At 71.5% G+C, this 229340-nt stretch carries 200 protein-coding genes, 5 tRNA genes, 3 pseudogenes and 1 riboswitch (2 of these 209 cut by a window edge); of the genes and pseudogenes, 104 read left to right on the top strand and 104 right to left on the bottom strand.

Going from position 1 to position 229340, the window contains the following annotated elements; genetic code table 11:
* The 6 genes in view from ID574_RS07330 to ID574_RS07305 are tightly spaced (at most 14 nt apart) and all read right to left on the bottom strand, a layout consistent with a single transcriptional unit that may run on beyond the window.
* Nucleotides 1–1597, bottom strand: partial view of an NPCBM/NEW2 domain-containing protein gene (locus ID574_RS07330; protein WP_188187927.1) — the 5' portion only. It extends 341 nt beyond the left edge of the window; only the first 1597 of its 1938 coding nucleotides appear in the window; the start codon lies at nt 1595–1597; its stop codon lies beyond the left edge, outside the window.
* Nucleotides 1598–1607: 10 nt separating this feature from the next.
* A complete protein-coding gene (locus ID574_RS07325; RefSeq protein ID WP_188187926.1) occupies nt 1608–3152 on the bottom strand; it encodes an alkaline phosphatase D family protein in 1545 nt (514 codons plus the stop codon).
* A 9-nt stretch (nt 3153–3161) separates the two neighbouring features.
* Nucleotides 3162–4457, bottom strand: a complete 1296-nt coding sequence (locus ID574_RS07320; protein WP_188187925.1) for an ABC transporter substrate-binding protein — start codon at nt 4455–4457, stop codon at nt 3162–3164.
* A 14-nt stretch (nt 4458–4471) separates the two neighbouring features.
* Nucleotides 4472–5281 (bottom strand): carbohydrate ABC transporter permease, encoded by an 810-nt coding sequence (locus ID574_RS07315; protein WP_188187924.1) that lies wholly within the window; start codon nt 5279–5281, stop codon nt 4472–4474.
* A 6-nt stretch (nt 5282–5287) separates the two neighbouring features.
* Complete coding sequence (locus tag ID574_RS07310; protein ID WP_223166447.1) at nt 5288–6220, bottom strand: carbohydrate ABC transporter permease; 933 nt, start codon at nt 6218–6220, stop codon at nt 5288–5290.
* Nucleotides 6217–7518, bottom strand: a complete 1302-nt coding sequence (locus ID574_RS07305; RefSeq protein ID WP_188187922.1) for a glycoside hydrolase family 36 protein — start codon at nt 7516–7518, stop codon at nt 6217–6219. Before ID574_RS07305 ends, ID574_RS07310 begins: the two co-directional genes overlap by 4 nt.
* A gap of 125 nt (nt 7519–7643) precedes the next feature.
* On the opposite strand from ID574_RS07305, the gene ID574_RS07300 reads away from it, so the two are divergent.
* On the top strand, nt 7644–8798 hold the full coding sequence (locus tag ID574_RS07300) for an ROK family transcriptional regulator (RefSeq protein ID WP_188187921.1): 1155 nt from the start codon (nt 7644–7646) through the stop codon (nt 8796–8798).
* Here the strand turns inward: ID574_RS07300 and ID574_RS07295 are convergent.
* Together ID574_RS07295 and ID574_RS07290 are read right to left on the bottom strand one after the other, a co-directional pair.
* The gene (locus tag ID574_RS07295; protein ID WP_188187920.1) at nt 8788–8940 is read right to left on the bottom strand and encodes a hypothetical protein; all 153 of its coding nucleotides are present in this window, start codon (nt 8938–8940) and stop codon (nt 8788–8790) included. The genes ID574_RS07300 and ID574_RS07295 overlap by 11 nt on opposite strands.
* Nucleotides 8941–9111: 171 nt before the next feature.
* Nucleotides 9112–9987, bottom strand: coding sequence for a helix-turn-helix domain-containing protein (locus ID574_RS07290; protein ID WP_223166446.1), 876 nt, complete (start codon nt 9985–9987; stop codon nt 9112–9114).
* Between the two features lie 56 nt (nt 9988–10043).
* Here ID574_RS07290 and ID574_RS07285 point away from each other — a divergent pair, with 56 nt between their 5' ends.
* Nucleotides 10044–10823 (top strand): phytanoyl-CoA dioxygenase family protein, encoded by a 780-nt coding sequence (locus tag ID574_RS07285; protein WP_188187918.1) that lies wholly within the window; start codon nt 10044–10046, stop codon nt 10821–10823.
* A 68-nt stretch (nt 10824–10891) separates the two neighbouring features.
* On the opposite strand, the gene dusB is transcribed toward ID574_RS07285, so the two are convergent.
* Nucleotides 10892–12001: a tRNA dihydrouridine synthase DusB gene (gene dusB / locus ID574_RS07280; protein ID WP_223166445.1), complete on the bottom strand. Its 1110-nt coding sequence runs from the start codon at nt 11999–12001 to the stop codon at nt 10892–10894.
* 82 nt (nt 12002–12083) lie between these two features.
* Here dusB and ID574_RS07275 point away from each other — a divergent pair, with 82 nt between their 5' ends.
* The 4 genes from ID574_RS07275 (at nt 12084) to ID574_RS07260 (ending at nt 12997) form a co-directional block, all read left to right on the top strand.
* Entirely contained in the window at nt 12084–12719 is a 636-nt protein-coding gene (locus tag ID574_RS07275) for an ACT domain-containing protein (RefSeq protein ID WP_188187917.1), read from the top strand.
* 39 nt (nt 12720–12758) lie between these two features.
* Nucleotides 12759–12830: transfer RNA gene (locus ID574_RS07270), tRNA-Gly, on the top strand.
* Between the two features lie 17 nt (nt 12831–12847).
* Nucleotides 12848–12921 (top strand) — tRNA-Cys (locus tag ID574_RS07265).
* A gap of 1 nt (nt 12922) precedes the next feature.
* A tRNA-Val gene (locus tag ID574_RS07260) sits at nt 12923–12997 on the top strand.
* Between the two features lie 76 nt (nt 12998–13073).
* On the opposite strand, the gene ID574_RS07255 is transcribed toward ID574_RS07260, so the two are convergent.
* The 3 genes from ID574_RS07255 to ID574_RS07245 form a co-directional block, all read right to left on the bottom strand.
* Entirely contained in the window at nt 13074–14420 is a 1347-nt protein-coding gene (locus tag ID574_RS07255) for an APC family permease (RefSeq protein ID WP_188187916.1), read from the bottom strand.
* A gap of 143 nt (nt 14421–14563) precedes the next feature.
* Nucleotides 14564–15514: a metallophosphoesterase gene (locus ID574_RS07250; RefSeq protein WP_188187915.1), complete on the bottom strand. Its 951-nt coding sequence runs from the start codon at nt 15512–15514 to the stop codon at nt 14564–14566.
* 79 nt (nt 15515–15593) lie between these two features.
* A complete protein-coding gene (locus tag ID574_RS07245) occupies nt 15594–16148 on the bottom strand; it encodes a YceI family protein (protein ID WP_188187914.1) in 555 nt (184 codons plus the stop codon).
* A 113-nt stretch (nt 16149–16261) separates the two neighbouring features.
* Between ID574_RS07245 and ID574_RS07240 the strand changes: the two genes are divergently transcribed.
* The 3 genes from ID574_RS07240 to ID574_RS07230 all read left to right on the top strand — a co-directional run bounded on the left by ID574_RS07240 (nt 16262) and on the right by ID574_RS07230 (nt 19745).
* Nucleotides 16262–17722, top strand: a complete 1461-nt coding sequence (locus ID574_RS07240; protein WP_188187913.1) for a family 43 glycosylhydrolase — start codon at nt 16262–16264, stop codon at nt 17720–17722.
* Nucleotides 17719–18669 carry an arabinan endo-1,5-alpha-L-arabinosidase gene (locus ID574_RS07235; RefSeq protein WP_188187912.1) on the top strand — a complete coding sequence of 317 codons (951 nt, stop codon included), beginning with the start codon at nt 17719–17721 and terminating at the stop codon, nt 18667–18669. The genes ID574_RS07240 and ID574_RS07235 overlap by 4 nt, the downstream gene beginning before the upstream one ends.
* Before the next feature lie 65 nt (nt 18670–18734).
* Nucleotides 18735–19745: a LacI family DNA-binding transcriptional regulator gene (locus ID574_RS07230; RefSeq protein WP_442939235.1), complete on the top strand. Its 1011-nt coding sequence runs from the start codon at nt 18735–18737 to the stop codon at nt 19743–19745.
* Between the two features lie 133 nt (nt 19746–19878).
* Here ID574_RS07230 and arfA read toward each other — a convergent pair whose 3' ends face one another.
* Nucleotides 19879–21369 (bottom strand): arabinosylfuranosidase ArfA, encoded by a 1491-nt coding sequence (gene arfA, locus ID574_RS07225; RefSeq protein WP_188187911.1) that lies wholly within the window; start codon nt 21367–21369, stop codon nt 19879–19881.
* Between the two features lie 316 nt (nt 21370–21685).
* On the opposite strand from arfA, the gene ID574_RS07220 reads away from it, so the two are divergent.
* Genes ID574_RS07220 through ID574_RS07210 form a run of 3 tightly spaced genes read left to right on the top strand, consistent with a single transcriptional unit; the run spans nt 21686 to nt 24773 of the window.
* A complete protein-coding gene (locus tag ID574_RS07220; RefSeq protein WP_223166444.1) occupies nt 21686–23017 on the top strand; it encodes an extracellular solute-binding protein in 1332 nt (443 codons plus the stop codon).
* The gene (locus ID574_RS07215; protein WP_223166443.1) at nt 23017–23937 is read left to right on the top strand and encodes a carbohydrate ABC transporter permease; all 921 of its coding nucleotides are present in this window, start codon (nt 23017–23019) and stop codon (nt 23935–23937) included. The genes ID574_RS07220 and ID574_RS07215 overlap by 1 nt, the downstream gene beginning before the upstream one ends.
* Nucleotides 23934–24773 carry a carbohydrate ABC transporter permease gene (locus tag ID574_RS07210; RefSeq protein WP_188187908.1) on the top strand — a complete coding sequence of 280 codons (840 nt, stop codon included), beginning with the start codon at nt 23934–23936 and terminating at the stop codon, nt 24771–24773. The genes ID574_RS07215 and ID574_RS07210 overlap by 4 nt, the downstream gene beginning before the upstream one ends.
* A gap of 351 nt (nt 24774–25124) precedes the next feature.
* Here the strand turns inward: ID574_RS07210 and ID574_RS07205 are convergent, their stop codons facing one another.
* Nucleotides 25125–25817, bottom strand: a complete 693-nt coding sequence (locus ID574_RS07205; protein ID WP_188187907.1) for a DUF6348 family protein — start codon at nt 25815–25817, stop codon at nt 25125–25127.
* A 163-nt stretch (nt 25818–25980) separates the two neighbouring features.
* Entirely contained in the window at nt 25981–26379 is a 399-nt protein-coding gene (locus ID574_RS07200; protein ID WP_223166442.1) for a nuclear transport factor 2 family protein, read from the bottom strand.
* Between the two features lie 50 nt (nt 26380–26429).
* Here ID574_RS07200 and ID574_RS07195 point away from each other — a divergent pair, with 50 nt between their 5' ends.
* The 5 genes from ID574_RS07195 (at nt 26430) to ID574_RS07175 (ending at nt 31075) form a co-directional block, all read left to right on the top strand.
* Nucleotides 26430–26912 carry a MarR family winged helix-turn-helix transcriptional regulator gene (locus tag ID574_RS07195; protein ID WP_188187905.1) on the top strand — a complete coding sequence of 161 codons (483 nt, stop codon included), beginning with the start codon at nt 26430–26432 and terminating at the stop codon, nt 26910–26912.
* A 72-nt stretch (nt 26913–26984) separates the two neighbouring features.
* A complete protein-coding gene (locus ID574_RS07190; protein WP_188187904.1) occupies nt 26985–27542 on the top strand; it encodes a sulfotransferase in 558 nt (185 codons plus the stop codon).
* Nucleotides 27539–28717 carry a glycosyltransferase family 4 protein gene (locus tag ID574_RS07185; RefSeq protein ID WP_188187903.1) on the top strand — a complete coding sequence of 393 codons (1179 nt, stop codon included), beginning with the start codon at nt 27539–27541 and terminating at the stop codon, nt 28715–28717. Before ID574_RS07190 ends, ID574_RS07185 begins: the two co-directional genes overlap by 4 nt.
* A gap of 97 nt (nt 28718–28814) precedes the next feature.
* Nucleotides 28815–29702 carry a D-alanyl-D-alanine carboxypeptidase family protein gene (locus ID574_RS07180; RefSeq protein WP_188187902.1) on the top strand — a complete coding sequence of 296 codons (888 nt, stop codon included), beginning with the start codon at nt 28815–28817 and terminating at the stop codon, nt 29700–29702.
* A gap of 311 nt (nt 29703–30013) precedes the next feature.
* Nucleotides 30014–31075 carry a WD40/YVTN/BNR-like repeat-containing protein gene (locus ID574_RS07175; protein ID WP_188187901.1) on the top strand — a complete coding sequence of 354 codons (1062 nt, stop codon included), beginning with the start codon at nt 30014–30016 and terminating at the stop codon, nt 31073–31075.
* Between the two features lie 180 nt (nt 31076–31255).
* On the opposite strand, the gene ID574_RS07170 is transcribed toward ID574_RS07175, so the two are convergent.
* Complete coding sequence (locus tag ID574_RS07170; protein WP_188187900.1) at nt 31256–31885, bottom strand: alpha-ketoglutarate-dependent dioxygenase AlkB; 630 nt, start codon at nt 31883–31885, stop codon at nt 31256–31258.
* A gap of 188 nt (nt 31886–32073) precedes the next feature.
* Here ID574_RS07170 and ID574_RS07165 point away from each other — a divergent pair, with 188 nt between their 5' ends.
* Nucleotides 32074–32841: a VOC family protein gene (locus tag ID574_RS07165; RefSeq protein ID WP_188187899.1), complete on the top strand. Its 768-nt coding sequence runs from the start codon at nt 32074–32076 to the stop codon at nt 32839–32841.
* 145 nt (nt 32842–32986) lie between these two features.
* On the top strand, nt 32987–34255 hold the full coding sequence (locus tag ID574_RS07160) for an MFS transporter (protein WP_223166441.1): 1269 nt from the start codon (nt 32987–32989) through the stop codon (nt 34253–34255).
* Nucleotides 34256–34332: 77 nt separating this feature from the next.
* On the opposite strand, the gene ID574_RS07155 is transcribed toward ID574_RS07160, so the two are convergent.
* A complete protein-coding gene (locus ID574_RS07155; protein ID WP_223166440.1) occupies nt 34333–34878 on the bottom strand; it encodes a CGNR zinc finger domain-containing protein in 546 nt (181 codons plus the stop codon).
* A gap of 259 nt (nt 34879–35137) precedes the next feature.
* Here ID574_RS07155 and ID574_RS07150 point away from each other — a divergent pair, with 259 nt between their 5' ends.
* Entirely contained in the window at nt 35138–35851 is a 714-nt protein-coding gene (locus tag ID574_RS07150; RefSeq protein ID WP_188187898.1) for a hypothetical protein, read from the top strand.
* Nucleotides 35852–35913: 62 nt separating this feature from the next.
* Here ID574_RS07150 and ID574_RS07145 read toward each other — a convergent pair whose 3' ends face one another.
* Both ID574_RS07145 and ID574_RS07140 read right to left on the bottom strand, forming a co-directional pair.
* Nucleotides 35914–36273: a DUF2203 domain-containing protein gene (locus ID574_RS07145; RefSeq protein ID WP_188187897.1), complete on the bottom strand. Its 360-nt coding sequence runs from the start codon at nt 36271–36273 to the stop codon at nt 35914–35916.
* Between the two features lie 9 nt (nt 36274–36282).
* A complete protein-coding gene (locus ID574_RS07140; RefSeq protein WP_223166439.1) occupies nt 36283–36969 on the bottom strand; it encodes a GntR family transcriptional regulator in 687 nt (228 codons plus the stop codon).
* Between the two features lie 88 nt (nt 36970–37057).
* Here ID574_RS07140 and ID574_RS07135 point away from each other — a divergent pair, with 88 nt between their 5' ends.
* From ID574_RS07135 to ID574_RS07110, 6 genes are all read left to right on the top strand, one after another.
* Entirely contained in the window at nt 37058–38389 is a 1332-nt protein-coding gene (locus ID574_RS07135) for an MFS transporter (protein ID WP_223166438.1), read from the top strand.
* Nucleotides 38390–38450: 61 nt separating this feature from the next.
* Entirely contained in the window at nt 38451–39383 is a 933-nt protein-coding gene (locus ID574_RS07130) for an SPFH domain-containing protein (RefSeq protein WP_188187896.1), read from the top strand.
* Nucleotides 39384–39592: 209 nt separating this feature from the next.
* The gene (locus tag ID574_RS07125; RefSeq protein WP_223166437.1) at nt 39593–40300 is read left to right on the top strand and encodes a sirohydrochlorin chelatase; all 708 of its coding nucleotides are present in this window, start codon (nt 39593–39595) and stop codon (nt 40298–40300) included.
* A gap of 43 nt (nt 40301–40343) precedes the next feature.
* Nucleotides 40344–40892: a GNAT family N-acetyltransferase gene (locus tag ID574_RS07120; RefSeq protein ID WP_188187895.1), complete on the top strand. Its 549-nt coding sequence runs from the start codon at nt 40344–40346 to the stop codon at nt 40890–40892.
* A 177-nt stretch (nt 40893–41069) separates the two neighbouring features.
* A complete protein-coding gene (locus ID574_RS07115; protein ID WP_188187894.1) occupies nt 41070–41525 on the top strand; it encodes a hypothetical protein in 456 nt (151 codons plus the stop codon).
* A 94-nt stretch (nt 41526–41619) separates the two neighbouring features.
* Nucleotides 41620–41874, top strand: coding sequence for a hypothetical protein (locus tag ID574_RS07110; RefSeq protein WP_188187893.1), 255 nt, complete (start codon nt 41620–41622; stop codon nt 41872–41874).
* On the opposite strand, the gene ID574_RS07105 is transcribed toward ID574_RS07110, so the two are convergent.
* From ID574_RS07105 to ID574_RS07070, 8 genes are all read right to left on the bottom strand, one after another.
* Nucleotides 41871–42128, bottom strand: coding sequence for a hypothetical protein (locus ID574_RS07105; protein ID WP_188187892.1), 258 nt, complete (start codon nt 42126–42128; stop codon nt 41871–41873). The genes ID574_RS07110 and ID574_RS07105 overlap by 4 nt on opposite strands.
* A 52-nt stretch (nt 42129–42180) precedes the next feature.
* Nucleotides 42181–48306 carry a CHAT domain-containing protein gene (locus tag ID574_RS07100; protein WP_188187891.1) on the bottom strand — a complete coding sequence of 2042 codons (6126 nt, stop codon included), beginning with the start codon at nt 48304–48306 and terminating at the stop codon, nt 42181–42183.
* Nucleotides 48307–48367: 61 nt separating this feature from the next.
* Nucleotides 48368–50158, bottom strand: coding sequence for a GH39 family glycosyl hydrolase (locus tag ID574_RS07095; RefSeq protein WP_188187890.1), 1791 nt, complete (start codon nt 50156–50158; stop codon nt 48368–48370).
* A 16-nt stretch (nt 50159–50174) separates the two neighbouring features.
* Nucleotides 50175–51680: a glucoamylase family protein gene (locus tag ID574_RS07090; RefSeq protein WP_188187889.1), complete on the bottom strand. Its 1506-nt coding sequence runs from the start codon at nt 51678–51680 to the stop codon at nt 50175–50177.
* A 10-nt stretch (nt 51681–51690) separates the two neighbouring features.
* Entirely contained in the window at nt 51691–52512 is an 822-nt protein-coding gene (locus ID574_RS07085) for a carbohydrate ABC transporter permease (protein WP_188187888.1), read from the bottom strand.
* Nucleotides 52509–53429: a carbohydrate ABC transporter permease gene (locus ID574_RS07080; protein ID WP_223166436.1), complete on the bottom strand. Its 921-nt coding sequence runs from the start codon at nt 53427–53429 to the stop codon at nt 52509–52511. Before ID574_RS07080 ends, ID574_RS07085 begins: the two co-directional genes overlap by 4 nt.
* Nucleotides 53426–54694 (bottom strand): sugar ABC transporter substrate-binding protein, encoded by a 1269-nt coding sequence (locus tag ID574_RS07075; RefSeq protein WP_223166435.1) that lies wholly within the window; start codon nt 54692–54694, stop codon nt 53426–53428. Before ID574_RS07075 ends, ID574_RS07080 begins: the two co-directional genes overlap by 4 nt.
* 76 nt (nt 54695–54770) lie before the next feature.
* Nucleotides 54771–55814 (bottom strand): LacI family DNA-binding transcriptional regulator, encoded by a 1044-nt coding sequence (locus tag ID574_RS07070; protein ID WP_188187887.1) that lies wholly within the window; start codon nt 55812–55814, stop codon nt 54771–54773.
* 143 nt (nt 55815–55957) lie between these two features.
* Here ID574_RS07070 and ID574_RS07065 point away from each other — a divergent pair, with 143 nt between their 5' ends.
* The gene (locus tag ID574_RS07065) at nt 55958–56362 is read left to right on the top strand and encodes a nitroreductase family deazaflavin-dependent oxidoreductase (RefSeq protein ID WP_188187886.1); all 405 of its coding nucleotides are present in this window, start codon (nt 55958–55960) and stop codon (nt 56360–56362) included.
* Between the two features lie 69 nt (nt 56363–56431).
* On the opposite strand, the gene ID574_RS07060 is transcribed toward ID574_RS07065, so the two are convergent.
* Nucleotides 56432–59770, bottom strand: a complete 3339-nt coding sequence (locus ID574_RS07060) for a S8 family serine peptidase (protein WP_188187885.1) — start codon at nt 59768–59770, stop codon at nt 56432–56434.
* A 91-nt stretch (nt 59771–59861) separates the two neighbouring features.
* Between ID574_RS07060 and ID574_RS07055 the strand changes: the two genes are divergently transcribed.
* Complete coding sequence (locus ID574_RS07055) at nt 59862–60902, top strand: TrmB family transcriptional regulator (protein WP_188187884.1); 1041 nt, start codon at nt 59862–59864, stop codon at nt 60900–60902.
* Nucleotides 60903–61065: 163 nt separating this feature from the next.
* On the opposite strand, the gene glgA is transcribed toward ID574_RS07055, so the two are convergent.
* Nucleotides 61066–62238: a glycogen synthase gene (gene glgA, locus ID574_RS07050; protein ID WP_188187883.1), complete on the bottom strand. Its 1173-nt coding sequence runs from the start codon at nt 62236–62238 to the stop codon at nt 61066–61068.
* 224 nt (nt 62239–62462) lie between these two features.
* On the opposite strand from glgA, the gene glgC reads away from it, so the two are divergent.
* Nucleotides 62463–63698 (top strand): glucose-1-phosphate adenylyltransferase, encoded by a 1236-nt coding sequence (gene glgC, locus ID574_RS07045; RefSeq protein ID WP_188187882.1) that lies wholly within the window; start codon nt 62463–62465, stop codon nt 63696–63698.
* A 173-nt stretch (nt 63699–63871) separates the two neighbouring features.
* Here the strand turns inward: glgC and ID574_RS07040 are convergent, their stop codons facing one another.
* On the bottom strand, nt 63872–64039 hold the full coding sequence (locus ID574_RS07040) for a hypothetical protein (protein WP_188187881.1): 168 nt from the start codon (nt 64037–64039) through the stop codon (nt 63872–63874).
* 253 nt (nt 64040–64292) lie between these two features.
* Here ID574_RS07040 and ID574_RS07035 point away from each other — a divergent pair, with 253 nt between their 5' ends.
* Together ID574_RS07035 and ID574_RS07030 are read left to right on the top strand one after the other, a co-directional pair.
* Nucleotides 64293–64718 (top strand): nuclear transport factor 2 family protein, encoded by a 426-nt coding sequence (locus ID574_RS07035; protein WP_188187880.1) that lies wholly within the window; start codon nt 64293–64295, stop codon nt 64716–64718.
* A gap of 71 nt (nt 64719–64789) precedes the next feature.
* Entirely contained in the window at nt 64790–66268 is a 1479-nt protein-coding gene (locus tag ID574_RS07030) for an Nramp family divalent metal transporter (RefSeq protein ID WP_188187879.1), read from the top strand.
* Here the strand turns inward: ID574_RS07030 and ID574_RS07025 are convergent.
* A complete protein-coding gene (locus tag ID574_RS07025) occupies nt 66265–68373 on the bottom strand; it encodes an alpha/beta hydrolase-fold protein (protein WP_188187878.1) in 2109 nt (702 codons plus the stop codon). The genes ID574_RS07030 and ID574_RS07025 overlap by 4 nt on opposite strands.
* A 232-nt stretch (nt 68374–68605) precedes the next feature.
* On the opposite strand from ID574_RS07025, the gene ID574_RS07020 reads away from it, so the two are divergent.
* A complete protein-coding gene (locus tag ID574_RS07020; RefSeq protein WP_188187877.1) occupies nt 68606–69178 on the top strand; it encodes a hypothetical protein in 573 nt (190 codons plus the stop codon).
* A gap of 42 nt (nt 69179–69220) precedes the next feature.
* Here the strand turns inward: ID574_RS07020 and ID574_RS07015 are convergent, their stop codons facing one another.
* Both ID574_RS07015 and ID574_RS07010 read right to left on the bottom strand, forming a co-directional pair.
* Nucleotides 69221–70783: an AAA family ATPase gene (locus tag ID574_RS07015; RefSeq protein ID WP_188187876.1), complete on the bottom strand. Its 1563-nt coding sequence runs from the start codon at nt 70781–70783 to the stop codon at nt 69221–69223.
* A gap of 299 nt (nt 70784–71082) precedes the next feature.
* Complete coding sequence (locus ID574_RS07010; protein WP_223166434.1) at nt 71083–72285, bottom strand: serine hydrolase domain-containing protein; 1203 nt, start codon at nt 72283–72285, stop codon at nt 71083–71085.
* Nucleotides 72286–72546: 261 nt separating this feature from the next.
* Here ID574_RS07010 and ID574_RS07005 point away from each other — a divergent pair, with 261 nt between their 5' ends.
* Complete coding sequence (locus tag ID574_RS07005; RefSeq protein WP_188187874.1) at nt 72547–73515, top strand: sporulation protein; 969 nt, start codon at nt 72547–72549, stop codon at nt 73513–73515.
* Between the two features lie 186 nt (nt 73516–73701).
* Here the strand turns inward: ID574_RS07005 and ID574_RS62365 are convergent, their stop codons facing one another.
* Entirely contained in the window at nt 73702–75204 is a 1503-nt protein-coding gene (locus tag ID574_RS62365; protein WP_188187873.1) for an IclR family transcriptional regulator domain-containing protein, read from the bottom strand.
* A 117-nt stretch (nt 75205–75321) separates the two neighbouring features.
* On the opposite strand from ID574_RS62365, the gene ID574_RS06995 reads away from it, so the two are divergent.
* The 7 genes from ID574_RS06995 to pcaDC are packed head-to-tail and all read left to right on the top strand — an operon-like array spanning nt 75322 to nt 81506.
* Nucleotides 75322–76074, top strand: a complete 753-nt coding sequence (locus ID574_RS06995; RefSeq protein WP_188187872.1) for a CoA transferase subunit A — start codon at nt 75322–75324, stop codon at nt 76072–76074.
* Nucleotides 76071–76700: a CoA transferase subunit B gene (locus ID574_RS06990; RefSeq protein WP_188187871.1), complete on the top strand. Its 630-nt coding sequence runs from the start codon at nt 76071–76073 to the stop codon at nt 76698–76700. Before ID574_RS06995 ends, ID574_RS06990 begins: the two co-directional genes overlap by 4 nt.
* Entirely contained in the window at nt 76697–77842 is a 1146-nt protein-coding gene (locus ID574_RS06985; protein WP_188187870.1) for a thiolase family protein, read from the top strand. The genes ID574_RS06990 and ID574_RS06985 overlap by 4 nt, the downstream gene beginning before the upstream one ends.
* A 5-nt stretch (nt 77843–77847) precedes the next feature.
* Nucleotides 77848–78600: a protocatechuate 3,4-dioxygenase subunit beta gene (gene pcaH, locus ID574_RS06980; protein ID WP_188187869.1), complete on the top strand. Its 753-nt coding sequence runs from the start codon at nt 77848–77850 to the stop codon at nt 78598–78600.
* A complete protein-coding gene (gene pcaG, locus ID574_RS06975) occupies nt 78597–79121 on the top strand; it encodes a protocatechuate 3,4-dioxygenase subunit alpha (RefSeq protein WP_188187868.1) in 525 nt (174 codons plus the stop codon). The genes pcaH and pcaG overlap by 4 nt, the downstream gene beginning before the upstream one ends.
* Complete coding sequence (locus tag ID574_RS06970) at nt 79108–80391, top strand: lyase family protein (RefSeq protein ID WP_223166433.1); 1284 nt, start codon at nt 79108–79110, stop codon at nt 80389–80391. The genes pcaG and ID574_RS06970 overlap by 14 nt, the downstream gene beginning before the upstream one ends.
* A 2-nt stretch (nt 80392–80393) precedes the next feature.
* Nucleotides 80394–81506 carry a bifunctional 3-oxoadipate enol-lactonase/4-carboxymuconolactone decarboxylase PcaDC gene (gene pcaDC, locus ID574_RS06965; protein WP_188187867.1) on the top strand — a complete coding sequence of 371 codons (1113 nt, stop codon included), beginning with the start codon at nt 80394–80396 and terminating at the stop codon, nt 81504–81506.
* A 7-nt stretch (nt 81507–81513) separates the two neighbouring features.
* On the opposite strand, the gene ID574_RS06960 is transcribed toward pcaDC, so the two are convergent.
* Together ID574_RS06960 and ID574_RS06955 are read right to left on the bottom strand one after the other, a co-directional pair.
* Nucleotides 81514–82365, bottom strand: coding sequence for a cytochrome c biogenesis CcdA family protein (locus tag ID574_RS06960; protein WP_223166432.1), 852 nt, complete (start codon nt 82363–82365; stop codon nt 81514–81516).
* A gap of 64 nt (nt 82366–82429) precedes the next feature.
* Nucleotides 82430–82999, bottom strand: coding sequence for a TlpA family protein disulfide reductase (locus ID574_RS06955; protein ID WP_188187866.1), 570 nt, complete (start codon nt 82997–82999; stop codon nt 82430–82432).
* Nucleotides 83000–83146: 147 nt separating this feature from the next.
* On the opposite strand from ID574_RS06955, the gene ID574_RS06950 reads away from it, so the two are divergent.
* Nucleotides 83147–83875, top strand: coding sequence for a class I SAM-dependent methyltransferase (locus ID574_RS06950; protein WP_188187865.1), 729 nt, complete (start codon nt 83147–83149; stop codon nt 83873–83875).
* On the opposite strand, the gene ID574_RS06945 is transcribed toward ID574_RS06950, so the two are convergent.
* Nucleotides 83859–84800: a 1-aminocyclopropane-1-carboxylate deaminase/D-cysteine desulfhydrase gene (locus tag ID574_RS06945; protein ID WP_188187864.1), complete on the bottom strand. Its 942-nt coding sequence runs from the start codon at nt 84798–84800 to the stop codon at nt 83859–83861. The genes ID574_RS06950 and ID574_RS06945 overlap by 17 nt on opposite strands.
* 135 nt (nt 84801–84935) lie before the next feature.
* Here ID574_RS06945 and ID574_RS06940 point away from each other — a divergent pair, with 135 nt between their 5' ends.
* Nucleotides 84936–86432, top strand: coding sequence for an alkaline phosphatase PhoX (locus ID574_RS06940; protein ID WP_188187863.1), 1497 nt, complete (start codon nt 84936–84938; stop codon nt 86430–86432).
* Between the two features lie 144 nt (nt 86433–86576).
* A complete protein-coding gene (locus ID574_RS06935) occupies nt 86577–88721 on the top strand; it encodes a SpoIIE family protein phosphatase (RefSeq protein WP_188187862.1) in 2145 nt (714 codons plus the stop codon).
* On the opposite strand, the gene ID574_RS06930 is transcribed toward ID574_RS06935, so the two are convergent.
* The 6 genes from ID574_RS06930 to ID574_RS06905 form a co-directional block, all read right to left on the bottom strand.
* Nucleotides 88705–89082 carry a hypothetical protein gene (locus ID574_RS06930; protein ID WP_188187861.1) on the bottom strand — a complete coding sequence of 126 codons (378 nt, stop codon included), beginning with the start codon at nt 89080–89082 and terminating at the stop codon, nt 88705–88707. The two genes, ID574_RS06935 and ID574_RS06930, sit on opposite strands and share 17 nt — an antisense overlap.
* 101 nt (nt 89083–89183) lie before the next feature.
* Nucleotides 89184–90506: an MFS transporter gene (locus ID574_RS06925; RefSeq protein ID WP_262495947.1), complete on the bottom strand. Its 1323-nt coding sequence runs from the start codon at nt 90504–90506 to the stop codon at nt 89184–89186.
* Between the two features lie 130 nt (nt 90507–90636).
* Nucleotides 90637–91197 carry a Chromate resistance protein ChrB gene (locus ID574_RS06920; protein WP_188187860.1) on the bottom strand — a complete coding sequence of 187 codons (561 nt, stop codon included), beginning with the start codon at nt 91195–91197 and terminating at the stop codon, nt 90637–90639.
* 63 nt (nt 91198–91260) lie between these two features.
* On the bottom strand, nt 91261–93054 hold the full coding sequence (gene kstD, locus ID574_RS06915) for a 3-oxosteroid 1-dehydrogenase (protein WP_188187859.1): 1794 nt from the start codon (nt 93052–93054) through the stop codon (nt 91261–91263).
* A 775-nt stretch (nt 93055–93829) separates the two neighbouring features.
* Complete coding sequence (locus ID574_RS06910; RefSeq protein WP_188187858.1) at nt 93830–95446, bottom strand: FAD-binding oxidoreductase; 1617 nt, start codon at nt 95444–95446, stop codon at nt 93830–93832.
* A gap of 77 nt (nt 95447–95523) precedes the next feature.
* On the bottom strand, nt 95524–96243 hold the full coding sequence (locus ID574_RS06905; protein ID WP_188187857.1) for an NAD(P)-dependent oxidoreductase: 720 nt from the start codon (nt 96241–96243) through the stop codon (nt 95524–95526).
* 77 nt (nt 96244–96320) lie between these two features.
* On the opposite strand from ID574_RS06905, the gene ID574_RS06900 reads away from it, so the two are divergent.
* The 3 genes from ID574_RS06900 (at nt 96321) to ID574_RS06890 (ending at nt 98108) form a co-directional block, all read left to right on the top strand.
* Nucleotides 96321–96707 (top strand): VOC family protein, encoded by a 387-nt coding sequence (locus ID574_RS06900; RefSeq protein ID WP_188187856.1) that lies wholly within the window; start codon nt 96321–96323, stop codon nt 96705–96707.
* Between the two features lie 38 nt (nt 96708–96745).
* The gene (locus ID574_RS06895) at nt 96746–97180 is read left to right on the top strand and encodes a MarR family winged helix-turn-helix transcriptional regulator (protein ID WP_188187855.1); all 435 of its coding nucleotides are present in this window, start codon (nt 96746–96748) and stop codon (nt 97178–97180) included.
* Between the two features lie 67 nt (nt 97181–97247).
* Nucleotides 97248–98108, top strand: coding sequence for a PaaX family transcriptional regulator (locus tag ID574_RS06890; protein WP_223166431.1), 861 nt, complete (start codon nt 97248–97250; stop codon nt 98106–98108).
* Here ID574_RS06890 and ID574_RS06885 read toward each other — a convergent pair whose 3' ends face one another.
* Nucleotides 98109–99479: a serine hydrolase domain-containing protein gene (locus ID574_RS06885; protein ID WP_188187853.1), complete on the bottom strand. Its 1371-nt coding sequence runs from the start codon at nt 99477–99479 to the stop codon at nt 98109–98111.
* Between the two features lie 125 nt (nt 99480–99604).
* Here ID574_RS06885 and ID574_RS06880 point away from each other — a divergent pair, with 125 nt between their 5' ends.
* Nucleotides 99605–100228: an FMN-binding negative transcriptional regulator gene (locus ID574_RS06880; RefSeq protein ID WP_188187852.1), complete on the top strand. Its 624-nt coding sequence runs from the start codon at nt 99605–99607 to the stop codon at nt 100226–100228.
* A gap of 72 nt (nt 100229–100300) precedes the next feature.
* Here ID574_RS06880 and ID574_RS06875 read toward each other — a convergent pair whose 3' ends face one another.
* The 5 genes from ID574_RS06875 to ID574_RS06860 all read right to left on the bottom strand — a co-directional run bounded on the left by ID574_RS06875 (nt 100301) and on the right by ID574_RS06860 (nt 105257).
* Nucleotides 100301–101644 (bottom strand): aminotransferase class I/II-fold pyridoxal phosphate-dependent enzyme, encoded by a 1344-nt coding sequence (locus ID574_RS06875; protein ID WP_188187851.1) that lies wholly within the window; start codon nt 101642–101644, stop codon nt 100301–100303.
* Between the two features lie 31 nt (nt 101645–101675).
* Complete coding sequence (locus tag ID574_RS06870; RefSeq protein ID WP_223166430.1) at nt 101676–102653, bottom strand: sugar-binding transcriptional regulator; 978 nt, start codon at nt 102651–102653, stop codon at nt 101676–101678.
* Between the two features lie 56 nt (nt 102654–102709).
* Nucleotides 102710–103273 (bottom strand): FGGY-family carbohydrate kinase, encoded by a 564-nt coding sequence (locus ID574_RS59535; protein WP_223166429.1) that lies wholly within the window; start codon nt 103271–103273, stop codon nt 102710–102712.
* Nucleotides 103270–103794 carry an FGGY family carbohydrate kinase gene (locus tag ID574_RS59530; protein WP_223166428.1) on the bottom strand — a complete coding sequence of 175 codons (525 nt, stop codon included), beginning with the start codon at nt 103792–103794 and terminating at the stop codon, nt 103270–103272. The genes ID574_RS59535 and ID574_RS59530 overlap by 4 nt, the downstream gene beginning before the upstream one ends.
* Before the next feature lie 125 nt (nt 103795–103919).
* The gene (locus ID574_RS06860) at nt 103920–105257 is read right to left on the bottom strand and encodes an MFS transporter (protein WP_223166427.1); all 1338 of its coding nucleotides are present in this window, start codon (nt 105255–105257) and stop codon (nt 103920–103922) included.
* Nucleotides 105258–105475: 218 nt separating this feature from the next.
* On the opposite strand from ID574_RS06860, the gene ID574_RS06855 reads away from it, so the two are divergent.
* A complete protein-coding gene (locus tag ID574_RS06855) occupies nt 105476–106204 on the top strand; it encodes a FadR/GntR family transcriptional regulator (RefSeq protein WP_188187850.1) in 729 nt (242 codons plus the stop codon).
* Here ID574_RS06855 and ID574_RS06850 read toward each other — a convergent pair.
* Complete coding sequence (locus ID574_RS06850) at nt 106177–107484, bottom strand: L-fuconate dehydratase (protein ID WP_188187849.1); 1308 nt, start codon at nt 107482–107484, stop codon at nt 106177–106179. The genes ID574_RS06855 and ID574_RS06850 overlap by 28 nt on opposite strands.
* Nucleotides 107485–107671: 187 nt before the next feature.
* Here ID574_RS06850 and ID574_RS06845 point away from each other — a divergent pair, with 187 nt between their 5' ends.
* The 6 genes from ID574_RS06845 (at nt 107672) to ID574_RS06820 (ending at nt 115527) form a co-directional block, all read left to right on the top strand.
* Entirely contained in the window at nt 107672–108712 is a 1041-nt protein-coding gene (locus ID574_RS06845; protein ID WP_188187848.1) for a zinc-dependent alcohol dehydrogenase, read from the top strand.
* Nucleotides 108709–109470 (top strand): SDR family NAD(P)-dependent oxidoreductase, encoded by a 762-nt coding sequence (locus ID574_RS06840; RefSeq protein ID WP_223166426.1) that lies wholly within the window; start codon nt 108709–108711, stop codon nt 109468–109470. The genes ID574_RS06845 and ID574_RS06840 overlap by 4 nt, the downstream gene beginning before the upstream one ends.
* Nucleotides 109471–109944: 474 nt before the next feature.
* Nucleotides 109945–111192, top strand: coding sequence for a sensor histidine kinase (locus tag ID574_RS06835; RefSeq protein ID WP_188187847.1), 1248 nt, complete (start codon nt 109945–109947; stop codon nt 111190–111192).
* Entirely contained in the window at nt 111192–113147 is a 1956-nt protein-coding gene (locus ID574_RS06830; RefSeq protein WP_188187846.1) for a sensor histidine kinase, read from the top strand. Before ID574_RS06835 ends, ID574_RS06830 begins: the two co-directional genes overlap by 1 nt.
* Before the next feature lie 149 nt (nt 113148–113296).
* Complete coding sequence (locus ID574_RS06825; RefSeq protein ID WP_442939232.1) at nt 113297–114883, top strand: flavin monoamine oxidase family protein; 1587 nt, start codon at nt 113297–113299, stop codon at nt 114881–114883.
* 14 nt (nt 114884–114897) lie between these two features.
* Nucleotides 114898–115527, top strand: coding sequence for a Rid family hydrolase (locus ID574_RS06820; RefSeq protein ID WP_188187845.1), 630 nt, complete (start codon nt 114898–114900; stop codon nt 115525–115527).
* Nucleotides 115528–115552: 25 nt separating this feature from the next.
* Here the strand turns inward: ID574_RS06820 and ID574_RS06815 are convergent, their stop codons facing one another.
* On the bottom strand, nt 115553–117247 hold the full coding sequence (locus ID574_RS06815; protein WP_223166424.1) for an HAL/PAL/TAL family ammonia-lyase: 1695 nt from the start codon (nt 117245–117247) through the stop codon (nt 115553–115555).
* 186 nt (nt 117248–117433) lie between these two features.
* A complete protein-coding gene (locus ID574_RS06810) occupies nt 117434–118798 on the bottom strand; it encodes a sensor histidine kinase (protein WP_223166423.1) in 1365 nt (454 codons plus the stop codon).
* 405 nt (nt 118799–119203) lie between these two features.
* Between ID574_RS06810 and ID574_RS06805 the strand changes: the two genes are divergently transcribed.
* The gene (locus ID574_RS06805) at nt 119204–119773 is read left to right on the top strand and encodes a SecDF P1 head subdomain-containing protein (RefSeq protein ID WP_188187843.1); all 570 of its coding nucleotides are present in this window, start codon (nt 119204–119206) and stop codon (nt 119771–119773) included.
* 7 nt (nt 119774–119780) lie between these two features.
* Here ID574_RS06805 and ID574_RS06800 read toward each other — a convergent pair whose 3' ends face one another.
* On the bottom strand, nt 119781–120635 hold the full coding sequence (locus tag ID574_RS06800) for a glutamate ABC transporter substrate-binding protein (RefSeq protein WP_188187842.1): 855 nt from the start codon (nt 120633–120635) through the stop codon (nt 119781–119783).
* A 261-nt stretch (nt 120636–120896) separates the two neighbouring features.
* On the opposite strand from ID574_RS06800, the gene ID574_RS06795 reads away from it, so the two are divergent.
* From ID574_RS06795 to ID574_RS06770, 6 genes are all read left to right on the top strand, one after another.
* Complete coding sequence (locus ID574_RS06795) at nt 120897–122696, top strand: ABC transporter ATP-binding protein (protein ID WP_188187841.1); 1800 nt, start codon at nt 120897–120899, stop codon at nt 122694–122696.
* Nucleotides 122693–124438, top strand: a complete 1746-nt coding sequence (locus ID574_RS06790) for an ABC transporter ATP-binding protein (RefSeq protein WP_188187840.1) — start codon at nt 122693–122695, stop codon at nt 124436–124438. Before ID574_RS06795 ends, ID574_RS06790 begins: the two co-directional genes overlap by 4 nt.
* 98 nt (nt 124439–124536) lie before the next feature.
* Nucleotides 124537–125133: a TetR/AcrR family transcriptional regulator gene (locus tag ID574_RS06785; protein ID WP_188187839.1), complete on the top strand. Its 597-nt coding sequence runs from the start codon at nt 124537–124539 to the stop codon at nt 125131–125133.
* Between the two features lie 430 nt (nt 125134–125563).
* Complete coding sequence (locus ID574_RS06780; RefSeq protein WP_188187838.1) at nt 125564–126559, top strand: aldo/keto reductase; 996 nt, start codon at nt 125564–125566, stop codon at nt 126557–126559.
* A 50-nt stretch (nt 126560–126609) separates the two neighbouring features.
* Nucleotides 126610–127311 (top strand): TetR/AcrR family transcriptional regulator, encoded by a 702-nt coding sequence (locus tag ID574_RS06775; RefSeq protein ID WP_188187837.1) that lies wholly within the window; start codon nt 126610–126612, stop codon nt 127309–127311.
* A gap of 9 nt (nt 127312–127320) precedes the next feature.
* On the top strand, nt 127321–128490 hold the full coding sequence (locus tag ID574_RS06770) for an indoleamine 2,3-dioxygenase (RefSeq protein ID WP_188187836.1): 1170 nt from the start codon (nt 127321–127323) through the stop codon (nt 128488–128490).
* A gap of 12 nt (nt 128491–128502) precedes the next feature.
* Here ID574_RS06770 and ID574_RS06765 read toward each other — a convergent pair whose 3' ends face one another.
* Nucleotides 128503–128652, bottom strand: coding sequence for a hypothetical protein (locus tag ID574_RS06765; RefSeq protein ID WP_188187835.1), 150 nt, complete (start codon nt 128650–128652; stop codon nt 128503–128505).
* A 29-nt stretch (nt 128653–128681) separates the two neighbouring features.
* Here ID574_RS06765 and ID574_RS06760 point away from each other — a divergent pair, with 29 nt between their 5' ends.
* Nucleotides 128682–129872: a cytochrome P450 gene (locus tag ID574_RS06760; protein WP_188187834.1), complete on the top strand. Its 1191-nt coding sequence runs from the start codon at nt 128682–128684 to the stop codon at nt 129870–129872.
* 65 nt (nt 129873–129937) lie between these two features.
* Here the strand turns inward: ID574_RS06760 and ID574_RS06755 are convergent, their stop codons facing one another.
* Nucleotides 129938–130717, bottom strand: coding sequence for a hypothetical protein (locus ID574_RS06755; RefSeq protein WP_188187833.1), 780 nt, complete (start codon nt 130715–130717; stop codon nt 129938–129940).
* Between the two features lie 110 nt (nt 130718–130827).
* Here ID574_RS06755 and ID574_RS06750 point away from each other — a divergent pair, with 110 nt between their 5' ends.
* A complete protein-coding gene (locus ID574_RS06750; RefSeq protein ID WP_223166422.1) occupies nt 130828–131610 on the top strand; it encodes a serine hydrolase domain-containing protein in 783 nt (260 codons plus the stop codon).
* A gap of 15 nt (nt 131611–131625) precedes the next feature.
* Here the strand turns inward: ID574_RS06750 and ID574_RS06745 are convergent, their stop codons facing one another.
* Complete coding sequence (locus tag ID574_RS06745) at nt 131626–132471, bottom strand: erythromycin esterase family protein (RefSeq protein WP_223166421.1); 846 nt, start codon at nt 132469–132471, stop codon at nt 131626–131628.
* On the opposite strand from ID574_RS06745, the pseudogene ID574_RS06740 reads away from it, so the two are divergent.
* A pseudogene (locus ID574_RS06740) lies at nt 132417–133328 on the top strand (MFS transporter); the annotation flags it as partial. The gene ID574_RS06745 and the pseudogene ID574_RS06740 sit on opposite strands and share 55 nt — an antisense overlap.
* 24 nt (nt 133329–133352) lie before the next feature.
* Here ID574_RS06740 and ID574_RS06735 read toward each other — a convergent pair.
* Complete coding sequence (locus tag ID574_RS06735) at nt 133353–134252, bottom strand: acyl-CoA dehydrogenase family protein (RefSeq protein WP_223166420.1); 900 nt, start codon at nt 134250–134252, stop codon at nt 133353–133355.
* Nucleotides 134253–134404: 152 nt separating this feature from the next.
* Nucleotides 134405–135346, bottom strand: a complete 942-nt coding sequence (locus ID574_RS06730) for a LysR family transcriptional regulator (protein ID WP_188187831.1) — start codon at nt 135344–135346, stop codon at nt 134405–134407.
* 109 nt (nt 135347–135455) lie between these two features.
* Here ID574_RS06730 and ID574_RS06725 point away from each other — a divergent pair, with 109 nt between their 5' ends.
* Genes ID574_RS06725 through ID574_RS06700 form a run of 6 tightly spaced genes read left to right on the top strand, consistent with a single transcriptional unit; the run spans nt 135456 to nt 141390 of the window.
* Nucleotides 135456–136439 (top strand): fumarylacetoacetate hydrolase family protein, encoded by a 984-nt coding sequence (locus tag ID574_RS06725; protein WP_188187830.1) that lies wholly within the window; start codon nt 135456–135458, stop codon nt 136437–136439.
* Nucleotides 136439–137398, top strand: a complete 960-nt coding sequence (locus ID574_RS06720; RefSeq protein ID WP_223166419.1) for a cyclase family protein — start codon at nt 136439–136441, stop codon at nt 137396–137398. Before ID574_RS06725 ends, ID574_RS06720 begins: the two co-directional genes overlap by 1 nt.
* A gap of 7 nt (nt 137399–137405) precedes the next feature.
* The gene (locus ID574_RS06715; protein ID WP_188187828.1) at nt 137406–138518 is read left to right on the top strand and encodes an FAD-dependent monooxygenase; all 1113 of its coding nucleotides are present in this window, start codon (nt 137406–137408) and stop codon (nt 138516–138518) included.
* Complete coding sequence (locus tag ID574_RS06710; protein ID WP_223166418.1) at nt 138515–139513, top strand: amidohydrolase family protein; 999 nt, start codon at nt 138515–138517, stop codon at nt 139511–139513. Before ID574_RS06715 ends, ID574_RS06710 begins: the two co-directional genes overlap by 4 nt.
* The gene (locus ID574_RS06705) at nt 139510–140442 is read left to right on the top strand and encodes a VOC family protein (protein ID WP_188187827.1); all 933 of its coding nucleotides are present in this window, start codon (nt 139510–139512) and stop codon (nt 140440–140442) included. Before ID574_RS06710 ends, ID574_RS06705 begins: the two co-directional genes overlap by 4 nt.
* A gap of 12 nt (nt 140443–140454) precedes the next feature.
* Nucleotides 140455–141390, top strand: coding sequence for a fumarylacetoacetate hydrolase family protein (locus ID574_RS06700; RefSeq protein WP_188187826.1), 936 nt, complete (start codon nt 140455–140457; stop codon nt 141388–141390).
* A gap of 31 nt (nt 141391–141421) precedes the next feature.
* Here ID574_RS06700 and ID574_RS06695 read toward each other — a convergent pair whose 3' ends face one another.
* From ID574_RS06695 to ID574_RS06675, 6 genes and pseudogenes are all read right to left on the bottom strand, one after another.
* The gene (locus tag ID574_RS06695) at nt 141422–142837 is read right to left on the bottom strand and encodes an amidase (protein WP_188187825.1); all 1416 of its coding nucleotides are present in this window, start codon (nt 142835–142837) and stop codon (nt 141422–141424) included.
* 19 nt (nt 142838–142856) lie between these two features.
* On the bottom strand, nt 142857–143189 hold the full coding sequence (locus ID574_RS61480; RefSeq protein WP_262495959.1) for an ATP-binding cassette domain-containing protein: 333 nt from the start codon (nt 143187–143189) through the stop codon (nt 142857–142859).
* Nucleotides 143190–143226: 37 nt separating this feature from the next.
* Nucleotides 143227–143541: pseudogene (locus tag ID574_RS62700) on the bottom strand (ATP-binding cassette domain-containing protein); the annotation flags it as partial.
* Nucleotides 143541–145277: a branched-chain amino acid ABC transporter ATP-binding protein/permease gene (locus ID574_RS06685; RefSeq protein WP_188187823.1), complete on the bottom strand. Its 1737-nt coding sequence runs from the start codon at nt 145275–145277 to the stop codon at nt 143541–143543. The pseudogene ID574_RS62700 and the gene ID574_RS06685, both read right to left, overlap by 1 nt.
* Entirely contained in the window at nt 145274–146482 is a 1209-nt protein-coding gene (locus ID574_RS06680) for an ABC transporter substrate-binding protein (protein WP_188187822.1), read from the bottom strand. Before ID574_RS06680 ends, ID574_RS06685 begins: the two co-directional genes overlap by 4 nt.
* Nucleotides 146443–147318, bottom strand: a complete 876-nt coding sequence (locus ID574_RS06675) for a branched-chain amino acid ABC transporter permease (RefSeq protein ID WP_188187821.1) — start codon at nt 147316–147318, stop codon at nt 146443–146445. Before ID574_RS06675 ends, ID574_RS06680 begins: the two co-directional genes overlap by 40 nt.
* A gap of 152 nt (nt 147319–147470) precedes the next feature.
* Between ID574_RS06675 and ID574_RS06670 the strand changes: the two genes are divergently transcribed.
* Nucleotides 147471–148427, top strand: a complete 957-nt coding sequence (locus ID574_RS06670) for a helix-turn-helix domain-containing protein (RefSeq protein ID WP_188187820.1) — start codon at nt 147471–147473, stop codon at nt 148425–148427.
* Between the two features lie 103 nt (nt 148428–148530).
* Here ID574_RS06670 and corA read toward each other — a convergent pair whose 3' ends face one another.
* Together corA and ID574_RS06660 are read right to left on the bottom strand one after the other, a co-directional pair.
* Nucleotides 148531–149697 carry a magnesium/cobalt transporter CorA gene (gene corA / locus ID574_RS06665; RefSeq protein WP_188187819.1) on the bottom strand — a complete coding sequence of 389 codons (1167 nt, stop codon included), beginning with the start codon at nt 149695–149697 and terminating at the stop codon, nt 148531–148533.
* 197 nt (nt 149698–149894) lie between these two features.
* On the bottom strand, nt 149895–150866 hold the full coding sequence (locus ID574_RS06660; protein ID WP_188187818.1) for a magnesium transporter CorA family protein: 972 nt from the start codon (nt 150864–150866) through the stop codon (nt 149895–149897).
* Nucleotides 150867–151137: 271 nt separating this feature from the next.
* Here ID574_RS06660 and ID574_RS06655 point away from each other — a divergent pair, with 271 nt between their 5' ends.
* Nucleotides 151138–152283 carry a magnesium and cobalt transport protein CorA gene (locus tag ID574_RS06655; protein ID WP_188187817.1) on the top strand — a complete coding sequence of 382 codons (1146 nt, stop codon included), beginning with the start codon at nt 151138–151140 and terminating at the stop codon, nt 152281–152283.
* Between the two features lie 45 nt (nt 152284–152328).
* Here the strand turns inward: ID574_RS06655 and ID574_RS06650 are convergent, their stop codons facing one another.
* Both ID574_RS06650 and ID574_RS06645 read right to left on the bottom strand, forming a co-directional pair.
* On the bottom strand, nt 152329–154314 hold the full coding sequence (locus tag ID574_RS06650; protein ID WP_442939231.1) for a heavy metal translocating P-type ATPase: 1986 nt from the start codon (nt 154312–154314) through the stop codon (nt 152329–152331).
* 360 nt (nt 154315–154674) lie between these two features.
* Nucleotides 154675–155628, bottom strand: coding sequence for a LysR family transcriptional regulator (locus ID574_RS06645; protein WP_188187815.1), 954 nt, complete (start codon nt 155626–155628; stop codon nt 154675–154677).
* 121 nt (nt 155629–155749) lie between these two features.
* On the opposite strand from ID574_RS06645, the gene dnaE reads away from it, so the two are divergent.
* Together dnaE and ID574_RS06635 are read left to right on the top strand one after the other, a co-directional pair.
* Complete coding sequence (dnaE, locus tag ID574_RS06640) at nt 155750–159286, top strand: DNA polymerase III subunit alpha (protein WP_262495946.1); 3537 nt, start codon at nt 155750–155752, stop codon at nt 159284–159286.
* The gene (locus ID574_RS06635; protein ID WP_188187813.1) at nt 159283–159591 is read left to right on the top strand and encodes a DUF6300 family protein; all 309 of its coding nucleotides are present in this window, start codon (nt 159283–159285) and stop codon (nt 159589–159591) included. Before dnaE ends, ID574_RS06635 begins: the two co-directional genes overlap by 4 nt.
* A gap of 108 nt (nt 159592–159699) precedes the next feature.
* Here ID574_RS06635 and ID574_RS06630 read toward each other — a convergent pair whose 3' ends face one another.
* A complete protein-coding gene (locus tag ID574_RS06630; protein ID WP_223166417.1) occupies nt 159700–160722 on the bottom strand; it encodes an extracellular solute-binding protein in 1023 nt (340 codons plus the stop codon).
* Between the two features lie 123 nt (nt 160723–160845).
* Nucleotides 160846–161859, bottom strand: a complete 1014-nt coding sequence (locus ID574_RS06625) for a LacI family DNA-binding transcriptional regulator (RefSeq protein ID WP_262495945.1) — start codon at nt 161857–161859, stop codon at nt 160846–160848.
* A 483-nt stretch (nt 161860–162342) separates the two neighbouring features.
* Here ID574_RS06625 and ID574_RS59520 point away from each other — a divergent pair, with 483 nt between their 5' ends.
* Nucleotides 162343–162480, top strand: coding sequence for a hypothetical protein (locus ID574_RS59520; RefSeq protein ID WP_223166416.1), 138 nt, complete (start codon nt 162343–162345; stop codon nt 162478–162480).
* An 87-nt stretch (nt 162481–162567) separates the two neighbouring features.
* Here the strand turns inward: ID574_RS59520 and ID574_RS06615 are convergent, their stop codons facing one another.
* Nucleotides 162568–163371: an SAM-dependent methyltransferase gene (locus ID574_RS06615; RefSeq protein ID WP_188187811.1), complete on the bottom strand. Its 804-nt coding sequence runs from the start codon at nt 163369–163371 to the stop codon at nt 162568–162570.
* 147 nt (nt 163372–163518) lie between these two features.
* Between ID574_RS06615 and ID574_RS06610 the strand changes: the two genes are divergently transcribed.
* Nucleotides 163519–164349, top strand: a complete 831-nt coding sequence (locus tag ID574_RS06610) for an SPFH domain-containing protein (RefSeq protein WP_188187810.1) — start codon at nt 163519–163521, stop codon at nt 164347–164349.
* A 49-nt stretch (nt 164350–164398) separates the two neighbouring features.
* On the opposite strand, the gene ID574_RS06605 is transcribed toward ID574_RS06610, so the two are convergent.
* The 3 genes from ID574_RS06605 to ID574_RS06595 all read right to left on the bottom strand — a co-directional run bounded on the left by ID574_RS06605 (nt 164399) and on the right by ID574_RS06595 (nt 168150).
* The gene (locus ID574_RS06605) at nt 164399–165613 is read right to left on the bottom strand and encodes an NHL repeat-containing protein (RefSeq protein WP_188187809.1); all 1215 of its coding nucleotides are present in this window, start codon (nt 165611–165613) and stop codon (nt 164399–164401) included.
* A gap of 127 nt (nt 165614–165740) precedes the next feature.
* Entirely contained in the window at nt 165741–167042 is a 1302-nt protein-coding gene (locus tag ID574_RS06600; protein ID WP_223166415.1) for an ABC transporter substrate-binding protein, read from the bottom strand.
* Nucleotides 167043–167259: 217 nt separating this feature from the next.
* Nucleotides 167260–168150, bottom strand: a complete 891-nt coding sequence (locus ID574_RS06595; protein ID WP_188187808.1) for a helix-turn-helix transcriptional regulator — start codon at nt 168148–168150, stop codon at nt 167260–167262.
* Between the two features lie 210 nt (nt 168151–168360).
* Between ID574_RS06595 and ID574_RS06590 the strand changes: the two are divergent.
* The 5 genes and pseudogenes from ID574_RS06590 (at nt 168361) to ID574_RS06570 (ending at nt 174352) form a co-directional block, all read left to right on the top strand.
* Nucleotides 168361–168905: pseudogene (locus tag ID574_RS06590) on the top strand (hypothetical protein).
* Nucleotides 168906–168994: 89 nt separating this feature from the next.
* The gene (locus ID574_RS06585) at nt 168995–170254 is read left to right on the top strand and encodes a multidrug effflux MFS transporter (protein ID WP_223166414.1); all 1260 of its coding nucleotides are present in this window, start codon (nt 168995–168997) and stop codon (nt 170252–170254) included.
* A gap of 131 nt (nt 170255–170385) precedes the next feature.
* Nucleotides 170386–171168: a (2Fe-2S)-binding protein gene (locus ID574_RS62695; protein ID WP_442939230.1), complete on the top strand. Its 783-nt coding sequence runs from the start codon at nt 170386–170388 to the stop codon at nt 171166–171168.
* A gap of 2 nt (nt 171169–171170) precedes the next feature.
* Nucleotides 171171–172151, top strand: coding sequence for an FAD binding domain-containing protein (locus tag ID574_RS06575; RefSeq protein WP_188187806.1), 981 nt, complete (start codon nt 171171–171173; stop codon nt 172149–172151).
* A complete protein-coding gene (locus ID574_RS06570) occupies nt 172148–174352 on the top strand; it encodes a xanthine dehydrogenase family protein molybdopterin-binding subunit (protein ID WP_188187805.1) in 2205 nt (734 codons plus the stop codon). Before ID574_RS06575 ends, ID574_RS06570 begins: the two co-directional genes overlap by 4 nt.
* 245 nt (nt 174353–174597) lie before the next feature.
* On the opposite strand, the gene ID574_RS06565 is transcribed toward ID574_RS06570, so the two are convergent.
* Nucleotides 174598–175638 carry a LacI family DNA-binding transcriptional regulator gene (locus tag ID574_RS06565; protein ID WP_223166413.1) on the bottom strand — a complete coding sequence of 347 codons (1041 nt, stop codon included), beginning with the start codon at nt 175636–175638 and terminating at the stop codon, nt 174598–174600.
* A gap of 307 nt (nt 175639–175945) precedes the next feature.
* Here ID574_RS06565 and ID574_RS06560 point away from each other — a divergent pair, with 307 nt between their 5' ends.
* The 4 genes from ID574_RS06560 (at nt 175946) to ID574_RS06545 (ending at nt 182140) form a co-directional block, all read left to right on the top strand.
* A complete protein-coding gene (locus tag ID574_RS06560) occupies nt 175946–179173 on the top strand; it encodes an alpha-L-rhamnosidase (RefSeq protein ID WP_223166412.1) in 3228 nt (1075 codons plus the stop codon).
* Nucleotides 179174–179299: 126 nt separating this feature from the next.
* On the top strand, nt 179300–179488 hold the full coding sequence (locus ID574_RS59510) for a hypothetical protein (protein ID WP_223166411.1): 189 nt from the start codon (nt 179300–179302) through the stop codon (nt 179486–179488).
* A gap of 119 nt (nt 179489–179607) precedes the next feature.
* Nucleotides 179608–181788 carry a molybdopterin-dependent oxidoreductase gene (locus ID574_RS06550; protein WP_188187803.1) on the top strand — a complete coding sequence of 727 codons (2181 nt, stop codon included), beginning with the start codon at nt 179608–179610 and terminating at the stop codon, nt 181786–181788.
* A 73-nt stretch (nt 181789–181861) separates the two neighbouring features.
* Nucleotides 181862–182140, top strand: coding sequence for a hypothetical protein (locus tag ID574_RS06545; RefSeq protein ID WP_188187802.1), 279 nt, complete (start codon nt 181862–181864; stop codon nt 182138–182140).
* A 16-nt stretch (nt 182141–182156) separates the two neighbouring features.
* Here the strand turns inward: ID574_RS06545 and ID574_RS06540 are convergent, their stop codons facing one another.
* Nucleotides 182157–183164, bottom strand: a complete 1008-nt coding sequence (locus tag ID574_RS06540) for a LacI family DNA-binding transcriptional regulator (protein ID WP_188187801.1) — start codon at nt 183162–183164, stop codon at nt 182157–182159.
* Nucleotides 183165–183353: 189 nt separating this feature from the next.
* Here ID574_RS06540 and ID574_RS06535 point away from each other — a divergent pair, with 189 nt between their 5' ends.
* The 4 genes from ID574_RS06535 to helR all read left to right on the top strand — a co-directional run bounded on the left by ID574_RS06535 (nt 183354) and on the right by helR (nt 188865).
* A complete protein-coding gene (locus ID574_RS06535) occupies nt 183354–184643 on the top strand; it encodes an MFS transporter (RefSeq protein ID WP_188187800.1) in 1290 nt (429 codons plus the stop codon).
* A 10-nt stretch (nt 184644–184653) separates the two neighbouring features.
* Nucleotides 184654–185430 carry an alpha/beta hydrolase gene (locus ID574_RS06530; RefSeq protein WP_188187799.1) on the top strand — a complete coding sequence of 259 codons (777 nt, stop codon included), beginning with the start codon at nt 184654–184656 and terminating at the stop codon, nt 185428–185430.
* A 670-nt stretch (nt 185431–186100) separates the two neighbouring features.
* Nucleotides 186101–186625, top strand: a complete 525-nt coding sequence (locus ID574_RS06525) for a glycosyltransferase family protein (RefSeq protein ID WP_223166410.1) — start codon at nt 186101–186103, stop codon at nt 186623–186625.
* A gap of 89 nt (nt 186626–186714) precedes the next feature.
* Nucleotides 186715–188865 carry an RNA polymerase recycling motor ATPase HelR gene (gene helR, locus ID574_RS06520; RefSeq protein WP_188187798.1) on the top strand — a complete coding sequence of 717 codons (2151 nt, stop codon included), beginning with the start codon at nt 186715–186717 and terminating at the stop codon, nt 188863–188865.
* A gap of 10 nt (nt 188866–188875) precedes the next feature.
* Here helR and ID574_RS06515 read toward each other — a convergent pair whose 3' ends face one another.
* The 6 genes from ID574_RS06515 to ID574_RS06490 form a co-directional block, all read right to left on the bottom strand.
* Nucleotides 188876–189529 (bottom strand): response regulator, encoded by a 654-nt coding sequence (locus tag ID574_RS06515; RefSeq protein WP_188187797.1) that lies wholly within the window; start codon nt 189527–189529, stop codon nt 188876–188878.
* Entirely contained in the window at nt 189526–190698 is a 1173-nt protein-coding gene (locus ID574_RS06510) for a sensor histidine kinase (RefSeq protein ID WP_223166409.1), read from the bottom strand. The genes ID574_RS06515 and ID574_RS06510 overlap by 4 nt, the downstream gene beginning before the upstream one ends.
* A gap of 432 nt (nt 190699–191130) precedes the next feature.
* Entirely contained in the window at nt 191131–192531 is a 1401-nt protein-coding gene (locus ID574_RS06505; RefSeq protein WP_223166408.1) for a PQQ-dependent sugar dehydrogenase, read from the bottom strand.
* 338 nt (nt 192532–192869) lie between these two features.
* Nucleotides 192870–193253: a nuclear transport factor 2 family protein gene (locus tag ID574_RS06500; RefSeq protein ID WP_188187796.1), complete on the bottom strand. Its 384-nt coding sequence runs from the start codon at nt 193251–193253 to the stop codon at nt 192870–192872.
* A gap of 306 nt (nt 193254–193559) precedes the next feature.
* Nucleotides 193560–194261, bottom strand: a complete 702-nt coding sequence (locus ID574_RS06495; protein ID WP_223166407.1) for a M48 family metalloprotease — start codon at nt 194259–194261, stop codon at nt 193560–193562.
* A gap of 873 nt (nt 194262–195134) precedes the next feature.
* Nucleotides 195135–195713, bottom strand: a complete 579-nt coding sequence (locus tag ID574_RS06490; RefSeq protein ID WP_188187795.1) for a TetR/AcrR family transcriptional regulator — start codon at nt 195711–195713, stop codon at nt 195135–195137.
* Between the two features lie 60 nt (nt 195714–195773).
* Here ID574_RS06490 and ID574_RS06485 point away from each other — a divergent pair, with 60 nt between their 5' ends.
* Nucleotides 195774–196919 (top strand): FAD-dependent monooxygenase, encoded by a 1146-nt coding sequence (locus tag ID574_RS06485; RefSeq protein ID WP_188187794.1) that lies wholly within the window; start codon nt 195774–195776, stop codon nt 196917–196919.
* A 42-nt stretch (nt 196920–196961) separates the two neighbouring features.
* Here ID574_RS06485 and ID574_RS06480 read toward each other — a convergent pair whose 3' ends face one another.
* From ID574_RS06480 to ID574_RS06430, 11 genes are all read right to left on the bottom strand, one after another.
* Entirely contained in the window at nt 196962–198890 is a 1929-nt protein-coding gene (locus ID574_RS06480; protein ID WP_223166406.1) for a glycoside hydrolase family 127 protein, read from the bottom strand.
* 52 nt (nt 198891–198942) lie between these two features.
* The gene (locus tag ID574_RS06475; RefSeq protein WP_188187793.1) at nt 198943–199551 is read right to left on the bottom strand and encodes a YesL family protein; all 609 of its coding nucleotides are present in this window, start codon (nt 199549–199551) and stop codon (nt 198943–198945) included.
* Complete coding sequence (locus tag ID574_RS06470) at nt 199551–200474, bottom strand: carbohydrate ABC transporter permease (protein WP_223166405.1); 924 nt, start codon at nt 200472–200474, stop codon at nt 199551–199553. Before ID574_RS06470 ends, ID574_RS06475 begins: the two co-directional genes overlap by 1 nt.
* Nucleotides 200471–201433: an ABC transporter permease gene (locus tag ID574_RS06465; RefSeq protein ID WP_188187792.1), complete on the bottom strand. Its 963-nt coding sequence runs from the start codon at nt 201431–201433 to the stop codon at nt 200471–200473. The genes ID574_RS06470 and ID574_RS06465 overlap by 4 nt, the downstream gene beginning before the upstream one ends.
* Nucleotides 201433–203031 (bottom strand): type 2 periplasmic-binding domain-containing protein, encoded by a 1599-nt coding sequence (locus tag ID574_RS06460; protein ID WP_188187791.1) that lies wholly within the window; start codon nt 203029–203031, stop codon nt 201433–201435. The genes ID574_RS06465 and ID574_RS06460 overlap by 1 nt, the downstream gene beginning before the upstream one ends.
* Before the next feature lie 139 nt (nt 203032–203170).
* The gene (locus ID574_RS06455) at nt 203171–204190 is read right to left on the bottom strand and encodes a LacI family DNA-binding transcriptional regulator (RefSeq protein WP_188187790.1); all 1020 of its coding nucleotides are present in this window, start codon (nt 204188–204190) and stop codon (nt 203171–203173) included.
* Nucleotides 204187–205182 (bottom strand): LacI family DNA-binding transcriptional regulator, encoded by a 996-nt coding sequence (locus ID574_RS06450; protein WP_223166404.1) that lies wholly within the window; start codon nt 205180–205182, stop codon nt 204187–204189. The genes ID574_RS06455 and ID574_RS06450 overlap by 4 nt, the downstream gene beginning before the upstream one ends.
* Nucleotides 205183–205284: 102 nt before the next feature.
* Complete coding sequence (locus tag ID574_RS06445; RefSeq protein ID WP_223166403.1) at nt 205285–206280, bottom strand: sigma-70 family RNA polymerase sigma factor; 996 nt, start codon at nt 206278–206280, stop codon at nt 205285–205287.
* Between the two features lie 13 nt (nt 206281–206293).
* Nucleotides 206294–207034 (bottom strand): SDR family oxidoreductase, encoded by a 741-nt coding sequence (locus ID574_RS06440; RefSeq protein WP_188187788.1) that lies wholly within the window; start codon nt 207032–207034, stop codon nt 206294–206296.
* Nucleotides 207035–207252: 218 nt separating this feature from the next.
* On the bottom strand, nt 207253–207636 hold the full coding sequence (locus tag ID574_RS06435) for an ArsR/SmtB family transcription factor (RefSeq protein WP_188187787.1): 384 nt from the start codon (nt 207634–207636) through the stop codon (nt 207253–207255).
* 213 nt (nt 207637–207849) lie between these two features.
* Nucleotides 207850–208533: a GntR family transcriptional regulator gene (locus tag ID574_RS06430; RefSeq protein ID WP_188187786.1), complete on the bottom strand. Its 684-nt coding sequence runs from the start codon at nt 208531–208533 to the stop codon at nt 207850–207852.
* 94 nt (nt 208534–208627) lie between these two features.
* On the opposite strand from ID574_RS06430, the gene ID574_RS06425 reads away from it, so the two are divergent.
* From ID574_RS06425 to ID574_RS06390, 8 genes are read left to right on the top strand one after another with little or no spacing between them, the layout of a single operon-like run.
* Nucleotides 208628–209425 (top strand): FAD binding domain-containing protein, encoded by a 798-nt coding sequence (locus ID574_RS06425; protein WP_188187785.1) that lies wholly within the window; start codon nt 208628–208630, stop codon nt 209423–209425.
* A 10-nt stretch (nt 209426–209435) separates the two neighbouring features.
* Nucleotides 209436–209999, top strand: coding sequence for a (2Fe-2S)-binding protein (locus tag ID574_RS06420; protein WP_188187784.1), 564 nt, complete (start codon nt 209436–209438; stop codon nt 209997–209999).
* Complete coding sequence (locus tag ID574_RS62355; RefSeq protein WP_188187783.1) at nt 209999–211378, top strand: molybdopterin cofactor-binding domain-containing protein; 1380 nt, start codon at nt 209999–210001, stop codon at nt 211376–211378. Before ID574_RS06420 ends, ID574_RS62355 begins: the two co-directional genes overlap by 1 nt.
* A 3-nt stretch (nt 211379–211381) precedes the next feature.
* Nucleotides 211382–212398, top strand: a complete 1017-nt coding sequence (locus ID574_RS62350) for a molybdopterin cofactor-binding domain-containing protein (protein ID WP_188187782.1) — start codon at nt 211382–211384, stop codon at nt 212396–212398.
* Nucleotides 212388–213245: an AAA family ATPase gene (locus ID574_RS06405; RefSeq protein WP_188187781.1), complete on the top strand. Its 858-nt coding sequence runs from the start codon at nt 212388–212390 to the stop codon at nt 213243–213245. Before ID574_RS62350 ends, ID574_RS06405 begins: the two co-directional genes overlap by 11 nt.
* The gene (locus tag ID574_RS06400; RefSeq protein ID WP_188187780.1) at nt 213238–214350 is read left to right on the top strand and encodes a vWA domain-containing protein; all 1113 of its coding nucleotides are present in this window, start codon (nt 213238–213240) and stop codon (nt 214348–214350) included. The genes ID574_RS06405 and ID574_RS06400 overlap by 8 nt, the downstream gene beginning before the upstream one ends.
* A 5-nt stretch (nt 214351–214355) precedes the next feature.
* Nucleotides 214356–215279, top strand: coding sequence for an amidohydrolase family protein (locus ID574_RS06395; protein ID WP_188187779.1), 924 nt, complete (start codon nt 214356–214358; stop codon nt 215277–215279).
* A gap of 23 nt (nt 215280–215302) precedes the next feature.
* Complete coding sequence (locus ID574_RS06390; protein ID WP_188187778.1) at nt 215303–215584, top strand: YciI family protein; 282 nt, start codon at nt 215303–215305, stop codon at nt 215582–215584.
* On the opposite strand, the gene ID574_RS62690 is transcribed toward ID574_RS06390, so the two are convergent.
* Nucleotides 215523–215912: a DUF2332 family protein gene (locus ID574_RS62690; protein WP_223166402.1), complete on the bottom strand. Its 390-nt coding sequence runs from the start codon at nt 215910–215912 to the stop codon at nt 215523–215525. The genes ID574_RS06390 and ID574_RS62690 overlap by 62 nt on opposite strands.
* A gap of 129 nt (nt 215913–216041) precedes the next feature.
* Between ID574_RS62690 and ID574_RS06380 the strand changes: the two genes are divergently transcribed.
* On the top strand, nt 216042–216779 hold the full coding sequence (locus ID574_RS06380) for an MBL fold metallo-hydrolase (RefSeq protein WP_188187777.1): 738 nt from the start codon (nt 216042–216044) through the stop codon (nt 216777–216779).
* A gap of 69 nt (nt 216780–216848) precedes the next feature.
* Nucleotides 216849–217682, top strand: a complete 834-nt coding sequence (locus ID574_RS06375) for an aminoglycoside phosphotransferase family protein (protein WP_223166401.1) — start codon at nt 216849–216851, stop codon at nt 217680–217682.
* Here ID574_RS06375 and ID574_RS06370 read toward each other — a convergent pair.
* From ID574_RS06370 to ID574_RS59495, 3 genes are all read right to left on the bottom strand, one after another.
* Nucleotides 217601–218926, bottom strand: a complete 1326-nt coding sequence (locus ID574_RS06370; RefSeq protein ID WP_262495944.1) for an aldehyde dehydrogenase family protein — start codon at nt 218924–218926, stop codon at nt 217601–217603. The genes ID574_RS06375 and ID574_RS06370 overlap by 82 nt on opposite strands.
* 123 nt (nt 218927–219049) lie before the next feature.
* On the bottom strand, nt 219050–219817 hold the full coding sequence (locus ID574_RS06365) for an AMP-binding enzyme (protein WP_188187776.1): 768 nt from the start codon (nt 219815–219817) through the stop codon (nt 219050–219052).
* On the bottom strand, nt 219810–219995 hold the full coding sequence (locus ID574_RS59495; RefSeq protein ID WP_223166400.1) for a hypothetical protein: 186 nt from the start codon (nt 219993–219995) through the stop codon (nt 219810–219812). The genes ID574_RS06365 and ID574_RS59495 overlap by 8 nt, the downstream gene beginning before the upstream one ends.
* Nucleotides 219996–220021: 26 nt before the next feature.
* Between ID574_RS59495 and ID574_RS59490 the strand changes: the two genes are divergently transcribed.
* A complete protein-coding gene (locus ID574_RS59490; RefSeq protein WP_223166399.1) occupies nt 220022–220342 on the top strand; it encodes a hypothetical protein in 321 nt (106 codons plus the stop codon).
* On the top strand, nt 220321–220731 hold the full coding sequence (locus ID574_RS59485; RefSeq protein ID WP_262495943.1) for an MFS transporter: 411 nt from the start codon (nt 220321–220323) through the stop codon (nt 220729–220731). The genes ID574_RS59490 and ID574_RS59485 overlap by 22 nt, the downstream gene beginning before the upstream one ends.
* A gap of 202 nt (nt 220732–220933) precedes the next feature.
* On the opposite strand, the gene ID574_RS06355 is transcribed toward ID574_RS59485, so the two are convergent.
* A tRNA-Leu gene (locus tag ID574_RS06355) sits at nt 220934–221008 on the bottom strand.
* A 282-nt stretch (nt 221009–221290) separates the two neighbouring features.
* Nucleotides 221291–221366: transfer RNA gene (locus ID574_RS06350), tRNA-Pro, on the bottom strand.
* Nucleotides 221367–221616: 250 nt separating this feature from the next.
* On the opposite strand from ID574_RS06350, the gene ID574_RS06345 reads away from it, so the two are divergent.
* Both ID574_RS06345 and ID574_RS06340 read left to right on the top strand, forming a co-directional pair.
* Entirely contained in the window at nt 221617–222348 is a 732-nt protein-coding gene (locus ID574_RS06345; protein ID WP_188187775.1) for a DsbA family protein, read from the top strand.
* Nucleotides 222345–223145 (top strand): cytochrome c biogenesis CcdA family protein, encoded by an 801-nt coding sequence (locus ID574_RS06340; protein ID WP_188187774.1) that lies wholly within the window; start codon nt 222345–222347, stop codon nt 223143–223145. Before ID574_RS06345 ends, ID574_RS06340 begins: the two co-directional genes overlap by 4 nt.
* 3 nt (nt 223146–223148) lie before the next feature.
* Here ID574_RS06340 and ID574_RS06335 read toward each other — a convergent pair whose 3' ends face one another.
* From ID574_RS06335 to ID574_RS06315, 5 genes are all read right to left on the bottom strand, one after another.
* Entirely contained in the window at nt 223149–224183 is a 1035-nt protein-coding gene (locus tag ID574_RS06335) for a mechanosensitive ion channel family protein (RefSeq protein WP_223166398.1), read from the bottom strand.
* Nucleotides 224184–224240: 57 nt separating this feature from the next.
* Entirely contained in the window at nt 224241–225236 is a 996-nt protein-coding gene (locus ID574_RS06330; protein ID WP_188187773.1) for a ribonucleotide-diphosphate reductase subunit beta, read from the bottom strand.
* An 11-nt stretch (nt 225237–225247) separates the two neighbouring features.
* On the bottom strand, nt 225248–227395 hold the full coding sequence (locus tag ID574_RS06325; protein ID WP_188187772.1) for a ribonucleoside-diphosphate reductase subunit alpha: 2148 nt from the start codon (nt 227393–227395) through the stop codon (nt 225248–225250).
* Nucleotides 227396–227484: 89 nt separating this feature from the next.
* A riboswitch (cobalamin riboswitch) is annotated at nt 227485–227682 on the bottom strand.
* Between the two features lie 5 nt (nt 227683–227687).
* On the bottom strand, nt 227688–228635 hold the full coding sequence (locus tag ID574_RS06320) for a tripartite tricarboxylate transporter substrate-binding protein (protein WP_188187771.1): 948 nt from the start codon (nt 228633–228635) through the stop codon (nt 227688–227690).
* Between the two features lie 123 nt (nt 228636–228758).
* Nucleotides 228759–229340 carry the 3' portion of an SAM-dependent methyltransferase gene (locus ID574_RS06315; protein WP_223166397.1) on the bottom strand. It continues 207 nt past the right edge of the window, so the window shows 582 of its 789 coding nt (coding positions 208–789); its start codon lies beyond the right edge, outside the window; it ends in the stop codon at nt 228759–228761.

Raw genomic sequence — 229340 nt, 5'->3', positions numbered from 1 at the left:
CGCCCGCCGCGCGCTCGCCGTTGCTGGTGTCCTTCTCGACCGGGCCGAAGTGGTTCCTGGCGCTGGTCCAGGCCACGTCGCTGAGGAAGGTCCGGCCCGGCCCCGGCGCGGTGGCGACGGTCACGACGGCCGTGGCGGTCCGGTCGCCCTGGGCGAAGGTCACCTGGTGGTTCCCCGGCGCGGCGTCGGCGGGCGGGGTGACGGCCCACGTCACGGTGAAGGTCTCGCCGCCGTCGAGCCGCCCGGTCCTGGCGGGGGTGCGGGCGGCGATCTGCCATCCCTGCGGGGCGGACGCCGTGACCTCGACGTCGCGCAGCCGCGCGGTGGCGCCCGTGTTGGTGACCCGGGTGACGATCTCGCCGGTCCTGCCCGGCTCCAGCACCGACGGGCGGTCGTCGCCGGGGAACTTCGGCGGGTCGGCCTCGAACGTCACCAGCGGCGGCGCCTGCTCGCGGCTCTCGGCTACCCGGAAGAGCAGGGCCGCGTGCGCGGGCACCTGGGCGGCCAGCTCGCCCGAGGTGGAGGACACCGCGCCGGTCCACAGGTCCTCGACCCGGTAGCGGGAGCGGCCGAGCGTGGTGGAGATCGTGGCCGCGCGGTCGCTCTCGTTGAACAGCGCGATCGCCCGGTCGCCGTTCGCGAGGGGCTTCGACAGCACGTGGTACCAGCCGTCGGTCTTCACGAACCGGCCGTGGGCGCCGAGGGGGTCCTGGTCGACGGCGATCACCTCGGGGTCGGCCACGATCGCCGCCGGCGCGGCCGCCGGGTCGGCCTGCAGGACGAGCGGGGCCGCGCCCATGGCCCAGAGCGTGACCTGGGTGCGGTATTCGGTGTCGGTCATCCCGCCGCGCCCGGCCTGGATCAGGTCGGGGTCGGCCCAGCTGCCCTGGCCCGCGTACTCGGCCCTGAGCTGGTTGAACTCCCAGATGTCGACCATGGTCGCGTAGGAGTCGGGGATGGGCCGGTTGTAGACGTTGGTGCGCCAGGTGGTGGCGCCCGCGTCCTTGCCCCACAGCCAGGGCACGGTGCTGCCGTCCTCATTGTTCATGGCGAACACGACGTCGTCGCCGAGGGCCTGGCGCATGCGCGGGTAGAGGGTCTGGGCGATCTGCTGGACGTTCTGGCCGGGGAAGTCGGCGGTGGGGATGGAGCACCAGTCGTACTTGACGTAGTCGACGCCCCACTCCTTGACCTGGGCGGCGTCGGCGGCCTCGCTCTTGTACGAGCCGGGACCGCCGCCCGCGCAGGCCTTGGTGCCGGCCGACAGGCTGAGGCCGAGTTTCATGCCCTTGCCGTGCACGTAGTCGGCCAGGGCCTTGATCCCGCCGGGGAAACGGCCGGGGTCGGGGGCGAGGGCGCCGCCGCTGCGTTGCGGGGCCAGCCAGCAGTCGTCGACGATGACGTACCGGTAGCCGGCCGGGACGAGGGCGGCCATGGCGTCGGCGGCCTTCCGCACCGACGCCTCGGAGACCGAGCAGCCGAGCGAGCGGCTGCTCCAGCCCATCGGGGGTCCCGACGCCGCGTCGGCGGCGCTGGCCAACGGGACGAAGGGCAGGACGAGGAGGGCCGCCGCGGCGGCGGCCGTGATCGTGCGCATGGCGGTCCTGTCAGGCGGAGTTGAGTCGAGGGCTGCCCGGCTCGATGACGAACGAGCCGGAGGTGTAGGCGGGGGCGTAGGGCTCGGTGATCCGCGACAGCGAGCGGAAGTCGACCTTCATCTCCCGCTGGGTGAGCCGGGTGCGGACGTAGCCGCGGCGGCCGTTGAAGAACTTCACGTGCGGGTTCTCGTTCAGCAGGACCTGCGTGTTGGGGTACTCGTCCAGGCCGTTGCCGGCGCTGGTCACGGAGGTGGTGACGAGTTCGACGGCGACGGACTTCGACTCGGCGTCCCGATAGTCGCGCTTGATCTCGCCGGCCCAGTGGGAGTGCACGTCGCCGGTGAGCACGACGGCGTTGCGCCTGTAGGTGTCGAAGGCGGCGGTGAGGCGGTCGCGGGAGGCGACGTAGCCGTCCCAGCCCTCGTTGGAGTAGCCCTTGCCCTCGCCGTTGGCCCAGTCCATCTCCATGAAGAAGACCTGCTGGCCGAGCAGGTCCCACGTGGCGCGGGAACGCCGCAGCTCGCCGTCCAGCCAGGCCTCCTGGTCGCGGCCGAGAAGCGTCCGGTTGGGCGCGAAGCGGTCGAGGCAGTCGGGGCCGACCGTGCCGCTCTTACCCGTGCAGGCGTACAGGTCGCGGTACTGGCGGGTGTCGAGCAGGTGCAGGTTGGCCACCGCGCCCCAGCGGATGCTGCGGTAGAGCCGGAGCGACGAGCCGTCGGGCTTCTGGGCGCGGCGCAGCGGCATGTTCTCGTAGTACGCCTGGAAGGCGTCGGCGCGGCGCTTGAGGAACGGGGGGTCGGGCTGCTCCGGCACGTCGCCGGCCCAGGCGTTCTCGATGTCGTGGTCGTCCCACACCACGACCCACGGCGCGATGGCGTGGGCCAGCTGCGACTCGGGGTCGGCCTTGTGCTGGGCGTGGCGCAGCCGGTATCCGGCCAGGTCCAGGCACTCGCCGCCGGCCTGGTCGCGGACCGGGTACTTGTAGTCGCCGTACTCGTAGATGTAGTCGCCGAGGAAGGCGATCAGGTCGGGCTGGTCCTCGGCCATCCTGCGGTACGGCGTGAACCAGCCGGCCTGGTAGTCGGCGCACGAGGTGAACGACAGGTTCAGCGGTCGGCTGCGCGTGCCCGGGGCGGGAGCGGTGAGGGTGCGGCCGGCCGGGCTGAGCTCGTTGCCGGCCTTGAAGCGGTAGAAGTACTCGGCGCCCGGGGCGAGGCCCGAGAGCTCGACGTGGACGCTGTGGGCGGCGTCGGGGCGAGCGAGCTCGACACCGCGGCGTACGACATGCCGGAAATTTTCGTCTTTGGCGAGCTGCCATTCGACGGGGACGGGACGGCTCGGCATGCCGCCGAGTCCGTCGGGGGCGATCGGGTCCATGGCGAGCCGCGTCCATAACACCACGCCGTCGGGCGTGGGCTCGCCGGAGGCGACGCCGAGCTGGAACGGGTCGGACAGAGGGGCGCGGCGGGCCGCCGCGCGCACGGGTTCGGCACCCAGTGCGGCGGACAGGCCCAGGCTCGCGCCCCCGGCGAACAGGGAACGCCGGGTGATCATCGGGGGTCCTTACTCGAGTGTGGCGTTGCCCTCGGCGACGGCCTGGTCGGCGGCCTGCTTCGGGGTGAGCTTGCCGAGGTACATCTCGTTGAAGATCTGGTTGAGCTTCGTCTCGAAGCCCGTGAATCCGGTGGTGATCGGCAGCGGGAAGGTCGATCCCTCCGACTCGGCCAGGAACGGCGAGACGTCGATCTTCTTGGACTTCCAGTAGTCGACGTAGCCCTGGGCGAGGCCGTCCCGCGCGGGGAAGACGTAGCCGCCGTCGGCCATGATCTTCTGCGGCTCCTCGGTGCCCAGGTAGGCGGCCAGCTTCATGGCCTCCTGCGGGTGCTCGCTCTTGGCGTAGACGGCCTCGGCCAGGCCGTTGAGGTTGACCGAGCGGCCGGCCGGGCCCTCCGGCATCGGGGCGACGCCCAGCTCGAACGTGGCCTCCGGGGCCACGAACGGCAGCAGCGCGTTGTTGGCGGGGAACATCGCGATCTGGCCCGCCTTGAACATGTCGGTGATCTTGCCGGTGGGCGGGTTCGTCTGGGTGGCCGGCGGGGACACGTGGTGCTTGTTGACGAGGTCCACGCCGAACTGCAGGGCCTGCACCGAGGCCGGGTCGTTGAAGGCGTACTTGCCGAAGGGCTTGTCGACGAGCTTGCCGCCGTTCGAGCTGATCCAGTTCATCCACTGGGTCTGGTAGTGGTTCCAGGACCCGAAGCCGTACGTCTTGACCTTGGCGGGGTCGAAGCCGGCCTCGCCGGGGTGCTTGCCGGCCTCGTCGACGGTGAGCTTGCGCGCCGTGTCGAGCAGGGTGCCGGTGCCGTCGGCCGTCCAGGTCAGCTTGTCCGGCATCTCCACGCCGGCCTTCTCGAACAGGTCCTTGTTGTAGAGCAGGCCGACGATGCCCCAGTCCTTGGGGACGCCGTACAGCTTGCCCTGGTAGGTGAACGAGCCGACGACGGTCTGATGGTATTTCGAGGTGTCGAGCTGGACGGGGGCGAGGACGCCCTTGGTGACGAACTCGGGGAACTGGGTGGGGGTCATCCAGAACACGTCCGGCGCGGTGCCGGCGACCACGTCGGCGGTGAGCTTGGTCCAGTACTGGTCGTACGGCAGCAGCTCGATCGTGACGTCGATGCCGGGGTTGGCCTTCTCGAAGGCCGCCATGACCTTCTCGTAGCCGGCCTTCTGCTGGTCGTCCCAGAGCCGGTACGTCAACGTGACCTTGTCCGACCCACCTGACGAGCCGCATCCGGCGACGAGCATGGCGGCGCCGAGCAGCGCTCCGGCCCAGCGAATCCGGGGGGATTTCAACATTCGCTGACCTCTTCTTATTTGAGGCCCGTGAGGACCACGGACCTGACGATGTGCTTCTGGAAGAAGACGAAGACGGCCACCATGGGCACCAGCGCGATCAGGCTGCCGGCCATCATGAGGTGATAGTCGACGCCGATGCCGTCCTTGAGCGTGGCGATCGCGACGGTGATCACCTTGGTGTCCTCTCCGCTGGTGATGATCAGCGGCCAGAGGAAGCTGTTCCACGACGAGATCACCGTGATGATCGCCAGCGTGCCGAGCGCCGGCCGGCAGAGCGGCAGCAGGACCCGGAGCAGGATCGTCAGCGCCCCCGCCCCGTCGATCCGCGCCGCCTCCTCCAGCCCGGCGGGCAGACTCTTGAAGAACTGCCGCATCAGGAAGATCCCGTACGGCGTGCCGAGGATGTACGGGGCGAGCAGGCCGTACCAGGTGTTGACCAGGTCCAGCTCCCGCATGATGAGGAACAGCGGGATCATGGTGACGGCGCTCGGAACCATCATCGTGGCCACGTACAGCCAGAACAGCACGTCCCTGCCGCGGAAGCGCAGCCGCGCGAAGGCGTAGGCGGCGAACGTCGTGAACACCAGCTGCCCGGCCGTCAGCAGCGCCGTCATCAGGGCCGTGTTGAGCACATAGCGCGGGAAGTCCCCGGCGAGCATCCTGGCGAGGTTGTCCGCGGTCGGCGGCAGGCCGGGCAGCCACGGCGCGGTGGATGTGAGCTGCGCCTGCGACTTCAACGCGGTCAGCACCACCAGCAGGTACGGGAAGACCGAAAGGAACGCGCCGATCGCGAGCGCGGCGTAGAGCAGGATTCGCTTGACCATGGTCTCTCAGCTCAGGTCGTAGGTGGTGCGCTTGCCGAAGAACCTGACCTGCGCCATCGTCACCAGGAAGATCACCGCGAACAGCAGCGTCGACAGCGTGGCCGCGTAGCCGAAGTCGAACTCCTTGAACGCGGTCTGGTAGATCCGGAAGTTGAGCACCTCGGTGCTCCCGCTCGGGCCGCCGTCGGTCATCGCGTAGACGGTGTCGAACACCTGGAAGGCGCCGATGAGGTTGGTCACCGTGACGAAGAACATCGTGGGGTTGAGCAGCGGCAGCGTCACCCGCCAGAAGCGCTGCGCCGGGGTGGCGCCGTCGGTGGCGGCCGCGTCGTACAGCTCCTTCGGCACGCCCTGCAGCCCGGCCAGGAAGAACAGCATGTTGTAGCCGGTGTGCTGCCAGATGCTGACCAGCGCGACGGCGGGCAGCGCCCAGGCCGGGTCGGACAACCAGTCGGGACCCGTGACGCCGACCAGCGCCAGGGCGCTGTTGAGCGCGCCGTCGCGAGGGTCGAAGATCCAGTTCCAGATGAGGGCGAGGACGATCGGCGTGGCCATCCACGGGATCACGAACAGCGACCGGTAGAACCTGACGCCTTTGACGCGCTGGTTGAGCAGCATCGCCAGGGCGAGGGCCAGGACGGTCTGGAGGGGGATGCAGAGCAGGACGTAGACGACCGTGACCCAGAGCGAGTGCCACGTCCCGCCGTCGGCGGCCAGGCGGCGGTAGTTGTCCAGGCCGACGAACTCGGGGGCGGACAGCAGCTCCCAGTCGAACAGGCTCAGGACGAGCACGATGACCATGGGGAGCAGCAGGAACGCCACGACGCCGAAGAGGCTGGGCCCGATGAACAGGTACGCCTGCCACCCTCTCCCCCGTCTCCTCCGCCGCCCGGGCCCGGCGGCCGCCGGCAGGCGCGCGTCGGCGGCGTGGCTGGTCACGACGGCTCCGTGGCGGTCGGCACCATCAGCCGCCTGGTCGTCTCCAGGCCCCATGCGTCCAGCGCCGCGATGGGGTCGCTCGCCCCGCGCAGCCCGCCCGTGCCGGCGAGGTGCGCCGCCCACTCCTCCCTGGCCTCCACCTCGGGCCGCAGGATGATGCAGTCCGGGTCGTTCACCCACCACCGGGCGTGCAGGAACTCCCGCGCCGCCCCCGTGAGGCGGGCGCCGAGCTGCGACGGCTGGCTGATGTCCCCCGACCTGGGCAGCAGGGTGGGCGCGATGTCGGGGCTGACCCTCATGACGTCGACCAGGCCGATGCTGGGCAGCATCGGTGCTCCGCACCCGTGCAGCGTTGCCCCGTCCCCGGCGCCCTCGCGGACCAGCTCCAGCCCTCGCCGGTACGCGGATATCGGGTCGAGGTCCTCGTGCCGCCTGCCCGCCAGCGCGCCCGCGTACAGGTAGTCGAGCTTGAAGTGGGTGATCCCCATCGCGCGGAACGTCCGGAACACGTGCACCAGGTGCTCGGCCGCGCCCGGGTGCGTGACGTCGAGCACGGCCAGCTCCTGGTTCCACATGCGGCCGGCGTACGCGCCTTCGACCAGCCACTCGGGATGCTCGCGGAAGATCCGGCTGCGGTGCCCGGCCAGGAACGGCGCCGTCCAGATCCCGGCCCGCCGGCCCGTCGCGAGGACGGCGTCCACGGCGCGCTCCAGCGAGCCGAAGCCGGGCCGTCCCACCAGCCAGTCGCCGATCTCGGCCTCGTAGCCGTCGTCGATGAGGAACATGTCGGCGGGGAGCCCGTGCCGCGCGGCCAGTTCGAGGTTCTCGATGACGTCGGCGTCGGTGACCTTGTCCCAGTAGCCGTACCAGGTGCACCACATGGGCGGGATCGCGGGGAACCGTCTGGGCTCGGCCATGGTGTCGGCCCAGTCGCGCAGGGCCCGGTCCAGGCCGGCTTCGGCGCGGTGGTGGCGTACCGGGCCGTCGGCGGAGACCACCAGACGGCCGCGCTCCTCGCGCGCCCTGATCGACGGCACCTGGCCCGGGCCCGGCGCCGACCACAGCTCGACGGAGCCGTCGCCAGGCTCGATCGCCAGCAGCCCCTCCCCCTGGAAGACCCCGTCGGGGACCGGCGTCCCGGGGCGGTAGGCGAGGATCTGGATCGTCTCGTCGGCGGGCCGGGGCGGCGTCTCCCCCAGGCGATAGGCGCCCGTGGGGCTCCACGACTGCCAGCCGTGCTCGAACACCCGCGCCCGGCCGGGGACGTACGTGGTCTCGCCGATGTCCGCGAACGACATCAGTCCTCATTCCTCTCGACTTACGAAGGAGCGCTTCATTAGTAGCACCGGCTTTGATTGGTGGTCAACGGCTCGTGCGGTGGCATAATGGCGAATAACAGAGGACACCTACGTTAAGGACGGCGATGGCGGACCTACGCGGCGGCGACCTGTCACGGCTGCGGCAGCTCAACTCGCTGACCGCCATCCGGGCACTGCGCAGGGCGGGACCGCTCACCCTGTCGGCGCTCGCCGAGCGGACCGGCCTCTCGCGGCCCTCCATGAAAGAGGTGGCCGACGAGCTCATGGAGCTGGGGTGGGTGGAGGAGGTGCCGCCGAACCCCGGCACGATGGGCCGGCCCGCCCGCCGCTACCGCTTCCGCGCCGACAGCGGCTACCTGGTCGGCGTCGACATAGGAGGCCACAACATCCGCGCCGCGCTGTCCGACCTCGACGGCGAGATCCTCGCCGAGACCCGGCAGCCGGTCCTGCCCGACGCCCCGCTCGAGGAGCGGCTGGCGGCGATCGAGCGGGCCGTGTCGGGGTGCCTGGCGCTCAGCCGTACGACGGTCGCCGACGTCTGGACCGTCGCGGTCGGCACGATCGGCGTGATCGACGTCGAGGGCCGCGTCATCTACTCCGCCGCCGTCCCCGCCTGGCGGGATCTGGACCTGGCGGGCAAGCTGCGCGAGATCTTCCCCTGCCAGGTGCTGATCGAGAACGACAGCCGCCTGGCCGCCATGGCCGAAACCCGGCGCGGCGTCGCCCGGGGGGCCAGGGACGTGGTGTTCCTGCACGTCGGGCGGCGCATGGGGGCCGGGCTGATCATCGGCGGGAAGGTGCACAGGGGGTTCGGCGCGGCGGCCGGCGAGATCGCGATGCTCCCGGAGTCCCGGTGGTTCGACGCCCCCGAACATCTGAACACCTGCGCCTGCGTGCCGGAGGGCACCCCGCCGGAGGACGCCGCCGGCTTCACCCTCGCCGCCGCCAGGAACGGCGACCCGGTCGCGATCGAGGCCGTCGAGCGGTATGTGGACGACCTCGCGGTGGGCACGGCCGCGATGACGCTCATCCTGGATCCGCAGATGGTGGTCCTGGGCGGAGGCTTCTCCCGCTCGGCCGACGTGCTGCTCGGGCGGCTGCGGGACAGGCTGGAGCGGGTGTGCATGCGCATGCCGGAGGTCCGCGCCTCCACGCTGGGGGACGAGTGCGTGGTGGCCGGGGCGATCGAGTACGCCGTCGACCACCTGGACGACCAGCTCTTCACCCCGGACAAGGGCCCGCTCCCGGTCACCCGCTGACCGGCGAGGCCGTGACGGCCCCGCTCACTGTCTCCGGCCTGGCGAACAGGCTCGCCATCAGCACCGGGCCGCGCCCGCGGAGGTCGCGCACCTCTGCGCCCCCGGCGGAGCGCCGCGATGCCAGGCGCAGGTCGGCGAACATGCCTTCGAGCCCGCCGTCGGCAGGCCGCCGCGACCGGTTCGAGAGGTCGGCGTCCAGCAGTGCGCCGTCACCGCCAACCGGGGGCGACCACGCGTGCCAGGCCGGCGGGAGCTGGAGTGGGGTGTGTGTCGGCGGTGCTGTGGCCGGTCCACGCCTCGTGCCCGGGACCCGTCACGACTCCGCGCGGAGGCGGGCGCGGTAGTCGCGGGGCGGCAGGCCGTACTCCCGTTTGAAGGCCCGGCTGAAGTGGAACGGGCTGACGAAGCCGGATGCCGCCGCCACCTGGCCGACGTCCATGTCGGTCACCTCCAGGAGGCTCGCGGCGTGCCGCACCCTGGCCAGCCGGACCGCCTGCATGGGCGACTGGCCGGTCTCCGCGGCGAACAGGTGCGCCAGCCGGGACGGCGAGAGCGCGACCGCGCGGGCGAGCGAGGCGACGGAGTGCGGCGCGCCGGGCTCAGCGGCGATCAGCGCGAGCACCCGGCGTACCCGCTCGTCCCCTTCCCCGGACTGCCGCGCCCCCTCGGGCCGCGCGGAGGCGGTGGCCAGCACCAGCGCCTCCTCGACGGCCCCCAGCACCAGCTCCCGCGCCGGCCCGGCCACGACGACGGCGGGCGTCGGCATGTCCCGCCCCGGAGCGGGTGCGGCGGGCGGCACCCAGCGGGCGTCCCGCAGCGCCCGCCCCAACGCCTGGTCGATCCGCTCGTGCAGCGCTTCCGGCACCCGCGGGACGAAGTGGTATCCATCGCCCCGCGCGTACGGCCCCAGCCACACCGCCCACGACGCCCGCGGCTGGAAGTGCACCCACCAGAACCGCCACCACCCGGCCCCCGGCGCCACCCGGTAGTGCTGCGCCACCCCCGAACCCAGCACCACCATGTCCCCCGTCCCGACCTCGTACGACGCGCCGCCCTGCGCCACGAGCCCCGCGCCCGCCTGCGTCCACATCAGCAGCCAGCTCGGCGACCCGGCAGGGCGGCGCGTCCCGTACCCGGCCGGCTTGTCGTAGTGGCCCACGATCGTCAGCTCGGCAGCAGGAATGGACATGTCCTCAGCAATCACAGGCATACCGTTACCCGACCCCGCTCCTTAGCGTGAATGACATGAGGCTCAACGACTTCCATGATCAGGGCTACCTGCTGGTGCCCGGGCTCCTCGCGCAGGAAGAGGTCGCCGCGCTGCGCGACGAGTTCATGGCCCTGCACGCCAGAGGGCCGATCCCCGGGCATTTCTCCCCCACGCCGCAGGAGCCGGGCAAGCCGTACGACATCCTCCGCGACTACCCGCGGATCATGCATCCTCATCAGGTGAACGACCTGGCCCTGCGGTATCTGCTCGACTCCCGCATCGCCGCGATACTCCGCGACCTCCTGGGCGAGGAGCCGATAGCAGCCCAGAGCATGTTCTACTTCAAGCCGCCGGGCGCCAGGGGCCAGGCGCTGCACCAGGACAACTTCTACCTCCGGGTCGAGCCGGGCACGTGCGTGGCCGCGTGGGTCGCGCTCGACCGCGTGGACCGGGCCAACGGCGGCCTCGAGGTGGTGCCCGGCACGCACCGCATGGACCTGTTCTGCCCCGAGGAGGCCGACCAGGACGTCTCCTTCACCCGCGAGTACGTCCCGCCGCCGCCCGGGCTGGAGAAGGTGCCCGTCGACATGAACCCCGGGGACGTGCTGTTCTTCAACGGCAGCCTGGTGCACGGCTCCGAGCCGAACAGCACGACCGACCGCTTCAGGCGCAGCTTCATCTGCCACTACGTCGGCCGCTCCGCCGAACGCATCGCCGAGTACTACCCGACGCTCACCATGTCGGGCGAGCCCGTGAAGCTGCAGCACGCCACCGGCGGCGGCCCCTGCGGCACGGAGGTGAGCGGGCCTCACTAGCCGCAGGAACGGTGGTCCGGGCGCGGATCAGCCGCCGGATACGTCGGAATCGGCGAGGCGCGGTGGCGTCAGCCGCCGGATATGTCGGACTCGGCCTCCTGCAGCACCGCGCCGTCCCACGGGTCGTCCAGCCACCCGTCCGGCAGGTGCACCTTGGACCGCTCGCCGGACTTCCCCCGCGGCGTGTCCGTGTTGGGCGGCCACGGCTGGTCGTGCTCCAGCTTCGCCAGCCCCGCGCGTAACGCGGCGAGCGACTCCGCCGTCGCCAGCTCCCGCCGCAGCTCGGCGCCGACCGTGAAGCCCTTCAAATACCACCCGACGTGCTTGCGGAAGTCCGCCACCCCGTAGCGTTCGACGTCGAAGCACTCGGTCAGCCCCTCGGCGTGCCTGGCCATCATCGCGGCCACCTCGCCGAGCGTCGGCCGGGCCCGCTCGGGGCTGCCGTTGAACGCGTTGTCCAGATCCTTGAACAGCCAGGGCCGGCCCAGGCACCCCCGCCCGACCACCACGCCGTCGCACCCGGTGCGCGCCACCATCCGCAGCGCGTCGTCGGCGCACCAGATGTCGCCGTTGCCGAGCACGGGGATCTCCGGCACGGCCTCCTTCAGCCGGGCGATGGCCTCCCAGTCGGCGACCCCGCCGTAGTGCTGCTTCGCCGTACGGGCGTGCAGCGCGACCGCGGCCAGGCCCTCCTCGGCGGCGATCCGCCCCGCGTCCAGGTAGGTCAGGTGATCGTCGTCGATGCCCTTGCGCATCTTCATCGTCACGGGCAGCGCGCCCGCGTTAGCCACCGCCTGCCGCAGGATCCGCCGCAGCAGATCCCGTTTGTACGGCAGCGCGGAGCCGCCCCCGCGCCGGGTCACCTTGGGCACCGGGCACCCGAAGTTGAGATCGATGTGATCGGCCACGTTTTCCTCGGCGATCATCTTGACCGCCCGCCCCACGACGTCGGGGTCCACCCCGTACAGCTGGATGCTCCGGGGCTTCTCGGACTCGGCGAACCTGATCATCCTGAGCGTCTTGGGGTTGCGCTCGACCAGCCCGCGCGTAGTGATCATCTCGCACACGAACAGCCCCGCGCCCTGCTCCCGGCACAGCACCCGGAACGGCGCGTTCGTGATGCCCGCCATCGGCGCCAGCACCACCGGCGGCCACACCCCAATCGGCCCAATCTTCACCCCGTCAGTTGTAGCGCAGGTCGGCCCGCAACCGGTATTCGCGGATAAGCTGGTGATCGGGATCTTCGGTGGAGGGGGATGGATGCTTCTTCGAGTACGCCTGACGCTGCCCGACAGACCGGGTTCCCTGGCGCAGGTGACCAAGGTGCTGGGCGCGGCGGGGGCCGACATCACGCAGGTCACCGTCCTCGACCGGGGCGCCGGCGCCGCCCTGGACGACATCACGATCTTCTGTCCCGACAGCACGCCACGGCAGGCTCTGGCCAAGAGCCTGGAAGGCGTCCAGGGCGTGCACGTGGAGGGCGTCTGGACGACTCGCGAGGCCCCCGGCACCTACCCCGAGCTGGAGATACTCAAATACATCACGACGGCGGGCGACCGGGCCCTGACCACGCTCGTCGACTCGCTCCCCGTGCTCTTCAGCGCCGACTGGGCCGCCACCACGGCCGACAACCGCGTCCTGTACGCCAGCTGGCGCGCCCCGCAGGAGCTCGCCGTCCCGGAGGAGATGCCCGCCCGCCCCACGGCCCTGACGCTCGAGGGCGGTCTGCACATCATCCACGCCCCGCTGCCGCCGCTGGCGCTCGGTCTCGTCCTGGCCCGCTCGGAGGGTCCGGCCTTCCACCGCATCGAGGTCCACCGCCTCACCAGGATCCTCGAGATCTTCCTCAGCCTGCCCGCCACGGAGCGGAGTGTGGCCCGCCAGCTCCGTAAGTGAGCATCCGGTCGGAAAACCCGCTAGAGTTATTGAAGCAACGCGGAAGTGGCTCAGTGGTAGAGCATCACCTTGCCAAGGTGAGGGTCGCGGGTTCGAATCCCGTCTTCCGCTCGGAGTGGGTTTGACTCGGTGGCGTGGCCGAGAGGCGAGGCAGCGGCCTGCAAAGCCGTCCACACGGGTTCAAATCCCGTCGCCACCTCCACGGACGATTAGCTCAGCGGGAGAGCGCTTCCCTGACACGGAAGAGGTCACTGGTTCAATCCCAGTATCGTCCACCACATCAGAAGGCCCCTGCTCACGGCACCTGCCGGAAGCGGGGGCCTTTTGGTTGCCCGCCCGCCTGACGCTTGACGATCACTCGGCCGGGGCCGGGGTATGGCGGCGCATCACCAGCCAGTTGATCACCCACAGCGCCACGCCGATGGCCAGGAGCACGCCGGCCCGGACGTAGACCTCGGCCGGGCGGCCGGTCAGCGGGCTGGCCAGGATGAAGGCCAGCACGGCGCCGATCACCGGCAGCGCGGTGGGCGTCCGGTAGTGCGCGTGCTCCACCCTGTCCTTGCGCAGCACGAGGACGGCCACGTTGACGACCGTGAAGACGCACAGCAGCAGGAACGCGGTCGTGTCGCCGAGCCCCGCGATCCCGCCGGTCGAGATGAGGCCGATGGCGAGCGCGGTGGTGAAGAGGATGCCGATCACCGGAGTGCGGCGGCGCGGGTCGACCCAGCCGAGGCCGCGCGGCACGACCCGTTCGTTGGCCAGGCCGTACACGAGCCGGGACGCCATCATCATGTTGATCAGAGCCGAGTTGGCGACGGCGAAGATGGCGATCGCCGCGAAGAGCTGCGGCGGGAAGCTGAGCCCGCCCGCCTTCACCACCTCCAGCAGCGGGCCGGACGACTGCTCCAGGACGCGGGGCTCGACCAGGAGGGAGGAGGTGATGGCCACGAGGATGTAGACGGTGCTGGTGATCGCCACCCCGAGGAAGATGGCCCTCGGGAAGTTGCGCGAGGGGTCCTTGGTCTCCTCCGCCATGTTCACCGAGTCCTCGAACCCGACGAACGCGAAGAAGGCCAGCGCGGTGCTGCCGAGCAGGGCGTACATCAGGCCGCCCGCCTGCTCGGTGTCGATCTCCGTCAGCCTGGAGGGCTCGCCCCCGCCGGTGACCACGGTGTAGACGCCGATCAGGACGATCACCAGCAGGCCGGTGAGCTCGATCAGCGTGAACACGATGTTGGTCTTCACCGACTCCGAGACGCCCCGGTAGTTGAGCGCCGCGACGGCGACGATGAAGATGATGGCCACCACCAAGGTCGGCAGCGTGAAGAAGGCCTCCAGGTAGTCTCCCCCGATCGCGCGGGCCGCCGCGCTGGCCGAGGTGAGGCCGGAGGACATCACGGTGAACGCGACCATGAAGGTGAAGAAGGGCTTCTTGAAGGCCAGCTGCGTGTAGAGCGCCGCGCCGGCCGCCCGCGGATACTTCGTGACCAGTTCGACGTAGGACATCGCGGTCAGCAGCGCGATGACGAAGCCGAACAGGAAGGGCAGCCACAGGGCGCCACCGACCTGCCCGGCCACGGTGCCGCTGAGTGCGTAGACGCCGGTCCCGAGGATGTCGCCGATGATGAACAGGACGAGGAGCTTGGGGCCGATCGCCCGCTTGAGAGAGACCTGGCCGGCTTCTGGTTCGGGGGCCGTCATGAGATTCTCGTTCCCGCTGTCACCGTTTCTGACACGGGCGAGACAATCCGGAAATACCGGCTTGCGCAGGGGCCGGCGGGGGCCTGGCGGCAGGCGGATCCGGCGGCCGGGACGCCGCCGCTGACCGGCTCCCGCCGGCGTCCTCAGCCGGCCTTCACGGTTTGCGGCTGCCACGAGAAGACGGTGGGTGACGTGGGGTCGGCGGTGACCCGGAGCCAGTGGGCGGCGGTGTCGCCGTACGTCTCCAGGCGGGTCAGGTTGGGCACTCCGGCGTAGCCGGGCTCCACCTCGTAGACGTGCTCGTCGCCGTGCGCGAGCACGACCGGCTTGCCGTACGCCCGCGCCCGCTCAGCGATGCGGGCCCTGATCTCGGCGAATCCCGGCGTGTCCGTGGGCTCGGCCTGCATCAGCAGCAGGACCCCCGGCGCCTGCGTCCGCTCGGCGACGGCGAAGGCGTGGTCGATCCAGTCCAGCGCGGCGGCCTTGCGCGCTTCGAACTCGGCCAGCCGCTCCTGCGGCCGGTCGCCGCCGGGCAGCTGGCTCCACGGAGCGAGGTCGTTCTCGCTGCCGACCACGTGAACCGTGGCGAAGACCACGCGGCCGCGGGTGAAGAGCACGTTCTCGCGGTAGTCGCGGTGACGGGGGTCGCGGGCCTGGGTCCGCACGCCCATCGGATGCCCGCCGAGGGTGCGTCCCGCGACGGGATAGAAGATGCGGCGGACCGCCTCCAGCCGCTCGGTGGGCAGGTAGCCGCCGGCGGCGGTGCGGTGGCAGTCGGTCCACTCGTTGTCGCCCGGAGTCAGCACGAACGGGTCGTCGAAGGTGCCGAACAGTCCGGCCAGCGTCTCGAAGCGGGCGTCGTCGCAGGTGGAAGAGCCGTTCTTGACGTCGCCCGCGTGCAGGACGAAGCGCACGTCAGGGTCCGCGTCGATGGACCCGACCAGGCCCGGGAAGGCGGCCTGCTGGGCGTCGCCGTACGGGGTGTCGCCGATCAGGGCGAACGTGACGGCGGGCCCGGAGCCGGCGTGCGCCGGGCCGGCCGGCACGACGAGTGACGTTGAGATGAGGGCGGCCAGAAACAGAGATTCACGCATGCGCGATTCTCAGCAACCTGCCGTCACCGGCCGATGACGGCCAGTCGACGCCCAGGAGAACACCGGCAGGCGAGCCGCGTCAAGGGGTGGCGGCGAGCCGGAGGTCGAACTCGATCTCGACCTCGTCGCGGAGCCGGAGCGCGCCGAAGAGCGCCGAGTAGGGCCGGATGCCCCATCGGGACTGCACGACGGTGGCCGTCCCCTGGACGCGATCACCTTCCAGCCGGGCGTTCACGGTGATCGGCCTGGTCGTCCCGGCCAGGGTGAGGTCACCGTCGACGCTGAACGATTCCGCCTTCCCGGCGATCCGGGTCGAACGGAACGTGATCTCTGGATGGGATCGGGTATGCAGGATCTTCTCGCGCACGTTCTTCTGGATCTCCGCGCGGTCGGCGTCGGTCAGCGGCTTCACACCGCCCGTAGCCTGCCGGATCTCGAACGACTCCGGGTCCACCGACACGGTCACCGAGGAGGCGGCCGGGTCGCCGCCGGCGAGGGTGATGTCCGCCTGCCAGCGGGTCGCCTCGAGAGTGAGGTCGTGGCCGGCCTTCGCCCCCAGCCCGCTGCGGCCCGTCCTGATCAGCAGCCGGCCGGTCTCCGGTCCCGCCGTGAAGCGGCCGTCGTGTAGGTCCATCTCAGCAGGCTAACCGCGCTGAAACGTTCAGGGTCCATTGACACTCTTGACATGAGCGCTAACAATGCGCGGAATCCCGCCGTGGAATGTTAGCGCTACCAAGGAGCTCGACGATGATCAGAAGAGTCCTGGCCGCTCTGGCGCTGCTGCTCTTAGCCCTGGTCCCCGGTACGGGACCCGCCTCGGCAGCCACCTCCTACACTAACCCGCTCAAGTCCCAGAAGGGCGCCGACCCCTGGCTGACGTACTACGACGGCAACTACTACCTCATCAACACGTCGTTCACGAACACGCTGGTCGTCCGCAAGTCGCCCACCCTCCAAGGGCTTCCCACCGCCCCGAGCGTCCAGGTCTGGCAGGACACCACCGCCTCGCGGGGCACCAACTTCTGGGCACCGGAGATGCACCAGTTCAACGGCCGCTGGTACATCTACTACTCGGCGGGCGCGGTCGGCGCGGCCTGCTGTGACAGCCAGCGCACGCACGTGCTGGAGAGCGCGGGCAGCGACCCGCTCGGTCCGTACACGTACCGCGCCATGCTCACCGGCTCCAACCTGACCCCCGGCGGCTGGCTGATCGACGCCAGCCCGATGACCCTCAACGGCCGGCTCTACCTGCTCGGCAGCGGGTTCATCGGCGGGAGCGCGCAGAGCCTGGTGATCGCGCCGATGAGCAACCCGTACACGATCAGCGGAAGCACGTTCAGCCGGATCTCCAGCCCTGCGCACAGCTGGGAGACCCAGGGCGGCACGGTGAACGAGGGGCCGGTGGCGCTGCAGCGCGGCGGGCAGACGTTCGTGATCTACTCGGCGAGCGCCTGCTGGGGGCCGGACTACAAGCTGGGGCAGCTCACCTACAACGGCGGCGACCCGCTCAGCGCCTCGTCGTGGGTGAAGAAGCCGACGCCGGTGTTCCAGCGGTCGGGCAACGTGTACGGCCCCGGCCACAACGGCTTCTTCACCTCGCCGAACGGCAGCGAGACCTGGATCGTCTACCATGCCAACAGCTCCTCCTCCGGCGGCTGCGACAACAACCGCACGACCCGCGCCCAGCGGTTCACCTGGAACTCCGACGGCACGCCGAACTTCGGCACCCCGGTCGCGACCGGCACGAGCCTCCCCGCGCCCGCCGGTGAGACCGCCGCGACGCCGAGCGCGTACACCATCGTCAACCGCAACAGCGGCAAGTGCCTGGAGGTGGCCGGCGGCGCCACGGCCGACGGCGCGAACATCCAGCAGTGGACCTGCAACGGCGGCGCCAACCAGCGCTGGCGCATCGAGGACCAGGCCGACGACACCAGCCGCCTGGTGAACGCCGCCACCGGCAAGGTCGCCGACGTCGCCGACTGCGCCTCCGCCGACGGGACCGACATCCGCCAGTGGAGCTGGCTCAACAACACCTGCCAGCGTTTCAGGCTCGTCTACACCGCCACGGGCGGCTGGGTCCGCCTGATGAACGCCGCCACCGGGAAGGTCGCCGACGTGGCGAACTGCGGCACCGGGGACGGCACGGACGTGCGCCTGTGGAGCTGGCTCGACAACACCTGCCAACAATGGTCTGTGAGGCCGGCATGAGCATCTGGAAACGAGCCCTGGCCGCCGCCCTGATCCTCGCCTGCACGGCGATGGCGGCCGCCTACCCGAACCCGCTCCCCGTCACCGGCAGCATCTTCGTCCACGACCCGACGGTGGTGAAGCGGCCGAACGGCGGCTACCTCCTCGCCCACACCGGTGACAACATCGCGCTCAAGACCTCCGCCGACCGCACCGCGTGGAGCAACGCGGGCGTGGTGTTCCCGTCGGGCGCGCCGTGGACGCGGGCGTACACGGGCGGCAGCGCCAACCTGTGGGCGCCGGACATCTCCTACCGCAACGGCACGTACTACCTGTACTACTCCGCCTCCACCTTCGGCTCGAACAACTCCGCGATCTTCCTGGCCACGAGCACGACCGGCGCGTCCGGGGCGTGGACGAACCGCGGCCTGGTGATCAGCACGAGCACGTCGAGCACGTACAACGCGATCGACCCCAACCTGATCGTGGACGACCGGGGCAGGTGGTGGCTGAGCTTCGGCTCGTTCTGGACGGGGCTGAAGCTCATCCCGCTCGACCCGAACACGGGCCTGCGCTCCGGCACCGCCGTGTACGACCTCGCCCGCCGCAGCGGCGGCACGACCGCGATCGAGGCGCCGTTCATCGTCAAGCGCGGCGCGTACTACTACCTGTACGTCTCCTGGGACGCCTGCTGCCAGGGCGCCGCCAGCACGTACCGCGTCATGGTGGGCCGCTCGGCCGCCGTCACCGGCCCGTACGTCGACCGCGCGGGCCGCGCGATGACCGCCGGCGGCGGCACCGAGATCCTCGCCGGGCACGGGAGCGTCCACGGGCCCGGGCACCAGGCTGTGCTCGCCGACTCCGACGGCGACCAGCTGTTCTACCACTACTACGGCGACGACGGCCGCGCCCGGCTGGGCATCAACCACCTCGGCTACGACTCCGCCGGATGGCCCTACCTCCATTGAGGACAATAAGATCGCGCGCCCGCCCCCTCGGCCTGTTACCGTTACCGCCGAGGGGGTGAGCCGCGGTGAAATCCAGGGCGGGCAGGCCTGCGGTGCTCATGGACGTCGCCGTGCTCGCGGGCGTGTCCACCATGACCGTCTCGCGCGTCCTCAACGCGCCCGAACGCGTCCGGGCCGAGACCAGGGCCCGGGTGCTGGCCGCCGTCAAGGAGCTCGACTACCGGCCCAACCAGGCCGCCCGCCAGCTCGTCACCGGCCGCTCCGGCGTGCTGGGCGTGGTCAGCATCGACACCACGCTCTACGGCCCGGCCTCCACGCTCTACTGCATCGAGCAGGCCGCCAGGCACGCCGGCTACAACGTCAGCATCGCCAGCCTTCCCTCGCTCAGCCGCAGGTCGATGGAGGAGGGCGTGCAGCGGCTGCGCGCCCAGGCCGTGGACGGCGTGATCATCGTCGCGCCCCACGAGTCCGCCGCCGACGGCCTGCGCCACCTGCCGCCCGAGATGCCGGTGGTCGCGGTGGACGCGGGCGACGACATCCCCGTGCCCGTGGCCAAGGTCGACCAGCGCGCCGGCGCCGCGCGCGCGACCAGACACCTGCTCAGCCTCGGCCACGAGACCGTCTGGCATGTGGCGGGGCCGGCCGACTGGCTCGACGCCAATGGCCGCATCGAGGGGTGGCGCGAGGTGCTGGAGCCGGCCGGCCGGCCGGTGCCGGAGATCCTGCGGGGCGACTGGAGCGCGCGCTCCGGCTACCAGCTCGGTCACCGGCTCTCCGCCGATCCCGCGGTCACCGCCGTGTTCGTGGCCAACGACCAGATGGCGCTCGGCGTGCTGCGGGCACTGCGCGAGGCGGGGCGGCGCGTTCCCGAGGACGTGAGCGTGGCCGGGTTCGACGACGTTCCCGAGGCCGCGTACTTCTGGCCGCCGCTGACGACCGTGCGGCAGGACTTCGGCGAGGTCGGCCGGTACGCCTTCCACATGCTGCTGGACCGGATGGCGGGCGCCGAGCCGGAGGCGCGGCGGCTGGTGGAGCCGGAGCTCATCGTCCGCGAGAGCACCGCCGCCCGCCACTAGCTCCGATTCCGCGCCTTGTCACGACTGCCCTTCCGCTCCTCCCTCAGCCGGACGTCCTCTCGGGGGAAGGAGGGGACGTGTCGGGGCGGCTCCATGGTGGCCGGATCTTCCGCAGGCGCCGCCCCGGTGGAGGCTAGGCGAGCCTGATCACGTTCCAGGAGACCGGCGGGAGCAGGACCCGCATGGGGTCGTGCTCGACGTCCGGGTTCGGCCGGGGCGCGATCCGGTCGGGATCGTCGGCCGTGTTGCGGGCGTAGACGTCGGCGTCCGTGAGCGTGGTGGCCTCGACGATCCGCTTGCCGCCCAGCGCGCGGGCGTCGATCTCCAGGGAGAGCGGCCCGTCGGTCGAGCGGTTGACGGCGAACAGCGTCGTGCCCTCCGCCGAGTGGGTGGCCACCGCGTCCAGCAGCGGCACGTCGCCGTAGTCGGCCGTCTCGTACGACGGGGAGACCGGCTCGATCCGCAGCACGTCGCCCGCGGCGTACCGGGACGCCTGCGCGAACGGGTGGAACGTGGTCTGCTTCCACGCCCGCCCGCCGGGCTCGGTCATGATCGGCGCGATCACGTTGACGAGCTGAGCCAGCGAGGCGGCGGTGACCCGGTCGCTGTTGCGCAGCAGCGTGATGAGCAGGCCGCCGAACGCCACCGCGTCGGCCAGATGGTAGTGGTCCTCCAGCAGCGGCGGCGCGACCGGCCAGTCGGTGCGGGGCTCGGCGTTCTGATGGTGGGAGAGGTACCAGATGTTCCACTCGTCGAAGGAGATGTCGATCCGCTTGCGCGACTTCAGCCGGGCGCCGACGTGGTCGGCGGTGGCGACGACCGAGCGGATGAAGTACTCCATGTTGGTCGAGCAGGCCAGGAAGCTGCCGAGGTCACCGTCCTTCTCCTCGTAGTACGCGTGGCAGGAGATGTAGTCGACCAGGTCGTAGGTCTCCTCCAGCACCTCGGCCTCCCACGCGCCGAAGGTGGCCATGCCGGAGCCCGAGCTGCCGCAGGCGACGAGCTCCAGGCCCGGATCGATCATGCGCATGGCGCGGGCGGTCTCGGCGGCGAGCCGGCCGTACTCGCGGGCGGTCTTGTGCCCGGTCTGCCAGGGGCCGTCCATCTCGTTGCCGAGGCACCACATCCTGATGGCGTGCGGCTCCTTGGCGCCGTTGGCGACGCGCAGGTCGGACAGCGTGGTGCCGGAGGGGTGGTTGCAGTATTCCAGCAGGTCGAGGGCCGCCTCGATGCCGCGCGTGCCGAGGTTGACCGCCATCATGGGCTCGGCGTCGGCCTTGCGGCACCAGCGGACGAACTCGTCGACGCCGATCTCGTTCGTCTCGGTGCTGTGCCAGGCCAGGTCGAGGCGGCGCGGGCGCTGGTCCTTGGGACCGATGCCGTCCTCCCAGCGGTAGCCGGAGACGAAGTTGCCGCCGGGGTAGCGGACCGTGGAGATGCCGAGCTCCCTCGTCAGCTCCAGCACGTCGCGGCGGAAGCCGTCCTCGTCGGCGGTGGGGTGATCCGGCTCGTAGATGCCTGTGTAGACGCAGCGCCCGAGGTGTTCGACGAACGTGCCGAAGGTGCGCCGGCGCACCGGAGCGACCTTGAACGCGGGATCGATCGTGAGTTTGGCCTGATGCACGGAGGTGGCTCCTGGGTTTCGCGGGCGTTACGTCGCTCCAGATTGTTAGCGCTATCAGCAGGGCTGGTCAAGGTCGGGAATCGCGAAAAGGCATCGTGACACCAGGGGTTGACAGGGTTGGTGTTACCGCTAACACTCGGGTAACCCGAACGAAACACCCAGGGTCGGCACGGCGGCCTGGCGCACTCCCCGAAGGTCCGCCCCGCCGCGGGGCCCTACCGTCCTGTGGCAGCCACGACCCCTCGACTGTTGACGAGAACACCTTCCGCGAGATCACGGCCAAGCAAGCAACGGCTCGGTGAAGGAAGAGGCCACTGTGCAAGGTCCCCCCCATATAACCCGCCGGACCCTTCTGGGCGGCAGCCTGGCACTCGCCGGAGCCGCCGCCACGGGCTGCGCCATCCCGGTCGGGCTCGGCTCGTCCCAGACCCGCGTCCAGTACTGGCATTTCCTCGGCGCGAGCGACGGCATCATCATGAACCAGATGGTCAAGGCGTTCGCCAAGGACAACCCCGACATCTTCGTCGAGGAAAACGTCCTGGCCTGGGGAGAGCCGTACTACACCAAGATCGCGATGGCGGGCTCCGGCGGACGCTCGCCCGACCTGGCGACCTTCCACCTCGCCCGGCTGGCCGGCATCGGCGCCGGGGCGATCCTCGACCCCATCAACGTGAAGCTGCTGGAGGAGGTGGGCCTGCGGGGCGCCGACTTCAGCCCGCCGATCTGGGAGCGCGCCCACCTCGACGGCGTGTTGTACGCGATCCCGTTCGACGCCCACCCGATGGTCCAGTACTACAACACCGAGATCTGCGGCAAGGCCGGGCTGCTCGGCCCGGACGGCAAGCTGCTGCCCACCACGGGCGTCGACCAGCTGCTGGCAATGCTGCGCAAGGCCAAGGACGCGATGGGCGGCAAGCCGCCGCTGGCGTTCGACGCGCTCGGGCTCGGCACGGTGGGCCCCTGGCGCGTGTGGTATTCGCTGTATCCGCAGAGCGGCGGCACCCTGCTGTCGGACGACGGCACCCAGATCACGATCGACGACGCCAAGGCGCTCCAGGCACTGCGGCTCATGGCCCAGCTCGGCAAGGAAGGACTGTGCGACTGGCGCACCGACTACGGCGCCTCCGTCGCCAACTTCACCAACGGCCAGGCCGCCTTCCTCTGGAACGGCGACTGGGAGACCACCGGGCTCAAGGAACGCAAGACCCCGTTCAACATGACCCGCTTCCCCAACGTCTTCGGCACCGGCGCGGCGCAGGCCGACTGCCACGCGTTCGTGCTTCCGCACCAGCGCGACCGGGACCCCGAGGTCGAGCGGGCGACCTACCGCTTCATCGCCGGCATCGTCAAGAACAGCGCCGACTGGGCGGTCGCCGGGCACGTGCCCGCGTACCTGCCCGCGCTGGAGGAACCCGACTACCTCGCGCTGCAGCCCCAGTCGGAGTACCGCTCGGTCATCACCGAGGTCGCGCTCGATCCCCAGGTCTGGTTCACCGGCTCGGCCTCCCGGATGTGGATCGAGTTCGGCGAGGCGTTCTCCCCGGTCATCAGCGGCGAGCGCACGCCGGAGGAGGGCCTGGCCGCCGCCAAGGCGTCGCTGAACCGGCTGCTGTCCGCCCCGAACCCCTTCCCCGCCCAGGAGCGATGATGACGACCACCGTCGCCGCCCCCGCGGCCACCGCCCCCGTCGCCGAGGCCAAGGTCAAGCGCGGCTGGACGCAGCACGGGCTGCTGTTCGTCGCGCCGTTCCTGGTGATCTACGTGGCCTTCCTGGTCTGGCCGACGCTGCTCGGCCTGCGGATGAGCCTGTCGAGCGTCAACATCGCCGGCACCAACGACGACTTCGTCGGCTTCGACAACTACGCCGAGGCGTTCGCCGACCCCCGCATGTGGCGCTCGCTGTGGAACACGCTGGTCTTCACCGTGCTGAGCACGGTCCCGCTGGTGCTGCTCGGCCTGGCGTTCGCCCTGCTGGTGCACCACCTGCGGTTCGTGCAATGGCTGTGGCGGCTGTCGTTCTTCGGCCCGTTCCTGCTGCCGTCGGCCGTCGTGTCGATCTTGTGGCTGCAGATGATCTACCCGCCCGACTACGGCCTGATCAACGGCACGCTCGGCACTGACGTCCTGTGGCTCGGCGACCCGTCGATGGCCATGTGGTCGGTGGTGATGACCACCGTCTGGTGGACGGTCGGCTTCAACTTCCTGCTCTACCTGGCCGCGCTGCAGTCGATCCCGCAGCACCTGTACGAGGCCGCCGCCATCGACGGCGCCAACGCCTGGGACAAGCTGCGCTCGATCACGCTGCCGATGCTCAGCCGCACGACCGCCCTGATCATCGTGCTGCAGCTGCTGGCGTCGCTGAAGGTCTTCGACCAGATCTACCTCATGACCGGCGGCGGCCCCGAGGACAGCACCAGACCCATCATCGAGTACGCCTACGACGTCGGCTTCACCGGCTACCGCATCGGCTACGCCTCGGCCGTGTCGTACATCCTGTTCGCCATCATCGTCATCGTCTCCCTGGCACAGCTCCGGCTGTTCCGCAAGCGCGCGGAGGGCTCGTCATGACCAAGCGGTTCAGCCTCAGCTTCAGCCAGCTCGTCCTGCTGGCGGTGGCGCTGGTGCTGGCGGCCATCTGGCTGGCGCCCATCGCCTGGGCCGTGGCCACCTCGCTCAAGCCCGAGGACGAGACCACCAAGATCCCGCTGCAGTGGTTCGCCAGCGAGATCACCCTGGACTCCTACCGGCTGGTCCTGGAGACCGGCGGCATCGTCAAGTGGGCGATCAACTCGACGGTCACGGCGGTGATCGTCACGTTCCTGACCGTGTTGTTCTCGGCGATGGCGGCCTACGGGTTCGCGCGCACGCAGTTCCGCGGCCAGCGGGCGCTGCTGGCGCTCATCCTGGCCGGGATCATGGTGCCGCCGCAGGTGCTGATCGCGCCGCTGTTCGCGGAGATGGTCGCGCTCGGCCTGGTCGACACCTGGTGGGCGATCATCCTGCCGCAGGTGGCCGCGCCGCTGATCGTCTACATCCTGTACAAGTTCTTCCAGGACGTGCCGCCCGAGCTGGAGCAGGCGGCGTTCGTGGACGGGGCGGGGCGCTGGCGGGTGTTCTTCACCATCGTGCTGCCGCTGTCGCGTCCCGTGCTCGCGGCGGTGTCGATCTTCACGTTCATCACCACCTGGAACAACTTCCTCTGGCCGTTCCTGGTCTCCACCGACCCGAACACGATGACGCTGCCGGTGGGGCTGGCGAACGTCGTCCAGGGCACCTTCGGCCTGCGCTACGCCCAGATCATGGCCTCCGTGGTGCTGGCCGGGCTGCCGCTGCTGGTGGTGTTCGTGCTGTTCCAGCGGCAGATCGTCCGCGGCGTCGCCCACACCGGCCTGGCCGGCCAGTGACGCTCATGGGTCCGGATCGGCGGCCGGCTCCTCTCGCCCACCAGGGACGCCTCCCTAGTTCCCGCGGCGATGGCCGCCAGAGCGTCCGCTGCGTCGCGGTGAGATCCTGGCTCATGCGAGCCGCCCCCGCCGCCCTGCTCTCCGGCGAAGAGCCTCCCGCACCGGGTCCCCTCCACCCCTGACCACCCGCGCGGGCCCGCTCGGCCGCCCGGCGGCGGATCGCCGGCCACCAGGGCAGCGCGCCCTCTTGGGGAAGCGCACCTCGGCGGAGGTCTTTCCCGGGGAAAGAGGGGGCGGGTGGGCGACTCCATGGGGGCGGCCTGCGACGGGGCGGGCCGTGCGGACACGGGGCTAGCCGGTCTCGTGGTGCACGAGCAGCACGAACGTGCGGGCGTAGGACACGCCGGACGCCGGGCGGGGCCAGTCCAGGTCGGCCAGGACGCGTGATCCGGCCTCGTGGTGGTCGCCGTCGACCCGGATCTCGGCGGTCTCGCTCCCCTCGCCGCCGCCGAAGAAGGCCTTGACGCCGATCAGGTGGTCGCGGTGGAAGGTGCCCTTCAGCGCGGGGGCCAGGTGCGGGAGGAGCACGTGCTGGACGGCCCACTGCTGCACGACGTCGTGGTCGTCGCCGGTGCCCCAGCCGGTGACGGCGCCGTGGATGGCGTGCCAGCCGGGGAAGCCGTCGGGGTGGTCGGGGCCGAAGTGGCCGGCGAACGAGCCGTCCTGGACGAGAAGCTCCAGGATCGTGCTCCCGGTGGTGTCGAGCCACGTCTGGATGGCGCGGTCGACGGCCTCCTCCGCGGTGGCGCCGTAGCCGGAGACGCAGTCGGGGATCGTGGTGTCCTCCGGGCCGTCGACGTCGAGCACGACGTCGAGGTCGAGGTGACCGGGACTGCCGGTGTGGTCGTCGCGCAGGACGACGGCGACCGTGCCCGGGCCCTTGACGAGACCGTCCCGGACCTGCCAGGGCTCGCCCGCCGCGGCCGACAGCCGGTCGGCCAGCATGCCGAGGACCGTCTCGTCCGGCAGCCGCGCCTCGTCCATGCCGCTCTCCCCTCGCCACTGCCGCGCCCGCACTCCGCCGACGTGCCGCTCCGCACGCAGGCCAGGCCGAGGGAGGCGTGGAACGCCCGGCACTCCTCGATCTTAGCCGGGTTGATCACCAGAAGGTCCGGCTCCGGACGGCGTGGCGGGAGTCAGCGAAGGGTCAGCGCTCGTAGCAGTCGTAGTTGCGCTGGGCCGCGATCTTCCCGTCGCGGAACTCCAGGAACGTCCCGATGTGCGCGCGCAGGGTGTGACCGGCCGGCAGGTCGCCCAGCGGGACGGCGAGCGTGCCGCTCCAGAGCACCTCGAGGGCGACCCGGTCGCCGGCCGCGACCGCGTTGAGCACCTTGAAGCGCTGGTCGCTGATGGTCGTGCGGCCGCGTTCCGCCGCGGCGCGAAGGCCGTCGAGGTCGCGTACGGCGCCTTCGGGGAAGAGCGCGTTGGGCAGCTCGCGTTGCACGGCGTCCTCGTGGAAGTACGGCTCGGGGCTCTCGCCCCGGGACACCGCCTCGTGGTAGCGGACGGCGAGGTCCACGTTGGGGTGCTGCTGGAGGTCCGTCATATTCACAACCATAGTTGTACAACTATGGTTGTCAACTGCAGAATGGCGTCATGCATCCTGTCCGACCCGGCGACCTGGACACCGGGACGCTGGCACTCTTCGTCGGCTTCGCGGCCGCCTCCGTCGTGCAGGAGAGCCTGGCGGAGCAGGGCTTCTCCGGCCTGAGGTTCGCTCACGGGTACGTCTTCCAGCACCTCGTCGACGACGCCGGCCCCACCGTGGGCGACCTGGCCCCGAAGCTGGGCGTGACGCAGCAGGCGGCGTCCAAGAGCGTGGCCGAGCTCGAACGCCTCGGCTACGTGCAGCGCCTGGCCGACCCGCGCGACGCCCGGATCCGCCGGGTGCACCTGACCGCGCGGGGCCGCGAGGCGGTGGCGGCGGCCCGGCGGGCCCGCGAGGCGCTGGAGTCGCGGCTGGCCGAGCGCGGCGGCGAGCGGCGGCTGGAGGAGTGCCGGGCGCTGCTCGCGGACCTCCTGGACGAGCTGGGCGGCACGCCGGCCGTGCGCCACCGCGAGGTCAGGCCGCCCCGCTAGCGCGGCCGGCTCGCATGCCGGCCAGGCCGGTTGCCAGGCAATTGCCAGGAAGTGACGGTACGCTGCCTCGGCATGAACTGGCAGCGCAAGGTCAACAAAGCGCTGGTCAGGTTCACCGGATTCCAGATCGAAAGGGTCGGGAAAGAGCCGCCGCCCGCGCCCGTCCCCGAGATCAGACGGCCCGCGGATCCGCTAACCGACCGGCTGCTCGAAGCACCCGTGTTCCTCCTGTCTCCCGTGCGGTCCGGCTCGACGCTCCTGCGGTCGATACTCAACGCCCACTCGGCCCTGCACGCCCCCCATGAGCTGCACATCCGGCGGCTGCGGGTGCACCTCAACACCGGACTGGCCGCGAAGGCGACGGCGGCGCTCGGGCACGCCCGCTTCCTCTTCCTGCTCCGCCATCCCGCCTCGATCGCCACGTCCTGGCACGAGGCCGGCCCGGACAAGCGCACGCCCGAGGAGGCCGCGCTGGACGCGCTGCGTTACATGAAGGCCGTCCAGCGCGCCAGGAAGGCCTCAGCGCCGAGCCGGAGCGGGTCACCCGCGAGAGCCGGACATGCTCGCCGCGAGGACCAGATCCCGGAGGCGCTGAAGCCCATTTCCCGGACCTGGGGGTACGTCAGGTGAAGATCCGCTATCTCATGCTGCACGCGTACGGCATGGGCGGCACCGTCCGCACGGTCGTCAACCAGGCGAACGCGATGGCCGCGGCGGGACACGACGTCGAGCTGGTCAGCGTGGTACGGCGGCGCGACAGGCCCCGGTTCACCCTGGACCCGCGCGTCACGATCACCACGCTGGTGGACCAGCGCGCCGGCCGGCGGCCCGACTCGTTCGGGCGCAGGGTCTGGCGCCGGGTACGCGGGAAGGTCGTGCCGCGCGGCGAGTTCGCGGCCGGCTACTTCACCGAGCGCGTGGAGTGGGCGGCGATGGACTACTGCGCCAAGCTGCGTGACGGCGTCCTCGTCACCACCCGGCCCGCGCTGAACCTGATCTCGGCCCGCCGCACGCCCAGGAGCGTCATCAGGGTCGCCCAGGAGCACATGAACCTGTCGGCCTACCCCGAGACCATCCGCAGGGAGATCGCCCGCCACTACGGGCGGCTCGACGCGGTCACGGTGCTGACGCGCACGAACCGGCTCGAATACCAGCGGCTCCTGCCCCGCACCCCGATCGTGCAGATCCCGAACGCCCTGCACAAGGTCGATCAGGAACGTTCCCGGCAGGTCGATCCCGTCGTGGTGGCGGCCGGCCGGCTGGTGCCGCAGAAGGGGTTCGACCTGCTGATCCAGGCCTTCGCGCAGGTGGTGGCGGAGCATCCGGAGTGGCGGCTGCGCATCTTCGGCACCGGGCCGCGCCGGGGCGAGCTGGCCGGGCTCGTCGAGCAGTACGGGCTGGGCGGGCACGTGGCGTTGCCCGGGCGTACCGACCAGCTGGACCGGGAGCTGACCGAGGCCTCCGTGTACGCGCTGAGCTCGCGCTTCGAGGGCCTGCCCATGGTGATGATCGAGGCCATGACGCACGGGCTGCCGGTGGTGGCGTTCGACTGCCCGACCGGGCCGGGCGACGTGCTGACCGACGGCGTGGACGGGGTGCTCGTGCCACCCAGGGACGTGGACGCGCTGGCGGCCGCGCTGAAGCGGGTCGTCGCGGACCGGCAACTGAGGGTGCGGATGGGCAGGCAGGCGGTGAAGACGTCGCGGGCGTACGCGCCGGAGCTCGTGATGCCGTTGTGGGAGGATTTGTTCTCCGAGCTGCTTGAGGGAGAACGGGTGATCGACAATTTCTGGAGCGCCCGGTGAAAGCGTGGCGCGCTGAATAGCACCCAGAAAAAGATTTACCCGACACAAACCCCATTTCCGGCAAAACCACCACAAAGTTCGCGGCAGCCTGGGACGCATGCGTAATCGGAAAGCCCGTCTCGCCGTCCTGACCGGTGCCCTTGCCCTGGTCACGGGGCTCGGGGCGCCCGCGTACGCGGACGTGCCGGCTCCGCTCGCCACCGTCGCCGCCCCTGCCGCCCCCGACGCGCCCACGGTGTACGCGCGGGCGGCCTACCTGATCGACGCCTCCTCGGGCGAGGCGCTTTTCGACGAGGCAGGCGGCGAACGCATGCCGATCGCCAGCCTCACCAAGACGATGACGGCCTATGTCGTGCTGAAGACCGCCAAGCCGACGGACGTGGTCGAGATCGCGCCCGCGGACGTCGCGTACGCCGAGGACGGCGGCGGCACCACCGCCGACCTGCGCGCCGGGGACCGCCTCACGGTCGGAGAGCTCCTGTACGGCCTGATGCTGCCCTCGGGCGCCGACGCGGCCCACGCCCTGGCCCGCACGTACGGCCCCGGCGTCGACGGCTTCGTCGCCAAGATGAACGCGACCGCCCGCGAGCTGGACATGAACGACACCCAGTACGTCAACGCCGACGGCCTGCCCATGCCGGGCAGCGACGGCTACTCCACCGCCCGCGACCAGGCCGTGCTGGCCGCCAAGGCGCTGCAGCATCCGTTGATCGCCGAGGCGGCCGGGACCCGGTACCACTCGCTCGACGCGAGCGGCGAGCACGGCTCATACAGCTGGCGCAACACCAACCGGCTCCTCGGCACGCCGGGCGCCATCGGGCTGAAGACAGGGTTCACGCGGGCGGCCGGGTACTGCCTGGCGTTCGCGGGCGAGCGGGACGGGCGGCGGCTGGTCGGCGTGCTGCTCGGCGAGTCGGTTTCGAGCCGCCGCTTCAGCACGGCCGAGGCGCTCCTGGACTGGGGCGCCGCCCGCCAGTCCGCCTGACACGCGGCCCGGCCGGACGCTACCGCACGCCACCCGGCGCTGCCGCGTGCTGCCCCGGCACAATCACTCGCCGCCCGGCGCTGTCCCACGCCTCCACCAGCGGCCATGGCGTCCCCTCCTCCCGGACAGGGCCGTGGCCACGAACGGCGTCAGCGCCCGCGAAGATCGCGGCGATCGCGCGCGCGGCCGCGCCGCGGCGCCCGGGGAGCGGTGATGCCGGATCGACCCGATCCGGCCACGCGGCGCCAGATTCGCCCGCCCGAAATTTCATGCCATGGACGGCGTTGATCCTTTGGATTAGTTTGCCCGACATGAAGCTTCGAATCGCGTTGAGCGCGATGTCAGCGACCTTCCTCCTCGCGGCCGCGGCGCCGTCCCCCGCCCACGCCGGACCGCTCCGGCTCGGCTGGGAGCTCAAGGAGACCGGAGTGACCGCGCGCCTGCGAGGGCTGTCGCCCGTCAGCCGCGACGTGGTCTGGGCCTCCGGCTCGGGCGGCACGGTGCTGAGGACCGTGGACGGCGGGCGGAGCTGGCAGAACGTCTCGCCACCCGGCACGGCCGACCTGCAGTTCCGCGACATCGAGGCGTTCGACGCGCGCCGCGCCGTGGCCCTGTCCATCGGCGAGGGCGCGAACTCGCGGGTCTACCGCACCGAGGACGGCGGGCGCACCTGGACGGAGACCTTCAGGAACGACGAGCCGCGGGCGTTCTACGACTGCCTGGCCTTCTTCGACGGGCGCCACGGGCTGGCCATGAGCGACCCGGTGGACGGCAGGTTCCGGATCCTGGCCACGGAGGACGGCGGGCGGAGCTGGCGGGTGCTCCCCGCCGACGGCATGCCCGACGCGCTGCCGGGTGAAGCCGGGTTCGCGGCGAGCGGGCAGTGCCTGGTCACGGCGGGCGGCCGGGACGTGTGGCTGGCCAGCGGCGGGGCCGAGCGGTCGCGGGTGTTCCATTCGGGGGATCGCGGGCGTACGTGGACGGTGGCCGACACGCCGATCCCGGCCGGGGACCCGGCGCGGGGCGTCTTCGGGCTCGCCTTCCGCGACCGGCACCGGGGCATCGCGGTCGGCGGCGACTACCGCCCGGACCAGCAGTCGCCCAGCGCCGGCGCCGTGACCAGGGACGGCGGAGCGAGCTGGCAGGCCGCCGCCACGCCGCCGCCGGCGTACCGGTCTGGTGTGACCTGGCTGCCGTTCCCACCCTTCGCCGCCCTCGCGGTGGGGCCGTCCGGGAGCGATGTGACGTACTCGGGCGGGCGGCACTGGGAGACGTTCGACGGTGGCTCGTTCGACACGGTGTCGTGCGCCCGAGACGGCGCCTGCTGGGCCTCAGGCGAACAGGGCCGCATCGCCCGCCTGACCCTGAAGTAGCCCGCCCCGCCCCCGCCCCGCGCGCCTACGGGCGGCGGGCGGCTACGGGCGCGCCGCACCGGCCACCGCCTCTGCCACAGACACGCGCCACCCACCACGCGCCACCCGGCTACCCGTCACCGTGCCGCGCCCGCCGTGCGGGGTCAGATGGCGGGCGGGCTCGTGCTGACGCCGGGTGGGTCAGCGGACGTCGCGGGGGCGGAACTGGATGCTGATGCGCGGCCCCGTGGGGCGGGCCGTCTTCGGGATGGCGTGTTCCCAGGTGCGCTGGCAGCTGCCGCCCATCACGATCAGATCCCCGTGGCCGAGGTCATGGCGGATCGAGGGGCCGCCGCCGCGCGGGCGCAGCAACAGCGGACGCGGGCAGCCGACAGAGATGATCGCGACCATCGTGTCCTCGGTGCTCCCCCGCCCGATCGTGTCCCCGTGCCAGGCCACGCTGTCACGCCCGTCGCGGTAGAAGCAGAGCCCGGCCGTGCGGAACGGCTCGCCCAGCTCCTCGCCGTAGTGGGCGTTGAGCGCCCGCCTGGCGTCCTCGAGCACCGGGTCCGGCAGGGGCTTGTCCTCGTCGTAGAACTTCAGCAACCGCGGCACGTCGACGACCTTGTCGTACATGCGCCGCCGCTCGGCACGCCACGGCACCGTCTCGGCGAGCCGCTCGAACAGCGTGTCGGCCCCGGACACCCAGCCCGGCCGGAGGTCGATCCAGGCGCCGCGATCGAGATGAGTCCGCCGGACCGTGTCGCCGAGCGGACCCAGGCCGAGCTCCTCGTCGAGACCGAGCAGAGATGCTTGGAACGCGGCTCTCATGGTCCCGAGTCTACGCCATCCTTCAAACACGTATTCGACAGACGTGGTGGTCGCTTTTGCCGGCGGCTCGTGCGAGGCTGGCAGACGCCGGGAGCGAGTGGCGTCGCGCTCGAACCGCGCCGTAAACCGCGCCGTGAGGTGAGGAGGCCACCCGCCGCTTCGTCACGGACACGAGAAGGAGCATCGCCGTGCTCACCACCGACTACCTCTCGGGCACCCCCTGCTGGATCGACGTCAACAGCCCCGACGTCGACCGGTCCGTCACGTTCTACACCGGGCTGTTCGGCTGGCGGTCGATCACGCTCGGTCCGGAGCACCGGGACTACCGCTTCTGCCAGATCGACGGGAAGACCGTGGCCGGGATCAGCCACGCGACCGAGGACAACCCGGCCGCGGCGTGGCTGACATACTTCCAGACGCCCGACGCCGACGCCGTGGCCAAGACGATCGAGCAGGCGGGCGGCACGGTCATCGCCCCGCCGTGGGACATCGAGGGGCAGGGCCGGATGGCGGTGTTCGCGGATCCGGGCGGCGCCCGGTTCGCCGTGTGGCAGCCCGGCGGCACCAAGGGGCTCGGCATGGTCACGGAGCCGGGGTCGCTCGCTTGGGTGGAGGCGTACGTCCCCGACGTCGCCGCCGCGCGCGCCTTCTACGAGACGGTCTTCGGCTGGTCCGTCACGGACATGCCGATGGGCGACATGTCCTATCCCGTGGTCTCCCCCGCCGGGGGCGGCGAGTCGCTGTCGATGGCCGGGATCGTCCAGCTCGAGCCCGGCGACGGCCCGCACTGGCTCGCCTACTTCGAGGTGCCCGACTGCGACGCCACGGTGGCCCTGGCGCAGCAGCTCGGCGGCACGGTGCGGGCTCCGGCGACGAGCGTGGAGGGGGTCGGGCGCATGGCGTTCCTCGCCGACCCGCACGGCGCCCGTTTCGCGGTCATCACCAGCTCGGCGTGATCGCCTGAACGTCCCCGAACGCCTGGACGGCTAGGCCCGGCCTGCGCGGCACGCAGTCCGTACAGGCCGGGCCGACCTGCCGGGGAACCTTCCCTTCGTGCGCCCCTCCTAACACCGGCACACACTCTCCTGTAACGTCTTGTATGTGTTATCCCGTTACATGGCCGGGGCGGTCGCCGCCCGTACCGGAGACGAGATGTCCGGGCCCGCCCTCCTCGTCACGGGGCTGGCCGTCACGGGATCTCCCGTGGTGGCGTCCTGGCTGCTGGCCGGGCTGACCGTCTCGGCCGCGGTCGGCGGGCCGCTGCTCGGGGTGCTGCTCGACCGGGCGCGGCGGCCGGGGCGGCTGCTGGCATGGTGCCTGTCCGGGTACGCGGCCGGGCTGCTGATGGTCCTGTACGGGCTGGGGCGGGTGCCGGACGCGGCCCTGGTCGCGGTGGCCGTGGCGACCGGCCTGCTGGGCCCGGCGCTCACCGGCGGCTGGACGGCGCAGTTGCCGCTGGTGGCCGGGGCGGAGTGGATGGGCAGGGCGAACGCCCTCGACTCCATGAGCTACAACGTGGCGGGGCTGGCCGGTCCGGCCGTGGTGGGCGTGATGGCGGCGGCCGATGGCGGCGGGGCGGCGGTGCTGGTGTGCGTGGGGCTGCTCGTCGCCGCGTTTCCCGTCGCCTGGACGCTCCCCGCACGCGGCGGCACCGTGTCCAGGGAGCCCGGCGACGGGGTGCGGCGGCGGGAGCGCGGCGATGGCGCGATGTCCGGGGAGCCGGGTGTCGTGAGCGGTGGATCCGCTGGGTGGGGCCGGGCGTCGGGCGAGTCCGTGCGGCGGGAAATGCTCGAGGGGTTCGCCGTCATCGTACGGAACGGGGCGCTGCGGCGGGCGACGGCCGGATCGATGATCTCGTGTGCGGGGCTCGCCGTACTGGTGGTGTCGGCTCCGGTGCTCGGGGTCCGGCTCACCGGCGAGAGCGGGTACGGCGCTTTGCTGCTCGCCGTCACCGCCGCGTGCGGGCTCGCGGCGAACACGGTGGTCGCCGCCCGTGGCGAGGCCTGGCGGTGGGACACGGTGCTGGTGTGGGGGACGGCGGTTCTGGGGGCCGGGACGGCGCTGGCGGCCGTGTCCGGGTCGTTCTGGGTCGCGGTGGTGGCGGCGGCGGTGGTGGGAGCGGGCGAGGGTCCGCAGCTGACCGCGTTGTTCTCGGTACGGCACCGCGAGGCGCCCGCCCGCCTGCGCGCCCAGGTGTTCACCACCGGCGCCAGCCTGAAGATCACCTCGTTCGCGATCGGGTCCGCGCTGGCCGGGCCGCTGGTGGCGTACTCGGTCACGGCGGCCCTGCTGACGGGCGCTGCGCTGCAGGCGGCGGCCGTGGCCGTGCTGGCGGCACCACGGCGGAGGTCCCCGACACCGACGGGGTGACCGACCCGAGGGCGATCAGCCGCCCGCATGCCGGACGAGCCTGTAAGGCAACCCGCCCCCGCGAGACTCGAAGGCCGTCAGCCGGGCACGCTGGACGAGGTGCGGGAGCGGTGGGCGGCGACGCGTTCGCGGGTGGCGCAGCGGGTGCTGCAATACCGGCGCGGGCTGCCGCCGCCGAAGTCCATGAACGGCCGCCCGCAGCCGGCCGACGCGCACAGCCCGCCGGGAATCCGCTGGTAGTCGGCCAGCAGCACGGCCAGCGCCATCGCCGACGACGCCAGGAACCACGCCCCCCACGGCGCGTCGTCCCCGCTGTCCACGTGCAGGTGCCAATGGGTCGTGCCCCTGTGGCTGGTCAGCCTGGGCGGCTTGGCGGCTCGGGAGAGCAGCCGGTTGAGCAGGGCCGCCGCCTGGCCGGCGTCAGGCGCGCCCAGCACCTCGCGCAGCCGCGCCGCCGCCGCGCGCATGGCCGCGATGTCGTCCTCGCCCAGGCCGAGTTCTCCGGTCTCGCCGTGCCGGCGCAGGACGTGCGACACCGACTCGACCGACGGCTGCTCGTGCAGCAGCGCCACGCAGAGGTCGACGGCCCTGACGGCCATCGCCTTTGTCGAGTGAGCCTCCACGCAAGCAGCGTATGCCCCCGGCGCCAGACGCCAGAACCCGTTCCGCGGGCGCATCCTCAGTCCCGGCACGACGTGTCCTTCAACAGCCCGGAGGCGCGTTCACCTCCTCGGATCCGCGACGCCGGGTGGCCGGTTGATCACAGATCGGCCGCGTTCGCCGGAATGATCGCCCCGCCAATCCCCTTGACCGCCGTGGTCATCCATGTCTAGATCAAAACGGTTCATCGCTCTCAGCCGAAGGACAGGGCATGGCATCGGCATGGACACCCCCATCGTGACGGATGGGAGCCGGGACGCCGCCGCGGGGAGGCGGCGGCGCCGGACGTACGCGGTGCGGATCTCCGCCGTCCTCGCGGGGACCCTCAACCTCGTCATGGCCGCGGTGCTGTTCGGCACTCCCGGCAGTTTCCCCACGCTGGACACCGTGCCCATGCCGGAGGGCGGCACCGAGGCGCCGCCTCCGGGCTCGCTCAGCGCCCGGCCCACCGCCTCGCCGATCGGCTCCACGCCGCACCCGCTGCCCGCCACGGCTCCCCGCACCGCGCCCCGGGAGAGAATCGCCACGCCCGGCGGGGACCGCGGGCGCACGCCGCCGCCCGGCGCGGACACGGGACCGGTCGCCGTCCGCACGACGCCCGCCCGCCCCGTACCCACGGTCAAGGTTCCGGTGACGGCACCGCCCAGCAGGACGGGCAAGCCCGTCAAGACCCCGCCCGTCAAACAGTCCGCCGGCGCGTCCCCCGAAGTCCGGCCCACGCCTCCAGGCCAGACAAAGGAGCCACCGGGCCGAACCAAGGAGCCACCGGGCCAGACCAAAGAGCCGCCGGGCCAAGCCAGGCAGCCACCAGGCCAGACCAGGGAGCCGCCGGGTCAGACGACGAGCAAGGCGGACGGCCCCGGGAACGACAATCCCCGCGACGGCGGCGGCGCCGATCGCCACCCGGACGTCCTGCGCCGCCAGGTGAACGACTGAGCTCAGCGGGCGGCGACGAGGGAGGTGGACGGTCCGAAGGGGGCTGTCAGAAGAGCGACGGATCAGAGTGGGCGGCGGCCGGCGAAGCCCAGCTCCGTACGGTGATACCAGGCGAGCTCCCGCTCACCCTCGATCCAGCACAGCCGCACCGACACCCCCTCCAGCACCGCGGGGAAGTCGACCAGCACGGGCGCGATGCCCTTGACCTCGATCCCCTGCCCCGTCCACCCGCTCAGGATCTCCTCGATGCGGGCCTCGAGCGCCTTGAGCTCGGGGAGGCCGCCGAGCTCGGACCGCCCCCTGGCCTGCCGGTCGAAGGTGATCTCGGCCAGGTCGGCGCGGGCGGCGATCACCTCACGAGCGTCCTCGATGACGCGGGGCAGCAGGGCGCGGGCCTCGTCGACGGTGAAGATCCGGTCCATGCGCCAACGCTAGCGGTTCGGCTCGTACGCGTGGACCAGCAGCTTCTCCGCGTGGTCGAGGTAGTCGTCCAGATAGGCCGCGGCCTGCTCCGTCTTGCCGGCCTCGATGAGCTCCAGCAGCGTGCGGTTGCGGTGGACGAACGGCTCGTGGAAGGCGCGCGGATTCTCCATCACGTGGAAGACCAGGCGCATCTCGGCCAGCAGCTGGCGCATGAGCTCGTCGATCCTCGGACTGTCGTTGAGCGACGCGAGCGCCTGGTGGAAGCGGATGTTGGCGGTGCCGACCGCCTGCCAGTCGTCCTCGGCGGCGGCCCGCTCGGCGTCGCGCATGGCCTCCTTGATGACGGCCAGCGCCTGCGGGGACGGCGGCCGGCGCACCGCCGAGCCCTCCAGCACGCGGCGCACCCGGTAGAGGTCGAGCACGTCCTCGACGGACGGGAGGCGGACGAACACGCCCCTGTTGAGCTTGTGGTCGAGCAGCCGCTCGTGCCCGAGCAGCCGGAACGCCTCGCGCAGCGTGTTGCGTGACACGCCGAGCCCTTCCGAGATGGACTCCTCCGACAGCCGCTGGCCGGGGCGGAAGAAGCCCGCGGTGATCCGGTCGCGCAGGATGTCGGCCACACCTTCGGCCATGCTGCTGCGTCCCAGCCTTTGCCGGTCCCGGGAAAGATCGGCGACGAGGTCATCCACATTCAACAGGGAATCATGGAGCAAAACCCTTGTCGAATTGTTCAACGATTCTTATGTTGAAACTACTCTCCCTCAGACAAGCAAGGAGCGATCGATGTCAGGCTCCACGCAACAGACCCGGCGGGTGATCCTCGCCAGCCTGATCGGCACGTCGCTGGAGTGGTACGACTTCTTCCTCTACACGACGGCGGCGACCCTGGTCTTCCCCAAGCTGTTCTTCCCGTCCCTCGACCCGTTCAGCGCGACGCTGGCGTCGCTGACCACCAACGCCGTGGCGTTCGTCGCCAGACCGCTCGGCGGTGTGGTGTTCGGCCACTTCGGCGACCGGGTGGGCCGCAAGACCGTGCTGGTGGTGACGCTCCTGGTGATGGGCGTCTCGACGTTCCTCATCGGCGTGCTGCCCGGCTACGCGGCCGTGGGCGTGATCGCGCCGATCCTGCTGGCGCTGCTGAGGTTCGTGCAGGGCTTGGGGCTCGGCGGCGAGTGGGGCGGCGCGGTGATCATGTCGCTGGAGCACGGCGACGGGCGGCGGCGCGGCTTCAACGCCAGCTGGCCGCAGGTGGGCGTCCCTGCCGGGTACGTGCTGGCCACCGGGCTGCTGACGATCCTGTCGTTCGTGCAGTCCGACGCGGCGTTCCTGTCGTGGGGGTGGCGGGTGCCGTTCCTGCTGTCGGGCGCGCTGGTGTTCGTGGGCCTGTGGGTGCGGCTCAAGGTGACCGAGTCGCCGCTGTTCGCCGAGGTCGAGCAGCAGGGCGCCAAGGCGAGGATGCCGCTCGTCGAGGTTTTGCGCACGCACCCGCGGGCGCTGCTGTCCGCCTTCACCGCGCGGATCGGGGTGGACGTGGCGTTCTACACGTTCACCGCGTACATCATCGTCTACATCACGACGCAGCTGGAGCTGCCGCGTTCGTACGCGCTGAACGCCGTGCTCATCGGGTCGGCGCTGCAGCTGGTGCTGATCCCGCTGTTCGGCTCGCTGTCGGACCGGCTGGGGCGGCGGCCGGTGTACCTGGCGGGCGTGGTCGGGGCGGCGGTGTGGGTGTTCGCGTTCTTCCCGCTGCTGGACACGAAGTCCTTCCCGCTGATCGCGCTGGCGGCCGTCATCGCGCTGGTCACGCACGCCGCGATGTACGGGCCGCAGGCGGCCTTCATCGCCGAGCTGTTCAGCACCCGGCTGCGCTACAGCGGCGCCTCGATGGGCTACCAGGTGGCCGGGATCGTGGGCGGCGCGCTGGCGCCGATCATCGCGGTCCAGCTGTTCCAGACGTACCAGACGACGGTTGCCGTGTCGGTCTACGTCGTCGCCGCCCTCGCCGTCACCGCCCTGGGGCTGGCCATCGCGCCGGAGACCCGGGACGTCGACATCGCCGCCGAGCCGGAGACCGCCCCGCGCGGCATCCCCGGCCAGGTCGGGCCGTTCGCGTAACTCGACTGCCGCGAAAGCCGCGGGCGGCGGCTGCCGACGCCGCCCGCGCAGGAGGAGGAGCATGAAGATCCTCTTGGCCGTCATCGCCGCGCTGATCGCCGTCCCCCTGCTCTTCGGGGGCGTGGGGGGCCTGGAGAGCACCGACGGCGGTCAGGTCGCCGTGGTCCGCGACGGGGGGCTGTTCGACGACAACAAGGTACGCGAGGTGATCGACCCCGGCTCCGGGCTGACCTGGACCGGCATGTGGTCGTCCGTCCACCTCTATCCGGCGCAGCAGCGCTTCTACACGATCACCGCCGACGCCAGGCGGGCCACCGCGCTGGGCGTCGACGTGGTGACGGTGCCGAGCAGCGACGGCGTGAACCTCGGCATCGAGGGCACCCTCTACTTCACGCTCAACCTCGATCACGAGACGCTGAAGAAGTTCGACGACAAGTTCGGCACCCGGACCTTCCGCTCCCAGGACGACCGCTCGCTCTACCCGTGGGAGGGCGAGGAGGGCTGGTCGGCGTTCTTCGGCCAGGCGGTGCGACCGGTGATCGACAACGCGTTGCGCGGCCAGATCGGCGCCATGCGCTGCGCCCAGCTGGTGCCCTCGTGCTCGCTGCTGGAGAGCGCCGGCCTCAAGCCGCAGGACGGCAACGCCAACATCGCCAAGGTGCAGGACGCGGTCAACGCCTCGCTCGCCCGCGACCTGCCGGCCACGCTGGGCGGCGAGTTCCTGACCGGGCTGCGGTTCACGCTGGCCAAGGTGACGCTGCCGGCGGACGTGCAGAAGGCGGTGGACCGCTCGCTGGCCGCCTCCGCGGCCGTGTCCGAGGCCCAGGCGAAGGTCGCCCAGGCCAAGGCGGAGGCCGAGGCGAACCGGGCCAGGCAGGACGGCTACGACGAGTGCCCCGCCTGCGCCGAGATCGAGAAGCTCAAGTCGCTGCCCCAGGGCATCACGGTGTACGCTCCGGGGAATCCGCAGTCGGTGGTCGTGCCGTCACGCTGAGCGCTGACGCCGAACCGCTTCCGTTTTGTACGGATACGTCAGCGTTTCAGGGGATCTGGACGTGATCTCGAGCATCGGGTCAGCGTTGTGACGGAATCGCCATCTATTCGCAGAACAAGGGCCACCGAATAGGCATAAACTGCGCGCCTGTGAGCCTGCCTGTACGAGAACGTTCCCCCCGGCCGGGCGGCGGCCGCCACCGTCGTCCCGTGCCCACGTCCCTCCCGCCGGACGCCCCTGTGCTCGTGCTCGCGACCCCGGGCGACACCGCCGGCGTGGCGGAGGAGATCGCGGCGGTGGTACGCGTCGACAACCCGCAGATCGAGGTTCTGCTGACGAGCATCACCGACCTGGCGGACTCGCTGCCCTCCGGCCGCGACGCCGTGATCGTGCCCCTGCTCACATGGGAAGACCCGGTCGTCATGGCGGAGATCGGCAAGGCCGTGGCGGCCACCGGCTCCGGCGCCGCGGTGACCGACGCGCTCGGGCCGCACCCGTTGCTGGCCGAGGCACTGCACATCCGGCTCGCCGAGCGCGGCCTGGCGCGGGCCGACCGCGTACGGCTGCTGAACGTCTCCAGCCCCGTGGACGCCGTCATCCTCGGCACGGTCGGCGGCGAGCGCGCGGTGCGCGCCGTGCAGGCCACCGCGGTGCTGCTGGCCTCCCGGCTCACGCTCCCGGTCGTCGCGGCCGCGCTCGACAGCGACCCCGGCGTGAGCGTCGCGGCCCAGCGCCTGCGCGCGGCGGGCGCCGAACGGCTGGCGATCGCCCCCTGCATGATCGGCCACGAGGCCCCGCCCGGGATCGTGGAACGGGCCGCCGCCGAGATCAAGGCCGGCCACGCGGAGCCGCTCGGCTCGCACAGCGCTGTCGCCGAACTTGTCGCGCGAGCTTACGGAAGTCAACTCGCCACTTGACAAGGGCTTGTTAAGATCGCGGGACTCGCGTTACCGTCTCCGCATGCGTCACGTGGTGTGGAACGGCGAACGGCTCGGCCTCCGTGACGTCACGGAGGCCGACGTGCACGCCCTGCACGCCATTTACGGCGATCCCACCGCGACGCAGCACATGCCGTTCGCGCCGCGCAGCCTGGGCGAGGTGGCCGCGCTGATCGAGGCGGCCACGCAGGCGGCCGCGGCCGAGCCGCGCCTGCTCTACGTGATGGCCGTGGTCGACGCCGAGCGCCGCGACGTGATCGGGGTGGCCCGCCTGCACATCGAGGCCGAGCACCCGCACAGCGCGGAGATCGGCTTCGGGCTCCACCCCGACGTGTGGGGGCGCGGCGTCGGCACCGACCTCGTACGACTGCTGCTGTCGTTCGGGTTCAAGCAGCTCGGGCTGCACCGCATCTGGGGCGCCCGCTCCCCTGCCAACCTGCCCGCCCAGCTGGCGATGCTGACGGCCGGCATGGTCGAGGAAGGGCGCATCCGGCACCACGTGCACACTCCGCACGGGTGGCGCGACTCGATCGTGCACTCGGCGCTGGAGGACGAGTGGACCGAGCGGTAGGAGCGCCACCCCTGCCCCCTCAAGGATTTCCTATAATCCCCCGCCCTTTTGAGGTGACAGTCAAGCCCGGTCGGCGGGGTGGGGCTTCGGGGATGGCGGGGGAAGGCACGGTGTGGCGGGAGCGGGGATTGTCGGTCCGGCACCCTACGATGAGGCACCTCACGGAGGGATGGTCCTATGGTCGACTCGCTGATCGTGCCCCTGTTCGTCACGACGGACCTGCCGCCAGAGGCGGACCTGGCCGAGTTCGGGGAGTTGCTCGCCGAGACGCCCCGCGCGCTCGGCCGCGAGGGCGCCGGATACGAGGCGTTCCTCGCGGGCAAGGTGTTCTGGCTGGACCGGCCCGTGCTGCCCGAGCAGCGCCCGGCGGCCGAGACGGAGCTGCGCTTCGCCGGCATGCTGGGCTACCTTGCGGCCGCGGGTCCCGGCCACACGGCGCGGGAGGTGGTCGGCGACGTGCGGAAGGCGATCGGCGAGGCCGTGGCGGGGCGCTACGGCGACGTGGGCGTGGCTCCGGCCGTGTTCGCGATCCGCGACCAGGACGTCCGCGAGCGCACCCCCGAGTCGGCCCTTTACGTCGACACGCCCGGCGGATCGGCCGAACTGGTGAGCGCGACCAAGTCGTACCTCTAGTCAGGCGGGCGCGCCGCATGCCATGGTGAGCGAAGATCCTTCCGGCGGAAGGCGCTCGGCGTGACGTTCCGCCGCCTTCAGAGGAGGTTGTCGCATGGCCGTGCTCGGCGCGATCTGCTTCGGGCTGGTGATCGGGTGGATCACGTACCGGACACTGCGCCGCGGAGAGGGCGCCGTGGGGCTGAGCGACCTCGCCGCGGTGCTGGCCGCGGTGGGCGGCGGCGTGGCGACGGCGCTGGCCGGCGAGCCCGACGTGTTCGGGGCGTACGCGGTCGGGCTGGCGGTCGGTTTCTTCGGCTGCCTGGTCGTGGCCACGCTGATGCCCGGCTCGAAGTGGCTCGACGGCTAAGGACGCCCGTTTCCGCTGTCCTGTGGTTCCTGTACCGCGTCCGGGTCGAAGGGGTCCTCGCGGCTGTGCATCCTGGGGTGGCCGATGTCGGCTTCGAGGTCGAACCCCGCGCGTTCGGCCGCCTCCGCCAGCTGCCGCTCCCTGCGCTCGCGGGCCACCCGCTCGTGGTGACGGAGGATGAGGTCGGCGATGGCCTGGATGGGGCCGTGGTGGTGTGAGTGGTCGCCGGGCCCAGCGTCGCTCGAATTCGTCATTCCATGGTGATTCCCCTGCTCAGCGCTGCAAACGTGAACATGCCGCGCGGGGTCATTCCGGCAGGCCGGTCAGCACGTACGGGGCCCACAGGTCGGGCTCGGCGGACCCGTACAGCTCGCGGAGCGCCAGCACCGCCTCCCGCAGCGCCTGCGCCCGGCCCGTACCGGCGCGCAGCCTGGTGTGGACGTCGTGCATGAGGGCTCGCGTGATCTCGGCGGACACCGGCCAGAGGGTGAGGAGCGCGGACCTGGCTCCGGCGTGAAGGAACGCGTGGCCGAGCGCCGCCACGTCGTCCCCCGCCCAGGGGCCGTCGCAGGCGCGGTCGCAGCCGGTGAGGACCACGAGGCCGGCGCGCACGTCCATGCTCATCAGCCGTCTGGCGGTGAGGACGCCGTCGGCGAGGCGGACGCCCGAGGCGAACGGGTCGCGTCTGTCGTGCACGGCGTGGGCGGAAAGGTGAACGATGTCCCACGTTCCTGGCAGGACGGCGGCAGTGGCGGCGCGGCCGGTGAGCGGGTCCGGGCCGAGGATGGCGGCGATCTCCTCGGCCGAGCGCAGATCCGTTTCCCGGCCGAAGCCCAGGACCAGCGGCCGGAGCGGCGGGCCGGCCCCCGGTGACGGGGCGCGCCGGGTGAGCCGGGCCAGGACGGCGGCGGACGGGGCGTAGGCCACGGGGCAGCGCTCCAGGAGGAGGGGGCCGCCGCCGGGGGCCAGGGCGTGTACCGGGACGCGGTGCAGCTCGCGGTGCGGGAGGAGATGGAGCAGGTCCAGGTCGTCGTCGCCCAGGGCGTCCAGCGCGTCGCAGAGGAGCAGGTCGGCCAGGCGGCGCCAGACGCCGAGGCGGTGGCGGCGGGCCGCGAGGTCGAGGAGCCCGGGCCGTTCGCCGTCGACGGTCCGGGCGAAGTCGGCCAGGAGATCGCGGCCGACCGCGGTGGGGAAGGCCCTCGGCTGGGGCCAGCCGGTGCGGTGGGCGAGCACGGTCACGCAGTCGTCGCCGACGTGGAAGCCGAGCAGCGCGGTCGCCTTGCCGCCCGCGACAAGAGCGTCCAGGTCGGGCTGCCCGGGTGGGGTGCCGCGGCGCAGGGCCACATAGTCGGAGGCGAAGGGCTCCATGCGGTGCCACAGCTCCTCCACGTCGGCCTGTGCGGCGTGAGCGCGGCGGACGAGGGCGGCGGCCTGGACGGGGTCGCGGGTCCTGCCTGCCGCCGAGAGGAGCGCACGCGTGTCCTCGAGCCCGCGTTGCTCGCGCTCCAGCACTTCGGCGGGGAGCCCGGCCGGCACGGGCCACCGGTCGGGGCCCAGCTGAGCGATCAGGGCGCGTGACTTGGCCTGTTCGACGTGCGTCCAGGCCGCAGTCCCACGGCTCAGGCGTACGGCGAGTCTCATCGCCCGGTCCAGGGCGGGCGAGTGGCCGAGCCGGCCAGCGCGTTCGGCGTCGGCGAGGGCGCCCGGCAGGTCTCCGATGAGCTCCGCGGCGGCGGCCCGGTGGTGGCAGGCGGTCGCCAGCGCGGGATCGTGACCCAGCGCCTCCAGCAGGTCGATCGCTCCGGAGAGCCGGTGGTGTGCGCGGGCGTGCTCGGCGCGGGCGACGTCGAGCGTGCCGAGGTGGGCCAGCGCCATCGCCTCTCCCGCACCGAACCCGGCCCGCCGGGCCACGGCGAGCGCTTCCTCCAGGCAGGCCGCCGCTTGAGGCGCCTTGCCCGGGTACGCCGTCGGCACCGGCTCCTGCGGGCCCGCCGCTTCCTGATCATGCTCTCTCAAGCGGGCGAGCAGGATCAGGTCGAGGATGACGTTGCGGTCGTCGCCGTTCGCCCGGTGGATCTCCAGGGCTCGTTCGAGGAGAGGTACGGCCTGGGGCCTCTCGTCGCGCAGGAGGTGGACGAGGCCGAGGTCGGCGTAGTCGTCCCCGATCCCGGCCCGGCCGCCGCCCAGTTCCTCGGCGATCGAGATGGCCTCCCGATAGGCGGTGGCGGCCTCGTCCAGCTCGCCCAGCTTGAGGTGCAGCCCCGCCCGCCCGGACAGCAGCGGGGCCCGGAGCGCGCGCCAGGCGGGGGCGGCGGCCAGGGCGAGCCCCTCGTCGTACGCGCGGGCGGCCTCCGGCCAGCGGGCCTGGTCGGTCAGGGCCAGGGCGAGGGCGTTGAGCGCGCGGACGAGCTGGGAGGGGAGCGCCGAGCCCGTGTCGCGGGCCAGCTCGACCGCCCTGGTGAGATGCCCGATCGCCTCGTCGGATCGGCCGAGCGCCCTGGCCGCGGCGCCCAGGTTGCGCAGGTGTTCGGGAGCCCGGTCGTCGCGCAGCTCGTAGCCTCGGGCGGCATGACTGTAGGCGGCGACGGGGTCACCCAGGGCGAGGCAGAAGGCGGACAGCTTGGCCAGGAGGTGGGAGCGGTCCGCGGCGGAAGACTCCTCGGCGAAGGGCTCCCCGGCGGGGAGACGTTCGATGGAGCGCTCGTCCGCCGGAGGTCTCTCGGCGGAGGACAGGTCGGCGTGGGCGAGGGCCGCCTCGGCTTCGGCGCGGGCCAGGCGCAGATCCCCTGAGGCCTCCGCCTCTTCGATGCGCAGCCGGCGCTCCAGCCGCTGCGTCGCCTCCGATCGGTCGCCGACGGCACGCGACGCGGTGACGGCCTCGGCCAGCGTGGCGCGACCGTGCGTGAGGTCGCCCACGGCGAGCTGGATGGCGGCCACCCGGGCCAGGACGTCCGCGTCAAGTCCGCCCGACGCCGCCATCGCCGCGACGACCTCGAACGGCGCCTCGGTCCGGTGGGCGCCGGCGGCACGCGGCTCGGAGCCCGCGGCGCCGTGCCGGCTCACGTCGGAGTCGTCTTCCGCGAGGGCCGTCAGGCCGGCCTCCAGGGCGGATCTGGCGCGGCGGTGCTCGCCGTGTTCCTCCAGGGCGAGGCCGAGCTTGAGTGAGGCGATGGCGACCAGGCGGTCCTGCGCGGCGTCACGGAAGCCGGTCACCGCCAGGGTCAGCGACTCCACCTGGGCCCGCAGGTCGCCGGTGCGGGCGGCGAGGGCCGCCAGGCGGTCGCGTACCACGCCTTCCTTGAGGGGGTCGGCGCCGGCCAGGTCAAGGGCCGCGTGCAGGCGTTCCTCCGCCTCCTGGAGCTCTCCCCGCCGCATGTCCAGGACCGCCCGGTGGAGGGCGGCGGTGAACAGGGCCTCGAGGTCGCCCTCGGCGGCGGCGAGCTCCAGGGCCCGCTCCAAGTCGGGCAGGGCGTCGTCCGTCCGCTCGAGAGCGGCCAGGCAGGCGGCGCGCATGGTGAGAGCGGTCGCCTCCTTGGCGGGCGCCCGCAGCCGGGCGTAGGTCTCCCCCGCCGCTCCGAACGCCTCCAGTGCCCGCTCGGCGTCGCCCTCGGCGTACGCGAGCACGCCCAGGTTGTAGCGGACCGCGCCGGAGCCGTCGTGGTGGCCGATGGAGTCGTACTCGCGTTCCGCCTGCTCGAACGCGGACCTGGCGCCCTCGGCATCGCCCGCGGCGCGGCGGCGGCGGGCGATGCGGTACCACTCGTCGGCGGGCTCCCGCCGCTGACCTCGGCGGCGTACGATCTCGACCACGCGGACCTCGCAGGCGGCGGCCTGCGGGCGGTGGCCGCGGGCGGCGAGCAGGACGGCGTGGGCGTCGAGAGCCCGGCAGGCGTCCTCCCACGCTCCGGCGGCCTCCAGCTCGATGGCGCAGGCGGTGATGCGTTCGACCGCGGTGGTGAGGTCGCCCTGGTCGACGGCGGCGCGGGCCGCGGGGATCAGGACGCCGGCCGCCGCCTGCGTCTCGCCGAGCGTCAGGTACAGGTCTCTGGCGCGGGAGGCGCAGGCCAGGGCCGCGGGCGGGTTTCCTGTCTCCAGGTACGCCTCGGCCGCCTGCATCTGGTGGACGGCCTCCTCCCTGCTCAGCCCGGCTCTCGCGGACAGGGCGACGGCCCGGAGGTACTGTTCGACGGCCCCGGCGGGGTCGCCTGCCCGGAGGAGGACGCCGCCCATGCAGGCCAGCTGCTCGGCCTCGGACCGGGTCTCGCCCAGCGAGCGGTAGGCGGCCGCCGCCCGTTCGAACGCCTCCAGTGCCTGGTCGGGCTCGCCCAGCTCCTCATGGTTGAGAGCCAGTTTGGAGAGCGCGTGGGCGGCCTCGGAGCGGCGGCCTTCCGCGTCGAAGGCGGCCGGCGCGCGGGCCAGGATGGTGTTGGCGGTGCGGAGGCGGCCCAGTTCTCCCAGCCGGAGTGCCGTGGCGAGCAGGAACGCCCCACGTCCGCCGGCGTCGCCCGCCGGGCGGACCTGCCGCTCGGCCAGGTCGAGGAGTTTGAGCGTCAGGTGCTCGTCCGAGGACCGCAGGGCGAGCTCGGTGGCGGCCTGCGCGAGGTGCTCGTCCGTCGGCGGGGGGACGGGGGCGTCGAGCAGAGTGCTGAGGCGGGACAGCACCTCCGTGTCGCCGTCCCGGGCCAGGGCCAGCGCCTCGGTCAGGTCACGGGTGTCGCCCAGGGCGGAGAATCGGTCGAGCAAGGCCAGGGCCAGCAGCCGCTGGGCGGGGGCCTGGTCACCGGAGGTCTTCATGGCCAGCTCGACGGCCTGGCGGGCGGCCAGCACGGCGTCGTTCAGGTCGTCGGCCCGCCACTCGCCGCCGCGCTGCGGGGTGGGGCTCAGGTGGGTGGCGCGCCAGCGGAGGACCTCCGACAGCAGGCCGTACGACTCGGCGCGCAGGGACAACTGGTCGTCGGCGGCGAGGGCGTCGCGGAGGGCGTCGACGGCCTCGTCGGCGGTCCGGGGGGTGAGGTGCAGGGTGAGGGCCCTTGCGAGCAGGAGCAAGGCCTCGGCCCTGGAGGGGTCGCGGCCGGAACAGGCGGCCAGGGCCGTGCGGGCGGCGATGATCGGCTCGGCGGGGTCTCCCCCGGTCACCACAGCCCGTTCGAGGAGGGCGGTCGCCAGGTCCGTCAGCAGGCCGGGGCGGTCGGGGTGTGTGGGCGGGGCGAGTTCGGCGGCCTCCCGCCTGGCCTCGATGGCCACCTCCAGATCGGCCGGCTCCCCGGTCACGCCGTAGCGGCACCAGCGGCGGTCGGCCAGCAGGCCGAGGCGGACGACGGGATCGGCGCCGAGGCGGCGGGCCTTCTCCCCGGAGAGGCCGGATGTCCCACGGGTGACAGCGCCGGAGCGGCCGGGCGTCGCGTCGGGCTTGTTGGGGCGGCCCGCTCTCACGTCGGGGGCGGTCTCGTCGGGGGTGACGCCCAGGGCCGCCAGCATTTCGCGGCCGGCCTCCAGGGAGCGTTCGTCCCCCGTGACCACGTACCACTCGACCAGCCCCGCGGCGTACGGCCCCAGCACGCCGGGGTGGGCCCACTGCTCGTGCCAGAAGTCGAGCGCGCACTGCCCCACTCTGATGAACGCCAGCAGGTCGTGGTCCAGGCACGAGCCTGCCGCCCGCGCCCGGATGAGGTCGAGGAGCGCCAGCAGCGCCTGCGACCTTTCCCGGGTGCCCGGCGCCGATTCCGCGGCGGCGAGGTAGGCCCCGATCAGGTCCTCGTCGCCGGGGGCGGCGAGGGCGAGGGCCGCGGCCAGCTCCCCGAGGCGGGCGGCGTCGCCGGGCGCCCCGAGCGCCGCGCGGAACAGCACGTGCACGGCGTCGTCGATGAGCTCCTTCTCCCCCGTCTGCCCGTACAGGCGCACCAGGCCGCCGCCGAGCAGCGCGAGGGCGCCGGGCGCCCAGGACGGGTCGGTGGAGCGCATGGCCTGCTGTAACAGCAGCTGCCCGAGCCGGTCGGCGGCCTCCACGGTGGGGCGGGCCACGGCGCGGCGGACCAGGGCGTGGATGAGCAGGCCGACGTGCCGGTACGCGGCCGGGTCCACGTGCCGGAACACCTGCTCCACCAGCCCGGCCCAGGTGCCGGCCGAGTCGCCGGGCGGCACGTTGGAGCCGCGCAGCTTCTCCGGCAGCCGTCCGGGGTCGACCACGGCCACGGCGGCGAAGAAGGCGCCCGCCACGGCGGCGTCCTGGGTGGTGCGCTGGTCGAGCCGGTAGCGGGCCAGGTGGAGCATGCCGATCAGGCGCCACGTGGCGGCGTCGGAGCGGTCGCCGGCGCAGGCCCGCATCGCCCGCTCGGCCTCGACCAGAGCCGCGGGATCCCAGATCAGCTCGGGATCCGCGGCCTGCTCGAACCGCTCGATGCGGGCGGCCAGCGCCTCGGCCGGATCGGTCATGCGCACAGAGTATGAACTGTTGGGGGCGCTGGCTATGCGAGCATGTGGTTGCCCACGGCTCTCAGGGCCCTGTCCGGACCGGTGTCGCCTCGATGAAGGACACGCCGGGCATGGGCAGGTCGAAGCGGAGTGTGGCCGTGTCGCCGGTGACCGTCACGGGCGGGTGGAGCTCGTCGACGGTGTTGGCGGAGTGGAGCTTGTCCCACTGTTCGCCCGCCGGCCAGTCGCCGCCTCCCATGGCCTGCCAGACGGCCTCGATGTTGGAGTGGTCGCCGTCGATGCGGTGGTGGGTGAGCGTCCAGCGGTCGCCGTCCAGGCCGCCGACGGTGAGGGTGATCGTGCGGGCCAGCTCAGGCGCGCCGGCCGCCTGGGTGTGGTTGAGCGTGCCGTTCCAGACGAGCACGCCGATCCGGCCGTCGTCGTGCCTGGCCGCCCACGCCTCCACGCCCGCCACGTCCCCGTCCGACGTGGCGGGCAGCTCGTGGTCGCCCAGGCGGGCGGCGAGGGAGAGCGCGTGGAAGCGGGGCTTGCGCAGGTTGCCGACGGTGAGGAGGCCGAAGCCGCCGTGGAACAGCCGCGGCGGGCGGCCGAGCTCCTCGAAGTGGTCGGAGGCCACCCAGTGCGACAGTGCGGCGATCCGGCCCGCGGCCGACTTCATGCCGTGCAGCACGAACGCCGCCCCGAACGGCCCGTCGCCGACGCCGTGGAAGTGGGTGGGCGTGGGCCCCCACTCGGTCCACCAGATGGGAACGTCCCGGTGGTAGCGGTCCAGGGCGGGGCGCCAGTCGAGGGGGGCGTTGCCGTACGTGTGCGTGGACAGGAAGTCGAGTGCCGCGCCGGACTCGGCGACGTGGGCGAGCAGCTCCTCGACCCAGCCGTTCGCGGCCGAGGCGGGGCCGCCGACGCGCAGGCCGGGGTGCACGTTCTTCACGGCCGCGGCGGTGACGTCATAGAGGAGGAAGTACTCCTCCGGCGTGCCGGACCAGAAGACGGCGAGGTTGGGCTCGTTCCACACCTCGAAGGCCCAGTGGTCGACCAGCTCATGGATCCCGTACCGCTCCGCCAGGTGCTCGACCAGCGCCCGCACCAGGTCGCCCCACGCCTCGTAGTCCTTGGGCGGCGAGACGATCGCCTCGTACGCGAAGACGGTCTTGGAGGGGTCGGCGGCCAGGTCGCGCGGCATGAAGCCGAGCTCGACGATCGGGCGCAGGCCGAGGCCGACGACCGTGTCGTAGACCGCGTCCACGCCGCTGAAGTCGTAGACGTCCCCTTCCTTGTAGACGCCCAGGTCGTCGCAGAGGATGCCGTGCGCTCTGACCGTCTCGACGCCGAGCTCGTCACGCATGATCCGCAGCGCCTCGGTGAGCTCCGCGCCGATCGGCCTGCCGCCGGTCTCGCCGGTTTCGAGCAGGTACGACAGGTGCTCCGAGCCCACCATGGACGTCCACGGCCTCGGGAGCGGCCGCGTGACCCGCGACGCGTCGACCCGCAGCGACACCTCGCCCCGGGTGGCGGCGGGCGCCGCGTGGACGGCCGCGGACAGGGGGCCGATCGCGTCCATGGCGGAGAGCGCCGCCACCGCGTAGGCCGCCGGCCCGTAGCCGGTGTCGACGTACCGGCAGGACGGGACGGCGGGCACGTCCACGTCCGGCTGCCCGACCGGCACGCCGTCCCGGTGCACCAGGTAGCCGATGGCGCCCGGGACAGGGTCCCAGGTGAGCGTCACCGCACCGCCGCCCGGGACCGCCCGCAGGCCCGTGGGGGCCTCCAGGGCGGGCCGCGCGGCCGGGGTGATCTCACCGGAGGCCTGGCCGATGCGGTCCTGCCAGTCGCGGTGGGCAGGTGTGTTCATCAAGAGGTTCCCCGATTCATCCGACATCCCATTCCTCGAGCCGCATCACCGGGCGGAGCTTGGCCTCCACGCCGGAGCCTGCGAAGTAGCGGTGCAGGTTGCCGCCCGTGAGCACGTTGCCGAGGGCGGCCATGACCATGCCCTGGTCGAGCGCCAGGTACCACGCTGACACGACGCCGGAGCGGACGGCGATCGCGTCGTAGAAGCCGCCGGGGCCGTAGGCGTCGAAGTCGCGGCGCAGCTTGGCCAGGTTGTCCATGGCCGCGCCCCGCGCGTACGGCAGCGCCAGGAAGCTCGCGTGCGGCGTCACCACGCCGTCGCCGTAGGCCGCGGGCTCCGGCTGTGCGGGGCGGCAGCCCTCGTAGCCGTAGTCGACCTTGGTCTCCTCGCGGTCGGAGGTGTAGCCGGGCTCGTCCATGCCGAGCGGGTCCACGCCGTACACGCGGTAGCCGCCGTGCGGGTCGTTGGACGGGGAGAAGCCCCAGTAGCCGTACTCGGCCTCCTTCAGGCCGTGCTCGATCTGGGCCTTGACGAACACCGGGTGGTTGCGGCCCCAGCTGCGCGGCGCCCATTTCGCCTCGGGGACGACCAGGTCGGGCATGAGGGCCTCGAACATCGAGCCGCCCCAGTTGGGGACGAAACGCATGCCGCGGTAGCCGTACGTGCCCTCCCACACGTTCACGCCGAGGTACCGCTTCCACGACCCGACCGGCTTCTGCTCCTGCCAGCCGAAGTCGCAGCCGTTGTCGGGGAAGGTGCGGTACGGGCCGAAGTAGCTCTCGCGCGGGATCTGGCCGAGCGCGATGCCGACGTACTGGCCGATGCGGGTCTCGGCGGGCGCGCCGTAATGGTGGCAGGTGGAGTAGACGGTCGTGCCGGTGCCGGCGTAGTCGCTCTCGACGAAGCAGTCGTCGGGCCCCGGCGGCCGCTCCGGCCAGAAGCCGCCGCGCAGCAGGCCGGTGCCGGCGTCGGGGCGGGCCGCCGGGTCGTAGTAGGACTTGAAGTTCATCGAGTTCGCCAGGCGGTCGGCGCGGGCGGTGTGGGCCGGGACGGCGTTCCTGACCATCATGAGGGCCGCGGCCAGCCAGGCGTTGTCCACGCTGGAGGCGAACAGACGGACCGGTTCGCCGGTCTCCGGCCAGCTGCGGATGAGCTGGAGGGTGGCCGGGTCGTACCAGTTGTAGTACTGGCCGGTGGGGGCGTGGCGCTCGAGTTTCTCCAGCGCCGTGAGGACCCGGCCGATCCGGGCGGTGGCGTCGCGGCCCGTGATCAGGCTCAGGTCGCGGGCGACGAGCGTGCTCCACACGTACGTGCCGATGTTGGTGGGCGAGGTGACCTTGGCCCGCGTCTTGAGGTCGCCGGTCACCTTGTCGGCGGGCACGCCGGTGGCGGGCTCGACCATGGCGTCCATCGACCGCCAGGTGTCCTTGGCGTAGCGATGCAGGGTGCTGTCCCCCTGGGCCGGGGTGGCCGGAACCGTCAGGGCCAGCACGACTAAACCGGACAGAACTATCTTTCGCATGGGGGCTCCTCTATTTGAGGCCGGTGGTGGCGATGCCCTGGATGAAGTAGCGCTGCAGGAACACGAAGAGGAACAGGATCGGGGCGATCACCACGACCGAGCCGGCGACCAGCAGGTTGTAGTGGGTGCCCTCGTTGCCGTTGAGGATGTTGAGCGCGACCGGAAGGGTGTACATCTGCTCGCTCTGCGCGACCACGGCCGGCCACAGGAAGTTGTTCCACGAGCCGAGGAACGTGATGAGCGCCAGCGTGGCCAGCGGCGGCCCGCACAGCGGCAGGATGATCGTGAAGAAGATCCGGAACTCCCCGGCGCCGTCCACCCGGGCCGCGTGGATGAGCTCGTCGGGCAGGTCGGCGATGAACTGCCGCATCATGAACACGCCCAGCGGCGTCACCACGGTCGGCAGGATGATCCCGATGAACGTGTTGACCATGCCGAGCTTCGCGATGAGCACGAACTGCGGCATCATCACCACGATCGCCGGGATCGCGAGCTGCACCAGCACCAGCGCGAAGGCCACGTTCTTGCCGCGGAAGTCCAGCTTGGCGAAGGCGTAGCCGACCATGGAGCAGAACAGCAGGTTGGTCGCCACCAGCACGAGCGCGATGATCACGCTGTTGGCGAAGGCGGTGCCGAGGTCGACCCGGTCGAACAACTCGGCGAAGTTGTCGAGCGTCCAGGTCTCGGGCCAGAACGTCGGCGGGTCGCGCCTGATCTCCCGCTCGGGCTTGAACGAGCTGAGCGCCGTCCACACGAACGGCCCGATGACCAGCGCCAGGCCGAGCGTGAGCCCGGCGTAGACGATCGCGTGCTGGCGGCGGGTCCTTCTCACCGTCTCCTCCCGAGTCTCAGCTGCAGCACGGCCAGCGCCACGATCACCGTGAACAGCACCGTCGAGGCGGCCCCGGCGTAGCCGTAGTTGCCGACGCCGAACTGGTTGAAGATGGCCAGCGACGCCGACAGCGTGGAGTTGAGCGGGCCGCCGCGGGTCATGACCAGCGGCTCCTCCAGGAACTGCATGAAGCCGACCGAGCTGTAGACGGTGCAGAACAGCAGCACCGGGCGGAGCGCGGGCACGGTCACCGAGCGGAAGCGGGCCCACCGTCCGGCGCCGTCCACCTCGGCGGCCTCGTACAGCTCCTTCGGGATGGTCTGGAGGGCCGCCAGCAGCACGACCATGTTGAAGCCGAAGCTGCGCCAGGCCGTCATGACGATGATCGACGGCAGGGCGGTGCTCTCGCTCTGCAGCCAGTTGGGCCCCTGGATCCCGACGAGCTCCAGCAGCCGGTTGACCAGCCCGGCCTCCGGCTCCAGCAGGAACTTCCAGGCCACGGCGATGCCGATGATGCTGGTGATGTTCGGCAGGTAGTAGCCGAGGCGGAAGAACGCGGCCGGCAGGCGGGCGATCCCCGAGTTGAGCAGGACGGCGGCGGCCAGGCCGAGCCCGATGGTCAGCGGCAGCGCCGTGACCACGAACACGACGGTGTTGACCGCCGCCCTGCGCATGGCGCCGTCGTTCATGAGCCGCAGGTAGTTGTCGACGCCGACGACGTCGACCGCGAGGGGGTCGGCCACGTCGGTGCTGCGCATGTCGGTGAAGCTCATGCCGATGCCGACGAGCAGCGGCCCCAGGTAGAACACCGCGAACAGCACCACGAACGGCAGGATGAACATCCAGCCGATCCAGCTCCGGCGCACCGCGAACCGGACGGCCGCCCTCGCGCGGTGCGCGGGGACCGCCAGGCTCACAGACCCGTCCCGATGGTGTCGGCCTGGGACTGGATGGCCTTGGCCGTCTGCTCGGGGGTCTGGCGGCCGCGCGCCAGCTTCTCCAGCTCCGCCTCCAGGACCTTCGCCACCTGCTCCCACGTCGGGAACGGCGGCGGCGTCTTGGCGTCCTTGAGCTGCTCGCCGAAGACGGCCAGCTGCTCGTCGCCGGTCAGCTCGGGCTCCCGCCAGGCGGCCTGCACGGCGGGCAGGGCCTTGACCGTGGTGTACCACTTGGCCTGCACCTTCGGCTCGCTCAGCCACTGCAGGAACTTCCAGGCCGCGTCGCGGTTCTTCGCCTTCTTGAACACGGCCATGGCGGACCCGCCGACGAAGCTGGTGGCCGAGACGGGCCCCTTGGGGTAGGGCGCGACGTCGAACTTGTCCTTGAACTCGGGGCCGCCGTCGTTGTTGAGCACGCCGATCATCCACGGGCCGGAGAAGAAGCCGCCGACCTGGCCCTTGACGAAGCTCTGCGGGAAGGCGTTCTCCGGCAGGTCGGTCGGGGCGAGTTTCTGCGTGAACATCGACTCGTAGTGCTTGAGCGCGGTCAGGGCCTCGGGGGTGTCGAAGGTGTACTTCCCGTCCTTGACGATCTCGCCGCCGGCCTGCCAGATCAGCGGCAGCACCTCCTGCCAGGAGGCGCCGAGGGTGTAGCTCTGCTGGAAGCCCTTGGTGGCGCCGCCCTTGTCCTTCAGCGCCTTGGCGAAGCCGAGGAACTCCTGCCACGTCTCCGGCGGCTCGACGCCGGCCTTCTTCGCCTGGTCGGTGCGGTAGTAGAGGACGCGGGTCTCGACGTACCAGGGAACGCCGTACGCCGTGCCGCCGACCTCGACCGTCTGCCACGCGCCGGGGAAGAACGCGGCCTTGTCGACCAGGTTGGGCGGCGTCGGGTCGAGCGCGCCGGTCTTGGCGAGCTCTCCCGACCAGGTCGAGCCGATCATGCTGACGTCCGGTGTGGCGCTGCCGGCGATGGCGGCGGTGATCTTGTCGTGCGCCACGTCCCATCCGATGGCCGTGACGTCGACCTTCACGCCGGGGTTGGCGCTCTCGAAGTCCTTGGCGAACGCGCCGAGCGCCTTGCCCTCCTCGCCCATCGCCCAGACCGTGACCTCCCCCGTCACCTTGCCGGTCGTGACGTTCTGCGCCTGCTCGGGCGCCTGGCCGGCGCCGCGGCCGCAGCCCGCGGCCAGGATCGCGAGGGCCAGCAGGCCGCCGACGGCGGCGCACCTGTCGATCGTGTTCACTTGCTTACCTCCTGGGGGTGGAGAGCCGGGTCCCCGCGCTCCCGGGCCTGTCGCCGGACGCGCGGAGCGCTGAGGGCTAGGGGTCGCGGAGCGGCCGGGGCCCGCCGGAGAGTGCTGGGGATGCGGGGCGCTCGGCGGACGGCGGGTGGGCGCCGCAACTGGAGCGGACGACCAGCTCGGTGGTCAGGACGAGGTGGCGCGGGGTGTCCCGGACGCCGGTGATCAGCTCGTCGAGCGCGCGGGCGGCGCGGGCGCCGAGCTCGCGCATCGGCTGGCGTACGGTGGTCAGCGCCGGCCGGGCGTGGCGGGCGGCCATGATGTCGTCCCAGCCGGTGACCGCCAGGTCGCCGGGCACGTCGAGGCCGAGCTCCTCGGCGGCGAGCAGCGCCCCCAGCGCCACCTCGTCGTCGGAGCAGACGATCGCCTCGGGTCTCTTGCCCTTGAGGAGCTTCTTGGCCGCGTCGAAGCCGCAGTCCACGGTGTACTCCCGGGTGGCCACGGCCTCGATGGCGCCACCGAGCACCGCCCGCACGCCCCGCCAGCGCTCGTCCACGTCGTCGCCGCTGGTCAGAGGCGCGCCGAGGAAGGCGAAGCGCTCGTAGCCGTGGCCGGCCAGGTGCTCGGCCAGCGCCCGCGCCGAGGCGGCGTTCTCGCTGCGGATCGTGTCGGCGCCGGGCAGCGGGTCTCGGGAGACGAAGACCAGCCGCACGCCGAGCCGCACCAGTTCGGCGACCAGCGGGTCGGGGGCGGCGTGGCCGAAGATCAGCATGCCGTCGACCCTCCCCGCCAAGTCCTTGATGAGGTCGTTGACCCGGGTGCGGCCCTTGGTCGACAGGATGACGACCGAGCGCCCGAGCTCGGCGGCGACCTCCTCGTAGCCGAGCAGGACCTGGGTGTAGTAGGGGCCGGCGAGGTCGGGGAAGACGACGCCGTTGGCGGCGTGCCTGCCCTCGGCGAGGCTGACGCCGAGGCGGCTGGGCGTGAAGTTGAGCTCCTCGACGGCCTTGAGCACCTTGTCCCGCGTCTTGGCCGCCACGGGGCCGGTGCCGCGCAGGGCCCTGGACACGGTCGCGATCGACACGCCGGCCCGCTTGGCGACCTCGTAGATGGTCACGTCCATGCTGCTCCCTGATTGGTGTAAGCGCTTTCATGATTGCGTGCTGAAAGCGCTTACACAAATGCAGTGTGCCAGGCTTGTCAACTTCTCGTACAGACCTCGCCGCGTAACGGTGAGGTCACGCCGACCGTGGGTAGCTGATCAGCATGCTCTTCGGAAAGGAACATGTCCGGCGCTACCAGGAGACCGACGGGGCGGAGGGACACGAGTGGAACAACACCACCGTCCTCCTTCTCACCACCAAGGGCCGCAACTCGGGCAAGGCGTACACCACGCCGCTGATCTACCAGCGCCACGGTGACGACTACCTGGTCGTGGCCTCCTACGGAGGTGCTCCCGACCACCCGGACTGGTACAAGAACCTCGTGGCCCATCCCGACGTCGAGGTCCAGGTGAAGGGAGACCGGTTCAAGGCCCGCGCGCGCACGGCGACCGATGACGAGAAACCGGAGATGTGGCGGGTGATGGCCCGGGCGTGGCCCGACTACGACACCTACCAGCAGAAGACCGACCGGCAGATCCCGGTCGTCGTGCTCGAACCCAGCAGATAGCACGAACCCGCCAGATAACGCGAAGGGCCCCGCCGCGGCCGGTCACGGCGCGACGGGGCCCTCACGACCTCATTTGACCTGATAGGCCCTGATCACGGTCTCGCTGAACCCGTTGCCGCCGGTGTCGGCGGCGTTGACGCGCAGCGAGACGAAGGCGCCGCGGGCGGCGGCCGGGTGCCACGTCTCCGCGGCCCACATGTGCCTGCCCGACGGGTGCACCAGCGTGGGCAGCCAGGTGCGGCCGTCGTCGTAGGAGATCTCCAGGGTGAGCCGGCGCAGCGGCAGGTCGGGAGAGCCGTCCTGGCGCTGGACGCGCAGCGGGATGCGCAGGTGGCCCGCGGCGGCCCGGTTGCGGTCGTCCAGCTCGGGGCTGATCTTGACGGCCAGCAGCGGCAGCACCTGCCGCCGGCCTGGTTCGGCCGACTTCGACCTGAACCTCCACTCGGCGCTGACCCGCGTGGAGACCTTGGTCTGGCCCGGGTCGCGGCCGGCGGTCATGGTGAGCCGGTATTCGCTCGCCTTCCCCTCCGCGGGCACGCCCACCGTGCCCGGCAGGTAGTCGGCGGCGAAGATCTCCTTGCCGTCGCGGTAGAGCTTGGCCTGCGGGGTCGTGTACTCGGCGAAGGAGAGGCGGTCGGGCGTGCCGTCGTCGAACAGGCCGGCCGCGAACTGCAGCGTGTTCTCCTCGCGCCAGTTGAGGTCGCCGTCGGGGGCGAGCGCGGCCGCGAAGACGCCGGTGTTCCAGCGGTCGGTGCTCTTCTCGCCGGCCCGGTAGAGGGTGGTGTCGCCGAAGAAGAACTGGTGGGTGTCGTTCCATCCGTCCGGCGGCGTCCGGTACTGCACGAAGGACGGGTACCAGCCGGTGTCGGCGGGCGTGTAGTACTCGGTCCTGCGGAACGGCAGGGTGAACCGGGAGACGCCGATGTACGGCATCCAGGCCAGCTCCGTCCCGTACAGCACCGGCAGCGCGAGGTGCTCGCCCAGCTTGGCGTCGTGCTGCGCGGCGTAGGTGGAGGTGACCTCGGCGAGGTCTCGGCGGCGCGGGCGGTAGCCGGGGTCGGCGGGGATGCGCGGCTCGGCCTTCATGAAGTGGTAGAAGTACGGACTGTCGTCGTAGGAGCCGTCGCCCTTCGGCCTGGCCCACTGCGTCCACCGGTAGAAGGCGAAGTTCTTGCTCGCCGTCCGGGCCGTGGGGATGGCTTTGATGCCCTGGAGGCGGTCCGCGCCCCACATGCCGGCCAGGTCGACGTCCACACCCATCGGCTGCACGCCGTCGGCGAGCTGGAGCATGCCCAGCATGCCGATGGCCAACCGGGCGGTGGGCTCGTCCGTACGCACATCCACGGCCCTGGCCTTGCGGGCGTCGGCGGCGACGACGCGGTCGGCGTCGAGGGTGAACTCCGGATCGGCGGCCATCACCATGGCGCCGTCGCTGTCCAGCATGAGGGTGACGACGGTGTAGCGGTGGCCCTTGAGCAGCCGGAGGTCCAGCGCGCCGCCGGAGATGTCGTAGTTGCGCTGGTCCTTGGCGTCGAGGTCGATCACTCCGGCGAGGGCGGCCTGGGCCGGCCGCCCGTCCGTGCCGGTGAAGCCGAGCCTGACCGCGCGCTTCTCCGGCTCGACCCTCATGCCGATGCCGGTGCGTACGGAGACGTCGGCGTTCCTGGCGACGACCGTGCCGCTGAACACGCCGACCCGGCCCGGCTCGGCGGTCACCTTGACCTGGGCGGTGCCGCGCGCGGGCACCTCCACCGCCGTGGCGCCGAGTTTGAACGGCGTCACGGTCGCGCCCTCGCCGTCCTTGGCGACCACGCTGAGGTCCAGCCGGACGGCCGCGTCTCCGTCGTTCCGGTAGGTGAGCGTCCGCTCCCGCGGCGCGGTGCTGGGCAGCTCGACCTCTCCCATGCTCAGCGTGGCGGGCTCGGCCGTGATCTGCTGGGAGACGGCGCGCGCGACGTCCACGCGGCCGGCGCCCTGAACGTAGGCGCCCAGCTCGTCGCCGGGCGATGTGGAGGCCATCAGCGCCGCCTTGATCCGGTCCGCCTTCCATTCCGGGTGCCTGCCCGCGACGATCGCCGCGGCTCCGGCCACGTGCGGCGTGGCCATGGACGTGCCGCTCATCGTCGTGTACGGCTCGCCGTCCGGGGCGCCGGTGCCCTGGGCCTTGGCCGCGACGATGTTCACGCCGGGCGCGATCAGGTCGGGCTTGACCGCGCCGTCGCCCTGGCGCGGGCCCGTGCCGCTGAACTCCGCGACCGTGTCGTCGTCGCGGTGGGAGGCGCCGACCGAGAGCGCCCGGTCGGCGGTGCTCGGCGAGCCGACCGTCTGGGGGCCGTCGTTGCCGGACGCGATGACGAACAACGTGCCGTACTTCTCCGACAGGCTGTTGACGGCCTGCTCCACCGGGTCCTCGCCCGGCGAGTCGGGCTCGCCGAGGCTCAGGTTGGCGACGCGGGCGCCGTTCTCCGCCGCCCAGGTCATGGCCTCGATGATGGCCGAGTTGGGGCAGTATCCGCTCTGCACGCAGACCTTGCCGATCAGCAGCCTGGCGCCGGGGGCGACGCCCTTGTACCTGCCGCCCGAGGCGGCGCCGGAGCCGGCGATGGTGGTGGCGACGTGGGTGCCGTGGCCGTTGAGGTCGCGGACGTCGGGCTCGTCGGTGAAGTTCCGTGACTCGGCGACCAGGCCTTGGAGGTCGGGGTGGGCGGGGTCGTAGCCGGTGTCGAGCACCGCGACGGAGACGCCCTCGCCCGTGTGACCGGCCGCCCAGGCCTGCGGCGCGCCGATGTGCGGGACGCTGACGTCGAGGGAGAGCCTGGCCTTGCCGTCCAGCCAGATCTTCTCGGGCGCGTCCGCCGCCGTCCTGGCCTGGCCCGTCAGGGTCTTCCACAGCGCGCCGGCATCGGCGCGCGCCTCGCTCCGCGCGACCCCGTTGATCGCGGGCAGCGGGCGTCCGCCCGCGGCGCGCAGCGTGGCGGCGCCGGCCTGGCCGGGGTACGTCACGATCAGCGGGAGCGACGGGCTGCTCGCGTCGTCGTACCCGAGTGCGGCGAGCCGGGTGACGTTGAACAGACGCGGGTCGAGCCGGCCGGCGGCCAGAAGGGGCATGGCGTCCGTGGGGACGACGCTGAGCCCGTCCTCGCCCCGGCGGTGAACGAACGAGACCTTCTCTCTGCCGGGGCCCGGCTTGACGGTGAGCTGGGTCTGCTTGCCGGGGAGGGCGCGGAGAGTGACCTTGTCGCCGGTGACGAGGGTGATCGTCTTCGGCGGCCCGGCCGGTTTCTCCGGTCGGGCCGGGTTCGGGGTCGCCGTGGTGGACGGGGGTGGGGTGGGGTCCGCGTGGGACGGCGTGGCGGCCGTCACGACGGCCGCTATCACGACACCCAGGAGGGTGATTCTCTGGAGCACATCGTGCTTTCTAATTGTCTGTGAAATTTGGTGACAAGGTGGTTGGTGTGGCCTATTGCGGCAACTGCCGGAAGTGGCCAAGATCGTGGGCATGCTTGAGGACGGCCGCGCGCTGGAGGTCGTGGGGATCAGCGCCTTCGACGAGCGGATCTATCGCGGGGTGCTGGCCTGTCCCGGCATCACCGTTCAGGAGCTCGTCATGCGGAGCGGGGAGAGCGCGGGGCGCATCCAGTCCTCGCTGAGCAGACTCCGCGCCAAAGGGCTGGTCAGCCGACTGTGGGGGCGTTCGCCGCGCTGGACCGCGACGAACCCGGGGACCGCGATCCGCTCACTGGTGCGCGGCCTCCAGAGCGAGCTGGAGCGGCTCACCGACACCGCCGACGAACTCGAGGCCGCCTTCCGCACCGTCGGCCAGGACCCCGGGGAGGGCGGCCAGTTCGAGGTCCTGGCGGGACCCGAGGAGCAGGCGCGGTGGTACGTCCGGCTGCAGCAGGAGGCCAAGGAGGAGGTGCTGACCTTCGACCGGCCCCCGTACGTGCTGGACTACCACAACCCGCTGCAGACCGGGCTGCTCCGCAACGGCGTCCGGTACCGGACCATCTACACGCCGGGGGCGTTCGACCACGCGGGGGCGTTCGACGAGGTGGGCAGCCTGATCAAGGCGGGCGAGGAGGCGCGGATCCTGCCCGAGCTGCCGTTCAAGATGGCGATCGTCGACCGGTGGCGGGCCGTCATGCCGCTGCACATGGACCCGCCGCTCACGCGTGGCGTGCTGATCCAGGGGTCCACCATGGTGGTGGCGCTCGTGGAGCTGTTCGAGCGGCTGTGGCGGGAGGCGCTGCCGGTGCGGCCGGAGCTGTGGCGGGAGCCCGGCTCCGCGCCGGAACCCGCCGGGGAGGAGCCGGGCCCGCTGGAGCCGGTCGGAGAGACGCCCGGGGCGGCGGGGCTCGGTGCGGAGGATCGCCGGCTGCTGGCGCTGCTGGCGGCCGGGCTCAAGGACGACGCCATCGCCCGCCAGCTCGGCACCAGCCCGCGCAGCCTCCGCCGCCGCCTGCGCCACCTCCTGGACGAGCTGAACGCCGAGACGCGCTTCCAGGCAGGCGCCCAGGCCAGCCGCCGCGGCCTCGTCTGAGCACCCCACTCCCCGGCCCCTGAACCGGCCCCGACGCCCGGCAGCCACCCCGGCCGCTCCCCACGCGCGCCGTCGCCGGCCCCGCCGCCCCGTACCGGCCCGACGTCGGGCGGCCGGCTCCTGTCCTCTCGATCCGGCCCCATGGGCGGCAGCCGGCCGACGGTCAGGGGCGGAGGGACGTGTACAGGTCCAAGGTGCGGTGGGCGATGCGTTCCCAGGAGAAGTGCTCGACGGCCCTGGCGCGCCCCGCCTCGCCCATCGCCCGGGAGCGATCCGGGTCCCCCAGCAGCGCGTTGACGCGGTCGGCCAGGTCCGCGGCGAACCGGTCCGGGTCGTGCGGGGTGCCGTCGGCTCCCTGGGAGATCGGCACGAGCAGCCCCGTCTCCCCGTCGGCCACCACCTCGGGGATGCCGCCGGTCGCCGTCGCCACCACGGCCGTCTGGCAGGCCATGGCCTCCAGGTTCACGATGCCCATCGGCTCGTAGACCGACGGGCACACGAACACCGTCGCGTGCGTCAGCAGCTGGATCACCTCGGGCTTGGGCAGCATCTCCTGGATCCAGAAGACGCCCTCGCGGTCGAGGTCCCGCACGAGCTGCTTCACCTCGTCGGCGATCTCCGCCGTGTCGGGCGCGCCCGCGCAGAGCACGAGCTGGGCGCCGGGGTCGAAGGAGCGCGCCGCGTGCAGGAGGTGGATCAGGCCCTTCTGGCGGGTGATGCGGCCGACGAAGATCACGTATGGCCTGCGCGGGTCCACGCCGTGCTTCTGCAGCACGTCCAGGCCGGGGTCGGGGGTGTATTCGGCGGTGTCGATGCCGTTGTGGATGACGCTGACCTTGTCCGGCGGGATCTCCGGGTACGCGGCCAGGACGTCGCGGCGCATGCCCTCCGACACCGCGATCACCGCGTCCGCGGCGGCCAGGGCGGTCCGTTCGGCCCAGGACGAGATCGTGTAGCCGCCGCCGAGTTGCTCGGCCTTCCACGGCCGCAGCGGCTCCAGGCTGTGCGTGGTGATCACATGCGGGATGCCGTAGAGCATTTTCGCGACATGCCCGGCGAAGTTGGCGTACCAGGTGTGGGAGTGCACGACGTCGGCGCCCCCGCAGGCGGCGGCCATCTCCAGGTCCACGCCGAGCACCTGCAGGGCGGCGTTGGCGTCGGACAGCCCGGCCGGCACCCGGTGGGCGGTGACGCCGGGCTCGTCGCGGTCGGCGCCGAAACAGCGCACCCGTACGTCGGCCAGCCGGCGCAGCTCCCTGGCCAGGTATTCCATGTGCACCCCGGCGCCGCCGTACACCTCGGGCGGGTACTCCCGGCTCAGCAGATCAACACGCATGAGACGACCTTACGGTGGTCGGCGTCCAGCCGACCACCGCAAGCCGCGGGTGTCGCGCTTACGGTGGTCGGCGTCCAGCCGACCACCGCAAGCCGCGGGTGTCGCGCTTGCGGCGTCTGTGAGAGCGCGATCGGTGGGCAAGATGCGGCAAATCGGGACACGAAGGAAGTTAACCCTGCCGTGATCTGTCGATAGATCGGCCATTTGAGGGTAGCGTCTCCCGCATGAGGTCCCGGAGGGTGCTTGCGGTCGTACTGGCAGGTGGAGAGGGCAAGAGGCTCATGCCGCTCACGGCGGATCGGGCGAAACCGGCGGTGCCGTTCGGGGGGATATATCGGCTCATAGATTTCGTGCTGTCGAACCTGGCCAACGGCGGGTTCCTGAAGATCGTCGTACTGACCCAGTACAAGAACCACAGCCTGGACAGGCACGTCTCGCGTACCTGGCGGTTGTCGGCGATGCTGGGCAACTACGTGACGCCCGTGCCCGCGCAGCAGCGGCTCGGGCCGCGGTGGTTCTCCGGATCGGCGGACGCGCTGTTCCAGAACCTCAACCTGATCTACGACGAGATGCCCGAGCACGTCATCGTGTTCGGGGCGGACCACATCTACCGCATGGATCCGCGGCAGATGGTCGAGCAGCACGAGGACTCCGGCGCGGACGTGACGGTGGCGGCGATCAGGCAGCCGCTGTCGCTGGCCGACCAGTTCGGGGTGATCGAGACCGATCCGGAAGGGCGCAGGATCGTCGCGTTCAGGGAGAAGCCCAAGGACGCGGTGGGGCTCGCGGACTCCCCCGACGAGGTGTACGCCTCGATGGGCAACTACGTGTTCAAGACGCAGTCCATGATCGACGCGCTCCGGGAGGACGCGCTCGACCCGACCAGTAAGCACGACCTGGGCGGCAACATCATCCCCATGCTGGTCAAGTCGGGCGGAGCCGACGTGTACGACTTCGCCAACAACATCGTGCCGGGGTCGAGCGAGCGCGACCGCGGCTACTGGCGTGACGTGGGGACGCTGGACGCGTACTACGAGGCCCACATGGACCTCATCTCCGCGCATCCCATCTTCAACCTCTACAACGACAAGTGGCCGATCTTCACCGGGCACGACCCGCTGCCGCCGGCCAAGTTTGTGCACAACGAGGGCGACCGGGTGGGGCGGGCGATCGACTCGCTGGTGTCGCCCGGCGTGATCGTGTCCGGCGGCACGGCGGTCAGGTCGATCCTGTCGCCCAAGGTGGTGCTCCACTCGCACGCGCTGGTGGAGGACTCCGTGCTGATGGAGAACGTCAAGATCGGGCGGGGCGCGATCGTGCGCAAGGCGATCATCGACAAGAACGTCGTGATCCCGGACGGGGCCCGGATCGGGTTCGACCTCGAGTACGACCGCACCCGGTTCGCGCTGACCCGGGGCGGGGTCGTGGTCATCGGCAAGAACGAGATCGTCGACCGGTAAGGCGGCTCGGCATCGGCTCAACGCCCGGGTCACCGCGGTCGGCGCCCGGGCGGGTCCGCGTGCGAGGGCGGGGAACGAGACACGCGGCGGATGAGGGGTTGGGCGCCCCGAAGCGAGGGCCGAGGAGCCCCCGGGCACGTGTCGCATCCCGGGACAGAACCGGTCGAGAGCCTCTAGAACCGGACGAGCCAGGTGCTCGGCAGCCGGAAGCCGCCCATGTCGCCGACGCCATGGTCGTCGACGTAGAGGTCCCTTTGGACGGCCATGCAGGCCGTGGTGGTGATCCTGCCAGCGGTGACACCCGAACGGTCGATGCCGAGCGCGTACGTGGTCTGCCTCACGCCGACGCCGCAAGTGGAGGAGCCGGCACTCGCGGGGCCCGCCATACCGACGAACGCGACCGCGGCGACAACAGCGCCAGCTGCGGCTATGAGGCCACCTTTCACGATCTCTCCCTGTAGTCGCAGTGACAACGCTTCATCACTCTACGTAGAGAATGCCCGAACAGAGGGTAACGCCACGCGGAGGCCATAGCCATGGGTTATGGCAAGAGGTCTTGGACGTCCCGAAGGCCGGTCGCGGATCATCGTCGGCATGAGCACGACACGCCTCCGTACCTTGATCGTCGCCCTGGCCCTGGTGGTGACCGGTGCCTGCGGAAGCAGCACGCCGGCGCCTTCCGGAACGCCGGCGCCTTCCGCCGGCGTGGTGGCGGCCGCGCAGGCGTACGTCGATGCCGTCAACGCCCGCGACCTGGACGCGCTCGTGGCCTCCTTCACCTCCGACGCCGAGATCGTCGACGTCGGCCGCAGCATCCGCGGCCACGACGCGATCCGCACCTGGGCCGGCAACGAGGTGATCGGCGGGACCCTGCGCGTCGTCTCGGTCGTGGAGAGGCGCGCGGACGGCCAGAAACTGCTGGTCCACTGGGCGCCGGCGGGCTCGGACGGATGGCGCGCGCACTACGACTTCACGCTCGGCGGCGGCCGCATCGTCAAGGCCGACCTCCAGTACGCCTGACCGCTTCTTCGCCGATTGGGTCTTGATCCCGCCCTGGTTCGGGATCACGCTGAACGGCAGGAGGCAGTGACATGTCGCACCCACTCGGAGTCAGCCGCCCGGATCTCGAAGTCACCGACCTGCCCACGCCGGAGGAGGTCTTCAAGGTCTCCAAGATCGGCACCAAGGAACTCTTCAAATACGCCGTCGGCCCCAGCCTGATCGCGCTCGGCATCTCGATCGGCAGCGGCGAGTGGCTGCTCGGCCCGCTCAGCGTCGGCCAGTACGGCTTCGTCGGCGTCGGCTGGGTCATCCTGGTGTCGGCGCTGCTCCAGACCTTCTACAACGTCGAGTGCTCCCGCTACGTCGTCGCCACGGGCGAGACGCCGGTGGTCGGCTGGGGGCGCGTGCCGCCGGGCTGGCCGCTCTGGGTGCCGCTGTCCGTCTTCGTGGTGATCTTCGCGTTCATCGCGGGCGGCTGGGCCGCCTCGGCGGGTCAGGGCGTGTACGCGCTGGTCCACGGCGCGCCCCCGCCCGCCGACGCGGTGGAGCCGCGCCTGTGGGCCATCGGCCTGCTCGTGCTGGTGTTCCTCATCACCGCGGCCGCGCGTCGCGTCAGCCGCGCCCTGGAGCTGGCGAACTGGGTGATGGTCGGCTCCATCCTGCTCGCCCTGCTGGCCGTCGACCTGCTCGTGGTGCCGTTCAGCCAGTGGTGGGAGGGCATCCGCGGCTTCATCACCCCCGCCGCCCCGCCCGCCGGGATCACCGCGACCCAGCTCGGCGCCCTGGCCGGCTTCACGGCGCTGGCGTCCGGCCTGAACTGGTACGTCATGGGCCACTACCGCGACAAGGGCTACGGCATGGGCCACCGCGTCGGCTACATCGCGGGCCTGCGCGGCGAGCGGCGCCAGATCCTGGCCAGCGGGGTCACCTTCCCCGACGACGAGCGCAACAGGGGCCTGTGGCGCCGATGGTACCGGCTGCTGCTCATGGACATGTGGGGCGTGTTCTTCGTCGGCGCGATCCTCGGCGTGCTGCTGCCCACGATCCTCATGCGGCAGATGGTCACGCTGACGGGCGAGACGCCGACACGGGCGAACGTCCCGACGTTCGTGGCGAGCGCGCTCGGCGACGAGTACGGGCGCACGGCCTTCTACATCGCGCTGGCGGTGGGCGTGCTGATCCTGTTCTCCACGCAGCTCGGCATCTTCGAGGCGATGGTGCGGGTGACGACGGACGCCGCCAACGCCACCAGCCCCCGCCTGCGCCGGCTCATCGAGGGCGACCCGCGCAGGTTCTACTACCCCTTCATGCTCCTGCTGCTGGTGATCATCTCGATCGTCATCTTCCAGACGCTGCCGGTGGGGCTGGTGGAGTGGTCGGCCAACATGTCCAACCTGGGCGCGCTGATCTATCCGTTCCTGCTGATGTACCTGAACAGCAAGCTCCCGCGCCCGGCCCGCCCCCGGCCGTGGCATTACATCATCCTCGTCCTGAACTTCCTCTTCTTCGGCTTCTTCTTCGTCAACTTCATCGCCGACTTCGTGGGCGACCCGCTGGTGACCTTCTAAGCCGGATCGGCCGAAGTCAGGAAGACGTCGCCGTTGCCCGGGGCGGCGCCGCCGGTCGGGGTGCCGTAGGTCAGGCCGGTGATCGCGATCTGACCCGAGGGGGTGGCGGCGGCGTACAGGTTGGGCTCGGCGAAGGAGTCGACGGCGTCGTCCCTCGCCGTGCCGAGCTGGACGGCGGCGCGCTGCGTGCCCCGCCCGTCGAGGCGCGCCGCGAACACGTCGGCGCCGCCTGCCTGCACCCCGATCCGGCCACGGGTGTAGCCGGCGATCCCCACCTCGCCGCCGGGCAGAGGCGTCACGGCGGCGCCCTCGTCGGCGGCGGAGGTGGCGAGCGTGTGGTGCCAGCGGCGGCGGCCCTGGGCGGTGTACGCCACCGTGTACGCGTCCCCGCCGGACGCGCCCGTGGCCACGGCCAGGCCCGACGTGGTGACGGCCACCGCGTTCAGCCGGTCGTCGCCCGCGCCGCCGACCATGGTGGCCCATGACCTCGTCCCGTCGGCCGCGGTGAAGGCGGCGAGCCAGCCGTCCAGGCCGCCGGGCGCGGACGTGCCCGGCAGCGCGGCGGTGGCGCTGCCGGCGACGTAGAGGGTGGTGGCGTCGGCGGCTATGCCGTAGGCCTTGTCCTCGCCCGCGCCGCCGTACTGACGCAGCCAGGACAGCTCGCCGGCGGGCGTGAGCCTGGCGACGATGGCGTCCTTGTCACCGGCGTTGGGCCCGTCCAGCGCGCCCCGGGTGTAGCCCGTCACGTACGCGCCGCCGTCCGGCGCGGCGGCCAGGCCGTAGAGCCGGTCGGCGGCGTCCGGCGCGCCGAACTGGGTGATCCAGCGGACGGCGCCGTCGGGGCCGAGCCTGGCCACGAACGCGTCGTCGGCGGCGTTGCCCGGGTGCCGCCCGTCGAGGTCGCCCTTGGTGTACCCGGCCGCGAGCACGCCGCCGTCGGGCAGCGGCGCCACCCCGTACAGCCGCTCGTCGGCCGCCGTGCCGAGCTGCGTGGTCCAGCCGCCGATCCGGGTCAGCGCGGCGTCGAGCCGGCCCGCGTGCGGCTGCCCGTTCACGGGGCCGCCGACCGCGTAGCCGAGGGTAAGCGAGCCGTCGGCGTGGGCGGCGACGCCTCCCGCCCAGTCGGCGGCGGCCGTGCCGTGCAGCGGGGCTGGCAGCCCGGCCGGCGGCGTGACGCTCAATCCCGGGCCCAGCTCGGCCATGGCCTGCTCGAAGGCCGGCGTCCAGAACGACCAGTCGTGGCCGCCGTCCATGACCCGCAGGTGGGCGGAGATCGCGGGTGAGCGGCGGGCGGCGTTGTAGAGCGCGGCGGACTCGAAGTCGAGGTCGTGGCGGGCGTCGGCGGGGTCGGGGTTGGCGTACTCGTCGTCGCCCACGGCCACGAACAGCCGCACCGGGAGGTCGGGGTCCAGGCGGGGCAGCAGCTCGGGGTAGTTGAGCTCGCGGTAGACCTCGTCGGAGAACCTCTCCTGGCCCCGGCCGAAGGCGCCGTGGTCGCGGGTGGAGGAGTCGGCGGGCGGCAGCGGCGTGTAGACGGCCGGGCTGAGCACGGCGGCGGCGCTGAAGACGTCCTGGTGGGCGAGGGCGAACCGCAGCGCGCCCGCGCCGCCCATCGAGTAGCCGCCGACCAGGCGGGCCTCCCGGATCGGCGCCGTCCGGTACGTCGCGTCCACGTGGGCGACCAGGTCGCGGGCCAGCGCCGTCTCCACCGGCCGTCCGGGCAGGTCGGCGCCGGTGTAGCGGGAGTCGACGTACCAGCTGCCGCGGCCGCTCCACGGCGCGTCCGGCATGACGGCGATCACCGGCGGGATTCGCCTGGTGCGGATCAGGTCGTCGAGCACGGTCTTGACGCGGGTCCACGCCTGCATGGTGTCGCCGCGGCCGTGGAGCAGGTAGAGGACCGGGTGGCGGGTGGCGCCGCGGTCGTAGCCGTACGGGAGGTAGGCGGTATAGGCGATGCGCTCGCCGTCCAGTGCCGGGGACGGCGCGGAGCCCGTCGTGAGGGTTCCGCCCGCGCGCGTGCCGGTCTCGCCGGGCACGGCGAGGAGGGAGAGCGCGGCGAGGGCGGCCAGCGCGGCGGCGCCGATCCAGCGGGGCAGGGGCATCGACCACTCCGAGCCGTAAACGTTTACAGTACGCACCTTGCGGTGTTTCGGGAGAGTTTCGTGGGGTGGGTGTCGCCGTGTCAACCCGTCTGGTGGCGGTCGCCTCGCCGCTGCGCGAGGGATACGGACCGTCGCCGGGCGAACACTTCCAGGTTACTCGAAATGATCTCGGCGGCGTCCGGCCCGTTGCTAGCTTTGCCGCCGTTGTGTCAGCTATCGGAGGGAATCGACCATGGCCTTGTCATTCGGCCGCATGACCCGCCCCGTCGGCCTCGGGCTCGCGGTGGCGCTGGGCGCGACGCTGTCCCTCGGCGTCGCCACGCAGGCCTCGGCCACCGCCGGCCGGTCCGCGACCAGCGTCGCCGAGCAGCGGGTGAAGGTCTACGAGCTGGTGACGAAGGACGGCGGGTTCTTCTACACCGCCAGTGAGACGGAGAAGCAGAACGCGATCGCCAAGCACGGCTGGTCGACGACGCGGACCCCGCTCTACTACGTGTCCCGCGCCCCCTTCCCCGGCGGCAAGCCGCTCTACCGGCTCCGCTGGGCGAAGAAGGCGTCCTACATCGTCACCGCCTCCGTCACGGAGCGGGAGAAGCTCGTGACCTCGGGCGATTTCCGGTATGAGGGCATTCTCGGCTACGCGCCGGGCTCTGCCGACGCCGGTGGCGACGTGAAGGTGTTCCGCTTGTCGAACAACAACAAGTGGCGCCTGGCGATCGAGTCGCACACGGAGAAGATCCTGGCCAACGAGCCGGGCTGGAGGCTCGACGGCCCCCTTCTGTACCAGTTCGGCCAGTCGGGCTGAGCGTGAGGGGCGTCCCGGCCCTGCGCCGGGGCGTCCCCCGCCTCACGCCCGCAGAACGGTGACCTGCCGCCCCGCCGGGGTGCGGTCCTGATCGAATCGGACGCGGTCCTCCATCGGCGCCGCTTCTGGACGGCGATCGAAGATCACCAGGTAGCCGGTCTCGAGATCGAGCCTGTCCAGATAGCGGTCGAGCTGCGTGAGCCCCTCGTCCAGCGGATCCCGTTGACCGGGCCGCCACACCTTGAGCTCCATGGCCTCCCGCTGCACCTGCCGCTCGCCGTACGGCCAGCGCAGGTAGACGTCCAGCCGGCCCGTGCCCGCCGCGTACTCCCTGTCGAGGAGACCACCGCCGTTGACGATCCTGTGCAGGTAGGCCATGAGGGTGATCTGGCATGCGGCCTCGTGATAGGTGATGCCACGGAAGATCGCCTCGCCGTGCTGCTTCCAGAAGGCGGTGAACTCACGCAGCAGCTTGAGCAGGTCGAGACGGCCGTCGGACAGGACGAAGGAGCGCGAATCGTGCGCGACGTTGACTTCCACACCGAAGCCCAGCACGCGGAGGATGACCTCGCGGTAGATGGGGTTGGCGATTTCGACGGTAGATCCCAGGGCCACCAGGCCGAGATCACGCACGTAGGAGAAGTCGTCCGTGAAGACTGCGTCGAAGTCGATCGGCATGCCCGCGAGCACCGGTTCGATCACGCGCTTGACCCGCGGCTCATACAGCTTGGCGACAAGAGAATCCAGGTGGGTGGCGCGGGCGCGAATGAGTCGCTCCTTGGCCTGCTCCATGTGCTCGGCGGTGATCGGCTCCTCTGGAGGGACCCGCATCCAAAAGGTGATCTCCCAACCCAGGGCGTTGATCAGCCAGGGTTGCCCACGGGTGAAATTCCAGGCCGCGGCGAGGGCTTCCTTGGTGAACTCCTGCCCGGTCTCGGCGGTGTGCTGGCCGTAGAGCTCCTCCATGTCTTCTCGGGTGAAGTCGCCCAGGCGAAGGGACTGGACCGAGATGTTGAAGGGGCTGATCGCGCCGAGCCGGGTGGCGTCGCCACCTGAGGCGATCTTGTATTCCCGCACGTCCCGCAGCCCGCACAACACCACGGAGTTGGGAAAGGGAACGCCTCTGGGGCGATCGTTGTGGCCGATGCGTAGTTGCCGCAGGACCACTTTCAGGCTCTCCCCGTATAGGGCGTCGATCTCGTCGATGAGCAACACGAGCGGGAGCTCGCACTGGGCTGCCAGCGCCCGGAGGGCGGCGCCCAGCCGTGCACCCGGGGCGGCCTCAAGCCAGGAGCCCGGCGCCGAGTCGGTAGCCCACCGGAGCGCATCCAGCAGGATCAACTCCGCAGCCTCGTAGTCGTCGCCCGCCACGGAGGCCTCCTCGCAGGAGATCGCCACCACCACGGCGGCGCCTTCTTTGGTGAGCTCATACTCCAGGGAATGGAGCATCGTGGTCTTGCCTGACTGACGCGGAGCGTGGATCACGAAGAAGCGATCCAGGTCGATCAACTGGCGTGCCTCCGGAAGCCGGGGCTGCGACGGCACGACGTAGTGGATCCGAGGGTCGCAGGGGCCGGTGGTGTTGAAATACTTACGCTTGGCCACGGTCACAGTGTGCCACCAAGCGGTGACAGATTCGATCGACTCGGCTCACAAGCCAGATATCGCGGGCGGAGCACAAGCGGCCCGGCCCCTGCCGGCATGCCGCACACCGGCCGCGTCCCGGAACGGGCTCATAGCGGAACCTTTCCAATGACGCCACGAAGGATGCCGGCAGGGCTACAGTCGTGGCCGGGAGCATCGGCGCGTCGTCCCCGGTTCCGGTATCCGGGGACCGAACGGCGCCGATGCTCCTCTTGGTCCTCCGCCCGGCACCCGGCCTGCGAAGGAGCGGGCGGGGCCCGTCAGAAGTAGCGGGGGAACAGGTCCGTGGTGGGCCAGGTGGTGACCTTGCCGATCTGCTCGTTGATCCGGGGGCTCAGCACGTCGAAGTCGGGCGAGCCGCTCTCCTCGCCCCGGTTGAACAGCGCGGCGTAAGTGAAGCCGTTCTGCAGCCTTGCGGTGTAGGTGTACGTGCCCGGCAGCCCTCCGCTGTGCCAGGTGTTGAGGTGGCCCGTCACCTGGCGCACCCACAGGCCGGCGCCGTACCACGCGCCGTCCTCCGTGACGCCGGTCTCGGGCTTGGCCACCATCCTGGCGATGGAGGTGGAGTTCAGCACCGCGCCGGGCGCGTCGAGCACCTTCGCGAAGCGCACCAGGTCCACCGCCGAGGCCAGCCAGCCGCCTCCAGGGCCCCGGTTCTCCATGCTGAACCCGCCGTACGGGGCGGGGACGGTCTTGCCCGACGTGTCGGTGACCGTCTTGGCGGTCTGGTCCGACTCGTAGACGACCTCGCCGGGTGCGGCCTGGGACTTCAACGTGCGGCCGAGGCGCAGCCGCGTGATGCCGGCGGGCGCCAGGATCTTCTGCCTGACGTACGACTCGTAGCTCATGCCGGAGGCCTTCTCGACGATCATGCCGAGCAGCAGGTAGCCGTAGTTGCTGTAGGCGAACCGGGCGCCGGGCGCGAAGTCGAGCGGACGGCCGCTCGCGTACGTGACGATGTGGTCGCGGGTGATCGGGAGCGGGACGTCCAGGGTGCCGGAGATGGTGTGGTCGAGGTAGAGGTAGTCGCGCGAGATCTCGCGGTCCCAGCCTCCCGTGTGCTGCAGCAGCCGCCACACCGTCACCCTCGCCAGCCGGGGGTCGGCCGCGGTGGACAGGCCGAGCAGGGTGGCGACGGACGCGCCCAGCGTGAGCTTGCCGTCCTGCGCCAGCCGCATGATCGCCACGGCGGTGATGTGCTTGCTGAGGCTCGCGATGCGGAACAGCGACGTCGGCGTCACCGCGGGGACGGCCGGGTCGTCGCTGTAGCGGTAGCCCCTGGCCAGCACCAGCTTGCCGTTCTTGGTGATGGCCAGCTGCGCGCAGGAGATCTTGCGCTCCACGATGTACGTCTTCAGCACCTTGTCGAAGCCGGCGAGCGCGGCCGGCGCCACCCCGGAGGTCTGGACCGTGGCGGCGAGAGCCGGCTGCGCAGTGCCTAACGCGGCCACGGGCAACGTCACGGCGCCCGCCCGCAAGAACCCTCTTCTGGTAAGCCTTGAATCCTTATTCGGCATGACCAGATTCCTAGCCGATCAGCCGTTCTGGCAGGTGCCCTTTACACGACTTTTCAGGCGATCTTTCTAGGACCGTCACAGGCGGGGATGTACTCGGGACCCGCGCCTTTCCCGGTATCGGCGGAACTCCCGCACTACGGTTGATCGTTGAGGTCGGCGGCAACCAACCGATCTTCACAACCGAACTTCGACAGGGAGAGCAAAGCCGTGGTCTTCAAACGGATGCTGGGTGCTTTCGGTGTAGGCGCGCCCTCGGTGGACACCGTCCTGTCCACGCCGCGCACCCGGCCGGGAGGCACGCTGGAGGGCGAGGTACGGCTCAAGGGCGGCGACTTCGACGCCGAGATCGAGCACATCACCCTCGGCTTGGTGGCCCGGGTGGAGATCGAGCACGGCGACGGGGAGAGCGCCGGGATGAGCGAGTTCTCCCGCTTCCAGGTCTCCGGGCCGTTCACGCTGCGCAAGGGCGAGGACCGCGTGATCCCCTTCACGATCCCGGTGCCGTGGGAGGCGCCGATCAGCGAGATCGGCGGCCAGCCGCTGACCGGCATGGCGGTGGGAGTGCGCACCGAGCTGGCCATCGCCAAGGCCGTCGACAAGGGCGACCTCGACATGGTCGCGGTCGAGCCGCTGCCGTCGCAGCTGAGGATCCTGGAGGCGTTCCTGGACCTCGGCTTCCGGTTCAGGTCCGCCGACCTGGAGGCCGGCCGCCTGTACGGGGTGGACCAGGAGCTGCCGTTCTACCAGGAGATCGAGTTCCACCCGCCGGCACAGCAGCGCGGGGTCGTGGGCGAGGTCGAGGTCACGTTCGTGGCCACCCCGGCCGGGCTGACGGTGGTGCTGGAGGCCGACAAGCGCACCGGCCGCTACTCCTCCAGCGACGCCATCGGCCACTTCACGGTCAGTCACGAGGACGCGATGCGTACCGACTGGGCGGGCGAGATCGGCCGCTGGCTGTCCAGCCTCTCCCAGTACGGCCACGGCTCCTCGTTCGACCACGGCGGCCATTACGGCGGCCATTACGGCGGCCACGACCACGAGCGCCACGGCGGCGGCCTGGGCGCGGTGGCCGCCGCGGGCGCTTTGGGCGTGGCAGGCGGCCTCGTGGCGGGCGAAATCGTCGAAGAGGTCGCCGAGGAGTTCTTCGAGGGTGGAGACGAGGGCGGCGACTGGTAACCCGGCCTGAGCGCGGCCACGGGAGCTACCCGCGGCCGCGCTCCCCCGGATCGGAGCGGGACCGGCTTCGGACGCCGGGCCGCCCTCGTCAGGAATCGGTATGTGCAGGCCGGCCATGCCGTTGTCGTGAGCCTGCCCGTCCGCGCGTCGCCCACCCGGCTGATGAATGCTTCCAGCCTCTCTCGATCATGTGAGGCCGAGGCGGGGGGTTTCGGGGAGGGCGCCGTTCCAGGCCGGGCCGTGGACGTACGCGAGGTCCGCCTCCATGCGGGCCGCGGTCTCCCGGAGTGCGGGCAGGACGTCGCGCACCAGTTCAGCGGGGGTGGCGCGGCTGGCGTGGGTGGCGACGTTGACGGCGGCGACCACCCGCCCGGCGCGGTCGCGGATGGGGACGGCGAGCGATCGTACGCCCTCCTCCAGCTCCTGGTCGACCAGGGCGTAGCCGTCCGCGGCGGCCTGGCGGACGGCGGCCTTCAGCTCGGCGGTGGTGGCGATGGTGTGGCGGGACAGCGGCTTGGGGGTGATGGCGTCCAGCCGCTCCTCTGGCAGGGAGGCCAGGAGCACGCGCCCCATCGAGGTCGCGTACGCGGGGAAGCGGGTGCCGACCGTGATGTCCACGCTCATGATGCGCCGGGTCGGGACGCGGGCCAGGTACACGATGTCGTCGCCGGACAGCACGGCGACCGAGGCCGACTCGTGGACGCGGGCCACCAGGTCCGCCAGGTGCGGCTGCACGACGGCGCGGAAGGCACGGCCGGACAGGTGGGCGTACCCGAGCTCCAGGACCTTGGGCAGCAGGACGAAGCGGGTGCCCTCGGCGGCCGCGTAGCCGAGCCGTTCGAGGGTCTGGATCGCGCGCCGCACGGTGGCCCGCGGCTGCCCGGTGGCCCTGGCGGCGTCGGCGAGGGTCGAGCCCCCGGGCGCGGCGCCGAGCGCCACCATCACGGCCAGGCCGCGGGCCAGCGACTGCAGGTAGCCGGGGCCGAGTTCCTTCTTGGCGGCGCGTGAGAGGTCCTCGGTGGCGACGTCCCGCCCCGGCTCCGGGGCCGGCCGGGCCAGCGCCGCCTCCATTTGCGCGACGGTCTCGCGCAGCCGGGGCAGGGCGTGCTCGCGCAGGCCGGCGGCGGTGTGCCTGCTGGTGTGGCTGACCACGCTGACCGCGCACACGGGGTCGCCGCCGGGGCCGCGTACGGGCACCGCGACCGCCACCAGGCCCGGCTCGATGAGCTGGTCGTCCAGGGCCGCGGACGCCGGCGGGTCGAGCAGCGCGAGACCGGCCGCGCACCGGTCGGCCGGCAGCAGGTCGCCGACCCGGAAGGCCACGGACATGGTGCGCCGGCGGGTGAACTGGGCGATGAAGCGCACCCCGTCGCCGTCCCGCACGGCCAGCGACACCGACTCGTCCAGGTCCTCGGCCAGCCGCTCGGCCGGCGGGGACAGCACGTCACGCAGGCCGCCGCAGGCGAGGTACGCCTCCCCCAGCTCCATCAGCCGCGGCGCCGGCCGCACGTGCCGATCCTCCAGCCGGACGTAGCCGAGGTGGGCGAACGTGGCCAGCACGCGGTCCACCGTGGACCTGGCCAGGCCGGTCGCGCGGACCAGGTCGGTGGCGCCCATGCGCCGCCCGGGGTCGCGGGTCAGCTCGCGCAGCACGGCCAGGCCGCGTTCCAGGGTTCCGGCCGCTTCCATCAACACTCCTCGATCGGCCTGTGGTCCTTTGACAGGAGCGCCTCTCATTACAGATACTCGACCACACAATAGTGGACAAAAGTTCACTATGCGAACACTCCTGGTGAATGGAGCGTCGTGCGGAGAGACAAGGTGGTCGCGACCGCCGAAGAGGCGCTGGCCGGCGTGCATGACGGCGCGTCGTTCGCGGTCGGCGGCTTCGGCCTCAGCGGCATCCCCAATGTGCTGATCCAGGCCCTCTACAACACCGGGGTCACCGGCCTGGCCGTCGTGTCGAACAACTGCGGCGTCGACGGAGGCGGCCTCGGCGTCCTGCTGGCCGCCGGGCGCATCGCCCGTGTGACGGCCTCGTACATCGGCGAGAACAAGGAGTTCGCCCGGCAGTACCTCGGCGGCGAGCTGGAGGTGGAGCTGACCCCGCAGGGCAGCCTGGCCGAGCGGCTGCGCGCGGGAGGGGCGGGCATCCCCGCCTTCTACACCCCCGCCGGGGTCGGGACGCCGGTGGCCGACGGCGGTCTGCCGCTGCGCCACAACCCCGACGGCTCGATCGCGGTCGCCTCGCCGCCGAAGGAGGTGCGCGAGTTCGACGGCCGGCAGTACGTCCTGGAGCACAGCATCAGGACCGACTTCGCGCTGGTCCGGGCGGCGAAGGGCGACCGGCACGGCAACCTGGTCTTCAGCAAGGCCGCGCGCAACTTCAACCCCCTGGCCGCGATGGCCGGGCGCATCACGATCGCCGAGGTCGAGGAGCTGACCGAGCTGGACCCGGACGAGGTCCACCTGCCCGGCGTCTTCGTCCAGCGCGTTCTGGCGCTGACCCCCGAGCAGGCCGCCGACAAGGGCATCGAGAAGAGGACAACGCGCTCATGAGCTGGACGCGTGACGAGATGGTGGCCCGCGCGGCGGCCGAGCTGCGCGATGGCGACTACGTCAACCTGGGCATCGGGCTGCCCACCCGCATCCCATCCTTCCTGCCCGGCGACGTGGACGTGATCCTGCACTCCGAGAACGGCATCCTCGGCGTCGGCCCCTACCCCGCCGAGGACGAGGTCGACCCCGACCTGATCAACGCGGGCAAGGAGACGGTGACCGTGCGGGACGGGGCGGCGTTCTTCGACTCGTCGCTGTCGTTCGGCATGATCCGCGGCGGTCACATCGACGTGGCCGTGCTGGGCGCGATGCAGGTGTCGGCCGCCGGCGACCTGGCTAACTGGATGGTTCCCGGGAAGCTGGTCAAGGGCATGGGCGGGGCGATGGACCTCGTGCACGGCGCCGGGAAGGTCATCGTGATCATGGACCACACCGCCAAGGACGGGTCACCGAAAATCGTCAAGGAGTGCTCGCTGCCGCTCACCGGCAAGGCGTGCGTACACCGGATCATCACCGACCTCGGCGTGCTCGACGTCACCGAGGACGGGTTGCGCCTGGTGGAGACCGCGCCGGGGGTGAGCGTGGCGGAGCTGCGCGAACGTACGGAAGCCGAGGTGCTCGCATGAACACCGTCTACGTCGTGGACGCCGTCCGCACGCCCTTCGGGAGGCACGGCGGGGCCCTGGCCGGCGTCCGCCCCGACGACCTCGCCGCGCACGTCGTCGCGGCGATCGCCGAGCGCAACGGCGTCGAGGCCCCCGACGAGGTGATCCTCGGCAACGCCAACGGCGCGGGCGAGGAGAACCGCAACGTCGCCCGCATGGCCGCGCTGCTGGCCGGTCTGCCGATCACCACCCCGGGCGCGACCGTGAACCGGCTGTGCGGCTCCGGCATGGAGGCCGTCATCCAGGCGTACCGGATGATCGCGCTGGGCGACGCGTCCACGGTGATCGCCGGCGGCGTGGAGTCGATGACCCGGGCCCCGTGGGTGCTGCCCAAGCCGGACCGGGCCTTCCCCGCCGGCGGGCAGGAGCTGGTCTCCACGACGCTCGGCTGGCGGCTGGTCAACCCGAAGATGCCGGCCGAGCACACCGTGCCGCTGGGCGAGGGCGCGGAGCTGATCGCCGACAAGCACGGCATCGCGCGGGAGGAGCAGGACGCGTACGCGCTGGCCAGCCACCAGAAGGCGGCCAAGGCGTCGTTCGACCGCGAGATCGTGCCCATCGCCGGCGTGACGAGGGACGAGGGCATCCGCGAGGACACCTCGCTGGAGGCGCTGGGACGGCTCAAGCCGGTCTTCCGCAAGGGCGGCACGGTCACCGCCGGCAACTCCTCGCCGCTCAACGACGGCGCGGCTGCGCTGCTGCTCACCGATGAGGCCGGGCTGCGCGGCCGCGAGCCCCTCGCCAGGATCGTTGCCGGGGCCGCCAGCGCGCTCGAGCCCCGCTACTTCGGCCTCGGCCCGGTCGAGGCCGCGCGGAAGGCCCTGGCCAAGGCGGGCAAGGGCTTCGGCGACCTGGCGACGGTCGAGCTGAACGAGGCCTTCGCCGCCCAGGTGCTCGGCTGCCTGGCCGAGCTGCCCGATCTCGATCCGGCCCTGGTCAATCCGGACGGCGGGGCGATCGCGCTCGGCCACCCCCTCGGCGCGTCCGGCGCCCGGATCACCGGCACCGTGGCGCACCGGCTGGCCGCGGCCGGCTCCGGCACCGGTCTGGCTTGTCTCTGCATCGGCGTCGGCCAGGGCCTGGCCGTCGTACTGGAAAGGTAGCCGCTATGACCCCACCCCTCACCCAATCCGACATCGACCGCGAGATCGCCGAGCTGCACAAGGCCCACGACGGCGAGGAGGCGGACCAGCCGCGGCGCGACTTCGCCCCCTACCGCAGCAGCGCGCTGCGCCACCCCAAGCAGCCGCTGATCGCGGTGGACGACCCGGAGGCGGCCGAGCTGACCGGCCCGGTCTTCGGCGTCACCGACGTCACCGCGCTCGACGCGGACCTGACCAAGCAGCATCTCGGCGAGCCGCTGGGCGAGCGGATCACCGTGCAGGGGCGGGTGCTCGACCGCTCCGGGAGGCCGGTGCGCGGGCAGCTGGTGGAGATCTGGCAGGCCAACGCCTCCGGCCGCTACCTGCACCAGCGCGACGACCACCCGGCGCCGCTCGACCCGAACTTCACCGGCGTGGGCCGCTGCCTGACCGACGACGAGGGCCGCTACGCGTTCACCACGATCAAGCCGGGCGCCTACCCGTGGCGCAACCACGTCAACGCCTGGCGGCCGGCGCACATCCACTTCTCGGTGTTCGGCACGGCTTTCACGCAGCGACTGGTCACGCAGATGTACTTCCCGAACGACCCGCTGTTCCCGTACGACCCCGTGCTGAACTCGGTGACCGACGAGCGGGCCAGGCAGCGACTGGTGGCCGCCTACGAGCACGACCTGTCCGTGCCCGAGTGGTCGCTCGGCTACCGGTGGGACATCGTGCTGGACGGCCCGTCGGCGACCTGGATGGAGGAGGGCCGATGAATCCGACGCCTTCGCAGACCGTGGGCCCCTTCTACGGCTACGCGCTGCCGTTCCCGGGCGGCGGAGACCTGGCCGCAGGCGGGATCACCGTCCACGGTTACGTGTACGACGGGGCGGGCGATCCGGTGCCGGACGCGCTGCTGGAGTTCTGGCAGGCCGACCCGTCCGGCGACCTGTCGGGCGCGCCGGGGACGCTGCGGCGCGACCCGGTGACCGGGGCGGTCATCGGGCGGCACGGGCTCGACTTCACCGGGTTCGGGCGGGTGCCGACCGACGCCGACGGCCGGTACGCGCTGCGTACGCTCATGCCGGGCAACGGGTACATCAGCGTGTGCGTGTTCGCCCGCGGCCTGCTCCACCACCTGTACACCCGCATCTACTTCGGCCCCGACGCCTTCCTCGACGCGCTGCCGCCGCACCGGAGGGAGACGCTGGTCGCGGCGCGGGAGCGCGAGGGCGTCTACCGGTTCGACATCCACCTGCAGGGCGAGAAGGAGACGGTCTTCCTTGACTTCGGGTGACCCGCCCGCCGCGGACCTGGGCCTGTTGTCCCCCATGCGGGGCGCGGCCGAGGAGACCGGGGACGTCGCCGTCCTGCGTGCCCTGCTGGACGCCGAGGTCGCGCTGGTCCGGGCGCAGGCGGCGCTCGGGCTGGCGCCGGCGGAGGCCGCCGAGGCGGTGGCCGCCGCGGCGCGGGCCGGGGCGTTCGACCTGCCTGGGCTGGTCCGCCGGGCGCGGTCCGGCGGCAACCCCGTCATCCCGCTCGTGGAGGATCTTCGCGCGGCCGCGGGGCCGTTCGGGGCTTTCGTCCATCGGGGCGCGACCAGCCAGGACATCGTGGACACCGCGCTCATGCTGGTCTCGTACCGTGCGCTGGGACCGGTGCTGGGGGACGTCGAGCGGGTGGTGGCCGCGCTGGGCCGGCTGGCGGCCGAGCACCGCGACACGCCGATGGCCGCGCGGACGCTCACGCAGCAGGCCGTGCCGACCACGTTCGGGCTCAAGGCGGCGGGGTGGCGCAAGCTGGCCGCCGACGCCCTGGCCCGGCTGCGCACGGCGCGTGAGGCGCTCCCCGCGCAGCTCGGCGGCGCGGCCGGCACCCTGGCGGCCTTCCACCCCGAGCCACCGGACAGCGCCGCCGTCCAGGCGGGAAGCGCTCACACCGCGCCGGCGGACGAAGACGTCGAGGGGCAGGCGCGTGCCGAGACGTGGGCTGCCGGCGGGGCCGGTCGGCCGGACGTGGGCCGGCCGGGTGAGGACGTGGCGCTGCGGCTCGTGGCCCGGTTCGCCGGGGAGGTCGGGCTCGCCGAGCCGATCCTCCCGTGGCACGTGGTGCGGACACCGGTCGCCGATCTCGGCGGGGCGCTGGCGTTCGCGGCGGGGGCGCTGGGCAAGATGGCGGCCGACGTGCTCGTGCTGTCGCGTACCGAGATCGGCGAGCTGTCCGAGGGCGTCGGCGGCGGTTCCTCGTCCATGCCGCACAAGCACAATCCGGTCAGGTCCGTGATGATCGCCGCCGCGGCCCGCCAGGTGCCGGCGCTGGCCGCCGTCCTGTACGGCTCGCTCGCCGCCGAGGACGAGCGCCCCTCCGGCGCCTGGCACGCCGAGTGGCAGCCGCTGCGCGAGGCGCTCCGCCTGGTGGCCGGGGCCGCCCGCGACGCCGTCGAGCTGGTCGAAGACCTGCGCGTACACCCCGAGCGCATGCGCGCCAACCTGACCCTGCCCGGAACCCTGCCCGGATCGACCGGCTCCGCCGGCGTCCTCGTCGACCGGGCACTGGAGGAGGAGTGACGATGTTGCAGCACCGGCTTGACGGCCCGGAGAGCGGGGAGCCGCTGATCCTCGGGCCGTCGATCGGCACCTCCCTGCGCCTGTGGGAGCCGCAGCTGGCCGCGCTCGCGCGGACCTTCCGAGTGCTCAGATTCGACCTGCCCGGCCACGGCGGCTCCCCTCCGCCCGCCGCCGGATCGATCGGTCACGGAGGCCAGGCCGGTGCGCTCACCGTCGACGAACTGGCGCGCATGGTGCTGGAGGCGGCGGACGCGTACGGCTTCGGCGGCTTCCACTACGCGGGCGTCTCCATCAGCGGCGCGATCGGCGCGACCCTGGCGGTCCGCCACCCCGACCGGGTGCGGTCGCTGGCGATGATCTGCTCCTCGGCCACGTTCGGCGAGCCGCAGGCGTGGCGGGACCGGGCACGGCTGGTCCGCGACGGGGGCACGGCGCAGCTGCTGGAGGCCACGGCCAAGCGCTGGTTCGCCGGCCGGCCCGCGCAGGCGTTGCTGGACGACCTGGCCGCCGCCGACCCCGAGGGGTACGCGGCCTGCTGCGACGCCCTGGCGACCTACGACCTGCGCGACTCGCTGGCCGACGTCAAGGCCCCCACCCTGGTGGTGGCCGGGCGGGACGACCCGGCGACTCCGCCCGCGCACGCCAGGGAGCTGGCCGACGGCATCCCCGGCGCCACGCTCGTGGAGCTCCCCGGCGCCGCCCACCTGGCCAACGTCGACCAGCCCGAGCGCGTCACGGCCGCGCTCCTCGCCCACCTGCCCGCCACGCCGGGCATGCGGGTGCGGCGCGAGGTGCTGGGCGACGCGCACGTGGACCGGGCGATCGCCCGCACCACCCCGTTCACCAGGGACTTCCAGGACCTCATCACCCGCTACGCGTGGGGCGAGATCTGGACCCGGCCGGGCCTGGACCGGCGTACCCGCAGCTGCGTCACGCTGACCGCGCTCGTGGCCCACGGCCACCTCGAGGAGCTGGCCATGCACGTGCGCGCCGCGCTCCGCAACGGCCTCACCCCGGACGAGATCGGCGAGGTGCTCCTGCAGACGGCCGTCTACTGCGGCGTCCCCGCGGCCAACGCCGCCTTCGCCGTCGCCCAGCGCGTCCTGGAGGAGTGACCGGAGGTCAGCGCGACGGACGGGTGCGGCGGGCCCGCCGCAGCGCGAGGCCGGCCGCGGCCAGGAGGGCGAGCGCGAGGACGAACCAGGCCGGGCTCACGTCCGACAACCGGTCGGTGATCCAGCCCTGGACGGCGGTCGCGGCGTCCACGACCGGGTCGTCGGCCGCCTCCCCGGACAGGACGCGCAGCTCGTACCAGCCGTAGTAGGTGACGTACAGGCCGGCCAGGGCCAGCAGCGCCCCGCCGGCCCTGGACACGTACGGCAGCAGCCGCCGCAGCCGGGCCACCGCGGCGGCGTGGGCGAGCGCCACCGCCAGCGACAGCGCGGCCACGACCAGGCCCATGCCGAGCCCGTACGCCGCGAACGCCGCCAGCCCGCCGAACAGCCCGCCGCCCGACAGGGAGGCCGAGGTGACCGCCAGGAACGGCCCGACGGTGCAGGACAGGGAGGCCACTGCGTACGACAGGCCGTAGCCGTACAGGGACAGCGGCGAGGTCGTGGGGCGGCCGGTGGCCAGTCCGGGCAGGCGCAGGAGCAGCTCGCGCCCGGACAGCAGCCACAGGCCGAGTCCGGTCAGCGCCACCCCGATGACGATCGTCGCCCAGGGCAGGTAGCGGCCCACCGACACGGCCAGCGCGGTGACGGCGAGCCCGAACAGCCCGAAAACCGTGACGAACCCGGCCGTCATGGCGCCCGACAGCACCAGCGCCCTCGCGAGAGGCCGCCTCCGGCCCGGCCCCTCGTCGGCGATCAGGAGCGTGAGGTAGGCGGGCAACATGGCGAAGCCGCACGGGTTGAACGCGGCCACGGTCCCGGCGGTGAGCGCCAGGGCGAGCGGGAGGTCGGCGGAGCTCACGCGACCGCTCCCCCGCCGCGGGGTCCGGGCGCCACTGCCCCGTCGTACGGTCCGGCCACCGCCGTCACCCGCCGCGCAGCGCGCGGACGAGGTCGTCCAGCTGCTCCTTGCCGAGCGGTCCCGACGCCTTGGCGGTGGTGCCGTCCGGCTTCATGAACACGAACGTGGACTGCTGGCTGACGCCCAGCTTCGTCCACACGGCCCCCTTCTCGTCCGACAGATGCGGGAAGTTCTCCGTCTTGGTGCGCTGGACGAACTCCTTCATCGCCGCCTCGGTGTCCAGCCCGGCCACGCCGACGAAGGCGACGTCGCCGTACTCGGCGGCGGCGGCCTTGACGTGCGGCGCCTCGGACATGCACTTGGGACACCACGGCGCCCAGAACCAGAAGACCACGGGCTTGCCGGCCAGGCTCTCCCCCTGGAACGCCTTGCCGTCGAGCGTCGTGGCCGAGAACTTCAGCGCTTCCGGGACCCCCGCCTCAGCGGCGGCGGGCCCGCTGGAGGCCGAGGACGCACTCGCGGCGTGCGGGGCCGCCGTCGCCGCCGGGTTACCGGCCCCCTCCCCCTGCCCGCCGCAGGCGGTGACCAGCAGGGCGGCCGCCATCAGCGTGACCGCGGATCGAAATGTCAGCATGGGCCAAGAGTAGGAGCCCTAGATCGTCTGAATGCTTACAACCCAGTGACGATGAAAGGCAGCAATGTGTAGGTTTGCACGGTAAGTGCGCCGCATCGCTGCTTCCATTGGCGCACGACACCATCGTCAACACACGGGGGTATACCCATGCCCGAAAACCGGCTGCTCGACGAAACATGGTTAAAAGGCGCCAAGGGGGACTGGCTGGAGCTGAAGGGGAAAGTCACCTATCCGTCCCGCGCCCAAGTCCTGGAAATGGCCGTCCAGTTGTCCCGGCCCGTGCCCGGGCACATCGTCGAGTTCGGCGTCTGGAAGGGCTACTCCACCAGGGTGATCAGGGACGAGCTGTGGCGGTCCCGGCTGTGGGACCCCCGCCAGAGCCGCAAGCGGATCTACGCCTGCGACTCGTTCAAGGGCCTGCCCGAGGGCTACGAGAACCTGGCGGCCGGCACCTTCGCCACGCCGGTGCCGCGGCTCAAGGGGGTGCGGATCGTCGAGGGGTTCTTCGAGGAGTCCTTGACGCCCGAGCTGGCCGCCGAGGTGCACCGGGTGAGCCTGGTGCATTTCGACGCCGACCTGGAGTCGGCCACGACGTGCGCGCTCGACTGGGTGACGCCGCTGCTCTCCGACGGCTGCCTGCTGCTGTTCGACGAGTTCACCGGCGAGGACCCCGCCGAGTACCGCGCGTTCCTGGAGTGGAGCGAGCGTACCGGGGTGCGGACGACGCTGATCGCGCTGTTCGGCAGGGAGCCGAGCGGCAAGGGTGACATGACGGACCGGCGGGCGCTGTTCCAGGTGATCGGCGAGCGGAAGCGCCAGAAGCCTCCGCCGCTGACTCCGGTCCGGCTGCGCAGGAAGCTCATGTCCCGCTGGTGAGCCAGTCCGCGTAGCGGGTGGCCAGCAGGCCGGGCAGGCCGCCGGTGTGCACGAACACCACGCGCGTGCCCGGCGGGACCTCCCGCGCCGCGGCGAACAGCCCGGCCATCGCCTTGGCCGTGTACACGGGGTCGAGCAGCAGCGCGTCCGCCCTGGCCGCGGCCAGCAGCGCGGTCAGGGCCTCGTCCGTCGGCGCGCCGTACCCCTCGCCGATCCGGGCCGTGTCCAGCCGGCAGCGGCCGGTGGGCCGGGGCAGTCCGGCGTGGTCGGCGGCCTCGGCGGCGAGCTTCTCGATGGCCGCGCCCAGCTCCGGGCGCGCGCCGACGTCGACCCCGAGCACCTTGCCGTGGTCGCCGAACCCGGCCGCGAGCCCGGCCTGCGTGCCGCCCGAGCCGGCCGCCACCACGACCAGCCCGGGGTCCAGCCGCTCCGCCAGCTCGCGGGCCACGGGCGCGTAGGCGGCGGCCCCGATCGCCGTGGAGCCGCCGATCGGGATCGCGTACGGCCTGCGCCCCTCCGCGGCCACCTCGCGGGCGCGCGCCTCGATGGCGGCCTCGAGCTCGGCGTACGGCAGCGGCCCACCGTCCAGCCAGCTGATGCGGGCCCCCAGCACCCGGTCGAGCAGCAGGTTGCCGCTCTCGTCACCCGGCGTGAGCACCAGGTCGCAGCCGAGGCCGGCGATGTTGGCGGCGGCGGCCGTCATCCTGGCGTGGTTGCTCTGCGCTCCCCCGCCGGTCACCAGGTGGTCGCACCCCCGTGACACGGCGTCGGCGACGATGGCGGCGAGCTTGCGGGCCTTGTTGCCGCCGCCGGCCAGCCCGGTGAGGTCCTCCCGCTTGACCCACAGGTCTCCGGGGTCCAGGCCGAGCTGCCGGGCCAGGTTCGGGAGGGGGTGGAGCGGGGTGTCCGGGATGGGAAGGATCATCGGCCCATCGTGTCGGCCGCGCGGGGGGCAGGCAAGTCCACGGACACCCGATAAATGGGTCCTTTCCCTATGGATTACGGCGTTTACGCTTTCGTCATTGTTTGTTCATGCTGATCCTGTCCCGAGGGGAAGCCCATGACCGACCTCGACCGACGATCGTTCCTCGGCCGCGGCCTGACCACCGCCGGCGGCGTGCTGGCGAGCGGCCTGGCCATCGAGACCCTGACCGCCCACGCGACCTGGGCGAGCGCGGGCCGCCCAGCCGCCGACCCGCATCAGACGGGGTACGGGCCGCTGCGCCGCGCACCCGCCGAGAACACCGGCGAGGAACTCCTCGCCCTCCCCCCCGGCTTCTCGTACGTCGTGCTGGGCCGGACCGGCACCCCCATGAGCGACGGCGTGGCGACCCCCATCGCCCACGACGGCATGGCGGCATTCCCCGGCACCCGCCGCCACACCGTCCGCCTCATCCGCAACCACGAGGTCCGCACCACGCCCGGCTCCCCGGTCGGCCGGGTGCACGTCGAGGGCTCCGAGCGCTACGACGAACTGGGCGTCGCCGGCACCACGACGCTGGAGGTGGACCTGCGCAGCGGTGAGGTGCTGCGGCACTTCGTGAGCCTCAACGGCACCATCGTCAACTGCGCCGGCGGCCGGATGCTGCACGCGCGCGGCTGGCTGACCTGCGAGGAGACGACCGCGGGCCCGAACCAGGGGTGGACGCGCAAGCACGGATACATCTTCGAGGTGCCGCTGAACGGCCCCGAGCCGGGCCGGCCCGCCGCCTCCCAGCCCCTGACGGCGATGGGCCGCTTCTCCCACGAGGCGGTCGCGGTGGACCCGCGCACCGGGTACGTGTACGAGACGGAGGACGACTCCGGCAGGCCCAACGGCTTCTACCGCTTCCGGCCGAAGGACCCGCGCAACCTGGCCGCGGGCGGCGTGCTGGAGATGCTCAAGATCAAGGGCGCCGTCAACTACGACTGCCGCGAGGGCCAGACGATGGGCGCCCGGCTGCCGGTCGAGTGGGTGACCGTCGACGACCCCGACCCCGACCTGGAGGGCGGCGCGCCGACCTGCACCCAGCAGGGCCTGGCCAAGGGAGGCGCCAAGTTCAACCGTCTGGAGGGCTGCTGGTACGGCGACGGCGGCGTCTTCTTCAACTCCACCAGCGGCGGCGACGCCAAGAACGGCGACCCGCCGAACGCCGACGGCTACCTGGAGGGCTACGGCCAGGTCTGGCAGTACGTGCCCGGCCGCCGCGACGGGGGCACGCTGGTCCTGGTGTACGAGTCGCCGGGCCGCAGGGAGCTGGACTCGCCGGACAATCTGACGTTCACGCCGCGCGGCGGCATCGTGCTGTGCGAGGACGACGCGGGCTCCGCCGACGCCGACCCGCATCCGCTGGCTCCCGGGCTGGTCAACGTGAACCGGCTGATCGGGCTGGATCCGCGGCGCGGGCAGCCGTTCGAGTTCGCGGTCAACATCGCCGACGACAGCGAGTTCGCCGGGGCCTGCTTCAGCCCCGACGGCTCGGTGCTGTTCGTCAACCAGCTCGGCGACACGGCGGCGCTGGACCCGCCGGGCCGCACGTACGCCATCCGCGGACCCTGGCGCCGCGGCCCGCTGTAGGCCGCGGCGCATCGCCCAGAGGTATATCACTCGCTAGCACAAAGTGAACGACTATCTGCCGGTATGGATAGTATTCTTCCCCTATGGGGGGTTTCGAGCGATTTTTTTGTTCACCTGACGTGATCGAGGAAACGGGCTGAGGCGGTGCGGGAGGAGACCGCCCCCAGCCCGGGCACGGCGATCGCGTCGTCGCCTCTGGACGACCTGCTGGTCGAGACCGTCGTGAGCACCGGCGCGCACATCGGCGCCGTTTACCTCCTCGCCGAGGACGGCGAGGTGCTGCTGATGGACGCGCAGCTCGGCATGCCCGTCCCGATCGCGAAGATGTGGGCCAGGGTCAGGACGAACGATCCGGTGCCGGTCGCCGTCGCGGTGCGTGAGCGGCGCATGGTCTGGTTGTCCGGCCTGGAGCAGATGGCGCGCGCGTTCCCGTCGGCGGCGCTCGCGCTGCCGTACCACTTCGCGGTGGCCATCGCGCCCATCCGCACCGGCGACGCGGTCTGGGGAGGCGTCGTGCTGCTGTGGCCGGCCGGCCGCACGCCCATGCTCTCCCCGCGCCACCGCGAGACGCTCAAGGCCGCCGGCGCCCGGATGGGCGAGGTGCTCCGGCGGGCGGCCGACGAGGGCCGCCCGATCGCTCCGGGGCCGCAGCCGCGCGTCCTCGATCCCCGCCCCGCGCGCCCTGCCGACCCGGACGCGCAGCTGGTGGCGCTGGAGTGCCTCAACCGGCTCCCCGACGGATTCTGCTCGCTGGACGTGGACGGCCGCGTCACCCTGCTCAGCGCGCCGGCCGCGGACCTGCTCGGCAGCTGCTCCGGGGAGCTGCTCGGCGAGCGCCTGTGGGAGGCGCTGCCGTGGCTGGACGACCCGGTGTACGAGGACCGCTACCGGGCCGCGGTCGTCGGCCGGCAGGTCACCTCGTTCACCGCGCGCACCCCGGCCGGGCGGCCGTTGACATTCCGGCTCTTCCCCGGACTGACCGGGGTCACGGTACGCATCACGCCCGCCGCGGCGGGCTTCGACCGCGCCCCCGGGGTGCCGGAGACCGGCGCCGACCGGCCCACCCGGGTGATCGCGCTGCACGAGATGCTGCACCTGGCGACCACGCTGGCCCGGGCGGTGACCGCGCAGGAGGTGCTCGACCTCGTCGCCGACCACGTCATGCCCGTCTACAACGTGCAGGCCCTGGCCATCCTCACCTCGAAGGACGGCAGGCTGCAGGTGGCCGCCTCCCGCGGGTACAGCCGGCAGGCGATCGACACGTTCGACGGCCATCCAGTGATCACGCCGTCACCGAGGGGGCATCCGTTCGACTCCGGCCGACCGGCCTTCTTCTCCACCTGGGAAGAGCTGCACCAGGCGTACCCGACCGCCGTCCGCATCGACGACATGTCCGCCTTGGCGTTCCTGCCGCTGGTCACCTCGGGGCGGCCGATCGGCACGTGCATCCTGGCCTACGACCGTCCCCACCAGTTCAGCACCGACGAGCGCGCCACGCTCACCGCGCTCGCCGGGCTGATCGCGCAGGCGTTCGAGCGGGCCCGGCTCTACGACGTCAAGCACCAGCTCGCCCAGTGCCTGCAGTCGAGCCTGCTGCCGCGCACGCTGCCCGAGGTGCCCGGCCTGGACCGGGCCGCCCGGTACGTGCCCGCAACCCCCGGCATGGACATCGGCGGCGACTTCTACGACCTGATCCGCCTGAGCGACACCATGGCCGCCGCGGTCATCGGCGACGTGCAGGGCCACGACGTCACCGCCGCTGCGCTCATGGGGCAGGTGCGCACCGCCGTCCGGGCGCACGCCACCGCCGGCGCCACCCCCGGCGAGGTGCTCACACACACCAACCGGCTGCTGATGGAGCTCTCCCCGGACCGGTTCACCAGCTGCCTGTACGTCAGCCTCGACCTGGAACGGCACACCGCCTGCCTGGCCAGCGCGGGCCACCTGCCGCCGCTGCTGGGCCGGCCGGGCGAGCCGGCCCAGGTCATCGACGCGTCCCCCGGGCTGCTGCTGGGCATCGACCCGGAGGCCGAGTACACCACCTTGGACCTGGACCTGCCGCCCGGCTCCGTGCTGACCCTCTACACCGACGGCCTCATCGAACGGCCCGGGTTCGACCTGGACGCCGCCATCGCGGACCTGGCCGACCACTTCGCGCTGTGCCCCGGCCTGTCCCTGCCCGACCTGGCGGAGTCCCTCATCGAGCCGGCCACGCTCGACCAGCGCACGGACGACATCGCGGTGCTGCTGCTGCGTGACGCGACCCGGGACCTCACCCCGGGTGGCTGAGGCGGATCACCGCCTTGCGCTTCGACAGTGACGAGACGCTGAAGGTGATGCCGTTGAGCGTCGTGGAGCCGTCCTCGCTGAAGCCCCCTCCCAGCGCCAAGCCCGGGCCCTTGGCACTCACTTCCACCATGTTCTGGTTGAAGCGGATCCACACCTTGGTCACGCCGAAGCTGGGATCGAGACGGAACGACACGCGCTTGGTAATGGTGATCTTGCAATTGCCGTCGTAGCAGGCACGCAGGTTCGGCTTCTTGGCCGCGGCGGACGCGGCGGTGGCGGCTGCCGCCGGAGCCGCCGGGGCGAGGGCGGCGGCGACGAGGGACGCGGCGATGGCCAGGGCAGTGGTGATCCTGGGGGGCATGATTCTCCTCATGGTGTGCGGTACGGAGCCGTCATCCGCTGAGTGTGCGCGGGCCCGGGCGGGACGGGTCCCGAACCCGGCTCGGGTGCATGGCCCCGCCGTCAGCGGCGGGTGCGGAGGCCGGTGGCGAGGGTGACGACCGGGGCGATCACCAGGAGCAGGGCGAGGGCGGCGAAGCCGTGAGCGAGGGTGGTGGCGGAGGCGACGGCGGCGACCAGGAGCGGGCCGCCCGCGTCGCCCAGCTCGCGGCCGAGTTCGGCCGTGCCCATGGTCTGCCCGAGCCGCTCCTGCGGCGTCGAGGCGGCCAGGGCGGCGAAGCCCAGCGGCGTGATCAGCCCGGTGCCCGCCCCGATCAGCACGGCCGACGCCAGCACGCCCGCCAGACCCGGCACCATGGCGAAGGCCAGGCCGGCGGCGGTGATCAGGAGGCCGGCGGCGAGGCCCGCGCGGACGGTGATCCGGGCGGTGTCCAGGGCCCGGCCCGCGGCCGGTTGGACGACGGCCGCGCAGGCGGCCAGGACCGACACCGCGGCCCCGGTGGCGACCGTGCCGAGCCCCGCGGCAGCGCCCGAGACCGGGAGGAAGCCGACGCCGACCGACAGCGCGGCGGTGGCGGCGGCCAGCGCGGCCGTGGGCTGCCAGAAGCTCCGGTCGGCCAGGCGGCGGCCCAGGTCCAGCACCGTCTGCCGGGTCTTGGGCAGCGGCGGCACGTGCGGCACCTCCAGCGCGGCCCACACCGCGACGACGGCCGCCAGCACCGCCATCGTCCCGAACAGCAGCCGCAGCCCTCCCGCCCACATCAGCACGCCGCCGAGCAGCGGGCCCAGCGTGTAGCCGATGCTCTTGTAGAAGCCGTAGCCGCCGAACGCGCGCCCGTGCCTGGCGGCCGGGTTGAGCCTGGCGACGAGGGCGGAGGCCGACGGCGAGAACGCGGAGGCGGCCGCTCCCTGGCCGAGGCGGGCGGCCCAGAGGGAGCCCGGGCTGTCGGCGAGCGCGTAGAGCGCCGAGGCGCAGGCGAAGGCGATCAGGCCGCCCAGCAGCACCGGGCGAGCGCCGACGCGGTCGGCCAGGGTGCCGAAGAGCGGCTTGAGCAGCACTTCGGCGCCGTCGTACAGGGCCAGGAGACCGCCCAGGACCAGCAGCGACGTCACCGCGTCCGGCGAGAGGCCGCCGAGGCTGGCCGCCACGCCGTGCGCGCCGAACGCCGTGGTGAAGCCCGCCGCGTAGAGCGGCCACATCTGCCGCGGCGGCGCCTCGGTGGACGACGTCCCCGTCATCGCCGCCCTCCCGGCACCCACGCCGAGCCCGTCAGGAGCAGCCCGCGCCCGGCGCTCGGCCGTGGTGATGCCACCGTCACCGCCGACCCGGCGCCTCGCGCCGCCGTCACCGCCGACCCGAAACTCCGCGCCACCGTCACCGCCCACCCGAAGGTCCGCGCCATCGACGCAGCCCATCCGATGGCCCGCGCAGACGACGCCACCAGATCCCAGCCGGGGCGCGTACGCCGTGGTGTGGCCGCCGCGCGCTTGGCGTCCCGTGTCCGCTCGCCGGGCATCAGGGGCCGCCCGGGGACTGGTGGAGGGCGGTGAAGACGCGTTCGGCGTAGTCCTCGCAGGCCGCCGCGCACGCCGCCAGCCGCTCGGCGGCCTGCCCGGCCTCGGGAGCGGTGCCGAAGACGTCGCGTGCCGTCAGGGCGCGGTGCCAGCGGCGCAGCCGCTCCAGCGACTGTTCCTCCTCTTCCAGCTCCGCCAGCGTGAACTTTGCCTGCTTGATCTCCTTGGCCAGCTCCTCCTCGTACTTGCCGCAGTCGGCGAGGAACTCGGTCCAGTCGTCGCGGCGGGCGGCCGTGAACATGGCCTGGAGGCGTTCGGAGTCGGCGGGCGTGCGACCGGCCGCGTCGAGCACCACCACCTCTCCCCCGGCCGTGCCGGCGAGCTCCACGGCGCGTGCCAGCCCGTCGGCGAAGACCGGCACGTCGGGGACCGTCCAGGCGCCCTGCCCCAGGGACACGGCACCGAGCCGGCGCAGCTCGCGCCACACCGCGACCCGGTGCCGGGAGGGACCGGCGGGCAGCCGCACGAGCAGCACCACCCACCGCACAGGTTCGGCGGTCACACGGCGGAATGTAGCAGTTGTTACATCACTCTGGCCAGAGTGCGGGTCGCCGGGCAGTACAGGTCATGCGGGGCCGGCGAGGTCGTTGGCGGCGATGTAGCCGAACGTCATGGCGGGGCCAAGGGTCGAGCCCGCGCCGGCGTAGCTGTGGCCCATGACGGCGGCGCTGGCGTTGCCGGCGGCGTACAGGCCCGGGATGACGGAGCCGTCCTCGCGCAGCACGCGCGCCCGCGAATCCGTGAGCATCCCGCCCTTCGTCCCGAGATCCCCCGGTACGATCTTGAACGCGTAGAACGGGGGCAGCCACAAGGGCGCCAGGCACGGGTTCGGCTTGACGAACGGGTCGGCGTAGTAGCGGTCGTACGCGCTGTCGCCCCGGTGGAAGTCGAGGTCCTTCCCGTTCACCGCGAACTCGTTGAAGCGTGTGACCGTGCCGCGCAGCGCCGCCTGCGGCACGCCGATCTGCTGGGCCAATTGCTCGATGGTCCACGCCTTGTGCACGGCGCCGCTGTCGTACCAGGAGGAGGGCAGCGGCAGCAGCGGGGCCACGTCCTTGAACAGGTACCTGTTGCGGTACTGCTGGTCGACGATCAGCCAGGCGGGGATGTGCGGCGCGGCGGGCGTGTTGCGGTCGTACATGACGTGCACCACATCGCTGTAGGGGGCGCCCTCGTTGACGAAGCGCACGCCGTTGCCGTTCACCATGATGCAGCCGGGCAGCGTGCGCTCGGCCAGGCAGAAGTACGCCTCGCCGGGCAGCGGTATCGCGGGCCCCCACCAGGCGTCCTCCATGAGCTCCAGCGCCGCGCCGGCGCGCTCGCCCGCCTCGATGCCGTCGCCGGTGTTCTCCTTGGCGCCGACGGTCCAGCTCGTCCCGATGGGCTGGCGCTGGAACTCGGCCCGCATGGCCGCGCTGTGCTCGAACCCGCCGGAGCCGACGATGACCCCGCGGGCCGCCTTGACCAGCGTCTGCGTGCCGTTCTTCGACACCACCACGCCGGTCACGCGGCCGCCCTCGAGACGCAGGTCGACGAGCGGGGTGTTCAGCCACACCGGCACGCCCGCCGAGAGCAGCCCGGCCCGCAGGCCGCCGGCCAGCGCCTGGCCCATGGTCAGCGGCTTCTCGCCGCGCAGCGCGGCCTCCGTGCCGCGCAACAGGCAGGCGGCGGCCACCTCGATCCCCTTGGGGTGGACGGCGCTGAGGGTCAGCCACTTGTAGTCGGCGCTGAAGACGACCATGCCGGCGGGTGTGGGGATGTACGCCGGGTTGAGCCGGTTCAGCTCCGCGCCGAGGACGCGGCCGTCGAGCTGGTCCGGCTCGACGGAGCGGCCGTTCGGCATGCCGCCGGGGAGCTCCGGATAGTAGTCGGAGTAGCCCTCCATGAACCGGAAGCGCAGCGGGCTGTTGCGCATCACGAACGAGAGCATGGCCGGGCCGGCGTTCAGGAACGCCTGCTGCCGCTCGACGGGCACCGTGTCGCCGACGACGCGGGCGAGGTAGGCGGCGGCCTTGGCGGGGGTGTCCGGGACTCCGGCGGCGAGGATGACCTCGTTGTTCGGGATCCAGATCCCGGCCCCCGATCGGGCGGCCGAGCCGCCGAACGTCGGCGCCTTCTCCACGACGACGGTACGCAGCCCCCGCTTGGCCGCCGTCAGCGCCGCGGTCATGCCGGCGGCGCCTGCGCCGACCACGACGACGTCGTACTGGACCTGGGCGCGGGCCGGGGCGCCGCCCAGCCCCGCGCCGGTCACCCCCGTCACCAGCGCGCCGCCGGCGATGGCGGCCCCGCGGAGCAGCGTGCGCCGGCTGGGCCCCTCTGGGGTCTGGTTTGCACGGTTCTGCGTCGCATCGGCCATGGCGAGCCAATCCCTTCGGTCGTGGGGCGTTCACGTGGCGTACGGGCGCGACGAAGCGGCCTCCCGGGGAGCGCTGGGGCGCCGGCCGTGATCGCCAATCGAAGAATCACACCGCATCTTGATCGAAGCAAGCGCTTGGGCAATGAACATGTCCGAAGCCCCACCATGACCACCGGCCGACGATCCGCGGACCGAACCCCGGCCCCCGTCAGACGGCCCGGGGGACCGAACCCCGGCCCCCGTCAGACGGCCCAGGGATCGGAGCCCGGCGCCCCCGTCAGACGGCCCAGGGCTGGCGCAGAGCGGGCCACCGACAGCTCCGGCCCCGAGCTCGCGGACCCAGCCACGACAGACGGCCCAGGCTCCTGCGGGGCCCGCCACCGACAGATCGCCGCGGGCTCAGGCGGACCGGGCCGCCGGCAGGTCGGATGGGCCAGGAGCGACCGGCCGTGACAGGCGGGGCCGGACTTCCCGGCGACCGTCGGGCCGGAGCGGTGCCATACGGCCGGGGGCCGCGGCCGCCAAGCGGGGCCGAGCGCGGTCATGCCGGCTGGCGACCGTTACGCCGTGGCCGGTGACCGCGCCGGAGGGCCGTCACCCGAGGCCGGTCGCCATGAGACCTGGAGCGGTCATGCCGGTGGCCGTAAGGCCGGGACCGGCTGGCCCGTCAGGCCGCGGCCGGTGGCAGTTAGACCGGGGCCTGTGCCGTTAGTCCCGGGCCGGTGGCCGTGAGGCGCGGGGCGGCTGCCGGCACAAGTCGGTGCGTGGGTGGCGGTCATGTGGGTGGGCGGACCGACAGGGCGTGGTGGAAGACGTCGCGCGGGTCCCAGCGGGCCTTCGCCCGTTGCAGGCGGGCGTAGTTGTCCCCGTAGTACAGCGTGGACCAGGGCACGCCCGAGGTGTTCCAGGCGGGATCGGCATGGTCGACGTCCGGGTAGTTGATGTAGGCGCCGCCGCAGTTCCCCCCGGGCACCGGCACACCTCCCGTGGCCGCGAACGTCCGCTGGTGGAGCAGGCGCACCCACTCCAGGGGCGCGGCCTCGTCCTGTCCCTCGTCCCAGGTGACCAGGTGGATCACCTTCAGGATCGACCGCCGCTCCACGGTGGCGGTCGCCGCCGACGGCACCGTGTTGACCCGTCCCCCGTACGCCAGGAGCCAGACGAGACCGTTCGACGTCATCTCCCCGAGCGCGTCGAAGGCCACGTCCGCCTGCTCGTCCGTGAACGGCTTGCGCAGGTAGGCGGACTTGCCCTTGTAACGGCCCGACTCCGCCGCCGCGCCCAGCGAGTTCGACCGCACCGCCTCGAACCACGGATTGCGCTGGATCGGCGTCACCCCCACCTCGGGCGTGACGCCCTCCCCCACGGCGGCGAAGTGATCGCGCAGGATCTTCTCGGCTCCGGGGACGCCGGCGTCGACCTGGGCGGGCAGGACGATGCCGCCGGGCTGAGATCCGCCCTCCTTGCGGCCGGTGATCAGGAGCGAGCCCCACAGCGAAGCCTGCGGGCTTCCCGGAACGCTGTTGCGCTGGTGCCACTCGGCGTAATTGCGCAGCAGCCGGCGGAACGACTGCTTCGTCATGCCGTCCCACGGCCAGTAGGCCGCGCCCGACAGCACCTGGGCAGGCGGCCTGGGCAGCAGCCTGGCCGGGTCGCCGCCCTTGGCCTTCGGATCCCGCATCCAGTAGCGCGTGACGACCCCGAAGTTGCCGCCGCCCCCGCCCGTGTGCGCCCACCACAGGTCGTGGTTCGGGTCGGCCGGGTTCCTGGTTGCCACGACGGCGCGGGCGCGGCCGGCGCGGTCGACCACCACGACCTCGACGGCGTGCAGGTAGTCCACCGTGAGGCCGTCGCGGCGCGACAACGGGCCGTACCCGCCGCCGGCGATGTGGCCCCCGGCGGCCACGCCCCCGCATTGGCCGCCGGGAATGGTGACGCCCCAGCCCAAGTAGAGCGTTCGGTACGCCTCCATCAGGGTGGCGCCCGCCTCGACGGCGAAGGCGCCGCGCTCCTCGTCGAAATACACCTCCGACATCTCGCACATGTCGATCACGACCTGCGCGCCGTCGCCGACGAAGTCCTCGTAGCAGTGGCCGCCGCTGCGGACGGTGACCCGGCGGCCGGCGCGGACCGCCTCGTCGACCGCCGCGACGACCTGCTCGGTGGAGCCGACCACGTGGAAGTAGTCGGGCCGCGGGCGGAAGCGGTGGTTCGTCCTGCGTACCGTGAGGTCGTCGTAGCGCGGGTCGCCGGGGCGCACGACGACGGGGCCGAAGGGCGGGTCGCCGGAGGTCCCCGCGAGTGCCGCCGACGCGGTGAAGCCCGCCGTCACGGCCGCGCCGCCGAGGGCCGCCGTCCCGCCGAGGAATCCACGGCGCGTGACCTTGCTCATGATCTGCTCCCCCTGCCGCTGGTCCGGATATGTGGCGCCTTCGACGCTAGGAGCGCGGCCGTCTCCGGAGAATGCAGTCAGATGCACGCCGGGGTGGAGGTACCTACACCCTGGCCAGGCAGGGCCGGCGGAAGTCGCGCGGGTGCGCCGCGCCACCCAAGCCGGGCCACGTCGCCCGGGTGCCGGATCGATGGCGCCCGCGCGGTCACGCGGGTGCGGGATCGGCGGCGTCGGCGCGTGAGCCGGGCGTGGACCGACCGGTACGCCGGCGTCCAGCCCAGGTCGTCGCGGGCCCTCGCGTTGGACACCCGCATCGAGGTGGCGGCCGTCAGCCAGTCCAGGTAGGGCGCGGCCGGCCGCAGCAGCGGCCGGGACCTCGGCCGGGACTCGGCCGGGACCTCGGCCTGGGCGTGCCGTGGGCGGCGGCCACGGCCTCCGGACGGCAGGTACGGCACGCGCCGCCGCGTCATGCCGGCGAACAGGTCGCCGAACGCCCGCGGCCCGTAGAACAACCCGTAGCGCAGAGCGATCCCCTCGACGCCCGCGGCCTGGAAGGCCTGCTGCGCGGTGGCGCGGCAGCCGGCTGCCACGGAGTCCGCGTACCCGCCCTCGGGCTCGCCGAACGGGTCGTCCCCGGTGAGCGGCCGGTCGCGGTAGCCGTACCCGAGGATCCGCGACTGCGTGACGAACCTGCGCGCGCCGGCCTCCCGCGCGACCGCGAGGAGGTGCGCGGCGCCGGCGTGGCGCAGGGCGCACCAGATCGGCCTTGGCCGGGTCGCGGACGATCGCGATGCCATGGTGACCGGCCCGGGCCAGGGCGCGGACGAGCGGCCGGTCGGGCGTGAGCCTCCCGCCCGCCGGGAACAGGTGCGGCATGGAGGTGCTGAGCAGCCGCGTGCTGCTGCGTCCGCGGGATCTCGCGCGCAGCCGCCGCTTCTACGCCGAGACGCTCGGCCTGGCCGTCTACCGCGAGTTCGGGCCCGAGGACCATCCGGGCGTGGTGTTCTTCCTGGGCCAGGGCTTCCTGGAGCTGTCCGGGCACTCCGACGACGGTGGCGGCCCGGGAGTGGCGCTCTGGCTGCAGGTACGCGACGTGGCACGTGAAGAGGAACGCCTGCGCGCGGCCGGCGTCACGGTGCTGCGCGAGGCCCGCGAGGAGCCGTGGGGGCTCATCGAGCTGTGGATCGCCGACCCCGACGGCCGTCGCATCGTCCTGGTGCAGGTCCCGCCCGGCCACCCGCTGCGCCGCGACCCGCGCTGACCGGCGGGAAGGCGGGCGCGGTAGGGGAGACTGGGGAGGTGAGCATCGAGAACGACCGCCCCGCTCCGCCCGTGACGAGCGCCTCCATCATCCTGCTGACGCTGGCGCGCCGGATCGAGACCGAGCTCAACGCCGCCCTCGCGCCGCTGGATCTCACGGTCAGCAGGCTCGGGCTGCTCGGCCACATCGCCGTGGTGCCGGGGGTGTCGTTCAGCGACCTGGCGCGGATGTCGGGGACCACGGTGCAGAGCGTTCACACGGCGGTGAAGGCGCTCGCCGGCGCGGGTCTGGTCCGCGACCACACCGCCCGGGCCGGGTCGGCCTCGACGATCGAGGTCACGCCGGAGGGCGCCAGGCTGCTGGAGCGGGCGAAGGAGGCTGTGGCGGAGGTGGACGAGCGCATGTTCGGCCCGTCGGCCGATCCCGTGCAGCGGCAGATCGCGCAGGCCGTCCGCGAGGCGTTCGCGTTCTGAGCCCGGGACTCTTCTGACGCATGCGGTGCCGGATGGGCGGCGCATCCGTGCTGGCAGAATGAACGTCGTGGACAAGGACGGGAGTGCGGACGTGGCGGAGCGCCAGCGTGACAGGGCGGCCGCCAGCGCTCGTTCGCTCCTGCTCACGGTCCTGGGCGAGTTCGTGCTGCCGCGCCAGGGCGAGGTCTGGACCGGCACCCTCGTCGCCGCGCTCGGTGCGCTCGGCGTGGAGGAGAAGTCCGCCCGTCAGGCCCTGGCCCGCACCGCGGCCGAGGGGCTGCTGGCCTCCACCCGGCACGGCCGCCGGGTGCGCTGGAGCCTCACCGAGTCCGCCGACCGGCTGCTGCGCGAGGGCACCGAGCGCATCTACGGCTTCATGCGCAAACCGCACGACTGGGACGGCCGCTGGCTCGTCCTGACCGCCGGGGTGCCGGAGACCCAGCGGCAGCTGCGCCACCGGCTGCGCACCAGGCTGACCTGGCTGGGGCTGGGCTCACCCGCTCCGGGCCTGTGGGTCGTCCCGGAGGCGTCGAAGGCGGACGCGGTCCGCGACGTGGTGCGTGAGCTGGAGCTCGGCGACCGGGCGTACGCCTGGACCGGGACGTCCGCGGACATAGGCGACACCGCCACGCTGATCAGCGCCGCCTGGGACCTGGACGACGTGGAGAAGCGCTACCTCGCCTTCATCGAACGCTTCGAGGGGACGACGGTCACCACCAACCGGGAGGCGTTCGTCAGCCAGGTGCTGCTCATCCAGGAGTGGCGGCGCTTCCCGTTCCTCGATCCCGATCTGCCCGCCGAGCTGCTCGATCACGACTGGCCGGGGCCGCGGGCCGCGGCGGTCTTCCACGACCTGCGCAATCGGCTGCACCGGCGCGCGCAGGCCGAGTGGGACCAGATGGACGAGGACGCCGCCTCCCGCACCTGATCACGACGGGCCTCCGGCGCGGAGCAGGACGCGGCCCGCGATGCGCACCCCGAGCAGGTCGCCGGCGGCCGTGCGCAGGAACGTGAGGGGCTCATCCCGCCAGGGCCCGTCAACGACGGCGAACTCGTCGCCCTCGACCTGGCCGGCGCTCATGTCGTAGGGGTCCTCGACGTGCGGGGCCCACACGCGCAGGCGCAGCGTGCCGGAGCCGGCCGTGACCTCCACGCGCGCGCCCTCGTGCTTGTGGTTCGTCGCCTCGTAAACCCCCGGGTAGGCCGCCAGCACCGGCTCCGCCACGCGCCGGTCGACCTTTCTGTCCGGTTTGCGGATCCCGGCGAGCTCGGCGAACAGGCGGTCGGTGACGGCGCGGAAGAGGAGCTGGCCGTCGTCGGCGTTCGTGAGCACCACGACGGCCAGCCCGGCCTCGGGGACGAACCGGCAGACCGTGGCCGTGCCGCGCAGGCTGCCCTCGTGGGAGACCGAGCGCATCCCGCCGGGCAGGTGGTCGGCGTGCCAGCCCAGCCCGGTGGCGGCGGTCGAGCCGAGCGGGACGAGCTCGCCGATCATCCGCTCGCGGGTCTCCGGGGTCAGCGGGCCGGGCACGTCCAGGTCGCCGAGCCACCAGCGCATCCAGCGCAGCTGGTCGCGGGCCGAGGAGATCAGCCCGCCGGCGGGGTTGACGCCGCGCGGGAGCAGCCACGGGTCCTGCACCGGCCGCAGCGTGCCGTCGTCCTCCCGTACGTGGCCCGCGGCGGCCGGCGCGGAGACGACCCGCTCGGCGAAGAACGTCGAGTGTGTCATGCCGAGGGGCTCCAGGATGGTCCGCTCGACGATCGACTCGAAGGCGTCGCCGCCCACCACCTCGGCCAGCCGCCCGGCGACGTCCAGGCCGGTGTTGCAGTACGAGAACGTCGTCCCCGGCGGCAGGGTCTGCGGCAGCACGGCGTAGCCCGCCACCTGGGCGGCCAGGGCGCCCGCGCCGCGGTCGTCGACCGACTCCGCCTCGTCGCCCTGCCAGCCGGCCCGGTGGGTGAGCAGGTGCCGCACGGTCGCCGTCTCGGCGGCCTCCTCGTCGGCGACCTTGAAGTCGGGCAGGTAGCGCCTGATCGGCGCGTCCAGGTCCACGGCGCCGGCCTCGACCAGGGCCATGACGGCGGTGGCGGTGAAGGGCTTGGTCATCGAGGCCACCGGGATCCGGGTGTCGGGAAGGAACGGCAGCTCAGGATCCACGCGGGCCAGGCCGTAGGCGCCGTACCAGTGGCGGCCGCCGTGAGCGACCGCCACGGAGCACCCGGGGACCCGGTGCTCGGCGAGTGCGGACCGCACGATCTCGTCGATGTCCGCGTTCAGCGGTGAAGGGGCCGATCCCACGTGTCCTCCTGATGTCTTCAGCGGGATCTCGACCATACGGCCTTCCGCTCGGGACGGCGCCAAACTGTACTGTTACACTCGCTTTACTGTATCAATACACTCGTGCTCCGAGAAGGGAGCCGTCCGTGTGGAACCCGCCCGCCTTCCGTCCCGACAGCCCTGCCAGGATCGACCGGCTGATCCGCGAGAACCCGTTCGCCATCCTGACGAGCACCGTGGGCGACGCCCCGATGGCGACACACGCGCTGGTGATCCCCCGGCCGGGGCCTGACGGCGCGCCGCTCGACGTGCTCTACGGGCACATGGCGCGGACCAACGCGCACTGGCGCGGCCTGCTGGAGTCCCCGTCGGTCCTGGTCATCTTCACGGGGCCGCACGGCTACGTCTCCCCCGTGACGTACGGCGTGACGCCGGCCGCGCCGACGTGGAACTACGCGACCGTGCACGTCAGCGGCCGGCTGCGGATCCTCGACGACCCCGCCGCGATGCTGGAGGCGATCGAGGCCACGGTGGCCGCGCTCGACCCCGGGTGGGACATGGGGCCCTCGATGGACTACGCGCGCCGCATCCTGCCCGGCCTGGTCGCGTTCGAGATCGACGTGACGGACGTGCGCGCCACCTTCAAGCTCAGCCAGGACAAGCCCGCCGAGGTGCGGCAGCTCGTGATCGACGCCTTCGCGGCGAGCGGCAGGGGGAGCGAGGCCGAGCTCGCCGCACTGATGACCGACGTGAACTCGCCGCGCTGGTGACCAGCGTGAACTCGCCGCGCCGATGACGGCGTAAGCTGGCCGCGCTGATGACCGGCGTGCCGGACCCGGCGATCAGGCCAAGTGGCTGCGGCGTTCGGCGGGGGCCAGCGCGCCGGCCAGGTCGGCCGCCAGCCGCACCGCCTCGGCCGGGTCCAGCGTGGCGGTGGTGATGCGGACGAAGGGCGGGCCCGCGATCCGGTGCGGCTCCCCGGGGCCGAGCTCCCACCCGGCCTCGCGGAGCGCGCGCAGCACCGGGGCCTCCTCCGCGACCGGGACGACGACGTTGAACCCGGAGCGCCCGGTCGCCCGGACCCCCGCCGCGGCCAGGGCCGCGAGGGCCGCCTCGCGGCGCTCGGCGTACGTCGCGGCCGCCCGCGCGATGAGCTCCTGCGTGGCCGGATCGGACCAGAGGTCGATGACGAGCCGCTGGAGCACGTGGCTGACCCAGCCGGCGCCCAGCCGCTGCCGCCCCTCGACCCTGCTGGCCGTCCGCCGGTCGGCGGCGACCAGCGCCACCCGCAGGTCCGGCCCGAGGAGCTTGCTGATGGAGCGGATGACCGCCCAGGCGCCGAACCCGGGCGCGTCCGCCTCACGATCGCGGACGAGCGGGACGTAGCCGGCGCCCGAGATCAGCGAGGCGTGGTCGTTCTCGACGACCAGCACGCCCTCGTGGGGGGTCAGCACGCGCCGCAGCTCGCGGGCCCGGTCGGCGGTCAGCGCCGCGCCCGTCGGGTTCTGCGCCCGCGGCGTCACCACGCAGGCCGCCGACCCGCGCTCCAGCGCGGCGGACAGCGGCTCCGGCAGCATGCCGTGCTCGTCGACGGCGACCGGCACCGGCGCGAAACCCATCGCCCGTACCAGGTCCAACACGCCCGTGTGACCGGGGTCCTCGACCGCCACCCGGTCGCCCGGCCGCAGATGCGCGGACAACACGCGTTCGAGCCCGTCCATGGCGCCGCTCACCACGGCGACGTGCTCGCCCGCGACGTCCAGGTCGGCGAACAGGCGCCGCCCGACCTCGATCAGCTCGGGATCGACCGTGGGCGCGCCGTACAGGAGCCGGCCGGGGTCCAGCCGCCGCACCGCCGGCCGCAGCGACGGCAGCAGGTCGGGATCCGGGTTGCCCGAGGCCAGATCGCGCACACCGGCCCGCGCGTGCGCGGCCGGCCGCGTGACGAGCGGCGGCCGCCACACGACGCGCGTGCCCCGCCCGGCCTCCGCGGCGACGACCCCGCGCAGCCGCAGCTCGCGGTAGGCCGTGCTCACGGTGGTGGGGCTCACGCCGAGCCGCGCGGCCAGCCCCCGGACCGACGGCATCGACGCGCCGGGAGACAGGGCGCCGGACTCGACGGCCTGCTCGACGCTGGCGGTGATCTCGCGGGCGGTGGACCCCGTGATGGCCGGTTCCGTCGCCATGGCGTTCATCGTATTCGGGTTCGGATGAGCGTCAGTCGCCGCAGAGGCGGCGGGCCACGGGCAGATCGGTGACCAGGACGTTCACCCAGCCGCCGGAGAGCGCGGCCTTGATCGCCGACAGCTTGCGCAGGCCGCCGGCGACGCCGACCCGGCGCTCCACCGCGCGGAACGTCTGCGCGTCGATGCCGATGACCCGCTGGTCGAAGCCGGAGTGGACCAGCTTTCCCTGGGCGTCGAAGAAGTGCAGGCAGACGTCGCCGACCGCGCCCAGGGCCCGCAGCTCCTCCTGGTCGGCCTGGCCGACCGCGTTGCCGCTGCTGAGCAGGAGGGGCGAGGGCTCGAGGCTGCCGATGCCGACCAGCACGACCGTGAGCTCGCGCCACTGCGCCTGGACGTCCTGGATGCTCGGGTCCTGCAGCAGCGCGTCGCGGATCGTGCTGGTCGCGACCACGCCGGGCAGCGGCACGAAGACGGGCTTGGCGTAGGTGAGGTTGGCCAGGCGGGCGACCAGGCGGGTGGCGTGCACCTGGGCCTCGGGGCTGCCGACCCCGCCGACGAGCTGGATCACGCGGTCGGCGACCTGGGTGTTCTTCTGCGGCATGCGCTCCACCATGGCGAGGAGGGTCTCGCTCCAGGACGAGATGCCGATCACGTCGCCCCCGGTGAGGGTGACGCCGACGTAGGCGGCGGCCGCCGAGGCGAGCGGCGGGATCACGTCGTCCTGGAAGTCCTCGACGTCCACGACGACGGCGTCACGCAGCCCGTAGCGGCGCTGCAGCTCCTCCTCCAGCTCGGTGTGCACGCCTTCGGGCAGCGTGACCACAGTGCGGACGAGCCCACGCTCGACCGCCTCCTTGAGCAGGCGGGACACGCGCGGCTGGGAGATGTTGAGCGTGGCGGCGATCTCGGGCTGGCGCATGTGCTGCTCGTGGTACATGCGTGCGACCCTGGCCAGGAGCCGCAGGTGATCCTTGGTCGTGTCGCGCCTGCGTTCCGCGTTCTGGACCACCGCGCACCCCTTCCCTCGCCGCCGACTGCCTCTCCACCGCTGGAGGTCGATTCACCCTATTGTCCAGGCTGCGGCGTCAGGATCGGGACTTGCGCACGGCCTCGTGCCAGGCGGCCCTGGGCGCCGCGCGGCCCCGGGCTCCGGCCTGCGGGCTCGAACACGTCGGCGGGGCGCGGCCGGGCCTCCAGCCCCCTTGATCGTCCACAGCCCGGCCGCGAGCCCGGCGGCGTCGGCCGCGCCGAGGGCCGACAGGTCGTGCTCGCCGGAGCGGGCGACGGTGCGTCCGCGACGAGCTGCGCCCGCCCGGTGCCCGGTGACAGGCCGGTCACCACGGGGGCGGCGTCCGGCTCCCACCGCGGGGCCCCGAGCCCGCCGAACGCCGGAACGAAGTGCACGCCGTCCGGCTCGGCGTCCTCCGCCTCGGCCAGCAGCACGTCGGTGCGGACGCCGAACAGCTCGCTCAGCCAGCTGATCGTCCGGCCGGTCTCGCGGATGTTGCCCTCGACGCCGACCACCGGCCCGTCGCCCAGGTCCCAGGCGATGCTGCGGCACAGCCCCGGAGCGGCGGCGGCGCCGCCGACCGCCATCACGGACGAGCCGGTGCCGTACGTGGCCTTCACCGCGCCGGGCCGCCATCCGGCGTGGCGAACATGGCGGCGTGCGAGTCCCCCATGACCGCCTGCACCGGCACCCCGTCGGGCAGCGGCGCCAGACCGCGCACGGCGGGAAAGGGGCCTACGGAGGCGACCACCCGCGGCAGCACCTCGCGCGGCACCGCGAACAGCTCCAGCAGCCGCGCGTCCCAGTCCCCCGTCGCCAGGTGGAGCAGCTGGGTGCGCGAGGCGTTGCCGGCCTCGACGACGTGCTCGCCGCCGAGCCGGCTGAGCAGCCAGCAGTCCACCGTGCCCAGGCACAGCTCGCCCGCGCGGCTCCGGCGCCGGTCCGGATCGCAGGCGTCCAGCAGCCAGCGGGCCTCCGGATGACGCTCTGCGGCGGCTCGTCGCCGTGCATGCCGACGTGCCGGTGGTCGGCGACCACCTCCACTGGCCCGAGAATCGCCACACTCGCCCTCGGGTTCACGGCCACGGGACAGATCATGACAAGCCACCCAGTGACTGTCACGTACCAAAATTCCGGGCATCGGGTGGTGCAACACCTCCACCGTCACCGGCTCGGCCGATGAGACGGCCGCCGAACAGGACTGTGGTCCCCGAGCGATCCGCGCGGGGACCACAGTCCTGCCCCGGTCTCGGGGACGGCCGGACGTCAGGAGCCGGTCGCGCCGGCGGGAGCGGAGCCGATGAGCTTGAGCGGCTCGATCCGGCCCATGACCACGAGGTAGTTCAACGCGCCCACCAGGGCGATCACGCCGATCACCAGCAGCGGCACGACGAACGATCCCGTGGCGTCGACGAGCGCGCCCACCACGATCGGCGTGATGATGCCGGCGAAGTTGGAGGCGAAGTTCTGGACCCCGCCGATGGAGCCGACGTGCCTGGAGCTGGGGGCGACGTCGGCGGGCAGCGACCAGATGCCGGTGCCCGCGACCGTGAGGCTCCCGTACGAGATCGACAGGAGCGTCAGCGCCATCCACGCCTCCGGCACCACTGCGGCGAACATGATGACCGACCCGCCGACGAGCCCGCCGACGATGACCGTCTTGCGGACCCGGGTGACGGAGGCGCCCCTGCGGATGGCGCGGTCGGCCAGGAGCCCGCCGGCCCAGCCGGACAGCACCGCGAACAGGCCCGGGATGGCCCCGAAGAAGCCCAGCTTCAGCAGGGAGAACCCACGCTCGGTCACCAGGTAGGTCGGGAAGAAGGTGATGAAGAAGTAGATGACGCTGTTCAGGCAGAAGAAGCCGAACATCATGCTGAGCACCGTGCGGTAGCGGAAGAGGGACCGCCACGGGATGCGCACGGCCTCCTCGGCGTCGGTCTCCGCGGTGCGGGCGCCGCCGCCCTCGATGTACTCGACCTCGGCCGCGTTCGCCGCGGGGTGCCGGCGCGGGTCCCGGTAGAACCTCCACCAGAGGAGCGCCCAGACGACCCCGACCGCGCCGATGACGACGAAGACGGCGCGCCAGTGCAGCAGCGCCATGAGGCCGGTCACGACGGGGAGCGCGATGACCGCCCCGACCCTGGAGCCGGAGTCCCAGATGCTGGTCGCGAAGGCGCGCTCCCTGGTCGGGAACCAGGTGCCGACGACCTTGGCGGCGGTGCTGGGCGCCGGGCTCTCACCCACGCCGAGCAGGAAGCGGAACGTGATGAGGGTCCAGAAGCCGCGGGCGAACGCGGTCAACGCGGTGAAGATCGACCACCACACCGCGGCGAGGGCGAAGGAGCGCCGCGGCCCGACCTTGTCCACGTACCAGCCGGCGGCGAGCTGGCAGACGTCGTACGCCCAGAAGAAGGCGGCGAAGACCAGGCCCTGCTGCGTCGCGGTCAGCTCGAAGTCCTTCCCCATGAACGGCAGCGCGACGCCGAGACTCGCACGGTCGAGGTAGTTGATCGACAGTCCGGCGAACGCCAGCCAGATGATCATCCATCGGACCCGGGTGGCTCCTGAGTTCGGCTTGATCAGTCGGGGGTGCGTTTGCGCCACGCGACGCCTCCTTCGTGCTGGGGGAGCAGCCGCCGGTACGCCCTGATGAATGGCAGTAGTGAGATTCGACAGCTTTCGAGAATCATCTGATGAATCTTCGCGTTATGTCAAGTTTTCATAGGGATTTTGTCAAAGATTTCCCGACATGAACCCTGATTGATCTGATGATTGCGGGAAGAAGCGGCGGCGGCGTGAGGCGACGGCCTTACACTGGTCAGATGACTACCCGCGAGCCGCGCGCATCGCAGTCCGACATCGTGGTCGAGGGCATCAAGCGCATGATCATCAACGGCGCGCTGACGGCGGGATCGCGCCTCCCCGTGGAGAAGGACCTCGCCGCCCAGCTCGGCGTGTCACGCAGCTCGCTGCGCGAAGGGGTCCGCGCGCTGGTCATCTCCGGCGTGCTGGAGACCCGGCAGGGCGACGGCACGTACGTGACCGCGCTCGACCCCGCCATGCTGCTGAGCCCCATCGGTTTCCTCGTCGACCTGCACCGGCCGGAAAACGTCGCCGACCTCCAGGCCGTGCGGCGGGTGCTGGAGACGGAGGCCGTGGGGCGGGCGGCGCTGCGCATCACCGACGAGGAGCTCGACCGGGCCGAGGAGATCCTGGCGTCCATGGAGCTGCTGCTCCAGGCCGAGCCGATCGACCACGAGGCGGTCATGAACGCCGACATCATGTTCCACCGCCTCATCGCCGGGGCGTCGCGCAACACGACACTGGAGGCGCTGGTCGAGGCGCTGGCCAGCCGGACGGTGCGGGCCCGCCTGTGGCGGGCCATCAACGCCGAGGGCGCCGAGTTCGACACGCACAAGGAGCACCGGGCGATCCTCCAGGCGCTCAGGACGCGCGACCCCGACGCGGCCCGCCTGCGCATGGGCGTGCACCTGCTCGCGGTGGAGCAGTATCTGTCGGCGAATCAGGACTCCGTGGCCCTGGCCCAGTAGTCGCCGCCGGGGAAGGTGAACGTCGCCAGCGTGGCGTCGTGCATCCGGGCGCTGTAACCGGGGCGGTCCGGCAGCACGTAGGCGCCGTTCCTGACGACGCACGGGTCTGTGAAGTGCTCGTGGAGGTGGTCGACGTATTCCGTCACCCTCCCCTCGAGCGAGCCCGACACGGCGACGTAGTCGAAGATCGACAGGTGCTGGACCAGCTCGCACAGGCCGACGCCGCCGGCGTGCGGGCACACAGGCACGCCGAACTTCTTGGCCATCAGGTACACCGCGACGATCTCGTTGACACTGGCGAGCCTGGCGGAGTCGAGCTGGCAGTAGTCGATGGCCTCGGCCTGGAACATCTGCTTGAACAGCACCCGGTTCATCCCGTGCTCACCGGTCGCCACGCCGATGGGCGCGACGGCCCGGCGGATCGCGGCGTGGCCGAGGATGTCGTCCGGGCTGGTGGGCTCCTCGATCCACAGCGGCTCGAACTCCGCGAGCGCGCGCACCCACTCGATGGCCTGCGGCACGTCCCAGACCTGGTTGGCGTCGATCATCAGATGAGCGTCGGGCCCGATGACCTCCCTGGCGATGCGGAGCCGGCGGACGTCGTCGTCGAGGTTGGCGCCGACCTTCAGCTTCACGTGCCGGTATCCGGCCTCGACGGCCTCCTGACAGAGCCGGCGCAGCTTGTCGTCGGAGTAGCCGAGCCAGCCCGCGCTGGTCGTGTAGCACGGGTAGCCGGTCTCGGCCAGCTCGGCGACGCGCTCGGCACGGGTCGGCTCCAGCTCCTTCAGCAGGGCTACGGCCTCGTCGCGGGTGAGCACGTCCGACAGGTACGACAGGTCCGCGACGTCAGCGAGCTCCTCCGAGGTCATCTCCACGAGCAGCCGCCAGAGCGGTTTGCCCGCGACCCGGGCCGCCAGGTCCCACACGGCGTTCATGACCGCGGCCAGGGCCAGGTGTTCGACGCCCTTGTCGGGGCCCAGCCAGCGCAGTTGCGAGTCGGACTTGAGGTGGCGGTAGACGCCGCCCAGGTCCTTGACCACGTCCTCCACGGTCATGCCGACCAGCGGAAGGCCGCGCTGCTCGGCGGCGAGCACGCAGATGTCGTTGCCCCTGCCGATCGTGAACGTGAAGCCGAAACCGGACAGGTCCGGATCGTCAGTCCTGATCATGACGTAGGCGGCCGAGTAGTCGCCGTCCTTGTTCATCGCGTCGGAGCCGTCCTGGCTCAACGACGTCGGGAAGCGGACGTCGATCACGTCGACACCGATGATCGCGGTCATTCACCTCTCCTGCGGGGCTCGCATGGAACATCACGATTAGTGATGTCGGGTCAGCCAGTGCGACGATACATCTGATGACTAAGCTTGCAAAGTCTGACATTTCCCAGCAATTTTGCCAGTAACACTACTCTTTCATCTGATGTTTGATGTGGTGTATGTGTATGCTGCTGCCTGCGACACCAGACCGATGGGAGCCCGAACGGTGCTGACCGCCAACTACCTGGGGAATCGGGAGATCGGCATCCGCGAGGCGGATCCGCCGCCTCCGAAGGCCGGCCAGGTGCAGATCGAGGTCGCCTACACCGGCATCTGCGGCACGGACCTGCACATCCTCCACGGACACATGGACGCCAGGGTGAAGCCGCCCGCCGTCGTCGGACACGAGATGAGCGGGGTCATCGCCGCCGTGGGCGACGGGGTGGAAGGGTGGGCTCCCGGCGACCACGTCACCGTCATGCCGCTCGACTGGGACGGCACGTGTCCCGCGTGCCGCGCGGGCAACCAGCACATCTGCCAGAACCTCACCTTCGTCGGCATCGACTCCCCCGGCGCGCTCCAGGGGCTGTGGAACGTCGACGCCGGCCTCCTGGTCCCCTTGCCCAAGACCCTCCGCCTGGACCACGCGGCGCTGGTCGAACCCGTCGCGGTGGCCGTTCACGACGTACGCCGCGCCGAGGTCGCGCCGGGCGATCGCGTGGTGGTCGTCGGCGGCGGGCCCATCGGCGTGCTCATCGCCACCGTCGCCAGGCACGAGGGCGCGGAGGTGGTCGTCGTGGAGATCGACCCGCTGCGCAGGGAGGCCGCCGCGGCCATGGGGTTCCGTGTGCTCGACCCCTCGGCCACCGACCAGGTCACCTGGGTCGAGGAATGGACGCGGGGCGCGGGCGCGGACGTGGCGTTCGAGGTGTCCGGCGCCGCGGCGGCGGTCCTCGGCGTGACGAACCTGGTGAAGGTGCGCGGCACCGTCGTCGTGGTGGCCATCCATCCGCAGCCGCGACCGGTCGACCTGCAGCGCGTCTTCTGGCGCGAGCTGCGGCTGCTGGGCGCGCGCGTCTATCAGCGCGCCGACTTCGACCGCGCCGTCGAGCTGCTCGGGGCCGGCGTGATCCCGGCCGACGAGCTGATCACCGAGATCGTGCCGATCAGCGAGACGGCGAACGCGTTCGCCGCCCTGGAGTCAGGGCGGGCCATGAAGATCCTCGTGGACGTCTCAGGAGGTGCGGCGTGAGCCGGGAACTGTTCGACCTGACCGGGAACACGGCCGTCGTGACCGGCGCACGCCGCGGCATCGGCCTGGCCATCGCCGAGGCGCTCGCCAAGGCGGGCGCCGACATCATCGGCGTCAGCGCGAAAATGGAGCCGTCGGGCAGCGAGGCGGCGCGCCGCGTGGAGGCCGCGGGGCGGACCTTCACGCCGCTCCAGGCCGACTTCTCCGACCGGGCGGCCGTCACCGCGCTCGCCGCCGACCTCGAAGGGCGCGGCGTCGACATCCTGGTCAACAACGCCGGCACCATCGAGCGCGAGCCCGCCGCCCAGCACCCGATCGAGATGTGGGACAGGGTCATCGAGACCAACCTCAACAGCCAGTTCGTGCTCAGCCAGGCGGTCGGGCGGTCCATGATCGAGCGAGGGCGCGGCAAGATCATCTTTGTGGCGTCGCTGCTGAGCTTCCAGGGCGGCATCAACGTGCCCGGCTACACCTCGTCCAAATCGGCGATCGCGGGGTTGACGAAGGCGCTGGCCAACGAGTGGATGTCCAAGGGGGTGAACGTCAACGCCATCGCCCCCGGCTACATCGCCACGGACAACACCCAGGCGCTCCGGGACGACCCCGAACGCAGCCGGTCCCTTCTGGAGCGCATCCCTGCCGGGCGGTGGGGAGCGGCGAGCGACCTCGGCGGCGCGGCGGTGTTCCTGGCGAGCCGTGCCTCCGACTACGTCTCCGGCATCGTGCTCCCCGTGGACGGCGGCTGGCTCGCCCGCTGACGCCCATCCGGAAACGGCGGCCCGACCCCCGCGCCCGCCCCCGCGCCAAGGGGCGGCGGGCGCCGACGCGCAGCATCGCACCAAAGGCGGCGGGGCGACATGCGGCCGGCGGCGGGCAGCGTGATTCCGTGGGCGGCGTAGTGCGCCCATCTCTCCAGGGCCGGGCCGCGCGCCCGCCGTCAGGGCGTCACATGCGGTGGCGGCGGCCCGGCCGAGGCGCGAGGCACCGGCCGGCACGCACCGCGAGACGGCGGCGGGACGGGGCGCCGACGGACATACGTCGGGAGACGCCGGCCGGCACGCACGGCAAGGAGCGCGACGGGATGCGGCGCCACCGGCGCGTGCTCCGGAAGGTGGCGGCCGCCCATGCGGGTGCGCCTCGACGGCAGGCGGCCGCGGCGGGAGACATCCGGCCGGACACGGGGCAGCACGGGCAGACGTTGCTTTATACGCGCCTTATGATGTGCGCGACATATGGACATCAGGCTCATGCTGCTGAGAGTGGCGGGACCGCTGCTCGTGCGGGTGGCGGTCCTGTCCGGCATGCGGCGAGGACGGCGCGCGCTCGTCCTGGCCAACCAAGCACTTGTCTACGCCGCGCTGACCGCCGTCGTGGGCGCCGTCTACTTCGGCGTCATCGCGCTGGGCACGGCGCTCGGCACCTGGTCCGACCTGGTCGCGGCGCTGGTCGCGGGCATGCTCTTCCAGCCGGTGCGCCTACGGCTGCAGAGCGCGGTGGACCGCCTGTTCGCCATGGAGCACGACCCCTACCGGCTGGCCGACCGGGTCAGCCAGAGCGTGCAGGAGGCGCCGGGGCCCGCCGAGGCGCTGGCCTCCGCCGTCGCCGCGGCGCGGCGGGCCCTGGGCGCACCAGGCCTGGCGGTCGAGGTGGTGCTGCCCGGCGGCCGCATGCGTACGGTGTCCGACGGCGAGGTCGGCCCCGACCCCACCGTCGTGCGACTGGAGTGGCACGGCAAGTCCATGGGATGGGTCATGGTGGCCGGCGGGCCCAGGGACCAGGCGCTGCTGGACATGGTGGCCAGGCAGCTCGCCGAGGTGGCGCACGCCGTACGGCTCGGCGCCGAATTGCAACGTTCCCACGAGCGCATCCTCCTCACCCGCGAGGAGGAGCGGCACAAGCTCCGGCGCGACCTCTACGACGGCCTCGGGCCCACGCTGACCAGGCTGGCGATGAGCGCGGACGAGGCACGGCTCAGCCTGGCCGGCGGCCCCGAGGCGGTCGATCCGCTGCTGACCCGGATGCGCCGGCAGATGACGGATGCCGTGGTGGACGCCCGCGAGCTGGTGTACGGGCTGCGGCCGCCCCCGCTCGACGGCGCCGACCTGAGCGAGCTGGGCCTGGAGGGCGCCCTGCGCACGCTGGCCGACGCGCCGGGGCCGCAGATCGACGTGGACGTGTCGGGCTCGCCGGCCGATCTGCCCGCCGCCGTGGAGGTGGCCGCGTACAAGATCGCCCATGACGCGGTGGCGAACCTGCGCAGGCACGCCCGGGCCACGACGGCGCTGATCCGCGTGGAGCGGCGGGACGGGAGGCTCCGGCTGGCCGTGTCCGACGACGGGATCGGCCTGCCCGAGCAGCGCCGCCAGGGCGCTGCTCGGATGCGCCACCGCGCCGAGGAGCTCGGCGGCACGTGCGAGGTCGCCGCCCGGCCGGGCGGCGGCACCGAGGTCGTCGTCCACCTGCCTGTACGGGAGAGCTGATGAGGAGCATGGGCCGGCGGGTCCTGCTGGCGGCCGTGTGGGGGCCGGCGGCGCTGTCGCCGGTGGCCACGCTGCTGGCCTGGTGGCTGACCGAGCAGGTGGAGTCCTGGAACGAGATGCAGATGGGCTTCGATCCGATCGGGCTGTTCTTCCCCGCCGCGGGCGCGTTCCTGATCTCGCACCGGCCGCGGCTGCTGTTCCCCTGGCTGCTGTGGGGCACGGGCGTGATCTGGGCGGTGTGGCTCCTGGTCTACGCCGGATCGCTGTGGCTGACGGTGCACGACCCGGGCCCGCTGACGCCCTACCTCGCCTGGCTGTCCCTCTGGTTGTGGTTGTGGGCGGTGCCGGTGTTCGGCGGGATCATGCCGCTGCTCTTCCCTGACGGGAAGCTGCCGTCCAAACGGTGGCGGCCGGTGCTCTACGGCAACCTCGTCCTCATGGTCGGTCACTCGCTGCTGCTCGGCCTGTCACCCGATCCGTCCTTCGAGTTCGGCCTGCCGCTGGAGAACCCGTTCGGCGTCGAGGCGCTCGGCAGGATCCCCGAGGTGGTCGAGTCCTGGATCGGGCCTCCGATGATCCTGCTCTGCCTTCTCGGCGTGGTGTCACTCGGTTTCCGGTACCGGTCCGCCGCTCCCGAGGTCCGCCGCCAGATCGCCTGGTACTTCTGGGCGATGGCCATCTTCGTCACCTACTGGATGGTCACCGGACCCAGCGATGACCCGTTCGTGACGAGCGTGCGCATCGCCCTGGCGGCCGGCGTCCCCATCGCGGTCATCGCCGCCGTGCTGCGCCACCAGCTCTACGGCATCAGCCTCATCCTCAACCGCACGCTGGTGTACGGCACGCTGGCGGTCGTCGCCGGCCTCACCTACTCGGTGCTCATCTGGGCGGCCAACAGCGTGGCCGGGGACTACGGGGCGGTGGCGGGGCTCGCCGCGGCGATGACCACGGGCGCGATCTTCCATCCGGCGCGGTTGCGGCTGCAACGGTCGGTGGACCGGCTCTTCAACGTCGAACGGGACCCGTACAAGGCGGCCGATCTGCTCAGCCGCACCGTGCAGCGGGCCGGCAGCCCGTCGGAGGCGCTGGCGGAGGCGCTCTCCGTGGTACGGGCCTCGCTGGGCGCCCGCGGCGCGGGCGTGGCGGTGGCCGGGGAACCGGTGGTGTCCTTCGTGGACGGCGAACTGGGCGCCCGGCCGCGGGCGGTCGACCTCACCTGGCACGGTCGGCGGACCGGGCGGCTGCTGCTGGCCGGCGTGTGGCCGAACAGGCGGCAGCTGGCGGTCATGACCAAGCACCTGGCCGAGCTGGCGCACGCCGTACGGCTGAGCACCGACCTGAGGAGCTCGCACGAGCGGATCAGCGCGACCAGGGACGAGGAGCGGCGCAGGCTCGGCAGGGAGCTGCACGACGGGCTCGGACCCACGCTGACCAGCGTCACGATGACGCTGGACGAGGCACGGCGACGGCTGGAACGCGACCCGGGATCGGTGGACGAGCTGCTGGTCAGAGTGCGGGAGGAGATGACCAGCACGCTGACGTCGGTGCGGGAGCTGGTGGACGGCCTGCGCCCGCCCGCGCTGGAGGAGCTGGGGCTCGCGGGCGCACTCCGCGAGTTCGGCCGGTCCCCTGGACCGTCGGTGGAGGTCAGGGTGGAGGGCGACCTCGGCGACGTGCCCGCCGGGGTCGAGACCGCGGCGTACCGGATCGTCCAGGAGGCGCTGACCAACGTCCGGCGGCATGCCCGGGCCGCCTCGGCGCTGGTCACGCTGGGCCGCGACGACGGGACCCTGCGGGTGGTCGTGGCGGACGACGGGATCGGGCTGCCGGAGGAGCCGTCACCGGGGGTGGGGCTGACGTCCATGCGGGAGCGGGCGGCCGAGATCGGCGGCACCTGCGCGATCGGCCCGCGCGAGGGCGGCGGCACCGTGGTGACGGCCGCGCTCCCGTTGTGACGCGGTGCGGGCACGCGGCAGGCGGGTGAGGACCTCACCTTCCCCTTCAAGCCCAATGATCGTCTAGAAACCCAGTGACAACACGATGCCGGACATTCGGCAACAAAACCTCCCCAGACTCACCTGCAGCAAGATCTTGGAGGTGGGTGTTGGGGTACAGCAGACGCGATTTCCTCTCCGCCGTCGGCGTGTCCGGCGGGGCAGGCGCGCTCTTCGCGACCATGGGGGCGCTCGGGCTCGCGCCGTCGGCCGAGGCGTCGGCGAAGGGGGTGTTCGAGCCGCCGCAGCCATCCGACTTCTCGCTCACCGGGCGGTCGGCGAAGAAGGTGGTGATCCTCGGCGCGGGGATAGCGGGCCTGGCCACGGCGTACGAGCTGGGCAAGGCAGGCTATGACTGCACGGTCCTGGAGGCGCTGGACCGGGTCGGCGGCCGGAACTGGACCATCCGCGGCGGCGACCGGGTGACCGAGCTCGACGGCTCCACGCAGGTCGCGCGGTTCGGCGACGGCGTCTACCTGAACGCGGGCCCGGCCCGGCTGGCGCAGTGGATGGTCACCATGGACTACTGCCGCGAGCTGGGCGTGGACCTGGAGGTCTTCACCAACTCCAACGCCCAGGCCTACATCTACCACCAGAACATGACGGCCCCCGTCCGGTGGCGTACGGCCAAGGCCGACGTGTACGGCTACGTCTCGGAGCTCCTGTCGCGGGCGACCGACGCGGGGGCACTGGACGCAGCCCTGACCGCGCAGGACAAGGAGCGGCTGATCGCCTTCCTGTCGAGCTTCGGCGCGGTGGGCGACAAGGCGAGCGGATTCAAGTATTCCGGAACCGCCCGGCGCGGCTACGGCGTCAACCCGGGCGCGGGCGAGCAGCCGGGCACGGTGCTCGGGCCGGTGCCGTCGCTGTCGGAGGTGCTGGCGAGCGGCGTCGGGCAGCGGTTCGCGTTCGAGTTCGGCTACGACCAGGCGATGCTGATGTTCCAGCCGGTAGGCGGAATGGACGCCATCCCGCGGGCCTTCGCCGGCAAGATCGGACGGCAGCGGATCAAGCTGCGCAGCAAGGTCACCAAGATCACCGATCTGCAGGACGGCGTGGAGGTGGAGTACCAGGACCGCCACGGCCGTACGCAGAAGATCACAGCGGACCTGTGCGTCGCGGCGATGCCCCCGAACATCCTCGCCAAGACCACGCACAACCTCGGCCCGCAGATCCAGGCCGCCCTCGCCACCCCGGCCGTGGCCAGCTCGGGCAAGATCGGGCTGGAGTACCGGCGCCGCTGGTGGGAGACCGACGAGGACATCTACGGCGGCATCACCGCCACCGACCTCGACCTGGCCACGATCTGGTACCCCTCCTACGGGTACGGCTCCGCCCGCGGCCTGATCGTCGGCTACTACAACTTCGGCGCCCAGGCCGACGCCTACGCCGCGCTCAAGCCCGCTGAGCGCGAGCGCCGCGCGATCGAGCAGGGCATGAAGATCCACGGCGCGAAGTATCGCGACGAGCTGCTGTCGTCGGTGTCCGTCGCCTGGAAACTCCAGCCGCACATCGAGGGCGCCTGGGTGAGCTGGCCGTCCCGTCAGGGCGCGTACCAGCTGCTCAACAAGCCCGCCGGCCACGTGTACTTCGCGGGCGACTGGCTGAGCCACATGATCGCCTGGCAGTCGGGAGCCCTGGAGTCCGCCCGCAAGGTCGTCACCGAGATGCACCAGCGCGTCATGAGCGCCTCCTGAGAGGACACCTCCGCATGAAGATCCGCAGCATCGCCCTCCCCGCGGCCGTCGTCCTCGTCCTCGGCACGAGTGCGGCCGCCGCCGCCCCGACCTGGTCGCCCCGGCCGCAGGAGATCAAGCCCTTCCTGCCCGCGGGCACCACGAACCCCGCGATCGCCGACGGCGTGGCGCTCGGAAAGCTCGTGGCCACGTACACCGCCAGCGGCCTGGGCCCGGCGGCGGCCAACCCCTCGGCCCCCGCCGACTCCCCCGAACGCCACGTCGACTTCCCCGGCGGCACCCTGCCCCCGGGTGTCACCATCACCGAGGCCCAGGCGCTCAACGTGCTCAAACGCATCAAGGCCAACCTCGCCGCGGCCGGGCTGGGCCTGGCCGACGTCGTCTCCATGCGCGCCTACCTGGAGAAGCCCCCGGGCGCCGAGGCGGCGGACTTCGCCGGCTGGAACCGCGCCTACCGCCAGTTCTTCGCCAACACGGACCTGGCCACCGGACAGCCCGTGCCCGTCCCGCTCGGCACGGCGCCCCCCGCCCCGCCCATGGAGGTCAATCCCGCCCGCCCGGCCCGCGTGACGATCGAGATCGCCAACCTCCCGGTCGCGGGCTGGCTGGTCGAGGTGGAGGTCGTCGCCGCGTACAAGCGCTGACCGCCGGAGCCCCTGCCGGGGCCGGTCAGGAGGCGGGCGTCCACGAGACGGACCCCGTCCCGGGCGCGGCCCCGGCGGAGGGCCGCAGGCTCCCGTTGCGCACCAGCCGGATGGCCCGCTCCAGGTCAGGGGTCATATAGCGGTCATCCACCAGGGGCGGGACGTGCCTCCTGATCTCCGCGTGCAGGCTCCGCGTGACGGCGCCGAGCGGCAGGCCCGCCATCTTCCCCGCGATGAGGTCGATCCCCTGGGCCGCCATCAGATACTGGACCGCCAGGACGATCTCGAGCCGGTCGAGGTTCTCGTGCAGGTGACGGACGGAGGCCATCGCCATCGTGTTGTGGTCCTCCTGCCCGTCCTTGACCGGCCGCGACAGCGTCCCCGCGGGGACGGCCCTGACCTGCATCTCCGGGATCAGCGCCGCGGCCACCGTCTGCACCTGCACCATGCCGGAGTTCAGCCCGACCGCCCCACCGGCCAGGTTCGCCGGCAGGCCGTAGCTCCATCTGGGCGACAGCAGACGCCCCGATAGCTCCTGCGACAGCACGCCGACGTCGGCGATCTCCGCGTTCAAGGTGTCGGCGAGATGCCCCATGACGGAGCCGTCCCAGTTGCCGCCCATCACGAACTCGTACCCCAGCCCCCGGTCCCGCTTGAAGATCAGCGGGTTGGAGGTCGAGGAGTTGGCCTCCCGTACCAGTGTCCGGCGTGCGTCGGCGAGCACGTGCCGCAGCCCGGCCAGGATGTGCGGCGCCGCCCGCACCGACACCGCGTCCTGGACCCGCGGGTGGTAGTTCGCCGGGTCGAGGCGCCTGCGCCCCTCCTCGGTCATCCAGCCGGAGCCCGCCACCATCGCGCGCAGCCGGGCGGCGACCGCGTCCTGCTCCGGGATGCGGCGTTCCTTGTGGGTACGCGCGTCGAGCGAGCCCTGCTCGGCCCTGGTCGCCTCCATGAACAGGGCGAAGGCGCCCTCCGCCTGGTCGGCGAGCACGCTCGCCCGGTGCACGGCGTCCATCAGCGTGGCGGCCACGACCGTGCTGCCGCTGATGATCGGCAGCGCTTCCCCGGCCTGGAAGGTGAAGGCAGCGGGCAGCCCGGCCTTCGGCAGGATCTCGGACGCGGGTCCCTCCTGGCCCCTGTAGCGCACCGGGGCGTCCTCGCCGAGTGCTGCCAGTCCCGCCGCCGCCTGCGGTTGCAGGTCGCCGGTGCCGAGTGAGCCGATCTGCGGCATGCGCGGCACGACCCCGGCGTTGACCATGTCCAGCAGACGCTGGGGCACCTCGGGCCGCACCCCGACCTTTCCCCTGGCCATCTGGTTCGCCTTGAGGATCATGGCCAGCCTGACCACGTCGTCGGGCAGCGGCTCCCCGACGCCCGCGGCGTGGGAGCGCAGGACGTTGCGCTGGAACCGCTCGGCGTCGGCGGGCGACAGCGGGGTGTCCTTCAGCGGCCCGAGCGCCTGGTTCCAGCCGTACACCCGCTGGTTCTCCAGCGCGGCCAGCGCTCCCTCCCGCGTCCTGCTCATGGCCGCCTGGGCGTCGGGTGCGATCCGCGCGGAGACGGGGCGGCCCTCCAGGATCGCGAAGGCGTCCCGGAGGGAGAGCGAGTCGCCGTCCAGCACGAGGTTCAGCACCGACTGCGCGGCGGGCGGCTCGGGTTCGGCCACCGCCTGACCCGGCACGCAGACGGCGGCGGCGAGCAGGCTCACGCCGAGAGCCACGCGTCGCGTTCTTGTGATCACCTTGGGTCCCCCGGCCGTCACGACGAAGCTCGATGCCGCTCCGTTATAGCCAGGGGCGAGGGAGCGCCGACGATGGCTCGCACCGGCGGGTCGAGAGTTGACCCGTCTCCGCCGCTCCCATGGCCGGCCGCTTACGTCACCAGCGGCGAGAGCGGGCAGCACGGGTCAGCCTCCCGGGCCGCGAATCCGGAGCACGAACCGCGCCCCGGCGTCGGAGTCCTCGATGGTCAGGGTGCCGCCGTGGGCCATCGCGATCTCGCGGGCTATGGGCAGGCCGAGGCCGGTGCCGCCGGCGTCGCGGTTGCGCGAGTCGTCCAGGCGGGTGAAGCGCTGGAAGACGATTTCGCGCTGGTCGGGTGCGATGCCCGCGCCGTCGTCGAGCACCTCCAGCACGGCCGTTCCGTCCTGCTGCCGCACCGTCACGACGATCCGCGTCTCGGCGTGCCGCTCGGCGTTGTCCAGCAGGTTCGTCAGCAGGCGGGCCAGTTGCAGCCGATCGCCCATGACCACCACGCCCTCGTGCAGGATGGTGACGACGCGCTTGGCACGCGGCCTGGCGGTCTCGGTGACGACCAGTTCGCGCAGGTCCACGGGCTCGCGGGGGCTCGGGGCGCCCGCGTCCAGCTTGGTCAGCGTGAGCAGGTCGTCGACGATCGCCTGGAGCCGGTCCAGGCTGGCGAGCACCTCGGCGCCCGTCTCCCGCCAGTCGGTCTCCTCGGGGTGGAGCAGGGCCTCCTCGACCTGGGCCCGCATCGCGGTGATCGGGCTGCGCAGGTCATGGGAGGCGTCGCCGGTGAACCTGCGCTGCTGCTCCATCGCGGCCTCCTGCTTCCGCATCGCCGTCTCCAGCCGCTCCAGCGTCTGGTTGGCGGTCTCGGCCAGGGCCCTGATCTCGTCGTCGGTCTCCGGCACGGGGACGCGCATCCCGCCGCCGCCCGTGGTGATCTCGGCCAGCCGCGTGGTGATGCTGCTGACGGGCGCGAGGGTCCTGGCCACGACCCGCGACACGCCGAACCAGGTCAGCGCGACCAGCCCCGCCGTCACGCAGATCTCGAAAGCGATCACCTGCGGGCTGACGTACCAGGGCACCGCCGGGGCGAAGGCGTAGATGACCCAGGTGCCGTCCGGCTGGTACGCGCGCAAGGCGACCACGATCTGGCACCGGCCGGGGAACGCGGGCAGGTCGCAGAGCTCCGCGACGGTGTTGGCCCGCTCCGGATGGGACAGGGCCGCCGTCTGGCGGGGCTTGCCGGCCAGGCTCGGCGTCCAGGCGACCGGACGCCCGGCCGCGTCGACCACCTGTATGCCGTCGAGGCCGTTCGGGTCCAGCACTGGGGGCAAGCGGTTCTTCTTGACCTGGATGAGCACACGCGTGGCCTTGCCGGACACCTCGAGCGACCGGACGTCGCGGGCATCGTCCCGGATGCCATACAGCACGAGCGCGCTGATGACGATGTTCAGCAGCAGCATGGCGATGCCGGCGAGCAGGGCCAGCCGCGTCCGCAGCGACCGGCGCAACCGTGTCTTCACCCCGTCTCCCTCCGGCGATCAGAAGATCACGGTCATCCCGCTCGCCGCTAACTTAGGGAGATTCGTCGAAAAATACGGTTACGCAGGTTGAATGCACAGAATCTTCGCTCCTGGCGCGGACCGGGGGCCACGCGGATCACTGGGCGGCGGTGACCGGGAGCCCGGTCCCCGGTCCCGCCACGAGGAGGGCGGCCTAGATCCGCGCCCCGGCGTCCGCCCCGTTGCCGGGACGCGGGAAGCCGGAGGACGGGATCAAGCGTCCGCGGCCCGGGGGCGAACGAGCCCTCCGCAGCCGCGGCGAGGCGACTTCACCGGGAGACGGCAAGCAGCCAAGGCATCTCCCCGGAACGGGCCGCGGTGGTGGATGCTGTAGTGCGGACGCGTTCCCGATCTTCCGGAGCTGGAATGGCCTCTCCCTACTCCCCGCCCCCTCCCCCGCCCCGGCGGTCCTCGCTCAAGTGGCTCGTCGTGGCGGTGGTGGCCGGTTCCGTCGTGCTCTCCCTGCTGTTCGTCGCCGCGGTGGCCGTCGTCGCGGTGAAGACCGGGGAGCGGGAGGAGCCGGTGACCGATCCGGTGCCGTTCAGCCTGCAGCCGGTGCTGGAGGAGAGCTCGCCGCCCTGCGCGAGCGGCACGCTGACGGCCACCGACGGGACGGCGTGCTACCGGCTCGCAGAGGGCCTCACGGTGCGGCGGGTGGGCGACGCCCAGGCCGGGATCCGGACCGGCGACACGGAGTGGACGGTGCAGGTGCGCCTGGAGAAGGCGGACGCGGACGCGTTCCACCGCCTGACCGCCGGCCTGCACCAGCAGCCTCCCCCGCGCAACCGGCTGGCGATCGTGGTGGAGGGCAAGGTGCTGACCGCGCCGACGCTCACGCAGCCGATCCCTGGTGACGAGCTCGAGATCACCGGAAACTTCACCCAGGAGGCCGCCACCGATCTGGCCCGCCGGCTGCAAGGGCGCCGGGCTTCGTAGTCGAGCCTCAACCGCACTTCTCGGCCGGTGGCGGCTTCGTGGGGAGGGTGAGGCCGGTCTCGCCGAACCACTTCCGCAGCAGCTTCGCGGCCGTGCCGTCCTGCCACATCTTCGCGACCGCCCGGTTGACCGCCTCGCACGTGGCTTCGTCGCCCTTCTTCAGCCCAACCCCGTACCGCTCGTCAGTGAACGGGTCGTTCAGCAGCTTGTACTGGTCCGGGTCGTGGCTGGAGAGGCCGGCGAGCATCATGTCATCGGTCGTCACCGCGTCGAGCTCGCCGTCGAGGAGCTTCTTCACGCACTCTGGGTAGTCGTTCGCGGCGACCAGCCGGGCGGGCAGGCCGAGCTGGCCGTCCGGGGGCGACTCGGTGATGCGCTTGTAGGAGTTGGAGCCCGGCACCTGGCAGATGCGCTTGTGCTTCAGGTCGGTCGCCGTGGTGATGTCGGAGGCGTCGGCGCGCACCATGGTGTCCTGGTGGGCGACGACGTACGGTCCGGCGAAGGTCACGTAGTTCTTGCGTGCGGCGGTGATGGAGTACGACGCGACGACCATGTCCACGGTGCCGTTCTGGAGCAGTGCCTCGCGGTTCGCCTGCCGCGACTCCCGCCACGTGATCGTGACCTTCCGGCCGCCGGCGAGCTCTTTCACGATGTATTCGGCGACGTCCACGTCGAAGCCCTCGGGATCGCCGTCCCCGTCCTTCAGGCTCAGGTTCGGCTGGTCCCACTTCGTGCCGATCGACACCTCCCCGTTGTTCCTGATCTTCTCCACGACACTGGAGCCGCCTGCGTCATCACATGCGGACAGGGCAAGCGCCATGGTCGCGGAGGCGAGCACCGCCCCTGCTCGACGCATCTGCATGGTGACCTCAATCCGATCTCTCGGCTGCCCAATCCATGGAGCGTGCCATAAGCGGCGTAAAGCGGACCTCGAGCGTTCGTATGGCTATGTCCATATCGCCCACATATGTGCCGATTGAGGTGCCTGTCACACGTTCCCTTGTTAACGATGTACGCATACTGTTAGGCTCGCCTAAGCCAGACGAGGGCGATAATCGTCGTCAGCTCGCGTCTTCAGACTCATTCCGTCTTGTACGGCGTACGCATCGCCAAGGAGTCAGTGATGTCGGCCACGATCTCACCGCCGGTCACCGGCCCGGATCCCGGGCGGGCACTGATCGCCGTGATGGAGCCGGTGCGGGACCGGCTGGTCGCCGCGATCGCGGTGGCCGTCGCGGCGGCCGTCCTCGGCGTGACCGGGTTCGCGCTGGTCGCGCTGGCGCTGCGGGAGCTGCTGGAGCCTCAGCCGGCAGCCCCCACGGTGTTCTGGCTGCTGGGCGGGGCACTGGCCGGGCTGCTGGCCAGATTCGGGCTGCGGGCGCTGTCGTTCCGCCTCTCCCACCTCGCCTCCTTCGACCTGGAGGTCGAGCTGCGCGCCCGGCTGGCCGAGCACCTCGCGCGGATCCCGCTCGGCGAGGCGCAGCGGCTCGGCTCAGGAGCGGTCAAGAAGGTGGTGCAGGACGACGTCCGCGCGCTGCACGTCGCCGTCGCCGACTCGGTGCCGCTGGTCGGCTTCACCCTCGCTCAGCCGGTGGCCGCGCTGGTCGCCCTCGGCCTGCTGGACTGGCGGCTGCTGCTCGCCGTGCTGGCGCTCGGGCCGATCGTGATGATCGGCATGCGGCTGGCGAATCGCGACTACGCCGAGACCCGCCGCGCCTACGACGAGGCCAACGAGGCGATCAACGCCGCCGTGGTGGAGTTCGTTCAGGGCATGCCGGTGGTGCGGACCTTCGACGACGGCACGTCCTCGTTCCGCCGCTTCGCCGCCCGGGTGCACGCGTTCACCAAGGCGACCGCCGCCTGGCAGGACAGCAGCCGAGGCGCGATGATCTTTTCCCGGGCGATGATGGCCCCGCTCCCCGCCCTGGTGATCATCCTGGCGGCCGGCGTCTGGCTGACCGCGGCCGGCTCGATGTCGCCGGGGACGCTGGTCGTCGCGCTGGTCATCGGCACCCTGCCGATCGAGTCGATCATGCCCTTGATGTGGCTGGCCCATCACCTCAACGATTCAAAGGCCGGGGCCGCCAGGATCGCCGCCCTGCTGGCCATCCCGCCGCTGCCCGAGCCCGAGCGGCCCGAGCGGCCCGCGGACGGGTCCATCCGGTTCAGGAACGTCCGCTTCTCCTATGACGGGGGCCGCCCGGCGCTGGACGGCGTCGACCTGGACATCCCCGCCGGAACGGTGTGCGCGCTGGTCGGGTCGTCGGGGTCGGGCAAGTCGACCGTCGCCCGGCTGATCCCCCGGTTCTGGGACGTCACCGAAGGGGAGATCCTGGTCGGCGGGGCCGATGTCCGCCGGATCCCCTCCGAGGTGCTGCTGCGGCACGTCTCGATGGTCTTCCAGGACCCGTTCCTGCTGGAGGACACCATCGCCGCCAACATCCGGCTCGCCCGCCCCGAGGCGAGCGACGCCGAGGTGGAGGCGGCGGCGCGGGCCGCGCAGGCCCACGACTTCATCGTCTCGGAGCTGCCGCACGGCTACGGCACACGCGTCGGCGAACGCGGCGCCCGGCTGTCCGGCGGCCAGCGCCAGCGGATCACCATCGCCCGGGCCATGCTGGCCGAGGCGCCGATCGTCGTCCTGGACGAGGCGACCGCGTTCGCCGATCCGGAGAACGAGGCAGCGATCCAGGACGCCGTCGCCGAGCTCACCCGGGGCCGCACCGTGGTGGTGATCGCGCACCGGCTGTCCACCGTGGCGGACGCCGACCAGATCGTCGTCCTGGACGCCGGCCACGTCGCCGAGCGCGGCACCCACCAGCAGCTCCTCGACGCCGGCGGCCGGTACGCGCGGCTGTGGGAGCACCACCAGCGCGCCCGGACCTGGGCGCTGGGCTCAGGAGACAAGGCGGTGACCCGATGAGGAGGATCCTGCGCCTCATGATGCTGGCCGCGGGCGGCTACCGGCGCGAATACGTGCGCTGCCTGCAGTCCTCGCTGGCCGCCTCGGTCGTCCAGGCCGCGGCGTACGCGACGCTGATCCCGCTGCTGTACGAGCTGACCCGCCCCCAGGTCGACGAGGCCGCGGCGTGGGGCTGGTTCGGCGCGTTCGCGGCCTGCTACGTGGCCGAGACCGCGCTGCGCCTGTACGAGCTGCGCTTCCAGTACACCAAGTGGGCCGACGTGCTCGCCGAGGCGCGGCTGCGGCTCGGCGAGAAGCTTCGCACCATGCCCCAGCCCGAGCTGGAACGGCGCGCCGCCGGAGACCTGACCACCGTCGTGGGCGGCAACGTCGCCAACGCCACGATGGGCGTGTCCACCATCGGCCTGCTGTTCACGCAGCTGATCACGGTGCCCGCCGTGCTCGGAGTGATCATCGCGGTGGTGGATTGGCGGCTCGGGCTGGTGCTGGCCGTCTCCGTCCCGTTCGCGGTGTTCTTCGTCCGCCGCATCCAGCGGGCCTCCGGCTCCGGCTTCCGCGGGATCGACGCCGCCGACGCCCGCGCGGCCGACCGCATCGTCGAGTACGTCCAGGGACTTGCGGTGCTCAAGGCCACCGGCCAGGCGGGCCGGCAGTCCAGCCGGCTGACCGACGCGCTGCGCGCGCAGGGCGAGGCGATGAGCGCCATGCAGAACCGGGTGACCTGGCCGGGCGTACTGGCCTCCAGCGTGGTGCAGCTGTGCCTGGTGGCCATGGTGGCGGTGGGGGCGGCGCTGGTGCTCGGCCTCGACCTCTCCCCCGCCCTGCTGCTGGCGGTGGCGGCAGGCGCGGTGCGCTTCGCCGAGCCGCTGGCCACCGCCTCGTCGATGTCGCAGGTGTTCGAGATGACCGACGCCGCCCTGGAGCGCGTGGGTGAGGTGCTCGGCAGCCGCCCGCTGCCCGCCGGCGCGCCCGATGCCCGGATCGACCGCTTCGACCTGGCCTTCGAGGAGGTCTCCTTCTCGTACGGCGAGACGCCCGTGCTGCGCGGGGTGTCGTTCACCGCGCCCGAGCGCAGCCTGACCGCGCTGGTCGGCCCGTCCGGATCGGGCAAGACCACGATCACCCGGCTCCTCACCCGCTACGCCGACCCGGGCTCCGGCACGGTGCGGATCGGCGGCCTGGACCTGCGCGACCTGGACCCCGCCGAGATCTACCGGCACGTCTCGGTGGTGTTCCAGGACGTCTACCTGTTCGACGACACCATTCGCGCCAACATCGCCATGGCCCGCCCCGACGCCACCGACGAGGAGGTGGAGGCGGCGGCGCGCGCGGCCAACGTCCACGACTTCGTCTCGCGCCTGCCCGACGGCTACGACACCCGCGTCGGCGAGATCGGCGGATCGTTGTCCGGGGGCGAGCGCCAGCGCATCTCCATCGCCCGCGCGATCCTCAAGGACGCCCCCGTCGTGCTGCTGGACGAGCCCACCGCGGCCCTGGACACCGAGAGCGAGGTGGCCGTCCAGAACGCCATCGACGCGCTGGTCGCGGACAAGACCGTGCTGGTCGTCGCGCATCGCCTCACCACGGTGGCCGGCGCCGACCAGATCCTGGTCCTCGACGACGGCCGGATCACCGAACGCGGCACGCACGCGGAGCTGATCGCCTCCGGCGGCCGCTATGCCGCGATGTGGGCCGCCCAGACGCGCGCGCGACGCTGGCGCGTCCCCTCCTCCACCACGTGAGACGCGGCCACCGATAGGGTCGCGGGAAGAGGACGGGCACGGCCAGGAAGGACTCCGCCATCGTCACCCGCCAGCCGCGCCGCCGGCTCACCGAGCGCATGATCGTCGAGCATGCCATGAGGCTGGTGCGCGGCTACGGCCTGCAGGCGGTGACGATGCGGCGCCTGGCGGACGAGCTCGGCACGGCGCCGATGTCGTTGTACCGCCACATCCCCGACCGGCAGGCGCTGATGGTCGCCATGCTCGACCAGGTCGCCCGCGAAATCCGGCTCCCGCCGCCGGCGGGCGACCCGCGCGCCGAGATCACCGCCGTGCTCACCGCGATCCACGACGCCCTGCACCGCGATTCCTGGGCCATCAGCCTGATCGTCACCGACAAGCTCGCCGGGCCTGCGATCATGCCTGCCCTGGAGCGCCTGTTCGCCGCCCTCCGCCGCGCCGGGCTCACCCTGCGCGACAGCCGTGTGGCCTACGCGTTGCTGTGGCACTACACCGTCGGCGAACTCCTCGACGCCCACATGGACATCCCGGACGACACCTTCGCCCGCCAGATGATCCGCGACGCCGACCCTGACGCCTACCCCACGCTCGCCGCCGTCGCGCAGGCCGCGCCTCCCGGCCCGCCCGGCGACTGGTTCGCCGAAAACCTCCAGCGCCTCCTGGACGGGCTGCTGCCGCCGATCGTCCGCCCCTGACGGACGCCCACAGCGAAGGCGCCGCGACCACGCGGGCGCGCCCCGCTCGAGCGTGGCGGATCTTCGCCCGGCACGGTCGCGGCCACCGCCGCCCGGCTCCTGGCCGACGCCGCGAGGCCGGGGTGGCGCGAGGACCTCCGAGCTCAGCTGCGGCGATACCCGGGGCACGCGCACGTGATCGTGGGCTCCCGTGATCCGCTCACCATCGAGGGACAGGCCCTGCTGGACGCACTCCCGCGAGCCGCCGTGACGGTCGTCGCCGGGGCGGGCCATCACCCCCAACTGACGCATCCCCAGGGACGTCGCCCGGGCCATCCGCGAGCACGCCGTCCCCCGAGCTATCGATGACATCAGATTCTTGGTAGCGCTGATAGCAATCCAGTGCTATCGTGAATTCTGTTAGCGATGGAAACACTCCAGGGAGAAACCCATGAACACGCGCACCCTCGGCGCCCACGGCCCCACCGTGTCGGCGCTCGGGCTCGGCCTGATGGGCATGTCCGACCTCTACGGCCCGGCCGACGAGAAGGAGTCCCTGGCCACCGTCCACGCGGCGCTCGAGGCGGGCGTGACGCTGATGGACACCGGCGACTTCTACGGCATGGGGCACAACGAGCTGCTGCTCCGCGACGCCCTGCGTGGCACCGACCGCGAGCGGGTGGTGATCAGCGTCAAGTTCGGAGCCCTGCGCGGTCCCGACGGCGCCTGGCTCGGCTACGACGCCAGTCCGGCCGCGGTGAAGACCTTCGCCGCCTACAGCCTGCGGCGGCTCGGCACCGACTACATCGACATCTACCGCCCCGCCCGGCTCGACCCGGACGTGCCGATCGAGGAGACCGTCGGCGCGCTGGCCGAACTGGTCGAGGCCGGATACGTCAGGCACATCGGCCTGTCCGAGGTCGGCGCCGAGACGCTGCGCCGGGCCGCGGCCGTGCATCCGATCGCCGACCTGCAGATCGAATACTCCCTGCTCTCACGCGGGATCGAGGCCGAGATCCTGCCGGCGGCACGGGAGCTCGGCATCGGCGTCACGGCCTACGGCGTGCTGTCCCGCGGGCTGCTGAGCGGCCACTGGTCGGCGGAGCGGGATCTCACCGCCGGCGACTTCCGCACCCGCAGCCCGCGGTTCCAGGGCGAGAACCTGAATCGCAACCTGGCGCTGGTGGAGGCGCTGCGTGGCATCGCCGGACAGAAGGGGGCGACCGTCGCGCAGGTCGCGATCGCCTGGGTGGCCCGGCAGGGCGAGGACATCGTGCCGCTCGTCGGCGCGCGCAACCGGACGCGGCTGACCGAGTCCCTCGGCGCGGCCGACGTCCACCTCACCGCTGATGATCTGGCCGCCATCGAGCAGGCCGTGCCGGCCGGCGCCGCCGCGGGCGAACGCTACGCCGCGCCGCAGATGGCACACCTCGACAGCGAGCGCTGACCCGCATGCCGGGATCAAGCCGCTAACAATTTTCTGTTATCGTCGTAACCATGGCGACGAACCACCGCGAACGGATCATCGAGGCGGCCACCGCGCTGCTCGTCAAAGGCGGTCGCGACGCGGTGTCCACCCGTGCCGTGAGCGCCGCGGCCGGGGTGCAGGCCCCGGCCATCTACCGGATCTTCGGTGACAAGCAGGGCCTGCTGGACGCGGTGGCCGGCCACGGCTTCGAGACGTACCTGCGCAGCAAGGAGAGCAACCCGGTCACCGACGACCCGGTGGCCGACCTGCGCCGCGGCTGGGACCTGCACGTCGGCTTCGGCCTGTCGCACCCGGCGCTCTACAGCCTCATCTACGGCGACCCGCGCCCCGGCGGCGAGCCGCCGGCCGCCCGCCGGGCGTCCGAGCTCCTCGCGGGCATCATCCACCGCATCGCCGAAGCGGGCCGCCTGAGCATGACCGAGGAACGCGCGGCCGTGCTGGTCCACGCCGCCGGCCGCGGCATGACGCTCACCCTCATCTCCCTGCCGGAGGAGCAGCGCGACCTGTCCCTGTCCGCGATCGCCCGGGAGTCGGCCATCGCCACGATCACCACCGACCCGCCGCCGGACGAGTCACGCAGCGGGGGGCCGGTCACCGCCGCCGTGGCCCTGCGCGCGGTCCTGCCGCAGACCGCCGCCCTGACCACGTCGGAGCGCGCCCTGCTGGCGGACTGGCTGGACCGCATCGCCACCGCCGGTCAGAGCGCCTGAGGACGTCCCGTGATCCCCGAGACGACGCACGCACGCGACCCCAGACCGCGGGTGACCTCGCTGAGCGAATACGCCATCGACGAGCACCGCGGATTCCTGCCCGGTGAAGACCCGGTGGACGCGCTGCCGGCGTACTACGGCCCCTGGGAGCAGGCCGGGCGGAACATCTCAGTCCTGATCATGACAGGGCGCATCCGGTCCGCGCTCGGGTCGATGCCCGTGCTCACGCCGGACAGGCTGGAGTCGCACGGTGAGCAGGAGCGCGCCATGCTGCTGCTGTCGTTCCTCGCCAACGCGTACGTGTGGGGCGCAGGCACACCGGCGAGCACGCTCCCGGCCCCGGTGGCACGGCCTCTTCACGAGCTGGCCCAAGCGCTGGGCCGGGTGCCGATCGTCGCCCATGCCTCGATCGTCCTCAACAACTGGCGGCGCCTCGATGCGACGGAGCCGCTGAGCACGTCCAACATCGACACGCAGCTGACGTTCCTCGGCGGCGTGGACGAGAAGTGGTTCTACCTCTCGACCGTGGGGGTCGAGCTGGCGGGGGCCGCCGGGCCGCCCCTCCTCGTGCGGGCGCAGCACTCCGCGGCGGCCGGAGACCACGCCCGGCTCACCGAGGCGCTGCTCGGCGTCCGGAAGGTCGTCGACCGCGTGGTCGACGCGTTGCTCGACGTCGAGCGCTGGTGCGACCCCCACGTCTTCTACCACCGGATCAGGCCGTTCCTGACCGGCTGGTCCGCGCCGGGACTGCGGTTCGAGGGCGTGGACTGCGAACCTGTCGTGCTGGCCGGCGGCAGCGCCGCCCAGAGCTCCCTCATCCAGGCCTTCGACGCGGGACTCGACGTCCGGCATCGCGACGAGCTGACGGCCGGCTTCCTGACCGGCATGCGCGCGCACATGCCCGTGCCGCACCGCCGCTTCATCGAGGATCTGGAGGCCGGGCCCTCGGTCCGCGACTTCGTCGCGCGGCACCGCGGCGCCCGGCCGCGGCTGGCCGAGGCGTACAACGCGGCCGTGGACGGCCTGGCCCGGCTCAGGGCCCAGCACATCGGCATCACCGGCCGCTACATCACCCGGTTCGAACGCGGCGGGGAGGCGGCGCGGGGGACCGGCGGGAGCGACTTCGTCAGCTTCCTGAAGAGGTCGCGGGAGGAGACCACCGAGCGGCTGCTGCCGTGACGGGCGCAGGCGTCAGCTGTTCACCGTGACGATGCCGGAGACGCCGTCAATGGTGATCTCCTGGCCGGTGCTGCCTGGCCGGCGCAGGAAGAACCCGTCCAGCCGGCCGCGCATGCGCGACGGTCCCTTGATCTTCCGCCGTGCGGGCACCAGCATGGTCACCGGCAGCCGAGGACGGGAGACGCGCCGACGTGAACGACCACCGCGGCGACGCTCGCAAGATCGAGCGCCCGAGCACACAGGACACCTGCCCGGTCAGCCGGGCCGCCGACGGCACGTGGCAGATCCGCGGTTACGCGCAGGCCCGGGCCGTGCTGCGCAGCGACGTCACCGTCCAGGCCGGGCTGGGCATCGAGACCGTGGAGAAGCTGCCGGCGAGAGTCCGCCGCCCCGTCCTCTACCGGGACGGGCCCGAGCACCGCGAGGACCGGCGCCAGACCGCGAAGTTCTTCACGCCCCGCCGCGTGGACGAGCACTACCGCGGCCTGATGGCGGAGGTCGCCGAGCGCCAGCTGGCGAAGCTGCGGGCGGCGGGTGGGGCGCAGCTGTCCGAGCTGAGCTTCGGCATGGCGATCGAGGTGGCGAGCGCGGTCATCGGCCTCACCTCCAGCAGGCCGGGCATCCGTCTCCGGCTGGAGCGCTTCTTCCCCGAGAAGTTCGGCAAGCCGGGGCTGACCAGCGTGCACGGGATCTACTGGCTCGTCAGGCAGAACGTCAACTGGCTGCGCGTCTACCTGGCCGACGTGCGCCCGGCGATCCGCGACCACCGCCGCCACCCGCGCGACGACCTCATCTCCCACCTGATCTCCGAGGGCTGCACGGCCGCCGAGATCCTCGGCGAGTGCCTGACCTTCGCCGCCGCCGGCATGGTCACCACGCGCGAGTTCATCTGCGTCGCGGCCTGGCACCTCTTCACCGACGAGACGCTGCTGGAGCGCTATCGCGCGGCGGACGAGCCCGGGCGCCTGGCAATCCTGCACGAGATCCTGCGGCTCGAACCCGTGGTGGGCCGGCTGCGCCGCCGCACGACGGCGGAGCTCGACCTGCCCGGCGCCGACGGGCCCGTCACGGTGCCGCCGGGCGCGCTGATCGACGTGCTCGTCGACGCGGCCAACACCGATCCGCTGGCCGTGGGCGCCGAGCCGCTGTCGGTGTGCCCCGGCCGCGCCGTCGACGGAGGCTCCGCGAACGCCGCGGCACTGTCCTTCGGCGACGGTCCGCACCGATGTCCCGGGGCGGGCATCGCGATCCTCGAGACCGACGTCTTCCTCAGCCGTCTCTTCGCCCTGGACGGCGTGCGGATGGCCGCTCACCCCCGTGTGAGCTTCAACAACGACATCGGCGGCTACGAGATCCGCGGGCTGAGGGTCAGCACGGTGTAAGGCATACCCCTTTGCCGGCTCGTGGGCCGGGACCTGGAGCCCCGGCCCACGAGGTAAAGGGATCGTTACTTGGTCACGGTCTCGCAGGCGGAGGTGGGCACGTCGATGGCGTCCACGCTGGCGGTGTCGACGTTGTCGCCGCAGTCGATCACCAGGTCCCGCGTGGTGACGCTGTCCTTGGCCAGGAGCGTGTCCGCACCGGCGAGGCCGTGCAGCTCGTCGGCCCCGAGCCCGCCCTCGATCCGGTTGCCGGCGCTGCTGCCGATGAGGACGTCGTCCTTCGAGCTACCGGTGAGGTGCTCCACATCCGTGAGGATGTTGTCCTTGTCCCCTTCGGAAGGGCGGCCGTCGTCGGCCAGGCCGTTCAGGCTCGCCTTGACCGCCGTCGAGCCGTAGACGACGAAGTCCGCGCCCGCGCCACCGCTGTACGTGATGCTCGTCGGGTTCGGGCCTTTCCCGGCGAAGTAGGCGTCGTTGCCCGCGCCCGCGTTGATGCGGCCGGACAGGCGGGCGGTGACCGAGATGGTGTCGTCGCCGTCGCCGAGCGCGGCAGAGAGATGGGTGATGCCGTTGAGATCGCAGGCCACCCTCTTGGGGTTCTCCTGCCTGCACGTCGGGCCTATGGCCCTGAGCGGGACGACGTCGGTCACGGTCATCTTGCCGCTGCCCGAGAAGACCGACACGCGGTTGGTCTCCCCGGTTCCCGCCGTGTAGAGGATCGTGATGCCGGACACCTGGACGGTTGCTCCGGCGGCGGCGTGACCGGCGGCGGGCAGGGCGGTGACGGCGGCGGCGGACAGCCCGGCGAGAAGGGCCAGACGTCGGGTGGTTCCTAGGATTTTCATGGCGTGCTCCTCCATGGTCGTGGATTCCACGCCGCTGTACGCTTCCTCCGCCGGGTCCGGATCCGGAAAGCGTCAAAGGACGCACAGGCCGGTCGTACTCAGGCGGACACGTGGCCGTCCTCCAGCAGGTGGAGCGCGGCGCCGTCGAGCTGGACGCCCCGATCGGCCGCCACCTGCCCGAGCCGGTGCCGGGCGAGCGCGGCCAGAAGGTCACCGTACGGACGCTGCTCAACCACACCAGCCACATCGCCGACTTTCTCCCCCACGTGTTCCCCTCGGTGCTGGAAGGCTCGCCCGCCAGCCTGGACGCCAACCGCCTCCGCACCTTCGCCAAGGAAGAGCTCGCCGAACCGCGCCTCGGCGCTCCCCCGACCGGCGAGCCGGGAACGGAGCCCGGGGCGTACTCCAACACCAACCACGTGTTCGCCGGCCTGCTGCTGGAGAAGGTGACGGGCACCCGCGACGTGATCCACCGCGCCGGCCTCCGGCACACCTCGTTCCCGCGCACGCCGCACATCCCGGGGCCGCACTCCAAGGCGTACACCTCGCTGTTCGGAGCGATCGACCCGCCGCGTGAGCCTGTACGACATGTCGTGGGCGAGTACGGCGGGCGCCGTCGCGTCGACCTGCCCTGCGGCCGGTTCTGGGGGAAGCGACGGGGCGTCTTCGGCATGGGCACGCGATCGGCGTCCAGCCCGGACGGCCGCCGCCAGGTGTCGTTCGGGATAAACCGCATCTGGTGCCAGCGCCTGGACGAGAACGGCGCCGTCGTGCCCCATCCGATCGATGCGGCGCTGGGCGAGCACACGGTGCCGGCGCTGTGCGGGCCGGGCGCCGCTCCGGCGAAGGCGACGCAGGCGCCGTTCCCCGTCGGCGTGCGCCCGGCGACGTGATCCGTGCGACGGGTGCTAGAGGGGTGTGCAAGGGGTGATCTCCCGGCGGTGGACGATCACGTCGAACCACTGCGCCAAGGAGCCGCCGGTCATGTACGACTTTTGCGGCTGCTCAGGGGTGTAGGCCCGGTAGCCACGCAACTTCGCGGGCGCGCGCAGCCAGTCGAGGACCGCCTTGGGCGCGGGAGAGCGCAGGTCGACGGCGTATTCGTCGAGGCCGGCGTCGCCCAGCGCGCGGTTGACGAAGTCGGCCGCGGGGCGCGGCACCGTAGCCGGGGCGGTGCCGCAGCCGGGGCCGTCGTTGAGCGTGCCGTGGTCGAAGGTGACGCCGACGGACCGGTAGGCGTCGCCGTACCAGCGCCGCAGGTGGGAGCCCGCGCTGTCGAACCGGACCGACTGCCCGCCCGGGACGACCTGCAGGCCGGGGGCGTCGGCCGTGTGGGCGGCGGCCGCCCAGTAGGCGACCTTGTCGCCGGTGTAGCGCTGCCACCAGCGCAGGTTCTCGGCCGCGCGGCTGTCGCGGTAGGCGTAGTTGTCCTTCAGGCTGAAGGCTTCGTACCAGGAGAGGATCTGACGGGCGTGGTGCAGGGCCAGTTGCTGCTCGCGGGTGTGCGGGAGCCGCTTGACCAGCCGGTGGACCTGGCGCGCGTGGTCGATGTAGGGCTGCTTGTCGGTCACGCCCATGTACCACGCCAGGTTGTCGCGGGTGTTCTCGTGGCGGGGGCGCAGGGGTTGCAGATGGCGCTGGAGCGCTTGGAGCTTGTGCGGCGCCGCCTTCGCCACGTACGAGGAGACGGCGTCTCGCCGTCTCGGTGGCGGCCGGCCTCCTCGTCGACGACTACGCCGTGTTGCTGGTGACACGGCTGATGTGCGGCCTGGCCCATGCCGGGTACTGGGCGGTGGCAGCGGTCACCGCGATCAGCCTGGTCAGTCCCAGCCGCACCGCACGCGCCTCCGGCGTGGTCGTCAGCGGGCTCAGCCTCGCGATGGTGGCGGGCGGCCCGGCCGGCGCGTTGCTCAGTCACTTCACCGGGTGGCGGGGCGGATTCTGGGCCGTGGTGGCCCTCACCGCCGCCGGCGCGGTCTTGACGTTCGCCGCCGTGCCCGCGACCCGTGCGGACGCGGAACCCAGCGTGCGGCGGGAGCTTCGCACCATGAGACGACCGCGCCTGTGGGTCGTCTACACCGTGACCCTCCTGAGCACGGCCGCCTACATGATCTCGTACAACTACCTCGCGGCGTTCCTGACCGACGTCACCGGGATCCCGGCCGTGGCCGTTCCCGCGATCCTCACGCTGTTCGGCATCGGCGCCTTCCTCGGCCTTTCCATCGGGGGCAGAATCGCCGACCGGCGGCCCTTCCACGCGCTCCTGGCCGGGGCGATCGGGATAGGAGCCGGTTCCGTCCTGCTGGCAGTCCTCGCCGAGCACGCCGTGGCCGTCGTCCTGCTCGTCCTGCTCCTCGGGATCGCTGGATTCGTGCTGAACCCCGCCATCTACGGGCGAGTGTTCGCCATCGCCTCACAAGCGCCCACCCTCGCCGGGGCCACCGCTGTCTCGGCCTTCCAACTGGGCATCAGCCTCGTTCCCGTCCTGGCAGGGGTCGCGCTCCATGAGGGCGCCGGCGTCGGCTCCATCCCATGGATCGGCGCCGGTCTGGCGCTGGTCACGATCCCGGCCGTCCTCCTCGACCGGGCGATCTCCCGTCGTCGGCCGTAGCGATCGGCTCTCGGCCACCCGCGCTCAGCGGAAGGCGGGGACGGTGGGCGGGCGGCCCATGAAGACGGCGCCCGCGGCGTCGTACATCGCCGGGCTGAGGAAGGCGTGCTCCTGCGGCACCACCGCGTCGCCGAGCAGGGCCTGGAGCGGGTGGTCGCGGTGGATCGCGGCGGTGCCGGAGAGCGAGACGACCTTGTGGACCACCTCCGAGGCGGTCCTGGCGAGGTGGGCGGCCGACAGCCGCATGTGCGCGTTCTGCTCGTCGCTGACCAGGCCGCCTGCGGCGAGCGTCTGCCAGGCCTCGTCGGCGGCCTCGTAGAAGTAGGCGCGGGCGGAGCGGAGCACGGCCTCGGCCTCGGCGATGCCCGCGCGGTAGTAGGCGCGGTCGGCGAGCTTCGGGGCGCCGGTGATGCTCGCCCGGCCGCCGCCGGCCTCCTCGGCGTGGTCGAGGGCGGCCCGGGCGACGCCGGCGGAGACGACGGAGAGCGACTGGGCGGCGTACGTGATCGCGGGGTAGCGGTAGAGCGGCTCGTCGATCACCGGCTCCCCGCCGCGGATGAAGGTCCACTCCCGCTCGACCTCGACGTCCTCGGCGACCAGGTCGAAGGAGCCGGTGCCGCGCATGCCGACGACGTCCCAGTCCCGCACGATCTCCAGGCGCTCGGGGCGTACGACCGCCCCGCGCGGCTTGCCGGAGGTCGAGTCGTCGCCGGGGATGCCGACGCAGACGATGTCGGCGGCCACGCAACCGCTGGCGAACTTCCAGCGGCCGTTGAGGAGGAAGCCGCGCTCCGTCGGGGTGGCCTGCTGAACCGGGAACAGCGCCCCGGCGAAGACGACGTCGGGGCCGTCTGCGTACAGCTTGGCCTGGGTCTCCAGCGGCAGCGAGCCGAGGTAGACCAGCTGGGAGCCGAAGCTCGCCACCCAGCCGGTGGAGCCGTCGACGGCCGAGATCCGCTCGATCTGCTTGAGGAACTCCGGCGGTGCCGTCCTGCGTCATCGCTGCTCCTCGTGGGTTCCGACGCGTACTCCGAGAGGACGCGTACTCCGAGAGTAGGAGGAGCGCTCACGGTCCGTCAGCCGTCTTTCCCTCCTGCCTGGTGCAGGTCGGTGAGGTCGGGCAGCCGACCGGCCACGCGGGCGGCCATCTCGCGGAGCCATGTGTGCGCGGCGTCGTGGGTGTGCAGGGGGTGCCACCACAGGGCTTCCTGCACGGGCACCGCCTCGAACGGGCAGGGCAGCACGCGGACCGGGGCGAGGCCGTGCAGCAGGTGGGCCAGCCGCCGCTGGATCAGCGCGACCCGCCGCGTGCCGGCCACCAGGGCGGGCAGCGCCTGGAAGCTGTGCACGGACACGTCCACGTACGGCTCCAGGCCGAGCATGCTGAGCTGCCGGGTGACGGGCGCGTCGAAGGTCCGCTGGTAGACCGCCCACGGCAGACGGGCCAGGTCGTCCATGGTGATCCGATCGCCGATCTCGGCGTGGTCGGCGGAGATCAGGCAGACCCACTCGTCGCGGTACAGCTCCACCGTCGAGAAGCCGCTGATCACACCGTGGGGCATCAGCAGCCCGTCCACGCTGCTGAGCACCGTGTCGGCGGTTTCCACGATGTCGGGCGGCACGTGCCGGAAGTGCAGCCGGACCCCGGGCGCCTCGGCGTGCAGGGCGCGGGCGAGCTCGGCGCCGAACACCGCGACGGCGTAGTCGGAGGTGAGCAGTGTGAAGTCGTGCTGCTCGGTGGCCGGGCGGAAGTCGGGCCGGCTGCTGAAGAGCCGCTCCAGCATGGCGCAGGCGTTGGCCGCCGGTTCCCGCAGGGCGGTGGCCAGCGGCGTCAGCTCGTAGTGGTTGCCCCTTCTCACCAGCAGCTCGTCGGAGAAGTGGCGGCGGAGCCGGGCCAGCGCCGCGCTGGCGGCGGGCTGGCTGAGCCCGATCTGCGCCCCGGCGCGGGTCACGTTGCGCTCCTCCAGCAGGGCGCGCAGCACGACGAGGAGGTTGAGGTCCAGGCTGGCGAGGTTCACGCGGGCCCTGTCCTATCCGTCTGATGGATGCCGACCATACGGCAAATCAATTTCTCAGATCTGCTCTGTTAGCCCAAGGTTAAGGGCACCACATCCGGAGGAAAACACCGTGGACACATCTTCGCCCCCTGCCGGCCCTTTCGCGGTCGGCACGTTCTCCACCGGCGACGGCCCGGCCTTCCCGGGTCTCGTCACCGGCGAGCAGGTTCTCGACCTGCGTTCCGTTCCCGCGCTGGACCTGCCCGAGCCGACCACGCGCGCGCTGCTGGAGCGCTGGGACGACGTCCTGCCGCTGCTGGGCGAGGCCGCCGCGGCCACGTCGGGCGAGCGGCTGCCGCTGGCCCGGCTACGCGTGCACGCCCCGGTCGAGCCCCGGCAGATCCTGCAGTCCGGGGCCAACTACCGCACCCACGTGATCGACCTGGCCGTGGCGCACGAGCCCGCCGGCGGCCGCCCGGCAGAGCAGGTGCGGGCCGAGGTCGCGGCGATGATGGACCGCCGCGCGGCCGAGGACCAGCCCTACATGTTCGTCGGGCTGCCGTCCTCGGTCACCGGGCCGTACGACGACGTGGTGATCCCGGCCTGGTGCGCCAAGCCGGACTGGGAGCTGGAGCTGGCGGCGGTGATCGGCCGGCCGGCCTTCCGGGTGACCCCGGAGCAGGCGCCGGCGCACGTGGCGGCCTACACCATCGCCAACGACATCACCGCCCGCGAGCTGGTGTTCCGCCGCGACATGCCGGAGATCGGCACCGACTGGCTGCGTGCCAAGAGCGCCCCGACCTTCACCCCGCTGGGCCCGTACCTGGTGCCGTCGGCCTTCGCCGGCGACCCGTCCAACCTGCGGGTGACGCTGCGGCTCAACGGCGACGTCATGCAGGACGAGTCCACCAAGGACATGATCTTCGACGTGGCACGGCTGGTCTCCTACGCCTCGCAGACCGTCGAGCTGCTGCCCGGAGACCTGGTGCTCACCGGAAGCCCCGCCGGGAACGGCCTGCACTGGGGCCGGCTGCTGCGGCCGGGCGACGTGATGGAGGGCACGATCAGCGGGCTGGGCGTCCAGCGCAACCGCTGCGTGGCCGAGGAATCGTGATGGCGGACCGCACCGACCCCGAGCGCGCCATCGCCGAGGCCGCCGCCCGCTGCTCGAACTGGGGCCGCTGGGGCGAGAACGACGTGCTGGGCACCGTCAACTTCATCGACGAGGCCAAACGCCGAGAGGCCGCGGCCCTCGTCCGGCTCGGCGTGTCGTTCTCGTTGTCCCAGCGCTTCGACGCCGACGGCCCGCAGAAGGGCTGGCGCCGCCGTACCAATCCTGTGCACACCATGACCGACACCGGCCTGGACGCCGTCCACGGCGACCAGGGCTTCCCGCACGGGTTCGGCGGCGCGGACGACGTGATCGCCATGCCGCTGCAGTGCTCCACCCAGTGGGACGGCCTGGGCCACATCTTCGACCACGGCAGGGCGTGGAACGGCCGCCCCGCCGACAAGGTCGTCACCAGCGAGGGCGACCTCGTCACCGGCATCGAGCATCTGGCCGCGCCCGTCGCGAGCCGCGGTGTCCTGCTCGACGTGGGGCGCGTCCACGGCGACGACGGCGAGCTGCCGGACGGATTCGCGATCACGGAAGAGCACCTCGCCGCCACGGCCGAGGCGCACGGCGTCGCCGTCGGCCGCGGCGACATCGTGTGCGTGCGCACCGGCCGGCTCACCCGCGCCCGCCGCGACGGGTGGGGCGACTACGCGGGCGGCCCCGCGCCGGGCCTGTCGTTCACCACGGCCGGCTGGCTGCACCGCACCGAGATCGCCGCCGTCGCCACCGACACGTGGGGCTTCGAGGTGCGCCCGAACGAGTTCGACGGCGCCTTCCAGCCGCTGCACCAGGTCGCCATCCCGCACATCGGCCTGCTCGTCGGCGAGATGTGGGACCTGGACGCCCTCGCCGCGCACTGCGCCGCCGACGGCGTCTACGAGTTCTTCCTGGCCGCCGCCCCGCTGCCCGTCACCGGCGCGGTCGGATCCCCCGTCAACCCCCTGGCCTTCAAGTGAGACGACCATGCCAGCAGTAAGCAACGTCCTCGTCGTCGGGGCCGGCACCGCCGGCTCGGCCCTGGCTATCCTGCTCGCCCGCGCCGGCGTCACCGTGGAGCTCGCCGAGATCAAACCGGAGATCACCACGCTCGGCTCCGGCATCACCCTGCAGGGCAACGCGCTGCGGGTGCTGCGCGACCTCGGCGTGTGGGAGCGGGTCAGCGCCGCGGGCTTCGCGTTCGACTCGCTCGGGCTGCGCGCCCCCGACGGGACGCTGCTCGCGGAGATCCCCGACGCCCGCACCGGCGGCCCCGACCTGCCGGCGACCCTCGGCATGAACCGCCCGGAACTGGCCGCCGTCCTGGCCGACGCCGTGCGCGACGCCGGCGCCACGACCATGTACGGGACGACGGTGGACGCGGTCGCGGAAACCGGCAGGGTGCGGCTGTCCGACGGCACCGAGCGCGTCTATGACCTGGTCGTGGGCGCCGACGGCATCCGGTCCAAGGTGCGCGGCCTGCTCGGCATCGACGTCGCCCCCGAGCCGAACGGCATGGGCATCTGGCGCATCCACACCCGTCGCCCCAAGGAGGTCGAGCGCACCGACCTGACCTACGGCGGCCCCTGCTTCATCGGCGGTTACTGCCCGACCGGCCCGGACACCATGTACGCGTACCTGGTGGAGAGGGCCAGGCCCCGCGAGGCGGTCGGCGACAAGGTCGCCCACATGCGGGCGCTCGCCGAGGGCTACGGCGGCGTCTGGGCGGAGATCAGCGCCGGTATCACCGACCCGGACCGCATCAACTACACCTGGTTCGAGTGGCTGCTGGTGGACCGCCCGTGGAACCGCGGACGGGTCGTCCTGATCGGCGACGCCGCGCACGCCTGCCCGCCCACGCTCGCCCAGGGCGCCGCCCAGTGCCTGGAGGACGCGGCCGTCCTGGCCGAGCTGCTGCTCGCCGCCGACCGGCTGGACCAGGAGCTGTTCGACGCCTTCATGGACCGACGCCACGCGCGCGTCAAGGCGGTGGTCGAGGCGTCCCTGCAGCTGGCCCGCTGGCAACTGGAGCACGCCAGGGACGCCGACGTCCCGGGGCTGATGGGCCGCATCGCCGCGATGGTGACCGAACGCCCGTGATCACCGTCGACGTGCACGCGCACGTGCTGCTGCCCGAGATCGAGCAGGCCGTCCAGGGCCATCCCGGACTGGCCGCGCACCGCGAGCTGGACGCCCGGCGCAACGGCCCCGACGCGCTGGCCGTCTCCGGCCGGATGATCGGCGAGCGGATCGGCCTGCTGACCCGCGTCCCCGACCGGCTCGCCGCCATGGACGCCGCCGGCGTGGACGTGCAGATCGTCTCCCCGTCCCCGAACCACTACCACTACTGGGCCGATCCCGGCCTGGCCGGGCGGATCTGCCGCCTGGCCGCCGAGGGCGTGGCCGAGCACGTGGCCCAGGCCCCCGGCCGCCTGTACGGCCTCGGCCTGGCCCCGCTCCAGCACCCCTCCCTCCTGATGGAGGCCCTGGAGCACGCGCTCGGCCTGGGGCTGAAGGGCGTGGAGATTTCCTCGCACGCCCCCGGCCGCGACCTGTCCGACCCCGCCTACGAGCCTTTCTGGGCGAGCGCCGCCGAGAGCGGGGCGGTGGTCTTCCTCCACCCGTTCGGCTGCACGCTCGACGAGCGGCTCGACCGCTGGTACCTGTCCAACATCGTCGGCCAGCCCGTCGAGAACGCCGTCGCCCTCTCCCATCTGATCTTCTCCGGCGTGCTCGACCGGCATCCTGGGCTGAGGCTGCTGGCCGCGCACGGCGGCGGCTACCTGCCGTACTACCTGGGCCGGGCCGACCACGGCTGGCGGACGCGGCCCGACGCCCGCGGCTGCGCCCGCGAGCCCAGCAGCTACCTGCGCGAGCTGCACTTCGACTCCCTCGTGCACGACCCGTCCGCGCTGCGCACGCTCGCCGGGGTCGCCGGGCGGGAGCGGGTGCTGCTCGGCTCCGACTTCCCCTTCGACATGGGCGACCCCGACCCGCTGGCGGCCCTCCGCGCGAGCGGCCTGCCCCCCGACCTCTGTGACGCGATCCGCGGCGGCAACGCCGTCCGCCTGTTCGATCTGAAGGACCATCGATGAGACTGATCACGCATCTGCGGCACGTCGATCTGGCCGTGCCCGACTACGACAAGCAACGCGACTTCTACTCCGGCGTCTGGGGCCTGACCGAGGTCGCCGGCGACACCGGCATCTCGTTCCTGGCCGCCGAGGGCTCGCCCGAGCAGTACGTCATCCGCCTGCGCAAGGCCGGCGAGAAGCGGCTCGACCTGATCTCCTTCGGCGCCGCCTCAGAAGACGACGTCGACGCGCTGGCGGAACAGCTGCGCGCCGCCGAGGTGCGGCTGGTCAGCGAGCCCGGCAAGCTCGACACGCCCGGCGGCGGCTACGGCTTCCGCTTCTTCGACGTCGACGGCCGCACCGTCGAGGTCTCCGCCGACGTCGCGGTCAGGCGGCACCGCAGGCTGGAGCCCAAGGAGTCGGTGCCCGTGCGGCTCTCCCACGTGGTGCTCAACTCCCCGGACATCGACGTCACCCGCACCTGGTACGAGACCCACCTCGGCTTCGCCCTGTCCGACACCCTCGCCCACCCGCGCATGGGCGAGGTCATGCACTTCATGCGCTGCAACCCCCAGCACCACAGCATGGCCATCGCCCGCGGCCCGCACGCCAGCCTGCACCACATCAGCTTCGAGCTTCGTGGACTCGACGAGTACATGTACGGCACGGGCCGCCTGCTCCGCGCCGGGGTCCGCATGATCTGGGGCCCGGGACGCCACCTGGCCGGCGACAACACCTTCTCCTACTTCCTCGACCCGCACGGCAACACCGTCGAGTACACCACCGAGCTGGAGGAGCTGGACGAGGACGCCTGGCACCCGCACGTCCACGACTTCTCCCAGCCCGAGGTCACCGACCAGTGGGGCACCGCCAACCCCATGAACGAGCTCGTCGCCAAGGAGTCCTTCAACGACGTCGACCGCGGCCTGTTCGTCGCCCCGCCGGTCTGATCGGGAGCCACCATGCGCCTGGCCACCTGCCTTCACCAGGGCACGCGCCGCTGCGGCCTCGTGAGCGGCGAGTCGATCCTGCCCTTTCCCCCGGGCACCGATCTGCTCGACGTGCTCGGCTCCGCCGGCGTCCCCGCGACCGGTGCGGCCGTGCCCCTGGCCGAGGTCCGGCTGCTGCCGCCGATCGAGCCGCCCGCGGTCCGCGACTTCGTCGCCTTCGAAGAGCACGTCGAGGGCGTGCGGCGGAGCGTCAGCGGTGCCACCGGTGTCCCCGACGCCTGGTACGACGCGCCGACCTTCTATTTCTCCAACCCGTACGCGATGATCGGCGCGCACGACGACGTGCCGATGCCGCCCGGCTGCCACGTCCTCGACTTCGAGCTGGAGGTCGCCGCCGTCATCGGCCGCCCGGGCCGGGACCTAGCGCCCGAGCAGGCCCGCGACCACATCTACGGCTACACCGTCTTCAACGACTGGTCGGCCCGCGACCTGCAGTCCCGCGAGATGCAGGTCGGGCTCGGCCCGTGCAAGGGCAAGGACGCCGCCACCACGCTCGGCCCGTGGCTGGTCACCGCCGACGAGCTGGAGCCGTACCGCGACGCCGACGGCTTCCTGCGCCTGGCACTCACCGCCGAGGTCAACGGCGAGGTCGTCGGCCGCGACCTGCTGTCCAACATGGCCTGGCCGTTCGAGGACCTGGTCGCCTACGCCTCCCGCGGCGCCTGGGTCCGGACCGGTGACGTGCTGGGCTCCGGCACCTGCGGCAACGGCGGCTGCCTGGCCGAACTGTGGGGGCGCACCGGCGCCCAGGACCCGCCCCCGCTCAAGCCCGGCGACACGGTGACCCTCACCGTCGAGGGCATCGGCGTCGTCTCCAACACCGTCGTCCCCGGCGTGGACCCGCTGCCGATCCCCACCGCCCGCCCTCGCCCCCGCACCCGTCCCTGACGCGCACCCACGACGGGACCTCAGTTCGCGGTCAGTCCGCCATGAAGCCCGAGGGGCGGCGCAGGGGCCATCGGTCCACTGCCTCCAGGGCGGAGGCCAGGCGGATGAGCACGGCCTCGTCCCACGGGCCGCCCACGAGCTGGACGCCGATCGGGAGACCCGTGGGCGAGGCGTGCAGGGGCAGGCTGATCGCCGGCAGGCCGGTGATGTTGCAGACCGCGGTGAACGAGATCATCTGAGTCTCCGTGACCCGCAGCCCGTCGGGGTTGTCGTTGGCCTCCTGGAGCACGGCGTCGACGAGCGGCGGGAGGCAGGCCATGGTGGGGGTGAGCAGGACGTCGAAATCGCCGCCCCACTGGGCGACGACGGCGCGGGATTCCAGCTGCAGGCGGCACGCGGCCCGTACGTACTCGCCGGAGTGCCTGGTCCTCGCGCGTGCCATCCGGCGGCGCAGGTGTGGTTCGGCGAGTTCCGGCTGATCGTAGGGCATGGCCCACAGGGCGGCGTCCAGAACCGTCTGCGCGTACCCCATGATCGCCTCCTCGCTGAAGAACCGCGGAGATGCGGGGAAGACCTCGTGGCCGAGTGACTCCAGGAGCCGCGCCGCCCGCTCGGCCGCCTCGACGCAGAGGGGGTCCACCGGCATGCCGGTGGGCGCCTGGGTGAGCAGGCCGATGCGCAACCGCCCGCTGTCGCGCCCCACTTCCTCGGCGAAGGGGCGTTCCGGGGCGGGCGCCTGGTACCAGGCCAGCCGGTCCGGTACGGACATGACGTCGAGCAGCGCGGCGGCATCCCGCGTGTAGCGGGTGATCGCCCCTTCGACGGTGGCGTGCTCCCAGGCCGCCACCTGCTGCGGGACCCGTCCCCTGCTGGGTTTGAGCCCTACCAGGCCGCAGCTGGAGGACGGCATGCGGATCGAGCCGCCGCCGTCGTTGGCGTGCGCCACGGGGCTCAGCCCGGCGGCCACCGCGGCCGCCGCGCCGCCGCTGGACCCGCCGGGGCTGTGGGCGAGGTCCCAGGGGTTGCGGGTGCTGCCGAAGCGGCGGTTGTCGGTGGTGGACAACACGCCCATCTCGGGGCTGTTCGTGCGGCCCATGAGCAGGAATCCGGCGTCCAGGAAGCGCGTGACGACGGGTTCGCTCTCCGGCCTGGGCCGGTCGTGCACACCCAGGGAGCCGTAGGTGGCCGGCTGGCCTGCCACGTCGGTCAGCTCCTTGATCGGAATGGGCACTCCGTGGAACGGCGGCAGGTCCTCGCCGTCGGCGACGGCCTGCTCGGCCCGCCTGGCGGCGGCGCGCACCTCGTCGTCATCACGCCAGGTGAAGCAGGTCAGGGAAGGGTCATAGCGATCGATCCGGTCCAGGTACGTGTCCACGATCTCGACGGGGCTCAGGTCGCGCTTGCGTACGGCCGTGGCGAGATCGACGGCGGAGGAGAAGGGATCCATATCAGCTCCAAAAGGGAAATCAGCGGACCATGAGCAGCTCGTCGAGCCGCTGACGGGTTTCGGGGCCGACCGGCGTGTCGAGCACGAGGCGGCCCGCCTCCATGACGAGGGCGCGATGGCACCGGTCGAGCATCAGCCCGGCGTGCTGGTCGACGACGATCACCGCCACGCCGGCCGCGGCGACGGCGGTCAGCCCGGCCAGCACCTCGGCCACGAGCGAGGGCTGCAGGCCCTGGGTCAGCTCGTCCACCACGACCATGCGCCGGCCGGCGAGGATCGCCCGCGCCACGCCGAGCTGCTGTTTCTGCCCGCCGGAGAGGGTGCCGGCCGGTTGGCCGGCCCGCTCGGTCAGCAGCGGGAACAGCTCGCGAGGGTCGACGGCGGGGACGAAACCCCCTGCGCGTGGCCAGCCGGAGGTTCTCGGCGACGGTCAGCGACGGGAACACGCCGCGGTCCTCGGGCATGAGGGAGGCCCCCCACCGGGCGAGCAGGTCGGGACGGCCCGGCGGCACGGCCCGGCCGTCGAAGACGACCTCTCCGCCCTGCCGGTCGGCCAGGCCGAACACGGTGCGCAGCAGGGTCGTCTTGCCGGTCCCGTTGCGTCCCAGCAGCGCGACCAGCTCGCCCGCCGCGACGGCCGCGGTCACGTCGCGCACGACGTTGGCCTGACCGTATCCGCCGGATACAGAGGTCAGCACGAGCATCAGCCCACCCCCAGGTATGCCTCGCGCACGGCCGTGTCGGCCACGATCTCGTCCATGGCGCCGTGGGCGATGATCCGGCCGCCGTGCAGCACCACGACGTCGTCGGCGAGCTCTCTGACGATCTCCATGTCGTGCTCGACGACGAGCATGGCGCAGCCGGTCCGTACGGTGATCTGTCTGAGCTCACGGGCCAGCCGCAGGGCGTCCTGCCGTCCCATGCCGGCCGCCGGCTCGTCCAGCAGGACCAGTCGCGGGGCTCCGGCGAGCACCATGGCCAGTTCCAGGCGCCGCCGGTCGGCCAGCGGCAGGGCGCCCGCCGCCGCCGCGTCGTCGGTGACCAGGTCCCGGTACTCCTCAGGGAGCTCGGCCCTGGCCGGCGCCTCCATGCGTGCCAGCCGGATGTTGTCGGCGGGTGACAGCTCGGTGACGACGCTGGGGATCTGGAACATGCGGCCGACGCCCATGCGCACCCGGCGGTGCACCGGCACGCCCGAGGCGTCCCGGCCGAAGATGCGCAGCGTGCCGGCGTCGGGCGCGAGCTGGCCGGCGACGATGGCCAGCAGCGTGCTCTTGCCCGCGCCGTTGGGCCCGATCAGGCAGACGCACCGGCCCGGCCGGAGGTCGAGGTCCACGCCGTCGAGGACGCGGACGGGGCCGAAGGACTTGGCGATCCCCCGCAGGCTGAGCGCGGCGTCGCGGCCGGCCTCGGGCGGCGTCGCGGGCCGTCCGCCCCGGGAGACGGGCGGAGCCTCGGCCCCTTGGAAGGCGGGTGGTGCCCCGGAACCGCCGCCCCGGGAGGCGGACGGGGGCAGCGTGACCTTGGGTGCGCCGCCCGACAGCCAGGTGCGGACGAGCCCGGCCAGCCCACCCGGTACGACCTGGACGAGCAGGACGAACAGTGCGGCGAGTCCGAGGACGTACCAGCCCTGCCAGGCGGTGCCCAGGAGCTGCTGGCCGGTCGTGAGCGCGACCGCGCCGAGCAGGGCGCCCAGCGTGGACTCCCGTCCGCCCAGGGCGAGCCAGACCAGGACGCTGGTCGACAGTCCCAGGCCGAAGACGGACGGCGAGACCAGGCCGGCGACGGGCGCGTACAGGGCTCCGGCGACCGCCGAGACGGCCCCGCTGGCCGCGAAGGCGGCGGATCGGACGCGGACGGTGTCGATGCCGGACTGCGCGGCTCGCTCCGGGTTGCGGGCCGCCGCCGTCAGCCGCGCGCCGAACCGGCTGCGGACGATCAGCCAGGTGCACAGACCCACCACCACGACGACGGCGGCCAGCGTGCGGTAGTAGGTCGTGACCACGTCGGAGGTGGACACCGTCAGGCCGTTGGTCCCGTTGGTGAGGGGCGTGAGGGTGGTCGCCGCCTTCTGCAGGAGCAGGCTGACCCCGAGCGTCAGCAGGATGAGCGGCGCGTCGGGGATGCCGGACGCCAGGCCGATGCGGACCACGATCAGCGCGAGCCCCGTCGCCGCCGCCAGGGCCACGACCAGCGCGAGCGCCAGGGGAACGTCGTGTTCTTCGCTGAGCGCCACCGCGTAGGCGCCGCAGCCGAAGAACGCCGCGTGGCCGACGCTGAGCAGTCCGGCCCGTCCCCAGGCCAGGTCCAGGCCATAGGTGAACAGGGCGTAGCACAGGCCGAGCGTCAGGGTGGCGACGGCGAAGGCGCTGAGCCCGAAGGGGGCCGCGGCCAGGGCGAGCAGCAGCAGCGCGGTGGCGGCCGCGGCCCGCCTGCTCACGCGCACCCCTGCTTGGCGACCTTGTCGGCGACCGGGCCGAGGTTGCGCGTCACCTTGTAGGCCCCGCCGGGGCCGATGGTGGTCTCCAGCATGTCCGCCTGCAGCAGGTGGTTGGCCGGCTCGAAGTGGGTGCCCTTCCCCAGCGGGGAGTCGAACCGCAACCGCCCGATCTCGGTGTTGATCGCCTGCCCGTCGTTGCGGCCGGCCTTGCCGGCGGCGGCGAGGAAGAACTGGATGCCGAAGTAGGCGTTCCCGGCGACCTCGGGCAGGGGCTGCGTCCACTTGTACTTCGCCCGGTAGTCGGCCACGAACTTCTTGCTCTCGGCGTCGTCGAGCTGATCGGTCCAGCGCACGACGTGGGTGCGCCCGTTCACCAGATCGGAGAGCGCCGGATAGTAGTCGGAGTCCAAGGGCGCGCCGTCGTAGCCGAGCTTCGGGGTGATCAGCCCGAACTGCTGGGCCTGCCGGCTGAAGGCCACCGCGTCCGCGCCGACCACCATGGACAGCAGCACATCGGGTTCGGCCTCCTTCAGCCGGGTGACGACCGGCTGCCAGTCGGTCTGGCCGAGGGGGCTGTACTCCTCGGCGACGATCGTGCCGCCGGCCGACTTGACGATCTCCTTGGCGATGCCGGCGTAGAAGTGCGGGTAGTTGTAGTCCGACCCGGCGATGGCCACGCGCTTGCCGTACGTGCGGATCAGCTCCGGGACGCTGGGCTCGAGGATCTGGCGGGTGGATTCGCCGAAGCCCCACGAGTAGGGGAAGCATCCCTCGGTGTCGCCCAGGATGGCCGTGCCGAACGGCACCTTGGCGTCCTCGGCCACCCTGCTCACGGCCTCGGCGGTGTCGCCGGTGATGGTGCCGAACAGCATCGACACGCGGTCCTGCTGGATGAGCCTGCGGGCGAGCTGGGTGGAGGTCGCGGGGTCGCCGGCGTCGTCGACGACGACGTACTCGACCTTCTCGCCCCCCACTCCCCCGCTGTCGTTGACCTTCTGCACGCCCAGCTCGAAGCCGCGCTGGAGCGCCTTCCCCGTCTCGCTCACCGGGCCGGTGAGCGGCACCACCACGCCTATCTTCAGCGGCGCCCCGGCGTCGCCCGCGGCGCTGGAGACCGCTGAGCCGCTGCACGCCGTCGTGGCCAGCAGGGCCGCCGCGACACTGGTCAGGACGACCGTGCGGGAGAAAGGATGCGACGGGACCATGAGAGCAACCTCCGTACGTGGGAACGCGACCGGAGCGCCGCGGTCCCGATGATGACGATGTAGAACAGCGCGTCGGCGAGCGTGTCGGTGAGCCAGGTGCGCAGCAGCACGGCCAGGGCGGCCACCAGGAGCGCCGCCGTGACCGCGGTCCCGAGGGCGCCCGGGCGGCTGAACAGCAGGGCGAAGAACATGGGGACGAGCAGGCCGAAGCCCATCGTGGGGTTCACCGCCAGGAGCGGGCTGTACAGGGCGCCCGCGAGGACCGCCAGCATCCCGCCGATGACGAAGGCCGCGCTCCGCATCCGGCGCGGATCCGTGCCGAGCAGCGCCGCCATCGTCGGGTTGTCCGCGACGGCGCGCATCGTGAGCCCCCAGCCCGTCCGGTAGGCGACCAGCAGGACGCCTGCGATCACTGCCACGGCCACCAGCCCGGACACCAGGCGGTACGCCGGATAGGGGGTGCCCAGCAGCTCGACCGTGCCCCCCGCGGGGGCCGCGACGGTCCGGGACGTGGAGGTGAACAGCAGCTCGGCGCCCTGCCGCAGCGCCATTCCCACACCCCAGGTGACCAGCATCGTGGCCAGGCCGTCCGCGAGCGGGCGCCGCAGCAGGACCCGCTCGATCGCCAGCAGCGGCAGGACGCACAGCGCGAGGGCCAGCAGCACCCGCCAGCCGAACGCCACGGTGGTGGCGGTGACGGCCACGTACGCCCCGGTCATCGCCAGATCGCCCTGGGCGAGGTTGACCACCCGCAGCGCGGCGAAGATGATCGCGACGCCGAGGGTGAGCAGGCCGTACAGCCCGAACTGGCTCAAGATGGCGAGCAGAACGTCCACGCCCTGGTCCGCCTTTCACCGCGTTGACCGGTAGGAATGCTCAGATGATGGCCGCGATGCGATGGACGGACTGGTACGAGAGCGCACACTTGTGGTCTTCCAGTGCTTGGGCCGACACTGAAGCACGCGCGACTGCTGGTGGAGGAGCGGCCATGCCCATCGAGCGGAGACAGGACGGCACCCTCGTCTACGGCTATCTCGACCCCGCCGCACGCCAGGGTGCGCGTGCGCCGGACGCCGTCCTCGTGCGCGACGAGGGGCGCCCGTACGAGGCGGAGATGAGGCCGTACCGCTTCGGCATGCTGGGCGCCTGCGAGATCGCCGGCGATGACGGGGTCCGGGTGAGCTCTCTGCCGTCGGCGACCGGCCCGGAGGGAGATCACCTGCTGGGCCTGCTCCGCTACGGACACGGCCGGCTGGAGCAGGACGGCCGCCTCGCCTCGATGTCGCCCGGCGAGTTCATGCTCTACTCCGGTGCGCGGCCGTTCCGCCTGCGGTTCGACGGCCCCTATCGCTATTTCCTGATCAGGATCGCGCCGGGCACGACGGATCATCTCCTGGATGCGGCCCGCGGCGTCACCGCCAACCGCGACATCCTCCGGCTGCCCACCTCACGCATCCTGGCGGCCATGCTGATGGAGATGGCCGATCAGGCGCCGCAGCTGGGCCCGCTGACCGGGCGCGAGCTGGGCCACCACGTCACCGGCCTGCTCGGGTCGGTCCTGCGCGAGTCGTCCCGGACAGGTCCGCCCGGCGACGGCGTCTCGCTGCTGGAGCGGGTACTGGACCACATCGACCGCCACCTCGGCGACGACCTGCCTCCCGGCGCGATCGCCGCCGCCCACAACGTCTCCCTGCGCTACCTCCACAAGCTGTTCGAGCATCAGGGCCACACCGTCGGCGACCACGTCCGCCGCCGGCGGCTCGACCGCATCCGCCGGGACCTCGGCGATCCCTCGCTGGCCCACCTGCCCGTCCAGGCCATCGCCGGACGCTGGGGGATCAAGGATCCCAGCCACTTCAGCAAGCTGTTCCGCTCGGAGTACGGGATCTCGCCCCGCGAGTTCCGGCGGGAGGCGATCGAGCAGCCCGCCTCGCCCTCCGCGTGACGCCCGACCGCCGCCGCGCGGCCTCGAGTCCTCGAGGCCGAACTCCCACGCCGGCCGGGCGTTCGGGCCGGCGGACGCCGTGGTGAGAGCGACCCCATGGTGCTTACAGCCAGTCGCGGCGTTTGAAGACCACGTACAGCACGAGCGAGATGAGGGCCATGAGGAACAGCGCGAACGGGTAGCCCCATGCCCATTTCAGCTCGGGCATGTGCTCGAAGTTCATCCCGTAGGCCGTGCCGATCAGGGTCGGGGCGAACAGGATGGCCGCCCACGCGGAGATCTTCTTGACTTGCTCGTTCTGGGCGTGGCTGGACGCGGTGAGGCGCCGCATCTCCTCGTTCTGGGCCTGGGTGACCAGGGTGGCGTTGATCGTCAGGATGTCCTGCAGCATCTGGCGGAAGCCGTCCACCCGTTCGGCGACGGTGGTGGCGTGGTCGGCGACGTCACGCAGATAGCTCTGGAGCTCCTCCTCCAGGCCGTGGCCGGGGAATCCGGCGGACAGGTTCTCGATCATCCTGATCAGCGGGCGCGTGGCCCGCTGGAACTCGATGACCTCACGCGACAGCTCGTAGATGCGGCGAGAGACCTGGGGCTCGCTGCGGAACACCTCGGTCTCGATCTCGTCGATGTCGTGCTGGAGCCCCGCCACCACGGGGGCATAACCGTCGACGACCGCATCCAAGATCGCGTACAGGATCGACTCGGGGCCTTGGCGGAGCAGGTCCGGGTCGGCCTCCATCCGCTTGCGTACCTGCCCCAGGTCTGGGGTCTCGCCGTGCCGGACGGTGAGCACGAAGTTGCGGCCCACGAACACGTGCAGCTCGGCGAAGTCGACCTCCTCCACCTCGTCCAGATAGCGGGCGGCGCGGAGCACCACGAACAGCATGTCGCCGTAACGATCCAGTTTGGGCCGCTGATGGGCCACGATGGCGTCTTCCAGCGCGAGCTCGTGCAGGGCGAACTTCTCGGCCAGCGACACCAACTGGTGCTCGGCCGGCCGGTACAGGCCGATCCAGGCCACGGCGTCGGGGCGGTCCTCCAGGCAGCGGTAGGTGTCGGCCAACGTGGGCGGCGACTCGACCCGGCGGCCGTCGATGTAGACGGCGTTGTCCACGACGCTCTGCTCGACCGGCGGGGCTTCGACGACCCGCGGGTCCATGGACAGCTCCGGCGGCTCCCTCCGGACCTCCACGTCCGCACCGGCCCGCGACGGCCCCCGCCAGAGCGGGACCCGTGGCCGCCGACGCTTGTCGGACTGCTGGTCGGACATGTGGAACCTTCGGATGGAATGTCGCCGCGCTCGGCAGGTCGCCGCCGGTTGCCGCTGTGAGAGTTGTTCACTACCCGCCGCGATCGGAACAGAACCTGGCACTGTCCAAGGTCAGAAGGCCCCGCGCGGTGACGGCCGGGAGCCGCCGTCGGGGCGCTGAGCACCCCGGACGAAGGCGAGGTGGCCGTGGGCGCACGTCAGAGCCAGTCGCGTTTCCGGAAGGCGAGGAACAGCCCGACCGAGGCGACCACGATGACGATGGATGAGGTCCAGAAGCCGATCGGCTGCTCCGCGCCTGGATACGGGACGTTCTGGCCGTAGAAACCCGTGATCATGGTCGGGATGGCGATGATCGCCGCCCAGCCGGTGAGCTTCTTCATGATGTTGTTGAGCCGGAAGCCCTGCTGGGTCAGGTAGGTCTCGCGGATGTTGCCCACGAGATCGCGCAGGGAGTCGGTCCACTCCGTCACCCGCAGCACATGGTCGTAGACGTCCTGATAGTACGGCGCCATGGCGGGCTCGACGACGTGGAGGTCGCGCCGGATGAGGCTGTTGACCACTTCGCGCATGGGGAGGACGGCGCGCCGGAACTGGACCAGGTTCTTGCGCATGGCGAAGCTGCGGCGCTGCATTTCACGGCCGCCGAGCTCCTCGTCGAAGAGCTGATCCTCGAGCTGCTCGATCTGGTCGTCGAGGGCCTGGATGACCTGGAAATGGCCGTCGACGACGACGTCGAGCAGGCCGTGGAGCAGGAAGCTGACACCGTGCTTGGCCAGGTCCCGGCTGCTGTCCCAGCGCCTGACGACCTCGCCGATGTCGAAGCTGTCGTTCTCCCGGACGGTGACCAGCGCGTTGCGGGTGACGAAGATGTTGATCTCGGTGGAGGTGAGCCGGCCGCTGTCGGCGTCGAGGCGCTCACCGTAGACGGTCAGGAACAGATGGCTGTCGTAGACATCCAGCTTCGGCCGTTGCCTGTCGTGCAGCACGTCCTCCACGGCGAGCTCGTGCAGACCGAGCTCCTCGCTGATCACGGCGAGATCGGCGGCGCTGGGGGTGCACAGGTCGAACCAGATCGCGCAGGACGGGTCCGACACGTGATCGGACACATCGGCAACGGGAAAGCCCTCTGCTTCCAGGACGCCGTGACGGTAGAGACGGGTACGAGCCATGGTCGCCAACAATAGGCTCCCCCACTGACGAGTGCCATGCTCCGGACTTGTTCTGCTCGTCAGGGGCTATGGGATATGTTGGGCGTGTTCTTCCGGTACCGCCGGGATCGGCCCGAGGGCGAGGAGGTGAGGCTGCATGAGCAGTCAACCTCCTAGTCGCACCTGCTGAAGTCCGTCCATCCCGGTTGCCACCCGCACCCACGCCCCGACGCTCTCCTGGCGCGGTGGCGTCGCTGTGCCGAGTGGCCTCGCTGGTTTCTGGAGGTCCCCCATGTCCGACTGGCGGTCGCGTGTCCTGCGTCCCTCCCGCCGAGCCGCTGTCCACGCGCGAGAGCCGTCCCCCGAGGAGTCGATGGACCCGCGCGGCTCCCGCCCCTCCCCCGCTGTCGACGGTCAGGTGGTGGACGCCGCCCTCTACCGGCACGGCAGGCGCCTCGACAGCCCCGCCACCCCCAGCGACATCCGCACCCGGCTGCGCCGGCAGTCCGGCACCATGGGCTGGATCGGCCTCTACCAGCCGGATGAGGCGCAGCTGGCCGCGCTCGGCCAGGAGTTCGGCCTGCACGAGCTGGCCATCGAGGACGCCGTCGTGGCCCACCAGCGGCCCAAGCTGGAACGCTACGGCGACACCCTGTTCGTCGTGCTGCGCGCCGCCCGCTACGACGACGCCGCCGAGCAGGTGGTGTTCGGCGAGATCCACCTGTTCGTCGGCCCCGACTTCGTGCTCACCGTCCGCCACGGCAACGCCCCGACGCTGCACCCCGTCCGCGAACGCATGGAGGCCGACCCCGACCTGCTGGCCCGCGGCCCCGAAGCGGTCCTGTACGCGGTGCTCGACCACATCGTCGACGGCTACGCCCCGGTCGTCGCCGGTCTGCAGAACGACATCGACGAGATCGAGACGGAGGTGTTCGGCGGCGACCCCGGCGCCTCCCGGCGCATCTACGAGCTGTCCCGCGAGGTGATCGAGTTCCAGCGCGCCGCCCGCCCGCTGCTGGCCATCCTGGACGGCCTGAGCGCCGGGTTCGCCAAGTACGGCACCGAGGAAGAGCTCCAGCGCTACCTGCGTGACGTGGCCGACCACGCCACCACCGTGGCCGAGCGGGTCGACGGCTTCCGGCAGATGCTCGCCGACATCCTCACCGTCAACGCCACCCTCGTCTCCCAGGCCCAGAACGAGGAGATGAGGATGATGACCCAGGCCAGCCTCGCCCAGAACGAGGAGATCAAGAAGATCTCCTCGTGGGCGGCCATCCTGTTCGCCCCCACCCTCATCGGCACCGTGTACGGCATGAACTTCCAGCCGCCCGGCATGCCGGAGCTGCGCTGGGCCTACGGTTACCCCTTCGCCCTCGGCCTGATGGCGCTGACCTGCCTCGGGCTGTATCTGGTCTTCAAGCGGAAGGACTGGCTCTGACCCGCTCCTTCGCCTGCCGTCGGAGGGCGACGGGGTCGGACATGGTCATCGCGCCCCGCCTCCGGAGGCCGGGGTGGCGGCGCGGCGCCAGGCGGCGTCACGGAGCAGACGCAGGCCGTTGAGACCGACGATGACGGTGGAGCCCTCGTGCCCGGCCACGCCGAGCGGCAGGGGCAGCTCCCCGAACAGGTCCCAGGCCACCAGCACCGCGATGAAGGTGCCGGCGATGACGAGGTTGGCGACCACCAGGCGGCGGGCGCGCCGGGCCAGGGAGACAACGGCCGGTACGGCGGCCAGCTCGTCCCTGGTGATGACCGCGTCGGCCGTGTCCAGGGCCAGGTCGGAGCCGGCCCGGCCCATCGCGATGCCCGTGTGGGCCGACGCCAGCGCCGGCGCGTCGTTGACGCCGTCGCCCACCAGCGCCACCCGCGCGCCGCGCTCCTGCAGCTCGCGTACCGCCGCCACCTTGTGCTCGGGCAGCAGACCGGCACGCACGTCGTCGATCCCGACCTGCCCGGCCACCCTGCCCGCCGCCCGCGGGTTGTCGCCGGTGAGCAGCACGGGCGGCGCCGCGGTCACGGCCTTCAGACGGGCGACGGCGTCGGCGGCGCCGGGCCGCGTACGATCGGCCAGGCCCAGCACGGCGACGGGCACGCCGTCCACCCGCATCACCACGGCGGTGTGCCCGCTCTCCTCCAACTCGGCCACGGCACTCTGCACGTCAGCCGCGTCCGTCTGCGCCGGGTGAGCGGCGGGGCTGCCGATCTCGATCAGCCGCCCGCCGGCCCGGGCCCGCACGCCGGCCCCCGGCACCGCCTCGAACCACTCAGCCCGTGCCCAGTCCAGCCCCTTCTCCCGGGCCGCCCGCACGACGGCGCGCCCGAGCGGATGCTCCGACCCCTCCTCGGCCGCGGCCGCCAGCGCCAGCACCTCGTCCTCACCACCGGCCAGGACACGGACCGCGGCCAGGTGCGGCCGGCCCTCGGTCAGCGTGCCGGTCTTGTCGAAGGCGACCCGGTCGACGGCGGCGAGCTGCTCCATCACCACGGCGGACTTGACCAGCACGCCGTTGCGCCCGGCGGTGGCGATGGCGGCCAGCAGCGGTGGCATGGTGGCCAGCACCACGGCGCACGGCGACGCCACGATCATGAACGTCATCGCCCGCAGCAGGCTGTCCTGCAGCGACACGCCCCACAGCAGCGGCAGCGCGAACAGCGCGAGGGTCGCGGCGACCATGGCGACGGAGTAGCGCTGCTCGACCTTCTCGATGAACAGCTGGGTGCCCGCCTTCGTGGCGGTGGCCTGCTCGACCATGGCCACAATCCGCGCGATCACCGTCCCGGCCGCGGGGCGGGTCACGCGCACCCTCAGGACGCCCACGCCGTTGAGGGTGCCGGCGAACACCTCGTCGCCCGGCCGCTTGTCCACGGGCAGGCTCTCGCCGGTGATGGTGGCCTGGTCGACGTCGCTCGTCCCGGCCACGACCTCGCCGTCGGCGCCGATCCGCTCGCCGGGACGGACCAGGATGATCTCGCCGACCTCCAGGTCGGCGGTGTGGACGAGCTCCTCCTCACCGGTGTCGGTCACCCGGGTTGCCTGCTCGGGGGCCAGGTCCAGCAGGCCGCGTACGGAGTCCTCGGTGCGCTTGGTGGCCACGGCCTCCAGCGCTCCCGACGTCGCGAAGATCACGATGAGCAACGCGCCGTCGAAGACCTGCCCGATCGCGGCGGCGCCGATCGCCGCGACGACCATCAGCAGATCGACGTCGAGTGTCTTCTCGCGCAACGCCCGCAGCCCGGCCAGCCCGGGCTCCCAGCCACCGGCGGCGTAGCAGGCCAGGTAGAGGGCCCACCACGACCATGACGGCGCCCCGGCCAGCTGGGCGAGACCGCCGGCGGCGAACAGCGCGGTGGCGGCGAGGGCCCAGCGGACCTCGGGCAACGACCCGGCTCCTGTCCGCCACCACGTACCCGCGCGGGAGGTCGCGGCGGCGGGGACCGCGTCAGGGCGAGATCTCAGTTCTGTGGTCACCGCGCCATCATATCTGCGCATTCACGCATATACGTAGGCAGTCATGCTCGCAGAAGACCACCCCGCCGTCCGGTCAGCCGAAGCGTCCGGTGCTGGCGACGGCGACGAGTCGGCCTGCATGTTTCGCGGTGACATTCCTCCAGCTTTGTCACATTCGGTCCTGGCGCCCTGGCAGACAGGACCGCGAAGGTGGTGCACGATCGAGGGTGTTCGACTGACATCCTCGGGCGGCCTCGATGAGAGCACGGTGAGAACACCACGGCAGGCGGCGCCGTCGTCGCGGCGGGTGCGGACGCGGCGAAGCCCCCTCGTGGGACCGGGGGTTCTACGAGCGGGTGCGGCCGGGCGAGCGGAGCGACGTCACCAGAGCTCGGCTGAGCGGGGTTCGAGGAAGGCGGCGCGGTCGGGGTCCGGCAGCCACTGGCGGCGCGGGTCGTACGGACGGAAGGTGCTCTCGACGAAGCGGATGAGCCGGGCCAGCACCGGGTGATGGTTCTGCCGGTGGTAGAGCAGCGAGTACGGGTAAACCGGCGCGGGCTCGACGACCGGGATCTGCACCGTGCCCGGATGCCAGGGAATCCGGCAACCCGGGCCCACGAACCCGATGCGCCCGCCGGAGCCGATCCCCTCCACGAAGTACTCCCAGCCGAAGTCCGGCCCCGAGGCGTCGATCCGGATGTCGAACGCGTCCGCCAGGAAGCGGTAGAACTCGGCCCACTCGCTGCCGGGGACGTTGCCGGGCATCCACACGGTCACCCCTGACAGCCGTTCCACCTCCACGTGCCGCCGGTCGGCGAGGGGGTGGTCGCGGCCGACCAGCAGATGCACCGGCTCGAGGTAGGCCGGCACGTGCCGGAGGTCCTCCTCGAGCGTCCCGCTGACGCGGGCGAGGGCGGCGTCGATGGAGCCGTGGGAGAGTGCGCCGCGTGCCGATCTGAGCCCGTTGGAGGTGATGACCTCGATCTCCACGTCGTCCACGGTCTGGTGGAATGCCCGGACCAGGTCGATGGAGGGCAGCCGGGTGTCCAGCACGTCGACCCGCAGGGCGCGACGTCGGCTCCGCAGCAGGTCGAGTGCCTGGTCGGCGATGCCGACGAGGGCACGCGCATGATGCAGGAAGGCCCGGCCGTCCTCGGTGAGACCGGCCCCGTTGCGGGAGCGGAAGAGCAGTCGCACGCCGAGGTCGGACTCCAGCTTGGCGATCCGCTTGGAGACGGCCTGCTGGCTGATGCCCAGCCGGGCCGCGGCCTCGCTGAAGTATCGGTCCTCGGTGACGGCGACGAAGGCGCGGACCGTGCTCAGATCGAGGTCCACATCTGTTGGTTGTGGCGTATCGGTGTGTTGGTTGTTGGACAATCGCGCATGCTCTCGGGTCGAATGCTCGGGTTCGCGACTGAGCTTACAACCAGAGGGCGTGGTATTCGTGGGATCTTTCGTGCATCTCCACGTGCACACCGAGTACAGCATGCTCGACGGCGCCGCCAAGGTCGGCCTGCTGATGGACGAGGTCTCCCGGCTCGGGATGCCGGCGGTGGCGATGAGCGATCACGGCAACGTGCATGGGGCGCACGCCTTCTACCACGCGGCGCGCAAGGCGGGGATCAAACCGATCATCGGCATCGAAAGCTATGTGGCCCCCGCCTCGCGGCGGCATCGCCAGCCGGTGTACTACAGCGACGACCTCGCGCTGCGCCGGTCCGACGACGAGACCGGCGAGGGCGGCGACGTCTCCGGGCGCGGCCTGTACACCCACATGACGATGTGGGCGGCCGACGCGCAGGGCCTGCGCAATCTGTTCCGCCTGCAGTCCCGTGCCTGGCTCGAAGGGCATGTCCAGAAATATCCGCGTATGGATGATGAGCTGCTCGCCGAGCACGGCCGGGGGATCATCGCCACGACCGGCTGCCCCTCGGGCGAGGTGCAGACCAGGCTGCGGCTCGGCCAGTACGACCGGGCCGTCGAGGCCGCCGCCCGCTACCGCGACATCTTCGGGCCTGACAACTATTTCCTGGAATTGATGGATCACGGCCTGGCGATCGAGCGCCGGGTCCGCGACGACCTGCTCAGGCTCGGCAGGGAACTCGGCCTGCCGCCCCTGGCCACCAACGACTCCCACTACGTCACCGAGGACCAGGCTCAGGCGCACGACGCGCTGCTGTGCGTGGGCACCGGCAAGCGTCTCGCCGACGCCGACCGCTTCCGTTTCAGCGGCAGCGGCTACTTCATCAAGCCGGCCGGGCAGATGCGGGCGCTGTGGGACACCGAGGTGCCCGGTGCCTGCGACAACACCCTGCTGATCGCCGAGCGGGCCGGCGACTACGGCGAGGTGTTCGCCCACCGCGACCTCACGCCGCGTTTCCCCGTCCCCGAGGGCGAGAGCGAGTCCAGCTGGCTGCGCAAGGAGACCCTGCAGGGGGCGCGCCGCCGCTACGGCGACCATCCGCCGCAGGAGGTGCTCGACCGGATCGACTACGAGCTGTCGGTCATCGACGCCATGGGCTTCCCCGGCTACTTCCTGGTGGTCGCCGACATCTGCCGGTACGCCCGGGAGAACGGCATCGGCCTGGGCCCCGGCCGCGGCTCGGCGACCGGATCGATCGTCGCCTACTGCACGGGCATCACCCAGCTCGACCCGATCGAGCACAAGCTGATCTTCGAACGCTTCCTCAACCCCGAGCGCGTCACCATGCCGGACGTCGATCTCGACTTCGACGACCGGCGGCGCGACGAGATGATCGACTACGTCACCCGCAAGTACGGCGAGGACCGGGTCTGCCAGATCGTCACCTTCAGCACCATCAAGGCCAAGGCCGCCATCAAGGACTCCTGCCGCGTGCTGGGCCTGCCCTACGCTCTCGGCGACCGCATCACCAAGGCCTTCCCCGCGGCGGTCGGCGGCAAGGAGATCCCTCTGGCCGCCATCCACGACACCGGCCATCCACGACACGGCGAGGCGGCGGAGCTGCGCCGGCTGTACGAGCAGGACGCGGACGTCAGGCGGGTGGTCGACACCGCGGCCGGCATCGAGGGCCTCACCCGCGGCACCGGCGTCCACGCCGCCGGCGTGATCCTCTCCAGCGAGCCCCTGATCGACGTGATCCCGCTGGTCAAGCCCAAGGCCGACGGCCCGGTCATCACCGGATTCCCCTTCACCCAGGCCGAGGACATGGGCCTGCTGAAGATGGACTTCCTCGGTCTACGCAACCTCACCGTGATCGGCGACACGATCGCGAACGTCCGCGCCAACAAGGGCGTCGACATCGACATCTTCGATGTCCCGCTCGACGACGCCACGACGTACGAGCTGCTGGCGCGCGGCGACACGCTCGGCGTCTTCCAGCTGGACAGCGGCGGCATGCGGGTGCTGTTGAGGCTGATGCAGCCCACCACGTTCACCGACATCGCCGCCGTCAACGCGCTCTACCGGCCCGGCCCCATGGAGATGAACGCCCACACCAACTACGCGCTGCGCAAGACCGGCAAGCAGCCGGTCGAGCCCATCCACCCCGAGCTCGAGGAGGCGCTCGAGCCCATCCTGGGCGACACCTACCACCTGGTGGTCTTCCAGGAGCAGGTCATGGCCATCGCCCAGCACCTGGCGGGGTATTCGCCCGGCGCCGCCGACCTGCTGCGCCGCGCCATGGGCAAGAAGAAGAAAGAGGTCCTGGACGCCGAATGGGACCGCTTCTCCGCCGGCATGCGCGGGCGCGGCTTCTCCGACGAGGCGATCAAGGCGGTCTGGGACGTCCTGGTGCCCTTCAGCGGCTACGGCTTCAACAAGTCCCACACCGCCGGCTACGGCCTCGTCTCGTACTGGACCGCCTACCTCAAGGCCAACCATCCGCAGGAGTACCTGGCGGCGCTGCTCACCTCCGTCGGCGACGACAAGGACAAGATGGCCGTCTACCTGGCCGACTGCCGCCGCCTGGGCATCAAGGTGCTGCCCCCGGACGTCAACGCCAGCCGGCTGGACTTCGCCGCCGTCGGCTCCGACATCCGCTTCGGCCTCGGCGCCGTACGCAACGTCGGAGCCGCCGTCGTCGAGGCCGTCATCGCCACCCGTGACCGCGAAGGCTCCTACACCGGCTTCAACGACTTCCTCGCCAAGGTCCCCTCCGCCGTCTGCAACAAACGCGTCATCGAGTCACTCGCCAAGGCGGGCGCCTTCGACAGCCTGGGCCATAGCCGCAAGGCCCTGGTCGCCGTCCACGACCAGGCCGTCGACGCGATCATCGACGTCAAGCGGAACCAGGCCCACGGTCAGGACTCGCTGTTCGGCGAGTCCGGCCGGAACGACGGCGCCTTCTCGATCGCGATCCCCCAGGAGGAGTGGGACCAGGCCACCCTGCTCGCCTTCGAACGCGAAATGCTCGGCCTCTACGTCTCCAGCCATCCCCTCGACGGCGCCGAACGCGTCCTGAACGCCAACCGCGACAGCGCCATCGCCGACCTGCTGGCCTCCGGGCGTCAGGACGGCCCGGCCCGGGTCAGCGGCATCGTCTCCGCCCTGCAACGCAAGGTGACCAAGCAAGGCAGCCCTTGGGCCATCGTCACCCTCGAAGACCACGACGCCGCCCTGGAAGTGCTGGTCTTCCCCAAGACCTACGCCCTGTACGGCGAAGGGCTGTCCCAGGACCGTGTGATCTCCGTACGGGGACGGATCAACGTACGCGACGAGACGATGAGCATCTACGGGGAAGAGATCACCCTCCTCGACATCTCCCGGCCGGACACCGAACGCCCCGTGGTGATCTCGATCCACGAAGCACAGCTCAACCCCCGGCTCGTCCAGGAGTTCAAGCACATCCTCACCGCCCACCCCGGCCGCGCACCCGTCCACGTACGCGTCCACCGCCACGACGCCGCGAGCGTGCTCCTCGACCTCCAGCCCTTCCAGGTCACCCCGGAGCCCGCGTTCTACGGCGACGTCAAAGCCCTGCTCGGCGCCGGCGCGATCGGCGGCTCGTCGTGACCCGCGACCTGACCTGCCCCCGATGCCGCACCCCCAGCGTCCTGGCCGTCCTGCGCCGCCCGCACACCTGGACGAACGCGTCACGCAACCAGGTCCGGGGCGTCGGCGAAGTCCTGCTCTGCGCCCGCTGCGACGCCGGCGACCCCCTCGTCACGTACCTCGTCGTCCATGAGTCCGTGCAGCCGGAGGACGCGGCTCACCTCGCGCGGCTGCTGCTCCACTGGATCGATGGGACGCGGCCTCGGAAACCGGACGAAACCGCGCTGAAAGCCGAGGCCGAAGCCTGGTATCGCGGCGAGTTGTGACCTGAGAGGGGGGCAGTGGGGCGGGCTGACGCATCAGCCCGCCCCACCTCGGATCAACGTTCAGCGGCAGCAGCCCGGACGATGCCCGAATCCCACATCAGCGGCGTGTCATCGAAGACGACGGCGATCTTGAACTTCGTCCCGGCCGTGATCGTTTCCGGAAGCGTCACACTGCCCTTCTGGGCCTGGTCGAAGGAGACCGCCCGCGGTCGACTTGGCCGCGCCGGACAGGAAGACCGGGCCCCAGGCCGCGGTGATCCAGGTGGCGTACTTGCCCCTGTTGAGTGCGGAGAACCAGGGGTCGGTGAAGTCGGGCTCGACGCCGATGACGCCCTCTTTCGCGAGCCCGCCCCAGTAGGTGGCGAGCTTCTTGGAGATCTCGTCGTTGACCTTGACGGTGATGTCGCCCTTGTTAGCGCTAACATAAGGCTTCGCCCCGGCCTGCCAGAGAAGGCCGTGCCACGCGGCGGCCTCGTTCGAAGCCAGGTTGGTCAGATAGAGGTCCGGATCGGCCGCGTGGAGCTTGCGCGCCGCGGCGGCGAACTCGTCCCAGGTCTTCGGCACCTCGATGCCGTGCTTGTCGAAGATGTCCTTCCGGTACAGCATGCCCATCGGGCCGGTGTCCTGCGGGATCGCCCAAACCTCGCCGCCCGGGCCGCTGACCTGCCCCCACGTCCAGTCGACGAACTTGTCCTTCAGCGCCGACGCCCCGTAGGGCCGCAGGTCCAGCAGGCTGTCGGTGATCGTGAACGTCGGGATGTACTGGTACTCGACCTGCACGACGTCGGGAGCGCCGGTGCCCGCCTTGAGCGCCGTGCGGAGCTTGGTGTACTGCGGCACGCCCTGGCCGGCGTTGACGACCTTCACCTTGATCGCCGGGTACTTCTTCTGGAAGAGCGCGACCTCCTGCTGAATGTCCGGGACCCAGGTCCAGAACGTCAGCTCGGTCGGGGTGGACATCGCCTTGTCGATCTCGGCCTGGCTCACGGCCGCGGCGGCCGAGGGGGCTGACGACGCGGTGCCACCGCCGGCGCCGCCGCCGCACGCGGCCAGCGCCACGCACAGCGACATCGCTCCGGCCGTGGCGAGGACGAGCCGGCGGCTGATGGGGGAATGACTGGATGGGGGCATGGGAGAACTCCCGTCAATGGGCAAAGGCGATCGCCACGCCTGGCGACAGGCGGGACGGGGGGACGAGAAATAGGGGCCACACGGTGGCCGTGACGGGTCTGACGTGGAGCTGATCGACGCTGATCAGCCAGAGGTCGCACGCCCGCGTCCCGGGGTCTTCCGGGGCGGGGGCGCGGTCGAGGCGCGGACGACGAGCTCGACCGGGTGGTCGGGCGCCTGAGGGAGGTCTTCGTGAGGCTGCTCGATGGCATGGACGAGGAGCTGGAGTCCCGCCGTCGCCACGGCGTCGAACGGCTGGCGCACCGTGGTGAGCGGAGGGGTCACGTACGCGGCGACGGGGACGTCGTCGTAACCGACGACGCTGACGTCGTCCGGCACCCGGCGGCCGGCTTCCAGCAGCGCGCGGATGACGCCGATGGCCATGTCGTCGTTCGCGGCGAACACCGCCGTCAGGTCGCCGTCTTCGGCCAGCCGGCGTCCCGCCGCGTACCCGGACGCGGCCGACCAGTCGCCCTCGACGACGGGCGGTTCGCCGAGGCCGCGGGCCGCCAGCGCAGCGCGCCAGGCGGCGAGACGCTCCCTGGCGGCATACCAGCGCTGCGGCCCGGCGACGTGACGGACGGTCGCGTGCCCCAGATCCAGCAGATGCTCGGTGGCCGCGTGAGCCAGCTCGCCGGAGCCGACGCCCGCGGTCACCACCCGAGGGGCGGAGAAGGGCAGGGGCGTGCCGAAGACGAGGACGGGCACGTCGGCGCGGACGAGCTCCGCCCCCTCGTCGATCGGCTCGGAGATGACGATGCCGTCCACGCCCTGCTCCAGGAGCGATTCCACGGCGCCGGCGATGCCCGTGGGGTCGCCCTCCACGGTGCTGACCACGCGAAGCGCATAACCCGTGGCCCGGACGGCCCGCTCGATGCCCATGAGCAGCGAGGCGGGACCGTAGAGGGCCGTACCGAGCGTCACCACGCCGATGGAACGACTCCGCCCGGAGGCGAGCGCGCGGGCGGCGTTGTTCAGCCGGTAGCCGAGCTGCTCGGCGGCGGCGAGCACGCGCTGACGCACCTCGGTCGAGACGTACGGCTCGTTGTTGAGGACCCTGGACACGGTCTTCTGCGAGACGCCCGCCAGGCGCGCCACGTCCACACCTCGCGGCATGGAGGCGCTTGCGCCCCGCCTCACTTCACGTGTTATGGTCACTCTCCTGCGGAAGGCCGATCCTCGCGTCTGTCCAGGTCAGCCATGTGACTGCGCAGTCATGTCTGCGCAGTCATATCTACGCAGGCCGGGAGGCGCGCGTCAAGAGCCCGCAACATACCCGTAACCTTGCGCCCCTCCCGACACCTCTTGACTCCCACCTGAGGCGCTGTCGCCCATCCCCAACGCGCCTGGTGGCCGACTCCAAGAACATCGGCCACTACATCAGGCTCACCCCGGACAACCGCCTCGCCTTCGGCGGCCGGGCCTGCTTCGCCTCATCCCACCGGCCTGGTGGGGCGGCAGCGTCGGCTCCAGCTACGACCGCATCCCGCACGCCGGAGAGAACAACGGCCTGTACTACTCGGGCGGCTACTGAGGCCACGGCGTGCAGATGGGCCACCTCCATGGGCCGCGCTCGCCGACATGATGGACGGCCGTCCCGAGGCCAACCCGTGGCGCGGGCTCGGCTTTCCCAAGGTGCCCGTGCCGTTCTCCAACGGCACGGGCTGGTTCCTGCCGTTCGCCGGCGCTCACTACAAGGCCAAGGACCGCTTCAGCTGACGCCGGAGAACCTGCCTCTCCTAGCGGCCGGCGTCCGGGCCGCGAGGGGCGTTCTCAGAAGGCGGAGGCAGGCCAGGCGCGCCGAGGTCATCGCTTGCGGGCGATGCCTCCGTACATGAGCCGCTGGCCCACGCTCAGTTGATCGGGCACCGGCCCGTCCGGCCGCCACAGCGGCAGCGGCACGACCCCCGGCTCCAGCAGCTCGAAGCCGTCGAAGAACCCGGTGATCTCCTCCGGGGTCCGGAATCGCCCGGTGCCGAGCAGTGCGAGGTACTTCTTCTCGGCGTCCCGCGCCTCCTGGCTGGAGTCGCAGAAATGCGTGACGAACAGGTGACTGCCCGGCGGCACCGCCTCCATGTACGCCTCGACGATTCCCTTGGGGTCCTCGTCGTCGTGCAGGTGGTGCAGGATGCCGACGAGCATCACGCCCACCGGGAGGTCCAAGTCGATGAGCGTGCGGACGGCCGGGTCGGCGAGGATGGACGCCGGGTCGCGCAGATCGGAGGTGACGACCGCGGTGTTCTCGTTCTCCGCCAGCAGCGCCCGCCCGTGCGCCAGCACCATCGGATCGTTGTCGACGTACACCACCCGCGCCCGCGGGTTCGCCCGCTGCGCGACGTGGTGAGTGTTCTCGACGGTCGGCAGGCCCGAGCCGAGGTCGAGGAACTGGGTGATGCCCTCGGCGCACATGAGCCGGACGCCTCGGCCGAGGATCTGCCGGTTGTAGGCCGCGACGTCGTAGATCTCGGGCACGACCTTCGCGATCTCGGCGACGAAGGCCCGGTCGACCTCGAAGTTGTCCTTGCCGTTCAGGACGACGTCATACGCCCTGGCGATGCTGGGCCTGGTGGTGTCGATGGCGGCCGGCCATGTCTCTGAGTTGTCCCCCACGGATGATTCCTCCTTGTGGTTCCGGCCTCAGGTACCGATGATCATAAGCCGCGCGCAAGCAGTCCATGGCATCCCTGACACCAATATGATCGCTGGCCTCTGCTTGAACCGACCCCCGACCACCTCACCACCCGAGGAGATCTCGAAGTGACCCGCACCCTTCCCCTTGGCCTGCTCGCCGTCGTGCTCCTCACGGGCTGTTCGGTCACGAACGTCGAGCCCGACGAGGCCGGCATCGTCTATGACGCGGGCATGTTCAGCTCGACCACGTTCCAGGAGTGCCTCAAGCCGTCGACCCGTGACGTCTCGGGGCCCGGCGACGAGGGCTACCGCTACCCCAACGGCCAGCGCACCTTCGACTTCACCGGCCGGGAGGCGTCCGAGGGCAAGCCCATCACGTCGGTCAGCAAGGACGGCCAGGTGATGACCATGGCCGGCGGGCTCACCTTCTACTTCTCGGCTTCCGACTGCAAGAAGCTGCAGGCATTCCACGAGAACATCGGCAAGAAGTACGCGGCGTACGAGTCCGACGGCTGGACCCGGATGCTCCAGTTCTACATCGGCAACAGCGTCGAGCGGGCCATGGACGAGGCGACGCTCAAGTACAGCTGGCGCGACCTGTACGCCAACCCCGCGCAGAAGGCGCTGTGGGAGCAGGACATGGCCAAGCTGACCAACCAGTACGTGGCCAGCCTGACGCAGGGGCAGTACTTCGAACGGCTGCAGTTCATCATCCGCCAGCCCGAGCCGCCCAAGTCGATCGTGGACGCCCAGACGGAGACGCAGGCCGCGCAGGAGCGCCAGAAGGCGCAGGAGGCGGAGAACACCCGCGCCCTGACCGAGCTGAAGTCGCTCGAAAAGCTGGCCAAGGTGCTCGGGCCGCAGGGCGCGATCCTCTACAAGGCCATCCAGGACGGCAAGGTCTCGATCATCCCGGTCCCGACCGGCAGCGCCGTCAACGTCACACCCAAGCAGTAGTGATGGCCGGAACCGCCTGCCGGGCCCCGGCCGGGGGCGCGGCCACCCCTCAGCCTGGGATGCGTTCGGCGTGCCGTACCTCCTGCAGGCCCGGCAGCGGGAAGGCGCCGAGCCCGGCCCCCGTGTCCGGGTCCAGCCTGATCACCTGATCGCCCGCCCCCACCAGCAACTCGCCGGCCGTCCAGGTCACGCCGCGGGCCGGGCCCGGCAGGGCCCAGGCGGCCAGCGGCGCGAGCGTCTCCCCGTCGGCCACCAGCACCCGCGAACCCACCGCCACGTAGACGCGCCGACCGCCCGCCGCGGCGTACGCCTCTCCCCCGGGCTGCTTGCCGAGCAGGCCGCTGCGGCGGATCACCTGGTCGTCGGTCGAGGCCACCACGATGGTGCCGGTGGAGGCGTCGAAGGAGTACAGCCGCCGGCGGGCCGCGTCCAGCGCGATCGTGTGCGCCTCGTGCGGGCCCAGCCCGAACGGCGCGGGCAGGTCCAGGCAGTAGGCCCACCTCTGGTCCAGGTTGAGCACGTGCACGAAAGCGTGCACGCCGGGGCTCTGGTCCCGCCCCGCCGCCAGGTCACGCGTGTGCAGGTGGTCGTCCTGGTGGGTGTAGAGGGTGTAGAGGACGCCTGCGGAGGGGTCGAGCACCGCCTGGCGCCCCCGCCCGCGCATCTCCTCCTCCGCGCCGGGCCGGACCTGTGTCTTGTCCCGTGTCTGCAGCGGCTGCAGCGTGCCGGCGTCCAGGTCGTACATCCGCACCCGGTAGCGGTCGGGCGCCTCGGGCGGCAGGTGGTCGAGCAGGTACATGATCCGGCCGTCGCCGGAGAACGCCTCGGGCTCGATGTTGCCGTCCAGCTCGACCGTACGCGTGCCGTTGTCGCCGACCAGCGTGATCCTGGTACGGCGACGCGGCCCGGGCGGCGGCCCCACGGCGATCATTCGGGCGGAGACGGCCTTGATCTGCCGGCCGTCGACCGTTTCGTCCGCCAGCAGGGCGCCGGTGCCGACCTCGTAACTGCGTAGGCGGCCGTCCTTGAGCTGGTGAATCCTGGTCCAGGCGCCGTCGGCCACGGCGGCGGGGTAGGCGGCCTTGACCGCGCCCTTGGCCAGGTCGACCACGACCAGCCCGGCGGCGGTGGTGGCGAACAGCCGGCCCGGCTTGGGAGCGGGGACCGCGGGCGCGGCCTTCGTGGCGGGCCGCTCGGCGGCGCAGGCCGACACGGCGGCCACCGCGCCGAGCGCGAATGCCTGACGTCTTGTGAGGGAGGACACGCTCTCCTTACACCGCCCATGCCCGCCAGGTTCCCGCCGGCACCCGGCCAGGGTTGTCATGGCGCGATAATGCGGTGGTCGCTGATCCGGAGGAGTCCGGACCCCCCGGATCAGCGCCGCTGCTTCGTCACCACCCAGCCAGCCCCAACTGCTTGGCCTGCTTCTCCACGTCCTTGTCGTACTGGGCGGCGCCCTCGGCGGGCGGCGTCAGCCCGGAGCCGACCGCGACGGTGATCTGCTCCAGCGAGGGGCCCTTGACGGGTGACAGGAACTCCAGAGCCGGCGACGTGGCGCTGTCGTCGATGTAGGCCTGCAGGTCCTTGGCCACCTGGATCGCGTCTTCGGGCAGCTTGGATCCCTTGACGCGGTACGGCCCCGACGGCCGCACGGCGGCGCTGACGGCCTCGGTGCCCGCCGGGGAGGCGACGAAGGCAAGGAACTTCTTCGCCGCGTCCAGGTGCTCGGTGGTCTTGGCGACGTAGATGGCGGGAGGCTCCCAGACCGTGGCGCCGTGCTTGGCCGGGTCGGTGCCCGGTACACCGAAGAAGCCGACGTCGGTCGCCGTCTGCGGATAGGTCGCCAGCAGGGGCGGCAGCAGCCCGCTGAGCATCGCGTAGTGCGCGCCCTTGCCCTCCACCAGCATCTTCAGGCCCTGGTCGAGGGTGGCCGAGCCGAAGCCCTTGCTGAGGTAACCCTTGGCGTGCACGTCGGCGAGGTGCTGGAACCCGCCCAGCGCGGCCGGTGTGGTGGCGTATTTCACCTTGCCGGCGGTGTAGTCCTGCGCGAAGGTCGGCACCGCGGCCTGGACGTTGTAGAAGTCGGCGAGCACGAACAGCTGGGACGTCCAGGAGTCCTTGAACGTCGAGATCACCGGTGTGATCCCTGCCGCCTTGATCTTCTCGTTGTTGGCCATGAACTCGTCCCAGGTCTTCGGGACCTCCAGGCCGAGCTCGTCGTAGACCTTGCGGTTGTAGAGGATGCCGCCGCCGGTGAGCGTGGTGGCCGGGACGCCGTACACCTTGCCGCCCTGCGTCACCACGGGCAGGTAGTCCTGCTGGACGTTGGCCAGGACGGGGTCGCCGGTGAGGTCGACCAGGGTCTGGGCGGGATTGAGCGCCTGCAGCAGCGAGCCGGAGTTGTACCAGAACACGTCCGTCATCTCGCCGGTGGACAGGCGGGTCTTGACGATGTTGTCGCCTTCGCTTCCGCCCGGCTGGTGCTCCATTTCGATCGTGATGGTGGGGTTGGCCTTCATGAAGGCGTTCGCCAGCGCCTTGGACGTGTCCACGGTCGACTGGTCGCTGCCCGTCATGAAGGAGAGGGTGATGGTGTCGTCGGCGGCGGGCTCCGAGGTGGAGCCGCAGGAGGTCAGGGCCGCCATCGCGACGACGGCCACAGCCGTCGCGAGCGTGCGGTGGGAGGTCTTCACACACCCCTCCAGGGACGTTGAAACGTTTTAAGCGACTCCCCGATGGGGTTAACGTAGGCGTTACACGGAGGGGTGTCAAGACATATTTTGGGTAACGGTATCCGTCATTTTCCCAGCTCATCTCATTGGTTTCAAGATCTTTTAGGTAACGTTTCTCCAGCGTGGCAGTGCTTGCGGAAGACGGCGACCAGTGCGGGATGTGAGGGGTGGGGCAGTGTCAATCGGTCGATGCCGCACGCAGGGAGGTGTCCGTCTCCTGCGCGGCCGCCCAGGAGGCGAGCAGGCGCAGCGCCTCCTCGGAGGGCGAGCCGGGCTCGGCGACGTAGATGGTGAGGGTCAGACCGGGTTCGGCGGCCATCTCGAGCCCCTCGTAGGCGAGAGTGAGGTCTCCGACGACGCGGTGGTGGAAGGTCTTCGTGCCGGTGCCGTGGTGGCGGACGTTGTGGGCGCCCCACCGCCGGCGGAACTCGTCGCTGCGTGTGCACAGCTCCCCGACCAGGTCGTGGAGTTCCTTGTCGTGCGGGTCGCGGCCGGCTTCGGTGCGCAGGATGGCGACGCAGGTGTCGGCGAATAGGTCCCAGTCCGGGAAGAACCGATGGGCGTTGGGGTCGAGGAAGGTGAAGCGGGCGAGGTTCGGGGGCCGTTGCGGATCGGCGTAGACGTCGGCGTAGAAGGCTCGCGCGAGCCGGTTGGCGGCCAGCAGATCCATCCGGCCGTTGCGGACGAAGGCAGGCCCTTCGGTGACCGCGTCAAGGGTCCACTGCAGGCTGCGGCGCGGGGTCCACTGCTTGACCGCACGCCGCCGGGGCCGCACGGTCGCGCTGGTGCCCTCCGCGGCTCGGGCCAGGTTGAACAGGTGTACCCGCTCGGCCTCATCGAGCTGGAGCGCGCGGGCGATGGCTTCGAGCACGCCGGCGGACACTCCGGCGAGGGCGCCTCGTTCGAGTTTCGAGTAGTACTCGATGCTCACACCGGCCAGTGCGGCGACCTCGCCGCGGCGTAGTCCCGGGACGCGGCGATTGGTCCCGGAGGGCAGCCCGGCCCGCTCCGGTGTGATCTTGGCTCGCCGCGAGACGAGGAACTCACGGATTTCCTGGCGATTGTCCACATTTCGACCGTACGCTCGGCAGCCTCTGGTGTGGGATGCCCTGCCAGTACACCTTTTGCCAAGAACTCCCTGGTCAGGGGCAGTTGAGGTTTCATGGACCGCTGTGTGCGAGACCAGACCCGTTCCAGGCGTCCCGGGGCGGACCTGCGGCTGCGCCCACGGCCAGACCTGATCCGTGAACCAGATCTCAATCCAGTAAGGAGCACCATCATGCGTGGTGCCGTGATGCACCCCCCGGCGACGTCCGAGTGGAAGAGCGCCAAGACCCGAAGATCATCGCCCCGACCGATGCCGTCCTCCGCCTGCCCGCGACCTGCATCTGCGGGCCGGACATGCGAGATCTGCCGGGCCGGTTAGACCTTCCCTCCGATGACCTCATCCCGAGCTTCCTGGCCGCGTCGGACGTGCTGGGCACCGGCTGGTTCGGCGCCGTCGCCGCGCAGGCCGGTCCCGGCAAGCCGGTCGCGGTCGTCGGCGACGGCGCGGTCGGCCTGCTCGCGATGCTGGCCGCCGAGCAGCTCGGCGCGGAAAGGAACTCACCGGCGGCCTCGAGGAGCTGTTCTTCTCCCACGTGCACCTGCACGGCGGCCCGGCCCCGGTCCGTCGGTACCTACCGCGGCTCATCGACCTGATCTGGAACCGTCAGATCGACCCCGGCAAGGTCTTCGCCCTCGAGCTGCCGCTCGAGCGGGCCGCCGAAGGCTACAAAGGCCATGGACGAACGCCGCGCCATCAAGGTGCTCCTGCGCCCGTGAGCCGACCGCGCAGTCGTCACCTCGCTTTCTAGGCCGGCCGTCGCCGCACATGCGGCGGCGGCCCCGATCGCCCCCGGGCAGGAGGCCGTGTGAACGCCGCCCCAACCCCTATGCCCACCCGTGACCAGGCCATCGGCCGCCCCTTGGCGGTCGTCCTCAGCCTGCTGACTGTCTTCGGTCCGATCTCCATGGACGTCTACCTGCCCGTGCTCCCCGCGCTCACCGGCGAGCTGCGGGCGGCGACCTCGGCCGCGCAGCTGACCGTCACCGCGTGCCTGCTCGGCCTGGGCATCGGCCAGGCCATCGCCGGACCGGTGTCCGACCGGTTCGGCCGCCGCCGTCCCCTCCTGGCCGGTGTCCTCGCCTACGTCCTCACCTCGACGCTGTGCGCCCTCAGCCCGGCCATCGAGCCCCTCATCGCCGCGCGCTTCGTCCAGGGTCTGGCCGGCGGGGTGGGCATCGTGATCGCACAGGCCACAGGCCGCGACCTCTACTCCGGCGGCAAACTCGTCCGCTACTACGGCCACCTGATCGTGATCAGCGGACTCGCCGCCGTCATCGGCCCGGTGATCGGCGGACAGCTCGCCGCCGTCACCGACTGGCGAGGCATCTTCCTGCTCCTGTCCGCGATCGGCGTGGCCATCCTCCTCGCCTGTCTCGTCGTCTTCCGCGAGACGCTGCCGGAGCAGCATCGCGTCGCCGGCGGGCTCACGCGGACCGGGCGCGACTTCCGCCGGCTGATCTCCGACCGCATGTTTCTCGGCACCGTGCTCATCGCCGGCTTCGTGAGCGCCGCACTGTTCGCCTACCTCGGCGGCGCCACGTACGTCCTGCAGGGAATCTACGGGCTCTCCCCACAGGGCTACTCGTTCGCGTTCGATCTGAACTCCCTCGGGTTCATGGCGTTCGGCTTCGCCGCCGGCCGCCTCTCCGAGCGGTGGTCGGAGAAGGGCACCCTGGCGATCGGGCTCGTGATGTGCCTCGTCGGCGCCGGCGGACTGCTCGTCACCTCGGCCCTCCGCCTGCCCCTGATCGCCGTGATCCTCTCGCTGGTCACGATGGTCAGCGGCGTGGCCGTCACGTCCCCGCCGACCACCTCCCTCGCCCTGGCGAACTACCCCGACATCGCCGGCACGGCGTCGTCGCTGCTCGGGCTGGCCCGCTTCGCCTTCGGCGGCCTCGCCGCGCCTCTCGTCGGCCTCGGCGGTGCGGGCACCGCCATCCCGCTCGGACTCGTCACCCTCGCCTCCGCCGCGCTCGCCGCGCTCGTCTACCTCCTGTCCGTCCGAGGCCGTTCCGGCACTCCAACGCAACCTGTCACGGAGAGCTCGGCCCTCCTCAACCTCTGACCAACCCCCGCGCTGGAGCAGGACGACTGACGCTCGCGAATCGGGCGGGGGCCGGTGGGACGCTCGCCCAGGGGTGCCCTGTCAGTACGTGTCACAGCAGGCTCTCCCACAGGCCGTTGAGCAGCGGTTTCATGGGTGGTGGCCGAGGGACGCGGTCAGCGGCGCCCGTCCCGCCGACTGCTTGGCGCGGACATGCCTCCGCAGGCACGCCGACGAGTGAGAGCAACAATCCTTCGCGCCGAATCGAGAGGATACAGATGTCTTCCGAACGTCCCGACTCACATGCTCCTGCCGCCGCGGAGTCCGCATCGACGCTGTCCCGGCGCACGTTCATCACGACGGCCACCGCTGCCGGAGGCGCGGCCGTGTCGGGCGGTGTGCTCCCCGGGCCGTCTCCACTGGGCACCGAGCCGGCGGAGGCGGCGGTCGCGGCGCCGGTCAGCGGCCGCGTCTCGCTGACGGTCAACGGCAAGCGGCACACCGCGGAGATCGACAACCGGACCTCGCTGCTGGACCTGCTGCGCGAGCAGCTCGGGCTGACGGGCACCAAGAAGGGCTGCGACGCCGGCGCCTGCGGAGCCTGCACCGTCCTGGTCGACGGCCGCCGGGTCAACGCCTGCCTGGCGCTGGCGGTGCGGTTGGAGGGCGCGGAGGTCACCACCATCGAGGGGCTCGCCCCCGGCGAGGACGACGACCTGCACCCGTTGCAGCAGGCCTTCATCGAGCAGGACGCCTTCCAGTGCGGCTACTGCACCCCCGGCCAGATCATGTCCGGCGTCGGCTGCATCCGAGAGGGCCACACCGGCTCCCGGGAGGAGATCCGGGAGTGGATGAGCGGCAACATCTGCCGCTGCGGCTGCTACGTCAAGATCGTCAACGCGGTCGACAAGGCCGCACGCGCGGGGAAGGCCTGAACATGTACCCCTTCGCCTACACCAAGCCCGCCGACACCCGCGCCGCGCTCACCGCCGGGGCGCGCGGCGGCCGCTACATCGCCGGCGGCACGACGCTGGTCGACCTGATGCGCGAGACCGTGGAGCGTCCCGGCACGCTGGTCGACATCAGCGATCTGCCGCTGCGGGACGTGCGGGCCACGGCGCGCGGCGGGCTGCGGATCGGCGCGCTGGCGCGCATGTCCGACGTCGCGGCGCACCCGCGCGTGCGCAGGGCCTACCCGGTCGTCTCGCAGGCGCTGGAGCTGAGCGCGTCAGCCCAGTTGCGCAACATGGCCAGCATCGGCGGCAACATCATGCAGCGCACCCGGTGCACGTACTTCCGCGACGTCACCGCCGCCTGCAACAAGCGGCAACGCGGTTCGGGGTGCGCCGCCCTGGAGGGCTACAACCGCGCGCACGCGATCTTGGGCACGTCCGACGCGTGCGTGGCGACCCATCCGTCCGACCTGGCCGTGGCGCTGGTGGCGCTGGACGCGACCGTGCACCTGCTGAGCGCGGACGGGGAGCGCAGCCTGCCCTTGACGGAGTTCCTGCTGCGGCCGGGCGACACACCCGACCGTGAGCACGACCTGCGGCCGGGCGAGCTGATCACCGCGGTGGAGATCCCGCCGCATCCGCAGCCCGTGCGATCGGGCTACCTGAAGGTCCGCGACCGGCAGTCTTACGAGTTCGCGCTCACCTCGGCGGCGGTCGTCCTGAACATCGCCGGCGGCGTCATCCGCGACGCCCGGGTCGCCGCCGGAGGGGTGGGCACGGTGCCGTGGCGGCTGACGGCGGTGGAGCGGCGGCTGACCGGCGCCCGTCCTTCGGACCGGCTGTGGACTGAGGCCGCGGCGGTCGCGGCGGACGGCGCCCGCCCGCTCCGCCACAACGGATTCAAGGCGGAGCTGCTCAAACGCACCGTCGAACGTCAACTGCGCACTGTGGGAGGCACGCGATGACCCAGCAGGCACGGCCCGCGGCGGGCACGCCGCTGTCCCGGGTGGACGGACGGCTGAAGGTGACCGGCCGGGCCGCCTACGCGGCCGAGCACGACGTACGAGGCGTGGTCCACGGCGTGATCGTCACCAGCACCGTCGGCCGGGGACGGATCACCGGCGTCGACACCCGGGACGCCGTCGCCCAGCGCGGTGTGCTCAAGGTGATCAGCCACCTGAACGCACCGAAACTGCCCTACCGGCCCTTCCGCGGCGTGCCCGACCCCGCCCGAGGAGAGCGCCTGCGCATCTTCCAGGACGACCGGGTCCGCTTCTTCGGCCAGCCGGTCGCGGTCGTGGTGGCCGAGACCTTGGAGATCGCCCAGCACGCGGCGAGCCTGGTGAAGGTCGCCTACGACGGCGAGCGGCCCGCGATCGACATGTCCTCCCCGGCCGGCAACCCCAACCAGCCGGAGAACTACCAGCGGGGCAACGTCGACCAGGCGCTGGAGCGGGCGCACACCCGTCTGGCGCAGACGTACCGGCTCCAGCGTGAGCACCACAACCCGATGGAGCCGCACGCCACCATCGCCCGCTGGGACGGCGACCGGCTCACCGTGTGGGACAAGACCCAGATCGTCCTCAACACCCGGGGCGACCTCGCCACCGTGTTCGGCATCCCGGAGGAGTCGGTGCGGGTCATCTCGCCGTTCGTCGGCGGCGCCTTCGGCAGCGCCCTGCGGGCCTGGCCGCACGTCGCCATCGCCGCGCTGGCCGCCCGCGAGGTGCGCCGCCCGGTGAAGGTGGTGCTGACCCGCAAGCAGATGTACACCGGCACGGGCTTTCGCCCCGTCACCGAGTACAAGCTCACCCTCGGCGCCGACCAGCGGGGCAGGCTCACCACGGCCGTGCACGACATACGCGCCGAGACCTCCGCCTACGAGGACTACCGGGAGGCGCTGATGGTCCAAGGGCAGATGGTGTACGCCACGCCCAACGTCCGCCAGACCTACCGGTCCATCCCCCTGGACATCAACACACCCACCTACATGCGCGGCCCCGGGGCGGCCACCGCCGCGTACGCCATCGAATGCGCCATGGACGAGCTCGCCTACGAGCTGGGCATGGACCCGATCGAGCTGCGCCTGCGCAACGAACCGGATCGGGATCCGGGCACCGGGGTACCGTTCTCGACCCGGCGGCTGCGCGAGTGCTTCCGCGTCGGCTCCCGCACCGTCGGCTGGGACGAACGCGATCCCAAGCCGCGCTCGGCCCGCGACGGCAACTGGCTGATCGGCACCGGCGTCGCCGTGGCCACCTACCACACGCAACGCGCCCCGGCCCAGGCCCTGGCCAGGCTCGACGCCGACGGCACCGCGATCGTCCAGTGCGGGACCTCCGACATGGGCCCGGGCACCTACACCTCCATGACGCAGGTGGCCGCCGACGCCCTCGGCCTCCCGGTGCCCCGGGTGCGGTTCCAGCTCGGCGACTCGGCCATGCCGCCGTCCCCGCCCCACGGCGGTTCCATGACCATGGCCAGCGTCGGCTCAGCCGTCCAGGACACCTGCGACAAGCTCCGCCGGGAGGCCATCCGGCTCGCCGTCCAGGACTCCGGTTCGCCTCTGCACGGCGCCTCCGCCGACGACGTCGTCGTCCAGAACGGCCGCCTGCAGCTGCGCGACGACCCCGAACGCGGCGAGACCTACCGTCAGCTGCTGGCCCGCACCAACCGCCCCCACCTGGAGGCACGCGGCGGCTACACCCCCGGCGACGAGGTGGAACGCTTCTCCACGCACGCCTACGGCGCGGTGTTCGCCCAGGTCGCCGTCGACGAACGCCTCGGCCTGGTGCGGATCCGGCGGGTGTTCGGCGTGTACGACGCCGGCCGCATCATCAACCCCAAGCTCGCCGAAAGCCAGGCGATCGGCGGCATCGTCGGCGGCATCGGCATGGCCCTGCTGGAACACACCGTCACCGACCCGCGCGACGGCCGCATCGTCAACGCGAACATGGCCGACTACCTCGTCCCCGTCAACGCCGACGTCCCCGACGTCAACGCCGTCTACCTCAACGGGGACGACCGCACCGCCGACCCCATCGGCGTCAAGGGGCTGGGCGAGGTGGTGATCGTCGGTGTGGCGCCCGCCATCGCCAACGCCGTCTTCCACGCCACCGGACGCCGCGTCCGCGAACTCCCCATCACCGCCGAAGCCCTGCTCTGACCGGCCAGCGGCGGCCGACACACCTTCCTCGCTCCGCGGGCGGCCCTCCAGCCGCGCCCGGTCGCGAATGGCCGTCGCGGCGGCATCGAACTCCGCCTGGACACCGCCGCCTCGCCCGCCCGGGTGGCCGATGGATCGAGGTCGTGCTCGCGCTGGGCCCGGCGTGAGGCGGAGCACGCGCGGCCCTGACCGGGCTACCGCTTCACCGTTGGGCCCGGCGTGGAGCATGCGCGGCCCCGACCGGGCTACCGCGTCACCGCCGTGGACGGAGCACCCGCCGAACCCCCCGGCGGGGCCGTGGAGCCGCGGACGACCAGACTCGGGGTCACGGAGAAGCGCACCGCGGTCATCCGGCCTTCGATGCGTTCCAGCAGAAGCTTGCCCGCGGCGCGGCCCATCACGGCGCCGTCCTGGTCGACGCTCGTCAGCGTGATGTTGGAAAGGGCGGCCAGGTGGATGTTGTCGTAGCCGGCGACCGAGACGTCTTGCGGGACCGAGAGGCCCATGTCGTGGACCGCGGCGAGGGTGCCGAGCGCCGCCTGGTCGGCTCCCGCGAAGATGGCCGTGGGGCGTGGAGAGCGGCCCAGCAGCTCACGAGCCCCGTCGTAGCCGCCTTGCTCGTTGTAGAAGCTGGTCGCGATGGCGATCTCGTCGGCGAGTCCGTGCTCGCGCATGACCCGTTCATAGGTCGCGGCCCGGATGTTGTGCAGCAGGTCGGCAGGGGGCGCCTGGCTGTCGTCCTGGTGCGTGATGTGGGCGATCCGGCGGTGGCCCAGCTCGATGAGGTGTTTCACGACGAGCTCCGCGCCTGCCTCGTCATCGTCGTACACCGAGTCGTAGAACGCCGACCCCTCGTGCCGGGCGAGCACCACGGTCGGCTTCTCCTTCGCCACCTCCTCCAGCCGCGCCTTCGAGGCGAGCGGGGCGACCATGATGATGCCGTCCACCTGCCGGTCCACGAGGGCGTCCACCGCCCGCCTCTCGACCTTGCGGGTGGCGCCGCCTTGGATCATGAACGCCTGGTAGTCGGTGTTCTCAAGGTATGCGGTGAGACCGTCGAGGATGTCGGCGAAGAAGGGATTTCTGATGTGGGGCAGCATCAGGCCGATCGTGAAGGTGCGACCGCGCATCCCGCGCGCAACGGCCTGCGGTCGGTAGCCCAGCTCTTCGATGGCCGTCTTGACCCGGTCTCGCATGGCCGGGCTGACGCCGGTGGCGTTGCGGATCACCTTCGACACCGCTGTGACGGAGACCTGGGCGTGGCTCGCCACGTCGGAGATCGTCACTCGTCGTCGTCGACCGGACGTGACCATGAAACTCCATCTCCCGAGGTGTGATCCGATTGTACGAGCTCAAGGCCCGGGCAAGCTCATCAGCGGTGCGAGACGGTCACGCCCGACCAAAGCCACATCTGGATGGGTAACGTTATTTAAGTTTCCTGCCTCTACACCCGATAGACATGCATGGATACCGAGCACCGTTACCCGTATCGCCTCTTGACGGCAGACCTCGCAGCGCTTACGTTGACGACAACGCCGCCTCGCTTAAATCGATTTAGACAAGCTCCTCCCGCCGCCGGGAAGGGAGTGACCTGTGTCCGAATTACGTCGCCGGATCCGCCTGCTCGCAGGACTGGGGGTGTCCTTCACCTTCGTGCTCTCGCAGCCCTTCAGCGTTCCACCGGCCGTGGCCGCCGGCGGCGCACCGTCGTACGTCCAGGTGGTCGACCTGCAGGTGGACGGCAGGTACGACGAACCGCTCGGCCTCGACAACCCCACCCCCTCCCTGGGGTGGCGCATGAAGGAGACCCGGCAGGCCGCCGCTCACCCGTGTCATCGGCCGCTGTCGCGGGCCGCCTGTCCGGGCGACGTGCAGACCGCCTACCAAGTTCAGGCCGCGACCAGCGAGGAGAACCTCAAACGTGGCCGGCTGATCTGGGACTCCGGCAAGGTCAACTCGGCTGTCCAGTCCGGCGTCCGCTACGCCGGTCGGCCCCTCACCTCTCGTCAGAAGGTCGTCTGGCAGGTCCGCGTCTGGGACGCCGGCAAAAAACCGTCGGACTGGAGCAAGCCCACCTCTTGGGAGATGGGCCTGCTGCAGCAGAGCGATTGGGGCACGGCGCGCTGGATCGAGTATCCGGGCCGCACCGAGACACAGCCCATGCCGATCTTCGCCCGGCAGTTCGACGTCGACCGCAGGAAGCGTGTGGCCGGCGCTCGTCTCTACCTGTCCGGCGTGGGCCTGCACCTGCCGACCTTGAACGGCCGCAAGCTCAGCGACGAGGTGCTGGCACCCGGCTACTCCAACTATCAGCTCTCCAGCGAGTACCGCGCCTACGACGTCACCGACGACCTGCGCGCCGGAGCCAACACCCTCGGTGTCCGGCTCGGCAACGGCCCTGCCTACGTGCGGCGCAGCGTCACCAACCCGGCCGTGGGACGCACCGCACCGTACTCGTGGTGGCAGAGCCAGTTGAAGGGCAGCGGCACCCTGGCCGCCGACGCCGCGGCCGGCGCGACCACCGTGAAGCTGGACGATGTCACCGGCTACCACATCGGCGGCACGATCAACATCGATACCGGCGACGGCGGCGACAACCTCGAATCCCGCACGATCACCGCGATCGGCACGGCGGGAGCCGACGGAACGGGGATCACCTTCACACCGGGGCTGTCCAAGGCGCACTCCTCCGGTGCGACGGTGACCGGTTCGGGCAACAACATCGCCGCGAGCGACCCGAGCGCCGGCGCCGCGGTCACGCCACGCCTGATCGCGCGCCTGGAAATCGCCTACGGCGACGGCTCGGCGGAGGTCGTCGTCTCCGACCGCGGCTGGCGCAGCGCACTCGGCGCCCTCGTCACCGACGCCTGGTACTCCGGCTCGGACTATGACGCGCGGCGCGAGCAGGCCGGCTGGGACCTGCCGGGCTCCGATCTGTCGGCCACCGCCAAGCGGCGCGACGGCTCGGACATGTCCTGGGTGGACGCCGGGATCGCGCCGCCCCCGAACCTCGCCACCAAGCTCGTCGCCCGCACAGCCGAACCGGTGAAGGCCGTGGAGACATTCACGCCCGTCTCGATGACGAACCCGGCCCCGGGCACCTGGGTGTTCGACCTCGGCCAGAACATCAGCGGGTGGCCGCAGCTGAACCTCAAGGGCACCGTGCCCAGCGGGGTCACCATCCGGATGGCGCCCGCCGAGTCACTCGCCCCCGACGGAACCGTCGATCAGGCCTCCCTCATGGGAGGAGGCGGCAACCGTGGACGTGACCTGTTCAACACCTACACCACGGCCGGACTACACGGCGGAGAGACCTGGCATCCCGACTTCAACTACTTCGGCATGCAATGGATCCAGGTCACCGGCCTACCGGAGGGGTACACCCCGGCCAAGGACCTGATCAAGGGCATCCGGCTGCAGGCCGCCACACCCGTGGCGGGTGAGGTCACCACCTCCAACGCGCGCATCAACCGCATCCACACGATGGCCCGATACTCCTTCGCCTCCAACATGATGTCGGTGTTCACCGACTGCCCCGGCCGCGAGAAGCTGTCGTACCCGGCCGACTACACGATGCCGATGGGCGCCATTCACCGCAATTACGAGCTCGCCGCCTACCTGCGCACCCACATGCGGCACCTCGTGGAGGGACAGTCGATCGCCGACACCCCGATGCGCGGCAACGTGGCCCTGAAGACCCCGGTCTACGACTGGGGCTACAGCGGACGCTTCGGCGACGAGATCAACTGGGGCAACGCCATCATCCTGGTCCCCGCCCTGCTTTATGAGCTCTACGGCGACACCGACACGATGACGCGCCACTACGACCAGATGGTCGACTTCGCCGACTACATCCAGCGCCAGAAGGCAGGGACGGGCGAGGACGCGCACATCGTCGACGCGGCACTCGCGGACTGGGTCGCGGCCGACCAGACCTCGGGCCGGATCACCGGCACCTGGGGTTACTACATCATGATCACCAAACTGGCCGAGATGGCGGAGCTGACGGGCCACGCCGACGACGCCGCGCGTTACAAGGCGCTCGCCGGCGACATCAAGGACGCCTTCAACGCCCACTTCTACAACCGGGAGCTACGCCGCTACACCAGCACGGGCAACGCCGGAACCGCCGGCGCCACCCAGACGGCACAGGCACTCGCGCTCGACGCCGGGCTCGTCCCCGACACCGAACGCCAAGCCGTCCTCGACGCGCTCGTCGAACTCGTGTACGCCCACCATCCGGGCGGCGACGGCCCGCACTTCAGCGGCGGCACCATCGGCATGGCCCCGACGGTCTGGGCGCTGGCCGACGGCGGCAGAGACGACGTGCTGTGGGAGCTGCTGCAGGCCGACGATCAGCCGAGCTACGGGTTCTTCATGCAGCCCTCCAGCGCCAACCCGGGCGGCATGACCACCATCGGCGAGCGCTGGGACCGAGGTGCCTCCAAGAACCACATGATCCTCGCCCAGATCGAGGAGTGGTTCCACACCGGCCTGGCCGGCATCCGCGAGGCCGGCCACTCCACCGCCTACCGCCACCTCGTCATCCAGCCCAAGCCGGTCGGCGACCTCACCTCCGTGAAAGGCAGCTACACCACGCCGCAGGGCGTCGTGCGCTCCGCATGGAGCAAAGGCGAGCGATGGTTCAGGCTGACCGTCGAGATCCCCGCGAACACCACTGCCGAAGTCTGGGTACCGGCGAAGGAGCGGCGTCCCACCGCAAGCTCGCATCGTGCCGCGTTCCTCCGGATGGAGGGGAACTATGCGGTCTACCGCGTTCCGTCCGGGTCATTCACCTTCGTGACGGCAGCAGCCGGCTGATCCACCGAGCCCGCGGTCTCCGTTCGGCGGACCGAACGGAGACCGTCCCCCCGGTCCAGGTCCACCCTGGGCGCTGACCGACGCCGACGTGCTCCTTGTCGACTACACCCGGACATCACCACGCAGGTGCGGGAGCTCGCCCCGGACGACGAGTCCCGGACCACCCCGTCCGATGTGCAGCAGCAGCTGGACTTCCAGCCGTACGGAGCCATCGCCGCCACCCAGGCGCCGACGGCCACCGCCGAGCAGATCGCTCCCGTCTACTGGGACCTGCACACCCATCGCGACGAGGCCGAGCGCGTTTTCACCGGCTGACGTCGAGGGCGGGTCCAGTCATGCGACGGATGCGGGCCCGAGGGTCACGTGCGACCCTGACGTGGTGGGAGCCGCTGACCGCAGCTCCCAGTCCTGCCCAGTCCTGATGGAAGGCCGTCATGCGGGCGATCAACGATCGGAGCGAGACGCGGATCGCCGCGTGCAATCTCTGCGAGGCCATGTGCGGCCTGCGTATCACCCTGGCCGGCGACCGGATCACCGATATCCGCGGCGATGAGGAGGATCCCTTCGCCCGCGGGCACATCTGCCCCAAGGCGATCGCCCTGCGTGACGTTCACGACGACCCGGACCGGCTGCGCCGCCCGGTCAGGCGAACCGGGTCCGGCTGGCAGGAGACTTCCTGGGATGAGGCGCTCCACCTGGTCGCCACCGGGCTCGCCCAGACGCGGGCCCGGCACGGGGCGGACGCGGTGGCGGTGTATCTGGGCAACCCGGTCGTGCACAGCCTCGGCGCGCTGACCCACGTCACCCCGCTGATGCGCATGCTCGGCACCCGCAACAGGTTCTCCGCGGGGTCGGTGGACCAGTTGCCGAGCCAGTTCGTCTCTTATCTGCTGTACGGCGACCAGTGGCTGATCCCGGTCCCCGACATCGACCGCACCAGCTACTTCCTGGTCTTCGGCGCCAATCCCGTGGTGTCCAACGGCAGCTTGATGAGCGCTCCCGGGATCGCCGGACGCATCCGGCGGCTGCGTGAGCGGGGCGGACGCATGGTGCTCTTCGATCCGCGCCGTACCGAGTCCGCGGGCCTCGCCGACGAGCACCACTTCATCCGGCCGGGCACCGACGTTGTGCTGATCATGGCTATGGTACGGCTCATTCTGGACGAAGGGCCGGCCCGCCCCGCCGGCTACGTCGACGGCCTGCGGGAGGTGCGTGACCATTTGGAGGAGTACACACCGGAACGGGCGGCCTCGATCACCGGTGTGCCCGCGAACACGATCAAACGGATCTCACACGACTTCGCCGCCGCCCCTGCGGCGGCCTGTTACGGCCGTACGGGAGTGTCGACTCAGCGGTTCGGCGCGCTGTGCCAGTGGGGCATCCAGCTCCTCAATCTGATCACCGGAAACTTCGACCGGCCCGGCGGGACCCTGGTGCCCAGCCCGGCGGTCGACCTCATCGGCAGCGGCCGCCTCGACCCCGGCCACTACGCCCGCTGGCGCAGCCGGGTGCGCGGCCTGCCGGAGTTCGCCGGCGAACTGCCCGTGGCGGTCCTCGCAGAGGAAATACGCACACCAGGCGAGGGCCAGGTGCACGCCCTGCTCACGGTGGCCGGAAACCCGGTGCTGTCCTCACCCGGCGGCAACGCCCTCGACCAGGCGCTGCCCGAGCTGGACTTCATGGCCTGCGTCGACTTCTACATCAACGAGACGACCCGCCACGCGGACGTGATCCTGCCACCGACCCACCTGCTGCAGCGCGACCACTACGATCTCGTCTTCACCATGCTGGCCGTACGCAACATCGCCCGATACGTCCCCGCACCGCTGCCCAGGCCGGACGACGCACGCCATGACTGGGAGATCTTCCGCGACCTGGCCCGCCACTACCGGCGCAAGGTCCGCTCCGGCTCGCTGCAGGACCGGTCGCTGATGCGCCTGTCACCGGCCCGGATCGTGGACCTGGCCCTGCGCACCGGCCCCTACCGACTGTCCCTGGCCAAGCTGCGCCGCCACCCTCATGGCCTCGACTTGGGACCCTTGCGCTCGACCATGCCGGCCCGGCTGCAGACCCCAGGCAAACGTGTCGACGCCGCCTCCCCGCTGCTGATCGCCGACCTGGCACGCGCCCGCGCCGATCTCCTGACCGCCGTCCCCGAGGACGGCCTGTTGCTGATCGGGCGGCGTCACCTGCGTGACAACAACTCCTGGATGCACAACTCCGCCCGGCTCACCAAGGGCCGGCCCAGGCACGAGCTTCTCATGCACCCGTCCGACATGGCCGCCCGTGGTCTGACCGACGGCGAACGCGTACGCGTGGAGTCGCGGACCGGAGAGGTGACCGTCGAGGTCAGGGGCACCGACGACATCATGCCGGGAGTGGTCAGCCTCCCCCACGGCTACGGCCACGCCCGCGACCGCGTGGCCCTCAGCCTGGCGGCGACAGTGCCCGGCGTCAGCGCCAACGACCTCACCGACCCCGAGTATCTCGACGACCTTACGGGCACCGCCGCCCTCAACGGCGTCGTCGTCACCGTGCGGCGCCCATCCGCCGAGCCTCCGCGCGGCCCTCGACGTCCCCATGCAAGGGCTGCGGTCGCCCCGCCAGTCATGTGACAGATTCGCCATACATCGCCATTCGCCTAACCTGCCGACCGTCCATCGACGCCGCTGTCGCGCATGGAGTCCGATGAGTGACGAATCTCGTTCGAAGGCTGTCGGCGAATGCCAGGAAACGGCCCGCACCCTTTCAGACCTGACGGCGCGATCACTCCCGCCCTTCACCCCGTCCATCTTCGGCGAGTTACCGGAGTCGATGGCGCTGGCCGGGATCGTGGCGGAATTGTACGAGGCCATTGCGCAGGACGTCGGCGAGGCGGCGAGCAGGCTTGACGAAATCGGACATGCCCTGGGAAGCGGCCACGAGGAGGGCGACCAGCCGAACGACGCCCGCCCACAGCCCGAATGAACCCGGCGCAGAGCCGTCAGGCCGATTCCCGCACGTGAACCCGTAGCGGATCCTGGATGGGATCCGGAGGGTCCTGTTTCCCGTCGAGGGCGTCGACGACGCGGCGGGCCAGGCCCCGCGCGAGGGTGGCGGTGTCGCGGACGATCGTGGTGAGCGGTGGCTGTGCCAGCGCCGCGCCGGGGATGTCGTCGACGCCGATCACAGCGAGATCCTGCGGGGCCCGCAGCCCCAGGGACTGCAGGGCGGCGAGCACGGCCAGGGCGACGTCGTCGTTGAACGCGCAGATGCCCGTCACCGCCGGGTCGGCGGCGAGCCACGCCTTCACCGCCTCGGCGGCATCGTCCGGGTCGAGGGGGACGGTTCGGACATCCGGCTGCGGGAGACCGAGCTCGGCGCAGACCTTGCGGACGCCGTCCAGGCGCGGCTGGGCCAGGACGTCGAGTGTCGGCAGGTCCGGGTAGGCGTAGCCGAGCCGGCGGTGGGAGCCGACGAGGTGGCGGGCCTGGGCCGCGCCGATCGGCTCCTCGAACACCAGAGGAGGCCGCGGCTCCCCGCGTACCGAACCGTGCGCCGCCATGACGACCTCGATGCCTGCCGCCCGCATGGCCTCGGCCTCGGCCTCGGGGAACTCGGCCAGCGCCAGCACCGCCGCAGGCGTCATGGCCTTCCAGATCTCCCGCAGGGGCCGAGCGGGGGGAGCCGACGAGTGCACGAGGAAGGTGAGCTCGTGTTCGGCGAAGGCCTTGGTCAGCTGCTGGATCAGCCGTCCCAGGACATGCTGGATCGGCCAGTCCGGCAGCAGGCCGAGCACGATGTCCGAGCGCCCCCTCCGCAGTGCGCGCGCCGATGCCGACGGCGCGTAGCCGAGCCGGGCGGCCGCATCCAGCACCCGGCGGCGCGTCTCCTCGGCGATCTTCTGGTGAGGGGTGTCGTTGAGGACGTAGCTCACCGTCGCGCGGGAGACTCCGGCCTCCCTCGCGACATCCCCGCTCGTTACCCGCCTACCGCCAGACGTCCCGGTCATGCACCCCACTCTCTGACAAACCTCTTGCCAAAGCCAACCGCCACGACTAGCTTACGAGCAGTTAACCTACACGTTTAAGTGACAGCTTTAAGTTAACGCTCCGTGGCAGGATTCCGTTGGCTCCGGCCAGGCGCTGCCCTCTCAGGCCCCCACCGTCCCGTCGTCGGCAGTCAACGAAGAGGACCCCCCATGCACGACATCGGAAACCCCACGAGAAACCCCTGGAAGACCGCGATCCTCGCCGGTATGGCGTCGTATCTGGACGCCGGAGCCCTGGTGACCTCGGGAATCGCCATCGGCGGTTACTACGCCGCCGCGCTCCAGCTCAGCGCCGAGACCATCGGATCCCTGCTGGGCCTGCAGACGCTGACGTTCGCGGCCGGCGCGCTGTTCGGCGGCCGGCTGGGCGACCGGTTCGGCCGCCGGAAAATCTTCACCCTCTCACTCATGCTCTACGCGGTCGGCATCCTTCTGCTGCTCCTGGCGCCGGGACCGGCCCTGCTGTACGCCGGTGTCGTCGCGACCGGTCTGGCCATCGGCGCGGATCTCCCCGTGTCGCTCGCCCTCGTCAACGAGGAGGCGCCGGCCGGCAAGAAGGGCACCATGGTGGTGTTCTCCAGCATGCTGTGGCTCGCCGGCATCGTGGCCGTGCTGGTGCTGAGCTCATTCATGGGCGTGCAGGGCATGCTGGGCGGCCGCATACTCTTCGCCCACCTGCTGATCGTGGCCGTCATCGTGCTGCTCCTTCGCCTGACCCTGAGCGAGTCGGCCGAATGGGCGGCCGCGCGCCGGGCCGCCGACGCGAACACCACCGCGGGCTCCGAGGCCATCCGGTTCGGCCGCATCAGGGAGCTCTTCCGGGCCCCGGCCGTCTACGCCCTGCTGGCGACCGGCCTGTACTACGCCGCCTGGAACCTCGGCGCGAACACCCTCGGCCAGTTCGGCACCTTCCTGTGGACCGCTCTGGCCAAGGGAGAGGTCGCGCAGTTCTCGCAGCTGTCCCTCCTCGGACTGCCGATCGGCTTCGTCGCCGGCCTGGTGTTCATGCGGGTGGTCGACCGGCCGGCCCGGCAGGTCTGGTTCGCCGCGGGCTCCGCTCTGATCGTCGTCGCCTGGGCGCTCCCCGCCCTGCTGGGGCCGACCAAGTTCGCCCTGGTCGCCGTCATGCTGATCTCCGGTCTCGGCAACGCCTTCGCCGGCGAGTCCATCTACAAGGTCTGGTCCCAGGAACTGTTCCCCACCCTGCTGCGGGCCACCGCCGGCGGGGTGACGATGGCCTTCACCCGGGCCGTCGCCGGACTGGCCGCCCTGGTCACTCCCGCCTTCGCCCTGGCCAACACCCGGCTGATGTTCGGCGCGCTGTTCGGCCTGATGCTGGTCGCGGCGGTCATCGGCCTGGTCTGGGTGCCGCGGCTGCCCAAGGCCTCCCAGCTCGGAGAGCCGGTCGAGCTGAACGCCGCCGCCCGCGAGACGATCTGAAAGGCGACCCTTGATCCGTTATCACGACTTCCGTCACAACGGCCTGACGCTGCGCTCAACACTCCACATCCCCGAGGGCCCGGCCGGAACCCTCTGGCCGACCGCGGTGTTCGTCCACGGATTCGCCTCCAACCGGCTCGAACTGCCGTCCTTCGTCGGCATGTCCCGGCTGCTGGAGGCCAACGGGATCGCCTCGGTCCGGTTCGACCTCTCCGGCCACGGCGAGAGCGACGGCGACTTCTTCGACGTGACCATCAGCGGCGAGATCGCCGAAACCCGCGCGGTGGTGCGGACGGTCCGGACCCTCGACTTCGTCGACCCCGGCCGGCTGGGCCTGCTCGGCATGAGCATGGGTGGCGTGGTCGCCGGCATCGCCGCCGCCGAGGAGCCCGGGATCAGCGCGCTGTGCCTGTGGTCCCCGGCCGCCGTGGCTCCCTTCGAGATCGGGAGCGGCTACCTCAAGGGCCGGAGCCTCGCGGCGCAGATCGAGAAGAAGGGCTACTTCGACGCCGACGGCTACCGGATGAGTCCCGAGCTCGTCGAGGACATCGCCGGTCTCGATGTCTACGGGCGGTCCCGAGCGTACACCGGCCCGGTCCACATCCTGCACGGCGACGCGGACGACATCGCTCCCCTCGAGTACGCCCGCCGTTACCTGGACCACTACGCCGGCAACGCCGAACTCGAAGTCGTCGAGGGCGCGGACCACGCCTGGGCGACCGTCCCGCACCGCACGACGCTGCACCAGTCCACGCTGCGATTCCTCCGGAGGCACCTCCGGCGATGACGACGCCGAGCTTCGAGGCAGGACACCCGACGGACGCCACGACGGCGGTCATCGGGCTGCGCACCGCGGACGACTCCGGTCTCGACGACCCGTCCATCTGCCCAGTGACCGAGGACGCACCCCCGCTGCGCGCCCCGAGGACCGGCGATGCGCTGCCGGAGTCAGCCGGCTCTGATCCGGCGATCACCGCCTGGTCCTGCCGCGTGGCACGGTTTTCGCGATGTCGTAGATCTCCAGCTGCTCGCCCGGAGGCGGCTCAGACAACGGAAAGGGGATGACCCGCTCCTTTCCACTCTCAACGTATAGCGGACCCGGGGGCTTGCGGCAAGACCCGGGTCGTGCCGCAGAATCGTCGGCCGAGGCCGGAACCTGCGGAAAGGGGGATGCGAAATGCGGGTGTTGTTGGCGACGTACGGGTCGCGCGGGGACGTCGAACCGATGGCGGGGCTCGCCGTGCGGCTGCGGGACCTCGGGGCGGAGGTGCGGGTGTGCGCGCCGCCCGACGAGGAGTTCGCGGAGCCGCCTGCCCGTGTCGGCGTCCCGCTGGTGCCGGTCGGCCCGCCGATGCGCTCGATGGTGCGACCGTCGTCGGCGGCGGACGCCTCCCGGCGCGTGACCCCGCACCACACGCCGCCGGCGCTGCTGCCGGGCCGGCCGTTCCCCACCGGGGGTGATCGACAACCGGGTGCTGTGGGACCTGAACGCCCAGACCTACAACGCGCTGCGCCGCGAGGCGCTCACCACCCACCGGGCCTCGATCGGCCTGCCACCGGTGGACGACGTCCGCGACTTCCTCTTCACCGGCCGGCCGTGGCCGGCGGCGGACCCGACCCTGGGCCCGTGGCAGGAGACCTCGGACCTCGACGTCGTGCGGACCGGTGCGTGGATGCTGCCGGACGAGCGCCCGCTCCCGGCCGGGTTGGCGGCGTTCCTGGACGCCGGCGCACCGCCGGTGTACGTCGGCCTCGGCAGCATGCGCCACGTCTCGGAGGACATCGCCCGGGTGGCGATCGAGGCCATCCGCGCGCAGGGCCGCCGCGAGTCCCTGTCAGCCGCGCTCGAAACGGCCCTGGCCCCCGAGACCCGCGCACGAGCGACCGCCGTGGCCGGCACGATCCGCACCGACGGGGCGGCGGAGGCCGCGAAGCTGCTGCTCGACGCGGTCACCCGGGAAAGGCCGCCCGTGCCCGCGTGACCACGCGAGCACGCCGGGATCAGGCCCCCAGAACACGCGAACCCGTAACCCCTGATGGTCGCAAGCGACCTCACATCGGAGCTGATGACGTGAACCCGCTGACCACCAGCGCGTTTGACCTTCCCGGCCACCTCTCCCCCAAGGCCGACCCGACACTGATCGCCGGCGATGAGCAGCACTTCGCGGCCATCGCGGAGAGCCTCGAGCAGGCGATCGCCGACCTGTCCGACCGCCTCGACGCCGAGCGCAAGGCGCCCGGCGGCGCGGGCCGGCAGGCCCTGGACCGGGACCTGGAGATCCACCGGCTGACCGCCCGCCTGCGTGCGCTGCGTCGCTTCGGCCTGGACCTGTGCCTCGGCCACATGGTCTTCGCCGACGCCCCCGAGCCCGTGTATGTCGGGCGGCTCGGCCTCACGGACAGCGCGGGTCGCCGGCTGCTGCTCGACTGGCGCTCCCCCGCGGCTGAGCCGTTCTTCGGAGCCACCCACGCCAACCCTATGGGTCTGGCCAGCCGCCGCAGATACCGCTGGACCCGCGGCCGGATCAGCGACTACTGGGACGAGGTGTTCACCTCCGACGGGATCGAAGGGCACGCCGCGCTCGACGACCAGTCCGCCTTCATCGCCAGCCTGGGCAGCAGCCGGTCGCCACGGATGCGGGACGTCCTCGGCACCATCCAGGCCGACCAGGACGCCATCATCCGCGCCGGATCCCGCGGCGCTCTCGTCGTCGACGGCGGTCCGGGTACGGGGAAGACGGTCGTCGCCCTCCACCGCTCCGCCTACCTCCTCTACTCCGACCCCCGCCTGGGTCAGCGCCGGGGCGGCGTGCTGTTCGTCGGTCCGCACCAGCCCTACCTGGCCTACGTCGCGGACGTACTCCCCAGCCTCGGAGAGGAGGGCGTGCAGACCTGCACCCTGCGGGACCTTGTCGCCGAGGGAGCCGCGGCAGCGGTCGAGACCGACCCGGACGTGGCCCGCCTGAAGGCGTCCGCGGACATGGTGAAGGCGATCGAGCCGGCCGTCAGGTTCTACGAGAACCCGCCCACCAAGGGGATGACGGTCACGACCCACTGGTCCGACATCTGGGTGAGTGCCGACGACTGGGCCGAGGCGTTCGACGCACCGGAGCCCGGCACCCCGCACAACGAGGCGCGCGACCAGATCTGGGAGGAGCTGCTCACGATCCTGGTGGACAAGCATGAGGACGACGAGGTCTCGGCCGGTCTGCTCCGCAAGTCGCTGCTGCAGAACCGGGACCTGCTCACGGCCTTCAACCGCGCCTGGCCGCTCATCGAAGCGGCTGACCTGGTCGGAGACCTGTGGTCGGTGCCCGCCTACCTGCGGATGTGCGCTCCCTGGCTCAGCCCCGGCGACGTCCGGAAGCTGCAGCGCGATGACCCCCAGGCCTGGACGGTGTCCGACCTGCCGCTCCTGGACGCGGCACGGCAGCGGCTCGGCGACCCGGAGGCGTCGCGACGTAAGCGCCGGAACGACGCCGCCGTCGCCGCCCAGCGCGAGCGCATGGCGCAGGTCGTCGACAACCTGCTCGAGGCCGATGACGACGGTGAAGGGCTGGTGACGATGCTGCGCGGACAGGACATGCGGAACACCCTGGTCGACGAGGCCGCGCTGCCCGCCACCGACCCGGACCGGCTCGCCGGCCCGTTCGCCCACATCGTCGTGGACGAGGCTCAGGAACTCACCGACGCCGAGTGGCAGATGCTGCTGCTCCGCTGCCCGTCCCGGAGCTTCACCATCGTCGGGGACCGCGCCCAGGCCAGGCACGGGTTCACCGAGTCGTGGCAGGAACGGCTCGAGCGGATCGGGCTGGACCGGATCACCCTGGCCTCCCTGAGCATCAACTACCGGACGCCGGAAGAGGTCATGGCGGAGGCCGAGCCGGTCATCCGGGCCGTGCTCCCGGACGCCAACGTGCCGGCCTCCATCCGCAGCAGCGGCGTCCCGGTCGTCCACGGATCCGCTTCGGACCTCGGCTCGATCCTCGACACCTGGCTCGACGCGCATGCCGACGGCATCGCCTGCGTCATCGGCGATCCCACGTTCGAGGAGAGGCCCCGGGTCCGGTCGCTGACCCCGGAGCTGTCGAAGGGGCTCGAGTTCGACCTGGTCGTCCTCATCGACCCAGAGGAGTTCGGCCAGGGCATCGAAGGAGCGGTCGACCGCTATGTCGCGATGACCCGAGCGACCCAGCGACTCGTCATCCTCACGAGCTCCTGACGCCGGGCCGCTACTCCGCGTTCTCCACGGCCTGGGCGGCGAGCACGGCCAGCCGGATCCGGTTCTGGGCGCCGGTCTTGCGCATCAGGTTGGCGAGGTGGGTCTTGACCGTCGACACGCCGAGGTACAGGCGTTCGGCGATCTCCCGATTCGACAGCCCGGCGCCCACCATGGCGAGGACGTCCCGCTCGCGCGGGCTCAGCTCGGGCAGCTCGGGCAGCGCCGTCCGCGGCCGCGCCCCGCGCGTGCGTACGGCCTGCGCCACCAGCCGTCGCAGCACCCCCTGGCTGAACGGCGGCTCGCCGTCCACGGCCCTGCGCAGGGCGGCGAGCAGGTCCGCCGGCGGCGAGTCCTTCACCAGGAACCCGAACGCCCCGGCGGCCAGGGCCGGATAGAGATGATCGTCGTCGTCGAATGTGGTGAGCACGACGATGCGGCTGGCCGGGCAGGCGGCCATGATGCGTTCTGTCGCGGCGATCCCGTCCACCCCCGGCATCCGCAGATCCATCAAGATCACATCCGGCAGCAGTACGTCGGCCAGCCGCACCGCCTCGCGCCCGTCGCCGGCCTCCCCGACCACCTCGACCTCCGGGTCGGACTCGCAGAGCATGCGCAGCCCCACGCGGACGAGCTTCTGATCGTCGGCCAGCAGCACCCGGATCACGCGTACACCGCCATACGGTCCTGCGGCAGCTCGGCCGCCAACCGCCACCCGCGCCCCGCCGGTCCCGCCTCGAACCGGCCCCCGAGCAGCTCGACCCGCTCCGCCATCCCCATCAAGCCATGCCCCTGCCCCACGGGTTTCCCCGGCGTCCCGTCGTCGGTGATCTCCAGGTGGACCGTGCCGTCCGTCACCCGTACGCACACCTCGACCTGGGCGCGTTTATCCGCGTGCTTGGCCGCGTTGGCCAGCCCTTCCTGGACCAGCCGCAGCACCGTCAGCCCGCGTACCGAGTCCAGTCCGGACACCGCCGGATCGATCGCGGATCGCACGGCGAGGCCGGTTTGCCGGGCTCGCGCCACGGCACTCTCCAATGCCTCGGGCAGGTCCGTCCAGTCGATCAACGAGAAGAACGGGCCTTCGGGGTCCACCTGTGCGGGGTCGCGCAGCACCGCCACCAGTCGCCGCAGGTCTGCCAGTGCGGCGCTCCCCGAAGCGTGCAGATCGTCGAGCACCTGAGTCACGCGGGCATCGGCTGCGGGCAGCACGTGCCTGGCCACACCGACCCGCAGCACCATGGACGACACGTGGTGGGCCACCAGGTCGTGCAGCTCGCGGGCGATCGCCGTACGCTCGGCGGCCCGTGCGGCCAGCGTCTCCGACCGGCGCCGGTGTGCCTCGGCGGCGGCGCGTTCCCTGGCCTGGCGGGCGTTCTCGCGCATCAGCCGTACGTACGCCCCCAGCAGCAGCGGCACGCCCTCCAGGACCGCCAGCCGGAAGAGGGTCGGCAGCACCTCGGCCGACGGCGCGGACATGGCGTGCACGGCCAGGAAGGCCGCCGCCACCCCCGCCCCGGCGGCGAGCCGCCGCCCGCCGCCGCGCAACGCCAGCTCGAACAGCGCCACCACCACCATCACCTTGAGCGGCACGCTCACGCTGGTGTCCAGCATGTCGCCGGCCACGACAAGGCCGGACAGCACGGCGGTCGCGATCAGCGGCAGGCGCACGCCGGCCAGGCAGACGGCCAGCCCGCCGAGCGCCAGCGCCCAGTCGGCCGGCCGCTCCGGGCGGTGCAGCAGCCGGAGGTCGCCAAGGGCCAGCACCGACAGGGCCACCAGGCGCGCGGCGGCCGCGTGGTCGTCGAAGAGACGTTCCATCCAGCGGTCGAGCACGGCACCGATGCTAGGCCTCCGACGGGCCGCGGCGGCTCCCCCAACTGGCCGGGGCAGGTCCGCCAAGTGGCCGCCGGAGCGAGCCCACGGGCGGAAGCGGTCACCGACAGGCCCCGAGGACAGCGGCGCGGCGGCCTTCCTGGCGACCGGCGTGCCGCTGGCCGCGGCCCGTGCCGTCGGCGAGTCGACCATCAACCAACGGTCCCGAAATCGGCGTGAAGCCGGCCCTCGCCGCCGTCGTGCTCTTCTGCGCCACCGCCGCACCGCCTCCGCACCGCCTCCGCATCGCCTCCGCATCGCCGCCGCATCGCCGCCGAGGGGGACGACGACGCCCGAGGCAAGGGCCGGGGGACGGCCGCTGGGATGGTCGCCCCGGTCAACGCCGTCGTCGCCGTGACCTGGGTGTGAGGACGGAAGGTGGCCCGATACGCGTCATTTGGCGGGTGCGGCCCGCCAGACGGTGTTGCCGGCGTCGTCGGCGACCAGCAGTCCGCCGGCGGCGTCGGTGATGACTCCGGCGGGGCGTCCGTAGGTGGTGCTGCCGGCGGGGTCCGGCTTGAATCCGGTGAGGAAGTCCCGGGGTTTGCCGCTGGGCATGCCGTTGGCGAAGGGCACGTAGACGACCTTGTAACCAACCGGGTCGCCGCGGTTCCACGAGCCGTGCTCGCCGATGAACGCACCACCCCGGTAGGGCTCGGGGAAGGTGGTGGAGAACGCCAGCCCGAGCGGCGCGGTGTGCGCGCCGAGGGAGTAGTCCGGGCGCAGAGCCTTGGCCACCAGGTCCGGGCGGGGCGGCTGGACGCGGTCGTCGACGTTGCGGCCCCAGTAGCTCCACGGCCAGCCGTAGAAGTCGCCGGGGCGGATTCTGGTCAGGTAGTCGGGGGACACGTCGTCGCCGAGGACGTCGCGTTCGTTGACGACCGTCCAGAGCGTTCCGGTGGCCGGCTCGACGGCCAGGCCGTTGGGGTTCCTGATGCCGGAGGCCAGGAGGCGTTCGCCGCTGCCGTCGGGGTTGACCTCCAGGACGGCGGCGCGCCGGTGCTCGACCTGCAGGCCGTATTCGCCGGCGTTGCCGGCCGAGCCGACCGTGACGTAGATCTTGGAGCCGTCGGCGGCGGCCAGCAGGTTGCGGGTCCAGTGGTTGTTGTATCCGCCGGCGGGCAGGTCGAGGATCTTCTCGCCGGACGTGGTGATGCGGGTGTCGCCGAGCCGGTACGGAAAGCGCCACACTCCGTCGGTGTTGGCCACGTAGAACATGGTCTCGGTGCCGGGCGGGGCGTCCGGGGCGACCGCGTACGGGGCCGCGGGCCTGAGCAGGGCCATGCCGAACGGCTGGCGGAGGCCGTCCAGGAAGGTGCTGCGGACGTCGGCGACGCCGTCACCGTCGGTGTCGCGCAGCAGGGTGATGCGGTTGGCGCTGCGTTCGGCGGTGGAGCCGTCGTTGCGGCGCAGCCAGGACAGCAGCCGCCGCACCGGCGAGTCGGGTTCCTTGGGCAGGGTGGAGGATTCGGCGACCAGGACGTCGCGGTTGGGCAGCTGGTAGAGCCAGCGGGGGTGGTCCAGGTCGCCCGCGAACCGCGTGACGGAGAAGCCCGCGGGCGCGGTGGGGGTCTTGCCCGCGGGCCACCCGATCACGTCGGGCGCGTTGACCTTGGGGATCGGGAAGGTGTCCGGCTCGGCGAGGCGGGGCTGGGGGCCGAGGTGCGCCTCGGTCTGGGGCTCGCCGCCCCGGCTCAGGGCGGCGAAGGTCCCGGCCGCGGCGACTATGGCGAGCAGGATCAGCGCCAGGGTGACGCGCATCGCGATCCGGACGGCGGGGTGACGGCGCGCCATCGCCTTCACCCCTGTGTCCCGGTGACGGCGGCCGGGGTGTGCAGAGCGGTGGTGGACAGGGTGCGCAGACCTTCCACGTCATGACCTTTCAGTGGGTTCGGGCAGGTGCTCCACACTGTGGCCGGTCGGCGGAATCAGCCGCTTCCACCCGCGGGCTCGGCCTGCCCGGCCACCTGGCGGAGTCGTACCGGCCACATGGAGGAGCCGCTCCCCCATCGATCGGGAAGGCAGATGCGCGGAGGCCGGACCTCGCGGACCGCGTGCACGCGGTGCCGGCGACCGGCTGGATCGTCCGGGCCTGCGCCGGAGCTCGCGGCGTCAGGGAGGCCGCGACCGGGTTACCAGCGTTCCACGAGGTGCTCGCGACCAGACGGTGGTTCATACGGCTCTGGCCAGTAGTCCACGATCCGGCTGATCAGTCCCTCGTCGGAGATCTCAAACCACACGCACGCGTCCTGATGCTCGGCGCCGACGCGCGCGTCGATCCACGCCGCGGCATGGCGGCCGTCGGCGACGATGCGCCGTGTCTGAAGGTGCCAATCACCGGGATATTCCATGTTGAACTGGAGGAAGGCCGACTTCCCGCGGATTCGTTCACGGCTTTGCGGCATCTCGTACACCACATCCTCGGCGAGCAGGGCGCCGAAGGTCTCCCAGTCACGTCGTTCGGCACTGTCAACGTAGGCGTGTACGGCGCGTCGGCTCCTGGATGTCTCGTCCATGCGGGGACCTTACATTCGATCACCGACAATTGCCGTGTGACCCGCGCCCCCCAGTGCCAGGGTCAGGTGCCGAAGTCAGGATCTGTGTGAATCCGCTCCTCCACCAGGCGGGTGACACATGCGAAGCGTGCCGGCTCCTCTTGGGAGTGTCCTGCCCACGCCTTCGAAGAGGGCCGAGGTGTCCAGCCGGAAGATCAGGGCTCTGCGCACCATTCGGCCTCCTCCGCGTCGTCCACCGGCTTCAAGACGACGTTCCCGACCCGGAAGCTCTGCCCCTGGCCCCGGCGAGCGGGTGTAGCGCGCCCGTCAGGTGGAAGGCTGCGAGCATGCTTGCCGGAGGCTCGGTCGTCGTTCTCGCTGGTACAGCGGTGGATGGGTGGAGAACAGCGCGGCGAGCCCGTGACCGCTCAGCGGGTTGGCGATCATCAGGTGCGCGACGCCGGACAGTTGCCCGGTTGCGGGCAGCGGCCTCCTGCGCGTCCAGGCGTGGATCTTCTCGAGCGCGTCGGCGAGGGCCAGGGGGTCGCCTGTGAGGGCGACGCCGTCGTCGGCGGCGGCGAACTCCCTGGTACGGCTGACGGCGAGCTTGATCAGCGTGGCCGCGAGGGGACCGAGGAGGAGCATGGCCGGCCAGCCGAGCAGACCCGGGCCGCCGTCCTCGCCGTCGTCACCGTCGGCACTCACAGGAAGGATCCAGGCCAGGTCGGCGAGCATGGTGATGGCGCCGGCCAGGGTGGCGGCGACGCTGGAGATGAGGATGTCGCGGTTGTACACGTGGGCCAGTTCGTGACCGAGCACGGCCCGCAGCTCTCGCGCGGTCAGGCCGAGGATTCCTTCGGTGACGCACACGGCCGCGTGGCCGGGGCTGCGGCCGGTGGCGAAGTCGTTCGGCTGCCGGATGGGGCTCACGTACAGGCGTGGCATGGGCTGACCCGCTTCGGCGGCGAGCTCGGCGACCATGGCGAAGACGCCCGGCGCCTCGGCCTGGGTGAGCGGCCGGGCCCGCATCGCCCGCAACGCGAGCCTGTCGGAGAAGAAGTACGCGCGACGTTGAGGCCCAGGGACAGCATCAGGGCCACGACCAGTCCGGTCCGGCCGCCGGCCCAGTAGCCCAGCGCCAGGACGACGGAGGTGAGCAGGGCGAGCAGGGCGGCGGTCTTGACGATGTTGTGCAGGCGGCGCACGGCATCTCAGCGGACTCGGTTATTCCTTACGGTTTAGCCGCCATGGGGATTGGTAGAAGGCGCGGGTAGCCCGGCACATCGAGGGCGGCCGCCGGCCGTCCCCTCCCCGATGGAGGTGAAAGAGCTTGGGTCCGAGCAGGGCCGCGCCCGGCAGATCGAGATCAACGGCTGACACACGCATGGCGGGCACCCGGCGATACGAGTTCACGGGGATCCGGCGCGGGCTCGCATCGAGATGCCGCCGCAGGGGGTGAAGAACCATTCTCCTGACGCTCGCCGTCCCCCTGCTGGCCTTCATCGGGCTGATGCTCATGCAGCGCCTGGAAGAGGTGCTGTTGCCCGCTCCCCCGGCACCTGACTCCCAGAAGCCCGGCCGTACCTCCCGGGAGGCCGGCGACACGCTCGCACCCTCGGCCGTGAGGCCTCACCCGTCGGCCGGCACCCGTCACCACCGGGCCTGCCGTCGCCCGTGCCATCGGGCCGCACCACGGCGGCCCCGGCCGGGTCGCTGCCCGCTGATCGTCTCCAGCCACCGTAGCCGCAGCACGTAGCACCTGGTCCCACGCTGAGGGCCGCGTCCTCACGCCGGCCCGAGCCGGAGGCAACCGGTGAAGGGCCGCCGCGGCCACGGCCCTGGTGGCGGCGCTCATCGTCGCCACGCCCCTCCAGCTGAGGCAGCCCCGGCAGTGCGGCCGGGTCAAGGCCGCCGCTGGACGTCTCCGGCACAGCCGTACACGATGACCTGAACCACGTTCTGGACCACGTCCCTGCTGACGCTCCCTGACGGCGCGCTGACCAGCGTGAACAGCGCACCCCCGTAGAGCGCGATCAGGGCGGGGATCTTCTCGCGGGGGATGGTGAGGCCGAGTTCGTCGTGGTGCCCGGCGGTGACGTGCAACGCCGTGTCCCGCAGACCCGCGAGCACCGAGGCGAGCGCAGGCCGGCGCGCGGCCTCCAGCTGCAGTTCGAAGATCGCCAGATAGCGGTTGCGCAAGACGGTCGCCGCTGTGAGCAGCGATTCCGTCAGCAGGTCGACCAGCGTCGCGGGCTGCTGGATGGCCAGGTCGGTGTCGGCGTGATGCAGCTCGGCGATGCGCTCCGCGACGGCCACCAGCAGCGCCTCCCGGCTGCGGAAGTAGTTCGAGGCCGTTCCAGGCGGGAGGCCGGCCGCCTTCTCCACCGCGCGGTGGGTCAGTCCGTGCACGCCCGACGACGCCAGCAGTTCGATGGCGGTGTCGGTCAGGGCTTGGCGACGGGCCGGATTGGTGGGCGGCATGCGACCATGCTACCAATAGCCGTACTAGTACGATCGTAGTGAATCGGCGAGGAGGTTCTCGTGAGGGTCGTGGTGGTCGGCGCCGGGCTCGGAGGAGTGGCGGCCGCGGTGGGGCTGCATCGTCTGGGTCATGAGGTGACCCTCTTCGAACGGGGCGCCGAGCTCCGGGAAGCGGGGACGGGGATCGTCGTCATGCCCAACGGGATTCGCGCGCTGGAAGCGCTCGGGCTCGCCGATGGCATTCGCGGGCACGTCATGCATGGGACCCACGGTGGATTGCGGGACTGGCGCGGACGGCCGCTGCTGGTCACCGACCTGGTCCAGGCGCAGCAGGAGGTCGAGACGCCCGCCATGGTCGACCGGGCGGACCTGCACCGGGCGTTACGTGCCCCGCTGCCGGCGAGCGTGGTGCGAACCGCGACCCCGGTCGAGCGCCTGGAGCCCGACCCTACCGGGGTGACCGTGATCAGCGACGGCAACCCCATCGCCAGAGCCGACGCCGTGATCGCGGCCGACGGCATCGGCAGCAGGCTGCGCGACCAGCTCTTCCCCGGCCACCCCGGGCTGCGGCGGACCGGCCGGCTGGACCTGCGCGGCATGCTGGCCCGTCCTGCCGGCCTCGTAACGGATCTGCTCGTCAGCCAGCTGGTCGACCGCCGCAGCGGGGCGATGTTCGGCCTGTTCCCCGTCGGCGAGGACCGCCTGTACTGGTTCACCGACTCCGCCCTGCGCGGCACGCCGCCCGGCGCGGACGAGGCACGCCGGCAGATGCTGTCCCTGATGGCCGACTGGCACCCTCTCGTCCCAGCGCTGATCGAGGCCACCCCGCCCGCCGACATCTACGTCGACCCGATCACCCGCCTGGCCGAACCCCTGCCCTCGTTCGCGGCCGGCAGGATCGCGCTCCTGGGCGACGCCGCGCACGCCATGTCACCCGACCTCGGCCAGGGCGCCAGCCAGGCCTTCGAAGACGCGGCCGCGCTCACCCGCCACCTGACCGGCGCCGAGCCGGCGGACGTCGCCCAGCGGCTCCTGCGCTACGACGCCGAGCGCAGACCCCGGGCCAACCGCATGATGCGGGCGGCGTACCGGCAATCGCGGCTGACCTCCCAGACCGGCGTGGCCGCGTGGGTACGCGACGCGTTGCTCCGCGCCGTACCGTCCCGGCTGGCCACCCGGCAGCTTGCCGCGCTCTGGAACGCCTGACGGTGTTTGCGAAGGCCGGAGATGGTGTGGCGGGCATTTTCGTCAGCCGTCGCCGCCGTCGCGGATCCAGACGGTCATGTCGGAGGGGCCGCGGTTGGCCCAGGAGAAGTAGGGCACGGCGGTCAGCGCGGCGCTCGATCGGCCGGGTGGCTGGTCGCTGTACAGCAGGCCGTCGGCGTCGGCGTCTGTGGTGGCGTCGGCGTGCAGGGTGACGACGCCGGTCCGCTCGTCGGGGACCGCGTGGATGCGGGTGTCGCGGCCCAGGGTGAGGGTGTGGACGGGGCAGTCGTGGTCGACGCCCTCCAGGCAGAACACGATCGGCCCGCGCTCGAGGGCGACCTTTCCGGCGGCGGAGGCGACGGCGGGGTGTGCCCAGGTTCGGCGGACTTCCATGTCGAGGTCGATCTCGATCAGGTCGCCGGCCCGCCAGCGACGATGCAGGGTGAGGTAGCCGTCGCGCAGGGCGGGCCGGTGGACGGGTTCGCCGTTGACGGTGACGGCGGGTCGCCGGCTCCAGCCGGGGATGCGGATGGAGACGGTGAATTCCGCTTCGCCATCGGCGGGGGTGACGGTGACGGCGAGGCGTCCGTCCTGGGGATAGCGCGTGTCCTGGCGGAGGGTGACCTCGCCGCCGGCGAGGGTGAAGCGGCCGGTGCCGGCCACGTAGAGGTTGACGACGGCTTCGCCGGGTCCTTGGGCGTAGATGTAGCGGCCGAGTTCGCTGATCAGCCGGGCGAGATTGGGCGGGCAGCAGGCGCACTGGAACCATTCCTGCCGGGCGACGGCGCCGCCGCTGGCGAGGGGGTTGCCGTAGAAGTAGCGGGTGCCGTCGGCGGAGGCGCCGCTGAGGACGCCGTTGTACAGAGCACGTTCAAGGGTGTCGACGTAGTGACCCTGGCCGGTGAGGTTGCTCAACCGCTGCGCCCACTGGACGAGGCCGATGGAGGCGCAGGTTTCGGCGTAGCCGTGGGCGTCGGGCAGATCGTAGGCCGGTCCGAAGCCTTCGATGCTGGGATCGGAGCCCATTCCGCCGGTGACGTACAGCTTCTTGGTGGTGAGGTCGGTCCACAGTCGCTGTACGGCCTGGAGCAGCCGCTCGTCGCCGTACTCGTCGGCCAGGTCGGTCATCGCGCTGTACATGTACATGGCGCGGACCGAGTGGCCGACGACCTCGGACTGGTCGGCCACGGGCTGATGGCTCTGGTTGTACTCGCGGAACCGCCGCAATTCCTCGGCTCGCCGGGGCAGCCTGGTGCCGAAATAGCCGGGGGTGCCGCGGCGCTGAAGCTCGAGCTCGAAGTAGTAGGGCTGCTGTCCGCGCCACTCGATGAGCCGCCGGCTGAGGTCGAGGTAGCGGCGCTCGCCGGTGACGCGGTAGAGCTTGACCAGCGCGAGCTCGATCTCCTGGTGCCCGTCATAGCCTCCGGCACAGGGGCCGTCGGTGCTGAAGACGGTGTCGATCAGGTCGGCGTAGCGCCGGACGATGTCGAGCAGCCGGGTCTTCCCGGTCGCCTCGAAGTGGGCGACGCCGGCTTCGATGAGATGGCCGGCGCAGTACAGCTCATGGGCGTCGCGCAGGTCGGTGAACCGTTGCCCCGGCTTGACGACGGTGAAGTACACGTTGAGGTAGCCGTCGTCCTGCTGCGCGCCGGCCAGCAGCTCGATCGCCTCGTCGACGGCCTGGTCGAGCTCGGGGTCGTCGGTGGTGGCCAGGCAGTGGCCGGCGGCCTCGATCCACTTGGCGACGTCGCTCTCCCAGAAGATGTGCGGCTCGTCCGGGTCTCCCGGCCGCCAGGTCAGGGTCAGGGCGTCGAACTGCTGACCGGGCCGGCGCATCTGGCTTTCCTGGTGCCTCAGCGTACGGGTGCGGATCAGCTCGCGGCGCGGCGCCCAGAACCGGTCGTCGATGGTGACCGCGGTCAGCGGCAGCGGCTCGCGACTGCGCACGGCGTCAGCGGAGGTCATGGTCATGAAGGCTCCAAACGAGGTGGTCGATGAATCGTGCTCGGCGTCCGGGGGACCGTCACGAGCCAGGAGTCGTAGGGAGGACCGAGGTGCTCCAAACGTAGGCGAAGGAGGCGAAGGCCGGTGCGGCGACCCCGAAGACCGGAACCAGTCCGGGGACGAGGTAGTACGCGCAGAGGATCACACCGGCCACGAGCAGCGTGAAAAGCGCCTGGACCGGGCGGGCGAGGACGAGGATCGCGCTCCGGCGGACGAGCGCGAACGGTCCTTCGGCGAAGTGCGCCGCGAGGATCCAGACGTTCACGGTCATGCACGACACGAACAGCGTCGTCACCCAGAGCACCGCGCCGAGCAGCGGCTCGACGACACCGAGGTCGGCGGTTTCCAGCAGCCGCCGGTCCACCAGGAGCATCGCCCACGCTGCCGCGAAGACGTAGCCCACCACGTTGGCGGTGCGGAACTCCTGCCTCCACAGCCGGCGGAATTCGCGGGGCGCGGCGGACGGAAGGAACTCGCCGCGGATGACGCCGTACACCCCGGCGGTCGCGGGGAAGACGCCGAGCACGATGCCGCCGGCCAGGCTCCACACGATCCACAGCAGGTGCAGTTTGAGCAGCAGCAGGCCCACCTCGCCCGCCCTCGTGTGCCAGGCGAGAAGGTGTTTCATCAGCCTTTCACCGACCCGATGAGGACGCCCTTCTCGAAGTAGCGCTGGAGGAACGGGTAGAGCACCAGGACCGGGAGGCTCGAGACGACGATCACGCCGTACTTGATCTGGTCGGCGTACTGCTGGTCGTAGGAGGTGCCGCTGCCGCCGGAGGCTCCTGTGCCACCGGCGAACGCCTGATTGGAAAGGAGAATGTCACGCAGCACGATCTGCAGTGGTTGCAGGGCGTTGTCCCGGACGAACACCATGCCGGTGAAGAAGTCGTTCCAGTGCTGGACCAGGTAGTACAGGCCGATCACCGAGACGATCGCCTTGGACAACGGCAGCGCGATTTTGGCGAAGTACTGCAGGTAGGAAACGCCGTCGATCATCGCCGCCTCGAACAGCTCCTTCGGCAGCGAGTGCTCGAAGAACGCGCGGGCGATGATGAGGTTGTACACGTTCACCGCAGACGGCAGGACGAACACGAGCCAGTTGTCCAGCAGGCCGAGGTCGCGATAGAGCAGGTAGGTCGGGATCAGCCCGCCGTTGAAGAACAGCGTGAAGACGAAGAACAGCATGAGGATCCGCCGCGGGCGGAACTCCGGCCGCGACAACGCGTACGCCGCGGGGAGGGTCACGACGAGGTTCAACGCGGTTCCGACCGTGCTGTAGAGCAACGTGTTGCCGTAGCCCGTCCAGATCCGGTCATCGTTGAAGATCTCCCGATAGCCGAAGAAGTTCACGCCCTTCGGCCACAGCCACACCTCGCCGGTGGAGATCAGCGACGGGTTGCTCACGGACGCGATCAACACGAAGTAGACCGGATAGAGCACCGCGAACAGGATCCCCACGCAGACCGTGCCGAGCACGAGCATGAAGACGACGTCGCCGGGTGTCTTCCTGCGGAAGAGTCCTTTGCTCGGCGGAGAGGTCGCGCTCACCACAGGCTCCAGTTCGATACGCGGCGGGCGATCGCGTTCGCGGCGATCAGGAACACGAAGTTGATGACCGTGTTGAAGAGGCCGATCGCGGTGGCGTAGCTGAACTGCGTGCTGAGGATGCCGATCTTGTAGACGTACGTCGCGATCACCTCGGACACCGGCAGGTTCAGGGTGTTCTGCATCAGCCACACCTTCTCGAAACCGGTGTTCAGCACACCGCCCATGGTGAGGATGAGCAGGACCACCATGGTCGGCACGATGCTGGGGAAGTCGACGTGCCGGATGAGCTGCAGCCGGCTGGCGCCGTCCACTTTGGCGGCCTCGTACAGCTGGGGGTCGACCCGCGACAGCGCGGCGAGGTAGATGATGCTGTTCCACCCGCAGTGCTGCCACACGTCGGAGATCACGTACACCGGCACGAAGGCCGACGTGTCGCCGAGGAGGTTCACCTCGTCGAGGCCGAAGACGGCCAGGACCCGGGTGAGCAGTCCCGTGGACGGGTTGAGGAACGCCTGCAGCATGCCGACGATGACGACGATCGAGATGAAATGCGGCAGGTACGTGGCCGTCTGCATGAACTTCTTACGCCGGCCGCCGCCGACCTGGTTGATCATCAGCGCCAGCACGATCGGCGCGACGAACCCCACCACGAGCGTGGTGACGCTGATGACGAACGTGTTCCGCAGCAACGGCCAGAACAGCGGGCTGTCGAAGAACTGCCGGAAGTACTTCAGGCCGGCCCAGTCACCACCGGTGAGACCCGCGGTGAAGTCGAAGTCCCTGAAGGCCAGCTGGATACCGTACATCGGGACGTACATGAACAGGCCGATGAATCCCACGGCCGGCAGGACCATGAGCCACAGTTGCCAGTACCTGCGGACATGCCGGCCGGCTCCCAGACCGGTTCGCCCCTGGGCGCCGGACACGGACTTGCGTGCTGCGACAAGCGATTCCGTCATCAGCGCGTCTTCGCGTACTCGTCGTAGTAGCGCTGGTAGATGTCGATGTTCTTCTGCAGACCGGAGCCCTGGACCTGCTGAACGTACTTGTCCCATTGATCGTCGACGCCGCCCTTGGTGACCCATTCGGCGAACTTCGTCATCGCGGCGTTGAGGATCGTGGTGTTGTTCAGCGCCAGCTGGTTGGTGTCGTCAGGCGTCATCTGGATGAACTGGAACGGGTAGACGTCCTTGTCCACGTCGATGTTCGCGAGCGCCTTCTCCAGCGGCTTCGTCTGCTCGACGGCCTCGTCCAGGTCGGCCGGCAGCTTCACCTCGATGTCGTCCCGGATCCAGGTGGGGCCCAGGTCCGCGACGGTGACCGTCCACTTCCACGTCGAGGGGTCGACCTTGGAGTCGGCCGGCGGGAGCACCTCGTACTCCTTGTCGCTGACCTTCTTGACGTACCGGCCGAGATCGCCCCACAACACCTGCAGTGACATCTCCTTGTCGTAGAAGGCGTTGACGACCTTGAGAGCCGCCTGCTTGTTGCTCGCCTTGGCGGACACGACGATCTGGTTCGGCGGGAAGTTCTCGGCGTAGGAGTCGTACGACCAGGCCACGGGTGTCGGCTGGCCGGCCTCCGCGAGCAGTGGCGGCATCGAGACGTACTGGTCGGCCAGCTGGGCGCCGAACCGGTCGCTGGCCGTCCAGCCCCAGCTGAAGCCGACCTTGGCCACGTCGCCGGAGCCGCGGCCGACGGCCTGGTACGCCGAGTAGTCCTGCGTCATGACGTTCTTGCTGACCAGGCCCGCGGCGTAGCAACGGTGGAGGAACTGGATCACCCGCTTGTAGCGCTCGTCGACGAGGAAATTGCCGACCTTGCCGTCCTCGAGGAAATAGCCCTGGCCACCGCCGCCCGCGATCGGCAGGCCGACGCTGCCGAGCAGCACACTGGGCTGGAAATACCCGAAGCCGCCCGTGCCGACGGGCGACCAGTCCATCGGGATCTCGTCGTTCTTGTCGCCGTTCCCGTTCGCGTCCTGTTCCTTGAACGCGACCAGCACCGTGTACAACTCGTCCCAGGTGGACGGAACGTCCAGGCCGAGCCGGTCGAGCCACTGCTTGTTGATGTACTGGTGGGTGACCGTCGTCGGCCAGAACCGCTTGTAGCCGGGAACCGCGAAGATCTCGCCGGTGGACAGCGTGGCCATCGACTTCAGCTGCGGCTTCGCCGCGAACATCGCCTTCACGTTCGGCAGCGCGTCCAGATCGTCGGCCAGGTTCTCGAACAGCGTCCGGTACGTGCCCAGGTCGGAATTGGTGATCGCGTTCGTGCCGATGATCAGGTCGGGTACGTCCCCCGCCGCCAGCATGGTGGACTTCTTCTGGTCCCAGTCGGCCGCGATCTCCTGCCACTGGATCTTCACGCCCGCGATCTTCTCCAGCTGCTTGGGCCACTCCATCGTGCTCATCGGCTTGGTCAACGCGTGCTTGGTGACGGCGATCCGGAGCGTGTTCGGATCGCTTCTGGAGCTGTTGCCGGAGCAGCCCGCGATCGCGGTGAGGCCGGCTGCGACGACGAAGGCCCGACGGGACAGAACCGGGGACGTGGCCATGGGGGTCCTCCTAAGGGGGACGGAGGGGGTGACCCAGATCTCGCTGAATGTTTCAGCGATGTTAGGTGCGCTAGTTCAGCGATGTCAATGACAAGACAATCAGCGGTGCACGTGGCCGGATCACGGTCGTGAAGGTGGATCAGGCGGTCGCGGACGAGTCGCGGATCAGCAGGTGCGTACCGGTGTGCACCTGGCGGGGCTCGCCGTCGTACCCGTCGAGGCGCTCGATCAGCAGGTGGACGGCGGCGGCGACCATCTCGCCCTGATCGGGGCTCACCGACGACAGCGACGGGATGGTGAACTCACCCTCGTCCGTGTCGTCGAAGCCGGTGACCGCGACATCCTCGGGGATGCGGATCCCGTGCGCGTGCAGGGCTTTCATCGCGCCTACGGCGATCGTGTCGTTGACGCACACCGCGGCGTCGAAGCTGGGGCCGGAACGCCGCAGCAGGCCTGCCATCGCCTCGTAACCCGAGGCCCTGCGGTCCCAGTCCGAGCTGTTGGCGACGAGCGACGGGTCGTGCTCGATGCCGTACTCCTCCAGGGCGGCGACGAAGCCGGCGTACCGGTTGCCGGTCGGGACGGCGCCTGCCGGACCGTTCCACACGAACGCCGGCCGGCGCCGGCCGGTGGCCAGCAGATGCCGGGTGATCGCCAGGAAGCCCGCGTGCTCCCCCATCAGCACACAATCGAGCGTCTTGAGCGGCGGGCCGCCGAGGGCCACCACCGGGCGGCGCAGGACGGCACTGGCGAGCAGCTGGTCGCTCAAGTGGTGGGGGCAGATGATGACGCCGTCGACGTCGGCGGTCGTCACACCGAGGACCGCGTCGCGTTCGCCGGCCTCGCCATGGGCGATCCGGAGCGTGCTGGTGAACCCGCGCTCGGCCAGGGCGAGGATGAGGCGCTCGGCGTTCTCCGCGAAGTACGGCTGGTAGAGGTTCGGCACGACGACGGCGATGCGGCCGGTCCGGCCAGAGGCGAGCCCGCGTCCGGCCTGGCTCGTGGCGTGTCCGGCCTCGTAGCCGATCTCGTCGATCGCGGCCTGAACCCTGGCCCGGGTCGTGACCGAGACTTGCGGGCGGCCGAGGAGGACGTTGGACACGGTCTTCGCCGAGACCCCGGCCCGAGCGGCGACGTCCGCGAGCGTCGGGCGCTTCATCGCGGATCCCGGCCCAGCGTGGACTCACGCCGCACCAGCTCGACGGGCGACACGACCGCGCGCGGCCGTCGCGGCGCCGTACCGGCGAGGCGGTCGGCGAGCAATTCCAGTGCGCTGCGCGCCAGCCGGGCCGGTCCGGGGTCGATCGTGGTGAGCGACGGCGTCGAGAACCGTCCGTCCTCCAGGTTGCCGTACCCGACGGCCGCCACCCGTCCGGGGACGTCGACTCCATGCTTGACCAGCGCCGCGAGAGCTCCGAGCGCCACTTCGTCGTTGACGCACAGCAGCGCGTCGACGTCCGGATGCTGCTCCAGCAGTTGTGCGGCGGCTCGCGCGCCCGCACGCCGGTCGGCCACCTCACCGAGATCCACACACGGTACGGCAGCGGGGTCGATGCCGGATTGGGCCAGAGCGGTGCGCATCTGAGGCTGGTCGGCGCCGAGCAGAGCCGGGCGGGACCGGCCCATGACGGCGAGGTGACGCGCCACCAGGGCCGCCGCCTCCGCGACATCCTCATCGACGCTGTCCGCAGTGCTGTCCGATGAGCCACCCTGCACGACGACCACCGGGCGGTCGTCCAGCCCGTCGGCGACCGGCGCCGTCGGGCCGATGACCACCACGCCGTCGAACGTCTTCCCCCGGGCGGCGAGGACCGCCTCGAGCCGGGCCGGATCGCCGCGCGTCGGCTCGACCGCGGCGAGCATTCCCCGGCGATCCGCCTCGGTGACGAGCGCCTCGACGAGACCCGCCAGGTATGGGCGGCGCAGTTCGGTGACGGCGATCCCGACCACCCCGACCAGCCCGGTCCTGAGCGCCCGGGCGGTCCTGTTCGGGACCCAGCCGAGTTCGTCGATCGCCGCGTGCACCCGCCGCACCTTCTCGGGACGGATGTGCGGCTCGCCGTTCACCACACGCGAGACGGTCTTGATCGAGACGCCGGCCCGGTCCGCCACCTCCCGCATCGTCACGCGCATGCGTACAGCGTAGGTCACGGGAGCACCTGTCAGCATTCGGCTTTGCGGCGGGCCCCACGCCGGTGATCTGCGGGCGGCGCTCGTCGAATCCGTTCGATGGGAGGCGCCGTGGCCGGCCGCTCAGGGGATGAGCGCGGGCGCGAGACCGAACGTGGGCACCAGGCTGGGGTCGTTGAATGCCGTGATGCGGGCGATCCGGGCCCCGATCACCGTCAGGACCTGGACACCGTGCCCCTCGTACCGGCCGTCGCCCGCGCGCTGGTAGGCGACGACCGCCGGCTGGCCGTTGGCGAGGGTGGGCACCATCCGGAACCGATCCCTGCGCAGCACCCGGCCTGCCAGGAACCCCACGACGGCCCCCCGGCCGGTGAACCACATCGGGTTCGGCGGCATCTCCAGCTCGACATCGGCTCGCAGCAGGTCGACCAGCGCGTCGGCGTCGGCCCGGGTGAACGCGTCGACGTAACCGTCGAGGAGGGTCCGCCGGGTTTCCTCCTCCGGCTCGGCCAGGTCGTCCTCGACCGGTCCGGCCTCGGCGAGGCGGGCCCGGGCGCGGCGGAGCGCGCTGTCGACGGCCGTGGTCGTCGTGTCGAGCATCTCGGCGACCTCGGCCGTCCGGAACTCCAGCACATCGCGCAACGTCAGCACGGCCCGCTGCCGGGCGGGCAGGAGCTGGAGCGCGGCGATGAACGCGAGCCGCACCCCGGTCCTCCCTGCCACGATCGCCGCCGGATCGCCGGCCCTGAACAGCGCGTCGGGCGCCGGCTGGAGCCACGCCACCGACGGCTCCGGGGAAGCCAGGGCCACCCGGTGATCGTCCGAAGGCGCGCCCAATCCCGACGGGAGCGGCCGCCGCGAGCGCGTGCCCAGCGCCGTCAGGCAGGCCATGGTGGCGATCTTGTACAGCCAGCGGCGTACCGAAGACCGGCCCTCGAACCGGCCGAACGCGCGCCACGCCCGCAGGTAGGTCTCCTGCACCAGATCCTCGGCGTCATGGATCGAGCCGAGGATCCGGTAGCAGTGGGCGAGCAACTCCGGCCGGAAGGGCTCGGTCAGGGCGGCGAACTCGGCGTCCGAGTGCATGGCGGCTTCTCCCGGAGGTGCTGTGCGGTCCACTGTAGGCGGCGGCTCAGTCGACCGGGCGCAATCCGGCCCCGCCGACCAGGTACTCCGGAGCGCTGCCCGGATCGCCGGCGATCTCCACGACGGCCTTGGCGACCTGGTCCGGGGTGAGGATCGGCCGCAGGCCTTCGACGAAGGTGTCCCGATCGACGCCCTGGCGCGCGGCGTAGCCGTCGACCCCGGCCGAGCCGACGCCTCCCAGTGGGGTCAGCTGGGGAAGCAGCGCGACGAACCGGATGTTCAGCCCGGCCCGCTCCGACTCGTCGGCCGCGTAGCCGCGCATGTATCTGATGGCCGCCTTGGCGCTGGCGTATCCGCCGCTGAGCGGGGATCCGCCCAGGGCGGCGCCGCTGGACATCGCGACGACCACGCTGCCCGGCGCCAGCGGCTCCCGCAGCGCCGCCCGGGTCCAGGTGAAGACGTGCCGGGTGTCGGTGTGCCAATGGCGGCTGAAGGTCTCCCAGGTCTGCTCGTGCAGGGGCGCCATGTGGGGCGTGGCCCCGGCGTTGAGGACGAGCAGGTCAGGACGGTGCTCACGGATCAGGCGCTGCGCGAGCGCTTCGTCGGTGGCGTCCGCGGCGACGGGGGTGAAGCCGTCGCCGAGTTCGTCGCGTACGGCACGCAACTCCTGCTCGTCGCGGGCGATGCCAACGACGCCGGCACCCGTGGCGACGAGTGCGGCGGCGATCGCGCGCCCGAAGCCGCGGCTGGCACCGGTGACAACGGCGGTCTTGAAGGAATCGGACATCGGATACTCCGAAGTGGTGGTCGGTTCTGTCCGGATCAAGACCAGCCGCCGCGGGGGAATCCGTCGCCGCAGCCGAAATCGGCAGTGTGATGTGCGTCACTGACGAGCGCGCGCGGAAGAACCCCGAGGTGGGCTCGCCTGGTTGGGCGATGACCGGCGCCGCCTCCTCACCGACGCAGGGTGCGCCGGAGCGGGAGGTGCCGGTTGTGGCGGGGCGCTCAGGCCGGGAGGAGCTCCACGTCGACCGGACCTGCGGCGGGGGCAGGCTCGGCCAGCGGGATGAACAAGGCTCCGAGCCTGGCCACGGTCTCGGGAATGATCCAGTAGTAGACCCAGGTGCCGCGCCGCTCCCCGTCGATCAGACCGGCGGTGCGCAGCACCTTCAAATGATGGGAGATGGTGGGCGCGGTCAGGTCGAAGGCGTCGGTCAGGTCGCACACGCACGCCTCCCCGCCCGGGTGGGAGCCGATCATCGACAACAGCCGCAGCCGGACCGGGTCGGCCACCGCCTTCAGCAGGCCGGCCAGCTCGGCTGCCTCCGTCTCGGCCAGCGGCGCGCGGGCGATCGGGGCGCAGCACGGGACGGGTGTGGGGGCGGCCATGGCAGCACTCCTTACTTCGACACCTGTCGAAATTATAGGCGCTGGAGGGCGAGCAGTGCGCTCCCGGCGGACTGCACCGCCGCGTTCACAGGCGCGACCCGCTCGGCGCGAGGGGCAGGCGTGCCCTGACTTCGAACCCGGCCGCCCGGGAGCGGCCCGGCGTCGAGCTCTCCGCCCGGCAGCCGGCAGCGCTCGCGCATGCCGGTAGGGGGCCTACCGTTTCGGCGTTCCGTACGGGTCGTGCGGCGTGTCGGCGTAGGCCCACTGGTGGTCGCGGGCGTGCCTGCAGGCCACCTCCACGTCCCCAGCGCGCATGACGTCCAGCAGCTCGCGGTGCTCATCGGCGACCCGCTCGAGTTCCGGCCTGGCGACCACCAGGGCGATGGCCGTGCGCGCCTCGATCTGCAGCGCCTCCCAGGCGCGGGTCAGCAGCCCGTTGCCGCCGGCCTGCACGACGTGCCGGTGGAACCGCGCGCTGGCCAGGCCGATGCCGTGCACGTCGTTGTCCCGGGCGCAGCGGTACATCTCCTCGACCGCCTCCTCCAGCCGGTCCGCGGGAAGGGTTCCGGCCAGCATGGCGAGCCGCGTCGCGGTCTCCTCAAGGGCCGCCCGCACGATGTACGCCTCGCGGATCGTCTGCTCGGCGAAGGGAAGCACCCGGCTGCCGTGACGAGGCTGGCCCTCGATGAGGCCGAGGCCCTCGAGCTGCCGGAGCGCCTCCCTGACCGGTGCCTGGCTCGTCCCGAACTCGGCGGCGATCTTCGTCTCGATCAGCCGGTCGCCCTCGCCTAGCTCGCCGGAGACGATCCGTTGCAGCAGACCGTCGCGGATCTGCTGGCTCAGCGTCGGTCGCGCGGAGCGCGGGACGGTGGACGGGTTCCCCGTGGGTTCTGACAACAACCCTCCTGCGACATCCGAGTGCCCAGATCGCCCTTGACTCTTAGATCATGCCACGTATGTTAATTATCGATATCAATAATTTGGGGTGCACATGCTGACATCCGTTCAGACACCTGGGAGCCCTGAGGCGGCTCGGGCGGCACTTCAGGCCGGGGCCGTGCCCCTCGGCGGCGGCACCTCCCTGATGGCCCGGCTGAACGATCGAGCCGGCGGCGACCTGCGGCTGGTCAGCCTGCGCAGAGCGGGACTGTCCGGCATCGACGTCCAAGGCGACACGGTCGCCATAGGCGCGGCCACCACGCTCGCGGACATCGAGGACGACGCCCGGTTGAGCTACCTGTCCGGCTGTGTGCGCTCGATCGCCTCTCCCCCGGTCCGCAGCCTCGCCACCGTGGCCGGCAACCTTTTCGTGCCGCAGCCGTACGGCGACCTGGCGGCGGCCCTTCTGGCCCTGGACGCGGAGCTGGACGTGCTCGGCGCCGACGGCGCACGCCGGGAGCCGCTCGAGCGGGTCGTCACCGACGGCCTGCGGGCGGGCGACCTGGTGACCCGGGTCCGGTTCGCCGCTCCGGCCGAGGACACGTTCCGGTTCCACAAGGCGAGCCGACGACGCCTCAACTCAGGATCCATCGTCACGGTGGCGGCCCGGATCACGATCGAGGACGGCCTGGTCGCCGACATCCGTCTCGCGCTCGGCGGCCTGGCACGCCGCGTGATGCGTGCGGCCGGCGCGGAGCGCGTGCTGCTGGGCGCGCCGTTGAACGCCGAGGTCGTCGCCCGGGCGGCCGAAGCGGACGTCATCGAGCCGTTCGACGACGCCTACGCCTCCGCCTGGTACCGCGCCCGGGTCTACCCCGTCCACCTGCGTCGCGCCCTGCTCGGGGCCTGAAGGGGATCGCATGCCCTCGACAATCGTCACGATCGAACTGAACGGCACCGATCGGGAGCTGATCGCCCGGCCGTCGACGACGCTGCTGAGCGCCCTGCGTGAGACGTTCGGGCTGATGGGGGCCAAGCGCGGCTGCGCGCAAGGAGGGTGCGGCAGTTGCACGGTGCTGCTGGACGGCCGGCCCGTGGTCTCGTGCCTGATCCCCGTCGTGACGGTCGACGGCTCCGCCGTGGAGACCATCGAGGGCTTGGCCGACGGCGAGCGGCTCGACGACGTGCAGCAGGCGTTCGTCGACCACTTCGCGACGCAGTGCGGGTTCTGCACCCCTGGGATGATCATGTCCGCCACGGCGCTGCTCAACCGGAAGCCGGATCCGACCCGTCAGGATGTCACCGAGGCGATCTGCGGCAACGTCTGCCGCTGCACCGGATACGAGCCGATCATCACCGCCGTCCTCGCCGCCGCGGAACGCCGTCGCGGCGATCCGGCCGTGCCCACCCCGACCGTGCCCACCCCGACCGTGCCCACCCCGACCGTGCCCGCCCGGCCCGCGCCCACGGAGGCCGAGGTCTGATGGCGCGCGTCACCCCGATCGACACCGCGTACTTCAAGGGCGAGCGTGCGGGCGACTTCGCCGTCATCGGCTCCGCCGTCCCGCGCTCGGACGCCCGCGGTCACGTCACCGGCCGCACGGTCTTCTTCGAGGACATGACGCTGCCGGAGATGACGCACGTCAAGATCCACCGGTCCACGCGGCACCACGCCCTCATCGACCGGGTCGACGTCTCCGGCGCCCTCGAGGTCCCGGGCGTGCTCCGGGTCATCACCCACGAGGACGTGCCGAACAACTGGTACACCGTGCTGCGCCTGATCGGCGTGGGGCCCGACGACGAGCCCGTGCTGGCCGAGGATCGGGTCCTCTACCGCGGCGAGCCGATCGTCGCCGTGGTCGCCGAGACCGAGGAGGCCGCCCGCGAGGGCGCGGCCCGGGTCGCGGTCGGCTACACCGACCTGCCCGCCGTCCTGGACGTCGAAGAAGCACTGGCCGACGGCGCCCCGATCATCAAGCAGGCGGGCACCAACCACTTCGTGTACGAGGGACACCACTGCCGCCGGATCCGCTTCGGCGACGTCGAGCGGGGCTTCGCGGAGGCGGACCGCATCATCGAGGGCCGCTACAGCTCCTCGCCGATCGAGCACGCGCCGACCGAGCCCACCGGCTGCATCGTCGTCCCCCAGGGCGACGGCCGGCTGCGCATCCACACCAACACCCAGGCCGCCTTCTTCACCCTCGACAACACCGCGCTCATCCTCGGCGTCCCGCCCACCAGCCTGCGTGTCGTCGGGGGCACCGTGGGCGGCGGCTTCGGCGGCAAGGTCGACGTCATCGTCGAGCCGCTCGCCTGCCTCGCCGCCATGCTCACCGGCCGGCCCGCCAAGTACGTCTTCAGCCGCGCGGAGGAGATGCAGGTGTCGTCCCCGCGGGCGGCCGAGCGCATCTCCATCAAGGACGGCGTCATGGACGACGGCCGGATCGTCGCCCGCAAGATCACGCTGTACGTGGACGCGGGCGCGTACTCCCGGCACAGCCCGTACGGCACCACCAAGGCGGCGGCGCACATGCCCGGCCCGTACACGATCCCGAACGTCCACGTCGACGCCTACTGCGTCTACACCAACCGCACACCGTCCAGCGCCATGCGCGGGTTCGGCGTCACGATCGGCGACTTCGCCCTGGAGTCGCACATGGACCACGTCGCCCGGGAGCTGAACATGGACCCGCTGCGGCTTCGGCTCAAGAACGCCTACCGGGACGGCGACATGAAGGCACATCGCAAGATCGCCTCCGGCACGGCGCTGGTCGAGGTGATCCAGAGCGCCGCCGACCTGGTGGGACACGACCTTCCACCGGAGTACCGGGCGATGTCGTCGACCGAGCGATCGGAGGGCTGAGCGATGGCGTTACGGCACGGGCGCGGATACGCGGCGGTCAACTACCCGACCGGGATGAACCTCGGCGGCGACCCGTCGCAGGCACTCGTCCACGCCACCACGATGGGCGGATTCGTCGTCACGCTCTCCTCGGTTGATCTCGGCCAGGGGCTGCGGACGGTCGTCGCCCAATGCGCGGCCGAGACCCTCGGCATCCCGCTCGAGAACGTCATCGTCGACACCGCCGACACGGACACCGGCCCGCACTGCATGGGGACGTTCGCCAGCCGCGGCACCCACCGGGTCGGCAACGCCGTCATCGTGGCGGCGCGCGAGGCCAGGGACGTCATGCTCCAGGTCGCCGCCGACGAGCTGGAGGTCGACGCGGAGGATCTGGAGACCGACGGCACGGGCTTCGTCCGCCTCAAAGGGTCCTCGGAAAAGAAGATCCACATCAGCGAGGTCGCGCTCGCCGCGCACTTCCGGCAGGGCCGGACCATCTCCGGCCGGGGCATCTTCCTCAAGGAGCCGAGCACCCCGGTGCCGGAGACCGGCGAGATGGACCCGGACTCCTGCCAGGCGCACGCGTGCACGGTGGCCGAGGTCGCGGTCGACGACGAGACCGGCGTGGTCGAGGTGCTGCGGCTCTACAACGCGTACGAGATCGGCCGGGCGCTCAACCCGGCCCTCGCGACGCAGCAGGTCGAGGGCGGCGCCTGGATGGGCCTGTCGCACGCGTTGTTCGAGTCGACCGAGCCGTACTATCCGCACTCGCGCGAGCACGGCCCCGTCGATTTCACCGAGTACCTGATGCCGGGGCCGGCCGACATCCCGGCGCAGACGAGCGTGTTCCTCGAACGGCCCGCCGGCAACGGGCCGTTCGGGGCCAAGGGAATCGGCGAGATGACGGCGAACGCGCCGATCCCCGCGATCGCCAACGCCGTGTACGACGCGGTCGGCGTACGGCTGACGAGCATGCCGTTCACCCCGGAGAAGGTGCTGCGCGGACTCGACGAACTGCGGGCCGGCCGTGCCGGCTGACCGGGACGCGCTGGATCTGCGGCTGGCCGCGGAGGGCTACCTCGCCGACGAGGGCCTGCTCACCGCCGTCCACCTGGCCGGCACGCTCGGGCTTCCGCTGCTGCTGGAGGGTGAGCCGGGGGTCGGCAAGACCGAGGTCGCGAACGTCCTGGCCCGAGTCCTCGGCCGCGAGCTGATCCGGCTGCAGTGCTACGAGGGGCTGGACGCCTCCCAGGCCCTGTACGAATGGGACTACCCCAAGCAACTGCTGTCCCTGCGGGCCGCCGAGGTGGAGGGACGCGCCGTCGGCGACCTGTACCGCGAGGAGTTCCTGCTGCAGCGCCCGCTGCTGCGATCGCTGCGGGCGGCCTCCGGCGCGGTGCTGCTGATCGACGAGATCGATCGCGCGGACAGCGAGTTCGAGGCCTTTCTGCTGGAGTTCCTCGGCGACTTCCAGATCACCATCCCGGAGATCGGCACCATCAGAGCGGCGAGCGCCCCTTTCGTCGTCCTCACCTCGAACCGGACCCGCGAACTTCACGACGCGCTCAAGCGCCGGTGCCTCTACCACTGGATCCCCTTCCCCGACGCCGGACGCGAGCGAGCGATCCTGCGGGCGCAGGCCCCTGGCCTGGACGAGAGGAGCGCGGCCCGGCTCGTGGCCGCCGTGCATCGGATCCGCGGACTGGCTCTGCTGAAGCGCCCGGGCATCGCGGAGTCGGTCTCCTGGGCCCGCGGGGTGCAGGCGCTGGCCGGCGAGGGTTCGAGCTGGCTGGAGGCGATGCGCCGGTCCGCGGGGCTGCTCGTCAAGCACGAGGAGGATCTCGCGCTGCTCGGCCGCCACGCCGCGGAGGTGTTCGGTGACTGAGCGGTCCCTCGTCGTGCGCATCGGCGATCATGTGCACGGGTTCCTGCGGGACCTGCACGATCAGGGCCTGCGCGTGCCGGTGCCCAAACAGCAGGTCTTCCTTCAAGCGATCGAGGCCGTCGGGCCGCGCGACGCCGCGCACCTCTACTGGATCGGGGCGGCCACGCTCACCGCATCCCGCGAGGACCTGGAGGTGTACTCCCCCACGTTCCAGCGCTGGTTCGGGGAGGTCACGGCACGGCCCGTCCGCGATCAGGAGTCCCCCGACGACGAGACCCCCGCGCCCGGGCAGGGAGACGAGGCTCCTCTCACGGCGGCGTTCGGCGGGGAAGCGGGCCTGAAGGCCGGCTCCTCGGAGCGCGAGAGACGCCCGGTGTTCGGCCCGGCGAGCGGGGAGGACCGGGCGCTGCTCTCGCTGCTGCGGCGGGAACTGCCCGGCGCGGTGCCGACGGTCCGGTCGCGCCGCCGGCGGCCCGCCCGGCGAGGTCCGTGGATCGACCTCGCCAGAATCTGCCGTGAGTCCTGGCGCGGCCACGGCGAGATCGTGACGTTGCGCCGGCGGAACCGTCCGCGGCGGCAACGCCGTGTCCTGCTGCTCATCGACGTGTCCGGGTCGATGAAGCAGCACAGCGCCGACTACCTTCGCTTCGCCCACGCGGCGGTCGGCCGCCTCGACCGCGTCGAGGTGTTCACCTTCGGCACCCGGCTGACCCGCGTCACCGAGCCGCTGCGCGCACGGGACGTCGACGCGGCCGTCGGCTCGCTGAGCGACGTCGTCCTGGACGCCGAGGGCGGGACGCGGATCGGCGCCTCGCTCCAGGAGTTCCTCGGCAACGCCCGATATGTCACCGTGGCGCGCGGCGCCCTGGTGATCGTGCTCTCAGACGGCCTGGAACGCGGCGACTGCGGGCCCATGCAGGCGGCCGTCCGGCGGTTGTCGTCGCTGAGCCACCGGTTGCTGTGGTGGTCGCCGCTCGCCTGCGACCCGGCGTACCGGCCGGTCACCCGCGGCATGTCGGCCGTGCTCGGCAGTGTCGACGCGCTCGCGGGCGTACGCGACCTGCGTACGGCGTACGAGCAGGTACAGACCTTGGACGGGGAGTGATCGTCATGTCGGAGGCGACCCGCTACACGGGCGACATCGTCGACTCGCACCATCACATCTGGCGGGCCGGTGACCTGCCGTGGCTGTCCGGGCCGATGGTGCCGCGGATCTTCGGCCCGTACGAGCCGATCAGGCGGGACTACCTGATCGACGAGTACGTCGCCGACGCCACGGCCTCGGGCATCACCGAGTCGGTCTACGTGCAGACGAACTGGCCGCTCGACCGGGTCGTGGACGAGGTGCGATGGCTCCGCGACGTTCATCAGGAGACGGGCCGGCCGATGGCCGTCATCGCGTCGGCCGACATGTTCGACGAGGACGCTCCGGAGATCATGCGCCGGCAGGCCGCGCTCACGCCGCTGATCCGGGGGATCCGGCAGCAACTGCACTGGCACGAGCGCCCGGAGTTCCGCTTCGCCACCGCGCCCGACCGCATGAAGGATCCGATCTTCCGCAAGAACATCGGCGCGCTCGCCGACCTCGGCTGGCTGTTCGAGCTGCAGCTCTTCCCCGAACAGATGGCGAATGCGGTCGAGCTGGCGGCGGCCTTCCCCGACGTCACCTTCGTCCTCGTGCACGCGGGCATGCTCATCGGCCACGAGTACCTCGAGTCGTGGCGGGCCGGGATGACCGCGCTCGCCGAGCGGCCGAACATCGTCGTCAAGCTCACCGGGCAGGGCACCTTCGTCCACCGGGTGGATCCCGACCTCATCTCCTTGGTCGCCGGCGAGGTGATCGGCTGGTTCGGCGCCGACCGGGCCATGTTCGGCACCAACTTCCCGGTCGAGAAGATCTGGACCACCATGCCGCAACTGGTCGGCGCATGGAAGGACGCGCTGGCTCACCTCCCGCCCGCCGACCAGCACGCCGTCTTCGCCGGCAACGCCCGGCGGGTGTACGGGCTCTCCGGCCCGATTCGTCCAAGGTAAAGGCAGACAAGGAGTATCCCGGCATGGCACTGTTCGTCCTGACCTACGGATACAACGACACCCCACTGAGGGCGGAGCGCCGCGAGGATCATCTCGCACACCTGAACAAGCTCCTGGAGCAGGGCAGCCTCGTCGCGGCCGGCCCGTACACGGACCTGACGGCCGGGATGATCGTCCTGCGAGCGGAGGACGAGACCGCGGCGCAGGCGCTCGTCGACCAGGACCCCTACACACAGCTGGAGGTCACCAAGGATCGCAAGCTGCGCGAATGGCGTGTGACGGTCGGCTCGCTCGGCTCTGGCTAGGAGCTTCTGGGGGCCGGATATGTGGAGCACCTGCCGGGAGTTGATCCCGGCAGGCAGCATCCACGCGTTCTTGGCCGAGCATCGTGATGAGCTGTTCCCGAGGAGATGTTCGCCGACCAGACCCACTTGAGATCTGAACCCCGTACAGGCCCTGGTACAGCACCGAGCGCTGGAACACCATCAGCGTCGCGCCCGACGGGGGCTGCGCGGCCAGTGCCGATAGGTCGTCGACCAGATCCCCCGCGCCAACAGTGGCGCGTCGGCCGCCCCGACGGCCGGCTGCGGCCCGCAACCGGGCGCGGCGATGCGCGTGTTCCGGCCAGACCACGGCCTCCCGCCCTTCTCATCTGTACTTGGTCTGCCCCTCATCGCCACGGTCGGCAAGGTAGTGGTCTCCTGGAACGGCACTGAAGTGGCTCTGCGCCGCCAGTCCACTCGGTCGGTATCTTCGCGCGTTGTGAAGCTCACCGTGCTCGGAGGATGCGGGGCGTGGCCCGCGGCCGATCAGGCCTGCAGTGGTTATCTGGTCGAACAGGAGGGGTTCAGCGTCCTGATCGATCCGGGGTATGCCACGATGCCCAGGTTGCTGGCACTCGCCAGGGCCGAGGAGATCGACGCGGTCCTGGTCAGCCACGGCCATCCCGACCACTGCGCCGACCTGAACCCGCTGCTGCGCGCCCGCGCTCTGGGGGAGGCGCGCCCGCCCGCACTGCCGGTGTACGCGCCGCCGGGAGCACTCGACGCCGTTCTACGGCTGGACGAACGGATGCTGGCAGACAGCTTCGTGCTGCACGACCTGGCCCCTTCGCGCGAGTTGGAGATCGGGCCGTTCCGGTTGAACACCTGGGCGTTGCCCCATCACGTGCCGAACGCCGGGCTGCGGTTGAGCGGCGCGGGAAAGACGATGGCCTACACGGGTGACACCGGTCCGGCCGGCACGCTGGTGGACCTGGCCCGAGACGCCGACCTGCTGCTGGCCGAGGCGACCTACCCGGAGGAGGTGCCCGAAGAGGACGCGCCCTATCTCTCCACCGCCCTCCAGGCAGGGCGTACCGCGGCGGCGGCTGGAGTGGCGCGGCTTCTCCTCACGCACCTGTGGCCCGGCACCCCGCCCGAGCCCGCGCTGGCCGCGGCGGCGCAGTCGTACTCCGGTGACCTGGCCGTCGCCTCGAGGGGCGTCACCGTGCGCCTGTGAAGTATCCGCGTGCGCGGCCGGACGTTCGGAGGCAGACCAGAGGGCTACCACTCCCCCTTTCGCCCGTACTTGGTCACCTTCCTCCCCAAACATCAGAAAGAGGAGTGGGTGCCGCAGGTAATCTCTGATCACGTGGCGGATGAGGAGATCTTGCAGGATTCCGCGCATCGCAGGGTGGTGCGCCTCGGCAACACGGTTCGCAGGCCCGCACACCCCTGGACACCGGCTGTCCATGCGTTGCTTCAGCACCTGGAGGAGGTGGCTTTCCCTTACTCTCCGCGGGTGCTGGGGATCGATCAGGAGGGCCGTGAGATCCTCACCTACCTGGACGGCGAATCTGGCCCTCAGGGCTGGGCCATGGTGGTCGAGGATTCGGGTTTGGCGTCCTTCGCCCGCCTGCTGCGCGACTATCACGACGCGGTCGTCGGCTTTCGCCCGCCTCAGGGACTCAGATGGTCCAGCGGCGAGGCGGAACCACGCGATGACGAGGTGATCTGCCACGGGGACTTCGGCCCGTGGAACATCGTCTGGCGCGACAAGCGCCCCGTCGGGATCCTGGACTGGGATTACGCCCGGCCCAGGCCTCGGCTGCACGACATCGCCTACGCGCTCGAGTACGTTGCACCATTCCGCGACGATGCCGAATGCCTGCGCTGGCTGCGCTACCCCACGCCCCCCGATCGGCGTCATCGCCTGGAGACGTTCGCCGCGGCCTACGGCCTGACTTCGACCACGGGCCTGGTCGATGCGGTCATCGAAGTTCAGCGGGACGTCATCGAGCAGGTCCGCCTGCTGGCTGACGCCGGGCACCAGCCCCAAGCTCACTGGGTCGCCAACGGCTTCCTCGACGAAGCGGACCGGAGGATGGCCTGGAGCCGAGCCAACCGCCACCTGTCCGAGTAGCAGAGATCGTCGGATGCCAGACGCATGCACCTGCTTGCCTTACACGGGGACGGCTCAGCCGAGCTTGACGACGACGGACTTGGTCTGCAGGTACTCGTTGAGTGCCTCCGGGCCGTTCTCCCGCCCGTAACCGGACTGCCCCGTGCCGCCGAAGGGCATGGACGGGTCGAGCAGAGACCAGCCGTTGACCCAGACGATTCCCGCCCGCAGGGCGGCGGCCACCCTGTGGGCACGGGTGATGTCGCTGGTCTGCAGTCCCGCCGCCAGGCCGTACGGCGTGCCGTTGGCCAGCGCACCGCCTCGTCCTCCGTGTCGAACGGCTGCACGGTGAGCACTGGGCCGAAGATCTCTTCCTGGACGAAGGGCGAGTCCTGAGTCACCCCGGCGATGACCGTCGGAGGGACGAAGAAGCCGCCGCCGTCGTGAGCGGGGCCGGACACCACCTGTACCGGGGCGTCAGCCGCCCGGTCCAGATAGGAGCGCACCTTCGCCAGATGCCGCGGCCCGGCCATCGGACCGACCACCGTGCCCTCGGCGAAGGGGTCGCCGACGGGGACGTGCTGGGCCGCGCCGTGCAACGCCTCGACGACGGTGTCGTAGACCGGACGCTCCACCAGCAGCCGGCTGCCGGACATGCAGAACTGGCCGGTGTTGAAGACGAAGGCGGCCACCGCGGTGTTGATCGCCGCCTCCAGGTCGGCGTCGGCGAAGATGATGTTCGCGCCCTTGCCGCCCAGTTCTACGGTGACGTGTTTGAGGTGCTCCCCCGCGCTGGCGGCGACGGTCCGTCCGGCCGCGGTGGACCCCGTGAAGGCGATCTTGTCGACGTTGGGGTCGCGAACCAGGGCCGCTCCGGCCGCGCCGCCGCCGGTGACGACGTTGAGGACGTCGACGGTGCGGGTGAACATCAGGGGCTTGCCGACGTCCAGCGATTCCAGCCGGGCGAACTCCTCCGCATGCTCGCGGAGCAGCTGGGCCGCCCGCAGGAGCACCGCCGCGCGCTTGCGCGGGGTCAGGCCGGACCAGCGGCCGTCGTCGAAGGCGGTTCGCGCGGCCGCCGCTGCTCGCGCGACGTCGGCGTCGCCGGCGTCGGCGATGGTCGTGACCGGTTCACCGGTCGCGGGATCGAGAACATCCCTCCGGCGACCGCTGGACGCTGCGACGGCGCCGCCGTCGATCCACAACTGGCCTGACGGGATCGGTGTGCCACCGTCCGCCTGCTTGGCTTCTGACAGCTCAGTCATGTGGTGCCTCTGTTACGTCGATGTGGGTGAATGACCGGCCTGCCGCGGCTTGTGCGGGGTGACCGGTGGCTGTGGTGTCCACGGCGAAGACGACGATCTCGTCACCGGGTGGCCGCGTGGGCCTCACCGGGGCGCCTCGGCTTCTTGCAGCAGCCGGCGGACGCGGCTGATCTCGAGCTTTCCGCTCGGGGTGCGCGGGAGCTCCGCGACGATGGCCAGCCGGCGCGGCAGCTTGTAGCCGGCGAGCCGGGGGCGTAGCCAATCCCGCAGTTCCTGCGCTGTCGCCGCGGCGCCCGGGGACAGCGTGACCGCTGCGGTGACCCGTTCGCCCCAGGTGTCGTCCGGCTCCCCGATGACGACCGCGTCGGCGACGGCGGGGTGCTCCATCAGCAGCTCCTCCACCTCCGCCGGGTACACCTTCTCGCCGCCGGTGTTGATCACACCGCTGCCGCGGCCGAGGAAGCGCAGCGTGCCGTCCGCCTCGTATGTGACGTAGTCGCCCACGATGACGTGCCGCCGGCCCTGGATGGTCCGGTAGGCCGACGCCGTGCGCGCGGGGTCCTTGTGGTAGCCGAGCGGCAGTCCTCCGCCGAAGGCCAGCATGCCGACCTCACCGCTGCCGGGCGGGACGAGATCGCCGTTCGGGTCGACGACCAGCGTCTCCAGCGCCGGGCGGAAACGGCCGGGCAGGTCGTGCTCCGAGGCGGTGACGGCGAACGCGAAGGGTCCGCCCTCACTGGCCGCCAGCCCGTCGTAGATGGTCACCCCGCTACGACGATGGAGCTCGCGCTTGAGGTCGTCGGTGAACGTCGTACCGGAGCTGATCACCGTCCGCAGCGACGACAGGTCGTACGGGCGGCCCTCTTTCTCGGCCTCGACCAGCTCATCCACCAGCGGGCCGCGCGACCGCGTTCCCCGCGATGAGGAGGTTGGTGACGCGGTGGCGCTCCACGGCGTGCCAGACCCGCGCCGCCTCCAGCCTCGTCCCGCCGGGGAAGACCACCTCTCCGGCGGTGAGCAGCGTCCCGAACGTGTTGAACAGGCCGGTGCCGTGCATGAGCGGGACCACCGCCTGCTGCTGGTGATCCTCGGTTCGTGGTCCGCGGCCGGCTGCAGGATGCGCCCGAGTTCGAGCGGATCAAGCAGCAGAACGCCATCAGCAAGGTGCCCTTCGCCGAGTTGGTCCGGCGGCAGCCGCGCAATCTGGTGCTGGCGGGCCTGGCCTCGATAGCGCCGCCCGCGGTCGGCTCCACCGTGATCGTCTACATGCTCACGTACGGCACGACCGTGGTGGGCTTCCAGCGCGGCACACTGCTCATGCTGATCCCACCGTGGTGTGGATCGGCACGATCATCGCGTCTGCGGTCCTGTCCAACCGGTTCGGCTCCGAGCGGATGTACATCCTGGGCGCGCTGACCGCCGTCCTCTGGCCGTTGCCGATGTTCGGCCTGGTCAACACGGGCGACGCGGGTCTGGCGCCGCTGGCGTTCACCATTGCCGCGATCGTGCAGGGCATCATGGCCGGCGCCCAGGGCGGCCTGCTCACCGAGATCTTCGACGTGCGCTTCCGGTACAGCGGGATCTCCATCGCCTACACGATCGGTGGCATGGTCGGCGGCGCGCTCACCCCCATCGTGGCGACCACCCTGTTCGCGACGTACCGCTCCTCGACCGCGATCGCGCTGTATGTGGCCGCGCTGTCGCTGGTCAGCTTGGTGTCCGTGCTCGGTGTCCGGAAGATCGACACGCCGGAGGCGGAGGCCGCGGAGAGCGAGGAGCGGAAGACGCCGGCATCTTCCAGCTAGCGCCTGATGGGGGTTCGGCAATCTATAGGAGGCAATCGTGGTGATGCCGTGGCTGTGGCGCCTGCCGCCCGGGTCACTCCCCGGCCAATTCCAGCCGGGCAGTCCCGTGCTCTGGTCCCTTCGCTGCTCCGCCCTACCGGCTGGGGAAGTTCCTGCTCTGGGTCCCTCGCAGAGGGCGCTGTGCAATTTCCCTATAAGTGTGTGCCCCCCCGGGGACTCGAACCCCGAACACCACGGGTCTGGGCCGTGGGCCTCTACCAAGTTGGGCTAGAAGGGCTTAGCTGAGTCCGGCGCGTCTACCGAAGTTTCGCCACAAGCGACTGGTACCGGCCTACGTCGGCCGTTCTTTCGCCCAGCTCGTTGTTCATCTTGTACTTGAGTCCGAGACGGCGATGAACTTCGGCGGCAAGACGGCACCTCTCTGCCGGTTGGGCTGGAGCGCTGGACCCCGGGCGGGGCTGGCGTGGGCCGGGCCCGGGGTGAGGGCTTGGTCCGGCCGGGGGGCGCCATTCCCGTCGGCCAGGCCGTTGCCCGCGGCCCTTTTCTTTCAGGGCCGTCGTCCGAGTGGCAGGATTCGAACCTGCGATGCTCCTGCTCCCAAGGCAGGCGGGGTGACCAAACTCCCCCACACTCGGCTACGAATGGAAAAGCCGCCTCGGATATGTTCGAGACGGCTTTCCGGCGATCCTTTGTGGATTATCCGGAAAGCCTTCGCGGCAGCTCGGGGAGGGCCGCGAGCGGTCGCGTGATGCTCAGGTCGCGCACTTCGCCGCCTCCCTTTCCGCCTCCGCCGGCGTTCTCCTTCGTCGTTGGACAATGTCTACGGTAAACGGGTGATCGGCGCGCGTGCCACACATTTATTCGGGCTGGGGGAGAATGGGGCGGGTGTGGAACGAACGGCGGCGGATCACAGTGGGGGCGCTGGCGGGGGTGGCGGTGCTGGGGATGCTGGCCGTCGCCGCCCTGCCGGACGACCGGGAAGACGGAGACGGGGCGGAGGCGACCAGGCCCGCGGTCGCGGTGAGTTCGCCGAGTGGCGTGGAGACCTCTCCGGCTCCGACCGCCGGCTCCGGTCCGCCGGTGTGGGAGGGTCCCACGCCGCCGCCTGTCGACATGCGGCTGGCCATGGGGTCGGCGCAGGCGCCGGTCACGATCGTGGAGTTCGGTGACTTCCGGTGCCCGAAGTGCCGGACGTTCGCGCAGGACATCGCGCCGGTGCTCAGGCGGAAATATGTGGAGCCGGGGGTGGTGCGGATGTTCTGGAGGGACTACCCGATTCGGGGGCGGGCGTCCGAGGCCGCGGCGGTCGCGGCGCGGGCCGCGTCCAGGCAGGGCAGATTCTGGGAGTTCCACGACGTGCTCTACTCCGGGGAGGTGCGGCTCGACGGGGACGGGCTGCGGGAGGCGGCACGGCGGGCGGGGCTCGATGTGGGCAGGTTCGACGCCGACCGGCGGGACAAAGCCGTGCGGGAGGCGGTCGCGATGGACATGGAGTTCGCGTTGCGGCTCGGCATGCCCGGCACGCCCGCGTTCCTGATCAATGGGGAGCTGTTGTTCGGGGCGCAGCCGGTGGCGGCCTTCGAGAAGGCGATCGAGAAGGCCCGCCGCGAGCGATGACGGACGTCGGATACGCGGCCGCCTTTCTCGGCGGGCTGTTCTCCCTGGTCAGCCCATGCGGCGCGCTGCTGCTTCCGGCGTTCTTCGCCTATGCCTTTCCCGGGCGCAGGGAGTTGGTGGGGCGGACGCTGCTGTTCTACGCCGGGCTGTGCGCGGTGCTGGTGCCGCTCGGGATGGGGTCCGCGCAGGTCGGCCGGCTCTTCTACGGACGTCAGGAATTGCTGGTCGAGGTTGCCGGGTGGACGCTGATCGGGCTGGGGGTGGTGCAGGCGACCGGGGGTGCTTGGAGCCTCGGCGGGCCGGTGGAGCGGCTCAGGGCCCACGTCAAGGGCGATTCGGCGGGGGCCGTGCTGGCTCTCGGCGCCGTGTCGGGGCTGGCGGGGTTCTGTGCGGGGCCGGTGCTGGGCGCGGTGCTGACGGTGGCGGCCGCCTCGGGTGACGGGGTGCGGGGGGCGGCGCTGCTGGCCGTGTACGCGGCGGGCATGGCGGCGCCGCTGCTGGTGCTCGCCGGGCTGTGGCAGCGTTACGACCTGGGGCGCAGGCGGTGGTTGCGGGGCCGGGGGTTCGCGGTCGGGCGGCTGCGGGTGCACAGCTCGTCGCTGCTGTCGGGGGCGGTGTTCGCGGGGCTGGGGGTGATGTTCCTGCTCACGGACGGCATGGCGGGACTGCCCGTCCCGGAGACGGGGCTGGAGGAGGTGGCGGCGCGGGTGCGGTTGCCCGATCTGTGGGTGGTCGGGGGTGCGCTGCTCGTCCTCTTGGGGGTCACCGCCTGGCGGCTCACGCGCGCCAGGAGGTGAGGGCTACAGCATCTGGTCGAGGGGGACGCCGGCGCGCGTCTCCGGGGTCTCGACGCGGAAGCGGGGCAGGGACTCCGGGAAGTTGTCCCGTACGTAGTCGACGAGGAATTCCCGTACGTCGCACTTGAGGTCCCACGCCGACGGCGAGTCGGCGGCGCTCATGAGGGCGCGGAGCTCGACCAGTCCGTTGGGCAGCACGTCGGTCACCTGGAGCGTCCAGTCCTTCTGGTCCCACAGCGGGTTGCCCTGCAGGAACTCGTACAAGGCCTCCCGGAGCTTCTTCACCGGCACCGCCCAGTCCACGCGCAGGAACACCACGGCGAGCACCCGGCTGCCGTGCCGGGTCCAGTTCTCGAACGGGTTCTGGGTGAAATAGCTCACCGGCAGGACCAGCCGCCGCTCGTCCCACAGGCGCAGCACCACGTACGTGAGCGTGAGCTCCTCGATCCGGCCCCACTCCTCCTCGACCACGACGACGTCGTCGAGGCGGAGCGCGTCGCTGAAGGCGAGCTGGAGCCCGGCGAGCATGTTGCCGATCGTCGGCTGGGCGGCGATGCCGACGATGGCGCCCGCGATCCCGGCCGAGGCCAGCAGGCCGGCGCCGAGCGCGCGCACCTGCGGGAACGAGAAGAGCATCGCGCCGAGGGCGATCACGATGATGATCGCGGCGGCGACGCGGCGGACCAGCGCGATCTGCGTCATGATCCGCCGCGCCCGTCGGTTGCGCTCGCCCTCGACCTGCACCAGCCGCTCGAGGATGACGTCCGTCAGCGCGTACGCGGCCTGAACGATCAGCCACGTGACCGCGGCGATCGTGACCAGCCCGAGCACCCGCTCCACCGTGCCCGCGACGGCCCGCTCGCTCGGCGCGTCGCCGAACATGCCCGGCCGGAAGGCCAGGTTGAACGCCACCACGGCGGCGACGGTGAACGCGGGCCACGTGCAGTGCTCCACCAGATGCCGGGCGAGCGCGAACTTGCGCCCGGCCCTGTTCAGCATCCGCCGCACGACTTCCACCAGGAGGATCGACCCGATCACCGAAATCACGAGAATCGGCCAGTCCGCCGGAGACTGCACGTTTATGCCCCCAATGTCCTAGAAGGTCTCGTCAAAGGTCACATTGCCCTCAACCGCCACTTGGTAAGCCGAGACGCGCCTTTCGAAGAAGTTCGCCAGCTCCTGCACGTCCTGCAACTCCATGAAAGCGAACGGGTTGGCGGAGCCGTAGCGGCGGGGCAGGCCGAGTCTAACCAATCGCTGGTCGGCGACGTATTCGAGGTATTGACGCATCTGGTCCACACCCATGCCCGGCATGCCGTCGCCGCACAGGTCCTCGGCGAAGGCCAGCTCGGCGGCCACGGCCTCCTCCAGCATGCCGGTGACCTGCTTGCCCAGCTCGTCGTCGAAGAGCGACGGCTCCTCGGCCCGCACCGTGTCCACCACGCTGAAGGCGAACTCCATATGCATGGACTCGTCCCGGAACACCCAGTTGGTGCCGGTGGCCAGGCCGCCGAGCAGGCCGCGGGAGCGGAACCAGTACACGTACGCGAACGCGCCGTAGAAGAACAGGCCCTCGATGCAGGCGGCGAAGCAGATCAGGTTGAGCAGGAACTGGCGGCGCTCGGCGGCGGTCTCCAGACGCTCCAGCCCGTTGACCGAGTCGATCCACTTGAAGCAGAACTCCGCCTTGTCCCGGATCGAGGGGATGTGCTCGATCGCGGCGAAGGCCTTCACCCGCTCGTCGGGATCCGGCAGATAGGTGTCGAGCAGGGTCAGGTAGAACTGCACGTGCACGGCCTCCTCGAACAGCTGCCTGCTGAGGTAGAGGCGGGCTTCCGGGGCGTTGACGTGCTGGTAGAGGTTGAGCACGAGGTTGTTGGCCACGATGGAGTCGCCGGTGGCGAAGAACGCCACCAAACGGTTGATCAGGTGCCGTTCCTGCGGCGTCATCTTGGCCAGGTCGGCCAGGTCGGAGTGCAGGTCCACCTCCTCGACCGTCCACGTGTTCCGGATGGCGGCGCGGTAGCGCTCGTAGAAGTCCGGATAGCGCATCGGGCGGAGGGTCAGGTCCATTCCGGGGTCGAGCAGCACGACATGTCTCCTTACTGGCAGGCTTCGCAGGTCTCGGGGTTCTCGAGGGAGCACGCGACGGCGGCGGCCTGCACTGTGGTCTGGGCGATGCGGGTGGCGGGGCGCGAGCGCAGGTAGTACGTCGTCTTCAGGCCCTTCTTCCACGCGTAGGCGTACATCGAGGAGAGCTTGCCGATGGTCGGGCTGGCCATGAACAGGTTGAGCGACTGCGACTGGTCGATGTACGGCTGCCGCGCCGCCGCCAGGTCGATCAGCGCCTTCTGCGGCAGCTCCCACGCCGTCCGGTAGAGGACCTTCAGGTCGTCGGGGATGTCCGGGATCGACTGGACCGAGCCGTCGGCCCGCTTGATGGCGTCGCGCATCTGCTGCGTCCAGAGCCCTCGGGCCTGCAGGTCGGCCACCAGGTAGCGGTTGACCTGCAGGAACTCGCCGGACAGGGTCTCGCGCTTGAACACGTTGGACACCTGCGGCTCGATGCACTCGTAGCAGCCGGCGATGGAGGCGATCGTGGCGGTGGGCGCGATGGCGATCATGAGGGAATTGCGCAGGCCGGTGACCGCGATCTTCTCCCGCAGGGCGTCCCAGGGCGGCGTGCTGCCCACGTAGTGGTCGGGGTGCAGCACTCCCCCGGCGGCGCGGGTGTCGGCGTACGACGGGTGCCGGCCGCGCTCGGCGGCCAGGTCGGCCGAGGTGTCGTACGCGGCCAGCGCGATCTCCTCGGCGATCCGCGTGGACAGGGCGAGGGCCTGCGGGGAGTCGAACGGCAGCCGCAGCGTGAAGAACACGTCGGCCAGGCCCATCACGCCGAGCCCGATCGGCCGCCACCGCTTGTTGGCAGCCTCGGCCTCGGGCGTCGGGTAGAAGCCCAGGTCGATGGTCCGGTCGAGGAAGCGCACGGCGGTGCGGACGGTGCGGCGCAGCCGCTCCCAGTCGATGTCACCGCCGGTCAGGTGGGCGGCCAGGTTGACCGAGCCGAGGTTGCACACGGCCGTCTCGGCGTCGCTGGTGACCTCGAGGATCTCTGTGCAGAGGTTCGACAGGTGGATGACGTTCCCGGGGCGGGCGGTCTGGTTGGAGGTGCGGTTGGCGGCGTCCTTGAACGTCATCCAGCCGTTGCCGGTCTGGGCGAGGGTGCGCATCATGCGGCCGTAGAGGGTCCGGGCGGGGATCTGCCGGACGTATCGCCCAGCGGCCTCGTAGGCGCGGTACGCGGCCGTGAACGCCTCCCCGTACAGGTCGGTGAGGTCGGGCACCTCCTTCGGGTCGAACAGCGACCAGACCTCGTCGGCCTCCACCCGGCGCATGAACTCGTCGGGCACCCAGTTGGCCAGGTTGAGGTTGTGGGTGCGGCGGGCGTCCTCGCCGGTGTTGTCGCGCAGCTCCAGGAACTCCTCGATGTCGGCGTGCCAGGTCTCCAGGTAGACGCAGGCCGCGCCCTTGCGCCGGCCGCCCTGGTTGACCGCCGCGACCGAGGAGTCGAGCGTGCGCAGCCACGGGACGATGCCGTTGGAGTGGCCGTTCGTGCCCCGGATCAGGGAGCCGCGCGAGCGCACCCGGGTCCAGGAGATGCCGATGCCGCCGGCGTACTTGGACAGTCGCGCGACCTGGCCGTACCGTTCGTAGATCGCCTCCAGCTCGTCGCGCGGCGAGTCGAGCAGGAAGCACGACGACAGCTGCGGCCGGCGCGCGCCCGAGTTGAACAGCGTGGGCGAACTGGGCAGGTACGACAGCGTGGACATCAGCGCGTAGAGCTCGGCGGCCTCCTCGACGGTCTCCGACAGGCCGCAGGCCACGCGCAGGAAGAAGTGCTGAGGCCGCTCCAGCACCGCCCGCGTCTCGGGGTGGCGCAGCAGGTAGCGGTCGTGGACGGTCCGCAGGCCGAAGTACTCGAAGCGCCCGTCGGCCTCCTCCGACACCAGCGCGTCCAGTTCGGCGGCGTGCGCGGCGACGAACCCGGCCAGCCGGTCGTGGATCAGCCCGGCCGCGTGGGTGGCGGCGATCGACTCGGAGAACGACCGCACCCCGTGCCCGGCCGCCTCGTCGGCGATCTCGTCGGCCAGCAGCCGGGCGGCCACCCGGGAGTTGGCGGGATCGGTGATCACCCGGGCGGCGGCCTCCTCGATGGCCAGCCGTCGATCGGTCTCGATGACCTGCGTCACGTGCTCTCTCCTCGCGAGCTCTCCCCGTGAGGGCACGCGAGAGCAGGCGGGCAGGCCGCGACGCTCCCCCGGCCCTCCCTCGAGGCCATGGACAGTCTCAGCCGCCGGCAGGTCTTCGGGCTCGCGGGCACGCTCGATCGAGCTCCTAATGGCCGTCGCTTCCCAGATCGCTCCAGTGCACAATGACGGCGGTCGTTCCCGCTCACCGCTGCGGGGCAGCCCCGGAATCGCACCGGGTTCCCTTTTGCTCCGCCCCCGAGGAGGCGAACCAGCGACGAGCAGGATCCTACATCTAGTGGCCGCGCCTGCAACTACCCCAGCATGTTGTGGCTTTGGTGGAGTCGATGAGCCCGAGGTCCCGCAGCACGCCCCGCGTGCGCGCGATCTCGGAGGCGAGCCACAGCGCGAAGTCGTCTCCGCTGAGCGGGATCGACAGCCACCCGGCCGCGCGGCAGGCGGCCTGCCAGCCGGGCGAGCCGGTCACCTCCTCGCACATGCGGATGGCCGATTCGCGGCTGTCGTCCGGCATCTCGTCGGGGCCGAAGGCGGCCGACCAGTCGGCGAAGTCGACCCGTACGCCGGACTCCAGCAGCGTCGGCACGTCCAACCCGGGCACCCGGCGGGCCGAGGACACCGCCAGCGCCCGCATCCGGCCCGCGCCGATGCTCTCGCGCCAGTAAGCGAGCGGTCCCGCGGCGGCCGCGGCCTTGCCGGACAGGAGCGCCATCATGATCTCCTGGATGCTGGGGTAGCCGGTGTAGTCGACCCGCCGGGTGTCCGCGCCGAGGCCCTTGGCGATCAGGCCGAACAGCAGGTGGGCGGGCTCCCCCTGCGGCGCGCCGGCCAGCAGCGTCTGACCGGGCCGGTCACGCAGGTGGGCGCCGAAGGACTCGAAGTCCTTGAAGCGGGAGCTCTCCGGCACGACCACGACCTCGACGTGGCCGGAGAGCCTGGACAGCGGGGTGGCCGTCTCGAGCAGCGTCTGGCCGTCGTTCAGCTCGGCGGCGGCCAGCGCGGGCAGGCCGGTCACGGTGATCTTCGTGCCGGCGGCGGTCTCGTACCCGGCCGCGCGGGCCGCGCCGGCGAACGCCTGCCCGACCTTGCTCCAGCGGCGTCCGCCCGGATTGATCGAGAACGCGGCCCCCAGCCCCGCGGCTCCGCCGGTGACGTGCCGGGTGCCGCAGCCGGCCGCGCACGCGGCCACGCCCAGCCACCATGCGAAGAACCGCCGACGGCGCATGTGCCTCTCCCCCGAGCTTCGCCGAGTCCCCCTTACTCCAAGTTATTGACGCATTACACAGAGATACACATATACGCACGCCATCATCACGGCATCACGCCCGAAATATCGCGATTTATTCGCTCAAATAGCCGGTTTTTTCGCCACGCCCGCCATAAGCGATGACGGCAGTGACCAGTCGCCGACCAATTTCGGCCGGTCGGGCCGCCAGTCCACGGCCTGCACCAGCCCCGGCGGATCCAGCGCGAAGTCGCCGAAGAACGCGCGGATCTCGGCGGGCGTGCGGTCGGCCCCACCGGAGGCGGTGGCCGCGCCGCGGTGCACGCCCCTGGAACGCTCCTCGTCGTCCAGGCGGCCCCTCGTGGTGGCGTGGCTGATCACCAGATAACTGCCGGGGGCGACCCGCTCGCGCAGCCGAGCCACTGTCTCCTGCGGCCGCGCGGAGTCGGGCACGAAGTGCAGGATCGACACCAGCAGCACCCCGACCGGCTCGTCCAGGTCGAGGAAGGCCCCGGCCTTGGCCAGCACGTCGTCGGCGTCCAGCAGGTCCGCCTCGACGCAGACGGCCCTGCCCCAATTTCGAGCTCCGTCGAGCAGGGCCGTGGCGTGCGCGGCCACGACGGGGTCGTGATCGACGTAGACGACCCGGGCCTCGGGCGCGACCTCGTGCGCGCTGCCCTGTGTCGGCAGCCCGCTGCCCAGGTC

This window comes from Nonomuraea sp. SYSU D8015, from assembly GCF_008065375.1.
In the GTDB taxonomy this organism is placed as follows: Bacteria; Actinomycetota; Actinomycetes; order Streptosporangiales; family Streptosporangiaceae; genus Nonomuraea.
This window is presented reverse-complemented; position numbering and strand designations above follow the sequence as displayed.

What these genes read in the sequence shown, in the direction of transcription:
- ID574_RS07325 (WP_188187926.1), bottom strand. Translation starts at nt 3,152, where the DNA reads ATGATCACCCGGCGTTCCCTGTTCGCCGGGGGCGCGAGCCTGGGCCTG.
- ID574_RS07320 (WP_188187925.1), bottom strand. Translation starts at nt 4,457, where the DNA reads ATGTTGAAATCCCCCCGGATTCGCTGGGCCGGAGCGCTGCTCGGCGCC.
- ID574_RS07315 (WP_188187924.1), bottom strand. Translation starts at nt 5,281, where the DNA reads ATGGTCAAGCGAATCCTGCTCTACGCCGCGCTCGCGATCGGCGCGTTC.
- ID574_RS07305 (WP_188187922.1), bottom strand. Translation starts at nt 7,518, where the DNA reads ATGTCGTTCGCGGACATCGGCGAGACCACGTACGTCCCCGGCCGGGCG.
- ID574_RS07300 (WP_188187921.1), top strand. Translation starts at nt 7,644, where the DNA reads ATGGCGGACCTACGCGGCGGCGACCTGTCACGGCTGCGGCAGCTCAAC.
- ID574_RS07295 (WP_188187920.1), bottom strand. Translation starts at nt 8,940, where the DNA reads ATGTTCGCCGACCTGCGCCTGGCATCGCGGCGCTCCGCCGGGGGCGCA.
- ID574_RS07290 (WP_223166446.1), bottom strand. Translation starts at nt 9,987, where the DNA reads ATGTCCATTCCTGCTGCCGAGCTGACGATCGTGGGCCACTACGACAAG.
- ID574_RS07285 (WP_188187918.1), top strand. Translation starts at nt 10,044, where the DNA reads ATGAGGCTCAACGACTTCCATGATCAGGGCTACCTGCTGGTGCCCGGG.
- ID574_RS07275 (WP_188187917.1), top strand. Translation starts at nt 12,084, where the DNA reads ATGCTTCTTCGAGTACGCCTGACGCTGCCCGACAGACCGGGTTCCCTG.
- ID574_RS07255 (WP_188187916.1), bottom strand. Translation starts at nt 14,420, where the DNA reads ATGACGGCCCCCGAACCAGAAGCCGGCCAGGTCTCTCTCAAGCGGGCG.
- ID574_RS07250 (WP_188187915.1), bottom strand. Translation starts at nt 15,514, where the DNA reads ATGCGTGAATCTCTGTTTCTGGCCGCCCTCATCTCAACGTCACTCGTC.
- ID574_RS07245 (WP_188187914.1), bottom strand. Translation starts at nt 16,148, where the DNA reads ATGGACCTACACGACGGCCGCTTCACGGCGGGACCGGAGACCGGCCGG.
- ID574_RS07240 (WP_188187913.1), top strand. Translation starts at nt 16,262, where the DNA reads ATGATCAGAAGAGTCCTGGCCGCTCTGGCGCTGCTGCTCTTAGCCCTG.
- ID574_RS07235 (WP_188187912.1), top strand. Translation starts at nt 17,719, where the DNA reads ATGAGCATCTGGAAACGAGCCCTGGCCGCCGCCCTGATCCTCGCCTGC.
- ID574_RS07215 (WP_223166443.1), top strand. Translation starts at nt 23,017, where the DNA reads ATGACGACCACCGTCGCCGCCCCCGCGGCCACCGCCCCCGTCGCCGAG.
- ID574_RS07210 (WP_188187908.1), top strand. Translation starts at nt 23,934, where the DNA reads ATGACCAAGCGGTTCAGCCTCAGCTTCAGCCAGCTCGTCCTGCTGGCG.
- ID574_RS07205 (WP_188187907.1), bottom strand. Translation starts at nt 25,817, where the DNA reads ATGGACGAGGCGCGGCTGCCGGACGAGACGGTCCTCGGCATGCTGGCC.
- ID574_RS07200 (WP_223166442.1), bottom strand. Translation starts at nt 26,379, where the DNA reads ATGACGGACCTCCAGCAGCACCCCAACGTGGACCTCGCCGTCCGCTAC.
- ID574_RS07195 (WP_188187905.1), top strand. Translation starts at nt 26,430, where the DNA reads ATGCATCCTGTCCGACCCGGCGACCTGGACACCGGGACGCTGGCACTC.
- ID574_RS07190 (WP_188187904.1), top strand. Translation starts at nt 26,985, where the DNA reads ATGAACTGGCAGCGCAAGGTCAACAAAGCGCTGGTCAGGTTCACCGGA.
- ID574_RS07180 (WP_188187902.1), top strand. Translation starts at nt 28,815, where the DNA reads ATGCGTAATCGGAAAGCCCGTCTCGCCGTCCTGACCGGTGCCCTTGCC.
- ID574_RS07175 (WP_188187901.1), top strand. Translation starts at nt 30,014, where the DNA reads ATGAAGCTTCGAATCGCGTTGAGCGCGATGTCAGCGACCTTCCTCCTC.
- ID574_RS07170 (WP_188187900.1), bottom strand. Translation starts at nt 31,885, where the DNA reads ATGAGAGCCGCGTTCCAAGCATCTCTGCTCGGTCTCGACGAGGAGCTC.
- ID574_RS07150 (WP_188187898.1), top strand. Translation starts at nt 35,138, where the DNA reads ATGGACACCCCCATCGTGACGGATGGGAGCCGGGACGCCGCCGCGGGG.
- ID574_RS07145 (WP_188187897.1), bottom strand. Translation starts at nt 36,273, where the DNA reads ATGGACCGGATCTTCACCGTCGACGAGGCCCGCGCCCTGCTGCCCCGC.
- ID574_RS07135 (WP_223166438.1), top strand. Translation starts at nt 37,058, where the DNA reads ATGTCAGGCTCCACGCAACAGACCCGGCGGGTGATCCTCGCCAGCCTG.
- ID574_RS07130 (WP_188187896.1), top strand. Translation starts at nt 38,451, where the DNA reads ATGAAGATCCTCTTGGCCGTCATCGCCGCGCTGATCGCCGTCCCCCTG.
- ID574_RS07120 (WP_188187895.1), top strand. Translation starts at nt 40,344, where the DNA reads ATGCGTCACGTGGTGTGGAACGGCGAACGGCTCGGCCTCCGTGACGTC.
- ID574_RS07115 (WP_188187894.1), top strand. Translation starts at nt 41,070, where the DNA reads ATGGTCGACTCGCTGATCGTGCCCCTGTTCGTCACGACGGACCTGCCG.
- ID574_RS07110 (WP_188187893.1), top strand. Translation starts at nt 41,620, where the DNA reads ATGGCCGTGCTCGGCGCGATCTGCTTCGGGCTGGTGATCGGGTGGATC.
- ID574_RS07105 (WP_188187892.1), bottom strand. Translation starts at nt 42,128, where the DNA reads ATGACGAATTCGAGCGACGCTGGGCCCGGCGACCACTCACACCACCAC.
- ID574_RS07100 (WP_188187891.1), bottom strand. Translation starts at nt 48,306, where the DNA reads ATGACCGATCCGGCCGAGGCGCTGGCCGCCCGCATCGAGCGGTTCGAG.
- ID574_RS07095 (WP_188187890.1), bottom strand. Translation starts at nt 50,158, where the DNA reads ATGAACACACCTGCCCACCGCGACTGGCAGGACCGCATCGGCCAGGCC.
- ID574_RS07090 (WP_188187889.1), bottom strand. Translation starts at nt 51,680, where the DNA reads ATGCGAAAGATAGTTCTGTCCGGTTTAGTCGTGCTGGCCCTGACGGTT.
- ID574_RS07070 (WP_188187887.1), bottom strand. Translation starts at nt 55,814, where the DNA reads ATGGACGTGACCATCTACGAGGTCGCCAAGCGGGCCGGCGTGTCGATC.
- ID574_RS07065 (WP_188187886.1), top strand. Translation starts at nt 55,958, where the DNA reads ATGCTCTTCGGAAAGGAACATGTCCGGCGCTACCAGGAGACCGACGGG.
- ID574_RS07055 (WP_188187884.1), top strand. Translation starts at nt 59,862, where the DNA reads ATGCTTGAGGACGGCCGCGCGCTGGAGGTCGTGGGGATCAGCGCCTTC.
- glgA (WP_188187883.1), bottom strand. Translation starts at nt 62,238, where the DNA reads ATGCGTGTTGATCTGCTGAGCCGGGAGTACCCGCCCGAGGTGTACGGC.
- glgC (WP_188187882.1), top strand. Translation starts at nt 62,463, where the DNA reads ATGAGGTCCCGGAGGGTGCTTGCGGTCGTACTGGCAGGTGGAGAGGGC.
- ID574_RS07035 (WP_188187880.1), top strand. Translation starts at nt 64,293, where the DNA reads ATGAGCACGACACGCCTCCGTACCTTGATCGTCGCCCTGGCCCTGGTG.
- ID574_RS07030 (WP_188187879.1), top strand. Translation starts at nt 64,790, where the DNA reads ATGTCGCACCCACTCGGAGTCAGCCGCCCGGATCTCGAAGTCACCGAC.
- ID574_RS07025 (WP_188187878.1), bottom strand. Translation starts at nt 68,373, where the DNA reads ATGCCCCTGCCCCGCTGGATCGGCGCCGCCGCGCTGGCCGCCCTCGCC.
- ID574_RS07020 (WP_188187877.1), top strand. Translation starts at nt 68,606, where the DNA reads ATGGCCTTGTCATTCGGCCGCATGACCCGCCCCGTCGGCCTCGGGCTC.
- ID574_RS62365 (WP_188187873.1), bottom strand. Translation starts at nt 75,204, where the DNA reads ATGGAAGCGGCCGGAACCCTGGAACGCGGCCTGGCCGTGCTGCGCGAG.
- ID574_RS06990 (WP_188187871.1), top strand. Translation starts at nt 76,071, where the DNA reads ATGAGCTGGACGCGTGACGAGATGGTGGCCCGCGCGGCGGCCGAGCTG.
- ID574_RS06985 (WP_188187870.1), top strand. Translation starts at nt 76,697, where the DNA reads ATGAACACCGTCTACGTCGTGGACGCCGTCCGCACGCCCTTCGGGAGG.
- pcaH (WP_188187869.1), top strand. Translation starts at nt 77,848, where the DNA reads ATGACCCCACCCCTCACCCAATCCGACATCGACCGCGAGATCGCCGAG.
- pcaG (WP_188187868.1), top strand. Translation starts at nt 78,597, where the DNA reads ATGAATCCGACGCCTTCGCAGACCGTGGGCCCCTTCTACGGCTACGCG.
- pcaDC (WP_188187867.1), top strand. Translation starts at nt 80,394, where the DNA reads ATGTTGCAGCACCGGCTTGACGGCCCGGAGAGCGGGGAGCCGCTGATC.
- ID574_RS06955 (WP_188187866.1), bottom strand. Translation starts at nt 82,999, where the DNA reads ATGCTGACATTTCGATCCGCGGTCACGCTGATGGCGGCCGCCCTGCTG.
- ID574_RS06950 (WP_188187865.1), top strand. Translation starts at nt 83,147, where the DNA reads ATGCCCGAAAACCGGCTGCTCGACGAAACATGGTTAAAAGGCGCCAAG.
- ID574_RS06945 (WP_188187864.1), bottom strand. Translation starts at nt 84,800, where the DNA reads ATGATCCTTCCCATCCCGGACACCCCGCTCCACCCCCTCCCGAACCTG.
- ID574_RS06940 (WP_188187863.1), top strand. Translation starts at nt 84,936, where the DNA reads ATGACCGACCTCGACCGACGATCGTTCCTCGGCCGCGGCCTGACCACC.
- ID574_RS06930 (WP_188187861.1), bottom strand. Translation starts at nt 89,082, where the DNA reads ATGCCCCCCAGGATCACCACTGCCCTGGCCATCGCCGCGTCCCTCGTC.
- kstD (WP_188187859.1), bottom strand. Translation starts at nt 93,054, where the DNA reads ATGGCCGATGCGACGCAGAACCGTGCAAACCAGACCCCAGAGGGGCCC.
- ID574_RS06910 (WP_188187858.1), bottom strand. Translation starts at nt 95,446, where the DNA reads ATGAGCAAGGTCACGCGCCGTGGATTCCTCGGCGGGACGGCGGCCCTC.
- ID574_RS06905 (WP_188187857.1), bottom strand. Translation starts at nt 96,243, where the DNA reads ATGGCATCGCGATCGTCCGCGACCCGGCCAAGGCCGATCTGGTGCGCC.
- ID574_RS06900 (WP_188187856.1), top strand. Translation starts at nt 96,321, where the DNA reads ATGGAGGTGCTGAGCAGCCGCGTGCTGCTGCGTCCGCGGGATCTCGCG.
- ID574_RS06875 (WP_188187851.1), bottom strand. Translation starts at nt 101,644, where the DNA reads ATGGCGACGGAACCGGCCATCACGGGGTCCACCGCCCGCGAGATCACC.
- ID574_RS59530 (WP_223166428.1), bottom strand. Translation starts at nt 103,794, where the DNA reads ATGCCCGGAATTTTGGTACGTGACAGTCACTGGGTGGCTTGTCATGAT.
- ID574_RS06855 (WP_188187850.1), top strand. Translation starts at nt 105,476, where the DNA reads ATGACTACCCGCGAGCCGCGCGCATCGCAGTCCGACATCGTGGTCGAG.
- ID574_RS06850 (WP_188187849.1), bottom strand. Translation starts at nt 107,484, where the DNA reads ATGACCGCGATCATCGGTGTCGACGTGATCGACGTCCGCTTCCCGACG.
- ID574_RS06845 (WP_188187848.1), top strand. Translation starts at nt 107,672, where the DNA reads ATGGGAGCCCGAACGGTGCTGACCGCCAACTACCTGGGGAATCGGGAG.
- ID574_RS06835 (WP_188187847.1), top strand. Translation starts at nt 109,945, where the DNA reads ATGGACATCAGGCTCATGCTGCTGAGAGTGGCGGGACCGCTGCTCGTG.
- ID574_RS06830 (WP_188187846.1), top strand. Translation starts at nt 111,192, where the DNA reads ATGAGGAGCATGGGCCGGCGGGTCCTGCTGGCGGCCGTGTGGGGGCCG.
- ID574_RS06820 (WP_188187845.1), top strand. Translation starts at nt 114,898, where the DNA reads ATGAAGATCCGCAGCATCGCCCTCCCCGCGGCCGTCGTCCTCGTCCTC.
- ID574_RS06805 (WP_188187843.1), top strand. Translation starts at nt 119,204, where the DNA reads ATGGCCTCTCCCTACTCCCCGCCCCCTCCCCCGCCCCGGCGGTCCTCG.
- ID574_RS06800 (WP_188187842.1), bottom strand. Translation starts at nt 120,635, where the DNA reads ATGCAGATGCGTCGAGCAGGGGCGGTGCTCGCCTCCGCGACCATGGCG.
- ID574_RS06795 (WP_188187841.1), top strand. Translation starts at nt 120,897, where the DNA reads ATGTCGGCCACGATCTCACCGCCGGTCACCGGCCCGGATCCCGGGCGG.
- ID574_RS06790 (WP_188187840.1), top strand. Translation starts at nt 122,693, where the DNA reads ATGAGGAGGATCCTGCGCCTCATGATGCTGGCCGCGGGCGGCTACCGG.
- ID574_RS06785 (WP_188187839.1), top strand. Translation starts at nt 124,537, where the DNA reads ATGATCGTCGAGCATGCCATGAGGCTGGTGCGCGGCTACGGCCTGCAG.
- ID574_RS06780 (WP_188187838.1), top strand. Translation starts at nt 125,564, where the DNA reads ATGAACACGCGCACCCTCGGCGCCCACGGCCCCACCGTGTCGGCGCTC.
- ID574_RS06775 (WP_188187837.1), top strand. Translation starts at nt 126,610, where the DNA reads ATGGCGACGAACCACCGCGAACGGATCATCGAGGCGGCCACCGCGCTG.
- ID574_RS06755 (WP_188187833.1), bottom strand. Translation starts at nt 130,717, where the DNA reads ATGAAAATCCTAGGAACCACCCGACGTCTGGCCCTTCTCGCCGGGCTG.
- ID574_RS06720 (WP_223166419.1), top strand. Translation starts at nt 136,439, where the DNA reads ATGGCGGACCGCACCGACCCCGAGCGCGCCATCGCCGAGGCCGCCGCC.
- ID574_RS06715 (WP_188187828.1), top strand. Translation starts at nt 137,406, where the DNA reads ATGCCAGCAGTAAGCAACGTCCTCGTCGTCGGGGCCGGCACCGCCGGC.
- ID574_RS06705 (WP_188187827.1), top strand. Translation starts at nt 139,510, where the DNA reads ATGAGACTGATCACGCATCTGCGGCACGTCGATCTGGCCGTGCCCGAC.
- ID574_RS06700 (WP_188187826.1), top strand. Translation starts at nt 140,455, where the DNA reads ATGCGCCTGGCCACCTGCCTTCACCAGGGCACGCGCCGCTGCGGCCTC.
- ID574_RS06695 (WP_188187825.1), bottom strand. Translation starts at nt 142,837, where the DNA reads ATGGATCCCTTCTCCTCCGCCGTCGATCTCGCCACGGCCGTACGCAAG.
- ID574_RS06680 (WP_188187822.1), bottom strand. Translation starts at nt 146,482, where the DNA reads ATGGTCCCGTCGCATCCTTTCTCCCGCACGGTCGTCCTGACCAGTGTC.
- ID574_RS06670 (WP_188187820.1), top strand. Translation starts at nt 147,471, where the DNA reads ATGCCCATCGAGCGGAGACAGGACGGCACCCTCGTCTACGGCTATCTC.
- corA (WP_188187819.1), bottom strand. Translation starts at nt 149,697, where the DNA reads ATGTCCGACCAGCAGTCCGACAAGCGTCGGCGGCCACGGGTCCCGCTC.
- ID574_RS06660 (WP_188187818.1), bottom strand. Translation starts at nt 150,866, where the DNA reads ATGGCTCGTACCCGTCTCTACCGTCACGGCGTCCTGGAAGCAGAGGGC.
- ID574_RS06655 (WP_188187817.1), top strand. Translation starts at nt 151,138, where the DNA reads ATGTCCGACTGGCGGTCGCGTGTCCTGCGTCCCTCCCGCCGAGCCGCT.
- ID574_RS06630 (WP_223166417.1), bottom strand. Translation starts at nt 160,722, where the DNA reads ATGCCCCCATCCAGTCATTCCCCCATCAGCCGCCGGCTCGTCCTCGCC.
- ID574_RS59520 (WP_223166416.1), top strand. Translation starts at nt 162,343, where the DNA reads ATGATGGACGGCCGTCCCGAGGCCAACCCGTGGCGCGGGCTCGGCTTT.
- ID574_RS62695 (WP_442939230.1), top strand. Translation starts at nt 170,386, where the DNA reads ATGGGTGGTGGCCGAGGGACGCGGTCAGCGGCGCCCGTCCCGCCGACT.
- ID574_RS06575 (WP_188187806.1), top strand. Translation starts at nt 171,171, where the DNA reads ATGTACCCCTTCGCCTACACCAAGCCCGCCGACACCCGCGCCGCGCTC.
- ID574_RS06570 (WP_188187805.1), top strand. Translation starts at nt 172,148, where the DNA reads ATGACCCAGCAGGCACGGCCCGCGGCGGGCACGCCGCTGTCCCGGGTG.
- ID574_RS06550 (WP_188187803.1), top strand. Translation starts at nt 179,608, where the DNA reads ATGCGGGCGATCAACGATCGGAGCGAGACGCGGATCGCCGCGTGCAAT.
- ID574_RS06545 (WP_188187802.1), top strand. Translation starts at nt 181,862, where the DNA reads ATGAGTGACGAATCTCGTTCGAAGGCTGTCGGCGAATGCCAGGAAACG.
- ID574_RS06540 (WP_188187801.1), bottom strand. Translation starts at nt 183,164, where the DNA reads ATGACCGGGACGTCTGGCGGTAGGCGGGTAACGAGCGGGGATGTCGCG.
- ID574_RS06535 (WP_188187800.1), top strand. Translation starts at nt 183,354, where the DNA reads ATGCACGACATCGGAAACCCCACGAGAAACCCCTGGAAGACCGCGATC.
- ID574_RS06505 (WP_223166408.1), bottom strand. Translation starts at nt 192,531, where the DNA reads ATGGCGCGCCGTCACCCCGCCGTCCGGATCGCGATGCGCGTCACCCTG.
- ID574_RS06500 (WP_188187796.1), bottom strand. Translation starts at nt 193,253, where the DNA reads ATGGACGAGACATCCAGGAGCCGACGCGCCGTACACGCCTACGTTGAC.
- ID574_RS06495 (WP_223166407.1), bottom strand. Translation starts at nt 194,261, where the DNA reads ATGCGGGCCCGGCCGCTCACCCAGGCCGAGGCGCCGGGCGTCTTCGCC.
- ID574_RS06490 (WP_188187795.1), bottom strand. Translation starts at nt 195,713, where the DNA reads ATGCCGCCCACCAATCCGGCCCGTCGCCAAGCCCTGACCGACACCGCC.
- ID574_RS06480 (WP_223166406.1), bottom strand. Translation starts at nt 198,890, where the DNA reads ATGACCATGACCTCCGCTGACGCCGTGCGCAGTCGCGAGCCGCTGCCG.
- ID574_RS06475 (WP_188187793.1), bottom strand. Translation starts at nt 199,551, where the DNA reads ATGAAACACCTTCTCGCCTGGCACACGAGGGCGGGCGAGGTGGGCCTG.
- ID574_RS06465 (WP_188187792.1), bottom strand. Translation starts at nt 201,433, where the DNA reads ATGACGGAATCGCTTGTCGCAGCACGCAAGTCCGTGTCCGGCGCCCAG.
- ID574_RS06460 (WP_188187791.1), bottom strand. Translation starts at nt 203,031, where the DNA reads ATGGCCACGTCCCCGGTTCTGTCCCGTCGGGCCTTCGTCGTCGCAGCC.
- ID574_RS06455 (WP_188187790.1), bottom strand. Translation starts at nt 204,190, where the DNA reads ATGAAGCGCCCGACGCTCGCGGACGTCGCCGCTCGGGCCGGGGTCTCG.
- ID574_RS06440 (WP_188187788.1), bottom strand. Translation starts at nt 207,034, where the DNA reads ATGTCCGATTCCTTCAAGACCGCCGTTGTCACCGGTGCCAGCCGCGGC.
- ID574_RS06435 (WP_188187787.1), bottom strand. Translation starts at nt 207,636, where the DNA reads ATGGCCGCCCCCACACCCGTCCCGTGCTGCGCCCCGATCGCCCGCGCG.
- ID574_RS06425 (WP_188187785.1), top strand. Translation starts at nt 208,628, where the DNA reads ATGCTGACATCCGTTCAGACACCTGGGAGCCCTGAGGCGGCTCGGGCG.
- ID574_RS06420 (WP_188187784.1), top strand. Translation starts at nt 209,436, where the DNA reads ATGCCCTCGACAATCGTCACGATCGAACTGAACGGCACCGATCGGGAG.
- ID574_RS62355 (WP_188187783.1), top strand. Translation starts at nt 209,999, where the DNA reads ATGGCGCGCGTCACCCCGATCGACACCGCGTACTTCAAGGGCGAGCGT.
- ID574_RS62350 (WP_188187782.1), top strand. Translation starts at nt 211,382, where the DNA reads ATGGCGTTACGGCACGGGCGCGGATACGCGGCGGTCAACTACCCGACC.
- ID574_RS06395 (WP_188187779.1), top strand. Translation starts at nt 214,356, where the DNA reads ATGTCGGAGGCGACCCGCTACACGGGCGACATCGTCGACTCGCACCAT.
- ID574_RS06390 (WP_188187778.1), top strand. Translation starts at nt 215,303, where the DNA reads ATGGCACTGTTCGTCCTGACCTACGGATACAACGACACCCCACTGAGG.
- ID574_RS06370 (WP_262495944.1), bottom strand. Translation starts at nt 218,926, where the DNA reads ATGACTGAGCTGTCAGAAGCCAAGCAGGCGGACGGTGGCACACCGATC.
- ID574_RS59485 (WP_262495943.1), top strand. Translation starts at nt 220,321, where the DNA reads ATGTACATCCTGGGCGCGCTGACCGCCGTCCTCTGGCCGTTGCCGATG.
- ID574_RS06340 (WP_188187774.1), top strand. Translation starts at nt 222,345, where the DNA reads ATGACGGACGTCGGATACGCGGCCGCCTTTCTCGGCGGGCTGTTCTCC.
- ID574_RS06320 (WP_188187771.1), bottom strand. Translation starts at nt 228,635, where the DNA reads ATGCGCCGTCGGCGGTTCTTCGCATGGTGGCTGGGCGTGGCCGCGTGC.